Annotated in this window: 178 protein-coding genes, 1 tRNA gene and 8 pseudogenes (1 of these 187 cut by a window edge); 76 read left to right on the forward strand and 111 right to left on the reverse strand. The window is 37.9% G+C overall.

Features of this window, described 5'->3' with window-relative positions; genetic code table 11:
- Positions 1 to 180 (forward strand): hypothetical protein (locus O9A_RS08085; protein ID WP_195890909.1); only part of this gene is annotated, 180 nt, incomplete at its 5' end.
- A 489-nt stretch (positions 181 to 669) separates the two neighbouring features.
- On the opposite strand, the gene O9A_RS00730 is transcribed toward O9A_RS08085, so the two are convergent.
- Positions 670 to 2,892, reverse strand: a complete 2,223-nt coding sequence (locus tag O9A_RS00730; RefSeq protein WP_034457818.1) for a primosomal protein N' — start codon at positions 2,890 to 2,892, stop codon at positions 670 to 672.
- Between the two features lie 75 nt (positions 2,893 to 2,967).
- Positions 2,968 to 3,126, reverse strand: a complete 159-nt coding sequence (locus tag O9A_RS07895) for a hypothetical protein (RefSeq protein WP_154656356.1) — start codon at positions 3,124 to 3,126, stop codon at positions 2,968 to 2,970.
- 521 nt (positions 3,127 to 3,647) lie between these two features.
- On the opposite strand from O9A_RS07895, the gene fsa reads away from it, so the two are divergent.
- Entirely contained in the window at positions 3,648 to 4,301 is a 654-nt protein-coding gene (fsa, locus tag O9A_RS00735; RefSeq protein WP_034457820.1) for a fructose-6-phosphate aldolase, read from the forward strand.
- A 39-nt stretch (positions 4,302 to 4,340) separates the two neighbouring features.
- Here the strand turns inward: fsa and O9A_RS08525 are convergent, their stop codons facing one another.
- The 3 genes from O9A_RS08525 to leuS form a co-directional block, all read right to left on the reverse strand.
- On the reverse strand, positions 4,341 to 4,475 hold the full coding sequence (locus tag O9A_RS08525) for a hypothetical protein (protein ID WP_280949012.1): 135 nt from the start codon (positions 4,473 to 4,475) through the stop codon (positions 4,341 to 4,343).
- 97 nt (positions 4,476 to 4,572) lie between these two features.
- Positions 4,573 to 5,148, reverse strand: coding sequence for a hypothetical protein (locus O9A_RS00740; RefSeq protein WP_034457822.1), 576 nt, complete (start codon positions 5,146 to 5,148; stop codon positions 4,573 to 4,575).
- Positions 5,135 to 7,777, reverse strand: coding sequence for a leucine--tRNA ligase (leuS, locus tag O9A_RS00745; protein ID WP_034457824.1), 2,643 nt, complete (start codon positions 7,775 to 7,777; stop codon positions 5,135 to 5,137). The genes O9A_RS00740 and leuS overlap by 14 nt, the downstream gene beginning before the upstream one ends.
- 162 nt (positions 7,778 to 7,939) lie before the next feature.
- Here leuS and O9A_RS00750 point away from each other — a divergent pair, with 162 nt between their 5' ends.
- The 6 genes from O9A_RS00750 to O9A_RS00770 all read left to right on the forward strand — a co-directional run bounded on the left by O9A_RS00750 (position 7,940) and on the right by O9A_RS00770 (position 15,464).
- Complete coding sequence (locus O9A_RS00750; RefSeq protein ID WP_034457826.1) at positions 7,940 to 8,629, forward strand: YggS family pyridoxal phosphate-dependent enzyme; 690 nt, start codon at positions 7,940 to 7,942, stop codon at positions 8,627 to 8,629.
- Between the two features lie 1,961 nt (positions 8,630 to 10,590).
- A complete protein-coding gene (gene acs / locus O9A_RS00755; protein ID WP_034457828.1) occupies positions 10,591 to 12,549 on the forward strand; it encodes an acetate--CoA ligase in 1,959 nt (652 codons plus the stop codon).
- A gap of 25 nt (positions 12,550 to 12,574) precedes the next feature.
- Positions 12,575 to 12,820 (forward strand): hypothetical protein, encoded by a 246-nt coding sequence (locus O9A_RS07900; protein WP_154656357.1) that lies wholly within the window; start codon positions 12,575 to 12,577, stop codon positions 12,818 to 12,820.
- Between the two features lie 359 nt (positions 12,821 to 13,179).
- Positions 13,180 to 13,839 carry a cell division ATP-binding protein FtsE gene (gene ftsE, locus O9A_RS00760; protein WP_034457831.1) on the forward strand — a complete coding sequence of 220 codons (660 nt, stop codon included), beginning with the start codon at positions 13,180 to 13,182 and terminating at the stop codon, positions 13,837 to 13,839.
- Entirely contained in the window at positions 13,832 to 14,785 is a 954-nt protein-coding gene (locus O9A_RS00765) for a cell division protein FtsX (protein ID WP_034457834.1), read from the forward strand. Before ftsE ends, O9A_RS00765 begins: the two co-directional genes overlap by 8 nt.
- 4 nt (positions 14,786 to 14,789) lie before the next feature.
- Entirely contained in the window at positions 14,790 to 15,464 is a 675-nt protein-coding gene (locus O9A_RS00770) for a YdcF family protein (protein ID WP_084790508.1), read from the forward strand.
- Positions 15,465 to 16,006: 542 nt separating this feature from the next.
- Here O9A_RS00770 and O9A_RS08640 read toward each other — a convergent pair.
- The 8 genes and pseudogenes from O9A_RS08640 to O9A_RS00805 form a co-directional block, all read right to left on the reverse strand.
- A pseudogene (locus O9A_RS08640) lies at positions 16,007 to 16,661 on the reverse strand (type ISP restriction/modification enzyme); the annotation flags it as partial.
- 49 nt (positions 16,662 to 16,710) lie between these two features.
- A pseudogene (locus O9A_RS07555) lies at positions 16,711 to 18,516 on the reverse strand (DEAD/DEAH box helicase family protein); the annotation flags it as partial.
- A gap of 517 nt (positions 18,517 to 19,033) precedes the next feature.
- Entirely contained in the window at positions 19,034 to 21,016 is a 1,983-nt protein-coding gene (locus O9A_RS00780; protein WP_034457838.1) for a MacB family efflux pump subunit, read from the reverse strand.
- A 3-nt stretch (positions 21,017 to 21,019) separates the two neighbouring features.
- The gene (locus O9A_RS00785; RefSeq protein WP_034457840.1) at positions 21,020 to 22,246 is read right to left on the reverse strand and encodes an efflux RND transporter periplasmic adaptor subunit; all 1,227 of its coding nucleotides are present in this window, start codon (positions 22,244 to 22,246) and stop codon (positions 21,020 to 21,022) included.
- Positions 22,243 to 23,727, reverse strand: a complete 1,485-nt coding sequence (locus O9A_RS00790) for an efflux transporter outer membrane subunit (protein ID WP_034457842.1) — start codon at positions 23,725 to 23,727, stop codon at positions 22,243 to 22,245. The genes O9A_RS00785 and O9A_RS00790 overlap by 4 nt, the downstream gene beginning before the upstream one ends.
- Positions 23,728 to 23,788: 61 nt before the next feature.
- On the reverse strand, positions 23,789 to 24,598 hold the full coding sequence (locus O9A_RS00795) for an exodeoxyribonuclease III (RefSeq protein WP_034457844.1): 810 nt from the start codon (positions 24,596 to 24,598) through the stop codon (positions 23,789 to 23,791).
- A gap of 33 nt (positions 24,599 to 24,631) precedes the next feature.
- Positions 24,632 to 25,240, reverse strand: a complete 609-nt coding sequence (locus tag O9A_RS00800) for a LolA family protein (protein ID WP_034457846.1) — start codon at positions 25,238 to 25,240, stop codon at positions 24,632 to 24,634.
- A gap of 680 nt (positions 25,241 to 25,920) precedes the next feature.
- Positions 25,921 to 28,359: an FtsK/SpoIIIE family DNA translocase gene (locus O9A_RS00805; RefSeq protein WP_034457848.1), complete on the reverse strand. Its 2,439-nt coding sequence runs from the start codon at positions 28,357 to 28,359 to the stop codon at positions 25,921 to 25,923.
- Between the two features lie 490 nt (positions 28,360 to 28,849).
- Here O9A_RS00805 and O9A_RS00810 point away from each other — a divergent pair, with 490 nt between their 5' ends.
- Positions 28,850 to 30,130 carry a ubiquinone biosynthesis hydroxylase gene (locus O9A_RS00810; RefSeq protein ID WP_084790483.1) on the forward strand — a complete coding sequence of 427 codons (1,281 nt, stop codon included), beginning with the start codon at positions 28,850 to 28,852 and terminating at the stop codon, positions 30,128 to 30,130.
- Between the two features lie 717 nt (positions 30,131 to 30,847).
- Here O9A_RS00810 and O9A_RS00815 read toward each other — a convergent pair.
- The gene (locus tag O9A_RS00815; RefSeq protein ID WP_034457850.1) at positions 30,848 to 31,135 is read right to left on the reverse strand and encodes an H-NS histone family protein; all 288 of its coding nucleotides are present in this window, start codon (positions 31,133 to 31,135) and stop codon (positions 30,848 to 30,850) included.
- Positions 31,136 to 31,888: 753 nt separating this feature from the next.
- Between O9A_RS00815 and O9A_RS00825 the strand changes: the two genes are divergently transcribed.
- The 17 genes from O9A_RS00825 to O9A_RS00905 all read left to right on the forward strand — a co-directional run bounded on the left by O9A_RS00825 (position 31,889) and on the right by O9A_RS00905 (position 44,745).
- Positions 31,889 to 32,557, forward strand: coding sequence for a lysozyme family protein (locus O9A_RS00825; protein WP_034457852.1), 669 nt, complete (start codon positions 31,889 to 31,891; stop codon positions 32,555 to 32,557).
- A gap of 134 nt (positions 32,558 to 32,691) precedes the next feature.
- On the forward strand, positions 32,692 to 32,967 hold the full coding sequence (gene korA, locus O9A_RS00830) for a KorA family transcriptional regulator (protein ID WP_034457854.1): 276 nt from the start codon (positions 32,692 to 32,694) through the stop codon (positions 32,965 to 32,967).
- Positions 32,954 to 33,271 carry a VirB2 family type IV secretion system major pilin TrwL gene (gene trwL / locus O9A_RS00835; protein WP_034457856.1) on the forward strand — a complete coding sequence of 106 codons (318 nt, stop codon included), beginning with the start codon at positions 32,954 to 32,956 and terminating at the stop codon, positions 33,269 to 33,271. The genes korA and trwL (O9A_RS00835) overlap by 14 nt, the downstream gene beginning before the upstream one ends.
- 116 nt (positions 33,272 to 33,387) lie before the next feature.
- Positions 33,388 to 33,705: a VirB2 family type IV secretion system major pilin TrwL gene (gene trwL / locus O9A_RS00840; protein WP_034457858.1), complete on the forward strand. Its 318-nt coding sequence runs from the start codon at positions 33,388 to 33,390 to the stop codon at positions 33,703 to 33,705.
- Positions 33,706 to 33,834: 129 nt separating this feature from the next.
- Entirely contained in the window at positions 33,835 to 34,146 is a 312-nt protein-coding gene (trwL, locus tag O9A_RS00845; RefSeq protein ID WP_034457860.1) for a VirB2 family type IV secretion system major pilin TrwL, read from the forward strand.
- Between the two features lie 107 nt (positions 34,147 to 34,253).
- Positions 34,254 to 34,568 carry a VirB2 family type IV secretion system major pilin TrwL gene (gene trwL, locus O9A_RS00850; RefSeq protein ID WP_034457862.1) on the forward strand — a complete coding sequence of 105 codons (315 nt, stop codon included), beginning with the start codon at positions 34,254 to 34,256 and terminating at the stop codon, positions 34,566 to 34,568.
- A gap of 156 nt (positions 34,569 to 34,724) precedes the next feature.
- Positions 34,725 to 35,036, forward strand: coding sequence for a hypothetical protein (locus O9A_RS00855; RefSeq protein ID WP_034457864.1), 312 nt, complete (start codon positions 34,725 to 34,727; stop codon positions 35,034 to 35,036).
- A 12-nt stretch (positions 35,037 to 35,048) separates the two neighbouring features.
- On the forward strand, positions 35,049 to 35,357 hold the full coding sequence (trwM, locus tag O9A_RS00860) for a VirB3 family type IV secretion system protein TrwM (protein ID WP_034457866.1): 309 nt from the start codon (positions 35,049 to 35,051) through the stop codon (positions 35,355 to 35,357).
- Positions 35,358 to 35,359: 2 nt separating this feature from the next.
- Positions 35,360 to 37,831, forward strand: a complete 2,472-nt coding sequence (locus O9A_RS00865; protein ID WP_034457867.1) for a VirB4 family type IV secretion/conjugal transfer ATPase — start codon at positions 35,360 to 35,362, stop codon at positions 37,829 to 37,831.
- The gene (locus O9A_RS00870) at positions 37,828 to 38,616 is read left to right on the forward strand and encodes a TrbJ/VirB5 family protein (RefSeq protein WP_034457869.1); all 789 of its coding nucleotides are present in this window, start codon (positions 37,828 to 37,830) and stop codon (positions 38,614 to 38,616) included. The genes O9A_RS00865 and O9A_RS00870 overlap by 4 nt, the downstream gene beginning before the upstream one ends.
- A 233-nt stretch (positions 38,617 to 38,849) precedes the next feature.
- Positions 38,850 to 39,734, forward strand: coding sequence for a TrbL/VirB6 family protein (locus O9A_RS00875; protein ID WP_034457871.1), 885 nt, complete (start codon positions 38,850 to 38,852; stop codon positions 39,732 to 39,734).
- A 173-nt stretch (positions 39,735 to 39,907) separates the two neighbouring features.
- Positions 39,908 to 40,054, forward strand: coding sequence for a TrwH protein (locus O9A_RS00880; protein WP_034457874.1), 147 nt, complete (start codon positions 39,908 to 39,910; stop codon positions 40,052 to 40,054).
- On the forward strand, positions 40,051 to 40,749 hold the full coding sequence (gene trwG / locus O9A_RS00885; protein ID WP_034457876.1) for a type IV secrection system protein TrwG: 699 nt from the start codon (positions 40,051 to 40,053) through the stop codon (positions 40,747 to 40,749). The genes O9A_RS00880 and trwG overlap by 4 nt, the downstream gene beginning before the upstream one ends.
- 13 nt (positions 40,750 to 40,762) lie before the next feature.
- Positions 40,763 to 41,569, forward strand: coding sequence for a P-type conjugative transfer protein VirB9 (virB9, locus tag O9A_RS00890; protein WP_034457878.1), 807 nt, complete (start codon positions 40,763 to 40,765; stop codon positions 41,567 to 41,569).
- Complete coding sequence (gene virB10 / locus O9A_RS00895; protein WP_034457881.1) at positions 41,569 to 42,756, forward strand: type IV secretion system protein VirB10; 1,188 nt, start codon at positions 41,569 to 41,571, stop codon at positions 42,754 to 42,756. The genes virB9 and virB10 overlap by 1 nt, the downstream gene beginning before the upstream one ends.
- A complete protein-coding gene (gene virB11 / locus O9A_RS00900) occupies positions 42,728 to 43,792 on the forward strand; it encodes a P-type DNA transfer ATPase VirB11 (protein ID WP_195890910.1) in 1,065 nt (354 codons plus the stop codon). Before virB10 ends, virB11 begins: the two co-directional genes overlap by 29 nt.
- 647 nt (positions 43,793 to 44,439) lie before the next feature.
- Positions 44,440 to 44,745 (forward strand): BrnA antitoxin family protein, encoded by a 306-nt coding sequence (locus O9A_RS00905; protein WP_034457885.1) that lies wholly within the window; start codon positions 44,440 to 44,442, stop codon positions 44,743 to 44,745.
- A 201-nt stretch (positions 44,746 to 44,946) separates the two neighbouring features.
- Here O9A_RS00905 and O9A_RS07340 read toward each other — a convergent pair whose 3' ends face one another.
- Positions 44,947 to 45,129, reverse strand: coding sequence for a hypothetical protein (locus O9A_RS07340; RefSeq protein ID WP_051665522.1), 183 nt, complete (start codon positions 45,127 to 45,129; stop codon positions 44,947 to 44,949).
- 692 nt (positions 45,130 to 45,821) lie between these two features.
- On the opposite strand from O9A_RS07340, the gene O9A_RS08175 reads away from it, so the two are divergent.
- Together O9A_RS08175 and O9A_RS00920 are read left to right on the forward strand one after the other, a co-directional pair.
- Positions 45,822 to 45,905: a type II toxin-antitoxin system RelE/ParE family toxin gene (locus O9A_RS08175; protein WP_245262484.1), complete on the forward strand. Its 84-nt coding sequence runs from the start codon at positions 45,822 to 45,824 to the stop codon at positions 45,903 to 45,905.
- 16 nt (positions 45,906 to 45,921) lie between these two features.
- Positions 45,922 to 46,197, forward strand: coding sequence for a HigA family addiction module antitoxin (locus tag O9A_RS00920; protein WP_034457888.1), 276 nt, complete (start codon positions 45,922 to 45,924; stop codon positions 46,195 to 46,197).
- Positions 46,198 to 46,344: 147 nt separating this feature from the next.
- On the opposite strand, the pseudogene O9A_RS08180 reads toward O9A_RS00920, so the two are convergent.
- The 8 genes and pseudogenes from O9A_RS08180 to O9A_RS00940 form a co-directional block, all read right to left on the reverse strand.
- A pseudogene (locus O9A_RS08180) lies at positions 46,345 to 46,828 on the reverse strand (hypothetical protein).
- Between the two features lie 77 nt (positions 46,829 to 46,905).
- Positions 46,906 to 47,223 carry a hypothetical protein gene (locus O9A_RS00925; RefSeq protein ID WP_195890911.1) on the reverse strand — a complete coding sequence of 106 codons (318 nt, stop codon included), beginning with the start codon at positions 47,221 to 47,223 and terminating at the stop codon, positions 46,906 to 46,908.
- Between the two features lie 249 nt (positions 47,224 to 47,472).
- Positions 47,473 to 47,646: a hypothetical protein gene (locus O9A_RS08185; RefSeq protein ID WP_245262463.1), complete on the reverse strand. Its 174-nt coding sequence runs from the start codon at positions 47,644 to 47,646 to the stop codon at positions 47,473 to 47,475.
- Positions 47,647 to 47,665: 19 nt separating this feature from the next.
- Positions 47,666 to 47,899 (reverse strand): hypothetical protein, encoded by a 234-nt coding sequence (locus O9A_RS08190; RefSeq protein WP_245262464.1) that lies wholly within the window; start codon positions 47,897 to 47,899, stop codon positions 47,666 to 47,668.
- Positions 47,900 to 48,543: 644 nt separating this feature from the next.
- A complete protein-coding gene (locus tag O9A_RS07345) occupies positions 48,544 to 48,792 on the reverse strand; it encodes a hypothetical protein (protein ID WP_051665524.1) in 249 nt (82 codons plus the stop codon).
- A 109-nt stretch (positions 48,793 to 48,901) separates the two neighbouring features.
- The gene (locus O9A_RS07910) at positions 48,902 to 49,039 is read right to left on the reverse strand and encodes a hypothetical protein (protein WP_154656358.1); all 138 of its coding nucleotides are present in this window, start codon (positions 49,037 to 49,039) and stop codon (positions 48,902 to 48,904) included.
- Positions 49,029 to 49,494: pseudogene (locus tag O9A_RS08195) on the reverse strand (hypothetical protein). Before O9A_RS08195 ends, O9A_RS07910 begins: the two are co-directional and overlap by 11 nt.
- A 214-nt stretch (positions 49,495 to 49,708) precedes the next feature.
- Positions 49,709 to 50,005, reverse strand: coding sequence for a hypothetical protein (locus tag O9A_RS00940; protein WP_034457890.1), 297 nt, complete (start codon positions 50,003 to 50,005; stop codon positions 49,709 to 49,711).
- Positions 50,006 to 50,641: 636 nt separating this feature from the next.
- On the opposite strand from O9A_RS00940, the pseudogene O9A_RS00950 reads away from it, so the two are divergent.
- Positions 50,642 to 51,250, forward strand: a pseudogene (locus O9A_RS00950) (lambda exonuclease family protein).
- A gap of 2,066 nt (positions 51,251 to 53,316) precedes the next feature.
- On the opposite strand, the gene O9A_RS00960 reads toward O9A_RS00950, so the two are convergent.
- The 8 genes from O9A_RS00960 to rimM all read right to left on the reverse strand — a co-directional run bounded on the left by O9A_RS00960 (position 53,317) and on the right by rimM (position 59,430).
- On the reverse strand, positions 53,317 to 54,096 hold the full coding sequence (locus O9A_RS00960; RefSeq protein WP_034457892.1) for a succinate dehydrogenase iron-sulfur subunit: 780 nt from the start codon (positions 54,094 to 54,096) through the stop codon (positions 53,317 to 53,319).
- 14 nt (positions 54,097 to 54,110) lie between these two features.
- Positions 54,111 to 55,955, reverse strand: coding sequence for a succinate dehydrogenase flavoprotein subunit (sdhA, locus tag O9A_RS00965; protein WP_034457895.1), 1,845 nt, complete (start codon positions 55,953 to 55,955; stop codon positions 54,111 to 54,113).
- Between the two features lie 5 nt (positions 55,956 to 55,960).
- The gene (gene sdhD / locus O9A_RS00970; protein WP_034457897.1) at positions 55,961 to 56,347 is read right to left on the reverse strand and encodes a succinate dehydrogenase, hydrophobic membrane anchor protein; all 387 of its coding nucleotides are present in this window, start codon (positions 56,345 to 56,347) and stop codon (positions 55,961 to 55,963) included.
- Positions 56,348 to 56,365: 18 nt separating this feature from the next.
- Positions 56,366 to 56,767, reverse strand: a complete 402-nt coding sequence (sdhC, locus tag O9A_RS00975) for a succinate dehydrogenase, cytochrome b556 subunit (protein ID WP_034457899.1) — start codon at positions 56,765 to 56,767, stop codon at positions 56,366 to 56,368.
- A gap of 485 nt (positions 56,768 to 57,252) precedes the next feature.
- Complete coding sequence (gene rplS, locus O9A_RS00980) at positions 57,253 to 57,693, reverse strand: 50S ribosomal protein L19 (protein WP_034460151.1); 441 nt, start codon at positions 57,691 to 57,693, stop codon at positions 57,253 to 57,255.
- Positions 57,694 to 57,902: 209 nt separating this feature from the next.
- A complete protein-coding gene (gene trmD, locus O9A_RS00985) occupies positions 57,903 to 58,601 on the reverse strand; it encodes a tRNA (guanosine(37)-N1)-methyltransferase TrmD (RefSeq protein ID WP_034457901.1) in 699 nt (232 codons plus the stop codon).
- A 16-nt stretch (positions 58,602 to 58,617) separates the two neighbouring features.
- Positions 58,618 to 58,815 (reverse strand): hypothetical protein, encoded by a 198-nt coding sequence (locus O9A_RS00990; RefSeq protein ID WP_034457903.1) that lies wholly within the window; start codon positions 58,813 to 58,815, stop codon positions 58,618 to 58,620.
- A gap of 72 nt (positions 58,816 to 58,887) precedes the next feature.
- Entirely contained in the window at positions 58,888 to 59,430 is a 543-nt protein-coding gene (gene rimM, locus O9A_RS00995) for a ribosome maturation factor RimM (protein WP_034460152.1), read from the reverse strand.
- Positions 59,431 to 59,557: 127 nt separating this feature from the next.
- Here rimM and O9A_RS01000 point away from each other — a divergent pair, with 127 nt between their 5' ends.
- Both O9A_RS01000 and O9A_RS01005 read left to right on the forward strand, forming a co-directional pair.
- Complete coding sequence (locus O9A_RS01000; RefSeq protein WP_034457905.1) at positions 59,558 to 60,379, forward strand: SapC family protein; 822 nt, start codon at positions 59,558 to 59,560, stop codon at positions 60,377 to 60,379.
- A 2-nt stretch (positions 60,380 to 60,381) separates the two neighbouring features.
- Complete coding sequence (locus O9A_RS01005) at positions 60,382 to 61,350, forward strand: tyrosine recombinase XerC (protein ID WP_034457907.1); 969 nt, start codon at positions 60,382 to 60,384, stop codon at positions 61,348 to 61,350.
- A 22-nt stretch (positions 61,351 to 61,372) separates the two neighbouring features.
- Here O9A_RS01005 and O9A_RS01010 read toward each other — a convergent pair whose 3' ends face one another.
- On the reverse strand, positions 61,373 to 61,651 hold the full coding sequence (locus O9A_RS01010; RefSeq protein ID WP_034457909.1) for a BolA family protein: 279 nt from the start codon (positions 61,649 to 61,651) through the stop codon (positions 61,373 to 61,375).
- Between the two features lie 119 nt (positions 61,652 to 61,770).
- Between O9A_RS01010 and O9A_RS01015 the strand changes: the two genes are divergently transcribed.
- The 3 genes from O9A_RS01015 (at position 61,771) to cobT (ending at position 65,472) form a co-directional block, all read left to right on the forward strand.
- Entirely contained in the window at positions 61,771 to 62,391 is a 621-nt protein-coding gene (locus tag O9A_RS01015; RefSeq protein ID WP_034457911.1) for a J domain-containing protein, read from the forward strand.
- 186 nt (positions 62,392 to 62,577) lie between these two features.
- Complete coding sequence (gene cobS, locus O9A_RS01020) at positions 62,578 to 63,564, forward strand: cobaltochelatase subunit CobS (RefSeq protein ID WP_034457913.1); 987 nt, start codon at positions 62,578 to 62,580, stop codon at positions 63,562 to 63,564.
- A 15-nt stretch (positions 63,565 to 63,579) separates the two neighbouring features.
- Complete coding sequence (cobT, locus tag O9A_RS01025) at positions 63,580 to 65,472, forward strand: cobaltochelatase subunit CobT (RefSeq protein WP_034457915.1); 1,893 nt, start codon at positions 63,580 to 63,582, stop codon at positions 65,470 to 65,472.
- Between the two features lie 330 nt (positions 65,473 to 65,802).
- On the opposite strand, the pseudogene O9A_RS08205 reads toward cobT, so the two are convergent.
- The 3 genes and pseudogenes from O9A_RS08205 to rpmB all read right to left on the reverse strand — a co-directional run.
- Positions 65,803 to 66,115 (reverse strand): annotated as a pseudogene (locus O9A_RS08205) (helix-turn-helix domain-containing protein); the annotation flags it as partial.
- A gap of 1,659 nt (positions 66,116 to 67,774) precedes the next feature.
- Positions 67,775 to 68,449, reverse strand: a complete 675-nt coding sequence (locus O9A_RS01035) for a VUT family protein (protein WP_034457917.1) — start codon at positions 68,447 to 68,449, stop codon at positions 67,775 to 67,777.
- A gap of 116 nt (positions 68,450 to 68,565) precedes the next feature.
- Positions 68,566 to 68,859, reverse strand: coding sequence for a 50S ribosomal protein L28 (gene rpmB, locus O9A_RS01040; protein ID WP_034457920.1), 294 nt, complete (start codon positions 68,857 to 68,859; stop codon positions 68,566 to 68,568).
- A 278-nt stretch (positions 68,860 to 69,137) separates the two neighbouring features.
- Here rpmB and O9A_RS01045 point away from each other — a divergent pair, with 278 nt between their 5' ends.
- The gene (locus O9A_RS01045) at positions 69,138 to 69,923 is read left to right on the forward strand and encodes an SURF1 family protein (protein WP_034457922.1); all 786 of its coding nucleotides are present in this window, start codon (positions 69,138 to 69,140) and stop codon (positions 69,921 to 69,923) included.
- Positions 69,924 to 70,982: 1,059 nt separating this feature from the next.
- Here O9A_RS01045 and O9A_RS07915 read toward each other — a convergent pair.
- The 6 genes from O9A_RS07915 to htpX all read right to left on the reverse strand — a co-directional run bounded on the left by O9A_RS07915 (position 70,983) and on the right by htpX (position 78,778).
- On the reverse strand, positions 70,983 to 71,192 hold the full coding sequence (locus O9A_RS07915; protein ID WP_034457924.1) for a hypothetical protein: 210 nt from the start codon (positions 71,190 to 71,192) through the stop codon (positions 70,983 to 70,985).
- A 1,148-nt stretch (positions 71,193 to 72,340) separates the two neighbouring features.
- Positions 72,341 to 72,493: a DUF1127 domain-containing protein gene (locus tag O9A_RS07590; RefSeq protein ID WP_084790486.1), complete on the reverse strand. Its 153-nt coding sequence runs from the start codon at positions 72,491 to 72,493 to the stop codon at positions 72,341 to 72,343.
- Positions 72,494 to 72,781: 288 nt separating this feature from the next.
- The gene (gene purH, locus O9A_RS01065; protein ID WP_034457931.1) at positions 72,782 to 74,398 is read right to left on the reverse strand and encodes a bifunctional phosphoribosylaminoimidazolecarboxamide formyltransferase/IMP cyclohydrolase; all 1,617 of its coding nucleotides are present in this window, start codon (positions 74,396 to 74,398) and stop codon (positions 72,782 to 72,784) included.
- A gap of 168 nt (positions 74,399 to 74,566) precedes the next feature.
- Positions 74,567 to 76,273 (reverse strand): heparinase II/III family protein, encoded by a 1,707-nt coding sequence (locus O9A_RS01070; RefSeq protein ID WP_034457933.1) that lies wholly within the window; start codon positions 76,271 to 76,273, stop codon positions 74,567 to 74,569.
- Positions 76,274 to 76,337: 64 nt separating this feature from the next.
- Entirely contained in the window at positions 76,338 to 77,681 is a 1,344-nt protein-coding gene (locus O9A_RS01075) for an RsmB/NOP family class I SAM-dependent RNA methyltransferase (RefSeq protein WP_245262485.1), read from the reverse strand.
- A 59-nt stretch (positions 77,682 to 77,740) separates the two neighbouring features.
- Positions 77,741 to 78,778, reverse strand: coding sequence for a zinc metalloprotease HtpX (htpX, locus tag O9A_RS01080; RefSeq protein ID WP_034457937.1), 1,038 nt, complete (start codon positions 78,776 to 78,778; stop codon positions 77,741 to 77,743).
- Positions 78,779 to 78,861: 83 nt separating this feature from the next.
- Between htpX and O9A_RS01085 the strand changes: the two genes are divergently transcribed.
- Entirely contained in the window at positions 78,862 to 79,077 is a 216-nt protein-coding gene (locus O9A_RS01085) for a DUF1674 domain-containing protein (RefSeq protein WP_034457939.1), read from the forward strand.
- A gap of 347 nt (positions 79,078 to 79,424) precedes the next feature.
- On the opposite strand, the gene rpsP is transcribed toward O9A_RS01085, so the two are convergent.
- From rpsP to O9A_RS01110, 4 genes are all read right to left on the reverse strand, one after another.
- Positions 79,425 to 79,808 (reverse strand): 30S ribosomal protein S16, encoded by a 384-nt coding sequence (gene rpsP, locus O9A_RS01095; RefSeq protein WP_034457943.1) that lies wholly within the window; start codon positions 79,806 to 79,808, stop codon positions 79,425 to 79,427.
- Positions 79,809 to 79,824: 16 nt separating this feature from the next.
- Positions 79,825 to 80,154: a chorismate mutase gene (locus O9A_RS01100; protein WP_034457945.1), complete on the reverse strand. Its 330-nt coding sequence runs from the start codon at positions 80,152 to 80,154 to the stop codon at positions 79,825 to 79,827.
- Positions 80,155 to 80,178: 24 nt separating this feature from the next.
- On the reverse strand, positions 80,179 to 81,750 hold the full coding sequence (gene ffh / locus O9A_RS01105) for a signal recognition particle protein (protein WP_034457948.1): 1,572 nt from the start codon (positions 81,748 to 81,750) through the stop codon (positions 80,179 to 80,181).
- A 227-nt stretch (positions 81,751 to 81,977) separates the two neighbouring features.
- Positions 81,978 to 82,634 (reverse strand): carbonic anhydrase, encoded by a 657-nt coding sequence (locus O9A_RS01110; RefSeq protein WP_034457949.1) that lies wholly within the window; start codon positions 82,632 to 82,634, stop codon positions 81,978 to 81,980.
- A 281-nt stretch (positions 82,635 to 82,915) separates the two neighbouring features.
- Between O9A_RS01110 and O9A_RS01115 the strand changes: the two genes are divergently transcribed.
- Entirely contained in the window at positions 82,916 to 87,625 is a 4,710-nt protein-coding gene (locus O9A_RS01115; RefSeq protein ID WP_034457952.1) for an NAD-glutamate dehydrogenase, read from the forward strand.
- Here the strand turns inward: O9A_RS01115 and O9A_RS01120 are convergent.
- From O9A_RS01120 to O9A_RS01135, 4 genes and pseudogenes are all read right to left on the reverse strand, one after another.
- Positions 87,622 to 88,683 carry a DUF2125 domain-containing protein gene (locus O9A_RS01120; protein ID WP_051665526.1) on the reverse strand — a complete coding sequence of 354 codons (1,062 nt, stop codon included), beginning with the start codon at positions 88,681 to 88,683 and terminating at the stop codon, positions 87,622 to 87,624. The two genes, O9A_RS01115 and O9A_RS01120, sit on opposite strands and share 4 nt — an antisense overlap.
- 160 nt (positions 88,684 to 88,843) lie before the next feature.
- Positions 88,844 to 89,591 (reverse strand): annotated as a pseudogene (locus O9A_RS01125) (glutamine amidotransferase-related protein).
- 94 nt (positions 89,592 to 89,685) lie between these two features.
- Positions 89,686 to 91,218: a heme biosynthesis protein HemY gene (locus tag O9A_RS01130; protein ID WP_034457956.1), complete on the reverse strand. Its 1,533-nt coding sequence runs from the start codon at positions 91,216 to 91,218 to the stop codon at positions 89,686 to 89,688.
- An 11-nt stretch (positions 91,219 to 91,229) separates the two neighbouring features.
- Positions 91,230 to 92,423 (reverse strand): COG4223 family protein, encoded by a 1,194-nt coding sequence (locus O9A_RS01135; RefSeq protein WP_034457958.1) that lies wholly within the window; start codon positions 92,421 to 92,423, stop codon positions 91,230 to 91,232.
- Positions 92,424 to 92,804: 381 nt separating this feature from the next.
- Here O9A_RS01135 and tsaD point away from each other — a divergent pair, with 381 nt between their 5' ends.
- Positions 92,805 to 93,899: a tRNA (adenosine(37)-N6)-threonylcarbamoyltransferase complex transferase subunit TsaD gene (tsaD, locus tag O9A_RS01140; protein WP_034457961.1), complete on the forward strand. Its 1,095-nt coding sequence runs from the start codon at positions 92,805 to 92,807 to the stop codon at positions 93,897 to 93,899.
- A 1,327-nt stretch (positions 93,900 to 95,226) separates the two neighbouring features.
- Complete coding sequence (locus tag O9A_RS01145) at positions 95,227 to 95,655, forward strand: EVE domain-containing protein (protein WP_034457963.1); 429 nt, start codon at positions 95,227 to 95,229, stop codon at positions 95,653 to 95,655.
- 786 nt (positions 95,656 to 96,441) lie between these two features.
- Here the strand turns inward: O9A_RS01145 and O9A_RS01150 are convergent.
- On the reverse strand, positions 96,442 to 97,005 hold the full coding sequence (locus O9A_RS01150; protein WP_034457965.1) for a L,D-transpeptidase family protein: 564 nt from the start codon (positions 97,003 to 97,005) through the stop codon (positions 96,442 to 96,444).
- Between the two features lie 67 nt (positions 97,006 to 97,072).
- Between O9A_RS01150 and O9A_RS01155 the strand changes: the two genes are divergently transcribed.
- Positions 97,073 to 97,756, forward strand: coding sequence for a response regulator transcription factor (locus O9A_RS01155; protein ID WP_034457968.1), 684 nt, complete (start codon positions 97,073 to 97,075; stop codon positions 97,754 to 97,756).
- A 535-nt stretch (positions 97,757 to 98,291) separates the two neighbouring features.
- On the opposite strand, the gene O9A_RS01160 is transcribed toward O9A_RS01155, so the two are convergent.
- The 4 genes from O9A_RS01160 to lptM all read right to left on the reverse strand — a co-directional run bounded on the left by O9A_RS01160 (position 98,292) and on the right by lptM (position 103,307).
- Entirely contained in the window at positions 98,292 to 99,056 is a 765-nt protein-coding gene (locus O9A_RS01160; RefSeq protein WP_034457970.1) for a class I SAM-dependent methyltransferase, read from the reverse strand.
- 228 nt (positions 99,057 to 99,284) lie between these two features.
- Positions 99,285 to 101,711, reverse strand: a complete 2,427-nt coding sequence (locus O9A_RS01165) for a TIGR02302 family protein (protein ID WP_034457972.1) — start codon at positions 101,709 to 101,711, stop codon at positions 99,285 to 99,287.
- Between the two features lie 142 nt (positions 101,712 to 101,853).
- Positions 101,854 to 103,119, reverse strand: coding sequence for a diaminopimelate decarboxylase (lysA, locus tag O9A_RS01170; protein ID WP_034457974.1), 1,266 nt, complete (start codon positions 103,117 to 103,119; stop codon positions 101,854 to 101,856).
- Between the two features lie 8 nt (positions 103,120 to 103,127).
- Positions 103,128 to 103,307, reverse strand: coding sequence for an LPS translocon maturation chaperone LptM (gene lptM / locus O9A_RS01175; RefSeq protein WP_034457976.1), 180 nt, complete (start codon positions 103,305 to 103,307; stop codon positions 103,128 to 103,130).
- Positions 103,308 to 103,779: 472 nt separating this feature from the next.
- On the opposite strand from lptM, the gene O9A_RS01180 reads away from it, so the two are divergent.
- Positions 103,780 to 104,484 carry a TlpA disulfide reductase family protein gene (locus tag O9A_RS01180; protein WP_034460154.1) on the forward strand — a complete coding sequence of 235 codons (705 nt, stop codon included), beginning with the start codon at positions 103,780 to 103,782 and terminating at the stop codon, positions 104,482 to 104,484.
- 2 nt (positions 104,485 to 104,486) lie between these two features.
- On the opposite strand, the gene O9A_RS01185 is transcribed toward O9A_RS01180, so the two are convergent.
- The 7 genes from O9A_RS01185 to O9A_RS01225 all read right to left on the reverse strand — a co-directional run bounded on the left by O9A_RS01185 (position 104,487) and on the right by O9A_RS01225 (position 112,709).
- Entirely contained in the window at positions 104,487 to 104,981 is a 495-nt protein-coding gene (locus tag O9A_RS01185) for a YaiI/YqxD family protein (RefSeq protein ID WP_034457978.1), read from the reverse strand.
- A gap of 12 nt (positions 104,982 to 104,993) precedes the next feature.
- Entirely contained in the window at positions 104,994 to 105,848 is an 855-nt protein-coding gene (locus O9A_RS01190) for a YihY/virulence factor BrkB family protein (RefSeq protein ID WP_034457979.1), read from the reverse strand.
- A 1,593-nt stretch (positions 105,849 to 107,441) separates the two neighbouring features.
- Positions 107,442 to 108,374, reverse strand: a complete 933-nt coding sequence (locus O9A_RS01205) for a prephenate/arogenate dehydrogenase family protein (RefSeq protein ID WP_034457985.1) — start codon at positions 108,372 to 108,374, stop codon at positions 107,442 to 107,444.
- Between the two features lie 574 nt (positions 108,375 to 108,948).
- Positions 108,949 to 109,992: a DNA polymerase III subunit delta gene (gene holA, locus O9A_RS01210; protein WP_034457987.1), complete on the reverse strand. Its 1,044-nt coding sequence runs from the start codon at positions 109,990 to 109,992 to the stop codon at positions 108,949 to 108,951.
- Positions 109,993 to 109,996: 4 nt separating this feature from the next.
- On the reverse strand, positions 109,997 to 110,791 hold the full coding sequence (locus O9A_RS01215; RefSeq protein ID WP_034457989.1) for an ABC transporter ATP-binding protein: 795 nt from the start codon (positions 110,789 to 110,791) through the stop codon (positions 109,997 to 109,999).
- Entirely contained in the window at positions 110,784 to 111,680 is an 897-nt protein-coding gene (locus O9A_RS01220) for an ABC transporter permease (RefSeq protein WP_034457991.1), read from the reverse strand. Before O9A_RS01220 ends, O9A_RS01215 begins: the two co-directional genes overlap by 8 nt.
- A gap of 60 nt (positions 111,681 to 111,740) precedes the next feature.
- Entirely contained in the window at positions 111,741 to 112,709 is a 969-nt protein-coding gene (locus tag O9A_RS01225) for an ABC transporter substrate-binding protein (RefSeq protein WP_034457993.1), read from the reverse strand.
- Positions 112,710 to 112,898: 189 nt separating this feature from the next.
- Here O9A_RS01225 and O9A_RS01230 point away from each other — a divergent pair.
- Positions 112,899 to 112,973, forward strand: a tRNA-Gly gene (locus O9A_RS01230).
- 467 nt (positions 112,974 to 113,440) lie between these two features.
- On the opposite strand, the gene thiD is transcribed toward O9A_RS01230, so the two are convergent.
- Complete coding sequence (gene thiD / locus O9A_RS01235) at positions 113,441 to 114,307, reverse strand: bifunctional hydroxymethylpyrimidine kinase/phosphomethylpyrimidine kinase (RefSeq protein ID WP_034457995.1); 867 nt, start codon at positions 114,305 to 114,307, stop codon at positions 113,441 to 113,443.
- A 132-nt stretch (positions 114,308 to 114,439) separates the two neighbouring features.
- Between thiD and O9A_RS01240 the strand changes: the two genes are divergently transcribed.
- From O9A_RS01240 to O9A_RS08530, 3 genes and pseudogenes are all read left to right on the forward strand, one after another.
- On the forward strand, positions 114,440 to 115,249 hold the full coding sequence (locus O9A_RS01240; protein WP_084790487.1) for a lysophospholipid acyltransferase family protein: 810 nt from the start codon (positions 114,440 to 114,442) through the stop codon (positions 115,247 to 115,249).
- A gap of 722 nt (positions 115,250 to 115,971) precedes the next feature.
- Positions 115,972 to 117,078 (forward strand): D-alanyl-D-alanine carboxypeptidase family protein, encoded by a 1,107-nt coding sequence (locus O9A_RS01245; RefSeq protein WP_034457999.1) that lies wholly within the window; start codon positions 115,972 to 115,974, stop codon positions 117,076 to 117,078.
- A 5-nt stretch (positions 117,079 to 117,083) separates the two neighbouring features.
- Positions 117,084 to 118,145, forward strand: a pseudogene (locus O9A_RS08530) (CobW family GTP-binding protein).
- Between the two features lie 978 nt (positions 118,146 to 119,123).
- Here the strand turns inward: O9A_RS08530 and O9A_RS01255 are convergent.
- From O9A_RS01255 to O9A_RS01265, 3 genes are all read right to left on the reverse strand, one after another.
- Positions 119,124 to 119,867, reverse strand: a complete 744-nt coding sequence (locus tag O9A_RS01255) for a L,D-transpeptidase family protein (protein ID WP_034458001.1) — start codon at positions 119,865 to 119,867, stop codon at positions 119,124 to 119,126.
- A 37-nt stretch (positions 119,868 to 119,904) separates the two neighbouring features.
- The gene (locus tag O9A_RS01260) at positions 119,905 to 120,861 is read right to left on the reverse strand and encodes an acetyl-CoA carboxylase carboxyltransferase subunit alpha (protein WP_034458003.1); all 957 of its coding nucleotides are present in this window, start codon (positions 120,859 to 120,861) and stop codon (positions 119,905 to 119,907) included.
- A 72-nt stretch (positions 120,862 to 120,933) separates the two neighbouring features.
- Positions 120,934 to 121,872, reverse strand: coding sequence for a site-specific tyrosine recombinase XerD (locus tag O9A_RS01265; protein ID WP_034458005.1), 939 nt, complete (start codon positions 121,870 to 121,872; stop codon positions 120,934 to 120,936).
- A gap of 258 nt (positions 121,873 to 122,130) precedes the next feature.
- Here O9A_RS01265 and O9A_RS01270 point away from each other — a divergent pair, with 258 nt between their 5' ends.
- From O9A_RS01270 to O9A_RS01285, 5 genes are all read left to right on the forward strand, one after another.
- On the forward strand, positions 122,131 to 122,763 hold the full coding sequence (locus tag O9A_RS01270) for a shikimate kinase (protein WP_034458007.1): 633 nt from the start codon (positions 122,131 to 122,133) through the stop codon (positions 122,761 to 122,763).
- Positions 122,738 to 123,871: a 3-dehydroquinate synthase gene (gene aroB / locus O9A_RS01275; protein WP_034458009.1), complete on the forward strand. Its 1,134-nt coding sequence runs from the start codon at positions 122,738 to 122,740 to the stop codon at positions 123,869 to 123,871. Before O9A_RS01270 ends, aroB begins: the two co-directional genes overlap by 26 nt.
- A 268-nt stretch (positions 123,872 to 124,139) precedes the next feature.
- A complete protein-coding gene (locus tag O9A_RS07920) occupies positions 124,140 to 124,289 on the forward strand; it encodes a hypothetical protein (RefSeq protein ID WP_154656359.1) in 150 nt (49 codons plus the stop codon).
- Complete coding sequence (locus O9A_RS01280) at positions 124,286 to 124,681, forward strand: MliC family protein (RefSeq protein WP_034458012.1); 396 nt, start codon at positions 124,286 to 124,288, stop codon at positions 124,679 to 124,681. Before O9A_RS07920 ends, O9A_RS01280 begins: the two co-directional genes overlap by 4 nt.
- Before the next feature lie 17 nt (positions 124,682 to 124,698).
- Positions 124,699 to 125,091, forward strand: a complete 393-nt coding sequence (locus O9A_RS01285) for an MliC family protein (protein WP_034458014.1) — start codon at positions 124,699 to 124,701, stop codon at positions 125,089 to 125,091.
- 17 nt (positions 125,092 to 125,108) lie between these two features.
- On the opposite strand, the gene mnhG is transcribed toward O9A_RS01285, so the two are convergent.
- The 7 genes from mnhG to O9A_RS01320 form a co-directional block, all read right to left on the reverse strand.
- Positions 125,109 to 125,522: a monovalent cation/H(+) antiporter subunit G gene (mnhG, locus tag O9A_RS01290; protein WP_034458017.1), complete on the reverse strand. Its 414-nt coding sequence runs from the start codon at positions 125,520 to 125,522 to the stop codon at positions 125,109 to 125,111.
- Entirely contained in the window at positions 125,519 to 125,800 is a 282-nt protein-coding gene (locus O9A_RS01295; RefSeq protein WP_034458020.1) for a K+/H+ antiporter subunit F, read from the reverse strand. Before O9A_RS01295 ends, mnhG begins: the two co-directional genes overlap by 4 nt.
- Positions 125,797 to 126,282, reverse strand: coding sequence for a Na+/H+ antiporter subunit E (locus tag O9A_RS01300; protein ID WP_034458022.1), 486 nt, complete (start codon positions 126,280 to 126,282; stop codon positions 125,797 to 125,799). Before O9A_RS01300 ends, O9A_RS01295 begins: the two co-directional genes overlap by 4 nt.
- The gene (locus tag O9A_RS01305) at positions 126,279 to 127,901 is read right to left on the reverse strand and encodes a monovalent cation/H+ antiporter subunit D (protein WP_034458025.1); all 1,623 of its coding nucleotides are present in this window, start codon (positions 127,899 to 127,901) and stop codon (positions 126,279 to 126,281) included. Before O9A_RS01305 ends, O9A_RS01300 begins: the two co-directional genes overlap by 4 nt.
- The gene (locus tag O9A_RS01310; RefSeq protein ID WP_034458027.1) at positions 127,901 to 128,242 is read right to left on the reverse strand and encodes a Na+/H+ antiporter subunit C; all 342 of its coding nucleotides are present in this window, start codon (positions 128,240 to 128,242) and stop codon (positions 127,901 to 127,903) included. The genes O9A_RS01305 and O9A_RS01310 overlap by 1 nt, the downstream gene beginning before the upstream one ends.
- On the reverse strand, positions 128,242 to 131,169 hold the full coding sequence (locus O9A_RS01315) for a monovalent cation/H+ antiporter subunit A (RefSeq protein ID WP_034458029.1): 2,928 nt from the start codon (positions 131,167 to 131,169) through the stop codon (positions 128,242 to 128,244). The genes O9A_RS01310 and O9A_RS01315 overlap by 1 nt, the downstream gene beginning before the upstream one ends.
- A gap of 187 nt (positions 131,170 to 131,356) precedes the next feature.
- Positions 131,357 to 131,845, reverse strand: coding sequence for a BA14K family protein (locus O9A_RS01320; RefSeq protein WP_034460155.1), 489 nt, complete (start codon positions 131,843 to 131,845; stop codon positions 131,357 to 131,359).
- 168 nt (positions 131,846 to 132,013) lie between these two features.
- Here O9A_RS01320 and O9A_RS01325 point away from each other — a divergent pair, with 168 nt between their 5' ends.
- Positions 132,014 to 133,111 (forward strand): carboxynorspermidine decarboxylase, encoded by a 1,098-nt coding sequence (locus O9A_RS01325; RefSeq protein WP_034458031.1) that lies wholly within the window; start codon positions 132,014 to 132,016, stop codon positions 133,109 to 133,111.
- Positions 133,112 to 133,167: 56 nt separating this feature from the next.
- A complete protein-coding gene (locus tag O9A_RS01330; protein ID WP_034458033.1) occupies positions 133,168 to 134,406 on the forward strand; it encodes a saccharopine dehydrogenase family protein in 1,239 nt (412 codons plus the stop codon).
- A 2,143-nt stretch (positions 134,407 to 136,549) separates the two neighbouring features.
- Here O9A_RS01330 and lpdA read toward each other — a convergent pair.
- From lpdA to O9A_RS01370, 8 genes are all read right to left on the reverse strand, one after another.
- Positions 136,550 to 137,956 carry a dihydrolipoyl dehydrogenase gene (gene lpdA, locus O9A_RS01335; RefSeq protein WP_034458035.1) on the reverse strand — a complete coding sequence of 469 codons (1,407 nt, stop codon included), beginning with the start codon at positions 137,954 to 137,956 and terminating at the stop codon, positions 136,550 to 136,552.
- A gap of 32 nt (positions 137,957 to 137,988) precedes the next feature.
- Complete coding sequence (odhB, locus tag O9A_RS01340) at positions 137,989 to 139,209, reverse strand: 2-oxoglutarate dehydrogenase complex dihydrolipoyllysine-residue succinyltransferase (protein ID WP_034458038.1); 1,221 nt, start codon at positions 139,207 to 139,209, stop codon at positions 137,989 to 137,991.
- A gap of 30 nt (positions 139,210 to 139,239) precedes the next feature.
- On the reverse strand, positions 139,240 to 142,239 hold the full coding sequence (locus O9A_RS01345; protein ID WP_034458040.1) for a 2-oxoglutarate dehydrogenase E1 component: 3,000 nt from the start codon (positions 142,237 to 142,239) through the stop codon (positions 139,240 to 139,242).
- A gap of 157 nt (positions 142,240 to 142,396) precedes the next feature.
- Entirely contained in the window at positions 142,397 to 143,299 is a 903-nt protein-coding gene (gene sucD, locus O9A_RS01350) for a succinate--CoA ligase subunit alpha (protein WP_034458042.1), read from the reverse strand.
- A gap of 3 nt (positions 143,300 to 143,302) precedes the next feature.
- Positions 143,303 to 144,499 (reverse strand): ADP-forming succinate--CoA ligase subunit beta, encoded by a 1,197-nt coding sequence (gene sucC, locus O9A_RS01355; protein ID WP_034458044.1) that lies wholly within the window; start codon positions 144,497 to 144,499, stop codon positions 143,303 to 143,305.
- Positions 144,500 to 144,589: 90 nt separating this feature from the next.
- Positions 144,590 to 145,555 carry a malate dehydrogenase gene (mdh, locus tag O9A_RS01360; RefSeq protein WP_034458047.1) on the reverse strand — a complete coding sequence of 322 codons (966 nt, stop codon included), beginning with the start codon at positions 145,553 to 145,555 and terminating at the stop codon, positions 144,590 to 144,592.
- 295 nt (positions 145,556 to 145,850) lie between these two features.
- Positions 145,851 to 147,029 (reverse strand): cell division protein ZapE, encoded by a 1,179-nt coding sequence (zapE, locus tag O9A_RS01365; protein WP_034458049.1) that lies wholly within the window; start codon positions 147,027 to 147,029, stop codon positions 145,851 to 145,853.
- Positions 147,030 to 147,110: 81 nt separating this feature from the next.
- The gene (locus tag O9A_RS01370; RefSeq protein WP_034458051.1) at positions 147,111 to 147,647 is read right to left on the reverse strand and encodes an AprI/Inh family metalloprotease inhibitor; all 537 of its coding nucleotides are present in this window, start codon (positions 147,645 to 147,647) and stop codon (positions 147,111 to 147,113) included.
- A 223-nt stretch (positions 147,648 to 147,870) separates the two neighbouring features.
- Here O9A_RS01370 and dapF point away from each other — a divergent pair, with 223 nt between their 5' ends.
- The 5 genes from dapF to gloB all read left to right on the forward strand — a co-directional run bounded on the left by dapF (position 147,871) and on the right by gloB (position 152,776).
- A complete protein-coding gene (gene dapF, locus O9A_RS01375) occupies positions 147,871 to 148,722 on the forward strand; it encodes a diaminopimelate epimerase (RefSeq protein WP_034458053.1) in 852 nt (283 codons plus the stop codon).
- The gene (gene mtaB / locus O9A_RS01380) at positions 148,722 to 150,005 is read left to right on the forward strand and encodes a tRNA (N(6)-L-threonylcarbamoyladenosine(37)-C(2))-methylthiotransferase MtaB (protein ID WP_034458055.1); all 1,284 of its coding nucleotides are present in this window, start codon (positions 148,722 to 148,724) and stop codon (positions 150,003 to 150,005) included. Before dapF ends, mtaB begins: the two co-directional genes overlap by 1 nt.
- Positions 150,006 to 150,019: 14 nt before the next feature.
- Positions 150,020 to 151,258, forward strand: coding sequence for a signal recognition particle-docking protein FtsY (ftsY, locus tag O9A_RS01385; RefSeq protein WP_034458057.1), 1,239 nt, complete (start codon positions 150,020 to 150,022; stop codon positions 151,256 to 151,258).
- Positions 151,255 to 151,944, forward strand: coding sequence for a septation protein A (locus O9A_RS01390; protein WP_034458059.1), 690 nt, complete (start codon positions 151,255 to 151,257; stop codon positions 151,942 to 151,944). The genes ftsY and O9A_RS01390 overlap by 4 nt, the downstream gene beginning before the upstream one ends.
- A 70-nt stretch (positions 151,945 to 152,014) precedes the next feature.
- Entirely contained in the window at positions 152,015 to 152,776 is a 762-nt protein-coding gene (gloB, locus tag O9A_RS01395) for a hydroxyacylglutathione hydrolase (RefSeq protein WP_034458061.1), read from the forward strand.
- 830 nt (positions 152,777 to 153,606) lie between these two features.
- On the opposite strand, the gene O9A_RS01400 is transcribed toward gloB, so the two are convergent.
- From O9A_RS01400 to rho, 6 genes are all read right to left on the reverse strand, one after another.
- Positions 153,607 to 154,512, reverse strand: coding sequence for a ParB/RepB/Spo0J family partition protein (locus O9A_RS01400; RefSeq protein WP_034458063.1), 906 nt, complete (start codon positions 154,510 to 154,512; stop codon positions 153,607 to 153,609).
- 45 nt (positions 154,513 to 154,557) lie between these two features.
- Positions 154,558 to 155,355: a ParA family protein gene (locus tag O9A_RS01405; RefSeq protein WP_034458065.1), complete on the reverse strand. Its 798-nt coding sequence runs from the start codon at positions 155,353 to 155,355 to the stop codon at positions 154,558 to 154,560.
- A gap of 6 nt (positions 155,356 to 155,361) precedes the next feature.
- The gene (rsmG, locus tag O9A_RS01410; RefSeq protein WP_034458067.1) at positions 155,362 to 156,009 is read right to left on the reverse strand and encodes a 16S rRNA (guanine(527)-N(7))-methyltransferase RsmG; all 648 of its coding nucleotides are present in this window, start codon (positions 156,007 to 156,009) and stop codon (positions 155,362 to 155,364) included.
- Complete coding sequence (gene mnmG, locus O9A_RS01415; protein WP_034458069.1) at positions 156,009 to 157,877, reverse strand: tRNA uridine-5-carboxymethylaminomethyl(34) synthesis enzyme MnmG; 1,869 nt, start codon at positions 157,875 to 157,877, stop codon at positions 156,009 to 156,011. The genes rsmG and mnmG overlap by 1 nt, the downstream gene beginning before the upstream one ends.
- A 109-nt stretch (positions 157,878 to 157,986) precedes the next feature.
- Positions 157,987 to 159,294, reverse strand: a complete 1,308-nt coding sequence (mnmE, locus tag O9A_RS01420; protein WP_034458071.1) for a tRNA uridine-5-carboxymethylaminomethyl(34) synthesis GTPase MnmE — start codon at positions 159,292 to 159,294, stop codon at positions 157,987 to 157,989.
- Between the two features lie 32 nt (positions 159,295 to 159,326).
- Positions 159,327 to 160,592: a transcription termination factor Rho gene (rho, locus tag O9A_RS01425; RefSeq protein ID WP_034458074.1), complete on the reverse strand. Its 1,266-nt coding sequence runs from the start codon at positions 160,590 to 160,592 to the stop codon at positions 159,327 to 159,329.
- Between the two features lie 641 nt (positions 160,593 to 161,233).
- On the opposite strand from rho, the gene O9A_RS01430 reads away from it, so the two are divergent.
- From O9A_RS01430 to polA, 6 genes are all read left to right on the forward strand, one after another.
- Positions 161,234 to 162,076: a pyruvate, water dikinase regulatory protein gene (locus tag O9A_RS01430; protein ID WP_034458076.1), complete on the forward strand. Its 843-nt coding sequence runs from the start codon at positions 161,234 to 161,236 to the stop codon at positions 162,074 to 162,076.
- Complete coding sequence (locus O9A_RS01435) at positions 162,070 to 162,666, forward strand: Maf family nucleotide pyrophosphatase (RefSeq protein ID WP_034458078.1); 597 nt, start codon at positions 162,070 to 162,072, stop codon at positions 162,664 to 162,666. The genes O9A_RS01430 and O9A_RS01435 overlap by 7 nt, the downstream gene beginning before the upstream one ends.
- Positions 162,659 to 163,540, forward strand: a complete 882-nt coding sequence (locus O9A_RS01440) for a shikimate dehydrogenase (protein WP_034458080.1) — start codon at positions 162,659 to 162,661, stop codon at positions 163,538 to 163,540. The genes O9A_RS01435 and O9A_RS01440 overlap by 8 nt, the downstream gene beginning before the upstream one ends.
- Positions 163,537 to 164,136: a dephospho-CoA kinase gene (coaE, locus tag O9A_RS01445; protein WP_034458082.1), complete on the forward strand. Its 600-nt coding sequence runs from the start codon at positions 163,537 to 163,539 to the stop codon at positions 164,134 to 164,136. Before O9A_RS01440 ends, coaE begins: the two co-directional genes overlap by 4 nt.
- Positions 164,129 to 164,836 (forward strand): DNA polymerase III subunit epsilon, encoded by a 708-nt coding sequence (gene dnaQ / locus O9A_RS01450; protein WP_034458084.1) that lies wholly within the window; start codon positions 164,129 to 164,131, stop codon positions 164,834 to 164,836. The genes coaE and dnaQ overlap by 8 nt, the downstream gene beginning before the upstream one ends.
- A 344-nt stretch (positions 164,837 to 165,180) precedes the next feature.
- Positions 165,181 to 168,087: a DNA polymerase I gene (gene polA, locus O9A_RS01455; RefSeq protein ID WP_034458086.1), complete on the forward strand. Its 2,907-nt coding sequence runs from the start codon at positions 165,181 to 165,183 to the stop codon at positions 168,085 to 168,087.
- On the opposite strand, the gene O9A_RS01460 is transcribed toward polA, so the two are convergent.
- From O9A_RS01460 to ihfB, 8 genes are all read right to left on the reverse strand, one after another.
- Positions 168,084 to 168,962, reverse strand: coding sequence for an endonuclease/exonuclease/phosphatase family protein (locus O9A_RS01460; protein WP_034458088.1), 879 nt, complete (start codon positions 168,960 to 168,962; stop codon positions 168,084 to 168,086). The genes polA and O9A_RS01460 overlap by 4 nt on opposite strands.
- 111 nt (positions 168,963 to 169,073) lie before the next feature.
- Positions 169,074 to 169,847, reverse strand: coding sequence for a Bax inhibitor-1/YccA family protein (locus O9A_RS01465; RefSeq protein WP_034458090.1), 774 nt, complete (start codon positions 169,845 to 169,847; stop codon positions 169,074 to 169,076).
- A gap of 607 nt (positions 169,848 to 170,454) precedes the next feature.
- Entirely contained in the window at positions 170,455 to 172,296 is a 1,842-nt protein-coding gene (locus tag O9A_RS01470) for an MFS transporter (RefSeq protein WP_154656360.1), read from the reverse strand.
- A 555-nt stretch (positions 172,297 to 172,851) separates the two neighbouring features.
- Positions 172,852 to 173,352 (reverse strand): signal peptidase II, encoded by a 501-nt coding sequence (lspA, locus tag O9A_RS01475; protein WP_034458092.1) that lies wholly within the window; start codon positions 173,350 to 173,352, stop codon positions 172,852 to 172,854.
- Entirely contained in the window at positions 173,349 to 174,197 is an 849-nt protein-coding gene (locus tag O9A_RS01480; protein ID WP_034458094.1) for a TrmH family RNA methyltransferase, read from the reverse strand. Before O9A_RS01480 ends, lspA begins: the two co-directional genes overlap by 4 nt.
- 2 nt (positions 174,198 to 174,199) lie before the next feature.
- Positions 174,200 to 175,132, reverse strand: a complete 933-nt coding sequence (locus tag O9A_RS01485) for a class I SAM-dependent methyltransferase (RefSeq protein WP_034458096.1) — start codon at positions 175,130 to 175,132, stop codon at positions 174,200 to 174,202.
- Positions 175,133 to 175,301: 169 nt separating this feature from the next.
- Positions 175,302 to 175,598, reverse strand: coding sequence for a LapA family protein (locus O9A_RS01490; RefSeq protein ID WP_034458098.1), 297 nt, complete (start codon positions 175,596 to 175,598; stop codon positions 175,302 to 175,304).
- An 8-nt stretch (positions 175,599 to 175,606) separates the two neighbouring features.
- The gene (gene ihfB, locus O9A_RS01495) at positions 175,607 to 175,885 is read right to left on the reverse strand and encodes an integration host factor subunit beta (RefSeq protein ID WP_034458100.1); all 279 of its coding nucleotides are present in this window, start codon (positions 175,883 to 175,885) and stop codon (positions 175,607 to 175,609) included.
- Positions 175,886 to 176,072: 187 nt separating this feature from the next.
- Here ihfB and lptC point away from each other — a divergent pair, with 187 nt between their 5' ends.
- From lptC to rlmN, 6 genes are all read left to right on the forward strand, one after another.
- Positions 176,073 to 176,723 (forward strand): LPS export ABC transporter periplasmic protein LptC, encoded by a 651-nt coding sequence (gene lptC, locus O9A_RS01500; RefSeq protein ID WP_034458102.1) that lies wholly within the window; start codon positions 176,073 to 176,075, stop codon positions 176,721 to 176,723.
- A gap of 81 nt (positions 176,724 to 176,804) precedes the next feature.
- On the forward strand, positions 176,805 to 177,413 hold the full coding sequence (locus O9A_RS01505) for an LptA/OstA family protein (protein WP_034458104.1): 609 nt from the start codon (positions 176,805 to 176,807) through the stop codon (positions 177,411 to 177,413).
- A gap of 6 nt (positions 177,414 to 177,419) precedes the next feature.
- Entirely contained in the window at positions 177,420 to 178,214 is a 795-nt protein-coding gene (gene lptB / locus O9A_RS01510) for an LPS export ABC transporter ATP-binding protein (RefSeq protein ID WP_034458106.1), read from the forward strand.
- A 1,261-nt stretch (positions 178,215 to 179,475) separates the two neighbouring features.
- Complete coding sequence (ptsN, locus tag O9A_RS01515; RefSeq protein ID WP_034458109.1) at positions 179,476 to 179,940, forward strand: PTS IIA-like nitrogen regulatory protein PtsN; 465 nt, start codon at positions 179,476 to 179,478, stop codon at positions 179,938 to 179,940.
- 1,060 nt (positions 179,941 to 181,000) lie between these two features.
- Complete coding sequence (locus O9A_RS01520) at positions 181,001 to 181,504, forward strand: invasion associated locus B family protein (RefSeq protein WP_034460156.1); 504 nt, start codon at positions 181,001 to 181,003, stop codon at positions 181,502 to 181,504.
- A 41-nt stretch (positions 181,505 to 181,545) separates the two neighbouring features.
- On the forward strand, positions 181,546 to 182,775 hold the full coding sequence (gene rlmN / locus O9A_RS01525; protein ID WP_034458111.1) for a dual-specificity RNA methyltransferase RlmN: 1,230 nt from the start codon (positions 181,546 to 181,548) through the stop codon (positions 182,773 to 182,775).
- 1 nt (position 182,776) lies between these two features.
- Here rlmN and O9A_RS01530 read toward each other — a convergent pair whose 3' ends face one another.
- Entirely contained in the window at positions 182,777 to 183,415 is a 639-nt protein-coding gene (locus tag O9A_RS01530) for a LysE family translocator (protein WP_034458113.1), read from the reverse strand.
- 275 nt (positions 183,416 to 183,690) lie between these two features.
- Between O9A_RS01530 and O9A_RS08645 the strand changes: the two genes are divergently transcribed.
- The 4 genes from O9A_RS08645 to O9A_RS01545 all read left to right on the forward strand — a co-directional run bounded on the left by O9A_RS08645 (position 183,691) and on the right by O9A_RS01545 (position 188,699).
- Positions 183,691 to 183,951 (forward strand): argininosuccinate synthase domain-containing protein, encoded by a 261-nt coding sequence (locus O9A_RS08645; protein ID WP_425348742.1) that lies wholly within the window; start codon positions 183,691 to 183,693, stop codon positions 183,949 to 183,951.
- A 297-nt stretch (positions 183,952 to 184,248) separates the two neighbouring features.
- On the forward strand, positions 184,249 to 184,413 hold the full coding sequence (locus O9A_RS08650; protein WP_425348743.1) for a hypothetical protein: 165 nt from the start codon (positions 184,249 to 184,251) through the stop codon (positions 184,411 to 184,413).
- A 1,047-nt stretch (positions 184,414 to 185,460) separates the two neighbouring features.
- Entirely contained in the window at positions 185,461 to 187,122 is a 1,662-nt protein-coding gene (locus O9A_RS01540; protein ID WP_034460157.1) for a lysine--tRNA ligase, read from the forward strand.
- Positions 187,122 to 188,699: a peptide chain release factor 3 gene (locus O9A_RS01545; protein WP_034458116.1), complete on the forward strand. Its 1,578-nt coding sequence runs from the start codon at positions 187,122 to 187,124 to the stop codon at positions 188,697 to 188,699. The genes O9A_RS01540 and O9A_RS01545 overlap by 1 nt, the downstream gene beginning before the upstream one ends.
- A 101-nt stretch (positions 188,700 to 188,800) precedes the next feature.
- Here the strand turns inward: O9A_RS01545 and trxA are convergent, their stop codons facing one another.
- From trxA to gyrB, 14 genes are all read right to left on the reverse strand, one after another.
- The gene (gene trxA, locus O9A_RS01550; RefSeq protein WP_034458118.1) at positions 188,801 to 189,124 is read right to left on the reverse strand and encodes a thioredoxin; all 324 of its coding nucleotides are present in this window, start codon (positions 189,122 to 189,124) and stop codon (positions 188,801 to 188,803) included.
- Between the two features lie 96 nt (positions 189,125 to 189,220).
- A complete protein-coding gene (addA, locus tag O9A_RS01555; RefSeq protein ID WP_034458120.1) occupies positions 189,221 to 192,694 on the reverse strand; it encodes a double-strand break repair helicase AddA in 3,474 nt (1,157 codons plus the stop codon).
- The gene (gene addB / locus O9A_RS01560) at positions 192,691 to 195,813 is read right to left on the reverse strand and encodes a double-strand break repair protein AddB (protein WP_034458122.1); all 3,123 of its coding nucleotides are present in this window, start codon (positions 195,811 to 195,813) and stop codon (positions 192,691 to 192,693) included. The genes addA and addB overlap by 4 nt, the downstream gene beginning before the upstream one ends.
- 1,857 nt (positions 195,814 to 197,670) lie before the next feature.
- Complete coding sequence (tsaE, locus tag O9A_RS01565; protein WP_034458124.1) at positions 197,671 to 199,152, reverse strand: tRNA (adenosine(37)-N6)-threonylcarbamoyltransferase complex ATPase subunit type 1 TsaE; 1,482 nt, start codon at positions 199,150 to 199,152, stop codon at positions 197,671 to 197,673.
- A 54-nt stretch (positions 199,153 to 199,206) separates the two neighbouring features.
- Positions 199,207 to 201,672: a PAS domain-containing sensor histidine kinase gene (locus O9A_RS01570; protein ID WP_034458126.1), complete on the reverse strand. Its 2,466-nt coding sequence runs from the start codon at positions 201,670 to 201,672 to the stop codon at positions 199,207 to 199,209.
- 37 nt (positions 201,673 to 201,709) lie between these two features.
- The gene (gene ahcY / locus O9A_RS01575) at positions 201,710 to 203,107 is read right to left on the reverse strand and encodes an adenosylhomocysteinase (protein WP_034458128.1); all 1,398 of its coding nucleotides are present in this window, start codon (positions 203,105 to 203,107) and stop codon (positions 201,710 to 201,712) included.
- 1,558 nt (positions 203,108 to 204,665) lie between these two features.
- The gene (locus O9A_RS01585; RefSeq protein ID WP_034458132.1) at positions 204,666 to 205,664 is read right to left on the reverse strand and encodes a complex I NDUFA9 subunit family protein; all 999 of its coding nucleotides are present in this window, start codon (positions 205,662 to 205,664) and stop codon (positions 204,666 to 204,668) included.
- Between the two features lie 43 nt (positions 205,665 to 205,707).
- On the reverse strand, positions 205,708 to 207,027 hold the full coding sequence (locus O9A_RS01590) for a bifunctional folylpolyglutamate synthase/dihydrofolate synthase (RefSeq protein ID WP_034458134.1): 1,320 nt from the start codon (positions 207,025 to 207,027) through the stop codon (positions 205,708 to 205,710).
- A 3-nt stretch (positions 207,028 to 207,030) separates the two neighbouring features.
- Positions 207,031 to 207,951 carry an acetyl-CoA carboxylase, carboxyltransferase subunit beta gene (gene accD / locus O9A_RS01595; RefSeq protein ID WP_034458136.1) on the reverse strand — a complete coding sequence of 307 codons (921 nt, stop codon included), beginning with the start codon at positions 207,949 to 207,951 and terminating at the stop codon, positions 207,031 to 207,033.
- Between the two features lie 1,007 nt (positions 207,952 to 208,958).
- Positions 208,959 to 209,672: a sulfate transporter family protein gene (locus O9A_RS01600; protein WP_034458138.1), complete on the reverse strand. Its 714-nt coding sequence runs from the start codon at positions 209,670 to 209,672 to the stop codon at positions 208,959 to 208,961.
- 1,159 nt (positions 209,673 to 210,831) lie between these two features.
- Positions 210,832 to 212,223 carry a bifunctional phosphopantothenoylcysteine decarboxylase/phosphopantothenate--cysteine ligase CoaBC gene (gene coaBC, locus O9A_RS01610; RefSeq protein WP_034458143.1) on the reverse strand — a complete coding sequence of 464 codons (1,392 nt, stop codon included), beginning with the start codon at positions 212,221 to 212,223 and terminating at the stop codon, positions 210,832 to 210,834.
- A 70-nt stretch (positions 212,224 to 212,293) separates the two neighbouring features.
- The gene (gene ubiB / locus O9A_RS01615) at positions 212,294 to 213,880 is read right to left on the reverse strand and encodes a 2-polyprenylphenol 6-hydroxylase (RefSeq protein WP_034458145.1); all 1,587 of its coding nucleotides are present in this window, start codon (positions 213,878 to 213,880) and stop codon (positions 212,294 to 212,296) included.
- A gap of 3 nt (positions 213,881 to 213,883) precedes the next feature.
- Positions 213,884 to 214,666 (reverse strand): bifunctional demethylmenaquinone methyltransferase/2-methoxy-6-polyprenyl-1,4-benzoquinol methylase UbiE, encoded by a 783-nt coding sequence (gene ubiE, locus O9A_RS01620; protein ID WP_034458147.1) that lies wholly within the window; start codon positions 214,664 to 214,666, stop codon positions 213,884 to 213,886.
- Positions 214,667 to 214,781: 115 nt separating this feature from the next.
- Positions 214,782 to 217,214: a DNA topoisomerase (ATP-hydrolyzing) subunit B gene (gene gyrB / locus O9A_RS01625; protein ID WP_034458149.1), complete on the reverse strand. Its 2,433-nt coding sequence runs from the start codon at positions 217,212 to 217,214 to the stop codon at positions 214,782 to 214,784.
- 2,558 nt (positions 217,215 to 219,772) lie between these two features.
- Between gyrB and O9A_RS01630 the strand changes: the two genes are divergently transcribed.
- Positions 219,773 to 220,657, forward strand: coding sequence for an ABC transporter substrate-binding protein (locus O9A_RS01630; RefSeq protein ID WP_034460158.1), 885 nt, complete (start codon positions 219,773 to 219,775; stop codon positions 220,655 to 220,657).
- A gap of 11 nt (positions 220,658 to 220,668) precedes the next feature.
- Here O9A_RS01630 and O9A_RS01635 read toward each other — a convergent pair whose 3' ends face one another.
- Positions 220,669 to 222,201, reverse strand: a complete 1,533-nt coding sequence (locus O9A_RS01635; RefSeq protein ID WP_034458151.1) for a YifB family Mg chelatase-like AAA ATPase — start codon at positions 222,199 to 222,201, stop codon at positions 220,669 to 220,671.
- A 431-nt stretch (positions 222,202 to 222,632) separates the two neighbouring features.
- Between O9A_RS01635 and O9A_RS01640 the strand changes: the two genes are divergently transcribed.
- Together O9A_RS01640 and O9A_RS01645 are read left to right on the forward strand one after the other, a co-directional pair.
- The gene (locus O9A_RS01640; RefSeq protein ID WP_034458152.1) at positions 222,633 to 224,594 is read left to right on the forward strand and encodes an autotransporter assembly complex protein TamA; all 1,962 of its coding nucleotides are present in this window, start codon (positions 222,633 to 222,635) and stop codon (positions 224,592 to 224,594) included.
- The gene (locus tag O9A_RS01645; protein ID WP_034458154.1) at positions 224,594 to 229,237 is read left to right on the forward strand and encodes a translocation/assembly module TamB domain-containing protein; all 4,644 of its coding nucleotides are present in this window, start codon (positions 224,594 to 224,596) and stop codon (positions 229,235 to 229,237) included. Before O9A_RS01640 ends, O9A_RS01645 begins: the two co-directional genes overlap by 1 nt.
- A 1,236-nt stretch (positions 229,238 to 230,473) precedes the next feature.
- On the opposite strand, the gene O9A_RS01650 is transcribed toward O9A_RS01645, so the two are convergent.
- A protein-coding gene (locus O9A_RS01650; protein ID WP_034458156.1) for an ABC transporter ATP-binding protein crosses the window boundary here: on the reverse strand, positions 230,474 to 230,686 show its 3' portion. Its footprint extends 1,554 nt past the window's final position; the window shows 213 of its 1,767 coding nt (coding positions 1,555–1,767); its start codon lies off the right edge, out of view — the gene reads right to left on this strand; its stop codon occupies positions 230,474 to 230,476.

A 230,686-nucleotide genomic window follows, 5' to 3' on the forward strand; every position in this document is an offset into this window, starting at 1 on the left:
TACCGCTACCGCTACCGCTACCGCTACCGCTACCGCTACCGCTACCGCTACCGCTACCGCTACCGCTACCGCTACCGCTACCGCTACCGCTACCGAAAAAATGTGTTATTTCAAGCTTATAAGCAAGAGGTTATAACGGACATCACCATAAAAAAGCAAAAAACCGATCTTTTTTCTTAAAATTGCCCATCTTTTAAGAAAGCATCTTTAAGAGAAGCCCTTTTAAAGCTATATTTTAAAAAATATCTCCTTTTAAGATAAAGAGTTATAAAAGTTATAGAACTTTGTTTTCTAAAGAAAATTTATGAATCCATATCAATCGGAACCCGAACAAAAAAAACATTTTCGGTGCACTAACAAACAGTGCACAAAATAAACCCTTGCAGATCAAAAGAGCACTACCTCTATAAAAAAGAAGTAGTAAAAACCGAAAACGATAACACCACCAAATGAGAGCCAGAGGAGCTTCCCCGGGACCCATCAAAGAGATATTGTTCCCACCGGGTGAAACTTGGCGCAGCGCATATGCATAACGTTCGGCAACTTAGTGTTTTCAGGAAAACACAATCAAAAAATTTTATCGTCCGTAGAAAGCAGAGAATAATAAAACAGACTCTCGTCTAAAAGACCCTTTTAAGCAAATATACCTTCTCATTATAACAATTTTTTCTAAAGAAAACTTTGTGGATCAATATCAATCTGAACCCGAACGGAAGAAGGCATTTTGGGTGCCTTTGCAAGCATCGCGCGAATAAAGCTTTGTATATCAAAACAACGTTGCCCTTGCAGCAAAAGCCGAAAACGATAACGCCCCCGAATGAGAGCCAGTGGAGCTTCCGCGGGGCCCATCAAAGAGATATTTTTTTCATCGGGTGCAACTTGGCGCAACGCACGTGCATAATATTCTGCCACTTGGCGTTTTTCTGAAGACACAATCAAAGAAGCAAGCCGTCCATAAGGTGGAAGATGATAATGTTCACGCATGGCAATCTCATAAGTATAAAAATCCTCACCTTTTTGCGAAAGCAAAGCTTGTATCACCGGATGATCAGGCTGATAGGTTTGCAAGAGGCCTAAACTTTCCAATCCCATACGCCCAGCCCTCCCTGTGACCTGCGACAAAAGCTGAAAGGTACGCTCTCCCGCACGTAAATCGCCATTTGCAAGCCCAAGATCCGCATCAATAACCCCAACCAGAGAAATCCCGGGAAAATGGTGTCCTTTCGCAACAAGCTGCGTTCCAATAAGAATATCAACCTCGCGCTTCGCAATTGCTTCCAATTCACGACGCAATTGACCAATCCCCCCTTTGAGATCAGTTGACAAAATCAATTGTCGTGACTGTGGAAAAAGCATCCGTGTTTCTTCCGCAATTCTTTCCACACCAGGTCCACAAGCGACAAGATGATCTAAAGTCCCACACTCAGGACAAGCTTCTGGAAGAGGCTGATGATATCCACAATGATGGCATTTAAGCTGCCCTTGCGCGCGATGCTCAACTAACCAACTTGAACAATCGCTACAATGAAAACGATGACCACAAACCCGACATAAAGTTAAAGGCGCATAACCACGACGATTAAGAAAAAGGAGAGCTTGTTCGCCTTTTTCGAGCGTTTGTTTTAAAGCATCTTCAAGAGCAGAGGAAATAAAACGCCCCTTTTGCACACCTCCTTGACGCATATCAACCACCCGCAACCGTGGAAGTGCTGCTTCTTTAAAACGTGATGGCAAATGCACCTTTTGATAACGTCCTCTTAAAACATTTGCTTGGCTCTCAATCGACGGTGTTGCTGAGGATAAAACAACAGGAAAATGCTCAAAAGAGCCACGTGCAACCGCCATATCACGTGCATGATAAAAAATACGCTCCTCTTGTTTATAAGCACCATCATGTTCTTCATCGACAACAATCAACCCAAGTTCATGAAAGGGGAGAAAAAGTGCCGAACGTGCCCCAGCTACAACCCGCACCCGTCCTTCTGCCACCTGCCGCCACACACGCTCCCGACGACGTGGTGTCAAATCGGAATGCCATTCTGCCGCTGCGGCTCCAAAACGCGCATGAAAACGATCTAAGAATTGTTGTGTTAAAGCAATTTCCGGCAATAAAATCAAAACCTGTTTACCCTCTATAAGCGCTTGGGCAACCGCTTCAAAATACACTTCCGTCTTTCCTGACCCCGTTACACCATCAAGAAGAAAAACTTGAAACTGCGAAGACACAACACCTTCCCGCAAAAGTCGCGCAGCTTCACTCTGTTCTCTCTCTAACACCGGCGGATCAAAATTCGGATTAGGCAGCGCCACAAGCGCAGATGGCGGTACCATAACCTCTTCAAAAACTCCAAGCGATTTTAATCCTTCAACGACAGAAACAGAAGTTCCTGCCGCATGCGCAAGACCAGAACGTGTCCAAACCTCACCATCGCGCGCCAATTCTAAAACCCTTAAGCGTGCTGGTGTTAAACGCCCCACATCTCCCCCACAATACCGCAAACCTGACATTTGTGCTTCTGGTTCTAAAGCAGCCGGCACAGACAAAACCAATCGTGCAACAAGACCAAAAGGAGCCATTGTATATCGGCTCACAAAACGCAAGAATGCAATCATCTCTGCCTTTAATGGCGGGCAATCAAAAACATGAAGAAGAGCACGGAGTTTGTCACGCGCCACCGATGCAGAACTTTGCCCATCTTTTGCCGTCTGCTCTCCAATACCAATGACAAAACCACAAACGTAGCGCCCCATCACTGGAACACGAACAAAAGAACCAATTTCACACTCCATAGAAGAGGGAACTTCATAACTATAAGCATGCACAACAGGAAGAGGCACCAAGACCGAAACAATCTTTCTCTCCTTCACACCCTCTGTCACATGTGACTTCATTTTTTGTACCAACTTTTCATAGTCCCCTTATATACCAACTTTGACCTTGCACTTCTATCTTTGACAAATCATCCGTTACGAAACCTTCCTTGCATAGCGTATCACTCCTCCCATCAACAACGCCCCATCAAAAACACCTCTTGGCAACCCTGTCCATTTAATGCATATCTCTTCACCACCCCCAACAAAACAAGCAACTTTTCTCCTCCATAAGAGATACCCCCATATCTCCATGCATGTGATCCAATCATAAAACAAGATGTTATCTTTAAACTCATGCAATTTATGTTATCGATAATTTTAAAACGATCGCATCTAACAGTGACTATCTAAGTTTATGAAACGAAACATATTATGAAGGGAGCTGCTGTACATTTCATTTGAACGTTACATGCGTTATAATATCCGCATCATGATTTGCTCATACAAGACAATCTTTTATAAAAAATGGTCAATTGAATCGAGCATAAAAGTGTTGATTCTAAAGGGAGTTATATAAAATAAATGCATATAATCTATTGACTTTATTATATATAATGTAGCTCACAAACAGAAACACTAGAGAACATCATAAACAAAACCTTCGCACAGTTTAGCCTCTTTCCAATGCCTCATTTTTCTTTTTTTCCAACTTACCATATGAGAGTGCATGTGCTCCCTCTTGCTTTTGCCATAAACAATAGCGCATAACAAAAAAAACAGGAGAAAGCATCACAAGCTTTGAATAAACAAGCGAAAAACTAAGGAGATGGGAGATGAAATTTTTTGTGGATAGCGCCAATATTGAAGAGATCCAAGAATTACAAAATTTAAACCTCATTGATGGTGTAACCACCAATCCCTCACTCATCTTAAAATCAGGACGCAATATTCTTGAAGTTACAAAAGAAATTTGTACTCTCGTACGTGGACCTGTTTCTGCCGAAGTTGCAGCAACGGAATTTGAAGACATCATGAAAGAAGCAGCTGTTTTAGCAAAAATTGCTGATAATATTTGCATCAAACTTCCCTTAACCTTTGATGGATTAAAAGCCTGTAAAGCTCTGACAGCGCAAGGATTAAAAACCAATCTCACGCTTTGTTTTTCTGCCAATCAAGCCTTATTAGCCGCCAAAGCAGGAGCAACATTCATTTCACCATTTGTTGGCAGACTCGATGATTACGGAATAAATGGGAGTGACCTGCTTTATGAAATTCGCACAATTTATGATAACTACAACTTTGCAACGCAAATTTTAGCAGCTTCAATTCGCACCGTTAATCACGTCAAAGAAGCAGCACTAAGCGGTACAGATGTTGCCACTGTTCCACCAGAAATCTTAAAAGCACTGGTTAAACATCCCCTAACCGAGAAAGGTTTGCAAAATTTCCTCGAAGACTGGAAAAAAACCGGACAAAATATCGCTTAACCTTTTGCAAAATCCCTTGAAAGCAACAGGAAAATCTATTCAGCTAAGTTCCTCAGCCACATGCTTTAACGCATCTTTTTCTGCTTGCAGAGTTGCATATTCTTGGAGCAGCCGTTCAAAAGACACACGCAGAGTTGTCCTACCGTTAGCACTAAGTGATGCAGATGTTGCCACAAACCGCCATCTTAAAAGCGTTCATCAAACATCCTTTAACCGAGAAAGGTTTGCAAAGCTTCCTCGAAAACTGAAAAAACAACCGACAAAATAACGTTTAACTTTTTGCAAGATCCCCTGAAAGTAACAAGAAAATCTGTTCAGCCAACTCCTCAGCGACACGCTTCCGCGCATCTTTCTCTGCTTGCAGAGTTGCATATTCTTGGCGCATCCTCTCAAAGGATGTGCTCATAGTTGCCATGCCGTTGGCAACAGGAATATTTTTCATATTTTTTAAGGTATAAAATGCTTTGCTCATCACGGTTCCAACGGAAGGCCGCCCGCTCCTCTTTTTGTCGAAATCAATCTCTATTTGGACAGATTCCTTTGTAAATACAGAGATCTTTAATACCAATTGATAAATCGGAGTAGAAGGTTTACTGCCATTTCCATAAAGAAGAAAGAGCAGATGATTGCGCACCATTTGACCAAAACGATCTGACGGTTCTTCAATGACGATAGAGGCAAGCTTTTCAGAAAGTCCTAAAGAATTTTTCCTTGAAGACCTATCCGCAACAGACTCTATCATCGACATCTGAGGCACCTGACGATAAAGTGGTTCAATTTTGCACCCACAAAGAAGCGTGAATAAAACCGCTAAACCAGCAGGAATAAAACTTTTAAAGAACAACATTGACAATCCTTTGTGGAACAATAATCATTTTTTTCACGGACTTTGTGATAAGATGTGCCTTTACAAAATCAAGAGCTAAAACAGCTTCTTCAATCATTGCTTTACTGGCTGTTGCTGCCACAATCACCTCACCGCGTTTTTTACCATTAATCTGTACTGGTAAGGTATAGCATTCTTCAACGGTTAATGCGCGGTCACAAACAGGCCAAGGAAGTTCAGACATTAAAGTTTTCTCCCCTAAAGCAGCGTGGCATTCCTCGGCTAAATGAGGCATGATAGGAGCAATCATCGCAAGAAAAAAATCCATCGCTTGACGCAAAGCAGCCTTCATTTCATCCTCAACATTTTCTATCCTGTTTAACAATGGCGCCATGATGTTCAAGAATTCATAAAGACGTGCAATTGCCCGATTAAAAGCAAATTTTTCCAAATCATCTTCCACAGCATGGAGCGTGCGATGTGCTGCTTTTGAGAGTTGCAAAGCCGCTCCCTGCTGCCCAGCACAAGGCGCCACATCTTTTAACACCGGAACACTCAAAGCCACACAACGCCAAACGCGTTGCACAAAACGATGTGCTCCTTCAACACCCGATTCTGTCCAGATAACATCCCGCTCAGGAGGAGAATCGGATAAAACAAACCAGCGCACAGTATCGGCTCCATAGGATGCAATAATCTCATCAGGATCAACGACATTCTTTTTTGATTTTGACATTTTTTCAATCAAACCAATCGTCACTTCGCTTTGATCAGTTAATTTATAAGCCTGACGTTTCCCATCCTTTTCAACAATCGAAATTTCTTCTGGTGAAACCCATCCCTTCTCATCCCGATAAGTTTCATGCACCACCATCCCTTGGGTAAACAGCCCTTTAAAAGGTTCATCGACAGTCACATACCCCATCAATTTCATGGCACGCATAAAAAAACGCGCATAGAGAAGATGCAAAATTGCATGTTCAATTCCACCGATATATTGTTGTACAGGCAACCATTTAGTTGTTGCTTGCTGATCAACGGGCTCTTGTGCAAAAGGTGCCGTAAAACGCGCATAATACCAAGAAGAGTCAACAAATGTATCCATTGTATCGGTTTCGCGTTTAGCAGGATTTCCACAGACAGGACAAGCAACTGCTTGCCATGTTTCATGGCGCACAAGAGGATTACCCGGCTGCTCAAACGTTACATCATCAGGCAACACAACGGGTAAATCAGCACGCGGGACAGGAACTACCCCACAAGATATACAATAGATCATTGGAATAGGGCATCCCCAATAACGTTGACGCGAAATACCCCAATCGCGCAAGCGAAATTGCACTGTTTTTTCCCCCTGAGGCTGCCCATTAAGCATTTGCTTCTCAAGCCTTTTAGCTGCTTCTTCAAAAGCCTGTTGTGGTGTCAAACCATCCAAAAAGCTGGAATTGATCATCACCCCATCACCGATATAAGGCGTTTCAGCAATGACGAAATCTTCTCTCTCAAGCCCTGAAGGCAAAACCACCGGCTGCACAGGAAGATCATATTTACGAGCAAAATCGAAATCTCTCTGATCATGGGCAGGACAGCCAAAAACAGCTCCCGTTCCGTAGTCCATAAGCACAAAATTGGCGATATAGACAGGAATATGCACCGTTGCATCAAAGGGATGAACAGCCAAGAGAGGTGTAAGAAATCCTTGTTTTTCAGCTGTTTCAAGCGCTGCGTTTGTTGTTCCACCACACCGACAATTTTCAATAAAATCGCTCAGTGTTTTGTCCTTTTTCGCGAGAGCTTGCGCAATGGGATGATCGACAGAGAGCGCCAAAAAGGAAGCTCCAAACAGCGTATCAGGCCGGGTGGAATAACAGACAACTTCGTTAAAGGACTCACAAACCTCATCACTTCCCTCTGTTGGCTTCAAAGCCCAACGAATCAGGAGTCCTTGTGACTTCCCAATCCAATTCTTTTGCATAATGCGGACTTTTTCAGGCCACTGTTCAAGCTCTTCAAGTCCTGCCAGTAAATCTTCACTAAAATCACTAATTTTTAAAAACCACTGCGTTAATTCACGCTGTTCAACCAAGGCGCCAGACCGCCAACCGCGCCCATCAACAACCTGCTCATTCGCCAAAACAGTCTGATCAACGGGGTCCCAATTCACCTTAGCCACTTTGCGCGCCACCAAGCCCTTTTGATAAAAATCAAGAAACAGCATTTGTTGGCGATAGTAATATTCCACATCGCAAGTAGCAAACTCGCGCGACCAATCCACTGAGAGTCCTAACTGCTTTAACTGCCCACGCATCACAGCAATATTCTGATAGGTCCAAGTTTTGGGATGCACTTTATTTTGCATAGCAGCATTTTCAGCAGGCATACCAAAAGCATCCCACCCCATAGGATGAAGCACATTAAATCCCTTTGCGCGTTTATAGCGAGCAACTACATCCCCCATGGCATAATTGCGCACATGCCCCATGTGAATGCGGCCTGAAGGATAAGGGAACATCTCCAAAATATAATATTTTTCACGGCGATCTTCTTGGACAGTCTGAAAAATTTTCTTTTCATCCCAAATTGCTTGCCATTTCTGTTCCTGAGCACGTGGATTATAGCGCTCGCCTAAATGATAATGTTCAATTGTCATTTCTATTATACTCTTTATAAAATTGAACTAAAAAATTTGTTTTATGCTTGACCATGGATTAACCCCTTCGTCAACATTTTCAGTAAATATTTCACGAAGTATTTTTCAAAGCTCTTACAAATAATAATGCAATCACTCAATAAAAACAGAAAGTATGAAAAGATGAGCACATACATCACCCCCCATAACTCTTGCATTGAAGCATGGAAAAATCTACAAAAGGACATTACTGAAACATGCAAAAACTATCATCGCCCCGCAGAAGAGGTTCAGCTTATTGCTGTTTCAAAAACTGTATCTGCAGAAAACATACTCCCTCTTTTACAAGCAGGTCAGTCTGTTTTTGCAGAAAACCGCGTGCAAGAAACGACTGAAAAATGGCCAGTTTTGCGTCAACAATTTGAAAATATTGAACTTCATCTCATCGGCCCTTTACAATCGAATAAAATAGCACAAGCAGTCAAAATTTTTGATGTCATACAAACTGTCGACCGCGAAAAAATAGCCAAAAGCTTAAGCATAGAAATGCAAAAACAACAAAGAACGCTCCCCTGCTACATTCAAGTCAATATTGGCTTAGAACCGCAAAAAAATGGCATTGCACCACAAGAAGTGATTCCTTTTGCTGCCCAATGTAAAAATCACTATGGACTTGATATCATAGGTCTTATGGCCATTCCCCCTGTAGAAGAGAACCCTGGTCCCTATTTCGCCCTGTTAGCAAAATTAGCAAAACAAGCTGGTCTTCCAAAGCTTTCAATGGGCATGTCCAATGATTTTAAAACAGCCATTCAATTTGGTTCTAACGTCCTTCGCATCGGCTCTGCTTTATTTGGAAAGCGCCCTCTCTGATCAGCCCCTCCACCAAAAGTGCCAAAAAAAAAAGAACCCATTTATAAAGGCAAAATGATAAAAAAATGCATGTGAGTTGCACACGAATGGAAAAGAGTACCGCAAGATAAATAACCGCAAAAGAACATTCAGCACGATTTTTGCGATGGTTTCCGTTAAAAACATTGTATCAACTTCTCCAATACGTGTGAACAGTTCCTCCACTTGCCAATGGCGTAAAACAAGCAGAAGCGGCTTAAAAGATGGGTGTAAATACGACACCCAAATTTCAATGATAGCACATAAATTTTCTGTACGCTGAAAAGGATAAGATGCTATCAGTAATTGCCTGAAAAATAAAATTCACCAAGCCAAAAAACACAAAATAATAGCAACGAAACTGAGTCCGATAAAGATATGAATGTATTTCTTTTAAAACAAAGAGAAGAATTCTAATTTTTCAGATGAATAACTCTTTTTATTTTATGCTTTTGTTAACAATAAGTATTTATTATTGTTTTACATTTAACACGTATTACTTTATTTATTAGGAGTAATACTATGAATACAGATAATACATTTATTATTTATACAGCGCTTTTATTACTATTTTTAAAAATTAAATTTGATATTGCTCTAAAATGCATGATAACCAATTAATTTGTATCATTGTGATATGATTTTTATAATTAAGTAAGTATGTTCGATTCAGGCTTAGTTTATACTATAGATGATTCAACACCTGTTTATAGAAGTACATGTAGCTCTAGTGATTTTGCTTATCACATGGGTGCAATCGGCTTGCAAATAGGAGCTCAAATAGGAGTATTTGCAGCATTTCAGGTGCTATAACTGGAGGACCAACAGGTGCAGTTACAGGTGGCCTCATAGGTTTCGGAGGAATTTTCTTAGGAAGTGCTCTTTGAAACTTGGTAAAGAAAGCTCATGAATGTTAGTTCTAATTTATAGAGAATAGCTACAAAGATATCTCTGAAGTTAAGTAATTTTGTAACCATATTCAAAAAAATATACCAAAGTTAAATATCTATAGATAAAACAGTCTTCAGAGATATCTCTTTCTTGGAATTTTATTATGATGAATATTTTTGACCAGATTAAAGAATTATTAGATAATAATTCTTTACATTTTTAGGTATTCCTATTTTACGAAAATTTAGTGATCTCAGTTGAAAGGAAGCTGTAAAAACAATATTATGCATAGTAATTCTGTTCTTTATCATTAATGGTTTTCGTAAATATACTGGTTTATATTAATACTTTAATGAGTTTATCCTTTTTGAAACAAAAGAGTTTTAAAAAAAAATATTCAAATTGATAAATCATCCAACACACTTTCCCATTGTTTTAAGGATATTCTAAGGACGTGTATGATCAGATAGTTTACTTGATTTCTTTCCTGCTCTAAAAAAACAAGAAAAAGGTTAATTCTAGATTTTCAATTCATTCCTACCTTTTGTGGTTTTTTAAGAAACATTTCCCCTAGATCCCAATCTTATCTCAGAGCTTCATCTGTAAATAGTATAATGCAAACACTGAATACCACTTTTTTACATTTATGGAAGTCATAAACCTATACCATCGCAATATACGTCCTTCGGGAATGACTTTACAAATGTTACCAATAATTTATAAATCGCTCTCATCCCATCTCCCTTTTATATGTTTTTTTAATTTTAATTTCTTTATGCGCTTATAAAAAGTTTTATATAACAATACGCTATTTATGTATTTTATACAATCTACACCTTTTTTTATAATGTACTCTACCGCATTTGAGCACCTTAAAAACAGCATAAAAATGCGTACTCTTAAATACAATCGCATCAGATTTGAAAAATTGACTATTCCAATCTTTGTAATTTAAGCTAATCTCAAGAAGAGAAACTTTTGGAAAAACTCTGCCAAAAACGCAAAAATACAATGGCTCATTTTTCCAAAAAATAAATGAAAAGAGGGAACATATGTCTGAAAAAATCTATCCAATACCAGATGATATCAAAAAAAATGCTTTGATCGATGAAGAGACCTATCAAAAATGGTATCAGGAAAGCATCAATGATCCAGAAAGCTTCTGGGCAAAACATGGTCAATGTATTGAATGGTTTGAGCCTTATACAAAAGTAAAAAATACTTCCTTTAACGGTGAAGTATCGATTCAATGGTATGAAGATGGCATAACAAATGTTGCCTATAACTGCATTGATCGCCATTTAAAAACCCATGGTGACAAAATCGCACTAATTTGGGAAGGAGATAACCCTTATCACGATAAAAAGATAACCTATAATGAACTTTATGAACATGTCTGTCGTTTTGCAAATATCTTAAAAAATCACGGTGTTAAAAAAGGTGATAAAGTTACCATTTACCTAACCATGATCCCTGAAGCGGCCTATGCAATGCTAGCCTGTGCTCGCATTGGCGCTATTCATTCAGTTATTTTTGCAGGCTTTTCTCCTGAAGCAATAGCAGGACGCATTATAGATTGCGAATCGACTTTCGTTATTACCGCAGATCAAGGCTTGCGTGGAGGAAAACAGATTAATTTAAAAGACAATGTTGACCATGCTATTGAGATTGCAGCTCGCCAGAATGTACATGTGGATCAAGTCATGGTCATACGGCGGACCTGTGGACCAATCCATTGGACAGAGGGACGTGATTTTTGGTATCATGAGGAAGTATCTCACACCAAAACAGACTGTCCAGTAGAAAAGATGAATGCTGAAGATCCACTTTTTATTCTTTACACCTCAGGATCAACAGGTAAACCTAAAGGTGTTTTACATACAACAGCAGGTTATCTTGTGTATACATCCATAACACATAAATATGTTTTTGATTATCATGCTGGTGAAATTTACTGGTGCACTGCTGATATTGGTTGGATTACCGGTCATTCTTATTTGGTTTATGGTCCTCTTTGCAACGCTGCCACCACTTTAATGTTTGAAGGGACACCAACCTTTCCCGACAAAGGTAGATTCTGGGAAATTGTCGATAAACATCAAGTGAATACATTCTACACCGCACCAACAGCTATTCGCGCTTTAATGGGTGCAGGTAATTCATTTGTTGAACACTCAACAAGAACATCCTTGCGTCTTTTAGGTACCGTGGGTGAACCTATTAATCCAGAGGCATGGGAATGGTTTTATCATACGGTTGGAAACAATCACTGTCCGATTCTCGATACATGGTGGCAAACAGAAACAGGAGGACATATGATCACGCCCCTGCCTGGTGCAACACCGCTTAAAGCAGGCTCAGCCACACGTCCTTTTTTTGGGGTACAACTCCAAATCATAGATACAGAAGGAAATATTCAGGAAGGTGAGGCAGAAGGTAATCTTTGCATTATTGACTCATGGCCTGGACAAATGCGCACACTCTATAATGACCATGAACGCTTTATTCAAACCTATTTTTCCACCTACAAAGGAAAATATTTTACAGGTGATGGTTGTAGGCGCGATAGCGATGGCTATTACTGGATTACAGGGCGGGTTGATGACATTCTCAATGTTTCTGGACACAGATTAGGGACAGCAGAAATTGAATCAGCGCTTGTTTCGCATCCCGCTGTTTCAGAGGCCGCCGTTGTTGGCTACCCTCATACCATTAAAGGACAAGGGATTTACAGTTTTATCACCTTAATGGAAGGGACAACCCCAAGTGAAGAGTTGCATCAAGAGCTTATCAGACATGTCAGAAAGAAAATAGGCTCCATTGCCCTATTGGATAAAGTTCAATTTGCCTCTCAGCTCCCTAAAACGCGATCGGGAAAAATTATGAGACGTATTTTGCGAAAAATTGCTGAAAATAGTTTTGATAATCTAGGAGATATTTCAACTCTTGCTGAACCACAAGTCGTTGATGATCTTATTGCCAATCGTCAAAATAAAGAAATCGTAGTTTAACCTAAATCCCAACGGTAGCTTTAGCTTGACTGCTCAAATTATCCCAGCTTTTCTGCTAAAATCACCGGTAAAGCACCAAACTAGCACCACCATTTTATTTGCCAACTCAAAATGTTGCGATTGCCCTTGTGTTGAGAGAATTCATGAAAGATTTACACCTTTCTTAAATGGTTTTTACCCAAACATTGCTCTCTCTTATGAAAAACAAGAAAAAAGGTTTGAAATAAGAGAATCTACTGTTTTTGAGGCTGTCATTCAAATTGTAAAATGATTAAAAACAAACATTCAAAACGACAGAGTATGAATTCTACCACGGTCTGAAGCCATAAAGACACAACAGCTTTCAACAACCAGACAAGAAAGACGCTCAAAAATAGAAAAAGTTGCCTGCACGTTTCTGCTAGAATCACCCTGAAATTCCTGCTAAAATCATGAATGAAAATAAATAAGAAAAATGTAACAATTGATGATATTCTGAGAGGTGCTCTTTTTCTTTTACTGTTTTTGTTATTGAAAAAAAGTGAAGCGTGTGGAGTATGAACCAAACCAAGAGCCTCAAGCAAAAAGAGCAAAGGTCCTTAAAATATAAAAGCAGAAGTGATAACAGAAAAGTAGGAGTGATAACGAAAAGTGATTCATTTTGAAAACGTTGGTCTGCGTTATGGAATGGGCCCTGAGATCCTTCGTGATATTAGCTTTCACATTCCTCCAGGATCATTTCAATTTCTCACTGGTGCCTCTGGAGCAGGAAAAACATCATTAATGCGTCTTATGTTTCTGGCGCTCAAACCAACCCGCGGTCATATTGATTTATTTGGCAACGATACAGCATTGCTGAAACGACAAGAGCTCCCCGCATTACGACAACGTATCGGTGTTGTCTTTCAAGACTTTCGTCTCCTTGATCACATGACTACTTACGAAAATGTCTCTTTACCATTACGCATTAAAGGACAAGAAGAAGCAACTTATCGCAGCGAAGTGGAAGATCTTCTCTGTTGGGTGGGCCTTGGAAATCATATTCATGTTTTACCACCAGTTCTTTCTGGCGGAGAGAAACAAAGGGTAGCCATTGCACGTGCACTCATTGATCAACCTGAAATACTTCTGGCGGATGAACCAACAGGAAATGTTGATCCACCTTTAGCAAAACGCTTGTTACGCTTGTTTATTGAATTAAACCGTTTTGGAACAGCTGTCGTCATTGCCACCCATGATATTGCTCTGATGGAACAAGTCGCAGCACGGCGGATGCTTCTCTACAATGGACGGATGACAATTCATGAATAAGTCTTTTCCAATTTTTACAAGCGATAAACAAATCTCAACAGCTATTATTCCCAGCGATAACATTTCTGGGCAAGCACTGGTTGCAGTAATCGCTATTATGACGTTTCTCTCAAGTCTCACATTAATCGGTGTTGATTTTGTGCAACGTGCTTCTCATAGTTGGAGCAACCAAATTAGCTATGAAGCAACAATTCAAATACGCCCCATTGAAAATGTTGATACCGAAAAAGTTCTTCGTGATGCAGTAAAATTGGTTAAAACATTTCATGGTGTACAAGATGCCACAATTGTTGATCAAAAAGCGACAGAAAAATTGCTCGAACCATGGCTTGGAACGGGATTAAACTTGAATGAATTACCCCTTCCTCGCCTTATCATCGTAACACTGAAAGAAGAGGAAGAGATCAACTTTCGCGCCATCAATCAAGCAATCAAAACACAAATTCCAGGAGGTCAGTTTGATGATCACCGTGTTTGGGTGAAACGTTTTTCGAGAATGGCACAAACAACTGTTTTCATTGGCGTGTCAATTTTAATACTGGTTCTAGGCTCACTAATATTGACGATTATTTTTGCCACACGCAATGCACTAGCAGAAAATGCGCACATTATTAATGTCTTATATTTTCTAGGTACTGAGACCCTTTTCATTGCACGACAATTTGACTGGCATTTTTTTAAAACTGCACTCCGCGGTGCGTTCTACGGTGGTGCTATCAGTATACTTCTGTTTGGTGCTTTTTCCTTTTGGACAAACTACAACCTAGGGAAAATTGAAGCCAGCCAAGTAACTGCTTTGTTTGGACATTTTTCCATAAGTTCCATTCCTTATGGAAAAATCATTGGCCTTATTTTATTTGTTTCTTTTTTGACCATGCTTACAAACCGAATAACCATTCTGGCACAACTTAAAAAAATCGATCAATGTGAAAATGGCTTATTTTAATTTTATGACCCACAACTCATATGACTCCCAACCATTGCCACAAGACAATCTAGAACCTTCTTTCCAAAAGCGTAAACCATGTAATTTACGGCATTCTTGTTGTTTATTTCGTTATTTTCCACCAACAACATTTTTTCTTTTAATGATAGTTCTCTTCTTTTGCGCTGGTTTTGTTGTTTTTTCTGAAAAAACTGAGCAACTGACACCACCCTCTCCTCTACCGAAAGCAGATGCAATCATCGTTCTTACAGGAGGAGAAAACCGAATAGAAACAGGACTGGATCTCTTACAGCAAGGTTTTGGATCGCGGCTCTTGATCAGTGGAGTAAACACAACAACCACTCTCAAGAGATTCACGCGTAGTACACATATTACTCCCCAGCTCTTTGCTTGTTGCGTTGACATTGGGTATAAAGCGATTAACACAAAAGGAAATGCCGAAGAAAGCGCGTTTTGGATCAAAAAACACCACTACAAAACAGTGTACATTGTCACCCATGATTATCACATGTGGCGCTCGATGCGTGAACTCAAATACTTAATGCCTAATATCAATTTCATTGCCTATCCCGTTAAAAAGAGTAATGATGAAAGTATGATACAACAACTCAACAAAATACGCATTCTTGCATTCCAATATATAAAAACTATTCAGGTATATATAAGAACGGCATTCTAAACCTTTCACATCGGCTTTCTAAAAATCTTGCCACCTGTTGATCACTTCATGCGCTTCACTCCATAAAACTCGACAAGCAAACCCTACTCTCATGCAAAGCAGAACACCCCCCAAAAAAAAATACACTTGTGTTGCACATTCATACGCTTTGTATTAAAGAAACATCTCTCAATACATCCCAAGCTCATCCCACGGCACTGTCCATGCATGATATCCCCCCTCCCAGAATTACTATAAAATCTATTTTACGTTTATAAATAAAAGTGCAAGCCGCACTCTCAAAACTATAATGCCCCCAATGTTGCAAACCTTATATGAGAGCGTTCATAAAAGATACTTTCTCCTTTCTTAAACAAAATAACACGCCAATTTTACTTATGACATGCTAAAAAACGATTTTGATTGATTCATCGTAAGCAGATTTGAAATGAGAGACTCCCATCAATGCATTAACCTGAGTACACACCACACACTCTTACAAAAACCTCATGTGTAAAATTTCAACATGAGCCTTATAGCTAACTACCTTAAACGACGCTGTTTTACGGTACAATGAATAACTTAACATTTTCAGTTTCTCTCACTGCCAATTTTGGAAAACTGCGAATAATTTTCATTGTTTCTAAGCTTACAATAATAATCCGTTGAAACAATTCTAAGGGATAAGCAGGGTTATCAACTATTTTAACAGCATAGCAATTAGCATCATTGATAAGATCTCTCGTCCTATCAGTTTTAATAACCTATCACTCCATTAATCCATTCAAGAGTTTTCTACTATTCACCACATAATCATAAGCTTCAAGAGGGATATTTTACACAGTAATATGCGCATTATAAATCACTGTACTTTTGTCAACATCACCACACTTACCAACAAATTTCATCGCTTAAACACGATAAAAATGCACCTCATCAGAAATCATCCATGTGCTTGGATCACCCTGTTTATATGCAACGGGATATGGGCTCAACCTATACTTAATTCATATGCAACTCGCCAAGCTTTCGACCAACTTTAACAAAAGCCCAAAAATCTTCTACTCTTTTAACTGTTGGAATATACGGAAATTGTTTAGACAGATTATGCGCATAACGTGTATGGTAATTCTCAGAATGCAAGATTTTATAAACATAATAAAACAAGTCACCCCTTGTAATCATTTCGTCGGGATAAGTCGCTCTAAAATATGCCAACCATTATACACTACATAGCACGCGATACAGGATTCTCACGCGTAAACTAACACTCTTCAAGCAACACCTGAAAAACAGAGTGCATGATAATATGCTATGCCGACATTTCAATCGCATCAACCTCTGTGAGAGTATCGTTTAAGTCAACACATAGTTCTACTATAAACTGATCAAAGGCTTATCGCGTTTCGGTATCTGACTCAGAGAGAATGCCTGTTAAGTACGCGATATGATTTTTAGCAATCTCAGCAATGTTACTAGCCCAATCTTCCCAATAATCACACATACCGCATTTTCGACAATCTTTGCCATAGTCGCACAAGAAAGTTCATCCACAGAGAAAAAAAACTCTCCTTGCACTTTCTCTGTAATAACGTGATTATACCCTGATATTTCAACTCCTGATCGTGCAGGTTGTTATAGGATAGGAAGATCCTCTATAACCGAAAGGAACAGTCAGAAACTCAGAACTCTAAGTGACACCAATAATCTCAAATCACATTGCTCACATCTTGCCCTATGGATGCCTTATTAATCGTAGATCAAACGATCATCATCCGCACACAAAGTATTCAAAATTTCCAGATATCCCTATATTTATCATTGTTATTCAAAAGCCTGTTCCACTGGAGTACCAGAGGGAGCGCTAATTGGCAAAATCGTACCCCATTTTTTTCTCTCAAACCGACTCATCACACGCCCAACCGATTGGACAACATCAGTCTGACTCTTCCGTGGATTTAAAAACACGATCGCATCAAAAGCTGGAACATCTATTCCCTCAAACAAACAACGTGCATTGGTCAAAATACGACAAATATCATCACCAGTATCAATTTTCAGCCAATCGAGTAAAGTACTACAATCCTTGGCATTGAAAGTGCCATCAACATGTTCGATCTCACACTTCAGAAATAGCTCATTTTCCGTATCCTCTCTGTTGATATAACCAAGATACTCTTTAACAACCGCAGAAAACTTATCACGGACCAGTTCAGAACTGTGAATATTTTTACAAAACGCTAAAGCACAATGCATGAAATATCGATCAACTTCCAACATCAGCCATCATATTTTGTTTTATAAGTGCCTTATAACACCTGATAATTTTCGCGGCATCATCAAAAACAAGTTCAGACTAGTCATTACTAAGATGCTTTGGAACAACTGAACTCACGAGTTTTTTCATCCATTGCTAAGACAATAACCTTATAGTCAATTTAAAAGTCATTTTGTACCGCTCATGAAAAACTATGATAAAAAATGTTTTTCCAAAAAGCTTTTCATCATTCATCGAAGCAAAAACTGCATTCGCTTCATGTGCACAACTTTTTGCATTATCACCAAAAATGAGTGGTGTTGCTGTCATATCAAGGCACTTCTTGGCACAAATAACATCATTGGAATGCACCTTAACAAAATTGGATCATCTTCTCCTACCAGCGTTGCACCTGTTGTACGATGCGCCTTCATCATAAATAATGAGATCAAATGTGGGAAAACCATACTTTTTCTGAGCATCAGCAATCACTTGAACGAATTGATATGTTGCAAACACAACAGTCATTTGTATCTGCAACAACATCACCCGCACGTTCTAAAAGTTCTACCGCATCAACTGTCCCAGGAAAAGCAAGATCAAACATATCAATTTCAGCAATATCATCACTACTTTTACAATGCTTTCCAACCTGTGTATTGAATATACAGTAAAAGAGTGTAATCCGATTTCTGTATCCGTTGTCTATTCACGTACTATCTGTGCCATCAAAGCCAAGGATGGCACAAGAAACAAGACAAACTTCCCTTCCCCCGCTAAGTCCTCAGCAATCTTAAGACTGGTAAATGTTTTACCGATACGTACCACAATGTTCTACCTAAAAACTTTAAGACTGCATTTATTCATTATTTACACAATGGAATATTACTCTCAACAGAACCAATTAAGAAAATTTTACTTATCAGCAAAAGAATGGAATTTGCTCTTCACTTCCCTCATTATTCAATATCAAAATCCCATTCATTTTACGCGCTAACTCATCAATCTATATGGTTCTTAGCTATATCTTTCTTAAAGAAAATAGTTTACAGCATAAATGTATAACCTTCTTGGACAACTTCATGCTTTTTAAAATGCATCTAACCACACTGATAAATATCGAGAGAAGTGAAAACAGAAGACCAGTCTGCACGTCATTCTATAATCCATTTTTCACTCTTTTCTACCAGTATATCATCCGCTACATAAAACCGCTTGGTAGAACTTAACAAATATTTTGCTCATTCATGCTCCTTTTGTAAAAATGCTTCTCCAATAAGAGTTTCATCCAATTGGAAAACATAACAACAAACATGCCTCAATTAATGACCGCTTAATCGCGTGAGAGGGCAATAACGGGATCAAGCCGTGAAGCTTGTCGTGCTGGCGAAAAGCCAAAGCATATCCCTATAAGAGTGGAAAAAGTAAGGGATAAGATGATCGAATCAATTGTATAAATTAGATGGATAGGCGCCTTAAAGAGCAAAAACAAACCACCGATAGACATTCCAAATAGAATTCCCAAACCACCCCCAATGATACACACCAAAATTGCTTCAATTAAAAATTGCTGCAAAATATCACTCTGGCGTGCCCCAACAGCCATACGCACCCCAATTTCATTGATCCGCTCTGAAACCGTAACTAGCATAATATTCATCACCCCAATACCACCAACGATCAGCGAAATAGCTGCAATTGAAGACACTAAAAGCGTTAAAATATGAGTGCTTTCCATGATACGATCATGGAATAACTGAGAATTTCTAATGAAAAAATCCTCCTCACCATGGCGCATAATGAGAAAACGCCGTACCATAGTCTCCGCTAAATTTGAATCAACATTATCAGCAATTTTAACCGTAATTGCCCGGACCTGTGTTGTTCCAAGAAAACGCGTTTGCACAGTTGTATAGGGTAAATAAACTTGCAACGTACTTGAGGTACTTCCATTATGTTGCGGATCTACAACACCAACAATACGTGCTGGAACCTTTCCCACATGAACTACTTTCCCAAGTGGGTTCTCATGACTATGAGGGAAAAGTACAGCAAGTGCTTCTTTTTCGATCACGAGATCAACAGCTCGATCATGCACACCTTTCTGATCAAACAACCTCCCTTGAACCGCATTGAGTCCTTGTGTCTGAAAATATTGTTCTCCAACCCCAGCAATCACAGCATCCACTTCCACTGAACCAAAACGTATCGTAGAGCTTGCTGAAATCTGAGGCGTTACACCAGAAACATAGGGCAATCTTGACAAGGCTTCTGCATCAGCTTCAACGAGACTGGTTATTTTCTCCGATTGTGGATCAGATACGCTTTTTCCAGGCAAAATTGTTAAGGTATTAGAACCCAAACCTTTAAAATTCTCTAAGATTTTTTCTCGTGTACCATTTCCCAAAGCCACCATTGCAATAATAGCGCCAATTCCGATAATCACCCCAAGCATTGTTAAAAAAGTCCGCATTCGGTGGGCATTCATAGCCAATAATGCCATAACAAATGCCTCACGAAACCGCTCCGCAAAAGAACGAAAAAAACCGAGTGTTTTTTGATCTTTCAGATCTTGTTTACTATAAAGAACTTGACTATCAGTTTTTGTTTTTGCAACTTTTGACACATTGTCAGCAATAATTTCTCCATCACTGATTTCGATGATACGATCTGCTCTTTCAGCCACCTGCATATCGTGGGTTACCATGATAATGGTATGCCCTTCTTGATGAAGCTCATCCAAAATACGCAACACTTCTTGACCGCTCTTTTTATCCAATGCACCAGTTGGTTCATCAGCAAGAATAACCTCTGCATTATTCATGAGAGCCCTGGCAATCGAAACACGCTGTTGCTGACCACCAGAAAGCTGATTTGGACGATGATGGATCCGATTTTCCATACCTAAGCGTGTTAAAAGGTCTTTTGCACGTTTTCTTCTCACTTCCGGTGCACATCCTGCATAAACAGCCGGAATTTCAACATTACCAAGAGCCGTTAATTCATTCAACAAATGATAGCGCTGGAAAATAAATCCAAAATGATTGCGTCGCAAAGCGGATAATTCATCAGCAGAGAGGAAAGCTGTTTTTTTCCCTGAAACCCAATAACAACCAGAAGTTGGTCGATCAAGGCAGCCTAAAATATTCATCAACGTGGATTTTCCTGAACCAGAAACTCCTACAATTGCTACCATCTCACCACGCTTAATGGTAAGATTGATATTTTTCAAAACAGTGACAAATGTTTCACCAGCTGGAAACTTGCGCACAATATTTTCCAAAACGAGGACAGCATCTGCTTGCTTTGCTTTCATACTTTAACTTTCATCTTTGCTTTGTTCATCAGGAATATCTGGCATCACTCCATCAGACGAACCTGTGATCACCACTTCACCCTCCTCAAGCCCTGAAAGAATTTCAGCCATGACTTTGTTATTAAGTCCAACGGTCACTTGTTTTGCAACCACTTCATCTTTCCCCACCAAAACAAAAACCCGTGCTTTACGCTCGTTCGTCTCATCACGCAAAGCATCACTTGGAATCAACAGAACATTCTGAGCACGCCCCAAAATGATATGAACTTGCGCAGTCATATAAGTTCGTAAAAAATTATCTGCATTATCAACATGTACAATCCCATTATAATAGATAGCTGATGAAACGAGAGAGCTAGACCCTCCCACCATACCAGGATTAATACTCACATCAGCGCGAATCGATTCAGGCGCCGGTTCTACCCTTTCCAAAATGCCCTCATAACGACGTTGTGAATTGCCTAAAACCGTAAAATAAAGAGGCTGCCCAGGCTGAACTTTAAGAACATCGGCTTCTGAAATTTGCGCTTTGACTGTCATTTTTGACAAATCACCTAAAATAACCATTGTCGGTGCTGATTGAACAGCATTAACATTCTGTCCTTCTTCCACGACCGTTGCTAAAACTGTTCCCGCTGAAGGGGCAGTAATCCGCGTGTAGCCTAAATTAACCTCCGCACTATCCACATCAATTTGTGCTTGTATAATCTGCTGACGAAGTTGAGCAATTTGTGCCTCGCGTATTTTTACTTGCGTTGCAGCGTCATCCAAGTTTGCCTGTGAAACAGCGCGTGTTTCAATCATTTTTTTCTGACGCTCTAAGTTTTTCTGTGCAAGGGTGAGATAGGCTTCTTGCTCTAATAAGCTCGCATAATAGTGAGATAATGCAGCTTTTTTTCCTTTCAGATCATTTTCTTGATCTGTAGGATCAATTTCTGCCAAGAGATCGCCTTCTTTCACAACACTGCCCGGAGAAACGCGCATTGAAACCACCCGCCCTGTTGCACGTGCACCAACAGCAACCAATCGATAAGGACGCACAAGACCAGAAGCCAAGACACTTTCCTCGATATCACCACGCTTGACCACCGCTGTCATATAAACCGGCAATGATGTTCCAAACAAAACAGAACGCAACCATAAAAACAAAATGATAAAGAATATAGCAATTAACAAAAAGGAAAGTTTTTTACGTTCTTTAATAAAATTTTTGATAATTTTTTTTTTCATTGCTCTACCTTTGTACGCGAACGGCGTACACCATCAATGACTTCCGGACGTGACACATCAACAACACCATCCCAACCACCACCTAATGCTTTCATCAGCGCAATATATTGGGTCACCAAAGAAATACGGCTATCTTTAAGCGCCATTTGCGCAGAATAATAAGAGCGATCAGCATTTAACAATTCAAGAAAGCTGGTATTTCCATTTTCAAAAAGGCTCCGTGAAAGTTGCAAAGAACGCAGAAAAGCTTTATTAGCGATGATAAGCTTTTCTAAACGCTGATGTTCTTTAGTCAATCTTACAAGCGCATTTTCCACATCTTCTAAAGCTCCTAATACAGCAGCCCGATAGGTAATAAAAGCCTGATCGCGTTGTGCACGCGCCACCGCAACAGACGCAATAATCTGCCCTCCATTAAAAAAAGGAAAACGAAGACCTGGCCCAAAAGACCACCCAATCGTTGAATTTTTCCATAATTGATCAATTGCCGTTGCTACTGTCGAAATATTACCGGTTAAAGTAAGTGATGGATAACGCTCTGCCTCACGCTGACCAATCCGTGCTGTCGCTTGCGCATATTGGCGTTCTGCCCGTCGTAAATCTGGACGTGTTAATAAAATATCAGCAGGAATTCCTGCTGATATTGGCCAATGCGGTTGCGGAATTTTCGCTCGTTTTGCATTTTTTTGTAAAAGATCTCTCAAAGCAGTAGGTACATGACCAGTTAAGACAGAAAGACGATGAATGCTCATTGCCAAATTTGCTTCCATCTGTGCTACATCTGCTTCTGTATTAGCTACTTGTGCTTGCGCATTTGAAATATCAAGCTCTGAAGCATCACCCGCTGTTAATTTAGCACGCATCAATTCATATGTTTTACGCTGTGATGCAGCAATTTGCCGCACAATCAACAATTTTTGTTGCCAACCACGTACTTGCACATAATTTGTTGCCACATCTCCAAGTAGCGTCACCATGGTAGCACGCATATCTTCCACAGCAGCTTCAAGGCCATAATGTGCAGCTTCAACTGCCCGCTTATGCCCACCAAAAAAATCAAGCTCCCAACTTGCATCAAAACCGCTACGATATTGGCTTAAAGACGTATCAGATTGCTCAGAACCACTACGGGTTCCTGAAATTGAACTTGACACACTTGGCAAAAGAAATCCGACAGTTTGGCCCAAACCAGCACGTGCCTCACGAACCCGTGCTTTGGCAACAGCAACATTATTATTTCCAGAAATTGCATCATTCATGAGCGCATTCAAAATAGGATCATTCAAATGCCGCCACCATCCAGCAAGTGCAACCGCATGCCCAGACGTCTTTTCAGACTGTTCTCCCCAAACGGCTGGAACACGAAAAGATGTCTTCTGGTAATTAGGACCAACCATACATCCTGAGAATATAAAAAAAGAAAACAAAACACTGTAAAGCAATCTGTTAGAAGCACTCCTTTTGAGATCTCTGATATACATCTAGTCTCCCGCATTTCCTCAGAATCAACTATTAATACTTTATTTACTTCTTATTTCAAAATTAACCTGAAAAATCAAATACAGTTTGCACTGGAACATGATCTGAAGGCTGATTCCATCCCCGTGCATGACGAAAAATTGAAAGCTCTGCAACAAAAGGCGCTAAATTGGGAGAAGACCAAATATGATCAAGCCGCCTCCCACGATCAGCACGTGCCCAGTTCCGTGCACGATAACTCCACCACGTATAAAGCTTGGTAGGAACAGGAATATGCATCCGCATCAGATCAACCCACCCACCTTGGCAGCATAAAGTTTGTAGCCGCTCAGTTTCAATTGGCGTATGACTTACTACCTTCAACAATTGCTTATGAGACCAAACATCCTCTGGCAAAGGAGCAATATTCAAATCGCCCACCAAAAGAGAAGAAAGACCGTCTCCCTGATCAGCTTGGATGGAAGACATTTCTTCTAGAAAGTCAAGTTTATGACGAAATTTTTCATTGACATCAGCGTCAGGCACATCTCCCCCAGCAGGTACATAAAAATTATGAATCCGCATGCTCTTACCATAGACTTCAACAATCACAGAAATGTAACGACACTCTTGTTTTTGACAAAAGAAACGCTTTTTAACACTCTTAAAAGGCAAACGTGATACAATTGCCACACCATTGTAAGATTTTTGTCCACTGAATGCGATATATTTATATCCGGCCGCTTCAAAGGCCTTAACTGGAAATAAAGCATCTGGACATTTCGTTTCCTGTAAACATAAAACATCTGCAGAAAAGAGTTCCAAATACTGAAAAATCTGTGTAAGCCGCAAACGAATAGAGTTAATATTCCAAGTAGCAAGACGAAAGAACATCTGTTTCAATTCCGATAAGATGATAGCATACTCTTATTTCTTAGAGGGGAGTTTAAACATCCCATCCGCAAACCGCACACCTGTACGCACATTCATAATTTGCACAGTGGTTTCCAAGTTCTGCTGATCAACAATTGTCCACTGACGTAAAGAATAGGTTTTAGAATCAAAAACCATCCTTATTTGCCCTGCGCCAATGCTTTTATCCCGCAGAACAATCGTCACCGCCCCAGGATCTTCACGAAATGCTAATAAACGCCCTGATGAGATATCAATTTTATCATCCAACAGAAATTTCATCGGTGTTTGGAAGAGTTTTGAGAAATTCCAAGTATTCAAAGCGCGATTGTTAATTCCTACGAATTGACCATCTGCAATGATCTGTAAGGGTATTTTTTTATAAATAAAACGAATTTTTCCTGGACGCTCTAAATAAAATGTTCCCTGAGACATTTTTCCCTTTGGACTAAATTGAATAAAATCACCTGTCATTGTTTTAATCGCCGCAAAGTGATTGGCAATTTTCTGCGCCCGTACCACTTTATTGGATGATTGTGAAAAAGCCGGAAAAGTTAAGAAACCAAAGATAAGAATTCCCACAAACGCAAATATTCTCCTCCGTAGTAAAAAAGAAGTCCTCATAGAAAATGCTCCCAAACTCTAGATATTTATCCTACAACACAATCAAACAGCAAACAGTGAATCAATATCCTCTTTTGCAAGAGAAAGATATTGTTTGAAAAAACTATCAAAAGATTTTTATTTCAAAAATGTTTCTCTTCAGGAGATATCAAAATTTTCCTTTTTCCTGCATGAACTACAGAACACAAGAATACCTTCTGCTTCCATCCTTTCAAGAAGTAAAGGAAGGTTATAGCCAATGCCTAAACAACGTTGAATGTAAGAGACAACCACGAAGAGTAAACGCCGTAGATTTAGAAATCATCTGCTAAAAGAGAACCAGAGAAACATCCGCATTCTTTTTTGCAATCTTTCACGTCACTACCCCCAAATAATCAATCCACCATCAAGTTTCCGAAGACACTAAAACTCCCCTTTCCCACATATGATCTGCTAAACTCAAAAATACCCTCTGTTTCCACCCTTTCAAAAAGTAAGGAGTGTTATAATCAATGCTTAATGCGCATTAAGTACCCAAAAACATGATTCTCGCTAATAAAAACGTTCTTTTCAGTATAAAAAACGTTTTTATAAAAGTGCTCCCAAGCAATAGGTGTTTACTTAATAATTAAGCGAAAAATGATAAACAAATACCCTTCTCTAAGAAAATATTATTTGAAAGGCTATCATAAGATTTTATTTTAAAAGCGTTCTTCTTCGGCAGGTATTAAAATTTCCCGTTTCCCCGCATGATTTGCTGCACTAATAATACCCTCTTCTTCCATTCGCTCAATCAGTGAAGCAGCGCGATTATAGCCAATACCTAAACGACGTTGAATATAAGATGTTGAAGCTTTACGATCACGAAGAACAACAGCAACAGCTTGACTATAAGGATCATCTGCTGAAGGAGAAGACGTCAAGGAAGCATTGTCCCCATTCTCTGCGATTTCTTGCGTAATGGTCTCCAAATAATCAGGACGTGCTTGTCCTTTCAGATGAACCACAACCTGCTCCACTTCATCATCAGCCACAAAAGGCCCGTGAACACGCTGAATACGTCCTCCTCCCATCATGAAAAGCATGTCTCCCTGTCCTAACAATTGCTCAGCTCCCTGTTCACCAAGAATTGTTCGGCTATCGATTTTTGAACTTACAGAAAAAGAAATGCGTGTAGGGAAATTCGCTTTAATCGTTCCAGTAATCACATCCACCGAAGGGCGCTGGGTAGCCATAATCACGTGGATACCCGCAGCACGCGCCATTTGTGCCAAACGTTGAACTGCTCCTTCAATGTCTTTGCCGGCAACCATCATTAAATCAGCCATTTCATCAATAATGACAACGATATAAGGCATAGGACTAAAATCGAGTTTTTCCGTCTCATAAAGAGGCTCACCAGTCTCATGATCAAAACCAACTTGAATGGTACGCGTCATTGTCTCTCCCTGACTTTCTGCCTCCTTAAGACGCGCATTAAACCCATCAATATTTCGTACACTAAGTTTTGACATTTTACTGTAGCGCTCTTCCATTTCACGAACAGCCCATTTCAATGCAATCACCGCTTTTTTAGGATCTGTTACCACAGGCGTTAACAAATGGGGAATGCCATCATAAACCGAAAGTTCAAGCATTTTCGGATCCACCATAATGAGGCGGCATTGTTCAGGTGTCATACGGTAAAGAAGTGATAAAATCATAGTATTAATAGCAACAGACTTTCCCGATCCTGTTGTACCTGCCACCAACAGATGTGGCATTTTCGCTAAATCAGCAATAACCGTTTCACCACCTATTGTCTTGCCCAAAGCAAGTCCTAATTTTGCTTTGCTTTCAACAAATTCCTGAGCTTGCAAAATTTCGCGTAAATAAACCATCTCACGCTTTGCATTAGGCAATTCTATTCCAATCACATTGCGTCCTGGCACTACAGCAACGCGCGCCGAAATCGCACGCATCGAGCGTGCAATATCATCTGCCAAACCAATGATACGAGAAGACTTAATGCCAGCAGCAGGTTCAAATTCATACAAAGTCACCACAGGACCAGGACGCGCATCAATAATTTTCCCCTTGACCCCAAAATCTAACAAAATGCCCTCAAGTTCCTGAGAGTTGGCTTTTAAGAAAGCAGGAGAAAGTTTTGCATCCTTTGCAGTTGGTGGAGAAACCGAAAGATAATCCAAAAGCGGAAGAAGAAAATTACCGTTGAAGGAAGTTGTTAAAGGCTTGAAAACACGATTTTTAACTGAAGAAGTGGATACCTTATTTTGAGAGTTCTCACATTTTATTTTTTCATCAAAGAAAATTGGCTCAATGCGATCAAAGGACCTTTCCTGTCTTTCAGACTGCCTTTTGAAGGAGAAAAAACGAAAAAAACGCGCTTGTAGAAAATAAAAAAGATGTAAAATAGCTCCAAAAGTTGTAACAAAAAAATTGTCATTTCCTTCTTCTTGAACATATTCTCTATTTTCTGGCACATCAAAGATAGGCTCTAAAATTTCATTCTTCTGAACATTTTTTACTTTTCTTTTATTTGTCTGGCGCCGCCATATCACATTGCCCGCAAAAGCAGCAATCAAAAAACCTAAAAAGGTAAACGCAATGCCCAACAGCACACTCTGAAATGGAGAAAGAAAAACAGGAACGATTAAAGAGGCAGCACTTAAAACTTTATCACCCAGAACTCCTCCAAAACCCATCGGCAATGGCCAATTAGTAAAGGATGCAAGAGGCGTCATAAGAGCAAAAGAAATTAAAAAACAAATGGTTGAAATCACCCACAAAAAAAGGCGAAAAATTAAATTGTGAATATTCTTTTGTGCCAGTAAAAGAAATGACCAAAATAATGGCGGCAACAAAATACCAAGACTTGCCAGACCAAAAAACTGCATAAAAAAATCTGAGAAAATTGCACCTGTCCACCCCATATAATTTATAATTTCATTTGTAGTTGCATGCGTTAATGAAGGATCTGCAACATTCCAGGTTGCCAAAGCGAAAACGCAAAAAACAATGAAACCCAAAAGCCCAAATCCAATGAAAACACCAATCTGGCGCAAAAACATTTCCATGAGCCGCGACCCTTGAGAACTCTGCACTTCCAATGAATCATAAGGAGAAAAATTTTGGTGCATCCATCAATTCCAAATATAAAATCTTCCTATTAAAGGGTTTATAAAATTAAGGTTATCAAATTATGGCGACAAAATATTAATACAGTTTTAACCATCATAATCATAACAATTTACTTAACCTGTATACCGTAAACAAATTATCCCGCAAAACAGAGATAGAGGACACATTCATGCATTAAAAATAACAATACCATCTTTGTTTGATTTCAATTTTCTTTTGCATCAACCAAGGATATAAATAGAGGATATGTAAATTTGAATAGAACATTCAGAATATGATTTACTAAATAAGGCCCTAAAGTAAATCATATAAGTAGTCAGTAGGAGGAACAAACCTAAGAACATCCAGCCCGTTTCTAAACCAGTGTGTGTGTTTAAAGAGCTTCATCTTTTATAGAACAAGAAAATTATATAATTAAAAAAAAATTTTAAAGAAAAATACCCTTTTTGTTTAAGGACGAACAAACTGCAAACAATGAAGCAAAACATTATGTACTCTGATCTCAATGAAGGTGTAAAACACTATAGAATGACAAAATCTCATAAAAATATAAAACAATGTGATCTCCTCATTGCAGGTGGTGCAGCTGTTGGTTTAACATTGGCAATAGCACTCAAACAAGCTGCCCCTGAACTGAAAATTAAGATCGTTGACGCTGCGCCTCAAGAAGTTATCCCCGTTTCCAATATACGCGCACTTGCCCTTGCTGCAGCTTCTATTCGTATGTTAAAACAATTACAGTGTTGGGAACATATAGCCCCCAATGCCCAACCCATTCATTCCATGATCATCACAGATGCATATACGAATGATCCTGTCAAACCAACTCTTTTAACCTTTGAAGGAGATATTACTCCCAACGAACCCTTCGCTGCTATGGTGGAACATAAAGAACTCCTCAGTGCTTTAAAAAAGCGTACAAAAGATTTGGATATTCCTTTCATCGCCAACACGCTTATTGTTGATTTCCACCAAGAAGACCAACACGCCACTGTCACTTTAAGTAATAAGGAAATTTGGCGAACGAAATTGCTGATTGCAGCCGATGGAGCACATTCGAAATTACGCGAAAAAGCAGGTCTTAAAAAGTTTTCTCATCCCTATACACAAACAGCAATCATCTGCACAGTCGAACATGAAAAACCCCACAATGGCCAAGCAATCCAACATTTTTTACCTGCTGGACCTTTCGCTCTTCTACCTCTCAAAGGAAATCGATCCGCCATTGTATGGAATGAAGACCATAAAACTGCGCAATATTATCTTAAAGCAGATGCTCTTATTTTTGAAACAGAAATCGAAAAACGCATTGGTTACCAATATGGAAAACTTTCTTGGAATGGCGAACGCCAAGCCTTTCCCTTGAACCTTTCTTTAACACGTCAATGTATTAAACCACGCTTTGCTTTGATTGGCGATGCTGCGCATACAATTCATCCTATTGCAGGACAGGGACTCAATTTAGGCTTACGCGATAGTGCCGCACTTGCCGAAGTTATTATTGAAACAGCACGATTGGGTCTTGATATTGGCTCCCTAACTGCTCTAGAGCGCTATCAAAGCTGGAGACGTTTTGAAGTTGTCCGCATAGCCTTGAGCAATGACTGCCTTAATAAACTTTTTTCTAATGATAACTTCCTCTTGCGAATGCTCCGCGATGTTGGCCTTGGAATTGTCAATCAAACGCCAAAGGTGAAAAAATATTTCATTCAGGAAGCTGCCGGCCTTACCCCTCATGCTCCACGTCTACTACACGGACTTTCCCTCTAAGTAAAAGGATTCCCTCTTGCGCTTTTGCAACCTGAACAAAGGGCTCTTTTAGAAAAATCCTCCCCGATACGCATTTTAAAGTGCTAAGATTTTTCCAGCACCTATTATGACAGAACAGATTGCCCATACCCTATTATTGCATCACGGTAGGTGAAAATTCGTACATTGTACCCTTCTCTTTCTCTCATACTCTCAAAGAAAACAGCTGAACAATTGCCTAACCTGTTCAATCTTCAACCAGCTCTTTGATGAATGATATTGGTGCACATAACGAATTTTGACAACAACCAACTTTAAAATGTACCATAAAACTCTCTATCAAAACCAAAAGCAATCATAGAAAAGTTTTGTTTTCCAAGATATTCTCTCATCTAAAACCATATGCACAATAAAAAAATCTATACCTAATAAGAAGAGGAAGCGTATGCTTGATATACAAACCTTACAAGGAGAAATATTAACCAAAATTTATAAAAGCACAGACGAGGCTTACAAATCAGCATTGTAAACTCATAAGCGCGTGGGTAAAGTATAGACTTTCTAAACTTGAAAAAACTTTTTCGCACTTCCTATAGCTTTATTGAACAGGACCGACATTTTTACAGACCATATTGTTGAAAAAACACACCTGCTTGCATTCATCTTTTTTCTCTCCTTATCCCTTAGTAAAAGCACGCAGACTTGCAACCCAAGTATTTTATTCCGATTGCGGATATATTATGTTACTTCTAATTCTTCAAGCGCATAACCATTTTCCAACCATTCTTTAATCCACTTAGGTTTACGCCCACGCCCATTCCATAATTCCCACTGATTATTGGGATTTCTATAATGACGCTCTTTGCGCACAAGATCAGCGATATCGATTCCATGTGCACTGGCAATTTCGAGAATTTTTCGCCGTGCATTCTGCTTCTCTTTTGCTTGCCGTTTTTTTAATTCTGCATCAATTTGGATGCGCATTTCTTGTAACTCATCAAGGTTCATGTTTTTAAGATTATTCACTTTATTACTCCCCTTGCAAAAAAGAATTGTGCTTTGCCATATTTTAAACACAATTATAGACGATTTTCGTCTATTTGTTATCGAAATTAAAATTATGATGAATATATCACTTTTACGGAGATATGCTTTGAACAACGAAGAACTACTCATTTGTGCTTCAGTTTTCACTTCTGTATCCTCTTTCAGCTCAATCGCTGAAACTGATAATCGGAGTGTAAAAGCATCATTGCATTTCTCTGACTCTCATGGATCAGCGGTCGAAAGTGCATATAAATCGCCATTTTATAAAATATGGCAAGAGTTGATAAAGAACAAGCCCTTAAAGCATAACGGCAGTGCAATTCATTTACATAACAAAAAAGACTCTCACATAAAACAGGTTTCTGTTTCATATCAGTCATACTCAGAAAGAGTAAGAGCTGCGGAAAATTATATGACTCACTCAATCACAATGAGCCAACAGAAATACCCATGGCGTAAAAACCTCTTCTCCTTTCGCAACGGCAATAATCGTAGCATTATTTGGTGTGATGTATATGGTTTCGTTTTACATGTTTACACAGTGAAACACATGTTGAAATATGTTAAAAATATCCTTCGAAACAACGGAATTTGTAGTTGCAAAGAACAAACTTCTAAATTGAGTAATCTTACTTCGCGAATCTATAGCAACGTAATGTGGAAGAACTTAAAAACCCCACATAACGTTGGTGTTTATATCGATAAGTTTTCCCATCATGGGGTATATTGCTCATGACTATTTCAAACTTCACAATGTTCGTTGCCGCATGTGCGCTTGCTATTCACCCTACGACAGTTTCGGCTGTCGTCATGCAAGAATCATTGGAGCATATCTATGCAAGAAGCACAAATGATAATCCTAAAGTTTTACGTCAATCTTTCATGTTTGAGAAAACAATTGCAATAGCTAAACGATTTAGGCAATTTGGATGTAATTTCGACATCAATTTGAGACAAATTAACGTCAGAAATTTGGAATATTTTGATATGTCTTTCTCTGATTTTCTTAACCCCTGTGCGAATCTTAAAGCTATACAAGCTGTTATGACACATTGTTATGAATGTGAAAAGTCAGAGTACAGCTCTAAAAAAACTATGTTGCAATCTGTTCTAAGTCTTTACAACACAGAAAGCTTCAAAAATGCTTCTGGCGCAGCTTATGTACGAAAAATTGCCTCACATATTGGAGCGCAAGTTTCTACACCTCTTAGTAAAAAGCCACAAGAATCTGTAGAGCTTGACACAGAGCAGCCAGAACAAACAATGAAGATAGGAATCCTTCCTCCTTTCTCGGAAAACTTGGAAGATGTCTTTACCCATAAGACAAGCAGCGTTCGTGATGCTTTTACAACGGAAGATTCCTCTTCGACAACAGAAGATTCTTCTTCATTCGTAAGATAGCAAGCGTGATAGTTGCTACATTTATGGATTAGAACTGTAATTTTGATAGAACACAGTGATGAAAGGTAGATAAAGAAACATTAAAGCTCTAATTAGTAAGGTTGGACGAAATCTTTTCTAATTGAGGGCCTAAAATGAAAATGATAGAACAAAATAGTGTTGACATAGCATTTAACCAAAAAGCAGCGCGTGAAATTACAGTCGTAATGCGTTCAAAAAGAGAGTGGTATTTTACATTTGTGGCAGATGATCCAATAACTGGAAAGCCGAATGAATATGCACTTCTTACACAAAGAGGGAAATTAAGAACTTGGGCTGATCCTAAATATCTCTTTAAATTTCTTCATGAAAGAGGTGTTAGTTATGGAAAATTCAATCTTAATCAGGATAAACAAAATGAAACGATTTAATATTCTTCAAACAGCAGTTAATAATAAAATTATTGCAACTGTTGTAGCTTTCACCGTATTTCTTATGACGCATCCTATTTGTGCTCAAGCAAAAGGTTTAAAAAATGCAGGGGAGGTTTTAAAAAAACTCCAGGAAGAATTGAAGGTGATTATCCCTATTGTCGCTGCGATTATACTTTTATGCTTAGCGATTGGTTACGCGGGGCGTTATATAGAAAAAGATACATTTGTAAGGTGGTCAGTTGGTGTTATTATTGCTGGTTCAGCAACCGAACTTGTTACGATGTTATTTAAGTCTAGTTAAAGTAAACTGTAAATAAAATACAACGCAAAATAGATTTTACTTATTGGTTATAGATAAATTGGTAATAATATCACTAACATTAAAAAGTAAAAATAAAACCTTTTAGAGAATAGAAAATGAAACAATTAAGTAAATCCAAATCAAAAAATCGAATTCGAATTATTGCAGTTTCTGCAGCTGTAACTGTATTTTTTGTAGCGCATTCTGTATGTGCTCAAGCGCAAGTTTTAAATAAAGCTAAAGGTGCTTTAGAAGCTTTGCAAACAGATCTCATTAATCACATTATTCCTATTGCTGCTGCCCTCATACTCTTGTGTCTAGCAATTGGTTATGCTGGACGTTACATCGGAAAAGATACTTTTGTACGGTGGGCGATTGGCGTTGTTATCGCCGGCTCAGCGACTCAACTTGTTACAATGTTATTTAAGCCATAACGAAGTTAAATATAAAATATTATTTTAACAAAATGGATTTTACTTATCTATTATAGATAGACTGATGATAGTATTGTCACTTAAAAGAGCAACGCACAACATTCATAAGACCTCCTAAGAGAATAGAAAATGAGACAATTAAATAGTTTTAAATTAAAAAATAATAATCGAGTCATTGCAATTTCCGCAGTTATAACCGCGTTTTTCATGGCTTATCCTGTACATTCCCAAGCGCAAGTTTTAACTAAAGCTAAAGGTGCTTTAGATGCTTTACAGAAAGATCTTGTTGGTTACATTATTCCTGTTGCTGCTGCTATCATACTTTTGTGTTTAGCAATTGGTTATGCTGGACGTTACATCGGAAAAGATACTTTTGTACGGTGGGCAATCGGTGTTGTCATCGCTGGTTCAGCAACTGAACTTGTCGCAATGTTATTCTAATCATAAATTTTAACATAAAACGCTTTTCTTCAAGAAAAGTCCGTGCAAAGTAATAACCTATATTGCAAAGACATGGACATTATTAAAGCTTTAATTAAGGGAATAAAATGAAACAATTCAATAATTTTAAATTAAAAAATAATAATCGAGTCATTGTAATTTCCGCAGCTATAACCACGTTTTTTATGACTCATCCTGTATATGCCCAGAAGACTTTGGCCAATGCTAAAAAAGCTTTAGAAACTTTACAGAAAGATCTTATTAGTCACATTATTCCTGTTGCTGCCGCTGTCATACTTTTGTGTTTAGCAATTGGCTATGCTGGGCGTTACATCGAAAAAGATACCTTTATACGGTGGGCAATTGGTGTCGTCGTTGCTGGTTCAGCAACCCAACTCGCCAATATGTTGTTCATCACTTAATAATATTTCTTATGAACGTAATATAGCTCAAGATATTTCTTTCTTTCAAAATGAAGCTCTTATCCATCAGTTTTAGATAGAGCAGTGGTGCTTTTTACTTATGCTACAAATCAAGGGGGATTGTTTATGATAACTTTAACCGTAAGGAGGAAAAATATGGAAAGCTCAAATACTCTTCGAACAAAAGCTGTTAAAAAAATTAGTCTTGTTTTTGCAGCTTTGATTGTGTTCTTAACAACTCACCCTGGCTGTGCCCAAACAACAAGTAAGGGTTTAGATGTCCTCATAGGTATGCAGTATGGATTAGGTATCATTATTCCCATTTTTTCTGCCATCATTCTTTTCTTTCTCTTGCTTATTTATGTGTGCCGCCTCATCTCAAAGGTTACATTTGCACGATGGGCGTTCAGTGTCGTCATTGCTGGTGCAGCGTTTTATATTAGCAGCATATTGTTTTACATAAACTAATCGGAGCAACTTATGAAACCACAAAAACACGAAGCATTTCCTTTATTCAAGGGAGCAACACGTGTTCCAACAATTTGGGGGGTACCAATGATGCCCCTGATCGTTATGGCTATAAGTGTGGCTGTTATTGCTATGACAGTAAACATCTTCTTGTGGCTTATAGCGCCTCCTTTGTGGTTTGTTATGGCACAAATTACCAAGAATGATGATAAGGCATTCCGTATCTGGTGGTTATGGATCGATACTAAATTTCGCAACCGCAACAAGAGCTTTTGGGGCGCATCAAGTTACAGTCCCTCTAACTACCGCAAAAGGAGATAAACATGACGGCTGTTGAAAACAGCAAACGCCTCGCGTCAGAAACACCAGTAAGCTTGTTCATACCCTATTCACATCATATTACAGACACGATTATCTCTACCAAAAACGCGGAGTATTTATCGATCTGGAAGATTGATGGGCGTTCGCATCAAAGCGCTTCAGAAGAGGATATTTTTCAATGGACTAGAGAGCTAAATAATACCTTGCGTGGTATTGCATCAGCCAATTTATCGCTGTGGACACATATTGTGCGCCGTCGTGTTTATGAATATCCCGATTCAACATTTGATAAAATGTTTTGCTACCAACTTGATGAAAAATACCGGCAAAGTTTCACTGGTTATAATCTGATGGTCAATGATCTGTATCTGACCGTTGTTTTCCAGCCAATAGCTGATAAGGTTATGTCATTTTTTTCTCAGCATGAACGTGAAACGCTTGATCAAAAAAAGATGCGGCAAGAATCATGTATCAAAGCTCTCAATGACATCAACCGTACCTTAGGTCAGTCGTTTAAACGTTACGGTGGAGAGCTTCTTGGTACGTATGAAAAAAATGGTCATGCTTATTCTTCTGCCCTTGAATTTTTGGCAATGCTTATCAATGGCGAATACTCCCCTATGCCGATATGTCGCGATCGCTTTGCTGACTATATGTCTATCAATCGGCCTTTTTTCTCAAAATGGGGGGCACTCGGTGAACTACGGACAACCAGTGGAATACGCCGATTTGGAATGATGGAAATCAAAGAATATGACACGACAACTAAACCGGGGCAATTTAATGTTCTGTTGGAAAGTGATTTTGAATTTGTGTTAACACAGAGTTTTTCTGTACTCTCGCGCCACGCTGCCAAAGATTATTTGCAGCGGCATCAGCGTAATCTTATTGATGCTCGTGATGTAGCAACAAGTCAAATTGAGCAAATTGACGAAGCACTTAATCAGCTTATAAGTGGACATTTTGTCATGGGTGAGCACCATTGTACACTGACCATCTACGGTGATATAGTTCAACAAGTTCGTGACTATATGGCAAAAGCGAATGCTGCACTATTAGAAGTTGCAGTATTACCAAAACCTGTAGATTTGGCTATAGAGGCTGGCTATTGGGCACAACTTCCCGCAAATTGGAAATGGCGACCACGTCCTGCACCAATTACGTCACTGAATTTTTTATCCTTCTCATCCTTTCACAATTTTATGTCAGGCAAGCCGACTGGAAATCCATGGGGACCAGCAGTGACAATTCTTAAAACAACAAGTAAAACGCCGCTTTATTTCAATTTTCATGCCTCCAAACTTGAAGAGGATGCGACAGATAAGCGGTTACTTGGTAATACGGCAATCATTGGACAGTCTGGTTCTGGTAAAACCGTGCTGCTTGGATTTTTGTTAGCACAAGCACAAAAATTCAAACCGACAACTGTTGTTTTTGATAAAGATCGTGGCATGGAAATTGCTATTCGAGCAATGGGGGGGCGGTATCTAACGTTCAAGCCTGGTCGTTCGAGTGGTTTCAATCCATTTCAACTTCCACCGACACAAGATAATCTCACTTTTCTTAAACAATTTGTTAAAAAGTTGGCAGAAGCTAGTGGTGAAATTACACATCGCGATGAGGAAGAGATTAACCAAGCTGTTATGTCCATTATGAGTAGCAACATTGACTCATCATTGCGTCGGTTGTCTTTTTTGCTGCAATTCTTACCAAATCCGCGTTTGAGTAATTATGATTCACATCCATCTGTTCACAGCCGCTTGATAAAATGGTGCGACGGTGGTGATTATGGATGGTTATTTGATAACCCCACTGATGCACTTGATCTCTCAACACATCAAATTTATGGCTTCGATATCACTGAATTTTTGGATAATCCAGACACTCGTACTCCAGTGATGATGTATTTGCTCTATCGCACGGAAGGAATGATCAGTGGGCAAAGGTTTATGTATATCTTTGACGAGTTCTGGAAACCATTGCAAGATCCGTATTTTGAAGATTTAGCAAAAAACAAACAAAAAACTATTCGTAAACAAAATGGTATTTTTGTTTTTGCGACACAAGAGCCTACTGATGCGCTAGAGAGTAATATTGCCAAAACATTGATTCAGCAATGTGCAACTTATATTTTTTTAGCCAATCCCAAGGCAAATTATGAAGACTATACAGAAGGCTTCAAACTAACAGATGCAGAATTTGAATTAATCAAAGGAATTGGCGAATTTAGTCGTCAATTCCTTATCAAGCAAGGTGATCAATCTGCTCTTGCAGAACTTAATCTCGGTAGATTCCATATGACAATTGATGGAAAAACTGTCGAACAAAACTTCAGCGATGAACTTTTGGTTTTATCAGGTACACCTGACAATGCAGAACTGGTTGAAACCATTATCACTGAAGTGGGAGACGATCCAGCGATATGGCTACCGGTTTTTTTACAACATGTAAAAACTAACAGGAGGACAACATGAAAAAAATGATTTTTACAATAACGATAAGTGCAATTCTTGCAACACAAAGCCCAGCTCTTGGATTTTCTCTTGGGAGTTCTTGGATTAATGGAAATTTTTCTAGTATAATCCGTTTGGGAAATACTTGGGATTATAAAGATTTTACTACCATTGGAGGGCTTAATCTTCATAAATTGCGACATGCAGAAAAAATGGAAGAGGAATTACGAAAGCTATTTATAGAACACGAAAAGAATCAGAAGCAAAAGGACTTGAAAATAACCAACGATATACTTGAAAAAATATATAAGTCTATAACAGGAAAACGAAATTTGAACATTGCAGCAGTAGATTCCACCAGTTTTTTTCTCAAAAACCCACAGTATATCTACGATCCGGATAAAAATTCTGGTATGTCTTCATCAGTCAAAAGCATTCTACAAAAGGAACAAATTTCTGATATCCGTGAAGCTCGAAAATCTATTGAAGGACGCGAACAATACGCAACGGTTGTCGATAAAGCCGTAAGTTTCCAAACTTTTCAAGAAGCAGAAAATCGTTTTGAACAAATTGCAAAAATGTTAGCCGGCGTCGAAAAAACAAAAGATCTGAAAGATATTGCCGAATTACAAGCGCATATTAAAAGTAAATTAGCTATGATCCAAAACGAGAGTGCAAAATTGCAAATGGTTGCGCATCTACGCAACGCAGAACAAGGACTTATCAACCAACAAAAACACAAACGCAATATGAAAATTCTTGATAGTAAAAATACAGCAATGCCAACTATACGGTCTATACGGTAGAGTTTTTATGAAAAAATTATCTATTATAAATCTTCTTTGTTTGTAAAAATAAAAGTTGGTGCATAATTTCCGTGTGATCTCACCAATCAGGGAAGGTGCACGGAAATCTGTTGCGTCATAAAACACTTCTAATGAAGAAATATTCGCAGCAAATTGCACCAAATATAAATCAACTCCCATCTATGAATGCCCTAAGCTGATAGAAAACTAAAAATCGGGTAAAGAGGAATGCCATGGACTTCAAAATGTTCACGCAACTTGTCAGTGAAATTGATCAGTCAACAAAAACATATGTCACGGATATTTCCTCAAAAGCCATCGTTACAATTACACCCTTTGTATCAATCGGCCTCTCCATCGCTTTTATCGTCTATGGATGGCTCATCATGCGAGGAGCAATAGAAATGCCCCTCGCAGGTTTCTTAAGCCGATGCCTGCGGATCAGTATTATTACTTCAATTGCTCTCACAGCAGGACTTTATCAAACAGAAATCGTAAATCTGATAATAGAAATGCCTAATGACTTATCGGCTGCACTGGTAAGCAATGCGCAAAAAAATAACGAATTAACCAGCTTGATTGATAAAGTGGCTACTAAAGGGTTCGAATGTGCAAGCAAAGCTTTCGAGGAAGCTGCTTTCTTAGATGCTGATGGACTGCTCTACGGCCTCTTCGGTATTCTCATTTTACTTGCAACAAGCTTCCTAGCTGCAATCGGTGGTGCATTCATTTTGCTGGCAAAAATCGCACTTGTACTTCTCGTCGGACTCGGGCCCTTTTTCATTATCACCTTGCTCTGGCAACCAACCTATCGCTTTTTTGAGCAATGGATAACTCAAATCCTGAACTATACAATTCTTGTTGTCCTCTTAGCCACCATATTCAGTTTGATGATGAATATCTTTTCAAATTACATGAGTGATCTGGAATTTGATGGTCAGCAAAATGTCGGTTACACACTTGGCGGTGCGCTTATCCTCTCCATTATTTTCATTGTGCTGTTGCTCAAATTGTCAAGCATTGCCAATACTTTGGCAAAAGGCATTACTTTCAGACATCTCTGGAACCCAAGTGCAGGAGAAAGAAAGGCCTCACAGGGCAATCGCACAATTAAATAACAAATGACCTATAAATACCATAAAGGATATCTGCACTATCAAATCATTTGCCTAAATAAAAAACAAAATCGTAAAAATAAAGACACTCATAGGCCATATACTTTATAATCAAAATTGAAATAATGATAAAAAAGTGTTAGATTAAATTTAAAAGTTGAGTAAGGAATGGTACAATGAAATCAGTCATTTTTGTAATTTTGATTGCTGGGCTTTTATCGGCTTGCGGTACGTTCGCTCCAAAGCCAAAACAACCCAATAATTGGAATCGTGTGCCTATTAACAAAACAGTCCCTACCGAAATTCAGCGAGGAGCAATATGACAACAAAACAAGTAAAACCAATAAAAGCCGAACGACTGAACAGGTATTATGAGGAAAGCCTCGGCTTGGAACGTGAACTCATTAGTGAATTTATAAAATCGCGCAAAATAGCGTGGCGAATAGCTGGTGTTGTTGGAATTTTTGGGTTATTCGGCATGATATGCGGGGTCATCGGCTTTTCTCAACCAGCTCCCACTCCCTTAGTGTTACGCGTTGATAATACAACTGGTGCAGTTGATGTTATTTCTGTGATGCGCGAACATGAAACTAGCTATGGTGAGGTTGTGGATAGGTACTGGCTTAATCAGTATGTGCTTAACCGCGAAACTTATGACTATGATACTATTCAGCTAAACTATGATACTGCAGCACTTTTAAGTGCACCAAATGTTCAGCAGGAATTTTACAAAATCTATGAGGGTGAAAATGCACGTGACCAAGTGCTTTCCAACAAAGCACGAATTATAGTCAAAGTGCGCTCGATTCAACCAAATGGTCTTGGTCAAGCAACCGTGCGTTTTACAACGCAACAATACAATAGTAACGGTACAGCTGAAGCAAAACAGCACCAAATTGCAACAATTGGCTACACCTATGTTGGTGCACCAATGAAATCATCTGATCGATTACTTAATCCCCTTGGTTTCCAAGTTACAAGTTACCGCGCTGACCCGGAAATACTTTTGAATAATTAAGGGATTGATTATTATGAAAAAACTTGCGTTTATTGCTCTTCTATCCTTATTTTCCTTCTTTTATACGCTACCCGTGCAAGCACTCAAAACTCCATCGAGTTCAGAATATGATCATCGTATTCGCTATGTAACATATAACGTAGCTGATGTGATTCAGATTGAAACCGTTATAGGTGTGGCCACTCATATCATTCTTGAAGAAGGTGAGCGCTATATTACTCACGCCTTTGGTGATTCTGAAGCCTATGCTTTTGCACATAAAGGACGCCATATCTTTATTAAACCAAAAGCAGAATTTGCTAATACAAACCTCATCGTTGTTACTGATAAGCGTAGCTACAAATTCCGACTACAGTTTCGCAATGACCGTGCTGGAGCAACCTACGAATTAGCTTTCCATTATCCAGATACAAATACCCAAAATTTAGAGGAAAACAGACAACGCCTTGCTATTGAACGTGGTTTTTATCAAAGCGTAAACGGTTATAACCTTAGCTACACCATGAGTGGTAACCAAGATATTGCCCCGATAAACGCTTGGGACAATGGACGTATTACCTATTTCAAATTTCCAGCAAACATGGATATACCCTCAATTTATCTTGTAGATGCCGAAGGAAACGAAAGCCTAATATCTCGTACTGTTGTAGGCAATTCAAATGATATCATCGCTGTTCATAAGGTCAACCCTAAGTGGCTCATACGGCTTGGCAAACGCGCTTTAGCTGTTTTCAATGAAGCCTATGACCCCAATGGTATACCAAACACAACTGGAACAATATCCTCGGTGGTTCACCGCATAAATAAAGGAGGCAAATGATGTTTGGCAATAAGAAAGGAGATGAAATCAATAAAGGTGCAGAGCAAAACTACGCCGAGCAAAAACATGAAAAAAACTACTCCAAATATATTGAAGGTGCATATGGCAGCTCCGAATTAGCTTCAGAGCGCCGTCCTACAGTCCCCGGTGCACGTACATTGTTAATAGTAGGACTCATCGTCATAGTAGCAGTACCAATTGCTCTGTCTTGGAAGGCTTTTAAAATGCGCAATACTGTAAACGTTGAGGAAGAAAAGCCTCAACAGACGGTACAACAAATTATACCAAGCTATACCCCTCGTGTTATAGAGGAACCGAAAGTAATAGAAGAATCAGAAAAACCAACACAAACAGAAGAGCTAACGCAATCCATTCCACCAGCCTTAGCACAACTTCTTCAAACAACGATGCCACCACATTTGATGCAAGATTCTGAAGAATTGGCACGCAAGCGTATGTTGAATTCCGGTCTTAACAACGGTGGTAGTAGTGAAAGCTCTGCAGAACATCCAAAAGGCAATATATCCGGCAATGAAAAAAATAATGGTGTATTATTCGATCAACTCCAGCCTGTACGATTAGGTCAATCCTATGCGGCTCAACTCCATAACCGTGATCTATTAATTACGCAAGGAACACAGATAGATTGCACACTGGAAACAAAGATCGTTACATCTCAGCCAGGAATGACAACGTGTTATTTAACACGGGATGTTTATTCTACAAGTGGTCGCGTTATTTTGCTAGACCGTGGTTCCAAAGTCGTTGGTTTCTATCAAAGCGGCATACAACAAGGACAAACACGTGTTTTTGTGCAATGGTCGCGTGTTGAAACACCTTCTGGTGTCATCATAAATCTTGACTCCCCTGGTACAGGCCCCCTTGGTGAAGCTGGTATCGGTGGTTGGGTTGATACACATTTTTGGCAACGATTTAGTGGCGCGATTATGGTGAGCATTATTGGTAATTTGGGAGAATGGGTGAAAAGCAAAATTAATTATGGAAATAAGGAAAAATCATCGTCTCAAAATGCACCACAACAAAATCCTGAGTTGATAATTAACGAAGTTATTCAAAACTCTATCAATATTCCGCCAACACTTTACAAAAATCAAGGCGAGCGGATAAATATTTTTATTGCTCGTGATCTGGATTTCAGTGATGTCTACAGCCTCGTTACACGTTAACCCCATACAAAAAGATCAAGCAGTTGCACAGCTTCTACAACCACTTGATCCTTTCTTGAAAGATCCTAAAATTATTGAATTATCAATTGGTCACCCCTGTGAAGTGTGGACAAAAAGCTTAGAGGGTTGGCAGGTACATAGTGTACCAGAGCTGTCAAGTTCTTTTTTGCAAACGCTTATCACCGCCATTATTGTTTATAATGGGATGGTTCCGAAAAGCATCAATTATGTGCGCTTACCCGGCGGACAACGTGGTACAATTGTGCAAACACCAGCTGTCATTGAAGGCACCTTATCCTTTATGATTCGGAAGCATTCACTCACAGTAAAAACGCTAGAGGAACTTAACAAAGAAGATGCATTCAATCACTTTACCGACGTGAGTTTCAATAAACCTTCAGAAAAAGAAGCAAACAACTTACTATCGAAACAGGATTTTACACGATTGGAGCCATTTGAAATTGAACTCTTGCAATTCAAACGTGAGAGAAAAATTCTTGAATTTTTAGAAAAATGTGTATTGTATAAACGCAACATCATTATTGCAGGAAAAACAGGATCAGGTAAAACGACATTTGCTCGTTCTTTAATCGAAAAGGTGCCTGTAGAAGAGCGTATTATTACAATTGAAGACGTTCATGAGCTTTTTTTACCAAATCATCCAAACCATGTGCATATGATTTATGGTGACAATGTGGGTCGTGTTTCCGCTGAAGAATGTTTAGATGCATGTATGCGTCAATCGCCTGACCGTATTTTTCTCGCTGAACTGCGTGGTAATGAAGCGTGGGAATATCTCAATTCATTGAACACCGGCCATCCTGGATCAATTACCACAACACATGCTAACAATGCTTTACAAACATTTGAACGCTGTGCCACATTGATTAAAAGATCAGAAGTTGGCCGTTTGCTCGATATAGAGATGATAAGGATGGTACTCTACAGAACAATTGATGTGGTGTTATTCTTTAAGGATAGAAAACTTTCTGAAATTTTTTACGATCCGATTTTTTCTAAATCAAAGATAGCTTAAACCAAGCTATTATCTTAGCAGTACCGGAAATTTCAAAAAAACCGCAAGACTTCTTTGCGGTTTTTTTAGTAAAACCTTTGAAATAAACTTTTCCCTTCGCTTACCTCTCTGGTGAAGCTTTCGTACTCTTGTAACAAAGAGTTAAAAGGGAGATGGGAATAGCCTCACCTGAAACAGGCCAGACAAAAAATTCTTATTGTTTTCAATTTTATTAATCACTTCTTTAAAAAGTATTATCATTATAATATCACTTGACAAACTGTTAACCAAAAAGTCGTGCTTTTACATTGTTTCATGTACAGAAACATGAATATTTCAGTGTTTATTTAAAACTCTTGATATACATACATAAATGTATTAACATAAGACATGAAAATAAGATTTGAATGGGATCAGACTAAAGCGAAAAGCACTCTAAGAAAGCATTGTGTAAGTTTTGAAGTAGCTGTTCGCATTTTTGCGAAGGTGTTTGTTATGGTGAGACAAAATCACATTGAAAATGGAGAATATCGTTAGCAAGCTTTGGGACTCGTGGATGGCTTCTTGTTACTGCTTGTAACTCATGTTGTCTGTAACAGTATAGAGGGAAAAGAAATAATCCTTAATTATTTCAGCGCGACGTGCCAACTTGAAAGAGAAAAAACGTTATGAAGAAGAAAGTTCGTTATGAGATTGATATAAATAATTTATCGCCCTTAACTGATATACAGAGGAGTGAAATTGATCAACTAACTGCAATACCGGATAGCGCAATTGATCACCGCGACATTCCATCACTTAATGATGCATTCTGGAAAAATGCTGTTCGCAACCCATTTTACAAACCAACTAAGACTGTCACAACTATACGTGTGGATTCAGACGTGCTAGCGTGGCTTAAGAGTCAGGGTAAAGGTTACCAAACTCGGATCAACGCTATTTTACGTGATGCTATGCTCCGTTCAATGCAATGAATGATCTCTTCTTAGATGCTTGATAGCAAAAAAAGCGCCCCCCACGTCTGTTATTTACTTCATGATCTTAACAATATGACCACCCTTATAAACTCCATAGGTTTCTTCCACAAACCCTTACATAACCAGCAATTGTAGCTTTATCATAAACGTTGTTGGTACGGCTATAAACCATAGCAGAGCTCCTAACCGTAGGTACCATTATAAAACCTTAGCACTGTCATAAACACGAGCACAATCAAACACGCGTGCATTATCATAAACCCAGCAATTGCCCTGATGAGAAAGATTGCTTTCCTTTTCAATAAAGCCCCCAAGGTCACCAGTCTTAACATCAGTAAAATCTCTAATGGCTTGAATGCGTTGTAAAATATGACCAATCATGCATTCTGTCTCATCTGTTAATCATATTTTTGCAGGCTCTTGTTTTTGAAGCTTAGTATTATCATTACTAGATGCATTGCTATTATTAATGGAAGGAGAAATATTTTGTAATTGTACATTAGATTTCACGCGAAATCTCCTTTAGGTAATAATGTTTTGAAATTAACACCAATAAGAGCGCAGGGTGTTCAAAACACGGCCTAAAGTCCGTTGCTACACTTTTCCCATGAAGAGTACTTGTATGGCCGTAACTGCATCCGACAAAATTCTTATATGCTAACAAAAGCGTACAAGATAGTTAGTATTTAAAAGACTTTGGAAAGACTGTTTCGTAGCCTATCTGCTTTAGGATTAGTGTTTTGATCACTTATTGATTCGCATAACAGCATGTCTCAAAAATGTCAAACGGATTTCGATAATTTTTTTACTCTTTCTATCATTTTTACATAGCTCATTGATAAATAATCGATTGACATAAATGCATGGTATATCGTATCAGATACCAATACAGCAATCATTAGTTTTAAACATAAAAAGCTAAAATTATTCTTCGAAAAAGGAATACAAGTTGCACATGTTAAAAAATTAGCAAATATTTTGGTAATTTTAGATACAATATCTGCTCCTTAACAAATGACAATTAGATCTACCGTCTCTATGCACTTACAAGAGATTTAAAGGATTATTGGTCAATGCGTGTCAATGCAAATTGGTGTGTTACTCTTCGTTTTATTGGAACTGATGTTGAACTTTTTGATTACCAAGATTACCATTAATTTTTGAGGTGTTATTATGATGTACAATCCTCCACATCCTGGTGGTATTTTGAAAGAAGAATTGCTTGATGAATTAGGATTAACAATAACAGAGGCTGCCAATCGCCTTGGTATTGCGCGTTTAACTCTATCGCGGGTTTTAAACTGTCATGCAGCAATCAGTATTAACCTTGCTTTACGCTTAGAAAAGGCTGGTTTAAATGATGCGGAATTTTGGCTTAAATTGCAACAAAAGCATGATCTATGGCAAGCTCGGCATAACAACCCAATTCCACATATTTCACCTTTATAACAAGCAGGTCATCTTTAGAAATGAAAACGAGCTTGACCCTTTTTCCGTTTAGAAAACTGTTCTCTGAAGCTAAATGTTTTCACCAATGAATGTTAAGAAGATACAACACCGCTTAATCTAAACAGCCTTATAAAATCAGAAATTTCACTACGACTTTTTAGTGGAAAACTGTAGCGTGTAAATAGATATATTTATTAAACTGCGTGTACGCAACATAAGAAAAAATACACAGACTAAAAAAGAGTACCAAAGTACGATATCTAATGAAAAAGAAAACTTGTGCTCCAAGTACTTAAAAATGATAGGTAAAGAGACAGTTTCTTTATAACTATTTGGGAAAATTAAAACTACAAGCGCTAAAATTATGAGCTTTAAGAATCTGTGCATATACTGTTGTAAATCACGTGTTAGTCTCTCCCAACCTGTTGTATCTCCACGTTTATATTTTTGGTTATTCTGCAGCTCAGAAAGAATATGGGAACTACAAAAATTGCAAAAATAGTTGTTACTATTACCAAAGAAATAGACGCGAATGCCAAAATACTCTGAATAAAGTTAAGATTTTTTTATTCCTAAAAAACATAAAAGTTATAACGCCAAACAAGGCTCTCATCTGCTTATCTGTAAACATATTCATTTCCTGTGGAAAAATTATGATCTCAATTTCTTAAATTATTTTCTGAGAAAATCTAAAATCATAACACTCAATTAAAGAGCACTGAGTGCTAACAATACGGTGCTTAGTTCCTCATTATGCTTTCCCAATATCAAGCCGGTTTTCGATAGCTTTTTAATTTCTCTGTTGACCTCATCTATGAGAGATTCGTAATTCAACATGCTTCTTGGCAAATTACCTCCATAAAGCCATGCTTCCACCTCTGCTTTAGTACTGTAACATACATTCTCAGGCTGATCATAATATTGTCCACCATCAAACTCCCCATACTTTCTAAAGCCATCTAGATATTCATACAGATTGTAAAAATACTCTGCTACTCCCACTCCCCATGGCGCATGACCTACCACTGTTGCAACAAATTTCTTGTGTATTTTTTTGCATTGGCTGTTTACTTTTTTTTAAGAACAGATATTTAAAAGTGCATGTGGTTGTTCTCTGATTTTAGATGGGCTTAATTGCCAAAAAGTTGACTGTATAGAGCTATTTTATCTAACATGTGTTTTTTCACCAAAGAACTCTAATTGCTCTGTACGGTCTTTTTTATCGATTTAAATGTATATCTAATTCGATAGTCTCATCAAAAATGGAAATTTCCTCTATTTTGCTACCACTTCAATCTTCTTCACACTTCCTCCAATGCCCTTTAAAATTTTTTCCAATTCTTTCTTTTGAACAAGCGTGACTGGTCGTGAGTTTTCCCTCATCGCTTTGTCTTTCATCCTTTTTTCACGGCTATTCAAAACAGCTTTGCGTACAGGATTGGTTTTCATCAAAAGATTATTTTCCAAATCACGACACAACCTCACAAGTGCACGCGAACTTGGAAAAAAACGTATCCGATAAACCCTCTATCTTATCATATAAAATCCGTCTAACCGTTGTTATCAGTGACGATGCTGAGATGTTTTCCAAAACTTTTCCATAGGTAAGCGCTATCCCCTCATGATCTGCCTGTTGAAATAGTTTCAAACCACATGACAGCATACGAATGGCTTTTGCGATATCTTCTTTTCCTGCTTTCACTGCAAACAGCTCTTGGCAATTGATCAAAAGCCTGTAAAGCAATCATTTACTGCTGTTTCGTTAATTGGCTGCCATCCTTCAAAACAAAAGGGAACTTCGGTACTATCATCTCGTGAATGTACTTTAAAGTAACCGCGATTTCCGATATCAAGGATACTGTCTGCGATACGTTCACCAATGCTTGTTTGCTTTTGAGGATAATTTCCATAATTACCACCTAACTTATTGATTTGATAATTTCTTATCCAATATCGCCATGCCGCTTGTCAGTCACGCCTTATAGCATTTTTTCCTGCATAGGCTTTTCAAAAATCTCGAAACTTTGCAATCTCGACTTTAATACGCTCTAAAGGAAAGCCCTCTTCGATTGCGAAATCGTAATCAGTTCGAAATCCTCAGATAATCGACAGCCTTGATCCGCTTTCGCTTGTTTTGCTTTTTGGGAAATGCTTTTTTGCTTGTGAATGGGAAGTTGATTTTCTGCTGCAGTTTCGATTTGCTCTGATTGGTTTTCAAGACCATGAACCTTTGGTTACTCGTCAACTAAATCGGTTGTTTCTAAATTTTTAAAATCAGTTTCTTTTTTTGCTAATACGATAGTGTTAGTTTTTTTATTATTATTAATGTTAGTGGTACTGTTTATGTTATATATAGGCATCTTTAAGCATATCATAAGCATCATACTTAACAACTTTAGCATCATTTTTAGCAAAGTTTTCACGATTTTCAGGGGCTTTAGCATCATCACAAACATCTTTTTTATGTTTTTCCCATCTTGCCTGTACTGCTTTGGAAGCTCTTTCCGATAATCTTTTTGACCGAGATGCTTTTGAAACCTTCTCTAAATTCTCACTACAGTCATTGAATTCTTCTTCAACTTTTAAACTCCACAAACGACCATTTTCTAAACGTATGATCTTCTCATCACGTAATAAGAAATTTAATGCGTTTTTTTAAACTCTCACAGAACAGCCAGCCCGTCGTACTAATTTGGGAGCATCTTCAAATAAGAGAGAAACGTTCTTCACACATACATAAAACAAGAGACATATAAAGACCTTTTTCCATTATGCTCATGCCACTAACATCAACAATCCATTGGGATGAAAAAAGCCTCATCCAAAGCAATTTAATTGACATACCTGATCTCCTTCCCTTTCACTAGGTGTAAAACTACCAAAGCATCGGCTTCATTATCATCTTTAAGTGCATGCTCTTTAATGCACACACCGCTTTAATCATTTCTTATTTTGAGGCATTCCCCTTCCCTGTTGTCTCTTTCTTAATCGTACTAACAGAGACGCCTTCATATATAGTATCTTATGATGTTCACACCACACCACTAAGATTACTAATAAACTACCAACGATACGAAGCTTCGGTACCAATGCAACGCTTCACCTCCTCAAAATACACTACGTTAATTGAATCTGCTGTCATCCGTATTTTTGCAAGCCATTCTAAAAGCGTAAATAACGCATCCCACCACCATCAAAGCGACGAAGTTGAAAATTTAACGATACCACTCATGATGTGACCATTCACACCACATACGTCGTACCTAGATCAAAACAGAGAATCGTGTTAGTTGTCAAATCATCCCTAAAAACGATTAAATCTGTTTTTGGGATATAGTGTATCAGTCATTTTTCTTCCTAAACACATCTTCTAAATCCCAGATCGTCTGGTTTTTCTACTTGCCTCGTCCCTAAGCTCTTATATCAGTTTAAAAAAGTAATAAACTCCATAAAGCAGATACAGATTAGTAGTTATGGAAAAAAGTGTTTTGTACTTATCTTTAGCTTCCCACTAACTTTTCCTCTTATGAAAGTTTTCCTTAGCTTCTTCCTCGAGATGCTTAAGATTTTGTTGTAGTTTTTCAATTTCCTCGTCACGTGCTTTAATCTCCGCATCATATTTTTTAAGATCCGCTGCACATTGATCAATAATCGCCTTAGTTTCTATTAAAACCTCACGCTTTCTATCTTCGAGTTTTCCTGTAAGATTTTTAGCCTGATTTCGATAATACAAAGCAAACTGAAACATAACCCCGCTAAACAGCAACAACACAACCAAAATTATCAATAAAATTTCATTCCAACTCATTTGATTTGAATCTCCATTTATTTCTTAGGGTGGTCATCATGACCAATCTGTTTAGCTTTGTATTCCATCAAAAAAAGAAGGCAACAAGCCGCATAGGCTAAGTATGATAAATCATTCTTAACATCTTTATCTTCTCCACCAGCCCTGATAATGATGCAAAACAGCCCCATGAAAACAGCTCTAATCCATCCCCTTATGCCAATTGTTTGCTCAGTATTTCTTTGCACGAAACTCTAGAACACGACCAATTTCAATCAAAGCTAACGGCCGGATGAGATCAAAACGAGCTTTACCTGCATCATTTTTGCTTGTTTCTTTTGCACCATCTTGTAACTTCTTATATGGATAATCATTTTTTACAGCTATGATTATTTTCCTTAAGTCTGTAAAGTTTCAGTATGCACACACGCAGCATGAACACCAGAACTTTCTACGAAGAAAGTGACATTATCGACTTTATCAACGATAACCGATAATGCTTTTCAAATTTTGTGCATCGAACCAAAAACTAATCGTTGTGAAGATATCGCAAAAATTCTACCTTTGAAAATGGGAAGGTGAATACTGTGACAGCATCATACATCACGACTTTATTAAACAGAGTGCAGCATATGATTTTTTTTTAGACGAAATCGAATAGCAGAGTGGTTTCAAACACGATTAGGAAAAGTTACCGCTTCAAACATTTACAACGTTATTAATAAAACAGCAAAAAGGGAACACCTACAAGCAAATATGAGGAGCACAAAATCAAACTCATCACTAAACGCTTAACTGACGAAACAAGCCTTTACTATAAAACTGAAGATATGAGATGGACTGTTGAACATGAAGATGATACCTTGCAAAAATATGAGTTCATTTATGATACCAATGTCACAAGGTGTAGATTTATCCAACACCCAACAATTGAAATGACGGGAGCAAGTCATGATGGGTTTATTGGTGAGGACAGTTAAGTCAAGTATCCGTAATCAAGCAACCTATCTGCGTTTTTTTATGGATAGCAATATCAAACCAGAATATAGTACACAAATACAATTTCAAATGGCATGTACAGGACGCAAATGGTGTGATTTTGTAAGCTATGATCCACACTTCACAAGGCAATCATCTCACCTACGCATGAGAATCAAACGCGTGCACCCGAATAAAAAACAAAATGAAAAGATTAACAAAGCTGTTGAAACTTTTTTAGCGGAAATAGAAGAAAAGGTAAAACAGATCTTGGTAAAAGCCGCTTAACACTATGGGGGTGCGTGATAGCCTCCAAACACTCCTATCCTTTCAGAACAACTTTCAATACATGTGTGATTCACACTACGAGTGCATTACATCTAGATGTAAAGAGAAAAGACATAACACCTCATCCAGCTACCATAACACAATTAGCAATTGCGCAAGCTTGAAGAGAAGCAAAAAAACAAGAATGTGAATTAATAGGAATCAAATCCACGGGTGCACTTTTTATCTACCTTAAATCCGACATCTCAATACAAAACTCAGCTAGTTATCATAATAAATTATTAGATTTGTCAAAGAATAAATATTACAAAGCGTTATTCTTTAAGATGGAAAATTGCCATACTCAACCTCCACCCTCCTTATTTCGTCAAAGAAATTACACGCCATGGTAAGATTAGCGAATTGGTCATGGAGCACGTATAAGAATCCGTATAATCTATGGAATGCAAGAATTTGTTGATAATTACAAAAGCGCACTTGCCGAATTACAAAGCATCAACCTCCTAAACCCAAACCCAGTAAACTGATTGAAGATTCATTTGCATAGCTTCTTAAACAATATTTTAATAGCGTTAATTGATACAACCTTGCTAAAATTACAAAAAGATAGAGAAAACTTTATTCTGATGAAAGTTTCCGACACCATAAACAACGTTTCATACAAAAAAATAAAGAAATCACATATACAGCAGGTGTTGCGTAAAGAAATACCCTCAGTTGCTCAAAATTTTCTGAAAGCACTCAACAGACTTTTAAATTGAACAGGGACTTTTGGAAAGTAACCCAGCATTAGAATTCAAAAAAACAAATCTCAAAAATAAAGATTTTCCCGGCCTGGACAGAAAAAGACATAGAGAAATATTATCAAAAATAGTTTCATGGGATACATGAACGTATCTGGATTGATGTACTTCTATATACAAAATTGCGTTGTTTTGATGCAGTTTGCGTTAGCTATAGAGACGTCAAAGATAGTATCATGCATCTCAAAACAGAGAAAAGTAAATTCCAAACAAATGTCTTTCTTCCTATTTTACCGAAATTAGTAGCAAGACGTTCTGTCAATTTAGGAGCAACATTATCAGCAACTTTTAGCTGAACAGAAGAAAAATGGCATTTCTTTACACGAAGAGCGCAAACCTTAGAAGACTAACTCTTGAAGCAATAAACAAACTACAAAAAAACAAGGGATAGAAACAAAAAAACTTTATAATATCAATATCACTATAAATTTCCCTCATATTTGTTTAACTTACTCATTTTTTTAATAAATTAATCTGTTCAGAAGTGCTATGTTCTATCTGCATGCCATTCTGTTATAATTTTTGACCAAACAATTCATGCAATTGATTAAAACAGATAGTTCAATGCATTATATTGAGTGCGCGGAGAGAGAGCACATGCCAATCCAACAACTGATAGCAGAGCAGCTTAACACATTTATCCACCTTATTGATTGATTTGCAAATCCCATACACGCCCCATTTTTAGTAACAAAACTATCATCTGAGAACGTTTCGGCTCAATTTTACGACTCCATCATATGCCAATCTCACTCTATAGTTTCTTTCTCAACTTAACTTTGCATAATGGGAAATTTCGCAATAAATTCTATCTCTCACGTTAAGAAATAAAATATAAGAATTTTCTATTGTTCAGAAAAACCTGTTAGCCTATATGTAGGCAAGCAATCGAGTCAAAAACATAACGAAAGTTATATCTTAAACAACAGTAAGCATTTCTCTTTTTCCCAGCTGAAAGAAGATAAAATAGGTAGTCATACAACTCCAGTAAAATGAAGCATAATTTTTATGACAGGGGAATATGTCTAGGAACACTAAACTGCTGCAACCTCTCACATACATTCAAGCGACCTCCCTCTTCATCAGCTCTCTCTTTTGTCTAAAAAGATGTTGTTTTTTTTAACACTGTAATAACCACATCTTAATCCTCATAAGAATCAACAAATTTTGAGAGATTAAGATCCATACACCATTAAGAATACAAAAAATACAGAGGAGTCCTATAGCCCCCTTACTTTATCCTCCTCATTAACCGGTTAATTTTTAAAGGCGACGCTCAACCATGAGTTTTTTGATCTCAGCAATTGCCTTTGCTGGATTTAAGCCTTTTGGACAAGTTTGTGTACAATTCATAATCGTATGACACCGATAAAGGCGAAAAGGATCTTCTAAATTATCAAGACGCTCACCGCACATCTCATCACGTGAATCAGCGATCCAACGGTAAGCCTGGAGCAAAATAGCTGGCCCCAAATAACGATCACCATTCCACCAATAGCTTGGACATGATGTCTGACAACAGGCACACAAAATGCACTCATAAAGACCATCTATTTTTTGGCGATCTGAATGACTTTGTAACCACTCTTTTGCAGGTTCAGGAGAGACGGTTTGCAACCAAGGCTCAATCACACGATGCTGCGCATAAAAGCGCTTCAAATCAGGAACCAAATCTTTAACAACCGGCATGGAAGGCAAAGGATACACTTTAATGGGGTGCTTTACATCATCCATCCCTTTGGTACAAGCCAGCGTATTTGTTCCATCAATATTCATTGCACAGGAACCACAGATACCTTCACGACACGATCGACGAAGTGTCAAAGTTGAATCAATATGATTCTTAATAAATAATAGCCCATCAAGAATCATCGGACCACAAGCCGAACGATCAACATAATAGGTATCCAGATGAGGATTTTCCTCATCATCAGGCGACCAACGGTAAACATGAAACTCGGTAAGTTGCGTAGCACCTTTAGGCTTAGGCCAAACCTTTCCCGGTTTTATTTGTGAGTTTTTGGGAAGCTTAATTTGTACCATAATTCATTCTCCCCTTAGTAAACACGTTTTTTAGGTGCAATACGTTTTAAGTCTATACCACCATCTGCTTCAGATGTTAAGGGATCAACATGGACAGGTCGATAGGATAAAGTTACCTTACCATCTTTTGACAAATGCGAAAGTGTATGTTTACGCCAATTTACGTCATCACGCTCTGGATAATCTTCACGCGCATGTGCCCCTCGACTTTCTAAACGCGCCTCTGCAGAATAAACAGTGGTGATTGCATTGGCCATCAAATTCTCAAGTTCTAATGTCTCAACCAAATCAGAATTCCATATCAGAGAGTGATCTGTGACTTTGAGATCAGCCAATTCACCCCAGATTTGACTTATGCGTTGGCATCCTTGTTGCAAAGAATCTTCTGTACGGAAAACAGCAGCATCTTCCTGCATAGTACGTTGCATTTTTTCACGCAATACAGCGGTTGGTATTGCCCCTTGCGCAAAGCGTAAACGGTCAAAACGTGCCATAATTTCATCAACAGCCACCTCATTAAGAGGTGGAATTCCCGCATTTCGATCAATCACTTCACCGGCACGAATTGCAGCGGCACGACCAAATACGACAAGATCAATCAATGAATTTGACCCCAAACGATTAGCACCATGAACAGAAGCACAACCGGCTTCCCCCACGGCCATCAAACCCGGTTGAACACGATCAGGCGAATCAGCCGTTGGATTGAGAACTTCTCCATAGTAATTTGTGGGAATACCGCCCATGTTATAATGAACCGTTGGCAGGATGGGAATAGGTTCTTTTGTCACATCAACCCCTGCAAAAATGCGTGCGGATTCAGAAATCCCCGGTAAGCGCTCATGCAAAATAGCAGGATCAATATGGTTGAGAACCAAATGGATATGATCTTTTCTTGGACCAACACCACGCCCTTCACGAATTTCAAGGGTTATACAGCGTGAAACCAAATCACGTGAAGCTAAATCCTTAAAGGAAGGGGCATAGCGCTCCATAAAGCGCTCGCCCTCAGAATTGATCAAATAGCCCCCTTCGCCACGAGCTCCTTCTGTAATTAAACAGCCAGAACCATAAATCCCTGTAGGATGGAATTGAACAAACTCCATATCCTGTAGTGGCAATCCAGCACGAGCGATCATTCCCCCACCATCCCCTGTACAGGTATGCGCTGATGTCGCCGAAAAATAAGCACGTCCATAGCCACCAGTTGCGAGAACAACCATCTTTGCAGCAAAACGGTGCATAACACCATCATCAAGATTCCAGGCAACAACCCCGGTACACACACCATTGGTCATAATCAAATCAAGCGCAAAATATTCAATAAAGAACTGCGCATTATGCTTTAAACTCTGTCCATAAAGCGTATGCAAAATGGCATGCCCGGTGCGATCAGCCGCAGCACAAGTACGCTGTACAGGTGGGCCTTCACCAAACTGTGTTGTATGTCCACCAAAGGGACGCTGATAAATTTTTCCTTCTTGCGTCCGTGAAAAAGGAACCCCATAATGTTCTAATTCGTAGACAGCAGCAGGTGCATTACGCACCAAATATTCCATTGCATCGGTATCACCCAACCAATCAGATCCCTTTACCGTATCATACAAATGCCATTGCCAATTATCAGGTCCCATATTGGAAAGTGAGGCTGCAATGCCACCTTGTGCAGCAACCGTGTGCGACCTGGTTGGAAAAACCTTTGTGATGCAGGCTGTTTTTAATCCCTGCTCTGCCATACCAAGCGTAGCACGCAAACCAGCCCCACCTGCTCCAACAACAACAACATCGAATTTATGATCTACAGTGCAATACGGGGCATTGCCTGCTCTAGCGCCTAGAGATGATCCTGTGCTCACCATATCCTTTAACCCCCTAATGCAATTTTCAAAAGAGCAAAAATGATAACCCCTCCCAAAACAAAACAAAACAAAACATTTAAGACTAAAAAGAGTATCCGTAAACCTTCACGGGGAATATAATCTTCAATAACCACCTGCATTCCAAGTTTCATATGATAAAGGAGTGAAAGAGTAAGCAATCCCATTAAAATAGTGACAACAGGATGTGCAAGTCGAGCACGTACAATGCTGTAATCTTTTCCAACAAGCGAGAGGATAAGAACAATAAAAAATATCAAAAGTGGCAGATTTATAAAACCTGTTAAACGCTGTAGCCAAAAATGCTCTGTTCCTTCATGTGCGCTTCCCCGCCCGCGGACTTTTCCAAGTTCGGTTCGAAAATCCTTTTTCATATCTCTTTCCACCCCCAACTAGACAATGTTATACCCTATAATCCAAATCGCAAGAGTAACAATAAGAGAAATAAAAACTGTTGCCCACGCAGTCATTGTTGCCTTTTCCTTAGCCAAAAGGCAAGGCTTCATATCCCAAACAATGTGGCGGATACCACCCACCATATGATGCACCCCTGCAAGGGTGTAAAGAAACAAAATGCAAAGCCCTGGAAAAGAAGTATAAATTTCATGAACCGTTCTAAATGCCTCTGCTCCACAGCTGACTGAAATTAACCAAATAGCAAAGAAAACCATTCCAAAATAAAGTGCAACACCGGTGATACGATGTGCGATTGACATCGCCATAGTGATGGTCCAACGATAAATAGTTACATGGGGGGAACGAGGGCGCTGTTTTGTCCTAGTTATCTCTGTCATAAAATATCCTGACCTGATTTTTACTGAAACTGCATTATGAACGAAAAGACCCGCACAAAATGTGCCAAGTGCACTATCATTTCTACTTTTGGCATCTCAAAGAACCAATATTACAGGTCGGTTGTCTTAAATAACGGATTAAAGGTCGCGCATAAAAAAAACCGATTGCCCTACAAGCATGGAGCTGTAAAACTCGCCTCAATCTAATACAATTTTATCTTCACGTCAAAGGTCTCATACTGTTTCTCAAAGATAAACACGGATTTTTGCAAATTTAGTTATCCCTGCTTTGAATATCAATGATATGCTTCAAACTGCTTTAAATTCAAACTATTTTCAAAGAAAGATGATATGTAGACTTTTGATAGTTTTTAAACATTTTAATACATCTGAAAGCAACTTCTTTCACAACCAATACGAATCACTTACACTATAAAAAAGCGATATAAAAGCCGCTTTTTCATAAATTCTAGCAGATGCAGCAGTTATTCTGTCGCGTGTGTTAGAGTCTCCACTCTAACAAGGGATTTTTGTTCTTTTTCAGCAATCTTTGCACTTTTTTTCCGTTGATCTTTCTTTTCAGTGATACGCGCAGCTTTACCTCTTAAATTACGCAAATAATAGAGCTTTGCCCGACGCACTTTACCTCGGCGCACAAGTTCAACACCCTCAATCAAAGGCGAATAAACCGGAAACACACGTTCAACACCCTCACCATAAGAAATCTTACGCACCGTAAAGGTTTCATTCAAACCACCACCTGAACGCGCGATACAAACCCCTTCATAAGCCTGAACACGGGTTCTGGTACCTTCAGTAACACGTACCATGACACGCACTGTATCTCCTGGCTGAAAAGCTGGCAGTTGGCGTTTTGCTGCAATTTTTGCACATTGTTCAGCTTCGAGCTGCGCGATAATATTCATTTTTTCATCCTTCATGTTCTTTATCGAACAGTCAGAGCGCTCATCTCTTGCCAAAAAAAGCCTTTTCTAGAGAGAGAAAAGAAGTCCTTTAAGGCTATGCATAACACAGGAGCGAATACACCGTCTCTTAATTTTGGAACTCAATAAAACCCTTCACAGGAAAACTGTTTAAAAAGAGAGCCATGCAATACACCACCTTGCAACATGAATCAAGTTTTCTGACGATTTTTATCATAAAGAGCATAAAGATCAGGGCGTCGCTGCCGTGTTAACAATTCGGCTTGCTGTTGACGCCAATCTGCAATAGCTTTGTGATGACCTGACGTCAACACTGGCGGAATACCACGCCCTTCAAAAACAGTAGGGCGCGTATATTGAGGGTGCTCAAGCAAACCATTCTCAAAACTTTCACACTTTGCGGAAATCTCATTGCCCATAACACCGGGAAGAAGACGCACAATAGCATCCAAAAGAACCAGTGCCGCCGTTTCGCCCCCTGAAAGAATATAATCACCAATGGATACTTCTTCCAATTCCCGCGCCTCTATTATCCGCTCATCGACACCTTCAAAACGCCCACAAACCAATGTCACTCCCGAAGACCGCGCCAAAGAACGTGCATAAGCCTGATGGAAAGGTCGCCCACGCGGACTCATCAACAATCTTTGGGAATCATCTGGACAACTATCCAGTGCCGCCGCTAACACATCAGCCCGCATCACCATACCTGCACCACCACCAGCAGGGGTATCATCAACGCTATGGTGTTTATCCAAAGCAAAATCCCTAATCTGTACTGTCTCCAGCGACCATATCCCCCGCTCTAAAGCTTGCCCTGCTAAAGAATAACCCAAAAAACCAGGGAACATTTCAGGATAAAGTGTTAAAACGTATGCTTGAAATTTCATTTTTTCATTCTCACCTTTAACCTAGAAGCCGCACCAAATTAACGTCATCCGGTATATCATAAAGTCCAGAATGTTTACTCAAAGGAAAATCGTTCATCTGCTTCGCATCCAATGCCCAGATCCACCGCCTTAAAGCTTGTCCTGCTAAAGAGTACTCTAAAAACCCAGAAAACATGTTAGGATAAAGTGCCCCCACACGTGTTAAGAAGCACACTCTTGCATGCCTTCATTTTTCACTTTCATTTTTTGCCTGCACCTTTATTTTTTGGTTGAAGCTATTTTCCCTTCAAATATTTTCTCCCATATCACTTAAACCAGAAGCCACTAGATCAACAACAAGAAAACCAGAAGCGATGCAAACTTCTAGCACCGCCGCCTTGCTAAAAGGGATAAGCACGGTTTTACCCGTATTCAAACGCATTTCAAGCAAATCACCAGCGCCGAAATTAAAAAAACCACTCACATTACCGAGGATTTGACCAGCACAATCTTGGACACGAAGCCCTATTAAATCCACCTGATAAAATTCATCCTCAGTCAAATCATCCAACAATTGATCACGGGCAACATAAAGGTGAATCCCCCTTAAAACCTTAGCAGCATTACGATCTTCAACCCCTTTAAAATGCACAATCGCATTCTTTTTTTGTATACGAAGTGTTAAAATTTCATAAGGATGTCCCATATCATCATAAAGGATACCATAAGTTTTTAAACGCTGTGGTTCGGCACTCAAAATCTTCAGCAAAACATCACCTTTTATGCCATGAGGCATACCAATAATGGCAAGACAGACTTTATTTTTAAGCTTTTCTCTATTATATTTCATATCATCTTCTAAAAACGAATCCTTCACTTGTAGCTTTCTATTAACTCTTGTTGCCATATTAAAAATCTTCCAGAAAGACCTTTCTTGGTAACAAAGCAAATTAACAAAAAATAAAAGGAGAAGTCTTATGGCAAATGTTATGCTTTTTTACAAAGATATCACCCCAGTCAACAAAGTTTCCCATAAAAATCTAAAATTTGCTCCTCCAAAAGATATGTCTTTTGCCAAAGATACACACTGGGTTCCTTTAGCAAGCAGTGAATATTTTCAAGCTGCTCTAGACTATCCTATTTTATTTATGTGCGCAGAAGATGAACAAAAAAAACGGCATTATACGTCAGCTGCTCTTGTTGGTCTTTCTAATGACGAAAATGATTACATCACCTCTGATAAAAATTGGAAAAAAGATACCTATCTTCCAGCTTTTGTTCGTCGCTATCCTTTTGTTCTTGCGCAAATTAGCAATGAAAAAGAACTCTCTGTTTGTTTTGATCAGCAATCAGGCATGTTTAATGAAGTTGCCGGCACGGAACTCTTTAATTCAGATGGTTCTATTTCTCCTTTTATGGAAGAACGTATTCGTTTTCTTGAGAGTTTTAAAATTGCTATGGAAAAAACAGCTGCGTTTATTGACACCCTTGTGGATATGGAGCTTCTGAGCCAAAAATCAATCAATGTGAAAAACGACAAAGGCCTTTCAGCACAATTAGAACATTTTTGGGTTGTTGATGAAGAAAAATTGAATAAATTATCGGCAAGCCAACTTGCTAAACTGCATAAAAATGGCTTTTTAGGATTGATTTTTGCGCATCTTATGTCAACGCACAATCTTTTAAAAATACTCTCTCTAAAAGGCGAAAAAAACATGACCAATCATAAAGGACAAGCTTCCAAAAAGAATGGTCACGACAAAGATGAAAAACCTAAAAATAAAGAGACTCTCAACTAGAAATGCCTCCAAAAAAGGATAATAGAAAAGACAAAAGTTTTTCTCTGATTCCAGCTGCCCCTTCTGTTTTAGCTGCAAGGAAGAAGTGGCTGGATAATCTTTTAGGAACACGTCGTATGGCAACACATACAGTGCAAGCCTATGAGCGTGATACACGGCAATTTTTGTTTTTTCTCTGTCAACATTTTGGGCACACATTGACTTTCAATGATCTCGCCAACTTACGCGTTATGGACTTGCGTGCTTATCTAGCTTACCGTCGCAAACACGATATAAGCGCTCGCTCTTTAAGCCGCGGGATGGCGGGTTTACGTTCTTTTTTCAACTACCTATCCCGCGAAGGAATCGCCAGTATTCCTGCTGCTAAACTTGTCCGAACCCCCAAACACTCCAAATTGCTACCAAAACCTTTAACCGTAAAATCAGCCCTGCATTTAGTCAAACAAGAAAATCAACAGGAAAACGAACCGTGGATCACCGCTCGTAACGCTGCTGTGTTAACGCTTCTCTATGGCTGTGGAATGCGAATATCAGAAGCCTTAAGCCTCACACCAGAACAATTTTCTGATCCGCAAAAAACAAGTTTATTCGTAACTGGGAAAGGAGGGAAAACACGTCTTGTCCCCCTCATTAAAGTGGTTTACGAAACAGTACAAAATTATCTTAAATGCTGCCCATACCCTTTAGTGGACAATCAACCGATGTTCCGTGGTGCGCGAGGTGGTCCCTTGCAGCCAGCTATTATTCAGAAAACTGTGCGAAACTTACGTGCATACCTTGGTTTACCAGAAACTGCCACTCCCCATACACTGCGCCATTCTTTTGCCACCCACCTTTTATCACGGGGAGGAGATCTGCGCACCATTCAAGAGCTTCTAGGCCATGCTTGTCTTTCCACCACCCAAGCCTATACCCATGTAGATACCGAGCACTTGTTAGAAATTTATCAAAAGACGCATCCCCGTGCTTGAAAGACTTTTAAATAAAAAAATGTTAAACAGATTCAACTTCAAGCGCCAAAGCATGAACACATGTTGCTAACTCTTTCTGTAAAACTTTATAAATCGCACGATGTATTTCTACCCGTGTCATACCCGAAAAAGAAACAGACAGAATTTTCACCCGAAAATGCGTTTCCCCTTTCCCATCAAAAGCATGCTCATGATGAGGATGCCCAACATGAAGATGGCTCTCGTTAATCACCTCAAGCTTTTGCGGACAAAAGGCATCCTGGAGCTTTCTGTTAATCGTTGTTTGAATCGCAGTAGGCATTTTTTATTCCTTCACAAAATGAACGCAATACCTCTTGTTTTATTACCAAATAAGTGTGAAAATAAATTTTTCAAAAGTCAATTCTTGTCAAATCAATTGATTTTGCATAAACCAAAGATATGACGATAACATCCAAATTATTCGACTCCATTCGAATCAGTTCTAATAAAAAACAAACGGCTGGGGCAGAAGCGCAAAAATGCCAATGGAAAGGATGTGAAAAAGCAGCATCCTATAAAGCACCAGCGGGCCGAAATCACGAAGGACAGTATTTACATTTTTGCATTGAACATGTGCGTGCCTATAATAAAAACTTTAATTACTTCTCTGGCCTTAGTGATAAAGATATTGCAAAATTTCAAAAGGATGCCCTTACAGGACATCGTCCAACATGGCCTACCGATTTTAGCAATGGAACGTCGAAAAAAACAGCTGCAAATTATGCACAAATTCGCTCTGGTACAGCTGCCTATCAAAATCGTATGCGCAACCCCTTTACACTGTTTACGGGGCGTCATTCAACCACTCACTTCTCACGAAAATTAAAACCCTTAGAAGCGAAAGCTTTTGATACATTGGGATTACAAGCAAATGCTTCAGCTGAAGATATTAAAGCAAAATACAAAGAACTTGTAAAAAAACATCATCCTGATTCCAATGGAGGCAATCGTTCTTCAGAAGAGCGTTTTCGTGATGTTCTAAACGCCTATAATTTGCTCAAAAAATCTGGTTTGTGCTAAAAAAATACGTGCCCATACAACTCTATTTTCGTTCAAATCATCATTGCTTTCACAAAAATAATAAAATATAAAGGGTTCCTTTCATATCTAAGACTTTCATTATAGGACATTGCATAAACGCTTTAACTCTTGTATCGTTTTTTAACCAACGAAAATAAATAGCGTCCTTTCCCTTCCAGAAAAACGATGAAAAAAACAAAGCTTACAGTTGAAAATGTGCCAGATATCAAAGTCTGCACTCGTGATTTGTTTCATATTGATACAGACATGAAAATCCCTGCTTTTAGCACAAAAAGCCCCCATGTTCCTGATTTAGATCCTCATTATCTTTTTGATCAACAAACAACTTTAGCAATTTTAGCAGGCTTTGCCTTTAACCGCCGTGTTATGGTTTCTGGTTATCACGGCACGGGTAAATCAACGCATATTGAACAAGTTGCCGCACGTCTAAACTGGCCTTGTTTCCGAATTAATCTCGATAGTCATATCAGCCGTATTGATCTCGTAGGAAAAGATGCCATTGTTTTGCAAGATGGCCTGCAAATTACTGAATTTAAAGAAGGCATTTTGCCATGGGCTTATCAAAACAACATTGCTCTTGTTTTCGATGAATACGACGCAGGTCGCCCAGATGTTATGTTTGTCATCCAACGCGTTCTTGAAGCCTGTGGACGATTGAGCTTGCTTGATCAAAATCGTGTTATTGCCCCTCATCCAGCATTTCGCCTTTTTGCAACGGCCAATACCATTGGTCTTGGTGACACAACAGGACTTTATCATGGCACGCAGCAAATTAATCAGGCGCAAATGGACCGCTGGTCCATTGTGACGATTTTAAACTATTTACCTCACGATAAAGAAGTTGATATCGTTTGTTCAAAGGTCAAATCTTTTCAAACGATTGAGGGGAAAAAGATAATTTCACAAATGGTACATGTTGCTGATATGGTACGAAAATCTTTTATCAATGGAGATCTTTCAACGGTCATGAGCCCACGCACTGTTATTACTTGGGCAGAAAATGCAACAATTTTTCAAAATATTGGATTTGCTTTCCGCTTAACTTTTCTCAATAAATGTGATGAACTTGAGCGTGCCACTGTCGCAGAATTTTATCAACGTGCCTTTGGACAAGAGCTTCCGGAATCACTGATTCAATGTATCTTGTCTTAAGGGATAAGGTCAATCATGGCGACCAACACTGATGATAACAGCCAAAATCTGATAAACAACTCTCTCAACAGCACTCTTGATGCTGAAGCTTTTAAAAAAGCCATTTCCAGCTGTATTAGAGCAATTGCTGGCACGCATGACCTTGAAGTTTCTTTTAGTCACCCCAAGCCATCTTTAAGCGAAAACTATGCGCGTTTACCGGAATTACCACAACACATAACAGAAAAAGATATAACAATCATCCGTGGATTAGGGGATTCGATGGCTCTACGCACAGCATGGCATAATAAGCGCATTCACACACAATTCGCGCCACTTGAATCAGAAGCACGTGCTATTTTTGATGCTCTCGAGCAAACACGTGTTGAAGCAATTGGCACTTTAAGTATGGAGGGAATTGCACAAAATCTTGATAAAATGCTGGCCGATAAATATCAAAGAGCCCATTACCAAGAGATAAGCACCCAAAGTGAAGCCCCTATCCAAGAAGCAATTGCCCTTTTATTGCGTGAAAAAATAACAAAACGCCCTCCCCCAAAAGAAGCTGGACCTGTATTAGAATTATGGCGTCAAGAAATCGAACGAAAAGCCGCAGCAGAACTGAATGAACTGACATACCATATTTATAACCAACAGGCTTTTGCAAAAATTGTTCGTCAAATACTTGTTGCGCTCAAAATGGCAGTTCAATTAGAAGAAACATCTGAAACTGTAGACAATAAAAAATTAAAAAACGAGTGTGAACCTCACAACAAAACAGACAAAGAAAGCAAAAACGAAAAACACGCCAAAAGTGAAGAAAAAGTAGAAACTGAACAAGAAAGCAGTGAGCAAGACCAAGGAAAAACGCAAGCGACACAATCAAATGACAATGACCAAGCTGAAGAAGAGCAAGAAAGAAGCAGTTGGCAAGAAAAATCGAATCAATCCAAGCGTCTTTTCGCCGTTTCAAAACAAATGGAAAGGCTTGCTGATTACAAAGTTTTCACCCGCCAGTTTGATGAAGTATTGGAAGCAACAGATTTTTGTTCTGAAAGCGAATTGGATCACTTGCGTCATTGTCTTGATAAGCAAATTAATCATCTCCAAAACATTGTTGGGCGCTTAGCAAATCGCCTACAGCGCCGCCTTATGGCACAACAAAATCGCAATTGGAATTTTGACCTTGAGGAAGGATATCTCGATACAGCAAGGCTCCCCCGTCTTATCATTGACCCAATGCAACCACTCTCTTTCAAAATGGAAAGCAATACCCAATTTCGCGATACTATTGTTTCACTGCTCATTGATAATTCGGGATCAATGAGAGGACGACCAATTACGGTTGCAGCAAGTTGCACAGATATTTTAGCACAAACTCTTGAGCGTTGTGGCATCAAAGTTGAAATTTTAGGCTTTACCACCAAAGCTTGGAAAGGGGGGAAATCCCGCGAAAAATGGCTCAACCAAAACAAACCTAATCATCCTGGTCGCCTTAATGATTTATGTCATATCATCTATAAAAGTGCAGATACCCCATGGCGTCGTGCACGGCGCAATTTAGGTCTCATGATGCAAGAAGGATTGCTGAAAGAAAATATTGATGGTGAAGCATTAATTTGGGCACATCAACGCCTTTTATCACGACGTGAACAGCGTCGTATTCTCATGGTCATTTCTGATGGAGCTCCTGTTGATGATTCGACACTCTCGGTGAATTCCAGCAATTATCTGGAAAAACATTTACGCGCTGTAATTCAGGAAATTCAAACACATTCGCCTATAGAACTTATTGCCATTGGCATTGGTCATGATGTTACACGCTATTATCAACGCGCTGTAACAATTATGAATGCCGAAGAACTTGCAGGCGCTATAACAAAACAATTAGAAGCACTTTTTAACGATAAAAAAACCTTATCCTCATAAGAGACTTGTCATTTGACACCAGGTTTTATACTAAATGAGAAAAGGTGAGATTAGATAGGAAAAGATTATAATTCATTGCTTTTATAACTATTTTTTACCATTAAATGAGAGTTTTGTCAAAATGGATTCTCACACCTAAAAATCGAAAAAATGAGGATTTGGTAGTAAAAACGAGAAAAGGTTTTAAAAGTCTTTGAGAATCCTCTAAAGATTTTTAAAAGTCCGTAAAAGCCTAGAAATCTGTCTTTGAAAAAAATGAAACAAAGAGTTTAATTGGCTACAAAATCAGCCAAAAGTGATAAAAAAGCAAGAAAGATACGCGCTTTTATTTTAAATAATAATTAAGTTTGAATCTTGTGTAATTATTAAATGTGCTTTTTTAGCTTTAATTTGACCTTTTAAATGTAACTTTAGAAGTAAGCCAGGTAAGCTCGACTTCTTTCATATCGTGAATGTTTTGAATAAGCTCTTGCAACTTTCCATAAAGCTCTGCCGCTAATTCCGCTATATCTTGAGAAAAGAGTTTAATTTTTGCATCATGATAGGTTGTATAAGCTACGCGACCAAACTTTTTCATTAGTCTAGACGAAATAGTAGGTGCTTTAAAACCCGCTGTTTTCGCTTTTGCCATATCTGTAAACATCGCTATCTTCACCAATGAGAAACTAATACAAATCTACCACTATAAGCTGTGTGATAGACAATTTATGAAAGGTGTTGATGGTTTATTTAATAATTTGCAAGCGTCTTTTTCGCCAAATCAAGAGATTTAGCAAAAACACTACGAGCCTTATTTCGAAGCATTTTTTTCATTTTACGCGGGCATTTTTGTCAGTGGTATTTTGAGTTCTTAATCAATCCATACCCTAAAAATACCTCATAAACCCATTATATATATTTACAAAGCCCATAAAATGAGTTGCATCTATTATATTGCTTGGTGTGTTAAGCGGTTATTATAACATACACTACTACACAAAACAGGTGCTGCAGCATTCGTTTAAGCAAGAACGAAATTTTCGACCATTAAATACGTGTGAGATCACCACAGTATTTAGCCAAGCTACACCATTGTAATATAACTTTGGAAGAAACTAAGAAAGCATACCAAATACCATCATACAGTATACAAGACATTGATTTATAAATATAATTTATCGTTTTGCATCATGAATGGAAACCACGAATATCGTAAATTGTAAATCCTCTCATAGTTAATCAATCAAAATCATCTGCTTACACATCACAAGCGGAGCTAGTATGTAGGTAAAAATGAGTAAAAAAAGAATTTAAAATGCCTTTTTATAAATCATCTCAATGGAAGGTCTGTAGCAACATTGGAAGCTGGCAAATAAGTATGACAGTATCAACTTGTCAAAAACAACTTGGACACGGTCTAATGAAAAAACCAAAAGCGCCATTGCCGATTTTATCGGCTTATACGATAAGCAGTTTTTGCTGATCACTCCCCCAAAACCCGCAGTCACATTTCAGAGCTTTAAAAATAAACCCGAGTATACTTCTTTTACTTGCCTCTCCATCCACCTCAAACTCGTTCATAACAAGAAAAAGATACAAACTCTATAGTCTTGCTTCTTTTTTCACACATCCCTCCCCTAAACAGGGGCCCCTGTCATAAACAATGTCATAAGCAGATTACCCATTTTAGTAATCTCAAAACCAAACCACCATGCAGCCTCTCTATACGCCTTGCCTACTCGCAGAGACAAACCAGAAGCAGCACTCTCTTTTTCAATTCTCGATCACTTACTCTTGCATAAAGAGGATTCAGAAGAAATGTCTTTCAGCTTTTATAAAACAGTTTTTATCTACACACCAATCTTAATTATAATATATAAGCGAATGATGTTTTATTGACTCACCATAAACAGATTAAAAATAAAAAAATCTGACAATATTCGGGGACTCATTCAAATTGCAAAACGATTAAAATGATCATCATTTCTTTTCTTTCTCAATAAATACGACTTTCTCCTGAAAATTTTTTAAAAGCTCTCTCTCATCGGATAAAAATTATTTGTAGAACGCCTTTTATGATTTCAATCATTTAAAAAAGTAATCACACTTGAGGAAATTGAATTATCTACGCATATAAATATGAATCTTTAGAAGACTATTATCTCCTAAAACGCAAACAGCATCTTGAGATTATAGTGAAACATAAGAAATCTATAGGAAAATATCTCTCCCAGAGATGATTTTAAAATGCTGCTCTTACAAAACAAAGTGTGCAGTTTTTCACCTTCAGAAAAACAACAGGAAAAATTGCTATTTGTTATTGTTACAAGTCAAAGGTGAACTTTTTTGAATGGCTTTGATAAAGAGGAAGATTAAAATAGCTAAGAATTGTTCCATAAGGAATCAGCATTAAAAAACTCATGATAATTTTTATAGAAAAATCACCAAAAGCAAGCGAGAACCAAACTGGAAGCTCAAGCCCCAAGAAAATACTGTTTTCCGTGATTGAACTATTCGTATAACCTATCATCTGATCGATAAAGGCAAAAGAGCTAGAAAAAGCAATCGCAAAAAACAAAACGGTATCCAAAGCCGAACCGACCAAGCCTGCAACTAAAGGTGCCTTCCACCATGCTTTACGCCGCAAAGGACTAAAAACTAGAATATCGAAAAGTTGTCCAAATAAGAATGCTGAACTAGAAGCAATCGCAAGACGTGGAGTAGCCAATATCCAAGAAACAAAAAAACCAGACAAGCAACCAGCATAAACCACATACCGTGCAGCAGCCGGACCATAAAAACGATTGGTTAAATCGTTGATCAGAAAAGCAATCGGATAGGTAAAAGCACCATAAGTCAGGAGCTCATTCAAACCAAACCAGTGGACAGGATACTGAACCAAAATATTAGAGATGGTTACAGAAAAACACATCGCAAGACTAGAAAAAACAATATATTTTTTATTTTTCTGTGCTGATAAAGCACTGGCTGAGAACATTTTTTAACCCAGAGTATGGAACCATTTAATAGAACGATCAAACAGTAAAAAACCAAAAAACACTGCCCTATCTAATTAAGAGCACACAATCCAGCCCTGCAATAAACATAAAGCGATTACGCCGCTTGTTCAGCTTTTTTCTTAACAATCTGGCGTTTTAACAAACGGGCACGTTGTGATAATTCTTTATCATTGGCTTTGACTAAAAATCCATCAAGACCACCGCGGTGCTCAACAGAACGCAAAGCACTGGCCGAAACGCGCAAACGATAACTTTGCTGTAACACTTCAGAAATCAATGTCACATTGCAAAGATTTGGTAAAAAACGACGACGGGTTTTATTATTCGCATGGCTAACATTATTGCCATACTGAACTGTTTTTCCTGTCAATTCGCAGGCACGAGACATAAACTTCACCTTTAAACTCTAAAAAACTCTTAAATCCCGACACTCACAAAAGAGAATAAACGCACAACAGGCAGAAAATTCCCTTAAACAGGTAAGATTGGGAAGTTGTGTTTCTAATAGAGTGTCGACAACAAAAGGTCAAGTCTTTATGTAAAACCTTTTACATCCCTTATAGGCTCATTCTCCCTTCTCTTCTCATAAAAAGACGTACAAAATGTTTTCTTTTAACGCTCACCGTGTTAAAACAACATTTAGCATCGTAAAAGGAAGCATTAATCATGAGCAAAACAGATTCTTCCATGAAAGAGCTTCAACAAAAACACATCCGTTTCTCTTCCCTTCTCTTCGACACGTTATGTACATGTCTTTTTCTTCTCTTTAGTGCACTAGGTGTATGGCAAGTACAACGATTAAATTGGAAAACAAATCTTATCACCAGTGCTAATCAGCGTGTTCATTTACCTCCTATTAAAGCCCCTCCCCAGGGTCAATGGGCGTATGTTACTTTTGAAAGAGACGAGTATCGACCTGTCGTGATTACCGGAAAATTTTTGATCGATAAAAATATTTTTGTCACCGCTGTTGCTCAAGATACAAGCGGTTACTGGGTTTTGACCCCTTTACAAACAGCCGACAACAGTTTGACCTTTGTGAATCGTGGTTTTATCCCCATGGATGCACGCCAGAACTTTCAGAATTCAGAAAAATCACAAACGAACGCTCCAATTCATCAGAGTTCTGCCACAGATACAAAGCAAACTACAATTATTGGTTTGCTGCGCATGAGTGAAAAAAATGGTTTTTTTCCACGCAAAAATAATCCTGATGAGAATTTATGGTATACACGTGATCTCCCCGCTATGGCACAAAAGCTTGGACTGCCATCTGTTGCTCCTTATTTTATTGATGCCGGAAAAAAAACAGCCCCGAGGGAAAAACTTCCCATTGCTGGTCTCACTGTTGTACATTTCCGAAATAATCACCTTGTCTACGCTATCACTTGGTTTGTCTTAGCTGCTGGTGTTCTAGGAGCTTCTTTTTTTCTGCTACGGCAAAAAACCTGAAAACAATATAAAAAATACTCTTCACATCTTAAAATAAGATGGTGAGCATTTTCTACTTCAAAAGATGCATTTTTCATGAATGAGAGCGTTTCCTTTATAAAAAACAGATCTCTTACCAAAGAGAAATTTTCCTCAATAAAGTACAGGAATTGACAAAAAATACAGTTTATTGAGGAAAATCTCTCAAATAGACGTGAGGGCGAAAAACATTACCCCATTATTTATTGAAGGTGTTCAATTATTTTAAAAGCCAATATTCAAAAATGAGCACTTCCCCTTATCTTCAGGTAATCAAGGTGGTGTGTACAAAACAAAACGCCCAAAACAGAAACGTTCCCCCAAAAAAAGCTATTGTGTTGCTAATGCACACTTTTAATTAAGATATTGATTTATAATAATAATTTATCGTTTTTTTGACTTGTGTGAGAATCACGAAAACAGTAAAATTCTCTCCTCACAAGCCCTCTTAGAAGGAATCAATTAAAACCGCTTGCTTGTCAATCATAAGCGAGATTGGTGTGTGGATAAAAACACTTAAAGAAAAGAGTAAAAATGCTTCTTATGAATCGCCTCAATACAAAGGTTGCCGCAACATTTTGAGCTAGAAAAGAGAATGATAGCACTAGCTTGCTCATTCATAAGTGTAAAGATGGCGGTGCACAATGGTTTTTACGCTATCCCCTTTATGGGCGCGCCATCGTGAAATGGTTGTGATGCCTTGAGAAATGTTTCTTTAAAGAAAGCGCATAAATTGGCAATAAAATGGCATTCTGTTTTACATGAGGGGCGTAACCCCATTAAAAAACGCAATAAACAAAAGTGTGAGGCAATACATATCTGCGCGTTATTCAAAAGACATTGCTCCTAAATGCTTGTGAAAGCCGTAAAATCGAATTCAAAGAAGATGGCAAAGCTGGTGCTTGGTTTTCGCCTTTATAACTTCATATTCTCTTTAAATAAGGCTGTATAACCGTTTCAGAGATTACCAAAACAGAAATAAGGCAAGACCCTTACTCCTAATTGGCATATAAAAGCTGCAACAGAAGAAAAAACCTTTATCTATTTCAATCTTTGTCTCAAACATGCTGCTGCATTAGATTTTGAGATTGATTTACAGACCATAGAAAAAACAAGCGCTTTATTAGAAATAACAACTCCATAAGACCGGTAATGGACTGGAAAAATGTTCCGGCTTTTAATAAAGGCATCTCTCAGCGCTCCCACACCCCCTTCACGACGACGCCCGTGAGGGGGTAGCGTAAAAGCCATTATGCATCACTCTCTTTACATTTATGAAAGAGAAAACTGGCGCTATCATTTCTCTTTGCCAACTCAAAATGTTGTGGCAACGCCTTACACGGAAACGGTTTATAAGGAGCATTTTTACACCCCCTTTCTTGAAGAATTTTTAACCACGTGCAACCCCATTTGTAACGTGCAAATGAATGGATTTTGATTACCTCACTATAGGAAGGTTAAAATGAGAGCACCATACGATATTCGGAGCTCTCATTCACGTTGTAAATAATATATTATCATTATAAATCTATGATTTGACTTATAAAAACAACCATAGCAAGGGTGCCTCATTAATCAGTAAACTTTATCAATCTTAATGATAGAAAAGAACTTGGCATTTTATTTTAAAAGAGATTACCAAACACGATGGGTTATAAAACCATATCTGTGAGGATGAATACCACCATTTTTCAGGTTCAGCCTTATGTTTGCAAACCATAGAAAAATCAACATAAGAGAAAAACCCAACATAAGAAAAAGCATTGAGAGAAAACATTATAAAAAAGCAAGATAAAATTTGTTTTCGAAGTATCATGCTAGAGTGGATACCTTGGCCTAAGCTTTATGTTTTTTCTCACTCTGAGAAGTTGTAGTACCCCCCCCTTCCCTATCTCAACTTATTAAAGTGGGCGAAAATCAAAAATACGGCTAAAGGCTCTGCTTCAAAGATACGAAAAGAAAGACCGAGATAGCAAAACGACACTTTTCTCCTTCTTTCCCACTCCCAACAGGCAAAGAGACAGAATGCTTGATAAAGACCTCTCCTCACTACGGCCGCTTATCGAAGACTAAACACCCTTTTTCATGATTTAATAGCACCTCATTTTGAGACGTTGACTTATGCCCCAATCTTTTTCTCACTTAAAAAGCAAATTGCACACAGACTCACCCGCGCTTCAACTCTTATGCCTTAAATTCTCATGGCGAATCTCATGGCGAAATATAAAACATCCAGGACTCACCTTTAAAAGCAAAAACACTCTTATCCCTTAAAGATATAAGAACACCCCCTCACCACCAAACCTGAAAATTTAATATCCGTGATCTCCTAATAACACACTCTGACGTCACATGAGGTGACATCTCATATAAAGCACGCTCCTAAGCGGTCATCAAACTTACGAAGACTTACGAGAACACCACCGCGCAATAGAATCAGTATCACCACGATGAATACCAAGATCATTGAGTTCATACGTTGAAAGACGATTTAAGGCGTTAACTGCCCGACGATACCGGCGCCACTTGCTATAAGAACGCAAAATATTCATATCTTTTCCCCAACGTTACACCACAACTTGTAAGGTGCATTATAGAGCAAATAATAAAAAAGAGTTGTGCTATAAGGGCATAACTGTCATGCGTCTACAACACGATTGACAGCATCTTTATAGGAATATCAGCGGAAAGTAAGACTTTGGCTGTTGCTCGACTCGAAATAAATTTAATCAATATGGAAAATGTGAAGCGCTTATGCAAACGCGATCACATGCATTTTTCATGAAATTTATTGAAAACTCATCTTAGTTGAAAAGATCAATACCTTAAAAATAAAAGCACTAATGACGAAAATGCCTTACACCTGTAAAAACCATGGCTAACCCCTGAGCATCGGCTGCGGCAATCACTTCTTCATCACGCATTGATCCGCCAGGTTGAATAACTGCCGTAGCCCCTGCTTCAGCAACTGCCAACAAACCATCTGCAAAAGGAAAAAAGGCATCTGATGCAACAACGGATCCTTTAGTGAAAGATTCCGTTAAACCTGCTCTTTTTGCGCTTTCTTCAGCTTTACGTGCAGCAATTTTTGCTGAATCAATACGACTCATCTGTCCCGCACCAATCCCAACTGTTGCACTATTTTTTGCATAAACAATAGCATTTGATTTGACATGTTTCACCACACGAAAAGCAAATTGAAGATCACGCATTTCCTCTTGACTTGGTGCGCGCTTTGTCACCACTTGCAGCTTGAGATCATCAACCACCACATTATCACGCGACTGCACTAAAATCCCGCCCGCAAGGGTTTTGGCAATAAGTCCTCCACACCGTGGATCAGGAACACCCCCTGTTAACAGCAAACGAAGATTTTTTTTGCCTGAAATAATTTCACGTGCCTCCATTGTCGCATCAGGAGCAATAATCACTTCCGTGAAAATTTTGATAATCTCTCCTGCACATTCTGCATCAAGAGGTTGATTTAAAGCAATAATTCCACCAAATGCCGATACATTATCACACAGAAGAGCCTTCAAATAAGCTTCCTTTAAAGTCTGCCCTTCAGCAACCCCACAAGGATTAGCATGTTTAATAAGAGCAACGGCAGCAGTTTTTTGTGGATCAAATTCTGCCACAAGTTCAAATGCTGCATCTGTATCATTCATATTGTTATAAGAGAGTGCTTTACCCTGCAAAATTTTGGCTGTTGCAACACCAAAACGTTTATCACCATTACGATAAAATGCCGCCTGTTGATGCGGATTTTCCCCATAGCGCATGACATTTTCAAGATGACCAGAAAAACTCTGCCAAAAGGGTGCTTCAATTTTTAAATCTTTTGCAAACCACGCCGCTATCGCTGCATCATAAGAAGCCGTGTGCGCATAAGCACGCATTGCTAACTGTTGTCGCATAGAAAAACTTAGACACCCATCATACTGCTTTAATTCAGAAAGAACCAAATCATAATCACCCACCGCTGTGATAACACCAGTATAAGCATGGTTCTTTGCTGCCGCGCGAATCATTGCCGGTCCACCAATATCAATATTTTCAAGAATTGTTTGTCCATCTGCGCTTGATTGAACAGTTCCTTCAAAAGGATAAAGATTGACCACAAGAAGATCGATTCCATGGATGCCATGCTGCTCCATAGCCACTGCGTGGCTAGGATTTTCTCTTACTCCTAGGAGAGCACCATGGATCAAAGGATGGAGTGTTTTGACGCGCCCATCCATTATTTCAGGAAATCCCGTAACTTCAGCAACATCTTTTACCGGTAAACCAGCAGCCTTTAAGGCTTTAGCTGTTCCTCCTGTCGAAATCAATTCAACACCGTAAGTGTGAAGCGCTTGTGCAAATGCAACCACACCCGTTTTATCAGACACAGAAAGCAGAACGCGACGGACCCGATGAAGATCAGGTATGGGAAAATTTTTTGCAACAACACCCATAACAGGAATCCTAAAAATGAAATAGTTAAAACTCAAAAAAAACTGGCTTATATGCACAAAACCAATTTATACATTCATAGCACATGCTTTTAGCAAAATACACAAAAAGGAAAGAATGCTTTTTTAAACACACTAAAGAACAATTCTTCACTTATATAAAGGAGCATATCATTGCTCCAACGAACGACGGATAAAACGCCAACGAACTTTTTCCTGAAATGCAGGACGAAAATATAAAACAATCTGTTGTGTGCGTTGCGGACCTGTTTGTTCAGCAAAATCAATCGAATCTTCAAGACAAATATCAGCATCAGGTGATATGAAATACCACACTTGCTCATCCCTCACAGCTAAACGCACACGTTTACCATCATAATTGACTTCCACCTGCGGATGGAGATGAAACCGAACAGCAACATTATTTTGTTCTTTTTGAGCGTCTATATTTTTCTTTGAAAGCCCCTTTTGGGGGATAAAAAAGCGATCAAAACCCTCGATAATTTTCCCATTTTTTGCCAAAATAAGACCACGTTCATGAACAAGATTAAAAGATCGCACATAACCATTATGACTGGCAATAAAACCAGTTTTTTCTGAATCCTCTATACGACGCACTTTAACATCCGTTGGTCCCTCAAGCAAAAAAGAAGCACCATTTCTTTTTTTATGAAAAATACCCACCGAACAGTCATTAACTGTCGCTGTTGAATGTGCTGCGGTAACACGTCCTAAATGCCGATATTCTTCACGCCCATAAGAATGAACACCCGTATTGATAATAAAGCGGCTTCCCTGAGAAGACATTTCAAAAGACAAACATCCAGAACCAGCATGTTCTGAGGCAGAACGTGGTGGAAACTTTCCTGTATCTGCAAGCACCGTCGTTTGATTGGCTTGTAAACGCTGAAATCCTGAATAACGTGCATAACTAAAAGGATGTCCTGCTGTTTCATCAAACTCTAAAAGTGTCGATAAGCGTTCCGATACAAGGGGGCCAACCCCATTAAAATGGGCCAATGTTTGATCTTCATGGATAAAAAACCGTAAAGCCGGCAACATACGCTCAACAGAATCAATAAGAACACGCGGTGCCGTTTCATTGCTATGCACAAAAAGATGACGCAAAGACAATAAATCTGACAACAAATTCAGCAAAATGATAGGGCTACGAGAAATATGACCGCCATCAAACAAAATCTGACGTGAAAGTTCTTTGATAAGAAAGGATTGTACCTTTTTTTTCACTGCTTCTGAAACAGGCAAAGCAAGAGATGCAAATGTTAAAGCTGCTGCTGCTTGTAAACGTTGATCATTGTTTTCCATACTACAAATCGTTATACGTAAATAACGAAACTGGAAACCAAGTGCACGTAAAAAGCATTTTTCAAACCGCTCACTTGCCCCTTGTAACAACATTTTTGAATTACAAATCCACGAAATCAAACGCCGTGCCACAACCGGACGACTCCAAGCAACTCCCTTCACCTTCTTGCCCCATTGATCAAGCCAATCTTCTAAAAGAGCGCGTGCATGTGCCGCTGCTAAATCACTCTCCGCTGCCGCCATATGACGCAACCAATGGAAATCATGCAGAGCTACCTCCCATTCCGACGTTGGTGGAACTAATGAAAAAGGAGAAACAGCACCAGAATAAACAATATGCCCCGCAAAAGGAAAACGACCATGATAAAATTCGTGCGCCATCATCGGATCAGCTAAATGCAAATCAATGGGATGCGCTAAAATTTTATGGGGACGAAACCCCGAAAACCGCCAACGGAATAGTGGTCCAATCCATAAACGCCGTATAAGTTGGTGTGCTCCATAAACAAAGTTCGCTGCCTTTATCTGAGAACCTTTTACCGCAATCGCCACAACCTTATCTCCATTTGTGCTGAATTAAGCACAATTTCAACCATTTTAGTAAATGAACTGTTAATTAAGCCACTTTTCGCAAGCGCGCTGCAAAAAAACCATCCATTCCTAAAAAGATATTTTTTTCGGCGTTAAAATCTTCATGACAGCAATCAGCAGGCGTTGTGCGCAAAATGCCCTCAACAGAGAGCAAATGTGCCATAACACCCATTTCTTCTGCACAAATAGGCTCTAAAACAATGTCACCACGTTCTGATAAAATTCTTGCAATGAGATCTTCTCCTTCTTCTTTTGCCAAGGAACAATTAGAAAAAACAATGCGCCCTTCCTTCTTTAGCAAAGCAATAGCTGCGACAAGTAAATCATATTGCAACGCCGCTAATTTGGCGACATCATTCATCGATTTCGTCCATAAAATATCGGGATGACGACGTATCGTTCCTGTAGAAGAACAAGGAGCATCAAGAAGCACAGCATCAAAAAGCTGCTTAGGATGAAAATTTTTCACATCCCCCTCACAACAGCGAACTGAAAAATGAAGTCGCTCCATATTTGCCTTCAAGCGTTTTAATCGATTAGCAGAGAGTTCAATTGCTGTCACCTCAGCCCCTTGCAAAGCCAGTTGTGCTGTTTTTCCTCCGGGGCTTGCACAAAGATCAGCAACCTGTTTACCATGAATATTTCCAAGTAAACAAGCAGGCAATGCTGCAGCAAAATCTTGAATCCACCAAGCCCCTTCCATATAGCCTGGTAATTCAGAAACAGAACCCTCTAAACGGCTCAGCCTAACCGAACCATTGGGCAAAACAACACCCCCCAACCGTTCTGCCCATCCATGACTATCAGACTTAACTGTCAAATCAAGAGGAGGTGGAACACTTTGAATTTCTAAAATCTGATCAGCTTTTTCTTTTCCATAAGTTGATACTAAAAGCTGTCCAAACCATAGCGGAACAGCTTCAATATGAGGAGCTTTCTGGCGTAAAAATACCGCCCCACGTGCAACATTGCGTAAAAGAGCATTCACCACTCCTGAAAAACGGCTCATACGCGGATCAAGTTTCGCCACACGCACAGCTAAATCAATAGCCGCATGATCAGGAATATCAAGGTAAAGAATTTGCGCCACACTGATATGCAAAAGATGCTGAAGTGAAAGTGCTTGTGAAGGCAAAGGTCGCTTCAAAAAGCGCCCTAAAGCATCTATAATCTGCCCCCGATGCCGCAACGCCGCTGCCAAAATAGCGCGACACAACAAACGATCTCGCTGTGAAAGCCCTAAATATTGTGGATGTCCATAGTCATTATCCGTCAAACCAGAAAGAGAAGCCTTCTTATCAAGCACCACCCCTAAAAGACGAACAGATACTTGCCGAACAACTAATCCCGGAACATTTTTTGCGGACATAGGCCCCGCTTTCCTGTGTTTCAAAATAACACCTTTATGCCTCTATCCCATGAAGAACTTTATGATCGAGGTCTCTTTGAACCTTCATAACGAAGCCAAGAAGGGCGTTTTTTAACACGCTGAACAGTACCCTTTTCATTAAAGACATTTGTTTGCGCACCCGAATTTAAATTTCTAAAATCACTGTTTTTTTTATGTAAACCACCTTTTCCATTCCATCCCATATTTTCCACTGTTGTTCCTTTCATCTCTTCTGCTTGCCGACGAAGAGCAGCAATACGATTTGCTGTTGCGGGATGGGTAGAAAAAAGGCTATCGGTCCCTTCACCACACAAAGGATTTATAATAAACATATGTGCTGTTGCCGGATTATGTTCTGCCTCTTCATTGTATACCATATGCCCACCGCCTGCAATTTTACTCAATGCCGAAGCCAACCATAAAGGATTACCGCATATTTCAGCCCCTCGCTTATCAGCAGCATATTCACGAGTACGACTAATGGCCATTTGCACCAGCATTGCAGCAAAAGGTGCCACAAACATGGCAATAAGCCCCCCGATAGCCCCAGCACTATGAGAATTTTCAGAAGAATGACGCTGTCCCCCCATAAAAAAAGCGAAATTACCAAGCATTGAAATTGCCCCGGCAATCGTTGCAGTCAAGGTCATCGTTAACGTATCACGATGCTCAATATGTGCAAGCTCATGCGCCATCACTCCAGCCACTTCTTCTGCACTCAACTGGTTTAACAATCCAGTACTTGCAGCAACAGCTGCATTCTGAGGATTACGTCCCGTAGCAAAAGCATTTGGCTGTGCATTATCAATAATATAAACTTTTGGTTGAGGAAGAGATGCTCTTTGCGCTAAATCGCTTACAATCTTATAATAAACGGGAGACGAATATTGATCGACTTCGCGCGCACCATACATACGGAGAACAATCTTATCTGAATTCCAATAAGAAAAAAAGTTTAAGCCACCAGCCATCAAAAGTGCGATGACCACGCCATTGCTTCCACCAACCAGATAACCAACTCCCATGAAAAGAGCAGTCATAAAAGCCAACAGCATTGCTGTACGCATTATGTTCATGACTCAAAAACTCCATGCTAAAATACTATTAATATTATATGATGGGGTTTTCTTTTTACTTCTTCAATGAAAAAAGGTATAAAATGGATAAAAAAGACTATAAGATAAATAAACAAAATGCAACTGCTACTAAACAACAGCTCCTTTCTCCAGCAGCACAACGTGCCCTAAACGAAGCTGAAGAAAGACGAAAACATGAAACAAATGAAGAAAAACTTTTAGAAAACGGAGGACGTGGCGGCAAAGACCCCTCACGCTATGGAGACTGGGAAATCAAAGGCCGCGCCATTGACTTTTAAAAGACTCACATTGATTTAAAAAATCATACACCCTTCATAAAGAGAAGCAGTTTTTGACAAACAAAAACCGAGAACAATCGTTCTTTGATATAAAATCTTACAAGACCAATATATAATAAATAAAGACAAGCCCTTAGAGAAAACACGTGCAGCAGCAAAAATCCACCATGCTACAGAGATTATAAAAATTAAATCCACAGCATAACTTCTAAAAAATGCATGTTGATTTAAAAAAATCAACATGCTCCTTTAAAGAGGATCCATTTTTTTGTCTGTTAAAAACAGATAATACTTGCTCTTCTCTAATAAAAGCTTTAACGGCAAAGCTGATTATGTTTTAAGAATAATCATACCTCTTCTGAGATAGGAGCAGATTCCGCTTTAGCCGCAGCCGCTTCTTCAGCAGCTTGCTTTGCTGCCGCTATGCGTTCTTGTGCTTTTTTTCCTGGTTCACCTTTATGTGGGTTGTTGCGGGTTGGACGTTTTTTTAATCCAGCAGCATCCAAAAACCGCAAAACGCGATCTGTTGGCTGTGCCCCTTGACCAAGCCAATATTGAATACGTTCTTCATTCAACTTCACACGTGGTCCATCTTTAGGCAACATCGGATCCCATGTACCAACACGCTCAAGAAACCGCCCATCGCGCGGACTACGAGCATCCGCAACGATAATATGATAATAAGGACGCTTTTTTGAGCCTCCACGGGACAAACGAATTTTCAATGCCATATTTTATCTCCTATTGTCAGCTCTGGCTTTCGTTTAAATTTTCTTTGTTTATTTTTTGCTTTTCAGCAATGACTTCATGCTGATGCACAACTTCTTTAATAATAAATTTTAAAAATTTCTCAGCAAAATCAGGATCAAAATGCGTGTCTACAGCTAATTGCCGCAAACGCTTTATCTGATGTTGCTCACGCAGAGGATCTACCGCCGGCAAATTATAACGGGCTTTTAAGCGCCCAATTGCCTGTGTACAACGAAACCGTTCTGCTAAAATATGAATTAACGTGACATCAAAATTATCAATAGACTGTCGTAAATACGCCAATTCACTCAATATTTTTTCCTGCATCACACTTCCTTCCCTCTTTGCATCTTATTTTTTCTTGGAATGCTGAGGAAAATTTACCCCTCTATCGGCAGGACCATTGGAAAAACCAGGAAATGTAGGCCCACGCCCTGGAAGACCGGGTAATACATTTCCTCCATGACCACTTTCTATCTGCTTTTGAAATTTTGAAAGTTGCTTTGGATCAAACCCCGATAAATCAGGCAGAGCTCCAGATTCTCCACCCAAAGCTCCAATTCCCCCAAGCCCCATTTTAGATCCAAGTGCTCCAAACATTTTCCCCATTAAACCGCTTTTTCCCTTACCTCCTATGGCTTTCACCATATCCGCCATTTGACGATGCATCTTCAAAAGCTTATTAATATCAGCAGCACTTGTCCCAGAGCCTTTAGCGATTCGTTGTTTACGACTATGCTTCAACAGCTCTGGATTAGCGCGCTCTAAGGGCGTCATTGACGAAATAATAGCCAATTGACGATTAAATAAACTGTCATTAAGACCGGCAGCAGCAATTTGATCTTTTACCTTCCCCAAACCGGGCAACATTCCCATAATGCCCCCCATCCCACCAAGCTTTTTCATTTTTTGCAATTGATCTGCGAGATCATCAAGATCAAATTTTCCGGCTTGCATCTTTTTTGCAAAAGCAGCTGCATTCTCATGATCCATTGTTTCAGCAGCTTTTTCCACCAAAGAAACAACATCACCCATTCCAAGAATACGATCAGCAATACGAGTAGGATGAAATTCTTCTAAATCGTCTATTTTTTCCCCAATCCCGATTGCTTTTATCGGCCTCCCAGTCACAGCACGCATTGAAAGTGCTGCTCCACCGCGTCCATCACTATCCATACGTGTTAAAATAATTCCTGTAATTCCAACACGTTCATCAAAAGAACGTGCCAGATGGACAGCATCCTGACCAGTAAGACTATCAGCAACCAACATAATTTCATGAGGACGGGAACAAGCTTTAATTTCAGCCAATTCAAGCATCAAAGCTTCATCAATATGATTACGCCCTGCTGTATCAAGAAGCAGCACATCATAACCGCTGAGTTTAGCTGCCTGTAGCGCACGTCTTGCGATATCGACGGGAGACTGTCCTGCAATAATGGGCAAACTTGCAAGTTTTGCTTGTTCTCCTAATTGACGCAGTTGTTCCTGTGCTGCAGGACGGCGTGTATCTAACGATGCCATAAGAACTTTTTTATTGTGCTTATGGATTAAACGCTTTGCTAATTTTGCTGTTGTTGTTGTTTTTCCAGAACCTTGTAAACCAATCATCATGATAACAACAGGTGCTGGTGCATTGAGATCACTCAGAGTACCTTCATTTCCAAGCACATGAACCAATTCGTCATGAACAATCTTAACAACCATCTGTCCAGGTTTAATTGATTTAACAATTGCGGACCCAACAGCTTTTTCACGAACCCTATCAGTGAAAGAACGTGCGACATCAAGTGCAACATCGGCCTCTAATAAAGCGCGACGAATTTCGCGCAGTGCTGCTGCTACATCCTGATCCGACAAAGCACCACGTCCTGTCAAATGAGACAGGATAGAGCCAAGGCGCTCTTGTAAGGATTCAAACATTATTTACCTCATTGCTACATAACAAACAAACCAAAATGACATCCGAGAACGCATCGCGCCGTCGGATGTTGACCTCTGAGATCTCTTTATACCCTATACTGGGGTCTCAGTCGGTGGCTCCAAGTTAATTTTGTCACTGAAAGCTTGCCCTTTCAAACAATAAAACCCCCACTTTGTCAAGATTTATCATACAATACCTTTTGTACGAAACAAAAAGGCAGCAGACATTACTCCTCAAGATTCCCCACCTCAACACGCATAAAATGACCTGTTTCTTGTTCCATACTCCATAATTCACCGCTCGAGATATCAAACCAAACCCCGTGCAACGTCAAAATACCTTGGTCTTTACGCGCCTTTATCCAGGGAAATGTTTCTAAATTTTTCAACGAATAACGAATAGAAAGTCTCTCTAATGCGGTCTGCTGCTCTAAAGGGGGCAACAACTTGTTTTCAACAACTGTTTGTGCGGCTGGTGTTAAAAGACTTATCCATTGACCAATAAAATCATTTGAAGATAAAGACTTGCACGTTCCCTCAAGAGCAGTACTCACCCCCCCACAATGGGCATGACCAAAAACAACAATATGCTTCACCTCAAGCAATTGGACAGCGTATTCAATCGCTGCTGACGTTGCATGATACTGATTATCAGGAGAAAAAGGAGGAACCAAATTTGCCACGTTGCGCAGCGTAAAAATTTCACCTGGTTTAGCATCAAAAATCGTTTCTGGTACTGCCCGCGAATCACAACAAGCAATAACCAAAATTTCAGGTTTCTGACCCTCTATTGCCAATTGCTGATAACGTGCCGTTTTATACAAAAAATGATCTTTTATAAAAGACCGGTAACCACTTAAGAGTCTTTCTGGTAAATGCATCATTTGATATTCACTTTCATTTTATCTCTTTAAAAAAAAAAACAGACTACTAACATACAAAAGCACTAAATAATGTCCTTTCATCGAGCAAAATATTTCCATAAAACAGCAAATTATTACTGTAAATGAAAGAAACACCTTTATCCTCTCCTAATAAAGAACTATTCTCCTTAGAATGAAACTGTTACACTTTGAAGAAATAAAGAGCAACACTACAGAGAATGATAAAATGATCTGCTGCTGTGAAAGAAGAGATCCATAAGAGCAAAAAAGGGAAGAGTATTGTGTTAAAACAAAAAATATCAGAAACAAAAAATAACCAAGATGAAATAGAAAAAATCCTTTTTGCTCACACCGATAAAGAAGATATCGCCTGTTACGAAAGTACGGAACTCCAAAAAGCCACGCTCACCGCCATTGACGCTTTTAATCTTCATCAAGCAGGCAAAAGTATTATCTGTTTTGAACAAAATTTGACCCGTAAGAATAAACCTATAACTGTTATCACGCTGGTAAATGATAACAAACCTTTTCTTCTTGATTCTATCTTGAATATATTCAATCAGCACAAAAATCACATTTACTTGATTGCACATCCCGTCCTTGATTGTGGCTCGGGACAACGCATCAGTTTGATGCAAATCCATATTGAATCCTTAAATGAACAGCAGATACAAAAGCTCAAAGAAGAGATTGCCTTAATCCTTGAACAGGTCAATGCCGCTGTACAAGACTGGCAACCAATGCTTGAAGAAGTGAGAAAGCATATTCATGCCTATCAAACAAACCTGCCTGCACACTACAAACAAGAGGGTGAAAAAGCCATTGAATTTCTCAATTGGTTGATGGACGATAATTTCATCTTTCTTGGCATGCGCACTTATAACTTCATCAAAGACCAAGAACCCTCAAAAGCTTTTACACCCAGCAACCTTGAACTGGGCATTCTCACCGATGCTTCTATTCGTATTATTGGCGATGCAGGCGTGAAAGAACCTCCCCAAGAAATCCTGTCCTTTATGAAAAATGATAACCTACTTATTGTGACAAAAGCTAACAGCCGTTCAAAAATTCACCGTTCCGTTTGGCTCGATTATATCGGCCTTAAAATCTTTGATAAAAAAAACAAACTTTGTGGAGAATTACGCATTGTAGGGCTGTTCACTTCCTCAGCTTATACATGCTCTATTTTGCAAATCCCTTTCTTAAAAGAAAAAGCCAAAACTATCATCCAACGCCTTGGACATAATCGTGCCGACTATTCTGGCAAAGCACTCATCAGTGTTTTAGAAACCTATCCAAGAGATGAAATGTTTCGCTCTGACATTGACATATTGACAGAAAATGCCAAACTCATCATGCAATTAGATGAACGCCCACGTTTGCGCGTGCTTGCTCATACGGATCCTTTTGGGCGCTTTGTTTCGATACTCGTCTATATACCCCGTGATCAATACAGCAGCAACATTCGCGAAAAAGTTGGTGAATATTTTATTGAGCTCTATAATGGTGATTTTTTTGAGTCCTATCCGTTGTTTTTGGAAAGCACACTCACACGTGTCTATTACATTATCCATCGCAAAGGGAGTGAAAGTGCTCCTCTTATTGAGCGCACCAAACTTGAACAGCACGTACGTTCTATAGCACAAAGTTGGGAAGAGAGTGTTCAAACCATAGCTCTTACCCGCAAAATAACAGAACAACAAACGCGTTTAGCCAGCCAATTTCCCAACAGCTATCGTGACTTATTTTCCACTGAAGATGCCATTGAAGATGCTGGACATATTTTAAGTCTTCATGATAAAAAACCGCTTTTTGTCACATTTTATCATACCTACAATAAAGAAAAACAAAGTATTTCTCTCCGGCTCTTTCACCGCCACAAAGCACTAGCTCTTTCCAAACGCGTACCACTCCTTGAAAATATGGGGTTTAGGGTCATTGCTGAACAAACACTTGAATTACCAGATGGCAACGGACACTCTGTATATCTTCATAATATGCAACTAGAAAGCACCTTCCAATTTTGTATAGACTGCGAAAAAACCGGTCAAAAATACGCTGAAACATTCGAAGCAGTTTGGGCGCAAAACGCAGATAATGATGCTTTTAATGCATTAACCCAAACAGCAGAGCTTGATTGGCGCGAAATTGTCATTTTACGCCATTATGGGCGCTATCTCCAACAAGTTGGAATTCCTTATTCACAAGACCGGGTTGCCCAAACTTTAAACACCTATCCTGACATTACTCAAGACCTTTATGCTTTGTTTCATTTGAAATTTCATCAAAGCCATACAGAAAAAGAACGGGACAAAAACCAACGGGTCATTCAAAAACGTATTGAGGAAAAATTACAAAAAGTATCCGGTTTAGACGATGATCTTATCTTACGCCGTTATCGTAACCTTATCGATGCAAGTTTACGCACTAATGCCTTTACCCCTCTTGCCAATGGAGATCCACGGCGTATTTTAGCAACCAAGTTAGATCCACGCCAAATTGAGGACTTACCTGAACCGCGTCCTTATCGAGAAATTTTTGTGTACGGACCAGAAGTTGAAGGTGTGCATTTACGCTTTGGTCCTATCGCTCGTGGTGGAATCCGTTGGTCAGATCGTGCGCTAGATTACCGCACTGAAGTGCTTAACTTAGTCAAAGCTCAACAGGTTAAAAATGCGGTTATTGTTCCTGTCGGCGCCAAAGGGGGATTTTACCCTCATCGCCTTCCTCAAACGAATGACCGTGCCGTAATCATAGAAGCCGCACGTCAAGCTTATATTGACTTTATCACAGCTTTACTTTCCATCACCGACAATCTGATTAATGGTAAAAGAAGCACACCCAAAAATGTTATCTGTCATGATGATAATGACCCCTATTTTGTTGTCGCTGCCGACAAAGGTACCGCAACCTTTTCTGATACAGCCAATACCATCAGCCAAGAAAACCACTTTTGGCTTGATGATGCTTTTGCCTCTGGAGGGTCAGCAGGCTATGATCACAAAGACATCGGAATTACAGCTAAAGGTGCGTGGGAAGCAGTTAAAAGACATTTTCGAGAATCATTTAATCACGATATCCAAACAATCCCCTTTACCTGTATCGGGGTTGGCGATATGTCCGGTGATGTTTTCGGCAATGGAATGTTGCTTTCTAAACAAACCAAGCTTATCGCGGCCTTTGATCACCGCGATATCTTTATCGACCCAGATCCTAATATAGCTGAAAGCTATACAGAGCGTATGCGACTCTTTCAACTCCCTCGTTCTAGCTGGCAGGATTACGATCAAACAAAATTATCAAAGGGTGGTGGTATCTTCTCACGTACAGCAAAAACCATTACTCTATCACCCGAGGCAGCGAAAGCCATTGGCTTTGCAAAACAAACAGGAACACCCTTTGAAATTATCTCTGCACTTCTCAAAGCACCTGTTGATCTTTTATGGTTTGGCGGCATTGGTACTTATATCCGTGCAACAACAGAAACCGACGCACAAGTAGGAGACCGTGCGAATGATGCACTACGAATCACCGGTGAACAAGTGCGTGCAAAAGTTATTGGTGAGGGCGCTAATCTTGGCGTTACACAACGTGGTCGAATTGAATATGTGTTAAATGGTGGACGATGCAATACGGATGCCATTGATAATTCCGCAGGCGTTAATTGTTCAGATGTTGAGGTGAATATCAAAATTGTTCTGGCATCAGCACTTCGTGCAAAAACGCTTACCCGCGAAACACGCGATGAACTCTTGAAAAAAATGACTCCCCAAGTTGAGAAGTTAGTCCTGCGTAACAATTATTTGCAAACACTTGCTCTTTCCTTGGCTGAAAGTCAAAGCACTACGGATTTACCTTATCAAATACGCTTTATGCATGATTTGGAACAGAAAAAGCTTCTGGATCGTAGAGTTGAAATTCTTCCTGATGAGCAAATTTTACATCAAAGGATAAGTCAAGGACAAGGACTTATTCGTCCAGAACTCGCTGTTCTTTTGGCTTATGCTAAGCTAACCCTACAAGAAGAAATCGCCCACAGCCCCATCGTTGATGATCGTTATTTTGATACAATTTTGTTGGACTATTTCCCAACTCAAATTCAAACAAGCTTTGAGAAAGAAATCATTCATCATCAGTTGCGTCGTAATATTATTGCAACACTGATTGCCAACGATATTGTAAATCGAGGAGGATCGACCTTTGTTAATCGCCTACAAGATGCAACAGAACAAAAAATAGAAAATATTATTCGTGTTTTCATCGTACTCCGTGATGGTTTTGACATTCCTCAATTGTCTAACCAAATTGATAAACTTGATAATAAGTTACCCGGTCTTATTCAAAACAAGCTCTACGCGGCAATAACCTCCATGCTTTTTGAAGCAACCAATTGGGGCTTACGCAATATGGACCTCTCTGTTTCCTTAGAAGAACTTATAAAAACAATGAAGCAAGCCCGGGAGATTATTGAAAAACAGCTTATAAATTTAAAAGATAAAGATATTAATCAAAAAGTTCATGAGAAAACAATACAATATAGCAAAGAGGGAGCACCAGAAGCTTTAGCAAAACAATTGGCTCTCTTGGAAGCTGCTTCAATAATTTGTGATATTTCTTTAATTGCCAAACAAAGCAACAGCGATCTTATTAAAACTGCAGAGATATATTTCTCACTTGCTCAAATCATTCGCACAAACCGCATTCATGAAGCGAGTCAAACAATTCCTGTGCTTGATTATTATGATAATATGGCCTTAAACCAAACTAAAGCAAATATTACCGAAAGTTTACGGCAAATTGTTATGAAAATCCTAAAAAACTATGGAGAAAAAGACAATCCGTTCGCAACCTGGAGCACAACAGAAAAGGATCATATTGACAATGTAACAAATCGCATTAGTCCCCTCATTGAAAGTGATCTCAACATTTCTCGTTTTATCTTTGTAGCAGGATTGATTTCACAACTTCAAAATACTGCTTTTCAAATTTAAAGTGGTGCAAGACGGCCAAGTTTAAAAAAACCCAGTTTTGCCCACCCATGGCTAATCAACAAGGGAAGAACGGGGTTGCCATCTGCATTTTTAGGCATAGCGCCCAAAATAAAAAATAACGCTTGAAGATTGTTGGCATGGAGGGGAAACAAACGCTGCATAGTCGTCAAAAGCTCTGTGTGCTGAATAAAGGCAAGTTCAAATTCTGCTGTCAAATATCCTTCATCATCAATGGAAAAAGGTCCACTTATACGCAGCGTACCACCTGTATGAAAAATCAATTCAGCGTGCTTTAAAAGACCACTTTTCCCATACAAACGATGTTTCCAATTGTCTTCACCATTTGTATCAAACAGACTGGACACATCATTGAGAATCCATTTTAAATTGCCATCAATTTTTGGAAAATTAATAAATTCAGGTGTAATAAACACAGAAGCATCAAAAGCATCGAAAGTAATATGCCCTGATAAATTATTTTTCTCGTTCTTAAGATCAAGCCGCACAAATTCAGCAGTTATTTTTGGGGGCACCTTTTTTTGTTCTAACAGATGCACAATTGTATCATCAGTATTTTCTAAAAATGTCTGACTTTCAATACTTTCTTGCATAACATTTTTATCTACTGTCTGTGATTGCGGTGCTTCGTGAAATTTCTGATCTCTAAGGGACGATGCAACGGGAAAAATTTCAAGCCCTTCAGCCATAAGCTTAAATGTCTTACCAGCTCCCCCCCAATAAGGATCTGTCCCAATCACCAAATTATGCCAACGTGACATTATGGGATTTTTTCCAAATAAAACAAATGATGCAGGAGAATGAACTTCTACCTCTATCCAATGAGGTACATAAATTGGTGCACTAATGGTTAAATGTGCAGTTGATAAAGAAAAACCGTACAACGGCCAAGCAAATTGAAATTGATCACAAACAACACCGATCCGTAAAGGATAACCATTCTTGCGCATACGTTCGCATATAGCCATCATGTCACGAGCAGATACTCTTGCAAGAACACTGGAAAGACGCTCTTCTATTTTACGTGAAAAAAAAACCAGACTGAACTATAAATGAGTATCAGAACAAGACAAAACATTCCACAAAGTAAACGGCTCAAAAAAAGATTTTTCCGGAATAATGTCAATTGAGAGAATGTAAACAAAATGAAAACTCCCCTTATTTCATGATAACAATCGATATAGTCATACTTCTTAACATTCACACGCACGCCGTTGACACACAAAAAATCTGTTGTAATGCATTTTCAAACCATTGGCTCAAAGCTTGATCATAGATTAAACGACCTTTCAAATGTACTGAAGCGGGCTGAGCACCTTTTTCAGTTAATTTTTGTGTTGAACGCACAACCAAACGCCGCATCATGGCCCGTGTGAATTCAATATGAAATTGCAAGCCCCATGCATTATGTCCATAACGGAAGGCTTGTGTAGGATATGTATGACCTGTTGTCAAAAGCATTGTCTCTTGAGGTAAATCATAAATACATTCATCATGAAAATGATAGACTATTTCTGGCCAATTCATCAATGCCTTGCCCTGTGAAGTTGCTGCTTCCAGCGGATACCAACCAACCTCAACAGTTTCATCATTTCTTGTACAAACACACCCCCTTAGATTTCGTGCTAACATTTGCGCTCCAAGACAAATACACCAAAAAGGTTTATTCTCTTTCAACACCAAAGAAATCCAATCAATTTGCTCATCGATATAGGCTTTCTTGTCATTCACACTCATTAGCCCCCTAAAATGACGACACCGACATAATGCTTAACGTATTGGGAAGTTTCTGCCCTAAAATAGGACAGTAAATATCAAGAACAAAATCACTTTGATGCAAAAATTTTCCCAAACTACCAGTATAGATAGATTGGCGATGAATAATGACGGCAATCCTTAGTCTGCTATTTCTTTGCTTTTTACCAGGACATCTTTGCATCACAAACACGTGTCTCAACCAATCACTTCTGCAGCTATATAAAACTTCATTTTTGAAGCACTAGAGAATAATTTCAATACAGAATATTCACTGTAGCACCTTTTTAAAATAACCGAAATTTCTTTTTCGACAAAAACGCATCCTCATCTATTTTAACTCCTGGATCATCAACATTTAAGCGGATTGGATTAGATTCCCCTGTATCTTGTTTATTTGTCTGTGCATGATGCAAAAGATCAACTTTTACAGAGGGAGATTCTTCTAGCATGTCACCTTCAACAACAGCATTTTTATCCACGCTATCTTCTTGGTCTTTTTTTGTCAGCATAAGAGTATCAGCCTCTAATGTGAGAGGAGGCATAGAGGGAGGCGCTCTCCATTCAAAGCAACCCAAACGTCGACTTATTGGAGAAACAACTGCCCAAGAAGAAAAAATAGCACCGTCACACATCCACACTGGATCACGTTCAGCACGCAGTGCCAAAGAAAGCCATTGCCGCACTGCAGCCTGATTATTACCCTGTGCTTCTTCAATATCTGCTAGCAATAAATAAACACTTTCCCTCTTATGATACTGAAGTGCTTTTTGTGCCTGTTCTCTGGCTAATACCCCTTCACCGGCATCAAGAGCAGCTTTAGCAATGAGAAAAGTAGATTCAAATGTGTCTTTATTATGAGAAGCAAGCGTCCTAGCTTTTTTCAAGCGCCCAACAGCTCCTTCTTCTCTTTCAAGATAAAGGGCTCCTAAATCAGGATGAGGCTCTTTTTGCCAAGCTGCAACAATCATTTTATCAGCTTTGCGTATTTCATTTAATTTATAAAGAATATCAGCGGCAATCACTGTTATAGGTGTAAAATCAGGCACGAGTTTATGTGCTTTCAAAATAGCCTTACGAGCATCTACAAGGTGCGTCCTCGACAAATGAAGAGCCTGCCCACTAAGTAGCAAAGCCTGTAGATGTTGACGCTCTGGAGTTGAACGGACAGAACGCGGTAAAGTTTTTTGCGCTTGTTCAAAAACATCAAGCGCTTTATCCCAGCTTCCCCCTGCGCTCAACCGATCAAGCACCGCTTGATGCGCCCACAAAAGTGCTGGTGATAAAGTCTGTGCTTCTTGTGCATATTGTTGTGCTGCTTCATAAGCATTAGTTTTCATAGCTTCACGAAATAAGCCGTAAAGTCCAGCCAACTTTGTCTGTTTTTCCTTTCTCATTTTCTCATAAATATTAATGGCGCGAGCAGAATTATTCTGCAAAGATAAAATTTGTGCTTGTAAAAGCTTAACCAATGGCTCACGATTTCCTGCAAGATATTTTTCAACACGTGTCTGCATTTTTTGCGCCTCAACAGTATCGCCAGCAAAAACTGCAAGAAAGCCCTGTGAAAGAGCTTCATAACCGTACTTTTGACGACGTTTATAAAAATAATTAGAGAGGGCGTGAGGTACAGAAAAAAGCCACCATAAAAGCACCAAAATTCCAAGAAATAAAAGAAATACACTTAAAGTTGTCAACAATGAAACGGAAAATCGAAAGTTCGCAACCGTTATGACAAGGGTATCATTGTAATTAGCAATCCACCCAAAAGCTGAGCCGAACAGACATATAACAAAAGTATAAATCAGAATACGTATCATTTTCAGCCTATTTACATCTTTGTTGCCTTAAAAGATCCTTGTTGTGCAGACAACAATAACTTCTGAAGAAGGTTATGGACAGCAACATATCTTTCAAGTTGGTGAACAAAGTTTACTGAAACATCTTTTGCATTTTGGGGCAACGTTTGCCATTCACTCAAAGCCCTTTCGTAATCACCTGTTTGAATGGCAACCTCCATCCGCGCAGCAATTGCTTCCAATGTCATACCTTCAACATTTCCAATCGGTCGCAAAATAATCAGAGCTTTTATCCATGCCAAAATCCGTTCAAAAAAACCAGCATCTGACGCAACAATCTTTTGCGTTGCAACAATTGCGTCGGCAACATTGGCAAAATCAGCTGCAAGCTGAGCTGAACTAGGAAACCCTATAGAGGCTGTTTTTTGTAACAGATCAAGCCCCTCAATCGAAGGCGATAATTGTTGTAATATTTTTAATTCGTTGACATAAGATCCGCCACGCTCTACGGCATTTTTCAGCGAATTAATCGCAACAAACAACGCCGTATTTATTTTTTCTTTCCCATCATTTTTAACAACAATTTCTTGCTGCATAGTTTCTAAACGTTTCTTTAACGCCGCAAGAGCATTTGCATTACTCTGCCCAACTAATATAGCAGCTTTCATATCTTTTGAGACGCCAACTAAAGTGAGTACATACTCTTCAAGATCTCTTACTTTTTCCTCTAAAGTCGCAAAAGCTTTTCTGCTTTCTTCTTGCGATGCTTCATCACTTTGAAATGTTCCAAGCTGACGTGATAAAAAAGAAGAAAATTCTGCTTTCAAACTATCGATTTCTTGACGCACATGATTCAATTGTCTTATTGTCTCTTCACTGTGACTTTTTGCGATTTCAGCAATCTGCAAAGCATTTTCCTCTCCAATATGATTGCCCAGCAAAGAAGACGAAAACATACCTGCCCATTGAAGACCCATAAAAAGACCTAAAGCGATAAGACCACCGAAAATTCCTGAAATTGGCAAGAAAAGCCATATCATACCCGATATGGATTTATTCTGTGTGGTTTGCTTCTCTACTTTAAGCGTTTCTAATGTACCTGCTTCTACAGAATTTTGTGTTTTTTGCTCTGAATCACAGCTTAAAATATTCTGTTCAATCATAGGTTTCTTATGGCGAACACCAGTGTGACGGGGTTTAACTTTTGGTTTTGAAGAATCTGCCATTTCAATCACTTTTTTAGTACTTTTTAAAAATAAAATAACAAAATGAAAAAATATTTAAAAATGAAACGTTTCTCAAACAACATAATTTATTTTACACTCTATTTTATCAAGAATATTTCTTTATAAAATTTTTCAAAAATGCATACTTTTTTAAAGTACTTATAATTGTATAGCCTAATAAACAAGCTTTTTAAAAAGACGTCAGCATTTTATACTAAAAAACGCAGCTTCATTTTTAATCAATAGAGCAATTATATTCAGAAAAAATGCTAAAACACATTTTTTCTGAGAGAAATTAATTTTTAAGGGAAGCTCTTTGCATCTTTGCCTGTCCGTGCTACCCACATATGAAAGAAGCTTATACACAAGGTTTTGTCTGAAATGCGTCTGTTAGGAATAGAAACAAGTTGCGATGAAACTGCTACTGCTGTTATTGAACACACTATTGGAGAAAAATATCAAATTCTTTCCAATATTGTTTGGAGCCAAACAGATCATCATGCACCTTACGGCGGTGTCGTTCCTGAAATTGCTGCTCGTGCCCATGTTGAAATTCTTGATGATTTGATTCTGAAAGCCCTGAGAAATGCTCATACAAAACTGAAAGACATTGATGCCATTGCAGTAACAAGTGGTCCTGGCTTGGTAGGAGGACTTTTAGTAGGTGTTATGAGTGCCAAAGCACTGTCTCTTGCCACTGGAAAACCTTTTATTGGCGTCAATCATCTGGAAGGCCATGCTTTAACAGCAGTGCTAACGCATAATGTTCATTTTCCCTATTTATTGCTGTTAGTTTCAGGTGGACATACACAAACAATCCTTGTTCATGGAGTAGGAAATTACCAGCGTTTAGGAACCACCATTGACGATGCATTAGGAGAAGCTTTTGATAAAACAGCAAAACTTTTAAGCCTTCCCTACCCTGGCGGTCCAGCAATTGAAAAAGCGGCTTTATTGGGCAATAAAAACCGTATTCCTCTTCCAAGACCTTTAAAAGGTGAAAAACGATTAGATTTTTCTTTTTCCGGTCTTAAAACCGCTGTTCGACAAGCAGCAACAGCTATCTCCCCTCTTACAGAAAGCGATATTGCTGACATTGCGGCAAGTTTTCAAGCAGCAGTTACCGATACAGTATATGATCGGGTTCATTTAGCTCTGCAACACTTTACCCAGCAATATCCTCTTTCTCGTCATCAAGGACCGCGTCCTCCTGCTTTAGTTGTTGCGGGAGGAGTAGCAGCCAATCAAGCCATTCGATTAACACTGCAAGAACTTGCTGATCAACAGGGTTTTGAATTTATAGCTCCTCCTCTTTCCTTGTGCACCGACAATGCTGCAATGATTGCTTTTGCTGGTGCCCAAAGACTAGCACGAGGAGAAAAAAGCTCCTTTGATACTGCTCCTCGCTCCCGCTGGCCATTGGATGAAAAATCCGCTCCCTTAATTGGAACAGGACGACGTGGAACAAAAGCATAAGAAAACAAATCAACCCCTTCTATTCACAGAGAATAAAATGAACTCTCATCATTTGGCATCTTATCTGTTACACTTATCACCATTTCTCGAAATTTAGGCAATTAATCTCTTGCCAAATTTTCCTCCCATTCAATAAGATCATATTGATTAAACTTTCTAGACAAAAACTGGAAGAATAACTCAAATTGCACATGCTTAGCAATTGACCTTAAGCCCACTGCCATAAAAAACCTTATAGCTTTTGCTAACAGCAAACAAAGTCAAAGCATCTTCATATATCCTATAAGAATATAGAGATCTTTTGCGCCTCACCCTCCAAGCCAGAGAACAATGAAAGTAGAAACCTGCACACCCATAAAAAAAGCCTTCTTATCCAATTACGAGAAGAGGATATCTAAAATGTTTACATTTATTGCGAAAATCTTCAGTAAGACAACGTGCATCGTAAAATGTTCACCATAATTCTGCACTGTTTGTCTGTTTGGATGGAAAGAAAGACAGGAATGCTGTTTTTCTTCCTCATCCCTTCTACTTATGTCTCCGCACATCACCTTTCTGAGCAAGAGTTTTTGTATTTTCTTCTCTCTTCAAAAAAAGCTGAAATTCTTGGTCTTGGATAATATCATTGTAGTCTCTACAGTAAGGAAAACAGAAAGTTTAACTAAAGGCATTTCACTAAAGCATAACACTTGAAAATCAAATTTTAGCATACCTTCTTGCCAAGGCTTTACTCTCATACTGAAAAGTCTATAGCCAACCATAGAAATGATCACGGACAACAAAGACATCGCCCCTCTCAAGCTTCACCACTATACCCCATAGTCTTTAAACAAGAGCTTTCAAAACTTGATGCCAACTGCCATGAACGGACATATTGATAATACACTACCTTTCTGAAGTAAAAAGAAAACTCTCATCTTTGAGTCCTAACTTTAAAACAAAATGAACGTCTTCAATAAAAGAATAGGAAAGGTTTTTAGTTCTTACGAACATCTAAAAGAATTTATCTTCAATAAATCGTCATTTTTTGCCAATGGGTACTTTGTTGATGGAATGCTTTTCCTTCCTAACACGCTTGTTTGTTATCAATAGAACATTTACAAAGAAAACATTCCCATTACTCGAACTTTACTCTCAAACTTCAACTCAAAACACCAGAAGCTAGAAAGCACGGCGCATTCCTCTATCACAATTTTATTATCTTGGAACAAAACAAATTGGGAAGAATCACTCTTCATCCTATTTAAAATCCAAAATCATTGCTGATGTGCTATATAAATGCTTAATGTTTTTAAAATACGACATAATCTCATGAAGAAGAGGTCTCATGGCTTACTGGCTTTTTAAATCTGAACCCCATAAATGGTCATGGGACATGCAAAAGCAAAAAGGTGACGATGGCGAACAATGGGATGGTGTCCGCAACTATCAAGCCCGTAACAATATGCGCGCCATGAAATATGGCGATAAAGGCTTTTTTTATCACTCAAATAAAGGATTAGAAATCGTAGGCATTGTAGAAGTCTGTGCTGAAGTACACCCAGACTCTACAACCACGGATCCACGTTGGGAATGTGTACATATACGTGCTCTATATGATATGCCAATCCCTGTTTCCTTAAAACAGATCAAGGCTAATCCAAAATTGAAAAATATGGTATTGGTCAATGCCAATCGTTTATCCGTACAGCCCGTCACAGAAGATGAATGGAAAGAAATTTGCTTGATGGGCAATTTTAAGAAAACAAGAAAGTGATTTACAATTATAACTTATCATCTTTGATATTGAATAAGACCATCTCTATACAGTAAAACGATATTATTTTTTTCCCTTCCTCTTCAGAACAAGAAATCATTTCTTTGCACAGCACAAGAGAAAGACAGTGATGGATAAAAACCTTTGAGCAAAGATAAAAATAGCACTTAAAAATGATTGAAAGACAAAAGGAGATCTATAACAGGATTGAGGAAAGATAATGATAGCGCAACTGTAGACAGTTACTTCATAAACATAAGCAAGGGTGTACTCAGTGGATTTTACCTTATACCATTCATATCCGATACCAACGAAAGTATTGAATGCAAATTAAGAAGATACCTTTTTAAAATAAGTCTGTGATAAAAGATTCATCATATTGATTTATAAGGATAATTCATTGTTTTACGACTTGAATGAGAGATCTTAATATCGTAAGATTCCCTTATTTCAAACCCCTCTTATATTGAATCAAACAAAACCATTCTCTTGCACATCAGAAGCGGGATTCCCATGTGGATAAAACTATTAAAGAAAGGAATAAAATGCCTTTCATAAACCATTTTAATGCAAGGATTATAGCAACCTTGAAAGCTGACAAATGATATGATGGTGCCAACTTGCAACACAATGGCTTAATCTTCTTTGAAAGGAGATGATCTTATCAAAAGATAAGCAACAAGTAAAAACAAAAGGCATGTGCATATTTTCTAATCGTTAAAAGATATTACTTTGGCATGTTTTTAAAAACCATGAAGCAAAATTAAAATAAGATAATAAATGCTTTCAACCGGAAACAATAATTGTAGTCTGTCGATTAATATACGGCAAAAGACGTTCCATATCACGGCGAGAAAGCGCAATGCACCCCTCTGTTGGCGCATAATTTTTTCGTGCTAAATGCATAAAAATAGCGCTCCCTTTTGCCATTTTTCGCTCTGTAATATTCCAATCCAAAACCAAGACAATTTCATAAAGCCCATCTTTACGTTGCATTTTTTCAGCTCTTTCACAATAAGAAAGACGTACCAAACGATTATAATTGGCATCACCACTCGCATCACACCAACCATCCTGCATTCGAATAGGGCGAAAAGGCAAAACGGAACGTGGAAAAAAACCATAAGAATTACCGCGAAATCCCCTCAAAAAACGCATCCGTGCCAAAGGTGTCGCACCATCACCTTCGCGCTTCAATGCAGAAATACCCATCCGTCCTAGAGCACAAAAAAAATGATTCTGACCAACGCGTAAAATACCACGTGCATAATGACCTGCTTGTCGTCGAACAACCATAAAATGAACAAAAGTTTGTTTTTTACAGAGTTTCTTTTTTAATTTTCCTTGCATGAGATCTTATTTTTCATGAAACTACTTCGCAACAGTTGGTGCATAAACATAGCTTATAAGGAAAAAAATGAATTTTTATACTCTTTTAATTGTTGAAAATGATAATGATCTGCGCCCTATTCTGGTAGAGCAATTGCAAATTCATAAAGAATTTAAAGTTTTGCAAGCAAAAACAGCTGAATCAGGAATAACAATAGCCCAAGAAGAGAACATTGATCTAGCGGTTTTGGGGATTGAATTTCCTGATCTTGACGGCTATAAAGTCGTTAAAAGATTACGCACCCAAGGATTTTGTGCCCCCATTATCATGATCACGAATTATGACACAAATTGCGATACTCTTTTAGATCCTGAAACAGGTGCTAATGATTATGTGATAAAACCCTTTCGCTTTGCAGTACTTTTGGCTCGGATTCGTGCCCAATTGCGCCAATATGAACAAAATGACGATGCTATTTTGCACATTGGTCCTTATACTTTTAAACCCGGACAAAAACTCCTCATTGATCAACAAAATAACAAAATTCGCCTCACAGAAAAAGAGGCTGCCATTCTTAAATATCTCTCTTGCAACAACGAGCAAATCGTCAGTCGCGAAACGCTTTTAGAACAGATTTGGGGCTACAATGAGAACATTGTTACCCATACGTTAGAGACCCATATTTATCGTTTGCGACAAAAAATCGAAAAAGATCCCTCCAATGCGCGAATCCTCATTACAGATCAAAACGGATATCGTCTTAATCTTTAAATTTCACAGCAGTTATCACTGCTAAAACAATTATGATGCCCATTCATCTCTCTTCTCAGAAGGCAAATAAAGTAAACTCAAGACTTTGATTTATAAGAATAATTTATCATTTTGCACCTTGAATAGAAAACCAAAATATAGTAATCTTCTACCCTCCGAAGCTTAACATTCACAAGCAGAAAAAATCATTCGCATACATGCCATCAGCAAAATGAATGTATGGATAAAAGTGCTGTAAAAAGGACTAACAAGTTCTCTGATATCCCCTCTCAATGCAAGAATCATCAAACATATGGAAAGCCAGCCAAATAAAATGATGGCGCTAACTTGTCACTTTACAAGTGTAGAGATGTTGATAGCCACTAGACCTTACAATTTACGGACACCATCGTCAGATGAACTTGCGCTCTAGCCAAAATTGTTTCAAGCAAACGCGTGAATTTGCATCACAATGGCATTTCTGCTTTGCGTGAAAAATGCTTCCCCATTAAAGAACACAATAAACAAAAGCGTAAAGCAATGCATAACGTCAAAATCAAGAGGAAAGAGAGCTCTCACGCGCTTGTGGCAACAGCGCAGGCATAAAAACACGCCGCGACTGACGACGTTGTACAAGCAAGCCTTGATAAACACGTTTCTGAGCCTGACAAACTAAAAGTCCACCAAAATAAGGTAAAAGATGACGTACAATCGGTTCATAAAGAAAAGAAAAAAAGTGCGAGACATAGCTTGAAGACGGCATATAATGTACTACTTCTTGTATTGATCCAGAAATAAAATGTGTTTTTTCAAACAAACGAACAATTTGTTGCCGACTATAAGGTTCACCGTAACCAAAGGGTGTGCAAGCGTTGCGCGCCCAAAATCCAGAACGATTAGGAACAATAACAATCAGCTGGCCATTGGGAGCTAAAACACGCCATATTTCATTTAATGTTTCGAATGAATTTTCTGTATATTCAAGTGCATGTACCAATAAAATACAGTCAATCGAAGCATCAGGAAGCGGTAAATCTTCTTCAAAAACAAGTGCTGTAGCAACCTTATCAGCACAGGGCCATGGCACAGCACCCTGACAAGCGGGCATAAAAGCCAAACATTGTTGTGCACGCATACGCAAAGCAGAAAGATAAGGGAGTGCATAACCAAAACCCATAACCCTTTTACCAGTAAGATCCGGCCAACATAAACTTAACTGGTCACACAATGTCTCCTGTACACGCCTACCAAGAGCAGAAGCATAAAAATCTTTAAGTGTGACTATATCCACTTCAACATACCGTGTAGAAAAAAATTTCAAACATCATAGGTTTTCATATACCAAACTTATATGGACCTTTGCCTTTTCTCCGCAATGGCGAAAATTTTAACATTTCATATTTTAAACCCAAATAACTTCAAAAGTAGCACAGAAAGTTTTTCTGATCACTACCATCAATACTCTTGATCATATTCTTTATTTTTTGAAACTTGCGTCCCATAAAGACTTTCCGTGGATTTTTTTGACAATAATAAAAAGAAAAAATGATTAATTAAAATCTAACACCCTTTCAAGATAGTTTTTTTCTACTTCTAGAATATGCTCTTTACTAAGACGTTTACGAATTTCTTCCAAAATCTGTCGTGCGCGGATTTGATCACTTTCTTGTGGTATAGTTCCCCCTTCTTGCCCTTGAGTATTTTTTAAAGAAAGTGGACGTCCTAAAGGATCTTGATGACCAGAAACAGCATTTTGATGATCTCCTGCTTCTTTAAGAACTTTACGCATTTTTTCTAAAACATTTTGTGCACCTTGCCTTAACGATTCTAGAGCAGCTGACTGGTTTTGCATAGAAATCTGATGATCTCCGCGCTCAAGAGCAGCTTCTGCAGAATTCATTTTTTCTTCTGCTTTTTTCAATTCATCACTCTGTTCAAACCCCTGCTTTGATAATTCTTTTTCTAAAGCCGATAATTCTGATTGCAACTCAGCTTGACGTTTTTGTAAAGATTTTCTTCGCTTTTCCAGCATATTTTCTCCACGTCGTTGTTCCATTTCCAACTGATGTGTTTCATTGAGAATTTCTTGTTGGCGTCGCATCATATCACCAAGCTGATCGATTTTTTCTTTCATTTGTGCGAATTGGTTTTTGCTGCTCTCCCCACCTTGATTATCTTTTTGCACTTGCAAATGATCAAGAATTTGTTCAAGTTCAGATAACAACTGTTCAGCTGCTAAAGAAGAGCCAGTTTTAGCCATTTCTTCAATTATATTGAGCTTTTCTTTTAATATATCCTCTGCAAGAGGAGAACGACTAAGATTACTGTTTTTGCTATTATTTTGTATTTTTTCAGACAAAGTCTGAACGTAATCATCTATAGTTTGGCGTAAATCAGCCATTAGCCGTTCAATTTCCGCCGCTGAAGCACCGTAGCGAAGTGCATCACGCAAAGCGGCTTGTGCTTGTTTTAAATTTTTCTGAGCTGATTGGAGCTGATTGCCTTCAATACCCAAAGCGATTTGCCATAAATAATCGACCATATCGCGTAGATCATCCTCTGTCTCTGCCATAGAAAGCCTTGTCCATGCACTCTGTAGAGCAAGAAAATGTGTTGCATTTTGAAGCCCATCTTCTGGGCGCACAAGTAAAGCAGAGAGCATATCGAGTACACGCTCTTTTTTAGAAACATCAATGGCCAGCAAACGACGCAATTCACCTACTGCACGAGCAATAGGATTAGAAAAAACACGCTGGGGTAATGTCATAACAAAAGTTTTGCTACGCCCTTTCTGCCCAGCACCATCTTCTGCCACCAAAGTAATTTTAACCTCCGAACCAGCCCATGGATGCGCTGATACATCTTGCACCATCCGCATTTTACCCTTCCCACCACGCGGAAGAAGAAGCATTATTTCAGGTGCCCTATAAAGGGAAGTGACGCTTTTGTGCTGATCAAGAAAAGACTCTATTTCAACAAAAGCCTTTGTCACCCCATAATCATCCTCCAACTCATACTGAATCTCTAACGAACCAGCCAAAATTCGCCCTGGTTTTTCCAACCAACGAACTGTTGGGTGCTGGTCCTTAATCATCTGCAAAGACCACTTGAATTGCTTATGACGTGATGATATGAGCAAATCTATTGAGCGTTCTAAGTGTGTTTCAAAATGAACAATTGGATCATTTAAAGACGTTTTTTCACTTTTCTTGGAAAACAAAACTTTATGAGCATCTTTTTCAGCGAGCGCTTTTACTGTAACACCAGCACCATTAACAACACGTACAACCACGTTGCTTCCCTCAGGAACAGCAAAGTGTGTTGTCTCACCTCGTGTTAAATAAATGGGTGCCATATCGGTATAAGTAGGTGGTGTTACCCAAGCATCAATGCGCATGGATGCTTCATCAACGAGAGGACGTAAATCAAACGCATCTGCCAAGCGCCCCCCTAACGAACCAAAAGAAAAACTAAAAGCACAGACACAAAGAAGAATACATATAGTCCTAAGAGCCAACGGATCGCAAGCCGCACTATTAGGATACGCAGTCCCAGTTTTTAGATGATACAATTGTTTGGCCATACGACGTTGATGTTCGCGCCAAATAACTTCATGAAAATCTTCATCATCTTCAGGACATAAATGATCTTCTTGAACGCTTAAAGGTTGATTTTTGAGACCATTTGCTTGTTCAAGGCGTTGATTAATTTCCTTAAAAGTAGGCAACCGAAAACTGACAAGAAAAAACAAGCTTCCCACGGCAGAAAAAAAGATAAGGCCAAGTAAAAGTAAATGTGGCCAATACCCCAGAATGCCAAAAACACCCAACCAACTAAACGAACAAAAGAGACTGAGAACTAGAAAAAACGGCAACAATCGTACCCATATCCGCTCAAAAAATAGGATACACCACATCAAAATGCGCACATACAAAAGCTTTATTGCTAAAAAACTTTTGATGTTTTCATTTTTCATAGACAAATATTTGTCCCCTTTTAGAGTGATGAATTGCAATCGTAAAATTCATACAAGACAATTTCCAGAAAATAAATTGTTTCATCAAAGTTTAGTAAAAATAAGACCAAAAACATTTAACAATGTTCAATCTCATATGGACTCAAATCCAATCTGGAACATAATCACAGCCTATCAATTGTGCATAATCAAAACGTGGACGAATAACCGCATAACGCGTATCCTGAACGAGAACTTCTGGCACCAAAAGTCGGCTATTATAAGTGCTTGCCATCACAGCGCCGTAAGCACCAGCTCCCGTAATCGCTAAAAGATCGCCTGCTGCCAAGGTCGGCACACGGCGATCTAATGCTAAATAATCACCTGTTTCACAAACTGCACCAACAATATCTGCTCTCATCAGTAATGTATTTTTTGATGCTTGTTCCACAAGTACCACATTTTGCCAAGCATCATAGAGTGTTGGACGCATAAAGTCATTCATTGCCGCATCCACAATAACAAAATTTCGTCCTTTTCCTCTTTTTAAATAGAGAACAGATGTCACCAACACACCAGCTTCACCAACAATACTGCGCCCAGGCTCCACGATAATATTAATCCCTAAAGGCGCAATATATTTCCTTACAAGTGCTGCATAATCAGAAAGAGATGGTACTGAATGATGTTCATTCCCATAGGCAATACCAAGACCGCCTCCAATATCTATATGAGTAAGTGCATAACCATGATTCCTTAACTGACGCACAAAATCTGCAACAATAAGAAATGCGTCTTCAAACGGTTTTAAATCACAGATCTGACTGCCAATATGCATATCCACACCACACACCTGAATGCCTGGTAATTGAGCTGCTTTTTTATATACATCCCACGCCAACGACATTGGAATACCAAATTTATTTTCAGATTTCCCCGTTGTAATTTTTTTATGGGTCTTTGCATCTACATCTGGATTAATACGCAATGAAACGCGTGCTATTTTTGAAAACTCAACAGCACGTACAGAAAGTTGTACAAGTTCAGGCTCTGATTCAACGTTAAAACAATAAATATCGTGTGCAAGAGCAAAGTCTATCTCTTTTACTGTTTTACCAACGCCAGAATAAACAATACGATGAGCAGGAATACCAGCAGCAAGAGCGCGTCGCAATTCACCTTCTGAAACCACATCAGCTCCCGCTCCGTTTGCCGCTAAAAGCCGTAATACTGCCTGATTAGAATTAGCCTTAACTGCATAAGCAATCCAGCTAGACATATCCAGAAAAGCGTTTTGATAGTCTTTAAAATTTGTAACCACTGCACTAGCTGAATAACAATAAAAAGGCGTTCCCACATCCTGCGCTAATGCAGAAAGAGAAAGACCTTCAGCGTGAAGAATACCCTGATAATAAGAAAAAAAACGCATAAAAACCTCTATTGTATCAATCGGTCGAGAATAAAAGGTTTATCTAATTTGTTTTTAGAAGAAAATGGCTCCTGCGTTGTTTTCTCTACCCTTGAAGAAGGCAATTCTAGAGCACCTTTCCGTCCGCATCCAACGACAAAAGCACTCCCCAAAAGGATAATCATCAAACTCTTTACAATGATCTTCATATGCCCTCTTTCCTCATATCGGTTTCTTTCTTTATTTTTGGTTAAAAATAAAATCATTCAAGTGATGACAAAACGTTTCTCTAACCAAGCAATTTGACGAAAGTCTTTTGAATACACTATAGGCAAACACTCTGCTAAAAAATCAATCAATTTGTTCAACAAGCTCCAAATTCATAAAAATATTTTCTGGCTTTTATGAAAAAATAAATGAACTCGTTTTTATCTTTTGATAGACAATTTTTAAATCATAAGATTTTTTTACAATAAAATTGCGAAATGTTTTTTATTTGCGCTAACATCACCGCATAAGAAAATGAACTTTCAATATCTTATCAATAAAGTCTCTAATCAAAATCAACTGAAGCATTCATCTTTTATAATTACATTGCCTCCAGCACTCATCACCTCATATTTGATTTTTCAATCTCTCATCCATTATACTTTAAAACTCTCCATAAAAAGGACAAAAATGATGATTCCTCAAAATATCACCAGCCTTAAAAAGAAGAAGACCAAAATGCGCATCTTCATCGCATGCTTTTCTGTTGCGGTAATCTTAATTGGTATAGGCTTACACGCAACAAAAGAACCTCATGACAAGAAAGCGTCTTTTTTTACCAACTTAATTCCAAGAGAAAGAGAAAATGTCGGAAAAATACAAGAAGAAAAAATGGTAGCGATAAGAAAAGCAGCGAAAGGCTTTTTTACCCACCTGCGTTTTGCTGATACGCCCTATGACATGAACCAACTTTCTTTCAAGAATCTACAAGGAAAATATCATAAACTCGGCGAATTTACTGGAAAACCGATGCTCATCAATCTATGGGCTATTTGGTGCCTTCCCTGCCGCACAGAAATGCCAGAACTAGCGCAACTAAAACGTGAATTGGGTGGAGAAAATTTCGATGTCATAGCTATTAATATTGATCAAGCTGCTTCTCCTGAAAAAATTCAGCAATTTTTACAGAATATTGGTGCTGATAACTTGCTTTACTATCGCGATGAAACAATGTCTATTTTCAACAACTTAAGAAAACAAGGGCTAGCTTTAGGTTTGCCCATAACATTTCTGATCGATAAAAAGGGTCATCTCATTGCTTCATTTAATGGTGCAGCCCCGTGGGCCAATGACGATGCCAAAGCACTTATAAAAGCTTTCATAAGAGAAACACAATAATCTTAATAACCGCATCTTTTTAACCGTTGTATAGCTAAATTTAATGCCGATAAAAAAGCAGAACGATCTTTGCGACAAAAAGGACTGGGGCCACCCGTCATTTTACCCTGTCCTCGCAAATCTTCCATAAGATTGCGCATCGCCAAAGCGTGACCGATAGAGCTTGCATCAAAAATACGCCCGGTTGGCGAAAGACAGACACCACCCGCGCGCACAACCCGTGCAGCTAAAGGGATATCACTAGTAATAACAATACTAGTCTCCTGCACATGTTCTACAATCCAATCATCAGCAGAATCGGATTTGCCAGAAACGACCACCCTTTCAAGAAGCGCTTCATCTGGAAGGGGGAAAAAACGATTCGCTACAACAAATGTTTTAAGCTGATAACGATTCATAACATGATAAATTTCAGTTTTTACAGGACAAGCATCAGCATCAACTAACAAAGTAATTGCTGATCTTCTTTGCGTTTTTGTCTCTTGGCTTTCATACAAAAATAAGTTCTTTCATTCATCTAAATGATGCAAATGATTGCGATAAAACATTATCGCTGCATTTATTTCACCTCCAAGAATAAAAATAGCGCTTAAAATGTAAAGAAAAATAATGGCAACCATAATAGATGCTAATCCCGCATAGGTAGAAATATAATCAAACATTGTCAAATACTGCGCAAAAGCAAGAGAAGCCATAAACCACACAGACATTGTTACCACGATTCCAGGTAAAACATCTATAAATTTGCGTCGCTCTGCCGGAAGCCATTTATGAACAATCAAAAGGCTTACAAATAAAACAACTGCTGCGATTATGTAACGCCAGAGACGAATAACACCAATATATTTAGTAATGAAAAAAGAATAATCTTGCATAATTTTGATGAGTAAAGGCGCTAAAATCAACAAAAAGCTGATCACAACAAGACCAAAAGCCCCAAGAATTACAAAAAACAAACTTTGAAAACGACAAAACAACAAACTACGCCGATCAACAACACGGTAAGCTTTATTTAAAGCCGTGCGCAAAGCCTCCACCCCATTAGAAGAAAAATAAGCTGCTCCAATGACAGAAATCGTCAACACACCTCTTCGTTGAATAGTTAAAACATTAACAATTTCCTGAGATAAAGGTTCTGCAATGACATTTGGTAATAATTGCAAAAGCGCTTTAATTTTTTGCGGCGTATATGTAAAAGCACCAATAAAACTAGCAAGAGATGCACCAAAAATAAAAAAAGGGAACAACGCTAAAAGCACTGACAAAGCGACATGGCTTGCAAAAGCACTTCCATTATCACGGTAATAATGACTTACTGCATCCACAAGAATACGGTAGCTATACCAAAAGATACGTCTTAACAAATCTTAATACTTTCTGAAAAAACCCTTCTTTAGCCTATCTAAGCTTTATAAAAATCATCAATGATCTAAAAAATAAACTTTTCTCAGTATAAAGGGCAGTAATCCATACGGTCAAGCTTTAACTTTATATCAAAATAAGAGAGAATGAAGAAAAAAATTTCGTTCATCAAAAACCAAAGACAACAAGATTAGGATACTTACACTGGTACACTATCGATATCTTTGATAAAATAGAGGCACGCATCCATAAACCAGACCAAACGACCTATGATCCCTTATTGCAAACTTGGAGACACATCACATGATGTTCTTTTACAATAAGTCATATTAATAAATATAAAAAAATCAATATATTATATTATTTTATTTTGTTTGAATCCTCTTGAGAATCCACACTTTAAATGCGTGTTTTAATTCATTATTTTATAAAATGATGCCACGTATGAACAGAGCATAAAAAGCAAATCATGATGCAAATATTTGACGTATATAAGTATTCAAATGAAATACAAAGTAGCTATTATCATAACAGTTCATAATACGTTTTTATTATAAATTCGATAGTCACAATCTTTTGAAATTATCGATAACATAAATTGCATGTGTTCAAAAAGCACATATTAATGAATGAGATTGTTAATTTACATTCAATGATAAATTTAAAGAATGATATAGATTTCGCTAAAAAATAGCAAAATCTATACCTTTTATAGAAACCTTAGATCACCCTCTTAAGGAAGGAATTGTTTGAAACTGTCAATCTTGTAAATTGTATGTGTTTAAAGAAAAATAAGGCAATATTTTTCTCATATAAACAAAATTGCATTATCACTTATTTTTGAAAACTAAGATTTTATAACCACAGTATTTTTTACCGGTGTAGGAAATAAAAACGGATAATAAAAATTATAATATTATGTCTTATAAAATCGAAAACTTTTTAATGGCATCAAAAGTAATTTCTTTCTAACGCGCAGAAATTATATATTCTCTCACACTGCAACCTATCACGTTCTTTTAATAGGCATAGACCATGGGTAATATCACACCCTCTGTTCAGCAAACTCTCATACTTTCTTAAGGATATACCTTTACAGGTCCCTAACCCCACTTCACTACCACCCATGAATCGTACAACGCAATACCCTCTGAGCTCCTCCATCCTCATGCTTATAAAGCCAAAGATCAGCGCCATTATTATAGCGCTTAACGTTTTACTACTTTTGCACTCAAACAGTTTATCGCCCGACGATTCATCACCAGCATACCAATCTCCCTTAGAATATGTGCTGAACGTGAACAAAACAGGAATATATTGCAATATCCACAGCCTTTGTTTCAACAAGAAAATCATTTATTTATCATTATAAATCAATGAGTTGACTCTAGGACATCCTATATCCTAGAGCGCCAAATATGACCATTGATAATGACACAGGTGAAACCTCGTGATCATAACCATTTGTATCCGAGCCCTTGCCCACATCTAAGCAATTTTTCATCTTCTTTATCGCAGTCGATAACTGAAAATGAAAAAATTTCTTATAGATTTCTAGAAAAAACAAACAAAGTTTAATAAAAAGTCCCTTGTTTTTACGTGCTTTTTTTAGAAACGCTTTGACGTCCAAAATCAGAAGCATCAATTTCTTGCCCTGCATCAATAATATTACGGCGCACAGCACGCGTACGCGTAAAAAAATCAAATAGCGTCTCACCATCTCCCAAACGAATTGCCCGTTCTAAAGAAGAAAGTCCTTTACTGAAACGGCTCAACATTTCTAAAATAGCATCCTTATTATGCAAACAAATATCGCGCCACATAACGGGATCAGAAGATGCCAAACGGGTAAAATCACGAAAACCTGAAGCAGAATAAGAAATAACTTCTGAATTCGTCACCTTTTCTAAATCACTAGCTGTTCCAACAGTATTATAAGCAATCAAATGCGGCAAATGCGAAACAATAGCCAAAACAAGGTCATGATGTTTAGCGTCCATCTTCTCAACACGCGCACCACAAGCTTCCCAAAATGCTGTCAATTGTGCTACAGCCCCAGCATCACTTTCAGCTAAAGGCGTTAAAATACACCAACGATTCATAAACAAATCAGCAAAACCAGCATCCGGTCCCGAATATTCTGTTCCAGCAATCGGATGACCAGGAATAAAATGAACTGTTTTGGGCAATAAAGGTATCATTTCTGCAATAACCAACGCTTTTGTAGAACCAACATCACTCACAATCGCTCCAGGTTTTAAATGATCATGAAGTGATTTTGCTACTTGCGCACTAGCTCCTACGGGAACAGAAAGGATAACCAAATCAGCCCCTTCAACAGCTTTTGCATTATCTGTGGTATAAAAATCCCCAAGTTGCAGCTCGCACGCTCTTTTCAATGTTTCTTGACGACGCGTTGCAATAGAAACATGAGTTGCAAGATTCTTCTTTTTAATGACTCTTGCTAAAGAAGACCCAATCAGACCGATTCCTATGAGTGCTATTTTTTCAAACTGAATATCAAGCATTTTTTACCTTCAAGAACTCTTTGAAAATAACAACAAAACCAAAATTGGTCTCTTGTTTATTCAAGAGTTATGTATCAAACATTTTAAAAACCGCAATCGACAAAAGAAAAAAGAAGAATAAAGTCACGCACCTCCAAATTATCATCTGCGCAAACTACTAAGAGATTCCTTTTATCTGAAACATGCACCACCAAATGATTGATAAAACGTAACATCAAGCTCTAAAACTTTTTAATTCATTGTTTACAAGCATGCATAACTGTTAAAATACAAATACTTTTCATTAATTTTCAATCAATAATAACAACCACTTTGCAAACAGTATCACCCGTTTTATTCCAAAAAATTCTTTAGAATGTAAGAAAATACCAAGTCTTCTTAGCAGAACCGTGGGATTAGATAGCCTAAAAATCCTAAGGCAATGATAATCAACACAACTTTTTTACATATTGGAAATTTCTTTAAGATATTTGTGCAAAAAGATACCGTAAGTCTAAAAACATTTTTTCCTCACCACGATGCCATAAATCAAACAAATATGAAGCAAATGCACTTTTACAACCAATTCAATATTTTAAGCAGCAATTTGACGCCGCACAATAATTGCTAGTCCCAACAAAGCTTGACGAATAATAGCCTCACTCAAAAGCGGATTTTTACGACTTTCTAAAACAGCATGTTGGATTCGTTCCATGGCGTAAGAAATTTGTTCTCTCCTCCAATAACTCAAAGCACGTTCAATGATTTGTTTCCGCTTAAAAAAAATTGGCGGTTGCATTTGAGAAATTGCTGTAAACGTACTTTTACCCTCAATATCTATTTGGTAACGCAAAAGCTGTAATTGTTGAAAATGCCTTTGCGCAGTACTCAAAATAAAAAAAAGTGTGCTTTGCAGTGCTGCATGTCGACTAAAATGCGCTTCAAAACCTGCCACATCTCCCAGTAAAACAGCATCGATCACGTCATCTTGAGAAAGAGTACTAACATCACTAACCACCGCTTTCACATCCTCAAGAGCAATATGTTTTTTCTCTAGGGTATAAAGACAGAGCTTTTCCAATTCACCACGTGAAACAAGATGATCTCCTCCCAAATGATGAAGCAACCATTTACGTGCATCCAAAGAAAGGTTCATCTTAAAATGACCCAAAACTTCATCAATTAATGTATCGAGAGCACGAATATCATCCGCAAAACAAGGCAAAGCCATAGCTATCGATGCGGTCTCAATAATATTCCGCAGCCCTGTTCCTTTTTTGAGATCCCCTGCCTCAATAAGAATAAAACTTTTCTCTGGTGGTTCTTTAATTAAAATCTTAAGGGCAGCAAGGAAATTTTTTTGATTAGCGCCATTAGACACCCATACCAAACGATCACCACCCAAAAGCGATAAAGTACGTGCCTCATCTACCAATCGAGCAGGGTCTTTATCAATTTCAGCAGCATCCAAACGAACGCTGGAAAAAGGATCTTCTACAGCTATCTGCGTAAGCTTAATAAAATGTTGCACACGCTCGCAAACAAGACCACGATCTGGTCCGTAAATGAGAACAATAGGAAAAGAACGCGAAAAGCGCTTTAGAAAATGATCAACTTCATGCGCTTTTTTTTGAGCCAAAATATTAATCCATTAACAGTTCATCATAATCAAGAGCTTCCCCACGCACTTTTTGAAACATAACGATTAAATCGTTGACATTCAAACCTTGACGTTTTTCTTGACATACATCTAAAATCACTTTTCCGCCGTGTAACATCAATGTGCGATCTCCATAATCAAGAGCCTGACGCATAGAATGCGTCACCATAATAGTTGTTAATTTTTTCTCTTCAACGATTTTTTCAGTTAACCGCATCACAAAATCAGCCATTCCTGGATCTAATGCTGAAGTATGTTCATCAAGCAATAAAACATCTGCGTGCGCTAAAGTAGCCATCACAAGACAAACTGCTTGACGTTGCCCACCTGATAAACTATCCATAGGATTATGGATATACGCTTCAAGACCGATGCCCAATTGAGCAATTTCATCTTGGAAAAATTGTCGTTTTTTGTGATTTAAGGCTGAACGCAAACCACGACGACTCCCGCGAAGAGCAGCAAGAGCCAAATTTTCTTCAATGGTTAAAGAACCGCAACTTCCCATTAGTGAATCTTGAAAAACACAAGCGATTCTTCCGGCTCTCTCACTGACTAATTGTCGAGAAACATTTTGTCCATTAACCACTACTTTTCCTTCTGTAGGAAGAATTGCACCTGTTAAAACACTAAGCAAAGTTGATTTACCAGCGCCATTTGATCCAATAACAGTAACAAAACTTCCCCGATCAATTTTGAGGTTAATATCAATTAAAGCTTGTTTTTCCAACGGTGTTTGCGGTTTAAAAGTGACACCTATATGAGAAAATTCAATCATGTTTATGCCTCCTCCAATAGCGTGGTATTACAAGGGCTGAAACAACTAAAAGCGCAGTAATCAACTGAAGATCCGTCGATGTATCAATACCAATCCCGTTTGCCTCAAACGCAAACTGCACTGCAACACGATAAAGTACAGATCCGACAACACAGCTCATAATAATCCAAAAAATATTGCGCATACGAAAAAGAGTTTCACCAATAATAACCGCCGCTAAACCGAAAACAATCGTACCAGCTCCACCAGTAATATCGGTAGCAATCGCAGTTTGAATATAAAGGGAGCCTCCAAGCGCAACACAAGCATTTGAAAGTCCCATACCAAAATAAATCAATGCTGAAGTATGAATCCCTTGCGCTGTAGCCATCCGTGGATTAACTCCCATTGCTCTCATAGCAAGACCTATTTCACTTTCCAAAAAGCGCCAGATTAAAAATACCACCACCAGCAATACAGTGCCAACGAAAAGAGGACGCACAAAAATATCAGGCAAGCTAAAAAGATTATACAAGGGTGTTAAAGCCGTATCAGCAAATGCCAAATTAATATTAGATCCTCCCATAATTCCCATAATACGAAGATTAACTGTATAAAGTGCCGACATTGTCAAAATGGAAGCCAAAAGATTCAAAATGCCAAAACGCAAATTCAGCAAAGCTGTTAATAAACCCGCTACCATACCTGCACAAAAAGCACATGCCATAGCGATCCATGCATTAAAACCTAAAAGAATCAAAACGCCACAAACACAGGATCCAAGAAGAAAGGAACCATCAACGGTTAAATCAGGAAAATCTAAGACACGAAACGAGAGATAAACCCCTATAGCAACAAATGCATAAATAAGGCCTAACTCCACAGCGCCAGAAAACGCAAATACACTCATTCAAAGATCATCCTCATAACTTAACGCACCTTATTGTATCAACATCATATCAATAAAAGACTATGGAAGTATCTTTGTCGCGCGTTCTATAATTGTTTGTGGAATAACAATACCAACCTTTTGGGCTGCTTTCATATCAATTCTAATATCATTATTAGCGGCCTGCACAACATCAATATCGCCAGGTTTTTCACCCTTTAGAATACGCACAACCAGTTTCCCAGCTTCAACCCCTACATCGTAAAAATTCACGCCCTGTGTCATGAAGGGACCGCGCCCAATAGAGTTAAAATCGACGGTAAATACAGGCACATTCGCTTCCTGTGTAACCTTTGTTGCACCCTCTAAAACAGAAAGAACCGTATTATCAGCGGGAATAAAAATGACATCCACCTTACCAACTAAAGCCCGTGTTGCCGCTTGAACATCAGAAGGTTTAGGCGCAGATGAAGGAATGATCTCAATCCCTGCTTTACTTGCAACGTCCTTTAACATCTTAAGTGTTGAAACAGAATTGGCTTCAGAAGCATTATAAAGATAACCAATTTTTTTCAAATCTGGTTTTACTTCCTGCAAAAGTTTAACAGTTGCTGCAACATCTATACGATCAGAAGTTCCCGTGACATTACCACCAGGTTTGGTGAGTGAAGATACTATTTTAGCTCCAACAGGGTCAGAAATTGCAGCAAAAACAATAGGGATTGTTTTTGTTGCCGCAAGCATCGTCTGTGCTGAGGGCGTAGTAATTGCTACGATAACATCGGGTTTATCACCAACAAATTTACGTGCAATTTGTGTTGCTGTAGAAATATTGCCCTGTGCTGATAAAAAAGTGAGTTCAAAATTTTCACCCTGTTTATAACCATTTTCTGCCAGCGCATCCAAAACCCCTTTACGGACAGCATCTGCAGCAGGGTGTGCCATAATTTGTGTAAGTGCAACTTTAACGTAATCACCCGCTTTTGCAAAACTATTCATGATAAAAATAGCTGCAATCGCAATCCATAATATGTTGACTCTTTTCGACATTTTACTCCACCCCTTTTTTATATTAAAAAACGAGTAATCTATTGAAGAGTACCTTCAAAATCAATCTTTATTTTTATTTCTGAAACATTCGCAAAATAAATCGAACTGAAATGTTATTTTTTTGTTGCAATTCGTTAAAGCCTACGCCATACAAACAGCATCCGAAGCAAATATGTTTCGAGTCGATGAGCGGGTGTAGCTCAGGGGTAGAGCACAACCTTGCCAAGGTTGGGGTCGTGGGTTCGAATCCCATCGCCCGCTCCATAAGTTGTATAATCTATTTTAACATACCTTTAGTTTATCTGTGTCCTGTCAGAGTGGTTTTTGTTGGCTGTTCGCTATAGCGTATCATCTACTTTTGTCTCTTTTAGCATCAAATGCTGTACCAGTTTATTTTTTTCAAAGTTCTTTTAAAGCTTGTCTACCAAGTTCTCACAAACTCTTTAAAAAGCTTCTTTCATTTTTGTACCAAATTCTGAACTTTATGATTTTTTACTCTTTACTTTGATTTTTAGGTATCAAAATCTATTTTGAGAAAACTCTCATTAAATGAGAAAAAAGTCATAAAAACAAGAAATTAACACCTTTTTTCCCTCATCCCACCTTTCTCCATCTAGTAAAAAACCGCGTGTCAAACGACATTTGGTTTGATTGATTTTTGTATAACCGCGGAAAATATAATAATGAAACATGCAACAGAGCAGAAAGTTTTTGTTTTACAATCATTTGTTTTATACATTCTTCCATAATTCATAAAAATGGTGAAGGGGACCACGTCCTTTCCCTACTTGTAAAGCGCTTGAGGTAGATAAAGCCCCATTTAAATAGCCTTTTGCTTGTTTAACCGCATCAACCAAAGGCTTGGTAGGCAACAAAGCTGCGATGGCAGCTGAAATGGTACAACCTGTACCATGATCATGAGTGGTTATAAAACGAGGGGCTTCAAGCATGATAAGATCTGCACCATCACAATAAAGGTCTGGACTAGAACAATCATAATTCGCCTCATCTGTACGAGCAAAAACGTTCAAATGCCCACCCTTTAAAAGAACTGCACAGCACCCTAGAGCCAGAAGCTGTGGACCATATTGGTACATAGCTTCTAAAGACCATTGCATCTTTTCATATCCCAACAACAGAGACGCTTCAGGTAAATTTGGCGTAATCAAAGTTGACATCGGCACAAGAACATCACGCATAATTTCAATAGTATCAGGATTTAGAAGAACATCGCCACTTTTTGCCACCATAACGGGATCAAAAACAATGAAGCGCGCTTTGTGATAAGCAAGACGCTCTGCAACAGTCTGAGCAATTTGAGCATTTGCTACCATACCAATTTTAACAGCATCAACATGAATATCTTCAAAAACCGCATCAATTTGGTCAGCAACAAAAGAAGCATCCAATGCCTGAAAAGCACGTACACCTTGAGTATTTTGTGCGACCACAGCAGTAATCACACTCATTCCATAGGCTTTCATGGCTGAAAAAACTTTCAAATCCGCTTGCATTCCAGCGCCACCAGAAGGATCCGTTCCCGCAATAGATAAAATCCGTGGAATAAAAAGAGCATCTCGGCTAATCTGTAATTTCATCCATCCTTTCCCTTATTATTCTAAGCATCAAATAAAGAAACATTTCCAAATTAGATATGAAAAAAAAACATAAAAAGAGGTGTTTTCCAATGTCAAAGTAAATTATATAAACAGTCTTCTTGTAGATATAAAATGGAAAATTTAGTGCTTATTCTTCGTTCTTTTCTTTTTACCCTCGCTTTTTATACAACGACTTTTATCCAGATGATTCTTTACGCTCCCATCTATTTTGTAATGCCACGCAAAAAAGCGTGGATTGTCCCTAAAACATGGGCGCGCATCACACTTTTTTTGCAAAAATACATTGCAGGCACAAACTACGAAATTGAAGGATTAGAAAACCTCCCCAAAGGAGCCTATATCATAGCTCCAAAGCATCAATCTGCATGGGAAACCTTCAGCCTTATACCCTATTTTGAGGACCCCGCTCTCATCCTAAAACGTGAACTAATGTGGATTCCATTTTTTGGCTGGTATATGGCAAAAACACAAATTATCCCCATTAACCGAACAACACCCATTAAAGCCTTAAAAACCATCATACAAAAAGCCAAAGAAAAAGCAAAACAAGGACGCCAAATTTTGATCTTTCCAGAAGGAACACGCCGACAGCCAGGTCAAGAACCAAATTATAAATCGGGAATTGTTGCTCTCTATCATGAATTGGGACTTCAAGTTGTTCCCATTGCACACAATGCTGGCTTATATTGGCCACGTAACAATTTTCGCCGTTATCCTGGAACAATCCGCGTTCGCATTCTTCCCCCCATAGACGCTGGTTTAAGCAAATGTGATTTTCTAGATCAACTCATCCAAAAAACAGAAAAAGCCTGTGATGAATTGCTTTTATTAGCAGCACAAGATCCTAGCCCTCCACCCATGCCACCCTGCGCTATTAAAAAGCTTCAAAAACTGGATGATAACTGTAAATCAAAAAATTGATTTATAAGGATAATTTATTATTCTATATGTTGAATCAAAGACCAAAATATCGTAAGATTCTTTCACCTCAAACTCTCTTAATGAATAAATTAAAATCATTCGCACGCACATCACAAGCCAGGTTGGCATGTAGGTAAAAACTATTTAAGAAAGGAGTAAATATGCCTCTATGAACCACCTTAATGCCAAGGGCTGTCGCAACATTTTAAACCAGCAAAGAGAATGATAGTGCCAGCTTGCATCTTCATAAGCAGAAAGAGGGTAGTGCACAATGGTTTTATTGTTATACTCGTGCGTATCTTTTCAATAAGGATAAAGATGGTCATAACCAAGAACTCTTTTTTGCATCAATACTACCAAGAAATGCGATTGGCAGGAAGATGAGAAAATCTCTTTAGGCACAATCATGAATGAACGACAGAATAGCTTAATGTTCTTTCGTGAAAGGGAACAATTCCCTGAACAAAGAACACAAAAAACAAAAATTTAAACTCCTCAGTAATCTTTATGATTGAAAAGAGAATGTTTTTGATATTTTTGAAAGCCGTAAAACCGCATTAATTAAAGGAAGATTGTAAAAATAGACACTGAGTTTTTATCTCCGAAGAAAAAAAGATAAGTCATTAACCATCTTTCCTCGCTGATTATAGACTCAAAAACATGGTGTGCTAAATTAAAATAATTCTAAATCATTCTAGATAAGAAGGCTTTGGATTCACTTAATGCAGCGACTCCTCTATAAATTGTTTCTATCTTTCGTTTTAAGTTTGACAAGCAGCTTTGCTCTGACTCAACCCTTTATCTCTGTCGATGTTAAAACTGGACGCATTTTAGAACACAATCAAGCCTTTGAACGTTGGTATCCTGCTTCCTTAACAAAATTAATGACTGCTTATGTCATTTTTCGCGCCATGAGCCGAGGGGAAATTTCATCCAACAAACACATCACCATCAGCGAATATGCAGCAAAAGCTCCCACATATCGTTCAGGTTATAAAGCTGGTTCTGTTCTCACACTTGATACAGCGTTAAGTATCACCATGGTTAAATCCACAAATGATTTAGCCATTGCCATGAGTGAAGCGGTCGCTGGCTCACAGAAAGCCTTTGTGCAAAAAATGAACGCTGAAGCTCAACGCCTAGGAATGTTTGGAACCCATTTTGCTAATGCAAGTGGCTTACCAGATCCAAATAATTATTCCACAGCGCGTGATATTGCTCTTTTAGCAGTTCAGATTCGCCGGGAGTTTCCTCAATATGCCCATTATTTTTCTATTCCAGCCATTGATTTTGGTAACAAACGCAAGATCCAACCCAATTCAAATAATCTCATTGGTCGTTTTGATGGAATAGACGGTATGAAAACAGGCTTTATTTGTGCCTCCGGTTTTAATCTTGTTGCTTCAGCGACCCGCAATAAACGTACAATTATTGCTGTCATTTTAGGATCTAAAAACATCAGTGAAAGAGAAAAAAAAGCTGCAAAACTGCTTGAAGCAGGATTTTCGCGTCAAGAATCGTTACAATTAACACTAAAAACACTTGAACCTTATGGCACTAAAATGACTCAAGCAAGCAACATGAAACAACAAACGTGCACGCCTGAAGCCATACAAATGAATGCAAATTCTTATGATGATCAAGGAAATATCATCCTCACCTCACCTTTTATAGCGGCTCCGCCTTCTTCTGTTCTTCCTTTACCTGTAAAACTTATTAGTACGCCACAGACACCTAAAGTCAAAGAAAAACCGCTAAAAAAATTTTCCATTCCGAGTAAAAAACACGCAAATCACCCCCTGACAAAAGCCACAAATCACACACGATAATTCCTATGAAAACAAATCGCTTTCTTTTCATGCTTATTACCGGTTTTCTAGGTTTGGACAAAACGACTTTGCTCAACTGGATGTTGTGCAATCCTCTTTTGGCTGACAGCGCTGTTATCATCAATGAATTTGGTGAAATGAGTATTGAGCACCTTTTGGTTGAAAAAACAACAGAAGGATCATTGAACTCACTAATGGTTGTTTGTGTTGTAATTTACGCAGTGATCTTATTGATACATTAATCGATTTGATTAAGCGCGTTCATACAGGACATTACAAACAACTTAATCGCATTATCATTGATAACAACAAGTATGGCTGATCCGGCCCCTATTTTACAAGCTCTTTTAAATCACCCATTTTAAATGCGAACATTGTCCATCGACGCTGTTCTTGTAACATTCGATATATTAAACACGCTTTCCATACTCAAACACCATCCTGAAATACATAAACAATTAACGCTTGCTGACAAAATTATCCTTACAAAAACAGACCTTACTAACCCAAAAACGCTTTCAAACATGCTTCTTAACACACTCAAAGCGATTAATCCTATAGCACAAATCATCGATGTTCATTCTGATCATTTCTACTCAACTGCATTCATAAGTAAAACATTATGGGACGAAAAAACAGAAAACACGCAATTTAAACGATGCTACCCTATTGCTCCCTACGATCATATACACCTGTCGACCATTCGCGCCTTTTCTCTAGACTGTTAGGAGCCTATTGATTACGCCACCCTTGATGCTTTTTTATATCTCCTAAAAAACCTTTATGGCTCAAAATTATTACGGATCAAAGCAATTATCGCATTGCGTGATGATCCCCCGCACCCACTTGTGCTGCAAAACGTACAAACATTTTTCCATCCACCAATAAAACTTCTAACATGGCCAAAAGGAATCACACAAACCCCTTTTGTCATCATTGCCGATGGTATTGAAAAAGAAGCGATACAAAAACTCTTCAATGCTCTTTCAAATAAACCTTCAATAGATACTGCAGACAAAATTGCTATATTGGATAACCCACTAATTATTCCAGGAATAAAATTTTAATTTTTCCTCCAAGTTTCATATGAAGAAAAATTAACCGATATAGAAAGCAGATTTTCAAAGAGACTCTAACACATCCTCATTTCCATGCTTTAATTAAAATTTAAAAGCAAAGTAGAGAATCATATTATTTCATTTGGAAAGAATAAGCGCGTTACACAGAAAAATATTCCATCAAGTGTAAAGATTGGCAAAGGATATTCCGTTTAATGAAAATAAGTCTCTTAGACGCACGTGAAAAATAAAAACTTTACCCATTATTTTATTGAAAGTGTTTACGTTACTTTTAAAGCCAAAGCTCAGGAGGGTGAAACTTTCCTTTATGCTCAACAAATGGCGTAATATCTTAAACGTTATAAATTCCTGCTATCAGAAAGCAATCTCACATCCAATTGTGGAAGAACTTGTCAAGAACGATAGACTATAGATAATCAATACTACCTTTATCCAAACTCCTGCCTATGCTACAGTTTATAGATAAGGTCAGCGTGAACGGAAAGCATCGCGAAAACACAAATCTTAACCGTGAAAAATGATGCTGTAGTCCAATATCTTGAGTTAAGCTTTATATTTTCTTCTCAGGCGGGTGATTGAAATGATATTATCCAAGCATTGCAACTTCTTGAAGAATTTAACAATATACAAGTTATTCCTGATAAAGATTCTGCTTCACAGACACGAAAAAACGGCTAAGGAAGCATAACGGTACCCCTATCCTTTTTTGCCTTTCCTTGTCTCACAAGGATGAAAACAGCACATAAAGATGATAAATGCCTTTATAAAATGCTTTTTCAATAAACTTAAACTCTTTAGAGGAATTTCATTGTGATTTGATAAAAAGATTTTTTATGGAACTCCTGATCCTTGCTTTAATCGTTCTTCTATTAAAAAAACCAGTATAAATGTTAACATATAATTCTGTCATAGAAGAACCATTCTGAAAGAAGCAAAAAGATCTCTATTTTACGATAAAATTAAGACTCATGGTTTTAAAGAAACTGCAGTTTTATCAATATTGAAAACATAACGTTTTTCATACACATCAACCGTTGGAGGCTTACGATTCTCCTCAAAGAGATCGTAGCCTTTTTTAAGCATTATCCAGAATTGATAATGAGGGTCAGAACTATGACGCGCCATGTTAGCAGCGGTCATACGGAAAGGGAAAGCTTGCAACTGGAATTCTCGTTGCCCACCTCTAAAAGCATCCCGTGCAAAAGCATAAATCTGTGCCATATTTTTATCGCTCATAGAATAACAACCAGCAGAAAAGCAAGAACCGTGCACCATAAGATTGCTCCCTGTACGACCATGGGCCTGATCATACAGGTTGGGAAATCCTATATTAAAGGAAAGATAATATTTCGAATAAGGATTCATTTGATTTGCGCTAATAGTATAAAAGCCTTCTGGTGTCTGAAGATCTCCTTCCTTATATTTAGGTCCAAGCTGACCTGACCATTTGCAAATGCCATAGCGAGCTATCAGCACAAAAGGTCCTGAACGAGACTGTTTCCAAATTTCGGCAACATTTTCTTTCTTAAAAAACCGCATCATAATCGGCGCATAAGGATCAACATTATACAAAACCATTCTATTTTGAATCTCTCGCGGAAGTGGCTGCTCAACTTTAGCACGAATAGAGGCTGGAAATCGCCCCTCACATGCTGTTAATATTCCAGTTGCAAACAAAACGCATATTGCAAGGAATCTTTTGAATATCATTTGAATAAAACTCCTATTCATCCCTCACAAAAACAAGTTATGCTAAAGAACGACCAATTTGAAGATATTTTTCCCAACGTTCTTGTTTAAGAACGTCACCCTCTTTGCCAGCCATAGCCTCTAAAGCGAAAGAAATAATATCACCCGTTGCATCAATCACGGCCTCTTTTTCTCTATGTGCTCCTCCTAAAGGCTCCGGAATAATACCATCAATAATTTTTAATTGATAGAGATCTTGCGCAGTAATACGCATATTCATTGCCGCATCTTTGGCACGAGTTGGATCATGCCATAAAATAGAAGCAGCTCCTTCTGGAGAAATAACAGAGTAAATTGCATGCTCTAACATATAAACTTTGTTGGCCGCAGCAATCGCTATTGCCCCCCCAGAACCGCCCTCTCCAATAACAACCGAAACAACAGGAACTTTTAAACGCAATGTTGCTGCTGTTGATTGAGCAATTGCTTCTGCTTGACCGCGCTCTTCAGCACTTACACCAGGATAGGCCCCTGCCGTATCGACAAAAGTGAGTAATGGCAAACCAAAACGATCAGCCATTTCCATAATACGTACAGCTTTGCGATACCCTTCTGGACGTGCAGAACCAAAATTGTAGCGCAAACGTGTTTGCGTATCATGACCTTTCTCTTGACCTATGTAAGCGACTGCTTCACCTTTAAAGCGTGCGAACCCCGCTTGAATAGCCTCATCTTCAGCAAACTTGCGGTCTCCTGCCAAAGGTGTAACATCACTTAGCAATCGTTCAGAATAGTCCATAAAATGGGGACGATCAGGATGACGAGCCACTTGTGTTTTTTGCCAAGGCGATAATTTTTTATAGATATCGCGCAATGCCGCTTTGGAACGCATTTCAAGACGCGCGATCTCGTCACTCATGTCAAGACTACTCTCTTCCTGAGAAATCTTTTTTAATTCAAGAATTTTCCCATCGAGATCAGCAACCGGTTTTTCAAAATCAAGATAATTATACATTGCACTCAACTTATTTGGTGTAAGTTACACATTTATAATTTGCTTTATAACGTATTTTCAAAAACATCTTCTTTACCTAGCCTTCTGTTTATCGGCAAGTGGGTGATGTTCATTGACTAAACGATAAAGTCCTTCTTCCAACACATGTGTGTAAATCTGAGTAGTTGCAATATCAGAGTGACCTAACAAATGTTGAACAGCACGCAAATCAGCGCCATTTTGCAAAAGATGACTAGCAAAAGCATGACGCAAAATATGAGGAGAAAAACCACCACTTTTTATGCCTGCTCTTCTGGCGAGATTTTTCAACTCCCGTGCAACAACCTGACGAGCAATATATCCCGTCTTTGAATGCGCAGGAAAAAGATAAAGACTTTCAGCATATTTTCCTTGATCACGCAAGTTTAACCACTGTGGAAGAACTTGACATGCTTTTTTTGATAACAGCACTATCCGTTCTTTTTTTCCCTTACCTCGAACCATAATAGTGTAATCTTTCCCGCGGATAGCCTGCACCGGAAGGCTCACCAACTCACTGATACGGAGCCCTGTTGCATAAAGCATTTCAATCAACAGCTGCAAACGCAACGCACGAAAGTGAGCTTTGGACCCATAATCTTCTTGCTTGACTTCCAACTGCGCTAAATCGAGCAATTTTGTCACCATATCCTCACTGATAACTTTAGGCAAAGAACGTCCTAAACGCGGGGCATCAATATTATGAGATGGATCATCTCCTCTCAATCCTTCAGCATAAAGAAACTGATAAAACTGACGTAAAGTTGATAAACGACGTGCTTGCGAAGACACTGCAAAACCAAGCTTATGCATAAGCGATAAAAGACTAATTAAATCTTTTTTTTGTGCTGAAAAAAGCGAAACAGAGTGCGAATACAGTTCGTCTTGTGCCCATTGCAAATCATGTTGATAAGCAGCAAGCGTATGCTCACAAGCCCCTCGCTCAGCACTCATCATCTCAAGAAAATGATCTATCACAGCATTACTTTTCATTTCATTGATTCGCTTTTGAAGAAAAGTTCCATGAATCCAAAGGGACATCGACATACATATCCACAGTTGTTGGTTCAACCCAAACTACGAGAGCAACCATTATACTGAAAAGAACGGCAAGCAAAAAGCAAAGAATCATCAAAAATCTAGTCAACGTTGGCATAAGACAATACCATCCCAAAATACTTTATCGCTTATTATGCCTTATAAAGATTAACAGGAATTGACTTTAAAGCGGATAAATGTCGAAATAAAATTATGAAAAGTAATCGACCACAATATATTCCGATAACACAAATAAAAAATCAACTTTTATCATCTCTTGATAAACGAGCACTTGTACTTGTTGGTCTTATGGGTGCAGGCAAATCAGTTATCGGAAAACGTATTGCCACCATGCTCTGTTTGCCTTTCTATGATTCTGATCAGGAAATTGAAAAAGCTGCACAAATGACTATCACTGAACTCTTTAACGTTTATGGTGAACAGGAATTTCGGGCTCTTGAACAACGTGTTATTCTAAATCTCATTAAAAACAGACCTCTTGTTTTAGCAACAGGTGGTGGTGCCTACATAAACGAAGATATCCAACGAGCTATTCATAAAAATGGTATATCCATATGGCTTAAAGTCGATCTTGATATCCTCATGCAACGTGTCTCAAAGCGTCCAACACGACCACTTCTTCAAACAAAAAATCCTAAAGAAACTATGCAAAAACTTATGGAACAGCGCTATCCTATCTATGCAAAAGCAAACTTAACAATTAACAGTCATAAGGAAAGCCGCCAAACCGTAGCACAAAATGTTATACAGTCTGTACAACACTACCTCGATACAGAAAATAAGGATAGGAATAACCAGCATGCAAACCAAAACCGTCACGGTTAAAGTAAACAAACACTGTTACGATATCATTATTGGTCCGAGTCTGGTTACAAAAGCTGCTTTACAGATTAAACATTCTCTTCACAGAAAAGATTTTCATCAAATGCGTTTGGCAATTGTTACAGATACGAATGTTGCATCTATCCATTTAGAGACATTACAAGCAGAACTTACAAAAAATAAAATTTATACTGTTCCAATTATTATCGAAGCAGGAGAACAATCAAAATCATTTTCAACCCTGCAAACTGTCATTGATAAAATTCTTGCTGCACGTCTAGAAAGAGGCGATTGCGTTATTGCTTTTGGGGGTGGTGTCATTGGCGATTTAGGAGGGTTTGCCGCCAGTATTATACGCCGTGGAATGAACTTTATTCAGATGCCCACAACACTGCTTGCACAAATTGACTCCTCTGTTGGTGGAAAAACAGGCATCAACAGCCAATATGGTAAAAATCTTATTGGTACTTTTTATCAACCACAATGCGTCATTACTGACACTTGCCTTCTTGACACACTACCACCACGTGAATTTCGCGCTGGTTACGCGGAAATGATCAAATATGGTCTCATTAACCAGCCAGATTTTTTTGAATGGCTAGAAAAAAACGGACAAAAAGTTTTTTCCAATGGTCCAACACGAATACAAGCCATTGTCCGCTCATGCCAATTCAAAGCTGACATTGTAGCACGCGATGAATACGAAACCGGAGAGCGCGCACTCTTAAATCTTGGTCATACATTTGGACACATGCTTGAAACAGCAACCGCCTATGACCCAAACCGTTTAATCCACGGCGAAGCCATAGCGATTGGAATGATTCTAGCATACCAATTCTCTGCTCAACTCAATTTAATAAACCCAACACTCACACAACGCATTGAAACACACCTTAAAGCTATGGGATTGCCTACGCAGCTAAAGGATATACCGGGTAAATTACCAAATGCTGAAACACTGATGACTTTCATTGCCCAAGATAAAAAAGTTTCGCAAAATGATTTAACCTTCATCTTAACACGCGGGCTTGGTCAATCATTTATTGCAAAAAATGTTCCACCAGAAGCAATTTTAACTTTTCTAAAACAAAAATTAGCGGAAATTAGTTAATTCATATTGAATATAATTGATTCGTTTTTATACTTCTATTAAAAGAGTAAGTATGATGATGTCTGCGTAGCTCAGTAGGATAGAGCACAGGATTCCTAAAAAAATTGGGCGCCTTAAGGAGAAATCCTCAAAGTGGATCTGCTCAAATTCGGGGAAAGCTTCATAGGAGACGAAGACTATATGCCAATCCCGAGCCAAACCTCTCCCGAAAAAGGGGAGGAAGGTGTAGAGACTGAACGGGCAGCACCTAAAAGGCATACGCTTTACGGTGAAGAGACAGTCCAGACCACAAACAGCTTATAAAGCTGGCGGTGAAAATCGAAGTGGTATGAATCCTGGGGCCGCAGGTTCGAATCCTGCCGTAGACACCATCGTATCAGTTAAATTATTCTTTCTGTGCAGTGAGGAAGCATTATGAGAAAAACTTTACACATTTTAGGATTTTTCGCCGCTTTAAATTTATCACTCTTCAACTCAAGCAATGCCTTCGCTAGTTCTTTAATCATTGAGGTTCCAGATGATCCAGAACCAACAACTCAGACCATTGCCTATGAGTGTAAAGCCGGAACCAATAAAAAACGTGTTGAAGCGATTTATCTAAATGCTGACAATATTTCATTGGTTGATTTCAAATGGAACAGTGATCGCGTTATCGCCAGTAAGATCATTTCTAATACGGGAACAAAATATGCAGGCATTCAGTATATATGGTGGAAGAAAAATAACGAAGTCACGCTTTATGATCTTGTGCATGATCCAGAAGAAAAAAAACCTATCTTCTGTACAGATGAATCAACTTTATTATTCTAAACAACTCGGGAAATATTATGAAAAAACAACTTTTTATTATACGATTTTTCGTCGCTTTAGGTCTATCATTCTTCGGTTCAATCAATACTTTTGCGAGTTCTTTAATCATTGAGATTCCAGATGATTCTGAGCTAACAACTCAGACCATTGCCTATCAATGCGATATGGAAGCAGGTAAAGAGCGTGTTGAAGCAACCTATTACACTGCTGGCACTATTGCGCTTGTTGATTTCAAATGGAAAGATAAGCGCATCATTGGTTCCAATGTAATTGCTGCTTCTGGAGCAAAATATGTAGGAGACGCATATATTTGGTGGACAACTAAAAACGAAGTCATACTTTATGATCTCATTAATGATCCTAAAGAAGAAAAACCCATCCGCTGTGTAGAAGAAAAAAGCACAGAATAAAATAAGGCTGTTCCACTTCAAAAACCGCACTGGCTTTCATCACATGATATTTCTTCTGTTGCGGAGAGTTTTTCTTGTGTCCGACGCAATAAGAAAGCCAGCGGTTTTTCTACTTGATCTTCTGAGTAATGATGTCGATAAACCGCTGCCTGTGAAAGCAACATAGAAGCTACTGGTGTTGTCAGAAACAAAAAAAACATCAGCAATATTTCATGAAAAACAAAACAGTGATCTACAAGAGTTGAATAAAGAAACGAAGCAATGAGAATGCTGCCTCCCCCCCAACTTATAGCCACTGAAAGCATATGCAAACGCTCATAAAAACTAGAAAAGCGCACCAAACCTATCGTTCCAATCAGTGTCAATCCTGATCCTAATATTAAGAAAACAGTGATAACAAGAGCAACTGTAAGCGATATCTCATCCTTCATTCAATAATTTCTCCGCGCATTAAAAATTTTGCCAAAGCAATACTTGAGATAGGACCTAAAAGCCCAATAATAAGAGCTACTACAAAATAGATGGTTGTTTCTGAACGGATATCGAATGTAAGAAACAAAAAAATAGTGATTATATAAAGAGCATCCAACCCCACAACACGATCCTGCGCCCGAGGACCACGAATCAACCGAAACAGTGCGAAGATCATGGCCAGACTTAAAAAAAACTGCGAAAGGAAAATCCCCCAATAAAGGATCACCATACTCATAAGAAAATCTCCAAAAGTAATTGCTCATACCGTTGTTTGATCAACTTTTGGTAATCATATCCGTTTTTTAAATTTAAGACATGAAGCAAAAGTTCACCATTTTTTCTATTATAGGCAATCCAAAAAGTTCCTGGAGTTACCGAAAGGATGCAAGCTAAAAGAGCCAAAGCAGTATAGTTTTTAAGTGAAAGAGATACTACTATAAAACCTGATTGTTGTTCTCGAGATTTTTTTGTTAAAATAAACCAAGCCACAGCAATATTTGAAATTATAGAATCAATAAAAACACGAAAAATTAGACGAAAGACTGCACTCCAACTTTTAATGATGATCTTTTCCAGTTCAAGAAGCCGCATCATACAACTACCAAATAAAGCAATTATAATACCTAAAAGCAATTGACCTAAACTAAAACCATTTAAGATCAGCCACATAAAAACAATTATTGCACTGAAAAAAGGAAAAAGACAAAAATATTTCATCGATTCATCTCCCTATTTTTGAGAGAAAAATCATCTAAAACGCTTCCAATATAGTTCCGTGGTTCATACAAAGTCTTAGCAGTTTCAGACATATAATGACTAACAGGACCGGCTATAATTGTTATAAGAAAACACAAAGTAAGGAGAACAGCAATAGGTGCAAATTCGATCACCTGCACACGCGGAATTGTGTATTCATGAGATACCCAAAAAGTTCGAATACCCGTTCGTGTTAGAGAAATCAAAGCTGCAAAACCAGAGATGGTAACAAAAATCACAAAAAGCCAATCATAATAAACCGGTAAAGAAGCAGTAAAATCTTCTTTATTGTGGTTTAAGATTGCCATAAACATCATAAATTTAGCAACAAAACCGGAAAAAGGTGGTAGACCAATAATCAAAATGGCACAGATACCAAAACAGGCTCCAAGAATTGCCAAAGTTACCGGCAAATAAGTACCAACTTCATCCTCTTCCTCTTCTTCATCGTCACCATAGACTTCCATTGTAACAGTTAAAACATTGGTAGCCACATCTTGACAGCGTTCAATCAACTCTACTAGAAGAAAAAAAGCACCAAATGCTAAAGTCGAAGAAACAATATAAAAAAGTGCACCTGCTGTAAGTGCTGTATTGCCGATCCCTATGGTTGCCAACAAAGTACCTGAAGAGACAAGAATGCTATAAGCTGCCAAACGCACTAAAACTTGGCTCGCCAAGACCCCAATAAAACCAAAAGCCACAGTGGCAAGTCCGCCATAAAATAAAACTGTTTGGCCAAAATGGCTAAAATATTCACTTTCAGGTCCAAACCATAACAATGTCAGACGTAAAACAATATAAATACCCACCTTGCTTAAAAGTGCAAAAGAAGCTCCAACGGGCGCTGCTGCGGCACTATAAGTCGGCATCAACCAAAAATTAAGTGGCCACATACCCACTTTGAGTAAAAAGGCAATCCCCAAAAGCACCACACCTATTTCAAATAAAACAATATCGGCAGAGGCTATATGCTTCATTTTTACAGCCAAATCGGCCATATTAAGAGTACCAACGATACCATAAATAAGTGCTGTACCAACTAAAAAAAACAATGAAGCAATAAGATTAACGACGACATAATGCAATCCTGCACGTACACGTAATTGACCAGAACCATGCAACACAAGTCCATAAGAAGCCGTTAACATAACTTCAAAAAACACAAATAAATTAAACAAATCACCTGTCAAAAAAGCGCCGTTTATTCCAACCATGAAAAATTGCATTAGTGACTGAAAGTGAGGTCCAGCTTTATACCAATGAGCCTGCGCAAAAATCAACGCAGCAGTGATCACCAAGCTGGAAAGTAAAAGCATCATAGAACTTAAACGATCAAGAACCAACACAATTCCAAAAGGAGAAGGCCAATTGCCAAGCCGATAAACATCCGCAGCCGGTGCAACTTCAAGAGCATGGATAATCAATAAAACAGCAATAATAACCAATAATCCAGCAGAAGAAATGCTGATCAACGATTTAAGTTTTGAACGGCGTTCATCATAGAAAAGGAGAAGTGCTCCAGTAATTAAAGGTAAAAGGATAGGTAAAATAAGGAGATGATTTACTCCAATTTTCATCACTGCACCTCACGTCCATCAACGTGATCTGAACCCGTTAAACCACGTGAAACCAGAAGAATAACTAAAAATAAAGCTGTTGTTGCAAAACCAATAACAATTGCAGTTAAAACCAAGGCTTGTGGGAGAGGATCGACATAATTAGCTGGATTAATAACAGTGGTAGAATCAACAATTGGTGCAACATTACTACGTGGTCTACTCATTGAAAACATAAAAAGATTGACACCATAAGAAATCAAAGACAAACCAAGAATGACTTGAAAAGTTCGTGGACGTAAAACAAGCCAAATTCCTGATCCAACAAGAATACCAATGCCTAAAGAAAGAATAATTTCCATTAATTTTTCTTCTCTTTCAAAAAAGGTTTCTTACCGATTCGATAACTACGAATTGACTGGTGTGCAAGAGCAATTAAAATGAGAACTGTTGCTCCCAACACAAGAGAAAACACACCAAAATCAAACAAAAAAACAGATGATACAGGAATGTTTCCAATCAACGGAAGATGCGTATCTTGAAAAAAAGAAGTTAAGAAAGGATACCCAAAGAGCAAGGCCCCTATTCCCGTTAAGACTGACAACAACAAGCCAAAACCCATCCAACGTAAAGGCAAAACCTTCAAATGATTCTCCACCCAACGAATATCACGGGCAAGATATTGCAAAATAAAGCCTATCGCTAAAGTCATACCACCGACAAATCCACCTCCTGGGAGATTATGCCCCCGCGTAAATAGATAAACTGAAAAAGCAATAATAATGGGAAAGAGCCACCCCATAATAACAGCAGGAATAGTGAGATAATTGAACACTGCATCCCCCACATTTCCATCAGACTGTGCCATATCAAAAGCTTTCTGAATACGTTGTTGTTGTTGAAAAGGCGCATTAATACTTTCAGGAGCAGGACGAAACCGTCGCAAAAGTGCAAAAACAGTGAGAGAAACAACACCAAAAACGACAATTTCTCCCATAGTATCAAAACCACGAAAATCAACCAACAACACATTTACAACATTACGACCACCAGCATTCGAATAAGCATTCGTCAGAAAAAAATCAGAAACTGTCTGACCTTGTGGGCGTGTCATCACCGCAAATGATAGCCACGCTACACCAGCACCTCCTACAAGAGCTATGATGAAATCACGCATACGACGCAACCGTACAAAAAAACGAACAGGGGTTGGAACAGGATTATATAAACGCTTAGGCAACCACCGCAAACCAAGCAATAACAAAACAACAGTCACAACTTCAACAACCAATTGTGTTATTGCCAAGTCAGGCGCAGAAAGCCATAAAAAGGTTGCACAAGTCATCAGCCCAGCTCCCCCCAACAGCATAAGTGACGCAAGACGATGAAATTTTGCTTGCCAAGCAACTAAAAGCGCGCACAATCCCCCAACCAACCAAAGAGCAAAAAAAGGAAGATCAAGTGGAAAAAGTGGTAACGAACCTGCTGAAATGAAACCATCACACCAAAGCAAAAAAGCAACAAATGCAAAACACAGCAAGAAAATCCAGTGTAACTGTATCTGCAAACGGCGTGTTGACAAAGCAGATTCTACCGCACGCGCCCATTTCCAAGAAATAATCACGAGAATGCGTTCAAAAATACGGGGTCCGTTTAAATGACGAAAAAAAGGCACTCCATCATCACAGGATAAAAAATAACGATACCCGACAGCATAAAGCAATGCACCTCCTAACAAAGCTATAAGACTCATCATTAATGGAGTATTAAACCCATGCCAAACAGCCAAACTATAAGGAATTGTCATTGGCCCTAAAACAGAGACAACAGCATTATCTAAAATAGGTCCGATTGTTAAATGAGGCATAATACCAACCGCTAAACAAATAAATACCAAAAGTTCCATTGGTAGACGCATAAAATGCGGTGGTTCATGTGGAGTTTTTGATAAATTTACAGGCTTTGGTCCTAAAAAGACACCATGAATAAAACGTATAGAATAGGTAACACTAAAGAGGCTAGCGAGCGTTGCAACATAAGGTGCAATCCAATCGAGCCATGATTCCATATGTTTTTCAACAGCTTCAGCAAAAAACATTTCTTTTGATAAAAAACCATTCAGCAAAGGAACTCCAGCCATTGCTGCGCTCGCTACCAGAGCGAGAGTTGCCGTAATAGGCATAGAACGATAAAGGCCTGTCAGCTTACGCATATCACGCGTCCCTGTTTCGTGATCAATAATACCAGCGGCCATAAATAAAGAAGCTTTAAAAGTAGCATGATTAGCCATATGAAAGATCGCTGCAACACATGCCAATGGACTCCCAAGACTTAAAAGCGTTGTAATCAATCCAAGATGACTAATAGTTGAATAAGCAAGAAGGCCTTTCAAATCTTGCTGAAACATGGAAAAATAGGCGCCAAGCAGCAGTGTCGAGAGTCCTGAAAATCCAACCAACCAAAACCAAGATTCTGTCCCCGATAAAACTGGCCATAAACGAACAAGCAAAAACAACCCAGCTTTCACCATTGTTGCCGAATGCAAATAAGACGACACAGGTGTTGGAGCAGCCATTGCGTGAGGCAACCAAAAGTGAAACGGAAACTGTGCACTTTTCGTTAATGCTCCCAATAAAATACAAATAAGAACAGGACTATAAAGAGAGCTTGACTGAATTAGATCTCGAGATTGCAGCACTTTATCCAAATCAAAACTGCCAATGATATATCCTATCAATAATACCCCAACAAAAAGGACAAAACCACCAAAACCTGTGATTGTTAAAGCCATACGTGCACCATCACGCGCACTTGCATTATGGTACCAATAACCAATCAACAAAAAGGAAAAAATACTGGTGAGCTCCCAGAAAACTACCAAAAAAATGAGATTACCTGATAAGACTATTCCTGTCATTGATCCCATAAAAGCTAAAAAAAAGGAAAAAAATCGTGGTACAGAATCTGCCGGATCCATATAATACCGTGCATAGACGACAACAAGCAGCCCAATTCCTGTAATGAGTAAGCAAAAAAGCCATGCCAACCCGTCCATACGAAGGACCAAATCACTCCCCCATTCAGGAAGCCAAGAAACACCTAAACGCACCACACGGTTTGAGCAAACCGCTGGATAAAGTATTATTGTAAAAAGAAGGCTGAAAAGTGCTATGCCTCCAGCAAACCACGCTTCATTATTTTTTGCTGTCGAACGAAAAAAACCAATAACAGCACTGCCACCAAAGGGAAGCAAAACCAGCAATATTAACATTGCTTCCCGTATTGTCATTTTCCAAGCTCCATCTTGCCTTTAACATTTTGTCGATGACAAAATGAAAATTTGCATTATCACCTCCCCATCTAGCATTTACGATAATAAGTTTAATAAAACTTAAAAGCATGTAAAATTTCTACAAAACAACCGTTAGATGAAAAAACTGCTCAAAATATAAAGTGCCTTAAAGATTTTTTATCTTCTATCTCTTAAAAAAGCGAGAAAGACACTGCTTACGAGGTCCATAATAAGGCTGATAGCTATTGTCATTTTTATTGTAAGAACGATAACGTACACGACAAGAATCAAGATGTTGTTTGAACATCCATGGTTCTTTTTCCTCCAGAGAAGAAATTAAAAGCATTCTTTTTTGCGAAGCTGATCTTGCTTTTAATGGCATGTGCTTTGCGTTTAGATGTGGAAATGCAACGAATGCAGTTTCAGGATACCACCAATCATCATTATATTTACGATAACCACTTCGATAATGGCGATAACCTTTGAAACCATTAAGTTCCCTACGCCCTGTAATAATCAAAGGAACTGTATCCTCTTGAACAGAAGATAAGTAAGATGCCCTCACCTCAGGATCACTTTTTTGCGCAGAAACAATGATATTGGTTACCATTATGAAAATACCTCCGATAAGTGCAATAATCAAAGCATAATAAAAACTCTTCATTATAGGCATAATACAAATCTCACAACAACAGAACCACAATTGGATTACAGAGAGTCTTTTTCTCATAAAATGATACACAGATTTTCTTTTACGATTCTTTTTCGCTTGAGACATTCTGCTACTCCATGTACTAAACGTTGATCTCAAGAATAAGATCCTTCAAAAAGTAGATAAACAATGATTAAAACTCCCTATTATCTTATCGATAAATCTAAACTCATAAGGAATATGGAAATCATCGCTCGTTTACGAGAAATGTCGGGAGCAAAAATATTACTTGCTTTGAAATGCTTTGCCACATGGAGTGTTTTTGATTTAATGTCCAAATATATGGACGGAACAACCTCATCTTCTCTTTATGAACTCCGTTTAGGAAAAGAAAAATTTGGCAAAGAAACCCATGCCTATTCAGTAGCTTGGGCAGATCATGAAATTGATGAAGCCTGTAGTTACGCAGATAAAATTATCTTTAACTCCATTCAACAACTTCAACGTTTTGCCAATACGACAAAAACCATCCAACGGGGTTTAAGGTTAAATCCAGGAATCAGCGCATCAAACTTTGATCTTGCCAACCCATCTCGCCCTTTTAGCCGCTTAGGTGAAACCAATCAAAAGGCTATTAAAGAAGTTTTGCCCCTTATAAACGGCTTAATGATTCATAATAATTGTGAAAATACCGATTTTAATCTTTTTGACCAAATGCTGAGGCATATAGAAGAAAGATTTGCAGAACTTTTTGCTGCGGTTGATTGGATAAGCCTTGGAGGTGGAATTCATTTTACGGCTGAAAATTATCCTCTAGAGACTTTTGCAGAACGCTTAAAACATTTTTCAAAAACCTATGGCGTCACCATTTTTCTAGAACCAGGAGAAGCCGCCATCACCAAAAGCACGACACTAGAAGTAAGTGTGCTTGATACATTATATAATGAAAAAAAACTTGCCATAGTTGATAGTTCAATAGAAGCCCATATGCTTGATCTTTTAATCTATCGTGAAAATGCCAAACTAGAACAAAATCATGGTCCCCATGAAATTATGGTTTGTGGAAAATCTTGTCTTGCTGGTGATATTTTTGGAACCTTTCAGTTCCCTGAACCTCTCAAAATAGGTGATAGATTATCTTTTCAGGATGCTGCAGGTTATACAATGGTTAAAAAGAACTGGTTTAATGGCGTTACAATGCCAGCCATTGTCATTAAAGAGTGTAGCGGAGCTCTAACAATTCAACGTCAATTTAGTTATAATGATTATCAACAAAGCCTTTCATAATTCAAATCTACAAAAAACCATCACGCGGCAATATTAATGAAGGAGATAACCTAAAAATGAAGAAAAATGTTCTCATTATTGGTGCTGGAGGTGTTGCACAAGTTGTTGCGCATAAATGCGCCCAAAACAACGATATTCTTGGTGAAATTCATATCGCTTCACGGACAATCAAGAAATGTGAAGCAATTGTTGCATCCATTAAAAATAAAAAAGCAATGAAAATAGAAGGTGTTCTCAAAAGCCACACACTCAATGCAATGGATGGAGCAGAAACTGTAAAACTCATCCAAAAAACCAAATGCGAAATTGTTATTAATGTTGGTTCTTCTTTTCTCAATATGTCTGTTCTCTCAGCCTGTATCGAAACTAAGTGCGCTTATATCGATACTGCAATTCATGAAGATCCTTTGAAAATTTGTGAAACACCTCCTTGGTATAACAATTATGAATGGCCTCGACGTCAAGAATGTAAAAAAGCTGGTATAACTGCCATTTTAGGTGCAGGTTTTGATCCAGGCGTCGTGAATGCTTATGCAGCGTTAGCGAAAAATGATTATTTCGACAAAATCACAGATATTGATATCATTGATATTAATGCCGGAAACCATGGACGTTGGTTTGCCACCAACTTTGATCCAGAAATTAACTTTCGCGAATTTACAGGACAAGTATGGTCATGGCAAAATAAAAAATGGACTTCCAATCAAATGTTTGAAGTTAGCCATGAATGGGATCTCCCCGTTGTTGGAAAACAAAAAGTCTATATGACAGGACATGATGAGATTCATTCATTATCTAAAAATCTTGATGTGCAAAATATCCGCTTCTGGATGGGGTTTAGTGAACGTTATATCACTGTTTTTACTGTTTTGAAAAATCTGGGGCTTTTATCCGAACAACCGATTAAAACGGCAGAGGGGCAGGAAATTGTTCCTTTAAAAGTCGTAAAAGCCGTTTTACCCAATCCCTCTTCTTTAGCGCCAGATTATATAGGAAAAACCTGTATTGGAGACCTCATTAGAGGCGAAAAAGATGGAAAACCAAGAGAAGTGTTTATCTATAATATAGCTGATCATAAACAAGCTTTTAATGAAACCGGTGCACAAGCTATTTCCTATACAGCCGGTGTACCAGCAGCAGCAACTGCCCTTCTTATTGCCACTGGCGAATGGGACGTTAAAACCATGGCCAACATAGAAGAACTACCACCGTATCCTTTTCTCAAATATCTCGGTTATATGGGACTCCCTACCTTTATAAAAGAACACCAAGAAGAGAGAAAATTACAATTTTAAATTCATTCTTTATAGAGCAACGAAAAATATAGAAAACCGCTCCTAAAAACAGAGCGGTTTTTTAGAAAATAGATAGGATATTGATTTATAGAGATAATTTAATAATTTTTCAATTCGAATAAGAGATCCGAATATCGTAAGATTCTCTCCTCTCAAACCCTTTCATCGTTACACACTCAAAATCATTCCCTTGAATTTCACAAGCAGAGGCGGAGTGAGAGTAAAAACCACTTAAAAGATTAAAAATGCCCCTTATGAACCGTCTTAATGCAAGTGTTATCTCAACGTTTTGAGCTGGCAAAGAGAATGACGATGCCGGCTTACGCTTTCATAAGCGTAAAAAGGGTGGTGCCCAATGGATTTCCCAATTATATACTTCACAGACGCCGTCATGATTGTAAAAGGGTCTTAAGTGTATTGATGGAGATGTCTTTTTAAAATAAATGCGTAAATGAGCAACAGAATGGAGCTCTGTTTTGCGTTGAAGGGTATCACCCTATTAAAGAACGTGAGACACAAAAGCGTGAGGCAATGCGCACTCTCCATTATTTTAAAATATCATTGCTATTCAATGTTTTTGAAAATCGTAAAGCCGAATTAAAGGATAATAATAAGACTGGGAGCTGGTTTCTACTTTACCAACTTCATATTCCCCCCAAATAAAATTGTTTCCCCGTTTCAGAGATTATAAAAACGGATATATGCAATGTTCTCACTCCAATCTAGCGTACAAAAGCTGCAACAGCAGAAAAAACACTAAACTGCCTTAATCTTTATCTCAAACATACTGCCGTGCTAGATTTAGATGTTGATTTATAGTTAACAGAAAAAGCACAGACTTTACTAAAAAACAACTTTATAAAACCACTAATAGACCAGCCACAAATTGGAGAAATATCCCGGCTTTTTATAAAACATTTTGCAAAACAACAAGCATAACACAACTGGCTTTGCGTCTTCCTATCTTTACAAGTGCTCGTACAAATCCTTGGCGTCATACTTGTAAAAACAGATTGACAGCGCTATATAGACATTTCCTATTGAGAATATGAAAGGTAAGGTGTGATGCTACAATAAAATTTCGTGTACTTTTATCATTAGAAGCTCAAAAAAATTGGAACAGGCGCGCCTGCTTTCTCGCAATGATTTCTTTTTTCTGGAATCGGGGGTGGTTTTATTGCAGCAAATTGCAGGGTAAAATATTACAACATATCAACTCGCAAAAACAAAAAGCATTCTTAATGCTTCTTCAAGAAGTATCACATAAATTCTTAAAAATCTTTTCTCATTCTATGCAGTTCACTTTCTAACAATTGAAACAAAGATTAAGAACCATATAAAAGAAAAAAATTTTTTATCAACTCGCAGAAATACACGTTTGGAACCTTTGATTTTGTTAAATAAGCCCTCGATAAAATGGCAATCTCTACAAAAATATCATTATTGCACCACAGTATTTTCTTAGTTGAGGAAAGCAGAAAAACAGGGATGTTGTTTTTTCTTCACTCATTTTCTTTGTGCTTTGAAACATAATTTTTAGCAGCAATAATTTTTATACTTTGATCTCCTTCAAAAAACTGAGCTTGAGATATTTAGATAATATCATTCCAATCACCAGAGTAAGAAGAAAATGTAAAGCTTAGCCCAAACCATTCACCACAGTATGAAGCTTCTAAGCCCAATTTTGGCTTGCTTTTTGCCAATATTTTTCTTTCATGATGATCTTAGAATATTATAACGCAGGGTAAGTTTGAGCAAGGATCGTATCAATCCCTACAAAGTTAACCATCATAATCCACCACAATGCCTTTTGCGAACACTTTCAAAACCGAAATGTAAGGTCCTTTTCAAACAACGAGAACTCATAACTTTTGAAAAATGACACTATCTCTTACCTGAGGAGAAAAGGAAATATTCATCCTTGAGGGTACATTTTTAAAACAGAATAAACACCTTCAAAAAAACACACTTGGGAAAATTTTTGCCCTCATGCAAATATTAGAAGTTTACCTTAAATGCCAACTCTTTACCGATTCTCACTCTTAAATTTAGGAGTTTCCTGTAGTAATGTGCCTTTTTTCACAAATGGAATGCTACCAACCCTCCACTCCCACTTTCAAGTTTTAACAAAAATTCATAGAAGCTAGATATGAAGAGGTTTAGCAAATGTCGCCAACGCTGCTTCGCGTACTGCCTCTGATAAGGTAGGATGCGCATGGCAACAACGTCCCAGATCTTCTGATGAACCACCAAATTCCATTAAAACTGCAATTTCGTGGATCATTTCACCAGCACCAAACCCAAGAATATGTCCGCCCAAAATCCGATCTGTCTTTTTATCAGCAAGAATTTTAACCAATCCATCACTCTTTTGCATGGCACGCGCACGACCATTGGCCATCAAAGGAAATTTTCCGACATTATAATCAATACCGGCTGCTTTAAGTTCTTCTTCTGTCTTGCCTACACTGGCAATCTCCGGCTGTGTGTAAACAACACTAGGAATAACATCAAAATTAACATGTCCTTTTTGACCCGCCAAAATTTCTGCAACAGCAACACCTTCTTCTTCTGCCTTATGGGCCAACATTGGTCCTTTAACAACATCACCAATCGCATAAATTCCTGGAATATTTGTCTGCCAATGCGCATCGATTGCAATAAACCCTCGTTCATCCAACTGAACGCCTACCTCTTCCAAACCAAGTCCTTCTGTATATGGAGAACGTCCAGTAGCAATAAGCACCACATCAGCTTCTAGAGTTTCAGAAGTTCCACCCTTAACAGCCTCAAAAGTTACTTGAGCAGCTGAACCAGATTGCGTAATAGCTGTTACCTTTTTACCAGTTTTACATTCAATTCCTTGTTTTTCCATCAATTTTTGGAATTGCCGTGAAATTTCATCATCCATTGATCCTAAAACTTTATTAAGATATTCAATAATGGTAACTTTAGCTCCTAAACGGCTCCAAACCGAACTAAGTTCTGAACCAATAACACCAGCGCCCACAACAACCATACGTGTTGGAACTTTTTCAAGAGCAAGTGCTCCTGTAGAGGATACAATAATCTTTTCATCAATTTCAACATTCACACCCGGAATGCCTGAACTCTCTGAACCAGTAGCAATAACAATATTCTTTGTTTCAATCGTTTGTTTGTTACCATCCCTTGCAACGACTTCCACATGACCTGAACTTAAAATTCTGGCTGTACCCAAAAAAGTGTCAATTTTATTCTTTTTCATTAAAAAAGAAACACCACTTGTATTTGCAGTAACAACAGCTTTTTTATGCATCATCATTTGTTCAAGGTTAAGCTTAGATTTTTCAATAGAAATACCAAGTGTTTCAAACCCATGTTGTGTTTCAGCAAATACTTCTGAAGCATGCAACAACGCTTTAGAAGGAATACAGCCAACATTGAGACATGTGCCACCTAGTGTCATGCGTTTTTCAATAATCACAGTTTTAAGCCCCAACTGTGCTGCTTTGATTGCTGCTACATAGCCACCTGGACCTGCTCCGATCACAACCACATCATAAGACATCTGTTTTTCCTTTCATCCTGAAAACTGTACTTTTACAAATCAAGAACAAGCCGTTCAGGATCTTCTAAACTTTCCTTAACACGCACAAGAAAAGTCACAGCCTCTTGTCCATCTACAATACGGTGATCATACGAAAGCGCCAAATACATCATGGGGCGAATTACTATTTGTCCGCCAACAACCATTGCTCGTTCTCTAATCGCATGCATTCCCAAAATACCGGACTGTGGTGCATTCAAAATTGGCGTCGACATTAACGAACCATAAACACCCCCATTGGTAATGGTAAAAGTTCCACCTTGCATATCAGAAACCGCTAATTTTCCATCACGAGCAAGATGCCCCAAAAGACCAATTTGCTTTTCAATCTCTGCCAACGACATCTGATCTGCATTACGCACCACCGGAACGACAAGCCCTTTATTCGTTCCAACAGCAATTCCAACATTGACATAATTTTTATAAACAATATCCGTTCCATCAATTTCTGCATTAACAGCAGGAAGTTCTTTTAATGCATGACAAACAGCCTTAGTAAAAAATCCCATAAAGCCGAGTTTAACACCATGTTTCTTTTCAAAAAGATCCTTATAACGCTTGCGCAAATCCATCACAGTCGACATATCAACCTCATTAAATGTGGTTAACATTGCTGCTGTATTTTGTGCATCTTTAAGACGGCGCGCAATTGTTTGACGCAATTTTGTCATACGAACCCGCTCTTCATGCATTTCTTGAACGGGAGCAGCCGAAGAGGGAGCTGTAGAAGAAGATGGTGCTTTTATTCCTTGTTCTAAGACACCAAGAACATCTTCTTTGAGGACTTGTCCGCGTTTTCCAGAACCTGAAATATCGCTTTTTGCAATATTATTTTCAGCCATCAATTTTGCTGCTGAAGGAGATGGAGGCATTGTATTTTTTGGCATTACATCACTGGAAGAAGACTGCTTCAATACAGATGGCGCTTCTGGAATAGGCGTAGCAGAAGGTGAAAATGATTGCGAAACACCAGCTGCTCCAGCTTCCACTAATCCTAACACAGCTTTCACTTCAACCGTATCACCTTCTTTTGCGATGATTTCAGATAATTTTCCCGCAACAGGTGAAGGAACCTCAACGGTTACCTTATCAGTTTCTAATTCAACCAAGAGTTCATCCACAGCCACAGCTTCACCAAGCTTTTTAAACCACTTACCAACTGTCGCCTCAGTAACTGATTCGCCTAAAGTAGGAACACGGATTTCAGTAGTCATAATATTTTTCCATACATCAGAGTAATTAAATTAAGCACCTAACGCGTCTTCAAGAAACGCGGCAAGCTGTTCAACATGTTGTACCATCAATCCAGTAGCTGGTGAAGCACTTGCAGAACGTCCAGCATAACGTGCACGTGAATATTGGGCATTAATATGCGTCAAAACCCATTCCAAATAAGGCTCAATAAACGACCACGCTCCCATGTTTTTTGGCTCTTCTTGGCACCAAATAACCTCTGCTTGTAAGAAGCGAGACAATACTTCCACCAAAGCTTTGGCTGGAAAAGGATAAAGCTGTTCAACGCGCAATAAATACACATCATCAATTCTCCTCTTTTCACGCTCTTCATAAAGGTCGTAATAAACCTTTCCTGTACAAAGAACAATGCGGCGAATTTTGTTATCTTTTTGCAATTTAACCACAGAATTTTTGAGAACTTCTGCATCATCAAGCAATAAACGATGAAAACATGTCTCTGGTCCCATTTCATTGAGGAAAGAAATCGCCCGTTTATGACGTAAAAGCGATTTTGGTGTCATCAAAATTAATGGCTTACGAAAATCACGCTTAATCTGTCGACGCAAAATATGAAAATAATTTGCGGGGGTCGTACAATTAGCAACCTGCATATTATCTTCCGCACAAAGTTGCAGAAAACGTTCCAAACGTGCCGAAGAATGCTCCGGTCCTTGTCCTTCAAAACCATGAGGTAACAAACAAACAAGACCAGACATACGAAGCCACTTGCGCTCTGCAGATGAAATAAATTGGTCAAAAATGACCTGTGCACCATTAGAAAAATCACCAAATTGTGCTTCCCAAAGCGTTAATCCCCGTGGTTCAGCAAGAGAATATCCGTATTCGAAACCAAGAACAGCTTCTTCAGAAAGCATAGAATTGACCACTTCATAAAGCGCCTGCCCTTTTTGTAAATTATTTAAAGGGATATAACGCGCTTCATTTTCTTGGTCGTAAAGAACTGAATGACGTTGTGAAAAAGTTCCACGTTCTACATCCTCACCAGAAAGACGAACTGGTGATCCTTCTAAGCAGAGCGAACCAAAAGCCAATGCTTCAGCCGTTGCCCAATCCACTCCTTCACCAGTTTCAAAAATTTTAGCACGATTGTTTAAAAAACGTTGAATTGTTTTATGAACATGAAAATCTGCTGGTATTTTGACGAGTTTTTCACCAATTTCCTTTAAAGTTTTTAAATCAACCCACGTCGTACCATTATGTTGCTCATCAACATTATTGGAAGCTTTAAGACCCGTCCAGCTACCATCAAGCCAATCAGCTTTATTTGGCTTATAAGAAATACTTGCTTCAAGTTCAACTTCAAGTTTATCACGCCATAATTTCTTTTGTTGTTCAATCTCTTCTGCAGTAACCACCCCTTCTGCTATCAACTGATCACCATAAAGCTGAAGAGTCGTTTTGTGATTACGGATAGCCTTATACATAAGCGGCTGTGTAAAAGAAGGCTCATCACCTTCATTGTGCCCATAACGACGATAACAGAACATATCAATTACCACCGGTTTATGGAAAGTTTGACGAAACTCTGTCGCTACTTTTGCAACAAAGATGACTGCTTCAGGATCATCACCATTAACATGAAAAATCGGTGCATCAATCATTTTTGCGACATCTGATGGATAAGGTGAAGAACGTGAAAAGCGTGGACTTGTTGTAAAACCAATCTGATTATTGATAATGAAATGAAGTGAACCCGCAACGCGATAACCTTTTAGACCAGAAAGACCAAAAGTTTCTTGAATAACACCTTGTCCTGCAAAAGCAGCATCACCATGAATAAGCAACGGCAAAACCTTTGAACGTTCACTTAATGGCAGTATATCAGTGCGTGTAGGTCCAAAAAGTTGATCTTGTTTAGCACGCGCCTTTCCAATAACAACAGGATCAACAATCTCAAGATGAGATGGATTAGCCAAAAGCGATAAATGAACTTTTTTACCATCAAATTCAAGATCAGCTGAAGTTCCCAAATGATATTTGACATCACCCGATCCCTCTACATCATCGGGCTTATAAGATCCTCCTTTAAATTCATGAAAAATAGCCCTATGTGGTTTTGCAAGAACTTGAGAAAGAACGTTTAAACGACCACGATGGGCCATTCCTAAAACAACTTCTTGCACACCCAAAAAACTACCGCATTTAATAATTTCCTCAAGAGCAGGAATCAGCGCTTCACCACCATCAATCCCAAAACGCTTTGTTCCTTTATATTTGGTATCTAAAAACTGCTCGAATCCTTCCGCTTCAATAAGTTTATTAAGAATCTCTTTCTTATCTTTTTGTGTAAAAGCAATGTGATTATTTGGCCCTTCAATACGCTTTTGAAGCCATGCCTTTTGAACAGGATCAGAAATATGCATATACTCTATACCAATTGTTGAACAATAAGTACGATTGAGGATCTCAAGCATCTGTGGAATCGTTGCGTATTCTAATCCTAAAACATTATCAATAAAAATTGGACGCTCATAATCAGCAGGAGTAAAACCGTAAGCTTCTGGAGAAAGTTCTTTATAATCTTCAATTTTTTCTGCCAACTGAAGAGGATCGAGTCGTGCACGAAGATGCCCTCGTGTTCGAAAAGCGCGAATCATCATAAGCGCATGAATAGAATCACGCGTTGCTCGAATAATATCTTGTTCGCTAGAGATTTTTCCTTTTTGCACAGCACCAGCTGCTGCTTTTTCTTTTAATTTATCACCAACATGCTTCTCAAGAACAAACCAATCACCATCGAGAGCAGAAACTAACTCATCATTTGCCTTTAATGGCCAATGATCATGTTGCCACGTTGCACCTTTAGCATTTTTGAGAACATCTTCTTTTTTATCCTGAAGGTTTTCAAAAAAAATACGCCACTGTGAATCTACACTGGTCGGATCTTTTTCATATTCGGCATAAAGTTGATCTATATAATCGGCATTTCCACCATACAGAAACGACGTTTGCGCAAAAAGACTATTTATTTCGTCCTGCCTTGCCATCTATCTCTCCGGAAAATCTATTCCGTCTCCTTATATTCTTTTGCAACCTTTAAATGCTTATAAAGCAAATGAGGATTAGAAAATATAAAAAAGTTCTACCTTTTTTATATTCAATACTTCATCTGAAAATGTTTGCTTATTCAAATAACGTTTTCTTTTATCCCTTCAAAACCGACATCAAGGTCTTTCCTATCTGTGAGGGTGAAGGAGAAACTTTAATCCCGGCTGATTCCATTGCTGCGATTTTATCTTCTGCACCACCTTTTCCACCAGAAATAACAGCACCCGCATGCCCCATTGTGCGTCCTGGAGGAGCTGTACGACCAGCAATAAAACCAACCACCGGCTTTTTACGACCTTTTTTTGCCTCATCTTGGAGAAACTGTGCCGCTTCTTCTTCGGCAGAACCACCAATCTCACCAATCATAACAATAGATTGAGTTTCATCATCTGCTAAAAACATTTCCAACACATCAATAAACTCAGTGCCCTTAACTGGATCGCCACCAATACCAATAGCTGTTGTCTGTCCAAGACCTTCATGACTAGTTTGAAAGACGGCTTCATAAGTCAAAGTTCCCGACCGTGAGACAACCCCAACAGAGCCTTTTCTAAAAATAGAACCGGGCATAATACCGATTTTACATTCACTTGGTGTGAGAATACCAGGACAATTAGGGCCAATGAGACGTGATTTTGATTTTTCTAATCTCGCCTTTACTCTTACCATGTCCATAACAGGAATGCCTTCCGTAATACAAATAATTAAACGGATCTCAGCATCAAGAGCCTCTATAATAGCTGCCGCTGCCCCTGCAGGAGGAACATAAATAACGGAAGCATCTGCATCTGTTTTTTCTTTTCCTTCCGCAACACTGGCAAAAATAGGAAGAGTTTCACCTTTTGAACCTTCCCATGTCTCTCCACCCTTTTTAGGATTAACACCACCAACCATTTGGGTGCCATGATAAGCAAGCGCCTGTTCTGTATGAAAGGTCCCTGTTTTTCCTGTAATCCCCTGAACGAGAACTTTTGTATCTTTATTCACAAGAATTGACATAACTTAAGCTCCCTTCACAGCTGCAACAATTTTTTGAGCAGCATCATCTAAATCATCAGCAGGAATAACGTTCAGACCACTATCACTGATAATAGTTTTCCCCTGCTCAACATTCGTGCCTTCAAGACGAACAACCAAAGGAACCTTTAAACCAACTTCCCGAACAGCAGCAACCACACCCTCAGCAATGACATCACAACGCATAATTCCACCAAAAATATTAACCAAAATGCCCTTAACATTTGGATCAGCAGTGATAATCTTAAAAGCAGCAGTTACCTTTTCTTTTGAAGCTCCACCACCAACATCAAGGAAATTTGCTGGTTCAGCTCCATAAAGCTTAATGATATCCATTGTTGCCATAGCAAGACCTGCACCATTGACCATACAACCAATAGTGCCCTCAAGAGCAACATAAGAAAGATCATGCCTTGATGCTTCAATCTCTTTTGGATCTTCTTCCGAAGTGTCGCGCAATTCTAAAATGTCTGGATGACGAAACAGGGCATTATTATCAAAAGAAACTTTTGCATCAAGAACACGCAAATGACCATTTTTCATAACAATAAGCGGATTGATTTCAAGAAGGCTCATATTTTTTTCACAAAAAGCTTTATAGAGAATTGGGAAAAGTTTTTCACCATCTTCTCGTGCACTATCATGTAATTCCAATGCATTACAAAGCCTTGTACAAACAGAAGAAGTAACACCTTGGGCAAAATCAATGGGTAGAGTGAATATTTTTTCTGGTGTTTCTTCAGCCACTGTTTCAATATCCATTCCCCCTTCTGTCGAAACAACAAAAGCTACTCGACCAACACTACGATCAACCAAAAGTGATAGATAAAGCTCCCGATCGATATCAGCACCATCTTCAATATAAAGGCGATTGACCTGCTTGCCCTCTGTCCCCGTTTGCTTGGTGACCAAAGTTTTACCAAGCATCTCTTTCACATTGGCAACGACCTCTTCAACAGATTTTGCAAGTCTAACACCACCTTTTGCATCAAGATCTAATTCTTTAAATTTTCCTTTACCACGACCACCAGCGTGAATCTGACTTTTAACCACATAGAGTGGTCCAGGCAATTTTTTTGCCCACTTTTCAGCTTGCTCTACAGAATAAACAGCAACACCATTTGCAATTGGTGCTCCATATTCATGAAGCAGACGTTTGGCCTGATATTCATGGATATTCATTCGCTTGTCCTTTTCTTTTATGGATCTTACATTAATCTTTGAATTGTCATAACATTTTTAAATATTCTGTTTTAATGAACAGAGTTTCGCTCAGTTCTTAAGCTCTGGTGCAATAGCGATACAAGCTTCACAAAGTTTTTGCACTGCACTCACTGATTTTTCAAAAGCACTTCTTTCCTCTTTATCAAGATCGATCTCTATCACTCGCTCAACACCACCGGCACCAATTACAACCGGAACACCAACATAGGTATCTTTGACTCCATATTGCCCTGAAAGATAGGTTGCGACAGGAACAACACGCTTGGTGTCTTTCAAATAAGCTTCAGCCATAGAAACAGCAGAAGCCGCTGGCGCATAAAAAGCAGAGCCTGTTTTTAACAAACTAACAATTTCTGCACCACCATCACGGGTACGTTGAATAATTTGATCAATTTTTTTTTGTGTCGTCCAGCCCATTTTCACAAGATCAGGTAGAGAAATACCACCAACTGTTGAATAACGCACCAAAGGCACCATTGAATCACCGTGTCCTCCTAAAACGAACGCTGTAACATCTTTAATAGAGACCTTAAATTCCTCTGATAAAAAATGGCGAAACCGCGCTGAATCAAGAATACCAGCCATACCAACCACTTTTTGTGTTGGAAGACCTGAAAATCTTTGCAAGGCCCATACCATTGCATCAAGAGGATTTGTAATACAAATAATGAATGCTGAAGATGCGTATTTTTTAATCCCCGCACCAACTTGTTCCATTACCCTTAAATTAATGCCTAAAAGGTCATCACGATTCATACCAGGTTTTCGTGCAACACCCGCTGTTACAATAACAACATCGGCACCTTCAATCACTTCATAAGAATTAGCACCGGTTAAACTGACATCAAAACCACCAATTGGTGAAGATTCGGCAATATCAAGAGCTTTACCTTGTGGTATACCTTCTGCAATATCAAATAAGACAACGTCACCAAGTTCTTTAAGTCCAATTATGTGTGCTAACGTACCCCCAATCATACCCGAACCAATAAGAGCTATTTTCTTTCGTGCCATTTTATTTTTCCTAACGTTAGATAATTCAGCGTATAATCACCAATACCGGGATACTGAACGCTTTTTTGATTTTAGCCATTTTTTCAACACTATCATCAAGAGGAAAAAGATCATAGATTTATCAACGTTCTTTCTCCCTCTTCTCATAAAAAAAAGTCCTCCACAAATAAAGGCAATGAGAAAACTGCTATGGTGTATCGATAAAGCGAATTTTAAAAAAATACAATAGAATTGTTACACTTCTTTTAAATTCAAAGAGTTATAGTTTTTACAGTTTACGTAAAAGTAAAAAGTATTAATTTAACCGCTCTCCTTCAAAAAAACGTTCTGCCCAAATTTTCAAATAATCCTGACTTTGCATCTCGAAAAGACGCGATTGTGTTCTCTGAAATTCAAATGTTTCAAACGTTTGCGCATGCCCTTGATATAAATCATCAAATCCTGTTGCCGCTGACATAAACAATCTTATATGGCGTTCATAAAGAACATCAATAAGCAAAATAAAGCGTTTTGTTTCATTGCGACATGTATCATCCATCACCGGTACATTATCGACAAAAATCGTATGATACCGTTCCCCTAACGCTAAATACTCAGCTGCTGCGAAAGGTTTTGCACATAAATCTTGATAATCAAAGCGTGCACAACCAGCACCAGAGCGTAGAATATGAATAACGCGCCCTCTTATGGAGAATTCATCAGATGTTTCTTTTTGTCCTTTCAGGACCGACATCCACGCCTGATCCATAGATTGATTTGCTTCTAGCCCCAGTGGTGTTATATACGCCTGTTGGAGATTTGACTTTTCAAGACGATAATCTGTTTTTGCATCAAGATTGATAACACGAACATGTGCTTTCAAAGCTTGGATAAAAGGCAAAAAGAGCTCTCGATTTAAACCGTTATAATAAAGATTATCGGGAGCAACATTTGAAGTTGCAACAAAGAAAATCCCTTTATCAAATAAGGCAGAGATAAGACGTCCCAGTACCATGGCATCAGCAATATCTGTTACGCTAAATTCATCAAAACAAAGGATCTGTGCTTCTGCAAGATCTTCAGCAACGGCTAAAATAGGGTTCTTTTGTCCAGTTTTTTCATCTTTTGATGCTTGACGATAAATATTAATGCGCTCATGCACATCTGCCATAAAGTCATTAAAATGGGCACGCTTTTTACGCTTCTGTGGCAAACAAGAAAAGAACAAATCCATCAGCATGGTTTTGCCTCGTCCTACTTCACCATAAATATACAATCCTTGAAAGAGACGATCAACATTCTTTTGTTTTGCAACAGAGCTTTGTTTTGTTCTCTTTAAAAAATGCCAGAATGCCCACCAAGGCCGAGAAATGTTTTGTTTCGCAATATTTTGTAATAAATGATCAAAATGCTCTGTTAAAACCAATTGAGCCGGGTCAAAACTGATTTTTCCTTTGGATATTAACTCTTGATAGCGTGTTGAGACCAAAATCATCTAAACAACCTTTTTTAACTGCCATCAGTTAAATTTAAAATTTCCTATATATCTGTTTTTTCATAAATAGCTAAAGATAATCTAACGGCTTAAAACAACGGGATAACCATCAAGTGTGTATCCCTCAAAATGATCAATATTAGAAGAATAAAGGGTAACAACAATACGTCCTGAATTATTATAGAAATATAATTTTTTTCCTTTAACAGTCCAAGATTTTACTTGAGAAACAATTCCTGGACAATGTAAAGGGCCAGCGCGATATCCTTGTCCAAATTTTGTTTGTGGCGTTGCAATTCGGCAAACCTTACCATCCATAGAAAGATTCCACACCCCTGCAATACTTGCAGGAAATAAATCAATGGCATCTCCTGGCAATTCGAGATTAGCCATTCGTCCATCACTTTGAGAATCTCCTTTTTCATACAATAAAGTACTTGTTGTCTGGGGAGATATTGATAGATCAGACATTGTTTGAGGAACTGATATTGACCGAACAGGATAAAAAACCTTTAAAGGACTACCTCTATCATTATTTTTAAACTGCAATGTTGAACAACCCGTTAAGAATGTTGTAATTGATATTACAATTAGAAATGTCTTTTTTGAAAATGTCATATTTATACTCTTTCCCATGACAACAAATAGGTTCAACTCAAAGAAGTTTTTATAAGACATTTTATAAAGATAAATTAATAAATTAAAAAGAACAGGCTAAATTTTGCTTATTTTGAACGATAATAATTTTTCTATTCGTTTTATATTGCATTAAACACTGGAAATTTATAAGATTCTCAGTCATATATTCTTTATGATTAATCAGGAAAAATAGAGAAATTTCATGAAAACGCCATTTAGCAAAATGGATGGTCTTGGCAATCAAATCATTGTCGCTGATATGCGTGAAAGTACACATGCTCTCACACCACAAGCAATTCTTTCCTTAGCAGCAGATTCCCAAACACATTTTGATCAAATTATGGCTATTCACCCACCAACAAAAAAAGAAGCTGATTTTCGCATTGAAATATGGAATGCTGACGGTTCAATGGCCAATGCATGTGGTAATGGCGCTCGTTGTGTCATAGCATGGCTTACAGACCACAATTTTGGTGAGATCTTTCGATTAGAGACACCTGCTGGAATTATTGAAGGTAAACGCCAAACCGATAACCTCATCTCTGTTGACATGGGATGCCCAAGTTTTAATGCAAAAGAGATGCCTGTTTCACGTGAAATAGTAGATACCAATCATGTAGAGCTTACCGTTGGTCCCTTAAAAGATGCTTGCCTTGTATCCATTGGTAATCTTCATGCTATTTTTTTTGTTGAAAGTGATATTCAACATATTCCCTTAGAAAAATATGGACAAAAACTTGAACATGATTCCCTTTTTCCAGAACGATGCAATATTTCCATTGCTTGTGTAACATCACAGAAAAGCCTAAATCTACGTACATGGGAGCGAGGAGCTGGATTAACTCGAGCATGCGGGAGCGCTGCTTGTGCAAGTGCAGTAGCCGCTTATCGACGAGGACTGACAAAACGCCATATAGATGTGAATTTACCAGGGGGAACACTGAATATTTTTTATCGAGAAGACGATCACATTATCATGACAGGCCCAATCAAATATGCATTTAGTGGTTTTCTTAACCCCTTAACAGGGAGTTACAAAAAGGATCATTTTTGATGGCAATAGAAATTGTAACCTTTGGTTGTCGACTAAACAGCTACGAATCAGAGATTATACGCAAAGAAAGTGCTTCTTCGGGATTAGATAAACTCAAAGACGGTGCTATCATCTTTAATACCTGTGCTGTCACAGCTGAAGCCGTGAGACAAGCAAAACAAGCTATCCGCAAAGCAAGACGTGAAAATCCTCATGCGCGCATTATTGTTACAGGGTGTGCAGCACAAACAGAAACACAAAATTTTTCCTCTATGACAGAAGTCGATCTTGTTTTAGGAAATGAGGATAAGCTCCATGCTCATTCTTATCGTCAAATCCCCGATTTTGGTATCAACCATTATGAAAAGTTGCGTATCAATAACATCATGGAAGTAGAAAAAATTGCTTCACATATGGTAAGTACGATAGAAGAACGCACACGTGCTTTTGTGCAAGTACAAAATGGATGCAATCATCGCTGTACATTTTGCATTATCCCTTACGGGCGAGGGCCATCACGTTCAGTTCCCATGGGATCTGTTATTGAGCAAATTAAAAAGCTTACAGGCAACGGTATTCAAGAAGTAGTTCTGACAGGTGTCGATCTTACAAGTTATGGTCATGACCTCCCTGGAAAAGCAACTCTAGGAAAATTAACCTCAGCCATTTTGTACCACATTCCTGATTTGCCTCGATTGCGTCTTTCATCAATTGATTCCATTGAAGCAGATGAAGAACTTATCAATCTTTTAGCCTATGAAAAGAGAATTATGCCACACTTGCATCTCTCCTTGCAAGCAGGCGATAATATGATTTTAAAAAGAATGAAACGACGGCACTTACGCGAACATGCAATTCAATTTTGTCAAGATTTACGTGCAAAACGCCCTACAATGATATATGGCGCTGATTTAATTGCTGGTTTTCCTACTGAAACAGAAGAGATGTTCCAAAACAGTCTCTCTTTAGTGAATGATTGTAATTTAACACATCTCCATGTCTTTCCTTTTAGTCCAAGAGAAGGGACACCTGCCGCACGCATGCCACAAATTAATCGTAAAATAGTCAAGGTACGCGCAGAAAGGTTACGCAAAGCGGGTGAAAAGGCTTATCAAAAACATCTGATTCACTTACAAAATAGTCAACAAAAGATTCTCGTTGAGAAAGATAGTATTGGACGAACAGAAGATTACACTCTTACACAAATTGAAGGTGCTAAAGCTGGAACAATTGTTCAAGCTCTTATTGTTGGCCACGATAACCATAAATTGATTGCTGTCCATCCAAAGTCGAGCGCAGCCTGAAGAGGGAAATTTTTATGACAAAACCCTTTATAAAAAAAATGTTTTCTTTCAGCAAGTCTAAAAAACAGAAAATAGAACAAGTTTCTACCCCTTATGAAACAGATAGAGTAGACAAAAGTGAAAACATAAAAAACGATCTATCCTCTATAGACAGAGAAAAAGAAGAACAAGCAGAAAATCAAAATACGATATCTGCAAAATATGATGAGAAAAATCAACCTTTTGAACCATATTCCAGCAAAGAGCACCATTCTGGTAAAGTAATTGTCACAGATATAATCAGTGAAAAAAAAAATATAGAGTCTTTGCCTGCATCTTCTGTTGAACAGGAAAAGACAGCATGGTTTGAACGTCTTAAAAAGGGACTAGCTCTTTCTTCGCAGCGCTTAAGCGAATCCATTGGCGAAGTCTTCGTTAAAGAAAAACTTGATAAAGGCAAGTTACAAAAACTGGAAGACATTCTTATTCAAGCTGATCTTGGTATAGAAACTGCTACTCGAATCACCGATATCTTAGCTTCTAATCGTTACGAAAAAAATTTATCTCCAGATGACATTCACAGTATAGTAGCAAACGAAATCGAAAAAGTGCTAAAACCTGTTGCAATTCCACTGGAACTTGATCTTAATCATAAGCCTCATGTTATTTTACTAGTAGGTGTAAATGGTACAGGAAAAACAACGACCATTGGAAAACTTGCAGCAAAACTAACCAAGGGAGGATTAAAAGTTATGCTTGCCGCTGGTGATACGTTTCGTGCTGCCGCCATTGAGCAATTACATATTTGGGGTGAACGCATAGGTAGTCCTGTTATTTCAACAAAATTAGGTGCAGATGCAGCTAGCTTAGTGTTTGATGCTTATGAAAAAGCAAAAAAAGCGAACAGTGATGTCTTAATTATTGATACAGCAGGACGTTTACAAAATAAAACTGAACTGATGGATGAATTGGCAAAAATTATTCGCGTTTTAGGTAAACATAATCCTCAAGCACCTCATACAATACTTCAAACCCTTGATGCAACCACTGGGCAAAATGCACTCAATCAAGTAGACATTTTTCGTAATATTGCTGGTGTAAATGGATTAGTCATGACAAAACTCGATGGTACTGCACGAGGAGGAATTCTTGTTGCCATCGCAGAAAAATATAAATTACCTGTTTATTTCATCGGTATAGGAGAAAATATTGAAGATCTCCAACCTTTTTCTGCCTCTGACTTTGCTAAAACTATCGCAGGAAGACACTTATGAAAAAATCTTTTTTTGAGCATAATTCACACAATAATTACGATTCAAAAAACATTAATGCTAATTCAAAAGCACCTCTTTCATCAACACTTAAATTTTTCTTGGAAATGGGGCCATTGGTTGTTTTTTTCCTTGCTAACTATAAGGGCGAATGGCTGATAAACAATATTGAAATTTTTAAAAAATTTAATAAACCTCTTTTTCCTGCCACAGCTATTTTCATGATGGCGATTATTATTGCTCTAGCCTTATCGTGGGTCCTTGCGCGAAAAATTCCCATTATGCCTCTTATCTCAGGGATATTTGTTCTGGTCTTTGGATCTTTAACTCTTTGGCTTCATAATGATACTTTTATAAAAATGAAGCCAACAATCATTAATAGTTTGTTTGCTCTTGTTCTCTTTGGTGGTTTGTTCTTTAAAAAATCACTCTTGCGTTATATTTTCGATTCTACTTTTAAACTTGATGATTTAGGGTGGAAAAAACTTACTTATCGCTGGGCATTTTTTTTCGTTTTTCTCGCCATTTTGAATGAAGTAATCTGGCGCAATTTTAGCGACAATTTTTGGACCAATTTTAAAGTATTTGCTATTATGCCTATAACAGTTCTTTTCATGTTAACACAAATGCCTATTATAATGAAACATTCAAAAGATCTTTTTAAAAAAGAGGATAAAAACAATTCTTAAATAGAGTGTATTTATTAATACAAAATTATTTCATAGATTTATCACTGCCCACTATTCATGGAGAGAATAAGTGTTAATTGAGCAGTTCATTTGTCGAGAAGATAATTTTTGTGTGCTCATTCATGATGAAAAAAATGGCTATACAGCAGCAATTGATGCACCTGAAAGCAACGCAATTCAAAATGCTCTAAAAAGCCATAATTGGACACTTCAGACTATTTTTGTAACGCATCATCATAATGACCATGTGGAAGCAATAGTAGAGTTAAAACAAATTTACAAAGCCATCGTTATTGGACCAGAAGCAGAAAAAGAAAAAATTTGTCATCTTGATAAAACTCTTCAACCTGATGAAAGCTTCTTATTTGGTACCTACACAATTTTAGCACTTTCAACACCTGGTCATACACTAGGAGCATTATCCTACTATTTTCCTGAAGAAAATTTACTCTTTGCCGGAGATACACTTTTTTCACTTGGTTGTGGACGTCTTTTCGAAGGAACACCAACACAAATGTTAAACTCTTTAAAAAAGCTTCGTCAGCTTCCCAATGAAACACTGCTTTATTGTGGTCATGAATATACCAAAATCAACGCTCTTTTTGCATTAACAATTGACCCATACAATCAAAAACTCCTCAAAAGAGCAGAAGATGTTTTTTTGTTACGTGCAAAAAATGCCATGACTTTACCTGTAACATTAGGACAAGAAAAACTAACCAATCCTTTTCTTCGCTGGGATAATAGAACTTTGCGAAAAAACCTTAGGATGGAAAAAGAAACAGATGAAGAAGTATTTGCTGAAATCCGCAAAAGAAAAGACAATTTTTAATCATGTTTTAATTAGCATTGCATTTTCTCTTTCTTTTTTTTTATAACATACGCTCAAATATCAAATACAAGGAAAATAGAAGACCGCTTTGTTTTATCATCTATAAACAATCAAAATAGTGTAGAAATTTAACTCTTAACAGAATATTTTCTTTCAAAAATGGAAAAATAAGTTCAAAAAACACCTAAAAAATCAGAAACATCACATACTGGAAATGTAAAACAGAACGCCATTGTATTGCTAATTCACGCGCTTTCTTTTTAAAATACTTATCAACGCTCGCAAGCCAATTTTACGAGAACATTCGTGAATAGTGTAAAGATAAAGCTATTGTACATCATCATTTTTAAGCTTATGAAAGTGTAACTAGTGCCATCATACTATTTGCTAGTTTCCAATATTGCTATAATTTTTGCATTGAAACTATTCTTAAGAGGCATTTTTATTCCTTGTCTTTACTAATTTTTACCTACACACCAGCCACACTTATACGAGCAAGGAAGTGATTTTAATTGATTCAACATAAACAGGTTAAAGATGAGAGAATTTTACTGCATTCAGGGTTTTAATCTAAGTTTAAAAAAGATGTTTTATTGTGATAAATTAAGGTATTACCTAATAAAAACATTGAGAATCTCATCAACTTTTGTTTTTGGACAGCTAAAATTAACGAGTATTTAAAAAGAAAATAATATCACATCTAAAGCTTACGTTATTGTTCTTATGGCACTTCAAGTAATATTCGTTGTAATTATATTTTTAAAAAACAATCTAAAATTTAATCAAAAACATATTGATAGAATTCTTATCCTTTTAGACTATTGACTTGATTAATTTTGCAAACGTCTACAAATATCATCTAATTGTTCTAAAGAAGAATAGTGTATTTTTAAATCACCACCCTTTTTACCATGCCGAATGATTACTTTCATTCCAATTACATCTGCAAGTAATTTTTCTAAAGATTTTGTTTCTGCATCTTTTTCCAGCAAGGTACGTTTTTTGACTTTAGGATTTGCCTGCTCACAGACAAGTATTTCTGTTTGGCGCACTGAAAGACCTTCACGAATAATTTTTTCTGCTAAATCCAGTGGATTATCAACAGTTATAAGGCAACGTGCATGACCAGCAGAAAGTTGCCCATCAATTAAAAATTGTTGTACTTTTGATGGCAATTTCAACAAACGAAGTGTATTTGCAACATGACTTCGGCTTTTTCCAATAACTTGTGCTAAATCTGCTTGCGTATAACCATGCTCATTCAGCAAAATTTCATATCCCATTGCTTCTTCAATAGAATTAAGATCAGCACGTTGAACATTTTCAATAATTGCCAATTCTAAAGCTGTTTTATCATCTACATCTCGAACAATAACTGGCAATTGACTTAAATGAATACGTTGTGCAGCACGCCACCGCCGTTCACCAGCAATCAACTCAAAACGATGTGGATGATCGCGCGAAGGTCTTACAATCACAGGTTGGACAACACCATGTTGGCGAATTGATTGAGCTAAATTTTCAAGTTCTGCTTCAGTAAAATAGCGCCGCGGATTATGTGAATTACACAAAATGGATTCAAGTGGAACAAGCCGTTCAGAAAATGTAGAAACTGTACTGGACTCTGATAGTTTTTCAGTATTTAGTGAACGTGTAAGATTGTTGTTTAAATTGATATCACCAATCAATGCTGCTAATCCACGTCCCAGTCTTTTTTTTGATTGATCATTATTCATAATTTCGCTCTTTGAATTTATTTTATAAAAATTATTTTTTTATTTCTAAGCAGCAGCCTGCGCTTGCTTTTCTCGTTTTATCACTTCCGAAGCCAAACGCAAATAAGCTTGACTACCAGCGCATTTGAGATCATAAAGCAAAACTGGTTTACCGAAGGAGGGGGCTTCAGACACACGTACATTTCGTGGAATAACAGTACGATAAACTTTATCTCCCATAAAAGAGCGTACATCTTCAACCACCTGATTGGAGAGATTATTCCGTCCATCATACATGGTAAGGACAACACCTTGAATTTCTAAAGAAGGATTAAGAACAGATTGTACTTGCTTTACTGTTTCAAGCAATTGACTTAAACCTTCCAGTGCTAAAAATTCACACTGCATAGGTACCAAAACAGAATCTGCAGCCCCCATAGCATTGAGAGTAAGAAGATTCAGAGACGGCGGACAATCAATCAAAATATAACTGAATTTTTTAGTCATCTTTGGATCATCATAGAGAGCTTTACGCAATCGTTGAATGCGATCTTGTGAAGAAGCAATTTCCATTTCTACACCTAAAAGATCAAGCGTAGAGGGTACAATAAAAAGATTTGGCACAGCTGTTTTCAAAGCTGCTTCTGTCACTGAAACTCCTGAAATCATAACATCATAAGATGATAAAGGACGGCTATTACGATCAATTCCGAGTCCTGTACTAGCATTTCCTTGTGGATCAATATCCATAATGAGAACATTTTCCCCAATAGCTGCTAAAGCTGTTGCAAGATTAATTGCTGTAGTTGTTTTTCCAACTCCACCTTTTTGATTTGCAATAGCGATAATCCGCATTCCGCTCATTTTATTTTACCCTCTACATGATCTAACCTGAGAAATTTCTAAAATAACAGAATTCTCATCAATTTTGCTCTTATGTTTTAGCAGATCAAACTGCCAATTGGCAGAGGCATTTTTTATTTCTATAGAGTAATCCCGACCTTTTTGCAAAAGAGCTATTGTATTTTGTGTTAATAAAGGAAAAATAAGCCTTAAAAGATCATCTAAGCAAGCTAACCCCCGCGCTGTTATAATCTCTGGAGTTTTTATTTTTTTTGTAACATTCTCAATTCTACAATGAAAAACTGTCGCTGGAAGATCAAGCTGAGCAATAACTGTTCGTAAAAAAGCTACTTTTTTTCCATTACTTTCAATAAGATCAATATGCCCTGTTTTTTTTTCTTTAAGAAAAATAGCAATAACAATGGCAGGAAATCCGCCACCTGATCCAAGATCACACCAATGCAGAAGATCACTGTGTAGAGGATAAATTTGAGCTGAATCTAAAATATGACGTGTCCATAGAAGAGGTATTGTTGAAGAGGATATTAAATTAATATGTTTATTCCATTGCATTATCAAAGATTCAAACTGTACCAAATCTTGCATTATTTCACGTGAAACATAAGGAACTATTTTTAAAAGCTTCTGATATTTTTGTTCTATAGAAAAATCCATTAAGCTGATTTAACCTTTTCACGTCTTTGACGTTGAATGTAAGTGATAATAAGTGATAATGCTGCTGGTGTCATACCATCAATTTTTTGTGCATCAGCAATTGAACGTGGCGATATTTCTTGAATTTTTGTTTTGAGTTCATTAGAAAGACCAGAAATTGCCTGAAAATCAAGAGAAGAAGGAATTTCTAAACGCTCATCTCGTTGAAGAGCAAGGATGTCCTGTTCTTGTTTTTCCAAATAAACTGCATATTGAGCTTCAATTTCTAAAGACTCAACTGTTTTAGAATCAATAGATTGTAACTGCGGCCAAACATGTGAAAGACGCTCTATATTCATGTGTGGATAAGCAAGAAGATCGTAAGCTGAGCGCCGAATTCCGTCGTGATTCACTTGCAATCCATGAATAGATGCTTGATTAGGCGTTAAAAAAAGCTCTTGGCATAATGATCGCGCTTGATCGAGACGTTGTTTTTTTTGCTGATAACACTCCCAACGTAATTTACTTACAATACCCAATTGTTGTGCTAAAGGTGTTAAACGAGCATCCGCATTATCAGATCGCAGAGACAAACGAAATTCAGCACGTGATGTAAACATTCTATAAGGTTCACAAACCCCACGCAAAACTAAATCATCTATCATAACACCAATATAAGCCATAGAACGACTTATAAGTATTTCATCTAATCCACCTACCTTACGTGCGGCATTTAATCCAGCCAAAAGACCTTGTGCTGCAGCTTCCTCATATCCTGTTGTTCCATTAATTTGTCCAGCTAAGAATAATCCTGGTAAAGAGCGTAATTCTAAAGTTTTTGTCAACTGTTGTGGATTAACAAAATCATATTCAATAGCGTAACCAGGTTGTAGAATTGTAACATTTTCTAACCCTTCAATTGTTCTAAATAAAGAAATTTGCACATCTTCAGGAAGAGAAGTAGAAAGACCATTTGGATATATAGTATCATCATTTAAACCTTCTGGTTCTAGAAAAATCTGATGCCCATCACGATCTCCAAATTTAACAATCTTATCTTCAATTGAAGGACAATAACGTGGTCCTAATCCTTCAATATTTCCTGAATATAAAGCAGAACGATGAATATTTTCACGAATAATTTGATGTGTTTGTGTATTTGTACGTGTTATAGCACATTCAATTTGAGGCTGTTCAATTTTTTTAGTCAAAAGAGAGAAAGGTACAGCATCTTCGTCAGCTTGCTGTTTAGGAAGACACTCCCAACAGATTGTTTTTTTACTAAGACGAGCTGGAGTTCCTGTTTTTAATCGACCAAGATTTATACCATAACTTTTTAAACGTTTGGCAAGTTGTACACTTGATTTTTCCCCTATACGTCCAGCAGCCCATGTTTTATCACCAATATGAATAAAACCATTTAAAAAAGTACCTGTTGTTAAAACAACAGCACCAGAAGTAAGTACTCCTTGTTTTTTTAACACAACACCAGAAATACCATTATCTTTAACAATCAGATCAATGACTTCATCTTCAATGAAAATGAGATTATCCTGTTCTTTTAAAAGATTTTGAATTGCTTCTTTATAGAGTTGTCTATCAGCCTGTGTGCGTATACCTCTTACTGCTGGTCCTTTCCGTCGATTAAGGAGTCGAAATTGAATTCCAGCAGCATCTGCTGCTCGTCCCATAAGCCCATCCAAAGCATCTATTTCACGAACTAGATGTCCTTTTCCAAGTCCTCCAATAGCTGGATTGCACGACATTGTTCCTAATGCTGATATTTTATGTGTAATGAGTGCTGTCTGTGCCCCAGCACGCGCTGAAGCTGAAGCAGCTTCACAGCCAGCATGACCACCTCCAATAACAACAACATCATATAATTGCATTTAATTCATTCCGCAGAAAATTATTTTCAAGTTTCACGTGAAATAGAACATGTAAAATACATAATATTCTTAATCTGTCTATGGAATAATGAATGTTTCACGTGAATCATTATTTTCCAATACAAAACTCTGAAAAAATAATATCAAGTAAGTCCTCAACATCTGTATCTCCAGTAATTTTTCCAAGAAAATCACTGGCACGACGAAGATGTTCTGCACGTAAACTGAGATCAAGATAATCATAATTCACAGAATCCTCAATTTCCTTAACAGACTCTTTTAACAATTGAAGTTGCCTCTTACGTGCAGTAACAAGATTCCCAATCTCAGAAACACGCTGCAGACAAAACAATTCAAGTTCCTTTACAAAATGATCAAAATTCAAACCCGTTAATGCCGAAAATTGTATTGACCACAGCTTTTTATTATCTTCATAAAGATCAAGTTTATTTCCTATACGCCATATTTCAGCCGACGTTTCCGGTAAATAAACTTCCTTAGGGTTTTGCATATCATAAACTAAAATAACCAAATCAGCATCCCTAACATGCTGCTTTGCAACTTCTATTCCTAATTGTTCGATTTTGTTGTTTGTTTTCCTAAAACCAGCAGTGTCTATTAAAAAAACCGGTAAACCACCTAAAACAAGTCTTATTTCCAAAGCATCACGTGTTGTTCCTGCTTCTTCTGTCACAATAGCAACAGGTTTTCCAGCTAAACGATTCATAATGCTTGATTTTCCAGAATTTGGAGCACCGGAAATGACAATTTTTAATCCATCACGTAAAATACTCGCACGCTCTCCTTCAGCAATATGTCTCCGAATAGAAATGCAAAGATCTTCAACATCTTTCCAAACTTTATCAGATACCAAATTTTGGATATCAACTTCATCAGAAAAATCAAGTTCCGCTTCAATAAAAGCACGAATCTTCATAAGTTTATGACGCCAATCACGATAAAGTACCGTTAAACGCCCACTTGTACCCATAATTGCTAAACGCCGCTGACTTTCCGTTTCTGCCTCTATTAAATCAGCAAGACCTTCTGCTTGAACAAGATCTAATTTTCCCTCCATAAAAGCACGACGTGAAAATTCACCTGGTTCTGCAATGCGGCATCCTTTAAATGTGGACAATTCATCAAGAAAACGATTAACAACAGCTTTCCCTCCATGCAAATGAAATTCAGCACAATCTTCTCCCGTAAAACTACGAGGAGCAGGAAAAAAAACAGTCAAAGCAGAATCTAAAAAGCTACCATCTCGAGCCGTAAGTTTTCCATAATGCATAAACCGCGCTTTAGGTAGACAACCACAAAGCGTTTTAACAACATGCACAACATGAGAACCTGAAAGCCGAATGACAGCAACCCCTGAAGGTAACAATCCACTCGAAACAGCAAAGATTGTATCCACAGGATTTATCCTAATTAAAAAACTTAACGTTTCTACGTATTCATTGAATCAAAAAAATCACTATTATTTTTCGTTTGTTTTAACTTATCAATCAAAAATTCAATTGCATCTGTAACATTCATAGGTGCTAAAATACGACGAAGTACAAAAATTTTATGCAAATCTTGTCGTACTACTAAAAGCTCTTCCTTACGTGTTCCTGACTTTAAAATATCCATAGCAGGAAAAATACGCTTATCAGCAACTTTACGATCAAGGACAATTTCTGAATTACCTGTTCCTTTAAATTCTTCGAAAATAACTTCATCCATACGACTACCTGTATCAATCAAAGCCGTTGCAATAATAGTTAAAGATCCACCTTCTTCAATATTACGTGCTGCCCCAAAAAAACGTTTTGGACGTTGTAAAGCATTCGCATCTACACCACCTGTCAAAACTTTACCTGATGATGGAACAACTGTATTATATGCACGCCCAAGACGTGTAATAGAATCAAGAAGGATAACCACATCACGCCCATATTCAACGAGACGTTTAGCTTTTTCAATAACCATTTCAGCTACTTGTACATGACGTATTGCTGGTTCATCAAAAGTAGAAGAAACCACCTCTCCTTTTACAGAACGCTGCATATCAGTGACTTCTTCTGGCCTTTCATCGATTAAAAGGACAATAAGATAACATTCAGGATGATTAGTAGTGATAGAATGAGCAATATTTTGAAGTAAAACAGTTTTTCCTGTTCTAGGAGGTGCTACAATTAATCCTCTCTGTCCTTTTCCTAATGGAGATATTAAATCAATCACTCGTGATGACATATCCTTTTCTGTAGGGTCTTGTATTTCCATTTGAAAACGTTCGTTTGAATAAAGAGGTGTGAGATTATCAAAATGGATTTTATAACGAATTTTCTCAGGGTCTTCAAAATTAATTGTATTAATTTTAAGAAGAGCAAAATAACGCTCTCCTTCCTTTGGACTCCTTATAGGACCTTCAATAGTATCCCCTGTTTTTAAAGAAAAAGATTGAATTTGTGCAGGTGAAAGATAAATATCATCAGGTCCTGGAAGATAATTAGCATCAGCAGATCGCAAAAATCCAAATCCATCTTGTAAAACTTCAACAACTCCTTCTCCAATAATTTCTACATCTTGCAAGGCAAGTTTTTTCAAGATAGCGAACATTAACTCTTGTTTACGCATGAGAGAAGCATTTTCAACTTCTAATGTTTCAGCAAAAGAAACAAGTTCGACGGGATTTTTACTTTTAAGTTCTTGTAGTTTCATTTCCTGCATGAAATAAGCTCTTTAGTAGGTGGAGAAATTGTTTTCTAAATTAATTTATGGGAAATTTAAAGAATAGAACACTTTTAGTAAGATAGGAGTATTCTATACTTAACTTTCCTAAACTGCAAGTGTCCTTTATAAGATTTATCTTCATATACAATTCTACAACCATATAAAAAATAATCACTTCTACAAATTGAAATGTTTCAGCAAACTTTTAAAAAGAAAATAATTTACAAAAAAATTAATAATATTTTAAATAACTTACATGATATACTAATTCTTAGTACAGTTTTTTTTAAATTATGTATGCTTTATATCCTCATATAAGTTAAACTTCAGAAGAAGTTTTTTTCCGAATTTTTTTCTTTAATAATTTAATAAATGACAATTTTTTTTATTCAAATCTGTGTTTAATGGGGATTATTATTTATACTTCAATCGTCCTCAGTTTTATCCACAAAGGAAAAGAGAAAAAAACAAAGTATATCTCTATTTTAAAGGTATTATCCCCATTTTTTTTCTAAGAGAATTTTAGTTATCAAAATTATTAGATTTGTGCATAATAACGGAAAAATTTATATAAGTTTTCACTTTATAAAAGATGAAGGGAATATATGCACATTTATTAACAAGGAGCTAAAATTTTTGTGACAAGAGAAAAAAAAAACTTTCATTTACACATGCTTTCTGATGCAACGGGAGAAACATTAATTTCTGTTGGGAGAGCTGTAGCATCGCAATATACGATGAATCAAGCAACAGAACATATCTATCCGATGATTCGCAACAGAGCACAGTTGCAGAGAGCTCTTGATGAGATACAACGGGAGCCGGGGATTGTTCTTTACACAATTATTAATAAAAAAATTAAAATGCTTCTTAGAAGAAGATGTGAAAAAATAAAGGTTTCCTGTATTGATATACTTGATCCTGTTTTGAATGCTTTTCAATCTCACCTTGGAATGCCTACAAATTTACGTGCTAGTGCACAGCATGATCTCAATGCAGACTATTTTCGCCGTATTGAAGCATTGGATTTTACAATAGAGCATGATGATGGTCAGTCTCCCAATAGTCTTTCAAATGCAGATGTAATTCTTGTTGGAATTTCAAGAACTTCTAAAACACCAACTAGTATTTATTTAGCAAATCGTGGAATAAAAACTGCCAATGTTCCTCTTATTCCAGGCATTAATTTGCCAGACACTCTTTTAGGAGCAAAAAATACTCTCATTATAGGCTTAATTGCATCAGTTGAACGAATTTCACATATTCGTCAAAATCGGAATTTGGGTGATGGTTTTGCTCTTGAAAGTTATACTAATAGAATCAGTATAGCTGAAGAATTGACCTATGCAAAACGCATTTGTGAGCGTTTTAGATGGCCTATTATTGATGTTACAAGATGCTCTATTGAAGAAACTTCTGCGGCAATATTTGAACTTTTTTCGCGATTTTGTGAAGAAAAACGAAAGAAAAATCTATGTTAGCAGAGACTTTAATATTAGCATCTCTTAGTTCTTATCGCGCACAATTGTTGAAAAAAGCAGGTTTAAATTTCTTCGTTGAAAGGGCTTCTTTTGATGAAAGAGAATTAGAAAAAAAAGGAAAAATAAAAAAACCTAAAGAACTAAGTTGTTTTCTTGCATGTGCAAAAGCAAAAAATGTTTCTGAGCGTTTTCTGGATACCTTAGTTATCGGATGTGATCAAGTACTTGATTTAGAAGGTCAAATTTTTCATAAAGTTAAAAGCAAAGAAGAAGCACATCAACGTTTGTGCACCTTATCAGGAAAAATTCATTCTCTTCATAGTGCAGTAGCTTTATTCCGGAATGGACAAAAAATTTGGGTTGAATCTTTTAGCGCTCATATGTCAGTACGTCATTTGTCATTAGAATTCATTGAAAATTATCTTTCTCGTGTAGGGACAGATATTCTAAACAGTGTGGGCGTGTATCAAATTGAAGGAGAAGGGATCCATCTTTTTGAAAAAATTGACGGAGATTTTTTTACTATTGTTGGGTTACCTTTATTACCTTTATTAATAAAATTGCGTCATTTTGGGGTCATCAATGATTAATTTGACAATAAAGCGCGAAGAAAAAATTCTTCCACGTGCTCTTGTTGTTGGTACTCCTATTCACCACTCAAAATCACCAAAAATTCACAATTTTTGGCTTAAAAAATATGATTTACAGGGTGAATATCTGGCACAGGAAGTAACATCTGGAGAACTTAGAGATTTTTTAGTATCTTTAAAAAGGAAAGGTTTTTGTGGAGGGAATGTCACTTTACCTCATAAACAGGAGGCCTTTCATTTGGTAAATTATAAAGATGATGTAGCAACAATGATTGGTGCTGTTAATACACTGTGGTATGAAGGAGATAAACTTTGTGGCACAAATAGTGATGCCTATGGCTTTAGTGCTAACCTTGATGATTCTGCTCCTGATTGGGTGGGAGAAACAGCTCTTGTTTTTGGTGCTGGTGGCGGTGCGCGTGCTATCCTCTATGCTTTAAAAAAACGAGGGTTTGAACGTATTTGTTTAGTTAATCGTACAAAACAACGAGCGGAAAGTTTAGCCGAGCATTTTGGAAAACTGATTAAAGTTTATGATTGGTATAAGGTGCATGAAATACTCCATCAGGCTGATTTAATTGTCAATACAACTTCTGTAGGCATGACAATTTCAAATGAGAAAAAAAACGCTTCTTTTTTTTGTGATTTTCATAAAATGAAGACAACAGCGTTGGTAACAGACATTGTTTACACGCCCTTGGTAACTCCTTTTTTACAACAAGCAAAAGCGCATGGACTAAAAACAGTTGATGGGTTGGGTATGCTTTTACATCAGGCTGTTCTAGGGTTTGAACGATGGTTTGGAATAAGACCTCAGGTGACAAAAGCATTACGTACGGAAATTTTACAGGATATTGGTGAAGAGAAAAGATGAAAATCATAGGGCTAACCGGATCAATTGCTATGGGAAAATCAACAGTTGCTGATTTTTTCAGGCAAGCAGGTATTTCCGTTTTTAGTTCTGATGAAGCAGTTTACCAACTTTATAAGAGTGAATCAATTTTATCTCTCATAGAACATACATTCCCTGGTGTGGTTGAGAATGGTAAAATGAGTCGTCTAAAGCTTTCTGAAATTTTGATCAACGATAATAAAAAATTACAAACCTTAGAAAAAATAATACATCCTTTAGTCCAAAAAAAAGAAAAAGAATTCGTTGATACAGCGCGTCAACAAGGAGAAAAATTGGTTGTTCTTGATACTCCACTTCTTTTTGAAACAAAAGGTGAAAAACGTGTAGATAATGTAGTTGTTGTTTCTACTTCATTGGCAATACAAAAGGAACGTGCAATGATTCGCAAAAATATGAACGAAAAAAAATTTTCTTTTATCAATGCGAGGCAAATGCCTGATGAAAAAAAACGAGCACGTGCTGATTTTATTATTGATACAGGAAAAGATTTAGAGAACACTCGTCAACAAGTTCTTTTTGTGATAAAAAGTTTGCTAAAGAATGAAACTAATGCGTGAAATTATTTTTGATACAGAAACAACAGGTTTAGATAAAGAGAAAGACCGTATAATTGAAATCGGCTGTATAGAGATGGTTAATCGTTATCTTACAGGACGACGATTTCATGTTTATTTGAATCCGCAAGGCGTTATTATTTCTGATGAAGTTGTAGCTGTCCATGGATTAACCAATGAACGCTTAAAGAATGAAAAAAAATTTAGTGATATTGCCGATGAATTTTTGGAATTTATCAATGGAGCAACAATAATTGCCCATAATGCAAATTTTGATATTGGTTTTCTCAATGCAGAATTAATACGGGTGAATAAGCCTCTCATTAGTTTTGACAATGTTATTGATACATTGGCTATGGCACGGCGCAAATTTCCTATGGTACCTAATTCTCTTGATGTTTTATGCAAACGTTTTGGTATTGATAATAGTCATCGTGTTCTTCACGGAGCTTTGCTTGATGCGGAAATTCTCGCCGACGTCTATATTGAGCTTATTGGTGGAAAGCAGAGCGTATTGGTTTTTGGGAACAGTGGAAGTGTTGATGAAAAAAGCCAGAATCACAAGAATGCTCCCTCAGAAGTTAAAGTTCGTCCACAAAGCCTCCCTCCCCGGCTAAGTGTACAAGAAAAAAGCATGCATGCTGATTTTATCAAAAAAATTGGTGAAAAGGCTCTCTGGAATTCTTTTAAAGTTCCTCAATAATTCTCTCCTGAAAAGCCCATTAAAAAACAAGAAGTAACAGGATTTCTGAAAGCATAGTTCTCTAAATAAAGTATGGTCGTTGTGGGGAGGGGAACACCACAACGACCCTGTCGTTACATTGTACCTCAGCTATCATAGGAGGAGCAAAATGAAAGCTATTATATCCTGTAACAGCAAAGAAAAGCTCTAGGTACTGAATATAAAGTGTAACGACTCCACGCTTTATGAAAACAAAAAATGGCTTTTTAGAGGCGTTTTGATAAATTTAAAAATAAGAATGAAAAAAATATAAAAATATATAAGAGTAAATTGTTTTTGAGCTGAAATGGAGAAATGAAATTATCATGAAAGCAACAGATCATCTTTTTTTGGTTGATGGATCAAGCTATGTTTTTCGTGCTTACTATGCTTTACCACCTTTGAAACGCAAAAAGGATGGACTCCCTGTAGGAGCTGTTGCTGGTTTTTGTAATATGCTATGGAAACTTCTCTGTGATGCGCGTAATACAGTTACCGGCATTGTTCCAACCCATTTCGCTGTTGTTTTTGACTATTCATCGGATACCTTTCGTAAGCAAATTTATCCACAATATAAAGCTAATCGCACAACACCTCCTGAAGATCTTATTCCTCAATTTTCTCTCATACGTCATGCAACAAAGGCTTTTAATTTGCCATGTATCGAAAAGAAAGGATTTGAAGCGGATGATTTAATTGCTACCTATGCACAGTTGGCAACAAAAGCTAAAGTAAAAACAACGATTATTTCTTCTGATAAAGATTTAATGCAATTGGTAAATATATATGTGTCTTTGTATGATGGAATGAAAGACAAGCGTACTGGTATCTCTGAAGTTATAGAAAAATGGGGTGTTTCCCCTGAAAAAATGGTTGATTTGCAAGCTTTGACTGGAGATCCAACAGATAATGTACCAGGTATTCCAGGTATTGGTCCCAAAATTGCAGCGCAATTGCTCAATCAATTTGGCTCTCTTGATCTTTTGTTGCAACACGTGACAGAAGTTAAACAAACTAAACGACGTGAAAATATTCAAGCTTATAGTGAACAGGCAAAAATTTCTCGTGAATTGGTTCAACTTAAAACAGATGTACCTGTAGAGAATGATTTAGACGATTTTATTTTAAAACCCCAAGATGGTCCGCGCTTAATCGCTTTTCTTAAAGCTATGGAGTTTACTACATTAGCGCGTCGTGTAGCAGAGGCAACAGCATGTGATGCAGCAGTTATTGATGCCCTTGATATAGATGTTGAGTGGGAAAAGTCTGGAGATGAAAGTGATTCTGATTTAAAAATAGCGGAGAAAGAATCCCTTCATGATTTTTCTGAAAATTCCCCACAACGGCTAGCACAAAAACGTCAAAATCAAGCTTTAAACCAGAAAATTACAAGAGATTCCTATACAACCATTCTTGATGAAAAAACGTTGAAAGAGTGGTTATCACAAGCACAAGAGCAAGGCTTTTTCGCTTTTGATACGGAAACAACTTCTCTTGATCCCATGCAAGCAAAACTTGTTGGTTTTTCGTTGGCATTACAACCGGAAAGAGCAGCTTATGTACCCCTTGAACACGTTGAAGGAGAAGATGATCTTTTGAGAGGAGGGCGCATTGTTTCGCAGATTGAAACACAGAAGGCTTTGGCGCTTTTAAAGCCGATATTAGAAGATGAAGCAGTTTTAAAAATTGGTCAGAATATAAAATATGATTGGCTAGTAATGAAGCAATATGGCATCGGGATACATTGTTTTGATGACACAATGCTTTTGTCGTATGCTTTAGAGGCTGGAACTCTAACACACAGTATGAATGCTTTGTCTGAACGTTGGCTTGGTCATAAGCCAATTGGCTACAAGGATCTAACGCATAACGGAAAAAAAATCACGTCTTTTGCAGAGGTGGATTTGAAACAAGCAACCCTTTATGCTGCGGAGGATGCTGATATAACACTTCGGTTATGGAAAGTTTTGAAACCACAACTTGTAGCGCAGGGGATGACTAAAATTTATGAACGTCTTGATCTACCACTGATAGAAGTTCTTGCAAAAATGGAAGAACGCGGGATTCTTGTTGATCGACAGATTTTGTTGCGTCTTTCAGGAGAATTAGCGCAGTCAGCTTTTATTCTAGAAGAAGAAATTTATCAGCTATCTGGTGAGAAATTTAATCTTGCTTCACCAAAACAATTAGGTGATATCCTTTTTGAAAAAATAGGATTACCTGGAGGTGCTAAAACGAAAGGTGGGCAATGGTCAACTTCCGCACAAACTTTAGAGGAATTGGCTGCTGAAGGTCATGTTTTACCGCGTAAAATTATTGATTGGCGTCAACTTGCAAAACTAAAATCTACCTACGCAGATGCTTTGCCATCTTATATTTTGCCAAAAACAGGGCGTGTTCATACGAATTATTCTTTAGCAATGACATCAACGGGGAGGTTGTCGTCATCAGAGCCCAACTTGCAAAACATTCCAGTGCGAACTGCTGAGGGGCGTAAAATTCGAACAGCTTTTGTTGCTCCAAAAGGGCATGTATTGCTTTCGGCAGATTATAGTCAAATTGAATTGCGCATTCTTGCGCATATTGCTGATATCAAGGCATTAAAAGAAGTTTTTGCTAGGGGGCAGGATATTCACGCTATAACAGCCTCACAAATGTTTGGAGTAGCGGTAGAGGAAATGCCATCGGATATACGACGACGTGCAAAAGCGATTAATTTTGGCATTATTTACGGCATTTCGGCTTTTGGGTTAGCCAACCAATTGGGTCTTTCACGGCAAGAGGCGGGGCGTTATATTCAACTTTACTTTGAAAGGTTTCCAGGAATTAAAGACTATATGGAAACGACGAAAATTTTTGCACGCCAAAATGGTTATGTAGAGACAATTTTTGGACGTCGTATCCATTATCCGGAAATAAAAGCAGCTAATCCACAAATTCGTTCTTTTAATGAGCGCGCTGCTATCAATGCGCCGATTCAAGGATCAGCTGCGGATATTATTCGCCGTGCTATGATTCACATGGAAGATGCTTTGGAAAAAGAAAAACTGTCAGCAAAAATGTTGTTACAAGTGCATGATGAATTGATTTTTGAGGTGCCAGAAGAGGAGAGTGAAAAAACTATGGCTGTTGTTAAAAAAGTTATGGAAAATGCTACAATGCCGGTTCTTTCTTTGTCTGTGCCGCTTGAAGTAAAAGTAATGGTTGCTCAAAATTGGGATGAAGCACATTAGCCTTTTTCATTTATTTTGTTTTTAAGAGTAGCCATTGCATGAGAAAGATCAAGATAAGCTTTGATAGGCAAGTGATCTGAGGCAATACGCGCAAGCGGTGAATGATGATTTTCAATACGTATCACTAGTTGATGAGGGAAAGCAAGAATTCTATCAAGAGCCAGAAAGGGAAAACGAGAGGGAAAGCTTGGTACAGTTCCAAATGTGCTATCAAAATAGGGCGCGAAGTGGTTTAAAGATGAACTTTTTCCTATCCGCCATTCATTAAAATCCCCAATAAGCAGTGTAGGCATAAGAGGGCGTTTTTGTAGCAGTGAAAGAAGCGTTTTTGTTTGCTGATTACGAGAATGGCGTAATAATCCAAAATGAGCGGCAATAACACGAATAGGACCTGCTTCCATTTCCAGCTCTACAATCACCGCACCACGTGGTTCAATACCGGGCAGAGTGATTTGTAAGGTATCACGTACGTATCCTTTTCGCAAAAAAAGAGCATTACCATGCCAACCATGACCATGAGGTGACATAGTGTTCAAAGACACTGGAATCAGACCTGTTTCGGCTTTTAACAGCTGAAGGTCAATCAAACCAATCCGTTCACCAAAACGTTTATCTGCTTCTTGAAGGGCAAGAATATCAACTTGCAGTTCAGTAATAACTTGTACAATTCGAGTAGGATTAAAAACTTTATCAACACCTATGCACTTATGGACATTATAGGAAGCGACGGTAAGATCATAATTATCATTGTGGTTGATTATGTCTAACCGATGACAAGATTGTCGGCGGATTGTCTTTAAAAGGAGATTATTGAGCTTTTGCTGGATAAATGCTGTGAACTGGGAAAATTTTTGTTTATGATATTTCTTTGTCATTTTGTGAAGTGTATATGCCAAAGTGGTAAAAGGTGTAAGCTTGCTTAAAAACTAAAAAACCTTGTTTCTCAAAGGAAACAAGGTTTTTTAATTAAGAAATAATTGCTACAATTAATCACGGTTTGAACCGAGAAATTGCAGTAAGAAGACAAACATATTAATAAAATCAAGGTAAAGACTTAACGCACCCATAATAATTTTACGTCCTTGAGTATCATTTGCATCTCCTTCATAATACATCAATTTAATATTTTGCGTATCATAAGCTGTGAGACCCGCAAAGATAAAGACGCCAATCACAGAGATAGCGAATTGCAAAGCACTTGATCCGAGAAAGATATTCACAATCATGGAAAGCATCAAGCCAACCAACCCGATAAAAAAGAATGAACCCATCGCCGTAAGATCGCGCTTTGTTGTGTAACCATAAAGCGAAAGAGCACCAAAAGTTGCAGCGCTAATAACAAAGGTTTGCACAATACTTTCTGTTGTATAACGTAAAATGATTGAGGACAATGAAAGTCCAACAAGGGTAGCATAACCGAAAAAGAGGCTACGAGCCGCACTTGTACTCAGTGTATTGATTTTGAAACTAAGGAATAATACCGCCACAAGTGGTGCAAACATAATAATGTAAGAGAATGGCGATGTATAAAATGTTACTCCAAATGAAGTTAAGTAAACACTGCTACTGATTTGAGCGGCTGCCTGGCTCATTTCCGTTGTCGTTGCTAATGATGCAACTGCATAAGCGGCAGCAGCTGTAATAAGCAAACCAATGGTCATTGTATTATAGACGCCCAGCATATAGCTGCGCAATCCTTGATCAATTGATGCATCGGCACGAAAGAGTGACGCCGGACGTGAATTTTTGAAATCAGCCATAATATAAAGTCCTTTAGCATATGTTCCGTCAGATATTGGGGTTAGAAAGGATCGTTACCTTTTCGTTTCTTATAAGCTTTTACTTGACAAAAAGAAACAACCCCAGGTTCTGCTGGCGGAATTCCAGCTTACCTGCCTTTATTATGGGGATTTATTTCAAAATTACAAGAGACTTTTGTTAAAAGGAAAACTTACAAATTGGTAATGAAAGGGGGCGGTTTTGATCAAGGACATCGAGTCTTTTTAGTAAATTTTTATAAAGCTGGAGAGATGATTTCAGCGATGTTCGCTTAAGATGCAAATATCAGAAATTTATTTTTGCATAACTTCGTTGATAGTTAACTAAATTCTCATAATTTTTAGGTTAAGTACAGCGTATTTTAGAGCCAGTATGAACTTTTAAAGAGTTAAGAATATAAATCCATAAACTTATAGGGTCTATGAAGAAAATCTTCAATTTTTTGTACACATCCTACGATTACTAGAATCTTTAATGAATTTATTGTTAAGTGTATAACTTTAATCAAAAAATTCAAAAGATGATATGAAACCTAATACGGAGACAACTACTTTCCAGTAAGTTAATGATGGGCAGAACTTTTTAGATTTATATCATATTAAAATCAACAGGCTCATGGATGACAGCTGTTATTTTAGGAAAAAGTTTACGGTGTGTGTGAATGTTAGAAGAACTTGAAAAAAAAGAGTTTTCAAAACCATAAATTTTAATAGGAACCACTTTTGCTTTATCAATAATTGCAGCGCTCTTTTCATAAACTTTTATGAAGTTTTTTGTAACAGAGATATTTCTTTCTAGAAAAATAATAAAAGGTTTCTTTTGTATTACGGTGTTTATAAAATGGCGATTTTTGAACGATTTGGTGAGATCAGTGGGAAAAGTATTTATGTATTTAACAAAGGGATGCATCCACCAAAGTTTTGCAGTATGAACGTCAATAACAATAATTGGATTGCGCAAATTGATTATTTCGCAAATAGTTAGAGCCAGAAAAACATTGAGAAAGGATACATGGTTAAAAGCTAGAATGGGGAGGGGGGCAGCTTTGGAGAAATTTTCTATACCTTTGATTTCTAAACGAAAAAATATGCGAAAAAAAATAAAAATAAAGTCGCGGAGAGGATTCGTAGGCAAATATTTTAGTAGAACGATTGCCGTTATTAAAGAGCTAATACCAAGAATAAGAATTATCTTATCAACTGAGGTACCAAGATATTGAATAAAAGTGATAATACCTGCTCCCATAACCATAATAGCGGAATTGAGGATGTTATTGGCAGCAATAACGCGTGCGCGTTTACGAGGTTTAGCCCAGGCTTGCAGCGCAGAAAATCCAGGAACAACAAGAAAAGTACTTGAAATTGCTGCCAAGGCGAAATCAAATATCATGCGCAATAATTTCGAATGAGAAAAAAAATCAATAAGCTTTTCAGCTTTTAATTCAGGATCAAGACCATTAAGAATAATACTTAAGTCTATGCAAACAAGGCCAAAGACAAAAGTTCCTATGGCCGCTAGTAATAAGTTAATTCGTTCCGCTGAGAGCCAAGCTGCCATTGCAGATCCGAGAGCACCGAAAATGGAAAACAATGTTAAAAACATGATAGTTCCATTGGGAAGGTAATTAAGAAAAGCCATGAGTATTGGAATGATAGATAAGAGTGTGGCTCCTATAAACCAAAACCAAGAAACTATAAGGCTTACAATCAGTAAGCGTTTTTCTTGGATACAGTATTTGAGAATAGATTTGGTAGCACGTATGATGTTATAGTCAACAATGAGATCCGATTGCGCAGGAATGTTTTCTGGCATAAAACAACTTGTAGCCCACGAAAGTATAGCTAAGATAATTATAACGAGTGCTGGAATAATTTGAAGTTCATTTTGAAAATCGAAATTGAGTCCAGCCCATAATGTTCCCAATAAAATAGCAATAAAGGTTGCTGTTTCTATCCATGCATTGGCACGTGGTAAGTGAGATTTTGCCATATGGTCTGGTAATGTTGCATACTTAATGGGTCCAAAAAGTGCTGAAGCAGAACTAAAAAGAAATAAACAGAACATAAGCAAAGTGATGGAAGATAAAAAGAGAGAGCCCGCGGTTGCTAAAGCAATAAAGAGAGTAAAAAATTTAATCAAGCGAGCAATTTTTGCTTTACTAAAACAGTCAGCTAATTGGCCTCCTGTTGCAGAAAATAAAAGATAAGGAAGTGAAAAAACACCATTTGTTAAATTAATAAGGCTTGGTTGGTATTCTAAAGCACTACATGTGATAATGAGAAAAACTAAAGTATTTTTAACAAAGTTGTCATTAAAAGCAGAAAAAAATTGACACCAAAACAGAGGTGCAAAAGCACGCGAACTTAATAAAAAAGAATGATCATCTGCACTTAGAAAATTTTTTGGAGGAGCCGAATTCTTTTCGTTCATATTTCTTCTCCCTATCGTTTAGTTATATACTCTGTAAAAGAAACAGCATATTTCCAAGAAAAAGAGAGAAAAAATAATATGTTTTTTTAATTGCAAGTCAATAAATGGCTGTATTGTCTGTCTGAATAAAGAAATATAAACAGATGGAAAAAGCAAAAAGACACTGTTAGAATTGATTGCAGCTTTGTGCATACTATCCACAGTTCAATTGTTAAAATGCGTGACGCTTTTTAGGATAAGTATAAGAGCATAAAATAGCGGGGACATGATAATTTTAGAGTACATTCGATGAGAGAGCAGTTTTAAACTGTGTCCGATAAATTAGTGAATTGCTGAAAGATATAAAGAATGACGTATCAGAATAAGCTTTGATATTGAATCTCTATAATTTCATGGAGAAATTGAAAGTGAAAAATATAAAGATGTTAGCTTTCAGAGGCGAAATGGTTAAAAATTTTTCTAATTCGAAATTTATGAGTAAAAGCCGATAATATATTGCTTTCTTTTTGATTCCATTATCGAAAAGAGGAGTATTTTTGGAAAGAAGTAGTAATCTTATTCAGAAGAAGTGTTTTTGAAGACGCTTTTTCTTTTAATCCAGCTACGCAATTCTTCAAGAATAATCATAATAACACCAAGTGTGATAAAAGCATCTGCAAGATTGAAAACAGCAAAATAAAAGACATCATCAATATAAAATAGTATATAATCAATGACATAATAAAAACAGATTCGATCAATAAGATTACCAATTGCACCACCAATAATAAGGGTAAGGCCAAAGCGCGCTAAAAATTTATTGTATTCGGTATTTTTCCATAACCATAAAAGAAAAATAAGAATGATGAAGGTTAGGACAATAAGTCCCCAATGAGAAAAAGAAGAAAAAAAGGAAAATGCGATACCAGAGTTGCGTACGTGATAGAGAGAAAGAAAAGGTAAAAGCGGTATCTCTGTTCCGATGAGTATATTGTGCATAACCCAGTATTTAACTGCTTGGTCAATCCATACTATAAGAATTAAACTAAGGAGAAAAGAGAAAGATTTGCGTTTCATGTTATAGCCTTGCGTGGTTCCAATGTTAAAGAAGAACGGCGAATTTCATAAAGCATTATGGCTGTTGCTATTGCGAGATTAAGAGAATCAGCACGTCCACTTTGTGGAATACGCGCGAGTTTATCGCAACGATTTGCAAGAGTGTCTGGTAAACCTTGTTTTTCATTGCCCATTAAAAGTATAACAGGGCCATTTTTGAAATCAATTGTACGATAATCAATAGAACCCTTTAAATGTGTGCCAACGATCATGCCTTTAAAGTGTGTAGACCAGTTTAAAAAGGCGCTTTCGTCAAAACGATAAAGTGGTACAGAAAAAATTGATCCCATTGTTGCACGGACTGTTTCAGGTGAGAAAGGATCTGTTGTTTCACCGATCAAAATAACACCTTTAGCTCCTACAGCATCAGCAGTACGGATGATGGTACCAAGATTTCCTGGATCACGCACTCGATCAAGTGCAACATAAACATCTTCTGCCTGTCCTTTTATCATTTCAAGTGGTTGCCACTGTTGTTTAAAAATACCGATGACTATTTGTGGATTATCACGTCGTGCGATAGATTCCATGACCTTTTGTGAGGCTTTAATGACAAGACCACCATTGGCTACAGTGCGTGCAGCGGTGTTTTCAATAGCAGCGTTACCAATTTTGCTTTTAGAAAAAATGAGTGTTTTTATTTTCCAGCCAAGGTTGAGAGCATCAATCACTAATTTAAGCCCTTCTGCTATGAAAAGACCTTCTCTATTACGGTTTTTCTTTTGACTAAGTGCCTTAAGATCTTTAATGATAGGATTGCTAAGAGAAATAATTTCTTTAACCTTACCGATTTTAGGCATACACATGTTCAGGCAATCCAACGGCTAAAAAGAGAAGTAGAAAGAGCGCGTCCGGCGGTTTTTTCACGCAAGATCAATTCTCCTGATTCAACTGTACCGCCAAGGTTTGTGAATTCGCTAAGCATGAGAGTGTGAAGTGTATAGAAAGAAGCACGGATAGAATAAGCTGTGAGTACGACGGCAAGAGGTTTATTAGATAAAAGTTTGCGACAGTTTGCAACCATTGCAGGCAAGTGATCAAACAATTGCCAGATTTCGCCATGAGGTCCACGTCCATACGCAGGAGGGTCAAGAAGAATCATATCATAAGTTTTTTGACGACGCAATTCGCGTTCGACAAATTTTACGGCATCATCGCAGATCCAGCGAATAGAGCAATTTGATAATCCTGCTCTTTCTTGATTGGTTTTTGCCCAAGCAATGGTTTTTTTAGAAGCATCAACATGCGTTACATTTGCGCCAGCACGTGCACCAATCAAAGAGGCAATACCTGTATAGCCAAAAAGATTGAGCAACTTAATAGGACGTGTGGCGTTGAGAATTTTGTTTTCCATAAAACGCCAATGGGCATCTTGTTCAGGAAAAACACCCACGTGACGAAAAGAAGTAAAACGTCCTAGAAAGGACAATCCATTCCAAGAAAGTGGCCATGTCTCACCAAGTGGCTTTTTGGGAAAATACCAACGACCAACTCCTTCTTCATCTCGGTTTCCTGTGAAAACGGCATCAACATTATCCCAATGTTTTTCTGATAAAGTTGGTTTCCATAATGCTTGACCTTCTGGTCGAATAATACGGTAAGCTCCGTAATGCTCCAACTTTCTCCCATTACCAGAGTCAATAAGAGCATAATCTGCACTCACTCCTGTTTCTAAAATAAGAGGCAACTTTTCTTGCGGATATGTACCGCTAGGGTGTGGTTGAAAGCACTGCGCAAACATATTCGGTTTCACGATACAGCTAATGAAAAAAAATTACATTAAAAGGCTCTTAAATTTTTATAATAATATAGCCTCTGAAGTCGATTAAAATATTTATAAGATAAAGGGAGAGAGCTTATTTTTAATGATGTATTAAACACAACAAGGGAAAGATTTCACCCAATTACCTTTATACTATATCAGTGATCGACATTTTTAATTTCTCAAACTCTGCTTTACTTTCTTTAAGAGCTTTTTTGTATTTATAGTATGTAAACCAGTGGATTATGCTACTTAATAAAATACCAATACCGAAAAAAATAAAGAGCCATATAAAGAGAGGTGCTTGATAAGTAAAATTTTCAGAATTGATTCGAAAAGGATCAAGCGTCAATGTAACTATTTGGCGGTTAGCGATGATGAAAGCAATTAAGAGAACTGTTATAGGCACCAAAATAATTGCTAAAATAATACGTTTGGTTGTCATAAATTTACTCATTGATTAAGCCGATCACGCAAATCTTTCCCTGTTTTGAAGAAAGGAATCCATTTTTCTTCAACTATAACGGCTTCACCTGTTCGTGGATTACGACCATTGCGGGCTGAGCGGCTTTTAACAGAAAAAGCTCCAAAACCGCGAAGTTCAACACGATTCCCATTGGCGAGAGCTGTTGAAATTTCTTCAAAAATAGCATTTACAATATTTTCCACGTCTCGTTGAAAAAGATGCGGGTTATGACGGGCAATAATTTGCACAAGCTCTGATTTAACCAAAATAACCTCTCTTTCATACAAAAAAGATTTTTTACAATATTATTCACACATATACATTACATATATAAATGGGTGAAAGCAAAATAAAACCAAGAAAAAACGAATTGCAAGAAACAAAATTTGAAAATACATCTTATAAAGGTTATACAAGTCGAAAAACGCGGAATATTTAAGAGATTAGGATAATATGTCCGTACATGATCATTCTGAGATTTTTTCAACAAGTGAGAAATCGCTTTTTGAGGATGCTTTTTCAAAAGCATCCCGTCATTCACGTAATATTAATATCTTAAAGTTTCTGTTACCTCTCTGTACGTTGACTACAGCGCTGGTTTTTTGTTGTTTTACATTTTTCTTTGCTCCTGCTGCTTCTGATCTTGTAATTTCGAAGGATGAAGAGAGTGAGATGATGAAGTTGACGATGCTCAATCCAAAATTGGAGGGTTACACACGTTTTCATGAACCTTATTGGGTCAAAGCGGAGAAGGCCTTTCGAGATCGTAAACATTCTGAAGTGATTGGGCTGCAAAACATTACAGCTGAAGCGTTTATAGGCAAAAAAAGACGCATTTTTCTCGATGCGCAAGGAGGAAATTACGATAGTATGAATGGTTGTTTGCAATTAGATAAGCCATTTAGGATTACAACAAATGACGGAATGATTGCACAATTTATGGCAGCAAATATTAATTTATCTGATGGGCAATTAAATACAGATAAACGCGTGAATATTCGTCGTGCAGGTTTGCATCTTGCAGCAAATGCTTTGCAAATCCTAGAAAAAGGGCAAAAAATGTATTTTCATAACGGAGTGCATTTAGTGCTTGACAAGCAATGAGATCATATCAATACGAATCTTGAGTTTTCTTTGATAAAAGGAAAATATGTATCTGTGTGAAAAAAAATTGAGAGTGATAAGATGAAGCCAAGGAGATCATGCAAACAATGGATAGGTATCACTTTGGCTTTGAGCTTGGGAATGTTAGAGCTTGAAGCAGTTTCTGGATATGCTGAAGAGGCCCATTTTGGAATTCATCTATCAGACGACAAAGAACCGGTAGAACTTTATGCAAATTCTTTAGAAATACGTGATAAAGAGGGGATAGCACTTTTTAATGGTGATGTTTCAGTGGTTCAAGGGGAACGTCTTCTGCGAACAGCAAAATTAGTTGTTTACTACGATAAGACGCGTAAGGGAGCTCATGAGGATCAGGGAAATGCGAAAACAACATTGTCGGCTTGGTTTGGTTCGACGGGTATTAAGAAAATGGAAGCTTTAGGAAAGGTTTATATAAAAATTGCCAAGCAAATTGCTACGGGTGATAAAGGCATTTTTGATGGAAAGTCAAAAATGATGAGCTTGACAGGAAAGAATGTTGTATTAACCGATGGTGATAATGTTGCAACAGGATGCAAACTGACAGCAGATATGAAAAGCGGAAAGGCTTTTTTAGAAGGTTGTGAGACGTCTGAGAAAAAGGGTCGCGTTTCTATTATTTTTAAACAAAGTCAAAAGAATGGCCATTAAGATTTCATGTTTGGAATCAAAAAAGAAAAACAAGCGGACGGACATGATTTTGCAAGTGAGGCTTTAAGAAAACGCTTAAAGGGAACCTTGGTTGCTAGCCATTTGGTTAAATTTTACCGTGGAAGACAGGTTCTTAATGATGTTTCTTTCAGCATTCGTACCGGAGAAGCTGTTGGCATTTTAGGTCCCAATGGTGCAGGAAAAACGACTTGTTTTTATATGGTTACGGGTCTTATCAAATCGGATGGAGGGTTCATTAAAATTGATGGATTTGATATTACGCATTTACCAATGTATCAGCGTGCTCGTTTAGGTATTGGATATCTTCCGCAGGAAGCATCGATTTTTCGTGGTCTTTCAGTAGAAAATAATATTAAAGCTGTTTTAGAAATAATCGAAAAAGATCGCCTTAAACGACGTGAAGATTTGGATGCCCTTTTGCATGAATTTAAAATTGACCATTTACGCAAGATGCCTGCTCTTTCTCTATCAGGGGGGGAGCGTCGACGACTTGAAATTGCGCGTGCTTTAGCTTCTCGCCCCAATTTTATGTTACTTGATGAACCATTTGCAGGAATAGATCCTATCGCTATTTTTGATATTCAGCAGCTTATTCGTTATTTAACTAGGCGTGGGATTGGTGTTTTGATAACGGATCATAATGTGCGTGAGACATTAGGGCTTGTCGACCGTGCTTATATCATTCACGCGGGACAAGTGTTGGTTCACGGGTGTCCTAACGATATTATCAACAACGCTGATGTGCGCAGAATTTATTTGGGAAACCAGTTCTCTCTCTGATTTCACAGCTTTAACTTTCCATCAAATATGCTTTTATCACTCGTAGCAATTTGCGTTATGATTTTTATGCACTTTTGCTTACACTTAAATAGATTTATCTATTTAAGTGTAAGCAAAAGTGCACACAAGCATTATTCCCATATATTCAGGAAAACAAACATGTCTCACAGAGTTGAATAAGAATTTATTTTTTACACATTTTTCTCATATAACTAACGACAATTATTGCCTATTGCCAGGTTGCAGAAACTATAGAGATGTTATTAAGAGCTTCAGATAGATAAGAACGATACAGTTTTGGGAGTAAGAGGAGGATGAGTGTCTTTTAATTGGGTTGCGCAATAAAATCTTCTATAGTAATTGTGTTGAACAAGTTATTACTGAAAATCTCCTTAATTTATGCCAAAATTTTTCTACAATTATAATCTTAAACTAAATTTTTGCTAAGTAAATGAAAAAAACTTCATCAAGATGAAGTAATTTCGTTGTTTTATCGGTTTTGTTTGCTTTTAATGATATCATAGAAAAGATATCGCTAGATTAACCTCATAATGAATGATAAAGAAGGCAACGCGCGTGTTGTTGGAAGGTATATAAGTATTCATAATACTTTTCTCCTCTCCGTCGAATCAAACAACGTATTAATGATGCTGTTTTAGATATTTTGATGGTAGCACCATGGGTTTTACATATTACGGTTGTCAAATAGGGTTTGTGGTGTTTTGTTGGTTTGCCTTGCGCATTTAAAATTTTGTGCACGACTGTATATATCATGCCAGATTTGCTTGCCTTTTTAAAATATCCGCTAAACGTTATGAAAGTCTATTTAGATCGTTGTCGTCATTAACACTCAAGCGTACACAGTCATCGTCAAGATAAAGTACCATTTTATCTCAGTATGTTTATCACCTTACGGGAGCCCGTTTTTAGAAGGAAAAAGAAGATCCAATGAAGAATTTTATATCAACTCTTATATCTAGAAGGTCAAAAATTTGTGAACGGCCTTTGTTCCGTATTGTAAGGAAATTAATTTTATGGACAACTACACTTCCTTGTTTTCTGATGCTGTTAATGAGGAGCTGAAGACTTATTTATTGTTGTGCTGATAGTGAATGGTGAGATGAATTAAGCCATCACCCGTTATAAATTGAAAAATAAATTCATATGCGATGATGAAAGAAAGTGAAAGAAAACTTTAAGTATCCATACCATTAACAGGTTTGTGGGTGAACATTTGAGTGTGCAAAAGGAAAATTAGAATATGAATTTAAGTGAGTTAATTGCACCTGAAGCTATTATTCCGGTTCTTAAGGCGAATTCGAAGAAACAAGTTCTACAAATTTTAGCCGAAAAAGCTGCTGAATTGACAGGCCTTAATGAGCGTGTGGTTTTTGATATTGTTTTGCAACGTGAAAAACTAGGTTCAACGGGTTTGGGTGGTGGTATTGCGATTCCTCATGGAAAACTGCCTAATATTAATCGAATCATTGGTATATTTGCGCGCCTTGAAAGTCCAGTTGATTTTGAAGCTCTCGATGATGAGCCTATTGATCTTGTTTTTCTCCTGTTGGCACCTGAAAATGCTGGTGCTGATCATTTAAAAGCATTGTCACAGATTGCGCGTGTTTTGCGTCATTCTGATGTTGTTCAAAAATTGCGCAATACTCATGATGCTAATGCACTTTATGCTTTATTGATTCAGAATTCAACATCCAATGCAGCTTAGCGGAGAGTGCGCAGAACAGATTATAAAATGGGAAGATCTACGCTCAAAGATCAGAGAACACTGATCATATCAGGTTTTTTGTAAAAATGTTCTCAAGGCAATCTTCAATTTGAAGAGCTGGGGACAAGAGCGACCATAAACTTTTATTATGTTTCATGTGCGAAGCATCTATTAATATAATCTGAGGTTACTTTTCTTGAAGTATTCATCTGTGATAAAATTTTTGCGTAGGCCAAGAGAGCTTGGGTATGTTTTGATGATATTGGTTCTTAAGGTCCAAAGTTGGTAGGGGAATCCTTTGTTTTGTGTAAGAAAGTGTATATTTTCTAATATATTGAAATCAAGTATGGTTAAACTGTTTTAGATTACTGGTATTTAGAAATTAGCAATAAAAGAGTTTAAAGCGCACGATAGTAAGAAAAATGGTTTCAAAGAGGATAAAATGATATGCAGTGATTGGAGCAGGAATTATACGCTCTGTGTTTCATGATAAATATGCTGATGTGTTGTGTAATTTCTTGCAGAAGGATTTTAAGATTGTGGAAAGCTTGTCTCTAGACAATAAATAGGGAGCATAAATGCGCTAAATTTAAGAGAAGATATTTTGCGATTTTTATAAATGCAAATGCGTTGGGGATTGTTAAGTCTTATTGATGATATTCAAAAGTTGTAAAATTGGGGTGTTCTTTAAGGGATACCTTTTCAAGATTTTGTAATAAGTTGCTTGTGTGGAAGAGTATAGTTTGTTTCTTAACAAAGTCATGGTATGTTCATACTTTGTTTTAAAATTCCATTGCTAAAGATGTAGTTTTTTATACAAAACGAAATTAGGGATTGAGCGATGAAACAAAATCAAAGCGTTGTTTTTTAATCGGGTTATTAAATAAAAATGCATATTTTAGTAACAACTAAAAAATCACGATTAGAGGTAAAAATCTGTTCTAATTGGTGCGAAAATATTTCGTTTTTTAAGATTATTGGAACAACTGCCCTAAGACATTGATGAGCTTTTTCAATGAAGAGAATCTTATTAGAGACTAAAGAAGTGAGTTAAATGAAGATGTTTAAAAAAATTTTTATTGCTACATTAGGGATGGTTCTTATTTCTGCTGTAGCAACATGTGCACAAACGCCAAGACGTTTAGATCAATTTGAGGCATGGGGAGCCTATTCTTATAAATCGCCGAAAAATACAATTTGCTACGTGTTGTCTGTGCCTTTGGAGTCACTTCCAACGACGGTTAAGCATGGCGATAATTTCTTTTTAGTTACCAAACGTTCTCATTCACCTCTTTCGTTTGAACCCCAATTCATGGCAGGTTATCCACTTAAAGAGGGGTCAAGAGTTACCGTAACCATTGAAAATAAAGAGTTTGAGTTTTTCACCAAGGATTCATCAGCTTGGTTAGCATCACCAGCACTAGAAAAGCAGCTTGTTTCTGCTATGCGTGCTGGAAAAAATATGACAGTGAGTGCACTCTCAAAACGGGGAACACAGACTACTTATACTTATTCCTTAAAAGGTGTGACCGCTGCATTAAATGCGGCACAAAAATGTCATTAAGGTCTCTATAACTCTAAAATAGCAATATAAATTGGAAAAAAATGGCCGTTTCATATGATCTTAGACCAATTGGTATATGTCTGGCACGGGAGTCAGATAATGTTGTCGTGAAAGAGAGATCTAAACTCTCTTTAATTGGCTTATCACAGGATGAAATGGTGGAAGCTTTAAAGACAATAGGTATTCCAGAACACCAAACGCGTATGCGTGTACGTCAACTTTGGCATTGGCTTTATGTACGTGGTATTTCAAATTTTGATGAAATGCTCAATATTTCTAAGCCTATGCAGGAAGTATTTAAGAAACATTTTTCTATTGCGCGTCCAGAAATTGCTGGAGAACAAATATCAAAAGATGGTACGCGTAAATGGCTTTTACGTTTTCCAGCACGCGGCGCTGGAAGGCCTGTTGAAATTGAAACAGTTTATATTCCTGAAGAAGGGCGTGGCACTTTATGTCTTTCATCGCAAGTAGGGTGTACGTTAACCTGTTCTTTTTGTCATACGGGAACGCAGGTACTTGTGCGCAATCTCACAGCAGAAGAAATTTTGGCGCAATTATTAGTTGCACGTAATTGTTTGGGTGATTTTCCTGATAAAAACACGCCTGATGGTGCAATTGTTCCAATGGAAGGACGCAAAATCACCAATATCGTTATGATGGGGATGGGAGAACCACTTTATAATTTTGAAGCAGTGAAAAAAGCTTTATTAATCGCTTCTGATGGAAATGGGCTTTCTATATCGAAACGGCGGATTACCCTTTCAACCAGTGGAGTTGTTCCTGGAATAATCCGAACCGGAAAAGAAATTGGGGTTATGTTGGCAATTTCACTCCATGCGGTACATGATACGTTACGAGATATGCTTGTTCCGATCAATAAGAAATACCCACTTGCACTGTTAATGGATGCGTGCCGTCAATATCCAGGCCTTTCCAATGCTAAGCGAATTACCTTTGAATATGTAATGCTAAAAGATGTAAATGACAGTTTGGATGACGCCAAGCAGCTGGTGCGGTTACTGAAAGGTATCCCTGCGAAGATAAACTTGATCCCTTTTAATCCATGGCCGGGGAGTAATTATCAATGTTCTGATTGGGAACAAATTGAGCGTTTTGCTGATGTGGTTAATCAAGCAGGCTATGCCTCACCTATCCGCATACCGCGTGGGCGCGATATTTTAGCGGCGTGTGGTCAACTTAAATCTATTTCAGAACGTTTACGAAAATCTGAACGTTTACAATTAGAATGTGGAATTAACAGTCAATAACTCAATATTCACCAATAAGGATACTGAGAGCAAAACTGGTGAAAATACCTGAGATGAGCCAGTCAAGAAAACGAAGATAAGAAGGATTTCGTTTTATTCCTTTAGAGAATTTATGAGCCATAAAAACTATAGAAATGTTAATAGGAAAAGAAATGGGGATATAAGAAAGACCTAAAATAAGTAGTTTTTGTGTGACCATAGGGTCATTTGCGTTAATAAATTGTGGCAAGAAAGTCATGTTAAAAAGAAGGACTTTAGGATTTAAGAGATTAATTGCAATAGCAGTAAAATAAGTACGTTTGAGGTTTTGGTGTTTTGGGGATGTCTTTTTGAAAGATAATGTTGAAGGTTTATACAACGTTAGGATAGAAAGCCATAAAAGGTAAAAAGCTCCCACAATTTTGAGAACAAAAAAAATGTGTGGTGAGGTAAAAATAAGTGCTGATAAGCCAAGAGCTACAGCAACGACCTGAATAGCAAAACCCGTCGCGCTTCCACAAGCACACATAATTCCAGCTTTCTTATTTTGTGCAATAGTACGTCCTACCGATAGCATAATATCAGGTCCTGGAATGAGGGCTAGAACCAATGATGCTAAGGAAAATTGTACAATAATGTGCCATTCAGGAAAAAATGACATGTAAACCTCTTTAATTTTTAAAAAAGATGCTCATGATTTACATCTTTTATATAAATGTTTTTTTACTCATTTTCATTTTTTTTGCGTCTTTTAAATGTTTTTTTAAGGGAATTTGTTATCATGATTTGCATAACTTTGAGTAGCAATAGAAAAAAACAGTAGTATAGAGTTTTAAGATAAAAAATGTAAAAAATTATTTTGGGCTTATTTAGAGGGTTTGAATACGTCAATCATTCTTAAATGGTTGCAAAACGAACAAGGCGCTGAATATTGTAATACATTTTGATTTAAAGCAGAAGAAAGATTTAGCGCGTGCGCTTTGTAAAGCTGAAATGCTAGATGTTAAAGAAATATACAGTGAAGATTTTTTGCGCGATTTTATTTTTCTGATGTTTCGAGCAAATGCTGTTTATGAAGAGATCTATCTTTTGAAGATGTCTGTTCGTTCGCTTTTTTCAAAATGTCTTATGGAATTGTCAAGGAAACAAGAGCAGATGCTATTGCCTCTGTGGCAACAGGAAATGGCAATAAACTAGCGAGCTTTAAGCTTTCTGCTTATACACAGAATCATGATATTAAAATTTTTCTTCATGGCATAATAGTTTTTTCAAAGTCTGATGGATTTGATGAATTTTGTGCATGCACTCAAATTCCGATAGAAAATGAGAAACAAGGTGAAACGCTCTTTTCGGTTGATGAAAATTTGTTATATTTATCCTCAGAAGGAAAAATTTTGAAAGATTTGCTCTACCTTCTGCTCTTGAATATTTTATATATGTAGACTCTTTCACTGGAAGTTGTTCCAGGTCAAACGATTATAATCACTAATTACTATTGGTTTTAAAAAAAGCGATGCTATTTTAATCAATGGGAAACGTTTCTCTCCTGCGAATTTGTTTTCTGAATTGAATGATTATGAATGGAACGGTATTGGCTGTTCAGATTTGGTAGAAAATCCCTTTATTGGCATGAAATTTCGTAGTATTTATGAGATCTAGGAGGAACTATTCTTTTTACGGTTTACCACAATGGAATCTTTAACATTGGATAAGAGAATGGTGCATTTGAAAGATGAATGAATGCTCCACGAGACAATGCATTGATTTATAAGGATGACTCATTGTTGTACAACTTGAATGAAAGTCCCGAATATTGTAAAATTCTCCCATTTCAAAACCTCTTATATTGAAGCAATTAAAATCACATGCTTGTTTGTCATAAGCGGGGCAGGTGTGCGGGTAAACATAGTAAAGAAAGAATTTAAATGCCTCTCATGAATCATCTCAATGCAAGAAACGTCGTAATATTTTAAGTTGGCAAAAAGAATGCTGCTGCTAGTTTACTCCTTCATAAGTGTAAAGATAGTGGTGCGCAATAACTTTTACGTTAGACAAAACGCATTTATTGTGGCTTTTGGTTTTAATCTGAGTGCAAAATATTACAGGCAAAGTTACATTAAACTTCATAAGGGTAATATGATTGCTAAAATGCGTTAAAGCAAATAGTTACTTTACTAAATTTGTAGCTTTTGAGGATAATTAAAGGTACTTATGATCAAAAAGATGTAGCCAGTTTTATGAATTTAAATGCTCTATTTTTGCACACATTAGCAACATATTCGCCAAAATTCAAATAAACAATCTTATAAAATTATCATTACAGTATAACTAAAGGAGTGATTTTGTATAAAACATTCAATTTTGTCGTTTTTCTGGCTTATTGAGGTTAGTAAATAGTTTAGCTATCCAATTTTTAGTTCGATGCTAGAGGATTTTTTTTCTTGCTAATAAGTGTAATAGGAAAATCCTAGAATAATGACAATTAAAACACCAATAATCAAAATAAGTAAATTGCGTTCATGATATTTGTACTTCATTGATATAAAAACAAAAGAGCATACAACGGAAAGAATGATGCAGAGACTTGTCATAACAAGAGCATAATAAGAAGATTTTTGATGGCTTTTTACTTGCTATTATTGACGAATAAATTCAAGAACCATACACCATACCATTTAAAGAGTTTAATTTTTTAGGATAAAGATGATGATGCGTGATCAGATTGACGCCCTTAGCCTTACGCCAGAATTAAGAGATGCAACTGTTCAATCGAGAGCTTGGCCATTTGAAGAAGCACGTAAGATTATCAAACGGTATGAAAAAACAGATTACCCAAAGAGTGTAATATTTGAAACAGGCTATGGTCCTTCTGGTTTACCGCATATTGGCACCTTTGGGGAAGTCGCACGTACCACCATGGTGCGTCATGCTTTCCATATTCTTACGGAGAATAAAGTTAAAACGAAACTCCTTTGTTTTTCTGATGATATGGATGGTTTGCGCAAGGTTCCTGACAATGTACCTGATCGCGAAAAGATGGAAAGTTATCTTGGTCAACCGCTTAGCCGCATACCAGATCCTTTTGGCGATATTTATCCTTCTTTTGGAGCAGCAAATAATGCACGTTTGCGCACTTTTCTTGATCGTTTTGGTTTTGATTATGAATTTGCGAGCGCTACTGATTATTATAGTTCCGGTCGTTTTGATGAAACACTTTTAAAAATACTTGTCTGTTATGATAAAGTGATGGCAATTGTTTTGCCAACATTGGGTGAAGAACGGCGTGCTACCTATTCACTTTTTTTACCGATTTCTCCATTTTCTGGCAAAGTATTACAGGTACCGATGATTGCTCGTAATGTTGAAAAAGGCACTGTCACCTATATTGAACCGGAAACAGGAGAAACCATTGAAACAGAGGTAACAGGGGGAAAAGTTAAATGTCAGTGGAAGGTGGATTGGGCAATGCGCTGGACAGCGCTTGGTATTGATTATGAAATGGCGGGAAAAGATCTTATCGATTCCACAAATCTTTCTTCTAAAATTTGCAAAGTACTTGGTGGAAAGCCACCAGAAGGGTTTAACTATGAGCTGTTTTTGGATGAGAAGGGGCAGAAAATTTCCAAATCCAAAGGAAATGGCTTAACCATTGACGAGTGGTTAACATATGCTCCAACAGAAAGTCTTGGGCTTTATATGTTTGCAAAGCCAAAAACAGCAAAACGACTTTATTTTGATGTTATTCCAAAAGCCGTTGATGAATATTATGCGCATCTTTCAGCTTATGGTCGCCAAAAATGGCATGATCGACTTAACAATCCTGTATGGCATATTCATAATGGTTATCCTCCACAGGGTGATTTACCTGTCTCCTTTGCCATGCTTTTAAATTTGGTTAGTGCTTCAAATGCAGAAAATAAAGAGGTTCTTTGGGGTTTTATTTCTCGTTATGCTAAAGGAGCGAATGCACAAACTTATCCGGAACTTGATCAGTTGGTGCAATTTGCCATTAAATATTTTGATGTTTTTGTTAAACCAAATAAAAAATTTCGCGCAGCAGATGATGGTGAGCGGGCAACATTAAGGCAAATTGATGCGAAATTAGCCAGTTTGCCTGAAACTTCCGATGGAAACACGATTCAAAATGCGCTTCTTGATGTTGCACGTTTAACGGAATGTTATCAAGATCATAACAAAAAAAGTCCTGAAGGGGGGCCAGGGGTTTCAAATGTCTTTTTTCAAATGCTCTATGAAGTGCTTTTAGGGCAGGAGAGGGGACCAAGATTAGGGTCATTTATTGCCTTGTATGGAATTAGTGAAATGCGGGCACTGATTGCTGAAGCACTTGCGCGACCTATGGAGGAATAATGGAAAAGAGAGCGCAAGAAGTAAAGCGACGTCGCACATTTGCGATCATAGCACATCCAGATGCGGGGAAAACAACACTGACAGAAAAGCTTTTATTATTTGGTGGAGCTATTCAGCTTGCCGGTGAGGTAAAAGCAAAAAAAGACCGTATTCAAACTCGTTCTGATTGGATGCATATTGAACGGGATCGTGGTATTTCGGTTGTGACATCGGTGATGACATTTGAATATGAAGATCATATTTTTAATTTACTAGACACTCCAGGCCATGAGGATTTTGCTGACGATACCTATCGCACGCTCACAGCTGTTGATAGTGCTATTATGGTGCTAGATGGTGCACGCGGAATTGAACCTAGAACACTGAAATTGTTTGAAGTCTGTCGGATGCGTGATATTCCTATTGTTACTTTTGTCAACAAAATGGATCGTGAGGCGCGTGATCCTATAGAACTTTTAGATGAAATTGAAGAAAAACTTGCTCTTCATACCGCGCCGATAACTTGGCCTATTGGTACGGGTAAGGATTTTGTTGGAACATTTGATCTTCATCATAATCGGTTTCGTCAAAAAGATGATGAGATAACACAACAGACGGTTTCTGGACCTGATGAGGTTGCAAACTTGCTTCCTGAAAACCAACGCTCATCTTTTATCGAAAGTACAGAACTTGCGCGAAGCGCTTGCAAGAATTTTGATCTTCAAGCTTTTCGAGAAGGACATCTGACACCGGTTTATTTTGGTTCAGCTTTACGAAATTTTGGTATCCGTGATTTGATCAATGCATTGATCGCTTTTGGTCCAAGTCCTCGTGATCAGGGTGCAGATCAACGCACTGTGAGAGCCACGGAATCTAAAATGACAGGGTTTGTTTTTAAAATTCAAGCGAATATGGACCCTAATCACCGTGATCGTATTGCATTTTTTCGGGTATGTTCGGGAACACTTGAACGTGGCATGAAAACAAAGTTGGTACGAACAGGAAAATCGATGACACTTTCGGCACCGCAATTTTTCTTTGCGCGTTCACGCCAAATTGCTGATCAAGCCTATGCTGGTGATATTGTAGGGATTCCTAATCATGGAACGTTGCGTATTGGTGATACCTTGACAGAAGGAGAAAGTATCCTTTTTAAAGGAGTACCCAATTTTGCACCAGAAATTTTGCGTCGTGTTTGTTTAGGCGACCCAATGAAAGCAAAAAAACTGAAAGAAGCTTTGCAACAAATGGCTGAAGAAGGGGTCGTGCAATTATTTATTCCTGATGATGGTTCTCCTTCTCTCATTGGTGTGATTGGTGCTTTGCAGATTGATGTTTTAAAGGAACGACTTAAGATAGAATATGGATTACCGGTGAGTTTTGAACCAGCACACTTTAATATATGCCGTTGGATTTCAGCACAAAGTAAAGATGAGATGCAAAAATTTCTCACCAATCACCGTTCTGCCATTGCTTATGACCTAGGGGGGGATCCAGTTTTTTTAGCAGAAAACTATTTTTCATTGAATTATGAGACAGAACGGGTGCCGCAGATAAAATTTGCGGCTTTTAAGGATTATCAGATACGTTCTGAATAAACAGATATGTTTTTTGTAAGAAAAACATTATCTTGAAAAAGGGCTAACAAAGAGGAGAGGCAAAACCTCTCTCCTTTTTAGAAAAATCACTATGAGCGGGCTTAACAAAGCCCTTCTTTAATCCATTCAGAAATACGCTCTTTAGAAGCAGCACCAACCATATTTGATGCAATATTTCCACCTTTGAACATCACTAAGGTAGGAATCGAGCGCACTCCATATTGGGTAGCCAATTCCGGATTTTCATCGATATTTACTTTGGCAATCTTAACTTGATTTTGCATTTCCACTGAAATTTCATCTAAAATCGGAGCAATCATTTTGCAAGGACTACACCACTCTGCCCAAAAATCAACCACAACAGGGGTAGAGGAGGTCAGAATTTCGTTTTCAAAATTGCTCTTATCAATTTTTATACAGATCATTGATTTATCCTTTATATTCACTTCTATAAATTGGTACGATAACGCTTCATATCAAGTTATTGCAAAGATAAATAGAAAAAGCTTTTCTCAGCTTTATCAAGAAATTTCATCAAGAAGCGCATCGAGTTTTTCTGGAGGAAGTTTAAAAACTTTTACTTCTTTACTGTAGACAAGAAGAGCCTGGATATCTTTGTTGGGATGAATAGCTTGCAGTAATTTTCGGTAAAGAGCCATTTGCAACAAGTAATGTGGTGCGATAGCGGCCTCGTTTTCAGGTGGAGCTCCTGTTTTAAAATCCGCAAAGATGATGTTGTTTTCTGTGATGTAGAGACGGTCAATTTGCCCGGAAATGGCTTGTTCTTTTCCACGAATTTTTACAATACCCATTAAAGAGACTTCAGCACGTGAATGATCAGAGAAGAGGGGCTTAAGATAGGAATGATCTAAAATCTGCCAAACATGACAAAGTACTTTTTTTCGTTGTGTTTCCTGCCAATGAGAAGCTTTTGTGTTGAGATAGTGTTGGGCGTAATCTCGACGTTTTTGAACGGGATAATTGGGTAGATGTTGTAGCAATCGGTGAACGATATTACCATATTCAATGGAAAAAGCTCTGTTGATGTTTGTTTCTCCTAAGACAGGTGAGAGGCTAAGATATTTTGGATTAGAAGAAATCTCAGGATCATCTTCAATAGAAAGGCTTGCGACAGAGGGTCTCAACGGTTTTGGTAGAGCTGGTTCTACTGGGACTTTATGGGAGAAAAAAGTGGGCAAAGATGGGTGTGTTTGGCGCGTAGCACAAGCTATCTTTTGCTTTATAGGGATAGAAGGAGAAGCTGTAATGCAATAGCGCCAAGCCGCAATGTCTTCTGCTGGACCTTTTATAGCAACGGCATGCGGTTTGAGAGCTTTCTTTACTAATTGTAGCCACGTATGAGAGGAGGTTTTCTCACCACTATATCCACAAATAAACAATCGATCTTCAGCACGTGTCATTCCTACATAGAGAAGTCGTCTATATTCTTCTTCTGCGCGCTCTTTTAAATATGACAGTGCTTGTTGAGAGAGTTTTGTATCAAATTTTTCATTGGGACGCCAAATAAACGCTTGTTGATCTCTCCATTGTGCATGACTTGAAGGAGCTTTAAGCAAATGAGGTGCATGTTGAGAGTGCCAAATAGCACTTCCTGGATCAACCAGAAACACAACAGCAGCCTCTAGTCCTTTTGCGGCATGCACAGTCATAATATGAACTTCTTCATGGTTTTGATCAAATTCTCGTTTAATTTCTGGATCGTTTGCTCTTAGTGTTTCCAAAAAAGCTTGCAATCCTGGTAAACCAGTTTTTTGAAGAGTAAGTGTATAATCCATAAAAACATCAAGCACATCATTTGCTTCAGATCCTAGGCGACCGAGGATTTTTTGTCGTCCCTTATCATTATTTAAAATATAGCTGTAGAATTCAAAAACCGGTATTTTATCTACAAGAGTGCGATAATGATTCAAATTTTCGAAAGCATCTCTAAAAGATGCGTGTGATGAGGCATGCATACAGAGACTTTGCCAAAGAGAGCCTGTACGGTGCGCTGCAAGTTGATAAAGTTCCTCTTCGCTAAGCGAAAAAAGTGGACTTTTTAAAACACAAGCAAGAGAAAGATCATCTTTTGGTTGCAAAACAAACCGTGCCAGCGCCATTAAATCACGCACACTCATATGTTTGGTGAGTTGTAAACGATCAGCACCAGCGATGGGAATATTGCGTAATTTAAGGGCACGAGAAAGGGCAGAAACAAAGTGATCACGTTTACGCACCAAGACCATAATGTCGCTGGCACGCATGAGGCGTCCTTTTGCTGGAAGCATTTCTCCGTTGTGTAACCAGTTGGCAATGGTTTCAGCAATTTTTTCTGCCAAACGTGTTTCAGGTGTGTCTAAATGATCAACGCTTAAATGCCACTCATCAGGAAATTCACTTTTTTCTTTGGAAATGGCATCCCATAAAATAACCTCTCCTGGGCTATGAACACGAATAGCTTCGTGCACTGTCTTTGTATTTTCTGCTGAAAGCCCTTTATAATTTTCGGGTGTTTCAAAGACGAGATCAACGCTTTTAAGGACATCAGCTGTAGAGCGAAAAGAATAATTGAGTTGTATTTTTTCAAATTTCTGATTCACCTGCTGTACTTTTTTTTGAATCATTCGTCCGTTTTCAGCAAAATTTTCCGGGGCAGCACCTTGAAAAGAATAAATGGATTGTTTTTCATCTCCAACAGCAAAAAGAGTGCGTATATTTGTACATTGACTATGACCTGTAAAAAATTCTTGCGCCAAAAGTTGAATAATTTGCCATTGCTCAGGGTTGGTATCTTGCGCTTCATCAAGCAAAATATGATCAAGACCACTGTCAAGTTTATAGTGCACCCATAGACTTGCACCTTGACGTTTTAACAAATGGAGTGTGCGTTCAATAAGATCATTAAAATCTAAAAATCCATTAGCTTTTTTGAGATTTGCAGTGATTTTAAGATATATGGCACAAAGCTGAAAAGCAGCCTTATTAAGTGTAGCAATTTTTGTGTATTGATATTTTTCTAAAAGAACAGAAAGCTCGCTTTGTTTATTTTCAATCATTTGTTGAATAAAAGGCCAAATTTCATCTGATTTTTTACAAGATAAACGCGAAAAATTACGGGGTTTGCCTTTCGTTTTAAAATAAATATCGTAAATAATATTGATAATGTTTTCTTCATCACAAGCCTCTTCTAATTGAGAAAATTTCGTGATCATTTCTTTGAGGCTCTTATTGCCATAGATTTGACAATGGGTAAGTACATAAAGAGGCAGACGAGCAGTCTGTTGAATTTTTTCTAACAACTGTTCATTTGTTTCACCAGGCGCTAACTGAAAAAGCGCACGCAATTTTTCTTCTCCGTTTTCAGAAAGAATAGAGGTCAAGAAATCAGACAGTTGATGTTGTTTTTCAGTTGCTTCGTACAGCAATTGGTTAAAAGTGTGCTCACGGATAACTTTAAGCAGCTGTTTTAAAGCAGGCTGTGCATCTTTATGTTCCAAAAGCTGGCGACGTGCTTCTTGTAATAATTTTTTTCGATTAATATCGTCTATCAGTTCGAAATGTCCAGCAATATTGGCTTCTAGCATAAAGTGATGCAAGAGAGATTCACAAAATGCGTGAATCGTTTGGATTTTTAAGCCTCCTGGAGTTTCGAGGGCACGAGCAAAGAGTTGACGCGCATAGGTTAGTTTTTGTGCATTGATGGGTTTATTTTCAATTTGCGATAAAGTTTGTTGCAACTGTGTATCTTCCAGTTCATTCCAACTGGAAAGTGTGCGAAAAATTCGTGATTGCATAACGGCGGCGGCGGCTTTTGTATAAGTAAGGCATAAAATACGTGCTGGAGGGGTACCATTTAAAAGCAAACGAATAACGCGTTCGCTTAAAACGTGGGTTTTTCCAGATCCTGCATTTGCAGAAACCCATACATTTGTTTTTGGATGTGTTGCCTTTGCTTGTGCATCAAGGGCTGCTTCAGGAATAGAAAAAAGAGTCATGATTGATCTGCTTTCTGAAAACCGCTTGACCATTCCCATAAGCGTGCCAAATGGTCATAATCACCTTCATATCGTTTTGTTATGGGGACGGCGTGTGAAAGATAACCCTGTTGTGGATTTTGATAATAATCCATTAATGCGATAAGATGTTCCCATGCTTTTTCACCAAGATCAATGGCGCTTTGATGATCTTTTGTGTCTTTCTTTAAAAAAATTGATTGGGGAATGATTTTACCTTTTCCATTGAGAGCGATGTAAGACAGATTTACAGGAGTAAAATCTTGAAAATCTGTAAAAGCACCTTGCATAAGTAAAGCTGCTTCCAATGCCAATTGTGGAAATAATAAATCGCGCACTTGTTTTGATGAAGGAGGGGTGCTGGTTTTAAAATCGATAATTTCAACCATTTTTCCTGGCAATACATCAATGCGATCAGCACGTCCCGAAAGAGTTACACCTGTAGTACCTATAGGTATTTTTTGCGATACCACTTCGGCATATCGTTCTCGAGGCCCTAAACTTTGTTCCCATTGGAGAAAAAATGGAGCAAGATTTTCAAAATTGTTCCACCAGATTGCTTCAATATCGGGTGGCAAATTGAATTTATCAAATTCTTTACACCCGATATTGAGAAGTACATCGAGGACATTCGCAGAATTTGGATTTTTTACTTTTGTACAAAAAGCAGCAAAAATAGCGTGATATAGTATTCCACGTTCAGAAGCACCAGGGTTATGGATGAGGGCTTTAAGCGGTTTAAGCCGCAAGATTTTTTTGGCATAAATAGCATAAGGGTCATAGCGCAACGTTGCGATTTCAGTGACGGAAAAATGGCGAGGACGTGTATCAAGGGGTGGTACAGGGCAAGGACGTTTCACACCGGCAGTGATATTTGTATGATCAAGCATTTTTGTCCAATGAAGAAATATTTCACCTCGTGCGCGGATTTGTTTCCAAACCTGTTTTCCTATAACTGTTTCTAAGCGCTGTAACCAGCGTGAAGGAAGTGAAGGAGCATGATTAACCCGTAGTGCTCGGCTCATCACCACTTTATTCATTCCCATAGCCCATTGAAAGTCATGGGCAGAAAGGCCAATACGCTTTTCTGGTGGTTCAAGAGTTAACATGATTTTCATTGGTCGTGATAAAAAAGCATCATGACGGGTTGTAATAGGCCATGATCCTTCATTAAGACCACCAATAACCACGGTATCAACGGTTTGCAAACGTGATTCTAAGGTTCCCCAAATGAACAAACGCGGGTGTCCTCCGGGAGAAGGTGTAACGGAACGGGTTGCTATAAGGGCTGAAAATATAGCGAGCCATTCACAAAGTTGAAATTTTAGTCCTGATTGATCATTCACCAATTCACGCAAAAAAGTTAAGAGAGTTTGTCCTGCTTCATGTTGATAAAGATGCGCAAGAGAATTATTTTCATCACGCCCAAAGTTTTCAAATACTTCAACTGTTGCTACCACGGCTTCATTGACGGTACATTCCTTTTCTTGTTTCATAAGAGATGCTAAAGGTTCGATGGCTTTGACTAAAAAATGACAAAGCAGACGTGCTTCTTCACAGTTTTGTTGATCAAGAACGTCAGTTTCAGAAATATTATGGGAATATATATCTATCCACTTTTCAAGAAATTTGTCACATTCACAAAGATTAATACAGCCCGCATTTCCTCGAAGAACAAAGAGTTCAAAATTTTCTGCCATTTCGCGTAAGCGATGACGGTTTTGTCCTAGTGTTGTGAATGGATGTTTGAGAAGGGAAAGAAAAGCAATTGGATCACCAGGCTGAAATACATTTTCTAAAAGGAGCCGTAACAAGGTTGCAGGAAGTGTTTGTGCAAGTGGTATTCCGCCAGAATCATTCGCTTCAATTCCAAAACGCTTTAATTCAGCTGCAACACGGCGTGCTAGATTACGGTCATTTGTAATGAGAGCTGCAGTTTTTTGAGGTTCTTCAATAGCATTGCGTAAAGCAACAGCAATGGCAAGCGCTTCTTCACGCTCGTTTATAGCTTCAATGAATGACCAATTTTCACAAAGGTTTTCATAATCATCGCGGACAATTCGTACCCAGCGCTCTGTTGTAGAGGCTGGTCGCAGCGCTTCTGATAAAAGAGCCATACGCCTTTTCTTTATTGCGCTTTGTTGACCAATTTCGCGCACATGAATGCGGTGACATTCCATGAGAGAGAGAAGTTTTTTGAAATGATATTGAGGATGGCTAAAAGCATTCGCTGCATGATCAAAAACATTACAAGTTGTTTTTTCTTCTTTGATTGTACCTAAAGCCTCCCATTGTTCTTCATCCATATGAAGATCAAATCCAGCAAGAACAACAGCTCCTTTTGGCAGAGAAGCAATGACCTTTAAAAGATTAGAGACTGCGGGAATAGAACCTGATACACCAGCTGCAAGTATAGGTTTGTTAGGTTGTGTTCGCCATAAAGTCTCAGCATGCATTTTAAGTGCTTGATTACGCCATTCAGCTGGATTACTTCGTTGTTTTTCTTTTAAGATTTGCGGCCAGTTTTGTGTAACAATGGTGAGGAAATCGAGCGTTATTTGCCACCATTCAGCGATCATATCTGGGGCAATTTCTTTAAGTTTTGACCAGTCTGCAGCTTCTGTTTCCATTTCATCCATCAACTGTGCTAAATTTTGAGCAAGCCAAATTGCATCAGCAGTATGAGCAGGAATAAGCACGTCTTCTGTACCAAACATAGAGCGCAAGTGATCAGGTAAATTTTCGCGCCAAGGACGAATGAGACGCGCTAAAAGCAGAAGGCGTTCACTTTCTTCAATGGGAGGATTGAGAATGTTGTTATGATTTTCACCAAAAAGGAAGCTATGCTCGTCCACATCTCCCAGAGCACGAATGGTTGGCAAGAAGGTTGATTTTGTGTCGCTTCTTTCAACAAAGGTCGTACGTAAAGCCCGAGCAGCACGACGTGTTGGCACATAAATAAGGGTATCCACAAGGGCCGTTTGAATATCGCCATTTGGTGCAAAGTCATCAATAAGATCACTAGAGAGCAATGCATCAACAAAATGCGGTAAAAAGGCAGTTCCCGAAGAAATAGAAAAGACACGTGGTTTATAGGTCATATGATCTCATTTGAGCTGTATGGAAAAACTCTATCTTATTGATTAATTTGCATCATCCTTACTGTATATAATTTTTATGAGCGAACAAAATTGAAAAGCTGCATCTGGACAGGAGATTTCTGACTTTAACTTATGAAAAAACATTGAAACACATGCCCAACGCTATCTCAAGTCCTAAGAAAATAATTGTTGGAATAACTTTATATGAATTGAGTTATCGTGCAAAAATATAAAGAGATTCTCTGATACTGTTTAACCAAGAACTGGTTTCAGTTCATTATTGAGTTTGGACAGGCAATGTAAGGAGCAACTCTTAAATTTTCAAAGGCAAATTATATTGGCAGTGAGTGAACGGATTAAACAAGGACTTTATGCTACTGTTTATACTGTGTAAGATGAAAATGCTCGTTACATAAGGCGTCGTTTGCAAAAAAAAGCGTTCCATAACATTGCGAGACTTAAATAGCCAGTTTTGCAAAGAATATTGATTAATTCTCATCAAAGATTTAAGAAAAACAAATACAACAAGATATATACGCGTTCTCTAGATTATGTACACTTCATTCCCTAATCGAAAGGACGATTGAAACCTAGACCAACAATTTTATAAAAGAAGTTCTTTATTTATCAGATTGTTAGAAAATACATTTAAAGAAGTTGCGTTCATTAAAGAAATCTGTGAAAAGGTGATGTTCTTTGTAAAGATGCTCACCATCGTTTTGCGTGGTTTGCTTGTTTGAGCAGACAGAAAGAGCAAAGGTACCATTTTGTTTCCTCACCCTTTTACGTTTTAGTTCTGAAGTATAACCTTTATTAGTAATAATTTGAGTATTTTCATCCCTTGCAAAATAGCTGAGCTGCTTAAATAACATTATTATAGTTTTCTGTCGTTAAGAAAACAACGTAAATCTTCACACTGCTTCTTGTTAAGACTTTCCTCTCATTTTGATCTTCTTTATATTCCGCCGCGCAATCTATATCTTTTGCAAGTAAAGAGATGAACTTGGACAAGGGAGACATTGATCTTCACAGATTTACTCATTATAATTCATTGTGCTTAGCAAAGGATTGCCACAACCGATGTGAGATACCCTTCGATACCAGGATACACAATATTTATCGAGGGGATGACTGTTACATGGATGATACACTTTTTGCCTGAAGGTAAGGAAAAGGGCTCATCCCTGAGTTTTATTTTATAAGACGACGTGAACGTCTTCAACAAAAGAACATGTAAGATTTTTAATCCTCATGCACATTCCAGAAGTTTTCTTCCATAAACGATAAATCTTTTGCTAATCTCTACACTTTATTAACGAAATGCATTTCTCCGATAACTCATCGACTTTTTGACAAATGGAACGTTACCAGTCACACCACCTTTTTTCTCACACCTTAATTTAATGCACAGCATCTCAGTTGTGTAGCGAAAATGAATTGCTTTAGTGGAGAATTTTTTGCAAAAGTTAACGATGAAGTTATCTATTGTGCTTTTGAAAGGCATCATATTTGATTGATAATGATAATTCATTGTTTTTTGCATGAATGAGAGCTCTGCATTTTATAAGATTCCTACATCTCAAACTCTATTATAGTGAATCACTCAAAATCATTTGCTTGCACGTTAAAAGCGGGGTGAGTGTATGGGTAAAAAACTATAAAAAAGAATAAAAATGCCCCTTATGAACCATCTCAGTGCAAGAGCTGTTGCAAAAATATTTTGCAGTTTGCAAAGAAAATGACGATGCCGACATGCATTTTCATAAGTGTAAAGAAGGTGGTGTACAATGGCTTTACCGTTATATCTTTCACAAACGCTATTGTGAAATGGGCTTATGATTATTAAGAGATATTTTTCTAAAGGAGCCCCATTTCTTGATAAAAACTTTGTAAAGGCGCAAGCATTGGGTGTGAAAGATTGCGGGCAAGATAATCTTGCACATGGGGGAGATGTTTAAGGTAAGATGGCTTTCCGTCGCGCTGGTGGAGACGTATAAAAATCCCTAAAATTTTCGATGCTCGTTGGGTGCCTGCAAATGCATAAAGTTTACGAAATTCACTTTCCTTAAAAAGTCTTGGCGCTTGGTGACGTGCATTGCAATAGGCGTCGAAAATTTTTGCTTCGCGTGTTGGAGAAATAAACACACGTGCATCTTGTGCTAAAGAAACGAGATCATAGGCTGTTGGACCTATTAAGCCATCTTGAAAATCAATCAGACCAATGCGGGCAAATCCTTCTTTCTGCGCGCGCCAAAGAATATTGGGTGAATGATAATCACGCATAACAAAGGTATTTTCTCCTTGGGTAAGGCTATCGAGATAGGGCTGCCAACAGGTGAAAAAAGCTTTGCGCTGTTGTTGATCTATGTTTTTTTGTGTTTGAAATGGCACATACCAGTCTAGCAATAAGGAAAGCTCTGATTGTAATGTTTGGCAATCATAGGGAGGAATTTGCAGCAAAAATGTTGCAAATTGCTTTTTGCAAGGCCATGACTTTTGGTGGAAGGAAGCGAGCAATTCGCTACAGGCTATGTAACGCTCTTCTAAAGGATTACCATTGTGATCTAAAAGTCCTTCACGTCCTAAATCTTCTAGAATTAAAAGACCTTTTTCAAAATCTTCGATAAAGATATGAGGAGCAGAAAATCCATTGTCTAAAATAAGTTGATTAATCCCGACAAATTGACGAATATCTTTTGCAAGTTGTGCCATTCTTACATAAGAAGAATCTGTGTTTTGTTTCCTCTGCATGGTTGGCGCATCCATAAGAATTTCTTGATGTTGCCCATCATGCAAAAGTTCATAGGTGCGTGCAGAAGCGTCAGCAGCCAAAAGATGACGATAAACGTGACCACGTCCATGAGTTGTTAAAAAACTACGAATTTCAAAGGACCGTTGTAGACGCTCAAGAGAATATTGCGCTGATGTAAGAGTTACACAACGCCCATAACCTTCATATTGTAAAGTGAGTGCAAAAGTAACCTGCCCTAAAAGATTTGCACTTTTTTCTGGCCATTCTACGAGTAAAATACTTTGCTGACGTGCTTCGTGAAGTCCTAATTCATCAATTTCTTCTTTGGTAGAAAGACGATAAAGGTCAGCATGAATAATTTCAAATTGCGCGAGTTGATAGCTTTGAGCAAGAGTAAAAGTAGGACTTGGAACATCCAGAGTCGTGTTGTTGGCAAGTGTATGGATGATTGTTCGTGCGATGGTTGATTTTCCTGTTCCAAGATCACCTTGCAGCGTTACAAGATCGCCAGGTTTTAAAGCGAGAGCTAAATCTTGCGCAAAAAGCTTGGTTGCTTCTTCATTTTCAAGAAAAAAACTAAAATTCATTAAGATTTCCATAAAGTGAGTGAGAAAAAGTTTTTATCATAATAAAGGATGAGATTAAAAAACCTTATCTCCTTTGGGAATTGGAAAGAAACATTTAATTGTTGTTCCTTGTCCTGTACCGGTGAGAATTTCAACGCGCCCTCCGTGGAGTTCAACGAAGCTTTTGACAAGAGAAAGACCAAGACCTGCACCTGCACGCCCACCATGATGTGAATGGGAAGAAAAACGTTTAAAAATGCGATCAAGGATATCTTCTGGAATATCAGATCCTTCATTGTGAACACTGAAAACAATGTCATCATTTTTTTCTTCAGCACAAAATTCAATGGTGCTTGCTTCCGTTGCAAAATTAATAGCATTACTGAGGACATTCACAAAGATTTGGTGCAAACGTGTTGCATCTGCAGAAATAAAATTTAGGGAAGGAGAAATTTGTTGTAAAAGCGTAATATGGCGTCCGTTAAGACGCTCTTCCACACGCGCTACTGCTTGCACCATAGCATCGGCAATATTAACCGATTTTATGTCCAGCTCCATAATACCAGCATCAAGGGTTGCAAGGTCAAGAATATCATTCACAATATTCAAAAGAGTGCTTGATTCTGAATGAATATGTCCAAGATATTCCTGTTGGCGTTCATTGATAGGACCGAAAATTTGATCGTGTAAAATATCGGAAAATCCAATAATATTGGTGAGGGGTGTACGCAATTCATAAGAAACATGTTGAACAAATTCATTCCGTAAACGATCAGCACTTTCCAAGGCTTCATTTTTCTCTTGAAGAGCGCGCGCGACATGGACAGTATCTGTAACATTCACGAAAGTAAGCATGGTCTCTCCATTAGGAAGTGGGGCCAATGTGTAATCAATGATCATGCCATTTTTAAGGTCCATACGACCTGAATATGTATCCCGTTTTTCAGCAAAACCGGTAATAAATTTTGTAAATCGGTCCCACTCTTGTCTCAAAGTTAGGGGTGAACAATGACTTTGTAATTGTGTAATATGGGTGCCTTCTACCAGTAAATTATAGGGTAGCGACCATAATTTTGATAAAGCAGGATTCGATAAACGAAGGCGCCCATCAGTGCCAAAAACCACTACTCCTTCTGAAAGTTTATCAAGCGTTTCGCCTTGTATTTTAATAAGTGTATTATAGCGCCGTTCAAGATCAATTTTTTCTGTGAGATTTTCGTAAAGCCAAGTGACCCCTCCTTGTGGGTTAGGATTAGAAATGACATGCACTGTGCGCCCATCTGGAAGATTCCAGATTTGTTGATTTGATTCCGTTTGCCGGTAAACTTTAAAAAGTTCTTCTTTCCATGTACGCCAATCCGGATGTTCACCAATGAGTCCTTTTTCACGCAAACGTTCAAGAAGCAATGTATGGCTTGGTTCACTTTCTAGAAAAGAATTTTCCAGGGGCCATAAAACTTTAAAAGCATGGTTGCAGAATTTCAATTTTTGATTGCCATCGAAAACAGCTACAGCTGTTGAAATTTGGTCAAGTGTTTCACAATGGCTTTGAAGAACACGTCTTAGTTCATTGGAAAGATTTTCATATGCACTATCATCACGCGCAAAAGCTGCCATTCCTTCAGCTGTTGTAATCCGTGTGAGATGAAAATGGTGCCGTTCTCCATCAAGGACCGTATGAACGTGCTCTTGAAAAATGGTTTCTGTTTCATCTGTTTTGTTTTGTGTTGTTTCATTGAAAAGATCAACAACTTCGTTACTACCTTCTCGAAAGCCTGTTATTTCTCTAAAGGCACGGTTGATAAAACAAATTTTTCCTTCACAGTCTTTTATCCATACTGGTTCTTGAATAATATCAAGAAGGTTACGCTGCATTCTCAGCTCGGTGAGGATTCTTGTAATACTTTTTTGTAAACGGGCATTTTCGCTCTGCTGTCTTGAGATATCTTGAAAGCGTGCAATGGCTGCTGTTCCAGCGATAACTCCTGTAACATGTAACAGTATATTATTCTTGGTGGAGAGAGAAAGTTCAAAAGGATGAGACTTGTAACGCAATTGCGTTAATGCGTAATCAAGTTCCCGCAGGGAATTTTCTTCAAGCCAGAATTCGAAACGCTGAAAATCTTGCTGATGAATTCCCATTTTTTGTAATGTTGGAATGTTCCCAACCACACGAGGTAAAGCCGTTGGGTTTTCCCAAATAAGAAGATATTGCCCGGTTTTTTCCAGAAGCCATTCATAATATTTAAGTTTTTCAGAAAAATTTGTTTGAAATATCTGCAGAGGCTTTTGTGAAATTTTTTTCGCATGCATAATAACTGTCATACACGTGAGAAGCGAGGCACAAGAGATTCCTCCGCAGAGCGCTAAAAGAAGCCATCGACCATCTGGCAAAGTGAAGGTAAATGGTAGATATGTTTCCAATGACTGAGCAGCAGCACATGTTGGAGAAAAAAGAAAAAGAAAGCAAAAAATACGAGTACAGATTCGGGTCATTTTTTGAGCTTTTTCTTTGGAGTTATAGTCACCAAAGCTGAGCACGATACGTTTTCCTTTTTCTTTTAACCCAGGGAAACATTTAATAACGATAATGATTTGGTTTATAAGGTCCTTGTGGAGTAACTCCAATATAGGCAGCTTGTTCTTGTGATAAAACGGTTAATTTTATTCCTAGCCGGTCAAGGTGAAGGCGGGCAACTTTTTCATCAAGGTGTTTTGGCAAAACAGTCACTTCATTTTTGTAGTATTCTGAACGGGTAAAGAGTTCAATTTGCGCTAAAATTTGGTTGGTAAATGAGGTCGACATAACAAAAGAAGGGTGTCCCGTGGCATTACCGAGATTAAGTAAACGTCCTTCGGAGAGCAAAATGATGCGTTTTCCATCGGGAAAGGTGATCATATCGACTTGTGGTTTAATGTTCGTCCATGGTAAATTTCGCAGAGCTGCAACTTGGATTTCATTATCAAAATGGCCAATATTTCCAAGAATACACATATCTTTTGCCTGCTGCATATGATCTAAACGGACAATATCTTTATTGCCCGTTGTTGTGATAATAATATCAGCACTAGAGACTGCATCATCTAAATTAACAATTTCATAGCCGTCCATAGCGGCTTGAAGGGCACAAATAGGGTCAATTTCTGTTACTTTAACACGAGCTCCAGCACCTGAAAGAGAAGCTGCAGAGCCTTTACCCACATTACCATAACCACAAACAATAGCTGTTTTACCAGCGATCATAACATCTGTTGCGCGTCGGATACCGTCTACTAATGATTCTTTACATCCATATTTATTATCAAATTTTGATTTAGTGACGCTATCATTGATATTAATAGCAGGAAAAGGCAAAAGCCCTTCCTTTTGTAATTGATGAAGACGATGTACACCCGTTGTGGTTTCTTCACTTACACCTTTGATTGCTGCTCTCTGGTGTGTGAAAAACCCTGGTGTAGCTTCCATACGCCTTTGGATTTGTTTGAAGAAAAGTTCTTCTTCTTCTGTCTTGGGATGAGACAGAATATCTTTATTTGCTTCCGCATGGCTTCCCATCAAAATATAGTGTGTAGCATCTGCTCCATCATCTAAGATAAGATTGGAGGGATTACCATCGGGCCATTGGAAAATAGCATCTATGTAAGTCCAATATTCTTCAAGCGTTTCACCTTTAACTGCAAAAACAGGGGTACCAGTAGCTGCAATAGCTGCTGCGGCGTGATCTTGCGTAGAAAAAATATTGCTAGAACTCCACCGGACATCGGCTCCAATAGCTTTCAGCGTTTCAATCAAAACAGCTGTTTGAATGGTCATGTGCAATGAACCAGAAATACGTGCTCCACGCAAAGGTTGGCTGGAAGAAAACTCCTCACGACAAGCTATCAAACCGGGCATTTCCGTTTCAGCAATATCAAGTTCTTTACGACCATAAGCAGCAAGTGTGATATCTTTGACAACATAATCCTGAGCTGTCATTCTTTATTCCTTTACAATCAGTTTTCTCAAAACGGTAGGAGAAATTCAAAAAAAATGCAAGCTAATAGGAACACTTCTTTCTAGGAAAAAGTCTTTATGCTATTTCCCCTAAATCTTTGCCACAGACATGTATTTACAAGTGAGTGAGGATATTCCTGAGAGGGTAAAAAGGATTTTATGAGAATTTCTATTGCGTGAAAAAAGGTTATCGACATTTGCTGTTTTTTAAACAAAGAGCAAAGTAAGGTGACAAAGAGAATTTTGTTATAAAATTCCGCATTTTTGGGTTTGTTTGGAAAAAAATTCTCTTCTTTTGTCTTGGGATGAGATAGGATGCCTTTATTTGCTTCCGCACGTTGCAAAAAAGCCAGACAGATAAATTTCATCAATACGCTTACTCTTTTTCTTTTATAAATAGGAAATGAATTCGATAAAAAGGAAGATACACTAGCTTTTGTCTCTTAGGTTAAAATTTGAGACTAAAGGTAAAGGTGGCATAGGAGGAGCGGTTCATTTGTAAAAAAGGCGATTTATCAAAGGGAAACATTTCATCAATAAAATGCAGGGATTGGGAAAAGATTTATGTATGGATTGATAAGTTTTTCAGATGCATGGGACATTGAAAACTTTCCTCATCGTTTTATTGAAGACGTTCATTTTATTTTAAAAACGAAAACGCAATGTCAAGAGTTCTCTCTTATAACCAGCTCTGTGGTTTAGCCATTGGCTTTACCATTTTTACGTTTATAAAGATGCAAGTTGGCACTATCATTCTCTTTGCCAGCTTAAAATGTTGCGTCAGCCTTTGTATTGAGACGGTTTATAAGGAGCATTTTTATTCTTTTCTTGAAAATTAATCATGCTTGTGATGTGCAAGTAGATGATTTTGAGTGATTCACTATGAAAGAGTTTAAAATGAGAAAATCTTAGGATATTCTGGTTTTCATTCAACATAGAAAAAATGATGAATTACCTTTATAAATCAATATATTGACATGATACAGTTGTGAGGATTTATGCCCTCTTTGTCTAAGTGTACTCTCATACTACGAACTATAAATTTCACGGTGGGTTTTAGGAGAATAAGACAACTAAGAGAGCCGCGTTGGCAAAAAGTCAAGCCAAGATTTGGCTTCAAAGAGTTATACTATGATATAGATGTCTTGAGCCAAGCTTTGCGTTGTCTCTTAATGACATGGAACTGGAATACTATTATCCAAATACTTCACTTTATTGATAGAAATAAGAATACACAAACTATTGCTGATAAAAGTTATGGTTATGCTTCAGAAATACGTAGAAAGAGGGTAAAGTGGCAAAATTGCATCTGTGTTTTTTCTTCCTACTTTAACTAAGAAAACCACGCAAAATAACGGTGAACATCTTTATAAAATCACCATTTATCGAAAGCTTTTTCAATAAATTTAAGCATTTCAGATGCTAATAGTCTGATACAAAACCTCTTTTATAGGAGGGTTGGTCTCTGCTTTAAGTGTTTTCTGATTGAAAGAATGCGCTGCACAGGCTGTACAGATACAAGCTGCTGGGAAAATATGTGCTAAGCTGGTAAATTTTGGGAAAATTGACCGTGAGGACGAAATCGCCAGAGATAGCTTGGCAAGAGTGCCGCCATTGCTTTAGGGCGAATTCCTACTCCTTCTAAAGTGTAACCATTTTCTATAGCTTCTTGAGAAACAACGTTATCTATTTGCAAAAAGCGTATTTGATCCGCTGTTACCAATGTTGGCACAAGAGGCAATTTACCAATAGTTCCTAAAAGGCCTCCAATCAATAAACCAGCAGAAAGAGGCATAGAGAGAATTATTTTTTTGCGGTGAATGATTTTCAATATATATTCAAGAGCATTTTGAAATGTGATAATTTGCGGCCCCCCAAGATCATAGCTTTTTCCAGAGATAGCTTGTCCTTCTAAAGCGCGTACCATAAATTCAGCGATATCACCAACATATACAGGCTGTAATTTGCTTTGCCCTCCACCAAAAAGAGGCATGATCGGTAGAAAACGTAATAAGTTTGCCAAGCCATTAAAGAAACAGTCCTCTGGTCCAAAGATAATGGATGGGCGTACAATAATTGCTTGAGGATGCTCTTTATGAATGATTTTTTCACTCATAGATTTAATGCGTGTATACAAAAAAGAAGCATTTTGATTGGCGACAAGCGTTGACATGTAAATGAGAGGGATACTGGCTTCTGCTGTTAATTCGGAAACATTTTGTGCACCTTCAATTTGTGTTTTTTGAAAGTTTGGTTGATCTGCTTGTGCTAAGCTACCAGGAAGAAACACTGCGCCATCTGCACCTAGCAATGCCCGTGCAACAGAAGCACGATGCTTGACATCAACTTTAAGCATTTGGGTTTGTCCTACTTCTCCTATTTGGAGCATATAATAAGCTTTTTGTGGAAAACGGACGGCAATACGAACCCGATAACCACGTTTAGTTAAAGCGTCAACGACATATCGTCCTACGAAACCAGAGCCGCCGAAAACGGTAATAAGTTTAGGATGTTGATAAAGTGCATAATCAAGTTGCATGATCAAAAGGTCTATCTTTCAAAGCTCTATGAATAGTTAATTTCTAACATGGTGGTGTTTTATTGTCATGTAAAATATCACCGGCAAGGTAAAGAGACCCGCCTATCAGGACAATTGCCTCTGTATGCTGTGCGTTAATTTTCTGTAAGGCCTCTTGGAAATGGGTTTGCGGGTTGGCAAGGAGTCCTGCTTTTCGCGCTGATTCAGCTAAAATCGTTGGACAAATACCCGCGTTGTTATTGATCAACGGAATCGTATAAACTGTATCGACAAGGTTTTCTAAAGGACGAAAATAACCGACAGCATCCTTTGTATTGAGCATACCAACAACCATGAAAATAGGACGGTTTGATTTTTGTTTCCATTTCGTAAGTTCTGCCGCAACAATTTTTGCAGCAGCGGGATTGTGACCACCATCTAACCATAGATCAATACCGGGAGACATTTGATCAACCAAATTTCCATAGGTAAGATGCTGCATTCGCGCTGGCCAGTAAATATTTTGCAGCGCGTGCCTTATTGATTGTTCTGAAAGTCGAAAACCTGCTTGATAAACTGCTTCAAGGGAAGCACTGGCATTGACAATTTGGTGTGCTCCAATCAGGTTAGGCAATGGAAGATCCATGAGACCTTGATTATTTTGAAAGACCATACGTCCGTATTTTGTATAGCTTTGATAATCTTGATCAAACAAGGAATAAGGTGCTTTATTTTTATCAGCAAGGGTGATTAAAGTAGAGAGAGTTTCATCATGATCTTGCTTACTGATAACTACGGGAACTTCCGATTTGATAATTCCCCCTTTTTGAAAAGCGATTTGTGCAATTGTGTTTCCAAGAAAAGTCTCATGATCATAGTCAATGGGCATAATAAGGGATACAGCTGGCTTTTTAATCACATTTGTAGCATCAAAACGTCCTCCTAAGCCAACCTCTAAAATCACGACATCAGCTGGATGTGTGCTAAACAGTATAAAGGCAGCTGCGGTAAAAATTTCAAAAACAGTAATTAATTCTTGACCATTCGCTTTTACAATTTGCTGAATTGTTTCAGCCAATTGTTCTTCTGTGACAAGTTTTCCGCTTCCTTTTTGACCGATTCGGCAGCGTTCATTCCAATTAACCAAATGAGGTGAGCTGTAGACATGAACGCAGTAGCCGGCGCTTTCTAAAAGAGCGCGACAAATAGCTGAAGCGGATCCTTTGCCATTTGTTCCAGCAATATGAATAACAGGTGCAAGCTTTAAATGCGGATTATCAAGCTTTTCTAAAAGACGAAAAATACGTTCTAAAGAAAGATCGAATTTTTTTGAATAGTTTTTCAGTAAACTATCTACTATCCTTTGCACGTTTTGTTTTTTCATAGTTTAAGCAACTTTTGCTTTAGAAAACGATGCTTGAAAATTGGTTGAAGATGGATTGGAAGGATTAACAAAAGGGGGATATTTCATCATCAAACGTAAAAGTCGTGCAATGGTAGTTTTCATTTCTAAACGTGATACAACCATATCAATCATGCCATGTTTGAGCAGATATTCACTACTTTGAAAACCCTCTGGTAAGGTTTCGCGTATGGTTTGTTGAATCACACGTGGTCCGGCAAAACCAATCATCGCACCAGGTTCGGCAATGTGAATATCGCCAAGCATGGCGTAAGAAGCAGTAACTCCACCGGTAGTTGGATTGGTAAGAACTACAATGTAGGGAAGTTTTACTTCTTTCAGCATTTCAATAGCTACAGTTGTACGGGGCATTTGCATCAAGGAGAGTGTTCCTTCTTGCATGCGTGCACCGCCAGAAGCAGAAAAAAGAACCAACGGGCATTTTTCAGCAATGGCAGTATCAAAAGCTTTGATGATTGCCTCTCCTGAAGCCATACCAAGTGATCCCCCCATAAAGGCGAAGTCTTGAACAGTAGCTATAATCGGTAAGCCCTCAATAGTACCGTGTGCACTTAAAATATTATCATCAACTCCAAGTTTAGTACGATAATCTTTTAGCCGGTCAATATAACGTTTTTCATCACGAAACTTCAATGGATCTGTTACAACTTTTGGATTTTCAAGAGGTGTATAAACACCATCATCAAAAAAATGTGTGAGACGATTTTTGGCACTGATACGCATGTGATAACCAGAACTAGGGATTACATATTGATTAGCTTCTAGATCTTTATGGAATATCATCTCGCCACTAGTGGGATCTTTGATCCACAAATTTTCTGGAATTTCACGGCGTCCCAGTATGGAATTGATTTTAGGACGAACATAATTTGTAATCCAGTTCATCTTTGTAGCCTCTCTTTAAATTTTATACATTTTTTGCACAATTCAAGTAAATATAAGATTGAATGATCCATTCGCTTTGCTAGCTAAATAAACAAAACCACTTAATATTTTTAGTACACGTAGAGCTTGAACCTCGCTATTTTTTATCTCTAAATATTATAATAATAATTTGCATAAAATTATTTCTCATAAAAAATCTGTAGTGATTTTAAGAGTGCACGTGATTTGCTCTTTTGTTTTGATAAGTCTCATTGTTTATGTTTGTTGACAAATGCTCCATTTGTTTCTGATAAAGAACTAGTATTCAGTAAACTCTTAACACCAGTGATACGAGATTGAAACAAAAAAACCTTATGAATATAAATATCAATAAGGCTAAATAGTCCATAAAAACAATGAAGAGGATAACATTATGTTAGTGAAATGCTAGACAGGGGCAAGATTTTTTTGGTGATAGGAGGTAAGTGATTTTTTAAAGGACTAAAGTTGTTTTATGTTTACTCTTACTTGTACGCTTTGTGGATTCAGGCGCTTTTTTTTAAAAAACATCTCTCAAAGCACTCAAAACCATTTCATGACGATGTTTGTGAATGGTATAATGACAAATCCCTTGTACACCGCTTTTACACTTAGTAAAGGCGCAAGTCGGCACCATCATTATCTTTGTCTGCCCCCCCAATGTTGCTGAAAGCTTTTACATTGAGGCGGTTTATAAAGAGCATTTTTAATCCTTTAAATAGTTTTTACGCATACGCCAACTCTGCTTGTGACATACAAGTAAGAATTTTGAGTGATTCACTATGAGATGGTTTGCGATGAGAGAATCTTATTCGTGGTTCTAATTCAAGTTGAAAACGATGATTTATTATTGTAAATCAATGTCTTGTATTTAAGAAAATGCCTCACGCTTTTGTTTATCGCGTTCTTTAAATGGGGTCAAACTCCTCACGAAGAACAAAATGCTATTGTGTTGCAGATTTTATAAATGCGTTTCATTGTACTTAGACTTAGTATGATGCGTATAATGTCTTTTGAGAAAGCATTTTATGTAAGTGTGTCATAAGTGCTGCTGCGAAAAGTGGTGTTGCTAAATTAAGAAGTGGAATCGAAACAAAAAACGCGATCAACAACCCTGCGCCAAAAATTGTCATAGAGTGAACATGTAAAAAAGCACGCGCTTCTTGTTCGGATCGAAAGCGGTAGGCAGCAAACATGAAGTATTCACGGCCAAGCAAGTAGCCATTAATAACATAAAAGGCAATTAAATTAATACCTGGAACGAAAAACAAAATAAAAGCGATTGTATTACCGAAAAGGCTTAAAGTAACAAATTTTAAAGAGAGAATGAAAGACCGCCAAAGTGACAGGGCGTTTCCAATAGGTTGGTTTGGATAATCTTCTTTTTCAATAATTTCGGCAGCAGAATCAATAAAAAAGCTTCCAATCATAGCTGTAATTGGAGCAATTAAAAAAGCCATCAGTAAAGCTAAACCCAAATTAAAAATAATCAGTATGCTCAGTTCTAATAATCCTCTCCAATTTGATAAATCGAGAAAAAAATGAGCAATCCAAAGTGCAAAATAGGACATAAAAAGTTTACGTACAAACAACCATATAATGAAAAGTACAATAAAAGTGAGTCCTAATGCTTTCAATATCATCATGCGATATTGTGAAGTTAAGAGACGCTGGAAGGCGCGATATGCAGCAGTAGAAATCATAAATAATAAATAAAAAAAGAACAATAAAAAGACAAGAGATAGTTTATGAGGGAATGTAAATTATATGATTTAACATGCTTTAACTTGATGAATGGATGAGCAAGTTATTGTTTTACAGATAAGGAGGATTCTTTAATTATGGAACAGCATAGTAAGATTTGTGTATAGAACTATTAAAGTACATAGGACTTAGTATTGTAAGAAAATCATATTGATTTATAATAATAATTTATCTTTTTATAATTTTAATGAGAATCTCGAATCTTGTAAGAATCTCTCATTTCAAGCTTCCTATAATGAATCACTCAAAATGATTTATTTGCATTTTATGAGTGGGGTTGGTATTTGGGTAAAAACTCTTCAAGAAAGGAGAAAAAATGCCTTTTATAAACTATTTCAATGCAAAAGTTGTCGCAACATTTTGAGTTGGCAAAGAGAATGACCGGTGCCAGCTTGCGTCTTCATAAGTGTAAAGCTGGCGATGCACAATGGTTTTACCATTATACCTTTCGCAGATGTCATCGTAAAGTGTGAGTGGGTGTGCTGAGAGGTATTTCTTTAAAACAAGCACATGGATGTGCAACACAATGGTGTTCTGTTTTGTGTGAAGAGTGCGACCCCATTAAGAACGTGAGAAACAGAAGCGTTAGGCAATGTGTAATCTTCATTATTCAAGAGATATTGCTGTAGATAATTTTAAAAGAGCAACCATCAACACGAGCTCGTCTGAGATCAACCCGCAACATGATTATCAATGTTCTGTCTTTTGAGAGTAAGGAAGAGTGAGGAGGGTTTTTTGGGAACAATTTCTTTCAATATTCTTTGTTTTAGAATACTCGTCATTTTGGGGTGAGATGTGCTAAAAATGACTCAGTGATAATAACTGTTAGAATTATCATTGCAACATATTCTAGGAGTAAATTATGTTGAGATTGGGAGTGATTTATTAGTTTTTTACGTCTTTGTATGCAACCAGCCTTTGGAAGAGAAGGCATTGAGATTCTCTTCTTGCAAGCTCTATAGTTAAATTAATGTAGTTGGTAATACAGATATTTCTGTGTAATTTTATGAAATAAAATTACATTTCATTCTCTGTTGTATTTTTTGAGCAATATCAAGTTATCTAAAAAATTTTTAAGATAAAGAGTTTTTGTTAATTTTAGTGAGCAGAAGAAGAAAGGCAGAAAAATGAAACAACAATATCTGCTAATTTTTGCGCTATTTGTTGTTTACTCATATGCGGCCATTGTTCGATGTTTTCTTTGCTGACAAGATAAACTTGATTTGTGTCCTCTCCCATAACGTTTGTACCATCAGGGAGAGAAATGTTATTAGCAAGAATAAAATTGGCTCTTTTTTCAATACATTTCTTTTGCGCATTAGCAATGAGGTCACACGTTTCAGCCGCGAAACCAATGACAAGAGGAGGGCGGTTTGAAGCATGACCAATTGTTGCTAAAATATCAGGGTTTTCGACCATCTGTAAGGAGGGGGGCGTTTTATTAGCACTCTTTTTGATTTTGTGCAGAGATTGCGTTTGGCTGCGCCAGTCACAAACGGCGGCAACAAAAATTGCTCCATCAACGGGTAATGCTTCTTGCACAGCTTGTAACATTTGATATGCTGTTTCAACATGAGTAGTTTTCACTTCTGGTGGATCAGCAAGATCCACGGGTCCACAAATAAGCGTTACTTTAGCACCTAAGTTGGCTAAAGCTTTTGCAATAGCGTGGCCCTGTTTACCCGAAGAGCGATTGGCAAGATAACGCACTGGATCAATGGGTTCATGGGTGGGGCCAGAGGTAACAATGAAATGGCGACCAGAAAGTGGTTTTTCTTTTATATTCAAAAGAGTTTCTACTGCTCCTACAATAGTTAAGGGTTCGCTTAGGCGCCCTAGACCTGCTTCGTCGCGCTCAGCCATTTTGCCGATTTCTGGTCCGACTATATGAACGCCATCTGCGCACAGTTGTGCGACATTGCGAACAGTTGCTGGATGTGTCCACATGGCTGGATTCATAGCCGGTGCAATCAAGAGTGGACAACGTGCTGCTAACAGCACACAATCAGCCAGATCTTCCCCTCTACCGGTTACTATTTTTGCAATACGATTGGCAGTAGCTGGTGCTAAAATGATCAAATCAGCATCTCGTGCTAATCGGATATGGCCAATATCATGTTCTTCTTCGCGTGAAAATAAATCATTATACACAGTACGGCCACTCAGCGTTTCAGCCGCTAAAGGAGTAATAAATTTTTGTGCTGCTTTTGTCATAATAATATCTAAGCGTGCTCCCCGTTCTTGCAAACGGCGAATTAGATCAAGCGCTTTATAGGCAGCAATACTCCCACCAATAATAAGAAGGATAGATTTTGATTGCAATGATTGCGTTTCTATAGGTTTTACTTGAGATGATGAAATTGTTGGCATTGTGAAATTACTTAAAAGGCGACGTGCTTCTTCTTCCATAGAAACACCATTTTGTGCAGCACGTATGCGCAAAATTTCTTTGACTTTAATTGGAAGATTGCGAATGGTAAGGCTGGCCATAAAATATACCCAAAAAAGAAAATGATAGCAATGATTTCATTATAAATGTTTTTTTAGTATATTCAACAGATCAAAAAAAATGCAAAAGGTAAAAAGTCAGACAAATACAACAAAGCGCAATGATGAAGAGGCTATAACGGCCATAACGACTAGAGCGACTTTGTTCGACCGCAAGTTGTTTGAGTGTAGTGGGAGAAAGATTAAACCCTGTTTCTATCATTTGATTGAAGTTTTCTTCAATACGTTGGAAATTTTGTATCAACTGTGGTGTTTTACGCGCTAGCGAAAAAAGTGCCTGCGCTCCTTCACTAAAATCTTTTGCCATTCCTACGGGCCCTAAATTTTTGCTAATCCATTCTTTAACAATAGGTTCAGAAGCTTTCCACATATTAAAATTGGGATCTAAGTTGCGAGCAACACCTTCCACGACAACCATAGTTTTTTGGAGTAATAAAAGTTCAGGTCGCGTTTGCATGTCAAATAATTCAGTAACTTCAAACAACAGTGTAAGTAACTTTGCCATAGAAATGCTCTGAGCTGATTGTCCGTGAATTGGTTCACCAATGGCGCGATTGGCTTGAGCAAAGCTCTCAATATTGTGGTGTGGAGGCACGTATCCTGCTTCAAAATGAGCGCGTGCTACCCGATAATAATCGCGAGTAATAAAGCCATAAAGAATTTCAGCAAGGAAATGCTTTTCTTTTTTGCCAAGTCGTCCTGTAATTCCTAAATCGACAGCAACAATACATCCTTGTAAGTCTACAAATAAATTACCAGGATGCATATCAGCATGAAAAAAACCATCACGCAATGTATGACGAAGGAAAGATTGAATAAGCGTAATTGCGAGTGCTTGCAAATCGAAACCCGCTTTTTTGAGGGTAGAAATTTCGGATATTCTTATACCGTCAATCCATTCCATTGTGAGAACATTGCGTCCTGTTCGCTCCCAATCAATTTTTGGTACCCGAAAGCCTGTATCATGTTGAATATTTTCAGCCATTTCTGATATAGCCGCTGCTTCTAATCGCAAATCCATTTCAATTCGTGTGGTTTGTGCCAAAGTATCAACGACACAAACAGGACGTAGACGTCGAGTTGCGGGTACATAGCGTTCTTGTAAATGGGCAATAAGGTAGAAGCTTCTAAGGTCTTTTGCAAAACGCGTTCTAATATTGGGGCGAATAACCTTAACAGCACATTTTTTTATAAGACCTGTTTCATCATAGTACTCAGCTGGATGAACTTGAGCAATAGAGGCGGCGGCAATAGGAGGATAAAAGTTTGCGAATAAATCATTGATAGAACGACCAAGCGAACTTTCAATTTGATCAATGGCAGCTGTACAGGAAAATGTTTGAACACGATCTTGTAGCTGTACTAAATCTTCCGCAATATCACGTCCTACAATATCGGGTCTGGTAGCGAGAAATTGACCAAGTTTTATGTAAGAAGGACCAAGTCTATTGATGGCATATGAAATATTTTCAGATCGTTGCTTTTTTTTTGTTTTACGCCGCGCTAACATCCCTGCGATACGGTGGCATAATGCTGGAAATCCTTGAAGATCATCGCCTGGAAGAGCACTCAAAACACCTTCACGTGCTAAAACCCATCCGGCACGCATTAATTGAAAGTAAGTAGAAATTTGCACCATTTTTTAAATCTTCCAGGCTGAATGCAGCGCTGCGATTGCGCCCGTGAGATTGCGATACGATACTCGCGAAAAACCTGCATGATTGACCATATGGGCAAAATCATCTTGCTTAGGAAATTTGCGAATAGACTCAACCAAATAACGATAAGCATCACCATCATTTGCAATGAGTTGACCAAGCTTAGGGATAGCACGGAAAGACCAAAGATCGTAAATTTTATCAAGCAGAGGTATCTCAACATTTGAAAATTCTAAACATAAAAAACGTCCACCCGGTTTTAAAACACGAAAAGCTTCCCTAAGAGCTTGATCAATATGCGGGACATTGCGAATTCCAAAGGCAATAGTATAAGCATCAAAACTTTGATCTTCAAAAGGCAAATGTTCTGCATTTGCTTCAACAAAGTCAATCAGAGAAACAAGACCATTTTTTTCTGCGCGTTTTTTTCCAACGCTAAGCATCGAACCATTAATATCAAGCACTGTAGCATGGGCTTTTTGACGTGAAGCGTTAAGAATGCGAAAAGCAATATCACCGGTTCCTCCAGCCACATCCAAAACTTTCCAATGAGAAACTACTGGTGGAGAAAGCCATGCGACCATGGCGTTTTTCCACATACGGTGTAATCCAAGTGACAAAATGTCATTCATCTTGTCATAGTTTTCAGCGACAGAATGAAAAACACTATCAACCATGGATTGCTTTTGCTCTTCATCAATTTTTGTAAAGCCAAAAGAGTATTCCATGCCTCCTTTGATTCCTATACGTTCTGTTTCAGCTGTCATATGCGTGACCTTCCTTATTTTTTTGTCGTAAATGAAGTGTAGAGGGAATGTTCAAATATACAAAAGCCCTCTATAAAACCACGACGTTTATACAGCCAGAAACAGAAGAGTACCTTTAGATATCAAGATTAGCAACACTTAAGGCATTATCTTGAATAAAAGCCCGCCGTGGTTCAACTTCATCACCCATCAAACGGGAAAAGAGTGAATCTGCATCAGTTGCATCATTGATTTTAACTTGTAAAAGAGCGCGCGCATCAGGATTAAGCGTCGTTTCCCAAAGCTGTTCAGCATTCATTTCTCCAAGACCTTTATAACGCTGAAGCGTTATACTTTTTTTACCATTTGTAAAAATGCTTTCTAAGAGACTCATAGGTCCAAAAATACGTTCTGATTTATCTTTACGATGTAAGAGAGGGGGAGAGCTATATATTTCCATAAGATTTTGGGAAACACGATCAATTTGGCGTGCATCAGCTGAATTGATAAGTCCTGCATCAAGGGTAATGACATCTTTAACTCCGCGTAAAACGCGTTCACAACATAAATCTCCATTTGGTGTGAACTCACCGTTCCAGCCGCGTTCCATATCATCGGCAATCAAATCAAGACGATTTGCTACATTATCAGCTGTTTTTTGGGATTTTTCTGGTGTTGCAAAAGCTTCAGGATTAAAAGCCCCAACAATTGCTGCTTGTTCAACAATATCGCGATTATAGCGCGTATGAAGACTATTTAAAAGTTGGCGTAACACGCGGGCATCTTCGGCGAGTTGACGCAAATCAGCACCTGTACGAATTTCTCCCGTTGAGAGTTCTAATGTTGTTTCTTCTAATCCAGTATCAATCAAAAACTCTTCGAATGCTGCTTCATTTTTGATATACTGAAAAGACTTTCCCCGTGTTACTTTATAAAGAGGCGGTTGAGCAATATAAAGGTGTCCTCGCTCAATCAATTCGGGCATTTGTCTAAAAAAGAAAGTAAGGAGCAGGGTGCGGATATGTGCACCATCAACGTCTGCATCGGTCATAATGATGATTTTATGGTAGCGCAATTTATCTGGCGAAAATTCGTCTTTACCAATGGACGTTCCAAGGGCAGTGATGAGTGTTCCAATCATATCAGATGAGAGCATGCGGTCGAATCGTGCCCGTTCGACATTAAGGATTTTACCGCGCAGCGGCAAAATTGCTTGATTTTGACGAGAACGTCCACTTTTTGCTGAACCACCAGCAGAATCTCCCTCAACGATGAAGATCTCCGATTTTGCTGGATCACGTTCTTGGCAATCGGCGAGCTTTCCAGGCAAGGAGGTAATATCAAGGGCTCCTTTTCGTCTTGTGAGTTCACGTGCTTTGCGCGCAGCTTCACGAGCAGCCGCAGCCTCTACTACTTTACTTGTAACAATTTTTGCCTCATTAGGATGTTCTTCTAGCCATGCAGAGAGACCTTCATTTACCAGATTTTCAACAATAGGTCGTACTTCAGAGGAAACCAATTTATCTTTTGTTTGCGAAGAAAATTTGGGATCGGGAACTTTAACTGAAAGAATAGCTGTAAGTCCTTCGCGGCAATCATCACCGGTGAGGTTCACTTTTTCCTTTTTTGCAATACCTGAAGATTCAGCATAACCATTAATTTGACGAGTTAAAGCACTGCGAAAACCCACCAAATGAGTTCCACCATCACGCTGAGGGATATTATTAGTAAAACACAAGACTTTTTCATGATAGGAATCATTCCACCATAAAGCAACATCAACGCTCATCCCATCTTTTTCACTTGCAATGTAAATAGGATAATCAAGTAGCGCTTTTTTGGATTGATCAATATATTTGACAAATTCAGTTAATCCACCCTCATAATGCAACTCAACAGATTTGATATCGGCGTGGCGTTGATCAACAAGGAGGATATGCACACCAGAATTCAAAAAAGCCAATTCCCGTAAACGACGTTCCAAGGTTTCAAAATCAAATTCAACCATGGTAAAAGTTTCAGAACTTGGTAAAAATCTGATCTCTGTTCCACTTTCTGCATCGCAATCACCAACAATTTTTAGTGGAGCATTAGCAACTCCGTGGGTAAAGGACATTTCATAGATTTTGCCATTGCGTCTGATTTGCAATTGCAACCAAACTGAGAGCGCGTTGACAACAGAGACGCCAACGCCGTGTAATCCTCCCGAAACTTTGTAAGAATTTTGATCAAACTTTCCGCCGGCATGAAGTTGAGTCATGATGACCTCGGCTGCTGAAACGCCTTCTGTTGGATGAATATCGGTAGGGATTCCGCGTCCGTTATCACGAACAGAACAGGAGCCATCAGCGTGGAGTATCACGTTTACAAGAGTAGCATGACCGGCTAAGGCTTCATCAATAGCGTTGTCTACAACCTCATAGACCATATGATGCAAGCCTGAACCATCATCTGTATCGCCAATATACATACCAGGACGTTTACGTACAGCATCAAGACCTTTGAGGACTTTGATAGAAGCAGCACTATAGTCATCATCCTCCACTTGTGAGGTTAATTCATTACTCATAAGTTAATCCATTCCTGTATTTAATTTGCGATATTTCATCAGCTATTTCGGAGCTTAACATTTTTGCCAGTTATTTATGAAATAACCACATTTAAACATTTACCGTATATCAGATCTATATTCAACATCTGTCGATATAGAATAAGTGGAAGCTATCCATATTACACAATTACTTAGAACGATTTTTTTTACACGCAAACGATATTATCCTGTTAGGTTGCGTTTGTAGATGTAAAAAGAGGCGCAGAGGGTTTAATGAAGTTTATCTCTACGAATTATTAATGTTTGAGGGTAGATGATAGTTATAGTGAAGCATTACAATTACACAAACAGTAAAATATTATTGCGTCTTTATGATGATGAGTAAGAAGTGTATAGCAAGCTATAACGAAATCAATTTTTATGCTTTTATTAAGTGCTCGTTTTCACTATACAATAATTGGCTTTATAAAACGATAACATTTGTTTTGCTTATACTTACATAATTGCTTAAAAACTGACGATTTATCCTTACATCGTAGTTTTTTTCACGTGAAAAGTTTGAGAAAATTTTATGGTGTTGCCAAAAATGTTTACAGCTTATTGTTTGTATAAGAAGAATTAGAATGTGCTTTTCAAGAGCAAAATTTGCGTTTACTCAAAAGAAAAGCATAAGAAATGCTCTTAATTCAGCAAAGATATTGAAGAAAATAAAATGAACGATATGCTAAGAATACAGAGATTTTTTTATTCTCCATTTTTACTTATGATATGCACCATATTCTCAATAGGAAATGTCTATATAGCGCTGTCAATCTGTTTTTACAAGTATGACGCCAAGGATTTGTACGAGCACTTGTAAAGATAGGAAGACGCAAAGCCAGTTGTGTTATGCTTGTTGTTTTGCAAAATGTTTTATAAAAAGCCGGGATATTTCTCCAATTTGTGGCTGGTCTATTAGTGGTTTTATAAAGTTGTTTTTTAGTAAAGTCTGTGCTTTTTCTGTTAACTATAAATCAACATCTAAATCTAGCACGGCAGTATGTTTGAGATAAAGATTAAGGCAGTTTAGTGTTTTTTCTGCTGTTGCAGCTTTTGTACGCTAGATTGGAGTGAGAACATTGCATATATCCGTTTTTATAATCTCTGAAACGGGGAAACAATTTTATTTGGGGGGAATATGAAGTTGGTAAAGTAGAAACCAGCTCCCAGTCTTATTATTATCCTTTAATTCGGCTTTACGATTTTCAAAAACATTGAATAGCAATGATATTTTAAAATAATGGAGAGTGCGCATTGCCTCACGCTTTTGTGTCTCACGTTCTTTAATAGGGTGATACCCTTCAACGCAAAACAGAGCTCCATTCTGTTGCTCATTTACGCATTTATTTTAAAAAGACATCTCCATCAATACACTTAAGACCCTTTTACAATCATGACGGCGTCTGTGAAGTATATAATTGGGAAATCCATTGGGCACCACCCTTTTTACGCTTATGAAAGCGTAAGCCGGCATCGTCATTCTCTTTGCCAGCTCAAAACGTTGAGATAACACTTGCATTAAGACGGTTCATAAGGGGCATTTTTTAATCTTTTAAGTGGTTTTTACTCTCTAAGCCATAGGATAATTAGAGTCTAACCCAAACATGGTGTAAAAAAGAAGCTTTTTATCAAATCACAAGAAAACACGTCTAAGGTTTCTAGTTTATCGAAGAATACTTCGATAAGAGGACTTTATTTGTAAAGGTGTTTCATGCTTATTGTCACTGTTTTTTTAAATTGAATGGGAAGAAAATAAAAAGATGCACTTTTGCGTCCTCATTTGTTTTCTTGGTGCATATGAATATAACCTTTATCAGCAATATAACTTGTCTATTTTATTTGCTTTAACAAGCTGAGATGTGTGAATAACAGCATGCCAGTGCCTCAAGCCATGAGAAGATAAAGATCGACTTAAGCCATCCACCATAGCATGATTCTTCCCAGCCAAATCAATATTTTCTCCCATGATGACCTTCATAGTCAGCCGCATAGGGATAAATTTAGACAAAAGTGGCATTGATCTTCAAAACCATCATCATAATCCATAGTCTTTAGAAAGCACTTTTAAAACCAGGTGCTTCTTCAATAAAACAATTGGGAAGGTTTTCAATTTTCACGTGAAATTAGAAAAACTTATCTTCAATAAACTGATTTTTATATTTTATGTAAGAATTCTCTCTGGAAATACGCCTATTCTTTATAAATAGAAAGTTCCCATTTCTTCAATCTCAAATTTTAACAGAGAGATACACAGAAATTAGCGTTTTCCGTTTGTGCTAAAGAAATCGCTTCCTTCACAATAGTTTTCTTTGTGCACTTATTTAAGGAACTTGTCACTAAAATTTTGATATTTCCCAAAAATTCTAAAATTCCCAATATATTTTTGAAAAATAAAGGCAAATTGTTAAATTTTGTAACAGTTCCAAAAAATACTAGGCATTTTTATTGAATAAAGTACCTGGTATTTCAGTTAAGTGCGTTAGATATTATAACTGAGAACAGTTACATTTTAACTTTGTAAAATGGGGAATAAGATTTTGAAAATAAAGAAATTTATAAATAGATTCAATGCTTTCATTGGAGTTCTCTTTATAGCGTGGGGATTTCTGCTTTCCTCTTTTGCTGAGGCTGAAAAGGCTGGAAAACTACCCTCTTTTTTTAATTCACATGAACGTTTGGTACAACCTGACACGTCAGGTATAATTCGCTTGCGTTTTGTAACAACTTTTGATTTTCCTCCTTTTAACTTTCTTGACAGAACAGGGCACCTTGCAGGCTATAATATCGATTTATTGCGTGCTATTTGTTCAAAATTAAACCTTAAAAAATTCTGTGAGGTAGAAGTTGTTCCTTGGGAAGAGCTCGTAGATCATGTAAAAAATGGTAACGCAGAAGTGATTATTGCAGGTTTAAAAGAAACAATTGAGACACATCAAGATCTTGTTTTTACAGGATCTTATTTGCGTTTTCCAGCTCGATTTGTTGGGTCTCGATTTGTTGCATCTCAACTTTTAAATCTCGACGAACCAATAAGCAATAAACTGATACATTTAAACAGTGGCGTTTTATCCCAAAGTGCGCACGAAAAACTGTTTAGTAGTTATTTTCCTGAAGTCCAATCGCAAGGATTTAAAAATAGGGTGGAGCTCTATAAAGCGCTGCAAGATCATAAAATTGATCTTATTTTTGATGATGGATTTGCTTTATCTTTATGGCTAAATGATCCAAAATCTGCTGATTGTTGCTATTTTGTTGGAGGGGCTTATATGGCTCCACAGTTATTAGGGCAAGGAATGCAGCTCGCTGTTGCAAAAAAGAACGAACAATTGGTTGATATACTCAATTATGCTCTGAAATCTCTAGAGGATGATGGTAAGCTTACAGAACTTTATCTACGTTATTTTCCAATCAGTTTTTATTGAAGCATGCTTTTTTAGGTAAGAGCTGTTAATCTTTCAGTACCCAGTCGATAGGAAATAGCTTCTGCGAGATGATGGCATGAGAGATAGTCTGCTGCGTCGAGATCAGCGATGGTGCGTGCAACTTTGAGAATGCGATGATAGGCGCGTGCAGAAAGATGCATCTTTTCACTCACATCTCGTAAGAGTGTAGCCGCATTTTTATCAGGAATAGCAATTTGTTCTATAATTTTGGCTGGACAATCGCCGTTAGTACGAATATGGCTAAGCCCCAGTTTAGTAAAACGTTTGGTTTGAATGGTACGACACCGTGCGACGCGTTTTGCAACATCACAGCTTTTTTCTGATTTTTCTGGTTGCATAAGATCCATGGCTGTTAAAGCAGGGACATCAATCCGTAAGTCAATTCGGTCGAGCAGAGGACCAGAAATACGCGATTGATAATCGGTTTGACAGCGTATACCTTTTGCACAAACATGATTTTTTTCGCCTGCCATGCCACATCGACAAGGGTTCATTGCGGCAATGAGTTGGATACGAGCAGGATAGCTGATATGGTGGTTAGCGCGGGCGATGACACATTCTCCGCTTTCTAAAGGTTGACGAAGAGAATCGAGGACCTGTGGAGAAAATTCCGGTAACTCGTCGAGAAATAAGACACCGTTATGCGCAAGCGAAACTTCTCCTGGTTGTGCTTTAAGTCCACCACCGATCATTGCAGCCATGGAAGCAGAATGATGTGGGGCACGAAAGGGGCAGTGGAGTGAAATGGTATTCTGTACAGTTTCTCCCATAATAGAAGCAATCAGGAAAACGTCTAAGAGCTCACGACTATCAAGAGGCGGCAAAATGGAAGGCAAACGTTGTGCTAACATAGATTTTCCTGCGCCAGGAGGACCAACAAATAAAAGGTTATGCCGCCCAGCTGCGCAAACTTCTAATGCACGTTTAGCTGTTTTTTGTCCTTTAATTTCGCAAAGGTCTGGAAGTTCAGTTTGGATTGTATATTGGCGTGGTTGTGGACGTTTTTGAATTTGTGTTCCTTTAAAATGATTGACCATGGTAAGAAGCGTTTCAGGTGCGAGAATGTTCATGTTTGCATTTGCCCATGCTGCTTCAGGTCCACATTGATAGGGACAAATAATTCCTTTATCGCATGATAAAGCTGTCATTGCTGCTGGTAAAACACCATTAACTGCTGTAAGTGAACCATCCAGTGATAATTCACCTAAGATGATATAGTCTTGTACTATATCAGAAGGAAGAAGTCCCATAGCGAGCATGAGGCCTACGGCGATTGGCAAATCATAATGTGATCCTTCTTTAGGGAGATTAGCAGGCGCAAGATTAATAGTGACTCGTTTGTTGGGCATAGAAAGTCCGCAAGCATGGAAGGCGGCTTGCACACGTTCACGGCTTTCTGCGATTGCTTTATCTGGTAATCCAACAATAGCCATGCCTATTTTACCAGAGGAAATCATAACCTGTACGTCAACAGGTACTGCTTCTAGACCACGAAAAGCAACAGTTGTAACATGCGCGATCATCAGTTTTTCCCCCACTTATATTTTGAGCGAAACAATCATATCTGCACATAAAAATCAAGAAGTGTCTGTATAGTCTTTTGTAAAGAGAGATCTATATATGTGTGCAGGCTTATGGTGCAATTATGAGAAGTGGTTTGCAAAAATTTAACCATGATAGCATGCTACTCAAAAGAACGTTTATAATACGCTAAATGAATATGTTAGGAAAAAGAGATCAAGGCTGTTTTGTTGTACGGCAGTACAGGGTTTTATGAATATAAGAAAGAGAGTGGCTTTATGCATTGTAGGCAAAGAGTATTATTATATGTGCACAATCGTATGAAATATGCTGTGAGCAAAGGTTAGAATATTCCCAACAGATATATTTATCTTTTTTGTTAGGTGTTATTTATAAAAGAATGATTTAAAGTGTGTTGAAGGTATCTGATTTGATGGTATATCAGACAGGAGTTTTTTTTAAATCAAGAACCATGCGCAGCGTATTGATAGGTTTATGCTTGGTTTTAGCTTTTTCGAAGTCACTTGCAGCATTTGAGTTGTTTGGTATCCCTCTTTTTGGTCACAAGAAGATAAATTCCTCTTCTAATGTTGATGGTGCAGAGAAATTTTATAACGTTGATGTTGTTGCAGCGCTGGGTGCCTCATCAGAGGGTGTTAAAATAGTAAAGGCTGTGTCTTCTCTTGTCGCTGATCAAGATAAAGCTGTATCGAGTTCTTCTGGCTTATTAGCTAAAGCGCGTTCAGATTATCGAGTAATTCTTTCTTCTCTTTATGCTGAGGGATACTATGGTGGTGTTATTAGTATTAAGATTAACGGTTTAGAAGCCGCTGATTTAAGTCCGGTGACTCAATTGCCAACACAATCCAAGATTGTTATTACCATTGATGCTGGTCCTCAATATGTTTTTAGTGTTGCAGGTATCGATAAAGTTGCTCCCTTCGTGAAAGATAAAAGCAATAAAATGCCTACAGTTGAAGAGTTGGGTTATAAAGTTGGAGTTGTCGCCAAATCTGAAACTATTCTTAAAACGGAACAATGGGCGATTGAAGGATGGCGTCGACAAGGGTATGCAAAAGCTAGAGTTATCAAGAGTAAAGTTGTTGCGGATCACGTTGCGCGTCTCATTGATGCGCAAATTATCGTTGATCCTGGACATCAAGCTTATTATGGTCCTTTAAGCGTGCGTAATGTTAGTAAGAAACCAGGTGTAGATTCAGCTTATATCACATGGATGACAGAACTAAAGCCAGGTCAGAAATATGATTCCGAGGCCGTTATCAAAGCGAATGAACGGCTTGTACGGCTTGATGTTTTTCGTGCTGTGAGTATACGTGAAGCTGAGACAATTAATCCTGATGGGAGTTTACCCTTTACACTTGTTGTACAAGAACGTAAGCCACGTCGTTTTGGTGCTGGTGGGAGCTATTCTACATTAGATGGTGCTGGTTTTGAAGCGTATTGGATGCATAAAAATCTTTTTGGTCGTGCGGAACGTCTTAAAATTGAGACGAAAATAAATGGTGTTGGTGGCAACAAGAAACAGTCATATAATTTTAAAAATTTTAATTATCTTTTGGGCGGTACGTTTATAAAACCTGGTATACTCACTCCTGATACAGACTTTAGGGCAGAATTGAAAGTCCAGCAAGATGTCCTAGAAAATTACACAACAAAAGCCATTAGAGGAAAGTTGAGTATAACGCGTATTTTTAATGGTAATCTATCTGGACAGGTTGCTGTAGAAGTTTTTAAGGGTTATTCGCGCGATGTCTATTTTGGGAATCGTGATTTTACAACAATAGGGTTACCGGGTAGTTTAATTTACGATAGTCGTAATAATAAGTTCAATGCAACAAAAGGTTTGTATGGTGAAGTACTTCTTGAACCTTTTTATGAAATGCGCTTTGACAATTGTGTAGCAAAAATGACTGTAGAAGGTCGTTCTTATTGGGCGCTGGATGAAAGAGATCATTTTATTTTTGCAACGCGGGCAAAGTTTGGCACGATTGTTGGGGGTGATACAGCACAAATACCTTCGGATATGCTCTTTTTTGCTGGTGGTGGTGGCTCCGTTCGCGGTTATGCTTATCGTAATATTGGTGTCAAAACAAACAATAATGCTGTTGTTGGCGGACGAGCACTTTTTGAGGGGTCAGCAGAGTTACGTTTTTCTGTAAATAATAAGATAGGGGTTGTCAGTTTTCTTGATGGAGGTACCGTAGGAGACAAAGCGCGTTTTGATTTTTCTAAAAAAATGAAATGGGGAGCCGGTATTGGAGGCCGCTATATGACAAATCTTGGCCCTTTACGTGTTGATCTAGCGTTTCCTCTTAAGCGTGAGAAAGGTGATCCTCGTATTGGTTTTTATGTGGGTATAGGGCAAGCGTTTTGATGAAAAAAATTATGCGTTTATCATCTTTCTTTTTTGGATTTTTGTTTTTTTCGTTATGCGCTCTTGTCTTTACGCAGAAGGGAAATTTACTCTTTAGCCAAGCGACAGTAGAGGATCGTTCATGGCTCGTTTCTTTGATTGAGCGTAAACTTTCAGCGCCTAATCGCCAAGTTCGTTTCCATAATATGCAAGGGACACTATTTTCTCAAACATCTATTGATGCTATTACCATCAGTGATAAAAAAGGTGTTTGGCTTAAAATTACTAATGCTAAAATGGATTGGAACCGCTTAGCCTTGCTAAGGGGGCGGATGAGTATTAAACAGCTTTCGATGGATCAGATTACGTTTTTACGCAAACCGCAGGGAAACTCTTCTTTTGTTTCTTCTCTTGAGGCAGGGAAATTTTCTTTACCAATATTGCCCCTTGCCATTTCTATCGATACACTTACAGCTCAGCATGTAGCGTTTGAACAAGACCTTTTTGGTTTTTCTGCTGATATGTCCTTAAAAGGAAATCTAACCTTGGCGAATGGTGACTTTGATGTTGATATAGCGGCTCAGCGTTTAGATGCACTTGGTTTTTTTTCTGTCCTAATGAAGATATCCGATAGCAATCGTACAGCTAAAATTGATATTTCTGTAGATGAACCGCAAAATGGCATTTTAGCGAATGTTTTTAAACTTGAAAAGCGTCCTGCATTAAATCTTGCCATGAAAGGCGAAGGTACTTTTGATGATTTGGTTGTCGGACTTTATTTGGAAGCTGATCATCATCCTGTTTTAGATGGTAATGTTGTTCTTACAAGTGTTGCAGAAGGACATAGTTTTTCTACGAAACTGGTGGGCAAATTTGATCCTTTAATGTCTCCTCAATATCGGAGCCTATTCGAATCTGATGTAACGTTGAAAGCAGAGATGAGGGTGACAAAAGAAGGTGTAAAATACCTTGACCATATGGTCATTCAAGGTGAAGCAGTGAATGTTGTAGCTAATGCTGAAATAACAGCAGATGGATTTTTGCGGCGGCTTTTTATTGATGGCAAAATGGCTCTTGATAAGGAGAGTGAATCTGATCGTTTATCTGTATCAGAAACGCCAAAGCGTGCAAATGTTGCTTTAAACGTTGACTATGGCGGCAAAGGACAACATTCTTGGAATGGCCGGCTTGTTGTACATCATTTGAGCAATCAAAATATTCATATTCGTGATGCCATTTTTGATATGGGAGGGGTGAGCGAAAATCTTGATGATGCAACGTCTCGTCATGTTGGTATTCAGGTTAAGGGAACGTTTCAAGGGGTTAAAAAAAGTAAGAGCACATTAGGAGAAGATTTTGGACAAATAGTTCATGTGCATCTAGATACGGATATTGTTTCTAGAAAACCGGTTTTGATACATGATTTTAGTATTACGGGTCAGGGATTTTCTGCTTGGTTAAAAGGGAAAATGGATCATTTTGTTTTTAAAGGCAATCTTGGTTTAAAAGCGCAAACACTTGCTTCTTTTAATTTATTGAGTGAACAATCCTTCTCTGGTAGCGCAGATATTAAAGCCAAAGGAACGATTGGTTTAATGAGTGGCGTTTTTGATCTTGAATTATCGGGGACGGCTGATAATCCGAAAATAGGCTTTGAACCTTTTGATCGTTTATTCAAAGGAAATTTTACTCTTTCAGGTGGTGCTGCTCACGATACAACAAATCTTATTCTGCGTCATTTGGATTTAAAAAGTCAATACGCAAACATAAAGGCTGATGGATATTTTTCAAGTGAGAGGGCTAAAATGGATTTCTATGCTCAAATATCTGATCTCGCCAGATTGGACCCGAGAATGAATGGTGCTCTAACAATCAAAAGTATTGCGAGAGGACACAATCGCCTTATAGAGCTTGATACACATGCTCATGTTGCTGAAGCATTTTTAGTAGGGAAGAAACTGGAGAGCACAACACTTACTATGAAAACACTGGTGAATAATACATCATCGGTTACATCTTTAACTGGTTCTGTAAAGGGTGAGGGAACTTTTGCTAAGAAGCCATTGTATTTATCTGCTTCTTTTAAGGATTCTCATCAGATTCGAAAATTTGAAGATGTTGATATGAGAGTGGGAAGTGCAAAAATAACTGGTGATCTGTCTCAAACGGCAGGCTTTGTGAAAGGCGCTTTGCATATTGATGCTGACGATATTTCAGTGCTTTCCGCATTATTTTTGCAGGAAGGCAGTGGAAAATTAAAGGGAGATTTTATTTTTGACGAGGAAAATGGCAGACAAAAGGCTAATCTAAAGGCACATGTTGATCATTTAAGTTTTGCAAAGAACAAAATTAAAAAGTTGACACTAAAAGGGGACATTTTTGATCCTTTTGGCATGACCCAGTTTGAGGGTTTGATCAATGCTGAGCATATTCAAACGCCTTTGATGATGGTTAATCGTTTAGATGTTCATGCTAATGGCAAAAATGGGCAAACAGTTTTTACTGTTAAAGCAATGTTACCTAATAATACAAATGCACAGCTTTCTGGAAGTATGGTGACGGTAGAATTTCCTGAAGGCATAAAACGAGAAGTACAGATTAAGACCATAGATGTTAAACAACACAATCTTCATGCGACATTGTCTAAATCGACTACAATTGTTTTCGATAAAGAGGGGATGACAGTAGATGAATTAGGAATTGCGATTAATGGAGGTGAAATTATCCTTGCGGGAAATGTTCAAAATTCCCTTAATCTGCACCTTACAATGAATGCATTCCCTTTTGCTTTAGTTAATCTATGGAAATCTGATCTTGGAGCGGCTGGTACTGTAACAGGGCAGATGACGATATGTGGTAGTTTTCAAAAGCCTGATTTAGCTTATGATATAAAAGGTGAGGAGCTGACAACTCTTGCTCTTCAAAATAAAAAAATAATGCCTTTTGTTCTTTCTGCTAAAGGTAAAACAGTAGACCAGAACCTTACTTTGAATGCAAATTTAACGGGAGAAGGAGTACAAGCACAAGTCCAGGGTCGTATATCTTTAGATAAAAATAAGCTTGATATCCATGTTGATTTGCAAGATTTACCTGCACGTTTGATGAATAGTTTTATTGAAGGGCAAGCACTTGGAGGAGTAGTGGTAGGTAAGGTCGATATTGCTGGAACAATGAAGGATCCATCTGCTTATTTTGAGTTTTCTAGTCAAAGCTTAACTGCTATGACGCATAAAGGACCTCTATCGATCAATATGAATGTTCGTGGTTCTTACAAAAAATCAACTTTTTATATTGAGAATATAATAGCGACAGGAGATAAAGGATTAGATCTCTCCATAAATGGGCCTGTTTCTCTTAATGGTTCAGAGGTCAAATTGAGTATTGAAGGAACAATACCTCTTGCGTATGTTGATTTATTATTAGCAAAGCGCGGTGCGTATGTAACAGGCATGGCCAGAATTGATGCAACCCTGAATGGTGAATTACTTAACCCGCATTTGATAGGAGATTTTTCTATAGTCAATGGTAGTTTTTTTGATTCACAAACAAATTTAGGATTAAATAATATAACCATTGAAGGAAAATTAAATGGTGATCATCTTTTTCTAGAGAAAGCCTTAGCTGTTTCATCTGAAGGAGGGTCAATTTCTGCTTCAGGTCGTATTTCTAATGATCTACAACCAGATTTGGTGCTTCATCTTAACAACGCCAATTATAATAATGGGTCAATGATTCTTGCAACGTTGTCAGGTAAGATAACCATGAGCGGTCATTTTAGAGATGGTCTCGTTATTGGTGGTGATATCACAGTAGAAAAAGCTGAAGTTTTAGTTCCCGATCATTTTCGAAACGCAAAGTTTCTTGATATTAAAAATAAGAATTTAACCAAATCGATTAAAAAAACACTTGAACGTGCTGGTGTTGAGAACACCAACAAAGATCGATTAAAATTTCAAGAATCTTCTTCTGTGATACTATCAAATATGCGTCTTATTGCGCGCAATCAGTTTTTTGTACGTGGGCGAGGATTAGATACTGAACTGGGAGGACGCATTAATCTGGTAGGTCCATTAAATGAGGTGCATCCAGTTGGTGAGTTTAGGATGATTCGTGGACGTTTTGATATTCTTTCACAGCATCTTAATTTTGATCAAGGACAAGCAAGTTTTAGCGGTAATCTTAATCCTACGGTTTATTTTGTGGCAAACAAGAATAGTGGTGATATTCGCTTCACTGTAACCGTAAGTGGAACGATTGATAATCTTGAGATTAATTTTTCTTCACAACCAAATTTGCCACAAGATGAGATTTTAGCAGGCTTGATTTTTAATCGCTCTCTTAATGAATTATCACCATTTCAGATTGCGCAGCTTGCAGCAGCGGCAGCTGATCTTGCTGGTGCTTCTAATACATCTTTGTTGAACACTCTACGGACTAAAATTGGTCTTGATGATCTTGATGTCATCGTTGATGAAAAGGGTAATACGGGCTTACGCATTGGGCGCTATATACACAATAACATTTATTTGGGATTTGAAGCAGGATCGGATAGAACGACGAAAGGAACAATTAATTTGGATATTTCCCGCCATCTTAAAGCAAAAGGTACTATAGGGAATGAAAAAAATTCTAGTATTGGTCTATTCTATGAAAGAGACTATTAAGGATCGAATTTCTTAAGTGTCAATTACTTAGATTTTATGTATCTAACGCACTCAGTGAGAGAAAGGTTGAAATAATAGACTAAGAATCTCATAAAAGAGGGAGACTTTTTATCGAACTGTGAGAAAATATACCGGAAATATTTGATTTTTTGTTTATCGTATTCTTAATGGGGTTACGCTCTTTATAAAAAACAACAAGCTATAGTGTTATTCATGCCCGCATTCGTTTTAACATCTCTCGTTACTCCCAATCTCATTTCATAATACTTATCCATGAATAGTAGAATGCGAAATACATGAGCTACGACCATCTTCACTTATGTAAAGTACAAGCCAATACTATCATTCTATTTCCCATCTCCAAATATTTCAAATGATTTTGCACTAAGATAGTCTATGAGAGCTATATTTACTCTTTTTTCAAACGGTTTTTATTCACACGTTGATTTTGCTTGTGAAGTGCAAAAAAAAAATTTTTTGATTTTGAATACAAAAATTTAAATAAAAGAATCTTACAATATTACGAGCATTCATTCAAATTGCAAAACAATGAATTATCTTTATAAATCAATGTGTGATCTGTTTGATTAGTAAGGTGGGTATACTGTTTTGCTTCTCATTCGTTCTCTTTGCGCATTTGTATCATAGTTCTTATCAGCAATAACATATGTATTTTCAAACCTTGTTACAGTGCTTTAGAAACATCGTTCCAATTCTTCGATATGAGAATAAGATGCAAGATTTTATCTACAGCATCAATTGCAGCAAGGAATTTCATGATAAATCCTCCCTTATTTCTTCCTGACATTCCTTCATGAGGAGTTTATTTTTAGTTTGTAGCATAATTTATAACCAGCAGCACAGGGATAAACAGAGGGACAAAAGTAGCATTGATTCAGAATCATGGTTCTTGGTAACTTTTTCAAAATTTGACGCTTACTTTTTTGTGGTCAAAAAATTCATAATGTTTAAAAATAAGTTTCCTTGTTTAAGAAAAGAGGAAACTTTCACTATCGAGTCTTTGCTTTCAAATGAGGTGAACTTCTTCAAGAAAATAATAGTTAAGATTTCCAATTTTCATGCAAATCCTAAAAAGGTTTCTTCAATAAATCATAAATTTTTTGCTAATCGCTGCACCTCATATAATATTTTTCTCTAGCTATACTCCTATTTCTTTACAAAGAAATAGGATCATCTCTCCACTTTTTATCTTAAATTTTATTACGTATTTAAAGACTAGAACTTTTGCTTTTTGAATTGGATATTATGAAGTTTTTTGTAAAAACTGTGTTCTTTTACCAGCAATTCTTTTTGTGTACCTTGTTCAATGAGTTGGCCATTTTTTATGACAACAATTTTATGAGCGCGAGCAATTGTTGAAAGGCGATGAGCAATGATAATAGTTGTACGCCCTTTGGTGAGATGATAAAGGGCTTCATTAATTTGCGC

The sequence above is a fragment of the Bartonella koehlerae C-29 genome (assembly GCF_000706625.1).
Classification (GTDB): domain Bacteria; phylum Pseudomonadota; class Alphaproteobacteria; order Rhizobiales; family Rhizobiaceae; genus Bartonella; species Bartonella koehlerae.

Coding starts and splice junctions, on each gene's coding strand:
- virB10 (WP_034457881.1), top strand. CDS start 41,569: ATGTTTGGCAATAAGAAAGGAGATGAAATCAATAAAGGTGCAGAGCAA.
- O9A_RS01155 (WP_034457968.1), top strand. CDS start 97,073: ATGAATTTTTATACTCTTTTAATTGTTGAAAATGATAATGATCTGCGC.
- O9A_RS01345 (WP_034458040.1), bottom strand. CDS start 142,239: ATGGCAAGGCAGGACGAAATAAATAGTCTTTTTGCGCAAACGTCGTTT.
- dapF (WP_034458053.1), top strand. CDS start 147,871: ATGAAAACGCCATTTAGCAAAATGGATGGTCTTGGCAATCAAATCATT.
- O9A_RS00855 (WP_034457864.1), top strand. CDS start 34,725: ATGGAAAGCTCAAATACTCTTCGAACAAAAGCTGTTAAAAAAATTAGT.
- sdhC (WP_034457899.1), bottom strand. CDS start 56,767: ATGACAGAGATAACTAGGACAAAACAGCGCCCTCGTTCCCCCCATGTA.
- mnmG (WP_034458069.1), bottom strand. CDS start 157,877: ATGCAATTATATGATGTTGTTGTTATTGGAGGTGGTCATGCTGGCTGT.
- O9A_RS01545 (WP_034458116.1), top strand. CDS start 187,122: ATGGAAAAGAGAGCGCAAGAAGTAAAGCGACGTCGCACATTTGCGATC.
- O9A_RS01075 (WP_245262485.1), bottom strand. CDS start 77,681: ATGTCCGCAAAAAATGTTCCGGGATTAGTTGTTCGGCAAGTATCTGTT.
- lspA (WP_034458092.1), bottom strand. CDS start 173,352: ATGAAACGCAAATCTTTCTCTTTTCTCCTTAGTTTAATTCTTATAGTA.
- O9A_RS00825 (WP_034457852.1), top strand. CDS start 31,889: ATGACTATTTCAAACTTCACAATGTTCGTTGCCGCATGTGCGCTTGCT.
- O9A_RS00865 (WP_034457867.1), top strand. CDS start 35,360: ATGACGGCTGTTGAAAACAGCAAACGCCTCGCGTCAGAAACACCAGTA.
- lptM (WP_034457976.1), bottom strand. CDS start 103,307: ATGAAGATCATTGTAAAGAGTTTGATGATTATCCTTTTGGGGAGTGCT.
- mtaB (WP_034458055.1), top strand. CDS start 148,722: ATGGCAATAGAAATTGTAACCTTTGGTTGTCGACTAAACAGCTACGAA.
- O9A_RS01505 (WP_034458104.1), top strand. CDS start 176,805: ATGAAGCCAAGGAGATCATGCAAACAATGGATAGGTATCACTTTGGCT.
- O9A_RS01005 (WP_034457907.1), top strand. CDS start 60,382: ATGCCTCCAAAAAAGGATAATAGAAAAGACAAAAGTTTTTCTCTGATT.
- O9A_RS01085 (WP_034457939.1), top strand. CDS start 78,862: ATGGATAAAAAAGACTATAAGATAAATAAACAAAATGCAACTGCTACT.
- O9A_RS01530 (WP_034458113.1), bottom strand. CDS start 183,415: ATGTCATTTTTTCCTGAATGGCACATTATTGTACAATTTTCCTTAGCA.
- lptC (WP_034458102.1), top strand. CDS start 176,073: ATGTCCGTACATGATCATTCTGAGATTTTTTCAACAAGTGAGAAATCG.
- O9A_RS01180 (WP_034460154.1), top strand. CDS start 103,780: ATGATTCCTCAAAATATCACCAGCCTTAAAAAGAAGAAGACCAAAATG.
- coaBC (WP_034458143.1), bottom strand. CDS start 212,223: ATGGCCAGCCTTACCATTCGCAATCTTCCAATTAAAGTCAAAGAAATT.
- leuS (WP_034457824.1), bottom strand. CDS start 7,777: ATGACAATTGAACATTATCATTTAGGCGAGCGCTATAATCCACGTGCT.
- O9A_RS00870 (WP_034457869.1), top strand. CDS start 37,828: ATGAAAAAAATGATTTTTACAATAACGATAAGTGCAATTCTTGCAACA.
- rpsP (WP_034457943.1), bottom strand. CDS start 79,808: ATGGCATTGAAAATTCGTTTGTCCCGTGGAGGCTCAAAAAAGCGTCCT.
- O9A_RS00780 (WP_034457838.1), bottom strand. CDS start 21,016: ATGAAAGCAAAGCAAGCAGATGCTGTCCTCGTTTTGGAAAATATTGTG.
- O9A_RS00765 (WP_034457834.1), top strand. CDS start 13,832: ATGAATAAGTCTTTTCCAATTTTTACAAGCGATAAACAAATCTCAACA.
- sucD (WP_034458042.1), bottom strand. CDS start 143,299: ATGTCAATTCTTGTGAATAAAGATACAAAAGTTCTCGTTCAGGGGATT.
- dnaQ (WP_034458084.1), top strand. CDS start 164,129: ATGCGTGAAATTATTTTTGATACAGAAACAACAGGTTTAGATAAAGAG.
- trwL (WP_034457858.1), top strand. CDS start 33,388: ATGAAACAATTAAGTAAATCCAAATCAAAAAATCGAATTCGAATTATT.
- O9A_RS07910 (WP_154656358.1), bottom strand. CDS start 49,039: ATGTCAATTAAATTGCTTTGGATGAGGCTTTTTTCATCCCAATGGATT.
- thiD (WP_034457995.1), bottom strand. CDS start 114,307: ATGAAATTACAGATTAGCCGAGATGCTCTTTTTATTCCACGGATTTTA.
- O9A_RS01310 (WP_034458027.1), bottom strand. CDS start 128,242: ATGGAAATTATTCTTTCTTTAGGCATTGGTATTCTTGTTGGATCAGGA.
- O9A_RS01485 (WP_034458096.1), bottom strand. CDS start 175,132: ATGTTTGCGCAGTGCTTTCAACCACACCCTAGCGGTACATATCCGCAA.
- O9A_RS01585 (WP_034458132.1), bottom strand. CDS start 205,664: ATGCAACTTGATTATGCACTTTATCAACATCCTAAACTTATTACCGTT.
- tsaD (WP_034457961.1), top strand. CDS start 92,805: ATGCGTCTGTTAGGAATAGAAACAAGTTGCGATGAAACTGCTACTGCT.
- O9A_RS01225 (WP_034457993.1), bottom strand. CDS start 112,709: ATGTCGAAAAGAGTCAACATATTATGGATTGCGATTGCAGCTATTTTT.
- O9A_RS01390 (WP_034458059.1), top strand. CDS start 151,255: ATGAAAAAATCTTTTTTTGAGCATAATTCACACAATAATTACGATTCA.
- O9A_RS01520 (WP_034460156.1), top strand. CDS start 181,001: ATGTTTAAAAAAATTTTTATTGCTACATTAGGGATGGTTCTTATTTCT.
- zapE (WP_034458049.1), bottom strand. CDS start 147,029: ATGATTTTGGTCTCAACACGCTATCAAGAGTTAATATCCAAAGGAAAA.
- O9A_RS01330 (WP_034458033.1), top strand. CDS start 133,168: ATGAAGAAAAATGTTCTCATTATTGGTGCTGGAGGTGTTGCACAAGTT.
- O9A_RS01130 (WP_034457956.1), bottom strand. CDS start 91,218: ATGATACGTATTCTGATTTATACTTTTGTTATATGTCTGTTCGGCTCA.
- ahcY (WP_034458128.1), bottom strand. CDS start 203,107: ATGACAGCTCAGGATTATGTTGTCAAAGATATCACACTTGCTGCTTAT.
- O9A_RS00905 (WP_034457885.1), top strand. CDS start 44,440: ATGAAGAAGAAAGTTCGTTATGAGATTGATATAAATAATTTATCGCCC.
- fsa (WP_034457820.1), top strand. CDS start 3,648: ATGAAATTTTTTGTGGATAGCGCCAATATTGAAGAGATCCAAGAATTA.
- O9A_RS01600 (WP_034458138.1), bottom strand. CDS start 209,672: ATGATTTCTACTGCTGCATATCGCGCCTTCCAGCGTCTCTTAACTTCA.
- mdh (WP_034458047.1), bottom strand. CDS start 145,555: ATGGCACGAAAGAAAATAGCTCTTATTGGTTCGGGTATGATTGGGGGT.
- O9A_RS01010 (WP_034457909.1), bottom strand. CDS start 61,651: ATGCCTACTGCGATTCAAACAACGATTAACAGAAAGCTCCAGGATGCC.
- lpdA (WP_034458035.1), bottom strand. CDS start 137,956: ATGTCTTATGATGTGGTTGTGATCGGAGCAGGTCCAGGTGGCTATGTA.
- O9A_RS01465 (WP_034458090.1), bottom strand. CDS start 169,847: ATGGCTGATTTCAAAAATTCACGTCCGGCGTCACTCTTTCGTGCCGAT.
- tsaE (WP_034458124.1), bottom strand. CDS start 199,152: ATGAATTTTAGTTTTTTTCTTGAAAATGAAGAAGCAACCAAGCTTTTT.
- O9A_RS00875 (WP_034457871.1), top strand. CDS start 38,850: ATGGACTTCAAAATGTTCACGCAACTTGTCAGTGAAATTGATCAGTCA.
- addA (WP_034458120.1), bottom strand. CDS start 192,694: ATGACTCTTTTTTCTATTCCTGAAGCAGCCCTTGATGCACAAGCAAAG.
- odhB (WP_034458038.1), bottom strand. CDS start 139,209: ATGACTACTGAAATCCGTGTTCCTACTTTAGGCGAATCAGTTACTGAG.
- O9A_RS01305 (WP_034458025.1), bottom strand. CDS start 127,901: ATGAAAATTGGAGTAAATCATCTCCTTATTTTACCTATCCTTTTACCT.
- rho (WP_034458074.1), bottom strand. CDS start 160,592: ATGCAGGAAATGAAACTACAAGAACTTAAAAGTAAAAATCCCGTCGAA.
- ubiB (WP_034458145.1), bottom strand. CDS start 213,880: ATGGTGCAAATTTCTACTTACTTTCAATTAATGCGTGCCGGATGGGTT.
- O9A_RS01435 (WP_034458078.1), top strand. CDS start 162,070: ATGTTAGCAGAGACTTTAATATTAGCATCTCTTAGTTCTTATCGCGCA.
- sdhD (WP_034457897.1), bottom strand. CDS start 56,347: ATGAAAAAGGATTTTCGAACCGAACTTGGAAAAGTCCGCGGGCGGGGA.
- rpmB (WP_034457920.1), bottom strand. CDS start 68,859: ATGTCTCGTGCCTGCGAATTGACAGGAAAAACAGTTCAGTATGGCAAT.
- gyrB (WP_034458149.1), bottom strand. CDS start 217,214: ATGAGTAATGAATTAACCTCACAAGTGGAGGATGATGACTATAGTGCT.
- O9A_RS00790 (WP_034457842.1), bottom strand. CDS start 23,727: ATGTATATCAGAGATCTCAAAAGGAGTGCTTCTAACAGATTGCTTTAC.
- O9A_RS01110 (WP_034457949.1), bottom strand. CDS start 82,634: ATGATGCATTTACCAGAAAGACTCTTAAGTGGTTACCGGTCTTTTATA.
- O9A_RS01640 (WP_034458152.1), top strand. CDS start 222,633: ATGGTATATCAGACAGGAGTTTTTTTTAAATCAAGAACCATGCGCAGC.
- O9A_RS00785 (WP_034457840.1), bottom strand. CDS start 22,246: ATGAAAAAAAAAATTATCAAAAATTTTATTAAAGAACGTAAAAAACTT.
- cobS (WP_034457913.1), top strand. CDS start 62,578: ATGAAAAAAACAAAGCTTACAGTTGAAAATGTGCCAGATATCAAAGTC.
- purH (WP_034457931.1), bottom strand. CDS start 74,398: ATGGGTGTTGTTGCAAAAAATTTTCCCATACCTGATCTTCATCGGGTC.
- lysA (WP_034457974.1), bottom strand. CDS start 103,119: ATGCGTTTTTTTTCTTATTATCAGGGTATTCTTCACGCTGAAGGTCTT.
- coaE (WP_034458082.1), top strand. CDS start 163,537: ATGAAAATCATAGGGCTAACCGGATCAATTGCTATGGGAAAATCAACA.
- O9A_RS01260 (WP_034458003.1), bottom strand. CDS start 120,861: ATGTATAATTATCTTGATTTTGAAAAACCGGTTGCTGATCTCGATGGG.
- O9A_RS01205 (WP_034457985.1), bottom strand. CDS start 108,374: ATGCTTGATATTCAGTTTGAAAAAATAGCACTCATAGGAATCGGTCTG.
- trwL (WP_034457862.1), top strand. CDS start 34,254: ATGAAACAATTCAATAATTTTAAATTAAAAAATAATAATCGAGTCATT.
- O9A_RS01325 (WP_034458031.1), top strand. CDS start 132,014: ATGATTAAAACTCCCTATTATCTTATCGATAAATCTAAACTCATAAGG.
- O9A_RS01215 (WP_034457989.1), bottom strand. CDS start 110,791: ATGATTGAATTTTCTCATATAGGTGTCACTTTTAAACCGCAAACACCG.
- ffh (WP_034457948.1), bottom strand. CDS start 81,750: ATGTTTGAATCCTTACAAGAGCGCCTTGGCTCTATCCTGTCTCATTTG.
- O9A_RS00940 (WP_034457890.1), bottom strand. CDS start 50,005: ATGAGTTGGAATGAAATTTTATTGATAATTTTGGTTGTGTTGTTGCTG.
- O9A_RS01100 (WP_034457945.1), bottom strand. CDS start 80,154: ATGCAGGAAAAAATATTGAGTGAATTGGCGTATTTACGACAGTCTATT.
- O9A_RS01460 (WP_034458088.1), bottom strand. CDS start 168,962: ATGACAAAGAAATATCATAAACAAAAATTTTCCCAGTTCACAGCATTT.
- htpX (WP_034457937.1), bottom strand. CDS start 78,778: ATGAACATAATGCGTACAGCAATGCTGTTGGCTTTTATGACTGCTCTT.
- O9A_RS07915 (WP_034457924.1), bottom strand. CDS start 71,192: ATGGCTTTTACGCTACCCCCTCACGGGCGTCGTCGTGAAGGGGGTGTG.
- O9A_RS07895 (WP_154656356.1), bottom strand. CDS start 3,126: ATGGAGATATGGGGGTATCTCTTATGGAGGAGAAAAGTTGCTTGTTTT.
- trwL (WP_034457856.1), top strand. CDS start 32,954: ATGAAACGATTTAATATTCTTCAAACAGCAGTTAATAATAAAATTATT.
- korA (WP_034457854.1), top strand. CDS start 32,692: ATGAAAATGATAGAACAAAATAGTGTTGACATAGCATTTAACCAAAAA.
- aroB (WP_034458009.1), top strand. CDS start 122,738: ATGCAAACCAAAACCGTCACGGTTAAAGTAAACAAACACTGTTACGAT.
- rplS (WP_034460151.1), bottom strand. CDS start 57,693: ATGAATATTATCGCGCAGCTCGAAGCTGAACAATGTGCAAAAATTGCA.
- trwL (WP_034457860.1), top strand. CDS start 33,835: ATGAGACAATTAAATAGTTTTAAATTAAAAAATAATAATCGAGTCATT.
- O9A_RS00920 (WP_034457888.1), top strand. CDS start 45,922: ATGATGTACAATCCTCCACATCCTGGTGGTATTTTGAAAGAAGAATTG.
- O9A_RS00800 (WP_034457846.1), bottom strand. CDS start 25,240: ATGAGGACTTCTTTTTTACTACGGAGGAGAATATTTGCGTTTGTGGGA.
- acs (WP_034457828.1), top strand. CDS start 10,591: ATGTCTGAAAAAATCTATCCAATACCAGATGATATCAAAAAAAATGCT.
- O9A_RS01470 (WP_154656360.1), bottom strand. CDS start 172,296: ATGAACGAAAAGAATTCGGCTCCTCCAAAAAATTTTCTAAGTGCAGAT.
- O9A_RS07590 (WP_084790486.1), bottom strand. CDS start 72,493: ATGAATATTTTGCGTTCTTATAGCAAGTGGCGCCGGTATCGTCGGGCA.
- trwG (WP_034457876.1), top strand. CDS start 40,051: ATGACAACAAAACAAGTAAAACCAATAAAAGCCGAACGACTGAACAGG.
- O9A_RS01400 (WP_034458063.1), bottom strand. CDS start 154,512: ATGAATAATGATCAATCAAAAAAAAGACTGGGACGTGGATTAGCAGCA.
- O9A_RS00805 (WP_034457848.1), bottom strand. CDS start 28,359: ATGCACCAAAATTTTTCTCCTTATGATTCATTGGAAGTGCAGAGTTCT.
- O9A_RS01045 (WP_034457922.1), top strand. CDS start 69,138: ATGAGCAAAACAGATTCTTCCATGAAAGAGCTTCAACAAAAACACATC.
- O9A_RS08175 (WP_245262484.1), top strand. CDS start 45,822: ATGCGTGTCAATGCAAATTGGTGTGTTACTCTTCGTTTTATTGGAACT.
- O9A_RS01035 (WP_034457917.1), bottom strand. CDS start 68,449: ATGTTCTCAGCCAGTGCTTTATCAGCACAGAAAAATAAAAAATATATT.
- ubiE (WP_034458147.1), bottom strand. CDS start 214,666: ATGACAGCTGAAACAGAACGTATAGGAATCAAAGGAGGCATGGAATAC.
- O9A_RS01315 (WP_034458029.1), bottom strand. CDS start 131,169: ATGACAATACGGGAAGCAATGTTAATATTGCTGGTTTTGCTTCCCTTT.
- O9A_RS01015 (WP_034457911.1), top strand. CDS start 61,771: ATGACGATAACATCCAAATTATTCGACTCCATTCGAATCAGTTCTAAT.
- sucC (WP_034458044.1), bottom strand. CDS start 144,499: ATGAATATCCATGAATATCAGGCCAAACGTCTGCTTCATGAATATGGA.
- trmD (WP_034457901.1), bottom strand. CDS start 58,601: ATGAAATTTCAAGCATACGTTTTAACACTTTATCCTGAAATGTTCCCT.
- O9A_RS00795 (WP_034457844.1), bottom strand. CDS start 24,598: ATGTTCTTTCGTCTTGCTACTTGGAATATTAACTCTATTCGTTTGCGG.
- polA (WP_034458086.1), top strand. CDS start 165,181: ATGAAAGCAACAGATCATCTTTTTTTGGTTGATGGATCAAGCTATGTT.
- O9A_RS01285 (WP_034458014.1), top strand. CDS start 124,699: ATGAAAAAACAACTTTTTATTATACGATTTTTCGTCGCTTTAGGTCTA.
- O9A_RS01135 (WP_034457958.1), bottom strand. CDS start 92,423: ATGGCAGATTCTTCAAAACCAAAAGTTAAACCCCGTCACACTGGTGTT.
- mnhG (WP_034458017.1), bottom strand. CDS start 125,522: ATGAAGGATGAGATATCGCTTACAGTTGCTCTTGTTATCACTGTTTTC.
- ptsN (WP_034458109.1), top strand. CDS start 179,476: ATGAATTTAAGTGAGTTAATTGCACCTGAAGCTATTATTCCGGTTCTT.
- O9A_RS00960 (WP_034457892.1), bottom strand. CDS start 54,096: ATGGTACAAATTAAGCTTCCCAAAAACTCACAAATAAAACCGGGAAAG.
- O9A_RS00810 (WP_084790483.1), top strand. CDS start 28,850: ATGTACTCTGATCTCAATGAAGGTGTAAAACACTATAGAATGACAAAA.
- O9A_RS01405 (WP_034458065.1), bottom strand. CDS start 155,355: ATGAGCGGAATGCGGATTATCGCTATTGCAAATCAAAAAGGTGGAGTT.
- O9A_RS01165 (WP_034457972.1), bottom strand. CDS start 101,711: ATGAAAAATGAAAACATCAAAAGTTTTTTAGCAATAAAGCTTTTGTAT.
- O9A_RS00730 (WP_034457818.1), bottom strand. CDS start 2,892: ATGAAGTCACATGTGACAGAGGGTGTGAAGGAGAGAAAGATTGTTTCG.
- O9A_RS01280 (WP_034458012.1), top strand. CDS start 124,286: ATGAGAAAAACTTTACACATTTTAGGATTTTTCGCCGCTTTAAATTTA.
- O9A_RS00880 (WP_034457874.1), top strand. CDS start 39,908: ATGAAATCAGTCATTTTTGTAATTTTGATTGCTGGGCTTTTATCGGCT.
- O9A_RS01255 (WP_034458001.1), bottom strand. CDS start 119,867: ATGATATTCAAAAGATTCCTTGCAATATGCGTTTTGTTTGCAACTGGA.
- ftsY (WP_034458057.1), top strand. CDS start 150,020: ATGACAAAACCCTTTATAAAAAAAATGTTTTCTTTCAGCAAGTCTAAA.
- O9A_RS01265 (WP_034458005.1), bottom strand. CDS start 121,872: ATGAAAAGTAATGCTGTGATAGATCATTTTCTTGAGATGATGAGTGCT.
- lptB (WP_034458106.1), top strand. CDS start 177,420: ATGTTTGGAATCAAAAAAGAAAAACAAGCGGACGGACATGATTTTGCA.
- O9A_RS01590 (WP_034458134.1), bottom strand. CDS start 207,027: ATGAAAAAACAAAACGTGCAAAGGATAGTAGATAGTTTACTGAAAAAC.
- O9A_RS01480 (WP_034458094.1), bottom strand. CDS start 174,197: ATGTGTATGCCTAAAATCGGTAAGGTTAAAGAAATTATTTCTCTTAGC.
- O9A_RS01635 (WP_034458151.1), bottom strand. CDS start 222,201: ATGATCGCGCATGTTACAACTGTTGCTTTTCGTGGTCTAGAAGCAGTA.
- O9A_RS00740 (WP_034457822.1), bottom strand. CDS start 5,148: ATGTTGTTCTTTAAAAGTTTTATTCCTGCTGGTTTAGCGGTTTTATTC.
- O9A_RS01370 (WP_034458051.1), bottom strand. CDS start 147,647: ATGACATTTTCAAAAAAGACATTTCTAATTGTAATATCAATTACAACA.
- O9A_RS01150 (WP_034457965.1), bottom strand. CDS start 97,005: ATGCAAGGAAAATTAAAAAAGAAACTCTGTAAAAAACAAACTTTTGTT.
- O9A_RS01270 (WP_034458007.1), top strand. CDS start 122,131: ATGAAAAGTAATCGACCACAATATATTCCGATAACACAAATAAAAAAT.
- cobT (WP_034457915.1), top strand. CDS start 63,580: ATGGCGACCAACACTGATGATAACAGCCAAAATCTGATAAACAACTCT.
- O9A_RS00770 (WP_084790508.1), top strand. CDS start 14,790: ATGACCCACAACTCATATGACTCCCAACCATTGCCACAAGACAATCTA.
- O9A_RS01000 (WP_034457905.1), top strand. CDS start 59,558: ATGGCAAATGTTATGCTTTTTTACAAAGATATCACCCCAGTCAACAAA.
- O9A_RS01540 (WP_034460157.1), top strand. CDS start 185,461: ATGATGCGTGATCAGATTGACGCCCTTAGCCTTACGCCAGAATTAAGA.
- O9A_RS01220 (WP_034457991.1), bottom strand. CDS start 111,680: ATGAGTGTATTTGCGTTTTCTGGCGCTGTGGAGTTAGGCCTTATTTAT.
- O9A_RS01490 (WP_034458098.1), bottom strand. CDS start 175,598: ATGACAACCAAACGTATTATTTTAGCAATTATTTTGGTGCCTATAACA.
- O9A_RS01300 (WP_034458022.1), bottom strand. CDS start 126,282: ATGAAATATTTTTGTCTTTTTCCTTTTTTCAGTGCAATAATTGTTTTT.
- sdhA (WP_034457895.1), bottom strand. CDS start 55,955: ATGGTGAGCACAGGATCATCTCTAGGCGCTAGAGCAGGCAATGCCCCG.
- O9A_RS01320 (WP_034460155.1), bottom strand. CDS start 131,845: ATGCCTATAATGAAGAGTTTTTATTATGCTTTGATTATTGCACTTATC.
- rimM (WP_034460152.1), bottom strand. CDS start 59,430: ATGAAATATAATAGAGAAAAGCTTAAAAATAAAGTCTGTCTTGCCATT.
- O9A_RS01240 (WP_084790487.1), top strand. CDS start 114,440: ATGGAAAATTTAGTGCTTATTCTTCGTTCTTTTCTTTTTACCCTCGCT.
- rlmN (WP_034458111.1), top strand. CDS start 181,546: ATGGCCGTTTCATATGATCTTAGACCAATTGGTATATGTCTGGCACGG.
- rsmG (WP_034458067.1), bottom strand. CDS start 156,009: ATGGATTTTTCTATAGAACAAAAATATCAGAAGCTTTTAAAAATAGTT.
- trxA (WP_034458118.1), bottom strand. CDS start 189,124: ATGATCTGTATAAAAATTGATAAGAGCAATTTTGAAAACGAAATTCTG.
- O9A_RS01295 (WP_034458020.1), bottom strand. CDS start 125,800: ATGAGTATGGTGATCCTTTATTGGGGGATTTTCCTTTCGCAGTTTTTT.
- O9A_RS08185 (WP_245262463.1), bottom strand. CDS start 47,646: ATGAAAACCAATCCTGTACGCAAAGCTGTTTTGAATAGCCGTGAAAAA.
- O9A_RS00750 (WP_034457826.1), top strand. CDS start 7,940: ATGAGCACATACATCACCCCCCATAACTCTTGCATTGAAGCATGGAAA.
- trwM (WP_034457866.1), top strand. CDS start 35,049: ATGAAACCACAAAAACACGAAGCATTTCCTTTATTCAAGGGAGCAACA.
- O9A_RS01145 (WP_034457963.1), top strand. CDS start 95,227: ATGGCTTACTGGCTTTTTAAATCTGAACCCCATAAATGGTCATGGGAC.
- addB (WP_034458122.1), bottom strand. CDS start 195,813: ATGACCTATAAACCACGTGTCTTTTCTATTTCTTCGGGAACTGCCTTT.
- O9A_RS01440 (WP_034458080.1), top strand. CDS start 162,659: ATGATTAATTTGACAATAAAGCGCGAAGAAAAAATTCTTCCACGTGCT.
- O9A_RS01245 (WP_034457999.1), top strand. CDS start 115,972: ATGCAGCGACTCCTCTATAAATTGTTTCTATCTTTCGTTTTAAGTTTG.
- accD (WP_034458136.1), bottom strand. CDS start 207,951: ATGAACTGGATTACAAATTATGTTCGTCCTAAAATCAATTCCATACTG.
- O9A_RS07340 (WP_051665522.1), bottom strand. CDS start 45,129: ATGATTGGTCATATTTTACAACGCATTCAAGCCATTAGAGATTTTACT.
- O9A_RS01645 (WP_034458154.1), top strand. CDS start 224,594: ATGAAAAAAATTATGCGTTTATCATCTTTCTTTTTTGGATTTTTGTTT.
- virB9 (WP_034457878.1), top strand. CDS start 40,763: ATGAAAAAACTTGCGTTTATTGCTCTTCTATCCTTATTTTCCTTCTTT.